Source organism: Nocardia vulneris, assembly GCF_001613425.1.
GTDB classification, from domain to species: Bacteria; Actinomycetota; Actinomycetes; order Mycobacteriales; family Mycobacteriaceae; genus Nocardia; species Nocardia vulneris.
Genome location: NZ_BDCI01000035.1, coordinates 283715 through 456315, shown reverse-complemented (window position 1 = coordinate 456315; position 172601 = coordinate 283715). Strand labels below are relative to the sequence as shown.

The 172601-nt window shown below is 68.1% G+C and carries 160 protein-coding genes, 1 tRNA gene, 1 other RNA gene and 1 pseudogene (1 of these 163 cut by a window edge); 71 read left to right on the top strand and 92 right to left on the bottom strand.

The window, feature by feature from the left end; genetic code table 11:
* The 3 genes from NVU01S_RS42730 to NVU01S_RS31860 form a co-directional block, all read right to left on the bottom strand.
* Nucleotides 1-165, bottom strand: a 165-nt coding sequence (locus NVU01S_RS42730; protein ID WP_043669988.1) for a thiamine pyrophosphate-binding protein, incomplete at its 3' end; no start/stop codon positions are given.
* A 2-nt stretch (nt 166-167) separates the two neighbouring features.
* Nucleotides 168-1058: a 2-hydroxy-3-oxopropionate reductase gene (locus tag NVU01S_RS31865; RefSeq protein ID WP_043675896.1), complete on the bottom strand. Its 891-nt coding sequence runs from the start codon at nt 1056-1058 to the stop codon at nt 168-170.
* Between the two features lie 32 nt (nt 1059-1090).
* Nucleotides 1091-1915, bottom strand: a complete 825-nt coding sequence (locus NVU01S_RS31860) for a hydroxypyruvate isomerase family protein (protein WP_043675899.1) — start codon at nt 1913-1915, stop codon at nt 1091-1093.
* A gap of 168 nt (nt 1916-2083) precedes the next feature.
* Here NVU01S_RS31860 and NVU01S_RS31855 point away from each other — a divergent pair, with 168 nt between their 5' ends.
* A complete protein-coding gene (locus NVU01S_RS31855) occupies nt 2084-2848 on the top strand; it encodes an IclR family transcriptional regulator (protein WP_043675902.1) in 765 nt (254 codons plus the stop codon).
* Between the two features lie 84 nt (nt 2849-2932).
* Nucleotides 2933-6082, top strand: coding sequence for an isoleucine--tRNA ligase (gene ileS / locus NVU01S_RS31850; RefSeq protein WP_043675905.1), 3150 nt, complete (start codon nt 2933-2935; stop codon nt 6080-6082).
* Nucleotide 6083: 1 nt separating this feature from the next.
* On the opposite strand, the gene NVU01S_RS31845 is transcribed toward ileS, so the two are convergent.
* From NVU01S_RS31845 to NVU01S_RS31790, 12 genes are all read right to left on the bottom strand, one after another.
* Nucleotides 6084-7814 (bottom strand): serine/threonine protein kinase, encoded by a 1731-nt coding sequence (locus NVU01S_RS31845; RefSeq protein ID WP_167829420.1) that lies wholly within the window; start codon nt 7812-7814, stop codon nt 6084-6086.
* On the bottom strand, nt 7807-8559 hold the full coding sequence (locus NVU01S_RS31840) for a PP2C family protein-serine/threonine phosphatase (RefSeq protein WP_043675911.1): 753 nt from the start codon (nt 8557-8559) through the stop codon (nt 7807-7809). Before NVU01S_RS31840 ends, NVU01S_RS31845 begins: the two co-directional genes overlap by 8 nt.
* Entirely contained in the window at nt 8559-8999 is a 441-nt protein-coding gene (locus tag NVU01S_RS31835) for an FHA domain-containing protein (protein WP_043675914.1), read from the bottom strand. Before NVU01S_RS31835 ends, NVU01S_RS31840 begins: the two co-directional genes overlap by 1 nt.
* Nucleotides 8987-9643 carry a 4Fe-4S cluster-binding domain-containing protein gene (locus NVU01S_RS31830; protein ID WP_043675917.1) on the bottom strand — a complete coding sequence of 219 codons (657 nt, stop codon included), beginning with the start codon at nt 9641-9643 and terminating at the stop codon, nt 8987-8989. The genes NVU01S_RS31835 and NVU01S_RS31830 overlap by 13 nt, the downstream gene beginning before the upstream one ends.
* Entirely contained in the window at nt 9640-11478 is a 1839-nt protein-coding gene (locus NVU01S_RS31825; protein WP_043675919.1) for an AAA family ATPase, read from the bottom strand. Before NVU01S_RS31825 ends, NVU01S_RS31830 begins: the two co-directional genes overlap by 4 nt.
* A complete protein-coding gene (locus NVU01S_RS31820) occupies nt 11475-12581 on the bottom strand; it encodes a hypothetical protein (protein ID WP_043675922.1) in 1107 nt (368 codons plus the stop codon). The genes NVU01S_RS31825 and NVU01S_RS31820 overlap by 4 nt, the downstream gene beginning before the upstream one ends.
* A complete protein-coding gene (locus tag NVU01S_RS31815) occupies nt 12578-13153 on the bottom strand; it encodes a hypothetical protein (RefSeq protein ID WP_156161747.1) in 576 nt (191 codons plus the stop codon). Before NVU01S_RS31815 ends, NVU01S_RS31820 begins: the two co-directional genes overlap by 4 nt.
* A 120-nt stretch (nt 13154-13273) precedes the next feature.
* Nucleotides 13274-14743, bottom strand: a complete 1470-nt coding sequence (locus NVU01S_RS31810) for a CHAT domain-containing protein (protein ID WP_052280947.1) — start codon at nt 14741-14743, stop codon at nt 13274-13276.
* Nucleotides 14740-16203 (bottom strand): hypothetical protein, encoded by a 1464-nt coding sequence (locus tag NVU01S_RS31805; RefSeq protein WP_043675928.1) that lies wholly within the window; start codon nt 16201-16203, stop codon nt 14740-14742. The genes NVU01S_RS31810 and NVU01S_RS31805 overlap by 4 nt, the downstream gene beginning before the upstream one ends.
* Entirely contained in the window at nt 16200-17522 is a 1323-nt protein-coding gene (locus tag NVU01S_RS31800; protein WP_043675931.1) for a hypothetical protein, read from the bottom strand. The genes NVU01S_RS31805 and NVU01S_RS31800 overlap by 4 nt, the downstream gene beginning before the upstream one ends.
* A complete protein-coding gene (locus NVU01S_RS31795) occupies nt 17516-20116 on the bottom strand; it encodes a tetratricopeptide repeat protein (RefSeq protein ID WP_043675934.1) in 2601 nt (866 codons plus the stop codon). The genes NVU01S_RS31800 and NVU01S_RS31795 overlap by 7 nt, the downstream gene beginning before the upstream one ends.
* Before the next feature lie 281 nt (nt 20117-20397).
* Nucleotides 20398-21132: an MSMEG_1198 family transcriptional regulator gene (locus tag NVU01S_RS31790; RefSeq protein ID WP_244467378.1), complete on the bottom strand. Its 735-nt coding sequence runs from the start codon at nt 21130-21132 to the stop codon at nt 20398-20400.
* A 243-nt stretch (nt 21133-21375) separates the two neighbouring features.
* On the opposite strand from NVU01S_RS31790, the gene NVU01S_RS31785 reads away from it, so the two are divergent.
* Entirely contained in the window at nt 21376-21633 is a 258-nt protein-coding gene (locus NVU01S_RS31785; protein WP_043675940.1) for a LuxR C-terminal-related transcriptional regulator, read from the top strand.
* 24 nt (nt 21634-21657) lie between these two features.
* Here the strand turns inward: NVU01S_RS31785 and NVU01S_RS31780 are convergent, their stop codons facing one another.
* Together NVU01S_RS31780 and NVU01S_RS31775 are read right to left on the bottom strand one after the other, a co-directional pair.
* Nucleotides 21658-22794, bottom strand: a complete 1137-nt coding sequence (locus NVU01S_RS31780; protein WP_043675942.1) for a Fic family protein — start codon at nt 22792-22794, stop codon at nt 21658-21660.
* A 9-nt stretch (nt 22795-22803) separates the two neighbouring features.
* Nucleotides 22804-24486, bottom strand: coding sequence for an ABC-F family ATP-binding cassette domain-containing protein (locus NVU01S_RS31775; protein ID WP_043675944.1), 1683 nt, complete (start codon nt 24484-24486; stop codon nt 22804-22806).
* Nucleotides 24487-24575: 89 nt separating this feature from the next.
* On the opposite strand from NVU01S_RS31775, the gene NVU01S_RS31770 reads away from it, so the two are divergent.
* The 5 genes from NVU01S_RS31770 to NVU01S_RS31750 are packed head-to-tail and all read left to right on the top strand — an operon-like array spanning nt 24576 to nt 30353.
* Nucleotides 24576-25961 carry an extracellular solute-binding protein gene (locus NVU01S_RS31770; protein ID WP_244467379.1) on the top strand — a complete coding sequence of 462 codons (1386 nt, stop codon included), beginning with the start codon at nt 24576-24578 and terminating at the stop codon, nt 25959-25961.
* Nucleotides 25954-26847 (top strand): carbohydrate ABC transporter permease, encoded by an 894-nt coding sequence (locus NVU01S_RS31765; RefSeq protein WP_043675950.1) that lies wholly within the window; start codon nt 25954-25956, stop codon nt 26845-26847. Before NVU01S_RS31770 ends, NVU01S_RS31765 begins: the two co-directional genes overlap by 8 nt.
* Nucleotides 26844-27668, top strand: a complete 825-nt coding sequence (locus tag NVU01S_RS31760; RefSeq protein WP_043675953.1) for a carbohydrate ABC transporter permease — start codon at nt 26844-26846, stop codon at nt 27666-27668. Before NVU01S_RS31765 ends, NVU01S_RS31760 begins: the two co-directional genes overlap by 4 nt.
* Nucleotides 27668-28678, top strand: coding sequence for an ABC transporter ATP-binding protein (locus NVU01S_RS31755; RefSeq protein WP_043675956.1), 1011 nt, complete (start codon nt 27668-27670; stop codon nt 28676-28678). Before NVU01S_RS31760 ends, NVU01S_RS31755 begins: the two co-directional genes overlap by 1 nt.
* Before the next feature lie 52 nt (nt 28679-28730).
* On the top strand, nt 28731-30353 hold the full coding sequence (locus tag NVU01S_RS31750) for a DUF8224 domain-containing phage-derived protein (RefSeq protein WP_063048199.1): 1623 nt from the start codon (nt 28731-28733) through the stop codon (nt 30351-30353).
* Nucleotides 30354-30374: 21 nt separating this feature from the next.
* On the opposite strand, the gene NVU01S_RS31745 is transcribed toward NVU01S_RS31750, so the two are convergent.
* From NVU01S_RS31745 to NVU01S_RS31730, 4 genes are read right to left on the bottom strand one after another with little or no spacing between them, the layout of a single operon-like run.
* On the bottom strand, nt 30375-31775 hold the full coding sequence (locus NVU01S_RS31745; RefSeq protein WP_063776010.1) for a cytochrome P450: 1401 nt from the start codon (nt 31773-31775) through the stop codon (nt 30375-30377).
* Entirely contained in the window at nt 31769-32851 is a 1083-nt protein-coding gene (locus tag NVU01S_RS31740; protein WP_043675959.1) for an alpha-hydroxy acid oxidase, read from the bottom strand. The genes NVU01S_RS31745 and NVU01S_RS31740 overlap by 7 nt, the downstream gene beginning before the upstream one ends.
* On the bottom strand, nt 32848-34416 hold the full coding sequence (locus NVU01S_RS31735; protein WP_043676074.1) for an NAD(P)-binding domain-containing protein: 1569 nt from the start codon (nt 34414-34416) through the stop codon (nt 32848-32850). Before NVU01S_RS31735 ends, NVU01S_RS31740 begins: the two co-directional genes overlap by 4 nt.
* 22 nt (nt 34417-34438) lie before the next feature.
* Nucleotides 34439-35836 carry a class I adenylate-forming enzyme family protein gene (locus NVU01S_RS31730; protein WP_043675962.1) on the bottom strand — a complete coding sequence of 466 codons (1398 nt, stop codon included), beginning with the start codon at nt 35834-35836 and terminating at the stop codon, nt 34439-34441.
* Between the two features lie 142 nt (nt 35837-35978).
* Here NVU01S_RS31730 and NVU01S_RS31725 point away from each other — a divergent pair, with 142 nt between their 5' ends.
* A complete protein-coding gene (locus NVU01S_RS31725) occupies nt 35979-36530 on the top strand; it encodes a dihydrofolate reductase family protein (RefSeq protein WP_043675965.1) in 552 nt (183 codons plus the stop codon).
* Between the two features lie 25 nt (nt 36531-36555).
* On the opposite strand, the gene NVU01S_RS31720 is transcribed toward NVU01S_RS31725, so the two are convergent.
* A complete protein-coding gene (locus NVU01S_RS31720; protein WP_043675968.1) occupies nt 36556-37038 on the bottom strand; it encodes an RrF2 family transcriptional regulator in 483 nt (160 codons plus the stop codon).
* Nucleotides 37039-37126: 88 nt separating this feature from the next.
* Here NVU01S_RS31720 and NVU01S_RS31715 point away from each other — a divergent pair, with 88 nt between their 5' ends.
* Nucleotides 37127-38317: an MFS transporter gene (locus NVU01S_RS31715; RefSeq protein WP_043676077.1), complete on the top strand. Its 1191-nt coding sequence runs from the start codon at nt 37127-37129 to the stop codon at nt 38315-38317.
* 3 nt (nt 38318-38320) lie between these two features.
* Complete coding sequence (locus NVU01S_RS31710) at nt 38321-38914, top strand: nitroreductase family protein (RefSeq protein WP_043675971.1); 594 nt, start codon at nt 38321-38323, stop codon at nt 38912-38914.
* Between the two features lie 40 nt (nt 38915-38954).
* Here NVU01S_RS31710 and NVU01S_RS31705 read toward each other — a convergent pair whose 3' ends face one another.
* From NVU01S_RS31705 to NVU01S_RS31695, 3 genes are read right to left on the bottom strand one after another with little or no spacing between them, the layout of a single operon-like run.
* Nucleotides 38955-39983, bottom strand: a complete 1029-nt coding sequence (locus NVU01S_RS31705) for a methyltransferase (RefSeq protein WP_052280949.1) — start codon at nt 39981-39983, stop codon at nt 38955-38957.
* Entirely contained in the window at nt 39980-40939 is a 960-nt protein-coding gene (locus tag NVU01S_RS31700) for a hypothetical protein (protein ID WP_043675974.1), read from the bottom strand. The genes NVU01S_RS31705 and NVU01S_RS31700 overlap by 4 nt, the downstream gene beginning before the upstream one ends.
* On the bottom strand, nt 40936-42129 hold the full coding sequence (locus tag NVU01S_RS31695) for a 3-oxoacyl-[acyl-carrier-protein] synthase III C-terminal domain-containing protein (protein ID WP_043675977.1): 1194 nt from the start codon (nt 42127-42129) through the stop codon (nt 40936-40938). The genes NVU01S_RS31700 and NVU01S_RS31695 overlap by 4 nt, the downstream gene beginning before the upstream one ends.
* Nucleotides 42130-42576: 447 nt before the next feature.
* Between NVU01S_RS31695 and NVU01S_RS31690 the strand changes: the two genes are divergently transcribed.
* Entirely contained in the window at nt 42577-43683 is a 1107-nt protein-coding gene (locus NVU01S_RS31690; RefSeq protein ID WP_244467380.1) for a beta-ketoacyl-ACP synthase 3, read from the top strand.
* Between the two features lie 45 nt (nt 43684-43728).
* On the top strand, nt 43729-43992 hold the full coding sequence (locus NVU01S_RS31685; RefSeq protein ID WP_043675979.1) for an acyl carrier protein: 264 nt from the start codon (nt 43729-43731) through the stop codon (nt 43990-43992).
* A 72-nt stretch (nt 43993-44064) separates the two neighbouring features.
* Here the strand turns inward: NVU01S_RS31685 and NVU01S_RS31680 are convergent, their stop codons facing one another.
* Nucleotides 44065-44565, bottom strand: coding sequence for a hypothetical protein (locus NVU01S_RS31680; RefSeq protein ID WP_043675981.1), 501 nt, complete (start codon nt 44563-44565; stop codon nt 44065-44067).
* Between the two features lie 298 nt (nt 44566-44863).
* Complete coding sequence (locus NVU01S_RS31675) at nt 44864-46492, bottom strand: GAF domain-containing sensor histidine kinase (RefSeq protein WP_244467384.1); 1629 nt, start codon at nt 46490-46492, stop codon at nt 44864-44866.
* Between the two features lie 287 nt (nt 46493-46779).
* Here NVU01S_RS31675 and NVU01S_RS31670 point away from each other — a divergent pair, with 287 nt between their 5' ends.
* A complete protein-coding gene (locus NVU01S_RS31670) occupies nt 46780-47760 on the top strand; it encodes an Acg family FMN-binding oxidoreductase (protein ID WP_043676084.1) in 981 nt (326 codons plus the stop codon).
* Nucleotides 47761-47779: 19 nt separating this feature from the next.
* On the opposite strand, the gene NVU01S_RS31665 is transcribed toward NVU01S_RS31670, so the two are convergent.
* Nucleotides 47780-48970 carry an RNA-guided endonuclease InsQ/TnpB family protein gene (locus tag NVU01S_RS31665; protein WP_043675987.1) on the bottom strand — a complete coding sequence of 397 codons (1191 nt, stop codon included), beginning with the start codon at nt 48968-48970 and terminating at the stop codon, nt 47780-47782.
* Between the two features lie 196 nt (nt 48971-49166).
* Between NVU01S_RS31665 and NVU01S_RS31660 the strand changes: the two genes are divergently transcribed.
* Nucleotides 49167-49721 (top strand): flavodoxin domain-containing protein, encoded by a 555-nt coding sequence (locus NVU01S_RS31660; protein WP_043675990.1) that lies wholly within the window; start codon nt 49167-49169, stop codon nt 49719-49721.
* Between the two features lie 97 nt (nt 49722-49818).
* On the opposite strand, the gene NVU01S_RS45290 is transcribed toward NVU01S_RS31660, so the two are convergent.
* Entirely contained in the window at nt 49819-50652 is an 834-nt protein-coding gene (locus NVU01S_RS45290) for a hypothetical protein (protein ID WP_063048198.1), read from the bottom strand.
* Nucleotides 50653-51271: 619 nt separating this feature from the next.
* Between NVU01S_RS45290 and NVU01S_RS31650 the strand changes: the two genes are divergently transcribed.
* From NVU01S_RS31650 to NVU01S_RS31640, 3 genes are all read left to right on the top strand, one after another.
* Nucleotides 51272-51919: a response regulator gene (locus tag NVU01S_RS31650; protein WP_043676088.1), complete on the top strand. Its 648-nt coding sequence runs from the start codon at nt 51272-51274 to the stop codon at nt 51917-51919.
* Entirely contained in the window at nt 51916-52485 is a 570-nt protein-coding gene (locus NVU01S_RS31645) for an LpqN/LpqT family lipoprotein (RefSeq protein ID WP_082032218.1), read from the top strand. The genes NVU01S_RS31650 and NVU01S_RS31645 overlap by 4 nt, the downstream gene beginning before the upstream one ends.
* An 87-nt stretch (nt 52486-52572) precedes the next feature.
* The gene (locus NVU01S_RS31640; RefSeq protein WP_043675993.1) at nt 52573-53076 is read left to right on the top strand and encodes a flavodoxin family protein; all 504 of its coding nucleotides are present in this window, start codon (nt 52573-52575) and stop codon (nt 53074-53076) included.
* Between the two features lie 63 nt (nt 53077-53139).
* Here the strand turns inward: NVU01S_RS31640 and NVU01S_RS31635 are convergent, their stop codons facing one another.
* Nucleotides 53140-53667 (bottom strand): hypothetical protein, encoded by a 528-nt coding sequence (locus NVU01S_RS31635; protein ID WP_043675995.1) that lies wholly within the window; start codon nt 53665-53667, stop codon nt 53140-53142.
* A 219-nt stretch (nt 53668-53886) separates the two neighbouring features.
* Here NVU01S_RS31635 and NVU01S_RS45285 point away from each other — a divergent pair, with 219 nt between their 5' ends.
* The 3 genes from NVU01S_RS45285 to NVU01S_RS31620 all read left to right on the top strand — a co-directional run bounded on the left by NVU01S_RS45285 (nt 53887) and on the right by NVU01S_RS31620 (nt 56117).
* The gene (locus NVU01S_RS45285) at nt 53887-54258 is read left to right on the top strand and encodes a WhiB family transcriptional regulator (RefSeq protein ID WP_082032224.1); all 372 of its coding nucleotides are present in this window, start codon (nt 53887-53889) and stop codon (nt 54256-54258) included.
* 68 nt (nt 54259-54326) lie between these two features.
* Entirely contained in the window at nt 54327-54959 is a 633-nt protein-coding gene (locus NVU01S_RS31625; protein ID WP_082032220.1) for a vitamin K epoxide reductase family protein, read from the top strand.
* Nucleotides 54960-55463: 504 nt separating this feature from the next.
* Nucleotides 55464-56117: a hypothetical protein gene (locus tag NVU01S_RS31620; protein WP_043675998.1), complete on the top strand. Its 654-nt coding sequence runs from the start codon at nt 55464-55466 to the stop codon at nt 56115-56117.
* Nucleotides 56118-56368: 251 nt separating this feature from the next.
* Here the strand turns inward: NVU01S_RS31620 and NVU01S_RS31615 are convergent, their stop codons facing one another.
* From NVU01S_RS31615 to NVU01S_RS31605, 3 genes are read right to left on the bottom strand one after another with little or no spacing between them, the layout of a single operon-like run.
* Entirely contained in the window at nt 56369-57805 is a 1437-nt protein-coding gene (locus NVU01S_RS31615) for a TIGR00366 family protein (RefSeq protein ID WP_043676001.1), read from the bottom strand.
* A gap of 16 nt (nt 57806-57821) precedes the next feature.
* Nucleotides 57822-58763 (bottom strand): bifunctional Delta(1)-pyrroline-2-carboxylate/Delta(1)-piperideine-2-carboxylate reductase, encoded by a 942-nt coding sequence (gene lhpI, locus NVU01S_RS31610; RefSeq protein WP_082032221.1) that lies wholly within the window; start codon nt 58761-58763, stop codon nt 57822-57824.
* A gap of 17 nt (nt 58764-58780) precedes the next feature.
* Nucleotides 58781-62134, bottom strand: coding sequence for a molybdopterin-dependent oxidoreductase (locus tag NVU01S_RS31605; RefSeq protein WP_244467381.1), 3354 nt, complete (start codon nt 62132-62134; stop codon nt 58781-58783).
* Nucleotides 62135-62235: 101 nt separating this feature from the next.
* Between NVU01S_RS31605 and NVU01S_RS31600 the strand changes: the two genes are divergently transcribed.
* Together NVU01S_RS31600 and NVU01S_RS31595 are read left to right on the top strand one after the other, a co-directional pair.
* Nucleotides 62236-62892 carry a GntR family transcriptional regulator gene (locus NVU01S_RS31600; protein ID WP_244467382.1) on the top strand — a complete coding sequence of 219 codons (657 nt, stop codon included), beginning with the start codon at nt 62236-62238 and terminating at the stop codon, nt 62890-62892.
* A gap of 103 nt (nt 62893-62995) precedes the next feature.
* Entirely contained in the window at nt 62996-63346 is a 351-nt protein-coding gene (locus NVU01S_RS31595; protein ID WP_043676005.1) for a copine family C2 domain-containing protein, read from the top strand.
* A gap of 101 nt (nt 63347-63447) precedes the next feature.
* Here NVU01S_RS31595 and NVU01S_RS31590 read toward each other — a convergent pair whose 3' ends face one another.
* Entirely contained in the window at nt 63448-63795 is a 348-nt protein-coding gene (locus NVU01S_RS31590; RefSeq protein WP_156161749.1) for a hypothetical protein, read from the bottom strand.
* 109 nt (nt 63796-63904) lie between these two features.
* Between NVU01S_RS31590 and NVU01S_RS31585 the strand changes: the two genes are divergently transcribed.
* Nucleotides 63905-64312: a RidA family protein gene (locus tag NVU01S_RS31585; protein ID WP_043676011.1), complete on the top strand. Its 408-nt coding sequence runs from the start codon at nt 63905-63907 to the stop codon at nt 64310-64312.
* A gap of 57 nt (nt 64313-64369) precedes the next feature.
* Entirely contained in the window at nt 64370-65017 is a 648-nt protein-coding gene (locus tag NVU01S_RS31580) for a PadR family transcriptional regulator (protein ID WP_052280953.1), read from the top strand.
* Here NVU01S_RS31580 and NVU01S_RS31575 read toward each other — a convergent pair.
* A complete protein-coding gene (locus NVU01S_RS31575; RefSeq protein WP_043676013.1) occupies nt 64961-66343 on the bottom strand; it encodes a carotenoid oxygenase family protein in 1383 nt (460 codons plus the stop codon). The two genes, NVU01S_RS31580 and NVU01S_RS31575, sit on opposite strands and share 57 nt — an antisense overlap.
* A gap of 357 nt (nt 66344-66700) precedes the next feature.
* On the opposite strand from NVU01S_RS31575, the pseudogene NVU01S_RS31570 reads away from it, so the two are divergent.
* Nucleotides 66701-67552 (top strand): annotated as a pseudogene (locus tag NVU01S_RS31570) (alpha/beta fold hydrolase); the annotation flags it as partial.
* A gap of 189 nt (nt 67553-67741) precedes the next feature.
* On the opposite strand, the gene NVU01S_RS31565 reads toward NVU01S_RS31570, so the two are convergent.
* The 11 genes from NVU01S_RS31565 to NVU01S_RS31510 all read right to left on the bottom strand — a co-directional run bounded on the left by NVU01S_RS31565 (nt 67742) and on the right by NVU01S_RS31510 (nt 75975).
* On the bottom strand, nt 67742-68584 hold the full coding sequence (locus NVU01S_RS31565; RefSeq protein WP_043676014.1) for an NAD(P)H-binding protein: 843 nt from the start codon (nt 68582-68584) through the stop codon (nt 67742-67744).
* A 41-nt stretch (nt 68585-68625) separates the two neighbouring features.
* A complete protein-coding gene (locus NVU01S_RS31560) occupies nt 68626-69744 on the bottom strand; it encodes an oxidoreductase (RefSeq protein ID WP_043676017.1) in 1119 nt (372 codons plus the stop codon).
* An 89-nt stretch (nt 69745-69833) separates the two neighbouring features.
* Nucleotides 69834-70319 carry a DUF6841 family protein gene (locus NVU01S_RS31555; RefSeq protein WP_043676020.1) on the bottom strand — a complete coding sequence of 162 codons (486 nt, stop codon included), beginning with the start codon at nt 70317-70319 and terminating at the stop codon, nt 69834-69836.
* 27 nt (nt 70320-70346) lie between these two features.
* Nucleotides 70347-70985, bottom strand: a complete 639-nt coding sequence (locus NVU01S_RS31550; RefSeq protein WP_043676113.1) for a CGNR zinc finger domain-containing protein — start codon at nt 70983-70985, stop codon at nt 70347-70349.
* 35 nt (nt 70986-71020) lie between these two features.
* Complete coding sequence (locus tag NVU01S_RS31545; RefSeq protein WP_043676024.1) at nt 71021-71809, bottom strand: enoyl-CoA hydratase/isomerase family protein; 789 nt, start codon at nt 71807-71809, stop codon at nt 71021-71023.
* A gap of 31 nt (nt 71810-71840) precedes the next feature.
* Nucleotides 71841-72737, bottom strand: a complete 897-nt coding sequence (locus tag NVU01S_RS31540; RefSeq protein WP_043676114.1) for an alpha/beta hydrolase — start codon at nt 72735-72737, stop codon at nt 71841-71843.
* A gap of 2 nt (nt 72738-72739) precedes the next feature.
* Entirely contained in the window at nt 72740-73531 is a 792-nt protein-coding gene (locus NVU01S_RS31535; RefSeq protein ID WP_156161750.1) for an alpha/beta fold hydrolase, read from the bottom strand.
* Between the two features lie 652 nt (nt 73532-74183).
* Nucleotides 74184-74255 (bottom strand) — tRNA-Val (locus tag NVU01S_RS31525).
* An 84-nt stretch (nt 74256-74339) separates the two neighbouring features.
* On the bottom strand, nt 74340-74804 hold the full coding sequence (locus NVU01S_RS31520; RefSeq protein ID WP_014982990.1) for a peroxiredoxin: 465 nt from the start codon (nt 74802-74804) through the stop codon (nt 74340-74342).
* A 75-nt stretch (nt 74805-74879) separates the two neighbouring features.
* Nucleotides 74880-75302 carry a DUF3052 domain-containing protein gene (locus tag NVU01S_RS31515; protein WP_014982991.1) on the bottom strand — a complete coding sequence of 141 codons (423 nt, stop codon included), beginning with the start codon at nt 75300-75302 and terminating at the stop codon, nt 74880-74882.
* A 115-nt stretch (nt 75303-75417) separates the two neighbouring features.
* Nucleotides 75418-75975, bottom strand: coding sequence for an Rv2240c family protein (locus NVU01S_RS31510; protein WP_036561873.1), 558 nt, complete (start codon nt 75973-75975; stop codon nt 75418-75420).
* Nucleotides 75976-76360: 385 nt separating this feature from the next.
* On the opposite strand from NVU01S_RS31510, the gene aceE reads away from it, so the two are divergent.
* The 7 genes from aceE to NVU01S_RS31475 all read left to right on the top strand — a co-directional run bounded on the left by aceE (nt 76361) and on the right by NVU01S_RS31475 (nt 85828).
* Nucleotides 76361-79270: a pyruvate dehydrogenase (acetyl-transferring), homodimeric type gene (gene aceE / locus NVU01S_RS31505; RefSeq protein ID WP_043676031.1), complete on the top strand. Its 2910-nt coding sequence runs from the start codon at nt 76361-76363 to the stop codon at nt 79268-79270.
* 11 nt (nt 79271-79281) lie between these two features.
* On the top strand, nt 79282-80616 hold the full coding sequence (locus NVU01S_RS31500) for a PucR family transcriptional regulator (protein WP_014982994.1): 1335 nt from the start codon (nt 79282-79284) through the stop codon (nt 80614-80616).
* A 127-nt stretch (nt 80617-80743) separates the two neighbouring features.
* Nucleotides 80744-81658: an ACP S-malonyltransferase gene (locus NVU01S_RS31495; protein ID WP_043676039.1), complete on the top strand. Its 915-nt coding sequence runs from the start codon at nt 80744-80746 to the stop codon at nt 81656-81658.
* Between the two features lie 120 nt (nt 81659-81778).
* On the top strand, nt 81779-82078 hold the full coding sequence (gene acpM, locus NVU01S_RS31490) for a meromycolate extension acyl carrier protein AcpM (RefSeq protein ID WP_014982996.1): 300 nt from the start codon (nt 81779-81781) through the stop codon (nt 82076-82078).
* Between the two features lie 10 nt (nt 82079-82088).
* Complete coding sequence (locus NVU01S_RS31485; RefSeq protein ID WP_014982997.1) at nt 82089-83339, top strand: KasA/KasB family beta-ketoacyl-ACP synthase; 1251 nt, start codon at nt 82089-82091, stop codon at nt 83337-83339.
* A gap of 126 nt (nt 83340-83465) precedes the next feature.
* Complete coding sequence (locus tag NVU01S_RS31480) at nt 83466-84899, top strand: acyl-CoA carboxylase subunit beta (RefSeq protein WP_042254867.1); 1434 nt, start codon at nt 83466-83468, stop codon at nt 84897-84899.
* A 437-nt stretch (nt 84900-85336) separates the two neighbouring features.
* Entirely contained in the window at nt 85337-85828 is a 492-nt protein-coding gene (locus tag NVU01S_RS31475; RefSeq protein ID WP_052280956.1) for a winged helix-turn-helix transcriptional regulator, read from the top strand.
* Here NVU01S_RS31475 and NVU01S_RS31470 read toward each other — a convergent pair.
* The gene (locus NVU01S_RS31470; RefSeq protein WP_043676043.1) at nt 85801-86496 is read right to left on the bottom strand and encodes a nitroreductase; all 696 of its coding nucleotides are present in this window, start codon (nt 86494-86496) and stop codon (nt 85801-85803) included. The two genes, NVU01S_RS31475 and NVU01S_RS31470, sit on opposite strands and share 28 nt — an antisense overlap.
* Before the next feature lie 172 nt (nt 86497-86668).
* On the opposite strand from NVU01S_RS31470, the gene NVU01S_RS31465 reads away from it, so the two are divergent.
* On the top strand, nt 86669-88441 hold the full coding sequence (locus NVU01S_RS31465; protein WP_043676045.1) for an Eco57I restriction-modification methylase domain-containing protein: 1773 nt from the start codon (nt 86669-86671) through the stop codon (nt 88439-88441).
* Between the two features lie 8 nt (nt 88442-88449).
* Here the strand turns inward: NVU01S_RS31465 and NVU01S_RS31460 are convergent, their stop codons facing one another.
* Nucleotides 88450-89073, bottom strand: a complete 624-nt coding sequence (locus NVU01S_RS31460; RefSeq protein WP_043676047.1) for a TetR/AcrR family transcriptional regulator — start codon at nt 89071-89073, stop codon at nt 88450-88452.
* 215 nt (nt 89074-89288) lie between these two features.
* Between NVU01S_RS31460 and NVU01S_RS31455 the strand changes: the two genes are divergently transcribed.
* Nucleotides 89289-90101 carry an SDR family NAD(P)-dependent oxidoreductase gene (locus tag NVU01S_RS31455; protein WP_043676050.1) on the top strand — a complete coding sequence of 271 codons (813 nt, stop codon included), beginning with the start codon at nt 89289-89291 and terminating at the stop codon, nt 90099-90101.
* A 102-nt stretch (nt 90102-90203) separates the two neighbouring features.
* Complete coding sequence (locus NVU01S_RS31450) at nt 90204-91199, top strand: GAF domain-containing protein (RefSeq protein WP_043676053.1); 996 nt, start codon at nt 90204-90206, stop codon at nt 91197-91199.
* A gap of 24 nt (nt 91200-91223) precedes the next feature.
* Here the strand turns inward: NVU01S_RS31450 and NVU01S_RS42720 are convergent, their stop codons facing one another.
* The 3 genes from NVU01S_RS42720 to NVU01S_RS31440 all read right to left on the bottom strand — a co-directional run bounded on the left by NVU01S_RS42720 (nt 91224) and on the right by NVU01S_RS31440 (nt 93083).
* Nucleotides 91224-91412 (bottom strand): hypothetical protein, encoded by a 189-nt coding sequence (locus tag NVU01S_RS42720; RefSeq protein WP_156161751.1) that lies wholly within the window; start codon nt 91410-91412, stop codon nt 91224-91226.
* 173 nt (nt 91413-91585) lie between these two features.
* The gene (locus NVU01S_RS31445) at nt 91586-92101 is read right to left on the bottom strand and encodes a gamma carbonic anhydrase family protein (RefSeq protein ID WP_043676056.1); all 516 of its coding nucleotides are present in this window, start codon (nt 92099-92101) and stop codon (nt 91586-91588) included.
* A gap of 31 nt (nt 92102-92132) precedes the next feature.
* Nucleotides 92133-93083: a GlxA family transcriptional regulator gene (locus tag NVU01S_RS31440; protein ID WP_043676059.1), complete on the bottom strand. Its 951-nt coding sequence runs from the start codon at nt 93081-93083 to the stop codon at nt 92133-92135.
* A 71-nt stretch (nt 93084-93154) separates the two neighbouring features.
* Between NVU01S_RS31440 and NVU01S_RS31435 the strand changes: the two genes are divergently transcribed.
* Complete coding sequence (locus tag NVU01S_RS31435; protein WP_052280957.1) at nt 93155-93925, top strand: MBL fold metallo-hydrolase; 771 nt, start codon at nt 93155-93157, stop codon at nt 93923-93925.
* 128 nt (nt 93926-94053) lie between these two features.
* A complete protein-coding gene (ald, locus tag NVU01S_RS31430) occupies nt 94054-95169 on the top strand; it encodes an alanine dehydrogenase (protein WP_043676062.1) in 1116 nt (371 codons plus the stop codon).
* A gap of 89 nt (nt 95170-95258) precedes the next feature.
* Here the strand turns inward: ald and NVU01S_RS31425 are convergent, their stop codons facing one another.
* Entirely contained in the window at nt 95259-96449 is a 1191-nt protein-coding gene (locus NVU01S_RS31425) for a cytochrome P450 (RefSeq protein WP_043676064.1), read from the bottom strand.
* Nucleotides 96450-96599: 150 nt separating this feature from the next.
* On the bottom strand, nt 96600-97562 hold the full coding sequence (gene sigJ, locus NVU01S_RS31420; RefSeq protein WP_043676067.1) for an RNA polymerase sigma factor SigJ: 963 nt from the start codon (nt 97560-97562) through the stop codon (nt 96600-96602).
* A gap of 301 nt (nt 97563-97863) precedes the next feature.
* On the opposite strand from sigJ, the gene NVU01S_RS31415 reads away from it, so the two are divergent.
* Nucleotides 97864-98775: a cobalamin biosynthesis protein gene (locus NVU01S_RS31415; RefSeq protein ID WP_043676068.1), complete on the top strand. Its 912-nt coding sequence runs from the start codon at nt 97864-97866 to the stop codon at nt 98773-98775.
* Nucleotides 98776-99731: 956 nt separating this feature from the next.
* On the opposite strand, the gene NVU01S_RS31410 is transcribed toward NVU01S_RS31415, so the two are convergent.
* From NVU01S_RS31410 to NVU01S_RS31400, 3 genes are all read right to left on the bottom strand, one after another.
* Nucleotides 99732-100478, bottom strand: coding sequence for a hypothetical protein (locus NVU01S_RS31410; RefSeq protein WP_052280964.1), 747 nt, complete (start codon nt 100476-100478; stop codon nt 99732-99734).
* 223 nt (nt 100479-100701) lie between these two features.
* Nucleotides 100702-101577, bottom strand: a complete 876-nt coding sequence (locus NVU01S_RS31405) for an SURF1 family cytochrome oxidase biogenesis protein (RefSeq protein WP_043676331.1) — start codon at nt 101575-101577, stop codon at nt 100702-100704.
* Entirely contained in the window at nt 101577-102095 is a 519-nt protein-coding gene (locus NVU01S_RS31400; protein WP_052280970.1) for a low molecular weight protein-tyrosine-phosphatase, read from the bottom strand. Before NVU01S_RS31400 ends, NVU01S_RS31405 begins: the two co-directional genes overlap by 1 nt.
* Before the next feature lie 366 nt (nt 102096-102461).
* On the opposite strand from NVU01S_RS31400, the gene cobC reads away from it, so the two are divergent.
* The 6 genes from cobC to NVU01S_RS31370 all read left to right on the top strand — a co-directional run bounded on the left by cobC (nt 102462) and on the right by NVU01S_RS31370 (nt 109098).
* A complete protein-coding gene (gene cobC / locus NVU01S_RS31395; protein WP_043676299.1) occupies nt 102462-103502 on the top strand; it encodes an Rv2231c family histidinol phosphate aminotransferase CobC in 1041 nt (346 codons plus the stop codon).
* Between the two features lie 565 nt (nt 103503-104067).
* On the top strand, nt 104068-105189 hold the full coding sequence (locus tag NVU01S_RS31390; RefSeq protein WP_043676296.1) for a Nif3-like dinuclear metal center hexameric protein: 1122 nt from the start codon (nt 104068-104070) through the stop codon (nt 105187-105189).
* 141 nt (nt 105190-105330) lie between these two features.
* Entirely contained in the window at nt 105331-105972 is a 642-nt protein-coding gene (locus NVU01S_RS31385; RefSeq protein ID WP_043676293.1) for a hypothetical protein, read from the top strand.
* 85 nt (nt 105973-106057) lie between these two features.
* Nucleotides 106058-106795, top strand: coding sequence for a zinc ribbon domain-containing protein (locus NVU01S_RS31380; protein WP_042263954.1), 738 nt, complete (start codon nt 106058-106060; stop codon nt 106793-106795).
* Between the two features lie 31 nt (nt 106796-106826).
* Nucleotides 106827-107993 (top strand): bifunctional RNase H/acid phosphatase, encoded by a 1167-nt coding sequence (locus tag NVU01S_RS31375; RefSeq protein ID WP_043676290.1) that lies wholly within the window; start codon nt 106827-106829, stop codon nt 107991-107993.
* 400 nt (nt 107994-108393) lie between these two features.
* The gene (locus NVU01S_RS31370; protein ID WP_043676288.1) at nt 108394-109098 is read left to right on the top strand and encodes a S1 family peptidase; all 705 of its coding nucleotides are present in this window, start codon (nt 108394-108396) and stop codon (nt 109096-109098) included.
* Nucleotides 109099-109109: 11 nt separating this feature from the next.
* Here the strand turns inward: NVU01S_RS31370 and NVU01S_RS31365 are convergent, their stop codons facing one another.
* Nucleotides 109110-109943 (bottom strand): helix-turn-helix domain-containing protein, encoded by an 834-nt coding sequence (locus tag NVU01S_RS31365; protein ID WP_244467387.1) that lies wholly within the window; start codon nt 109941-109943, stop codon nt 109110-109112.
* Between the two features lie 135 nt (nt 109944-110078).
* Here NVU01S_RS31365 and NVU01S_RS31360 point away from each other — a divergent pair, with 135 nt between their 5' ends.
* The 4 genes from NVU01S_RS31360 to NVU01S_RS31345 all read left to right on the top strand — a co-directional run bounded on the left by NVU01S_RS31360 (nt 110079) and on the right by NVU01S_RS31345 (nt 113593).
* A complete protein-coding gene (locus tag NVU01S_RS31360; RefSeq protein ID WP_043676282.1) occupies nt 110079-110486 on the top strand; it encodes a hypothetical protein in 408 nt (135 codons plus the stop codon).
* A 399-nt stretch (nt 110487-110885) separates the two neighbouring features.
* A complete protein-coding gene (locus NVU01S_RS31355) occupies nt 110886-111428 on the top strand; it encodes a GNAT family N-acetyltransferase (protein ID WP_043676280.1) in 543 nt (180 codons plus the stop codon).
* Nucleotides 111429-111488: 60 nt separating this feature from the next.
* A complete protein-coding gene (locus NVU01S_RS31350; RefSeq protein WP_082032228.1) occupies nt 111489-112520 on the top strand; it encodes a YihY/virulence factor BrkB family protein in 1032 nt (343 codons plus the stop codon).
* Nucleotides 112517-113593, top strand: coding sequence for a hypothetical protein (locus NVU01S_RS31345; RefSeq protein ID WP_218023638.1), 1077 nt, complete (start codon nt 112517-112519; stop codon nt 113591-113593). The genes NVU01S_RS31350 and NVU01S_RS31345 overlap by 4 nt, the downstream gene beginning before the upstream one ends.
* A 594-nt stretch (nt 113594-114187) precedes the next feature.
* On the opposite strand, the gene NVU01S_RS31340 is transcribed toward NVU01S_RS31345, so the two are convergent.
* From NVU01S_RS31340 to NVU01S_RS31330, 3 genes are all read right to left on the bottom strand, one after another.
* Nucleotides 114188-114748: an NUDIX hydrolase gene (locus tag NVU01S_RS31340; protein WP_043676274.1), complete on the bottom strand. Its 561-nt coding sequence runs from the start codon at nt 114746-114748 to the stop codon at nt 114188-114190.
* A 40-nt stretch (nt 114749-114788) separates the two neighbouring features.
* Nucleotides 114789-115076, bottom strand: a complete 288-nt coding sequence (locus tag NVU01S_RS31335; RefSeq protein ID WP_043676272.1) for a hypothetical protein — start codon at nt 115074-115076, stop codon at nt 114789-114791.
* A gap of 156 nt (nt 115077-115232) precedes the next feature.
* On the bottom strand, nt 115233-115931 hold the full coding sequence (locus tag NVU01S_RS31330; protein WP_043676270.1) for a hypothetical protein: 699 nt from the start codon (nt 115929-115931) through the stop codon (nt 115233-115235).
* 40 nt (nt 115932-115971) lie between these two features.
* Between NVU01S_RS31330 and NVU01S_RS31325 the strand changes: the two genes are divergently transcribed.
* A complete protein-coding gene (locus tag NVU01S_RS31325; protein WP_043676267.1) occupies nt 115972-116619 on the top strand; it encodes a TetR/AcrR family transcriptional regulator in 648 nt (215 codons plus the stop codon).
* Here NVU01S_RS31325 and NVU01S_RS31320 read toward each other — a convergent pair.
* Together NVU01S_RS31320 and NVU01S_RS31315 are read right to left on the bottom strand one after the other, a co-directional pair.
* A complete protein-coding gene (locus NVU01S_RS31320; protein ID WP_043676263.1) occupies nt 116595-117113 on the bottom strand; it encodes a TrmH family RNA methyltransferase in 519 nt (172 codons plus the stop codon). The genes NVU01S_RS31325 and NVU01S_RS31320 overlap by 25 nt on opposite strands.
* A gap of 135 nt (nt 117114-117248) precedes the next feature.
* Nucleotides 117249-118136: an alpha/beta hydrolase gene (locus NVU01S_RS31315; protein ID WP_043676260.1), complete on the bottom strand. Its 888-nt coding sequence runs from the start codon at nt 118134-118136 to the stop codon at nt 117249-117251.
* A gap of 76 nt (nt 118137-118212) precedes the next feature.
* Between NVU01S_RS31315 and rnpB the strand changes: the two genes are divergently transcribed.
* The 3 genes from rnpB to NVU01S_RS31300 all read left to right on the top strand — a co-directional run bounded on the left by rnpB (nt 118213) and on the right by NVU01S_RS31300 (nt 120254).
* Nucleotides 118213-118628, top strand: an RNA gene (gene rnpB / locus NVU01S_RS31310) — RNase P RNA component class A.
* Between the two features lie 202 nt (nt 118629-118830).
* Entirely contained in the window at nt 118831-119253 is a 423-nt protein-coding gene (locus NVU01S_RS31305) for a hypothetical protein (RefSeq protein WP_043676257.1), read from the top strand.
* Nucleotides 119254-119357: 104 nt separating this feature from the next.
* Entirely contained in the window at nt 119358-120254 is an 897-nt protein-coding gene (locus NVU01S_RS31300; protein ID WP_156161759.1) for a slipin family protein, read from the top strand.
* Nucleotides 120255-120348: 94 nt separating this feature from the next.
* On the opposite strand, the gene NVU01S_RS31295 is transcribed toward NVU01S_RS31300, so the two are convergent.
* On the bottom strand, nt 120349-120726 hold the full coding sequence (locus tag NVU01S_RS31295) for a hypothetical protein (protein ID WP_043676256.1): 378 nt from the start codon (nt 120724-120726) through the stop codon (nt 120349-120351).
* A 432-nt stretch (nt 120727-121158) separates the two neighbouring features.
* Between NVU01S_RS31295 and NVU01S_RS31290 the strand changes: the two genes are divergently transcribed.
* Entirely contained in the window at nt 121159-121491 is a 333-nt protein-coding gene (locus NVU01S_RS31290) for a hypothetical protein (RefSeq protein WP_029901296.1), read from the top strand.
* A gap of 16 nt (nt 121492-121507) precedes the next feature.
* Nucleotides 121508-122941: an RNB domain-containing ribonuclease gene (locus NVU01S_RS31285; protein WP_043676252.1), complete on the top strand. Its 1434-nt coding sequence runs from the start codon at nt 121508-121510 to the stop codon at nt 122939-122941.
* Nucleotides 122942-123341: 400 nt separating this feature from the next.
* Here NVU01S_RS31285 and NVU01S_RS31280 read toward each other — a convergent pair whose 3' ends face one another.
* The 5 genes from NVU01S_RS31280 to panB form a co-directional block, all read right to left on the bottom strand.
* Nucleotides 123342-124229 (bottom strand): CHAD domain-containing protein, encoded by an 888-nt coding sequence (locus NVU01S_RS31280; RefSeq protein ID WP_043676250.1) that lies wholly within the window; start codon nt 124227-124229, stop codon nt 123342-123344.
* Nucleotides 124230-124232: 3 nt separating this feature from the next.
* The gene (pip, locus tag NVU01S_RS31275) at nt 124233-125210 is read right to left on the bottom strand and encodes a prolyl aminopeptidase (protein WP_043676247.1); all 978 of its coding nucleotides are present in this window, start codon (nt 125208-125210) and stop codon (nt 124233-124235) included.
* Nucleotides 125210-125656: a hypothetical protein gene (locus NVU01S_RS31270; RefSeq protein ID WP_043676245.1), complete on the bottom strand. Its 447-nt coding sequence runs from the start codon at nt 125654-125656 to the stop codon at nt 125210-125212. The genes pip and NVU01S_RS31270 overlap by 1 nt, the downstream gene beginning before the upstream one ends.
* A gap of 74 nt (nt 125657-125730) precedes the next feature.
* Entirely contained in the window at nt 125731-126579 is an 849-nt protein-coding gene (locus NVU01S_RS31265; protein ID WP_043676242.1) for a hypothetical protein, read from the bottom strand.
* Between the two features lie 28 nt (nt 126580-126607).
* A complete protein-coding gene (gene panB, locus NVU01S_RS31260; RefSeq protein WP_043676324.1) occupies nt 126608-127465 on the bottom strand; it encodes a 3-methyl-2-oxobutanoate hydroxymethyltransferase in 858 nt (285 codons plus the stop codon).
* 205 nt (nt 127466-127670) lie between these two features.
* On the opposite strand from panB, the gene NVU01S_RS31255 reads away from it, so the two are divergent.
* The 5 genes from NVU01S_RS31255 (at nt 127671) to NVU01S_RS31235 (ending at nt 137164) form a co-directional block, all read left to right on the top strand.
* Nucleotides 127671-129203 (top strand): alpha/beta hydrolase, encoded by a 1533-nt coding sequence (locus NVU01S_RS31255; protein WP_043676239.1) that lies wholly within the window; start codon nt 127671-127673, stop codon nt 129201-129203.
* Between the two features lie 99 nt (nt 129204-129302).
* Nucleotides 129303-130643 carry a glutamine synthetase family protein gene (locus tag NVU01S_RS31250; protein ID WP_014983044.1) on the top strand — a complete coding sequence of 447 codons (1341 nt, stop codon included), beginning with the start codon at nt 129303-129305 and terminating at the stop codon, nt 130641-130643.
* An 87-nt stretch (nt 130644-130730) separates the two neighbouring features.
* Nucleotides 130731-133742 carry a bifunctional [glutamine synthetase] adenylyltransferase/[glutamine synthetase]-adenylyl-L-tyrosine phosphorylase gene (locus NVU01S_RS31245; protein ID WP_043676237.1) on the top strand — a complete coding sequence of 1004 codons (3012 nt, stop codon included), beginning with the start codon at nt 130731-130733 and terminating at the stop codon, nt 133740-133742.
* 373 nt (nt 133743-134115) lie between these two features.
* Complete coding sequence (locus NVU01S_RS31240) at nt 134116-135060, top strand: endonuclease/exonuclease/phosphatase family protein (protein WP_043676234.1); 945 nt, start codon at nt 134116-134118, stop codon at nt 135058-135060.
* A gap of 658 nt (nt 135061-135718) precedes the next feature.
* Nucleotides 135719-137164 carry a neutral zinc metallopeptidase gene (locus NVU01S_RS31235; protein WP_043676231.1) on the top strand — a complete coding sequence of 482 codons (1446 nt, stop codon included), beginning with the start codon at nt 135719-135721 and terminating at the stop codon, nt 137162-137164.
* Here the strand turns inward: NVU01S_RS31235 and NVU01S_RS31230 are convergent.
* From NVU01S_RS31230 to NVU01S_RS31215, 4 genes are read right to left on the bottom strand one after another with little or no spacing between them, the layout of a single operon-like run.
* On the bottom strand, nt 137161-137613 hold the full coding sequence (locus tag NVU01S_RS31230; RefSeq protein ID WP_043676228.1) for a 6,7-dimethyl-8-ribityllumazine synthase: 453 nt from the start codon (nt 137611-137613) through the stop codon (nt 137161-137163). The two genes, NVU01S_RS31235 and NVU01S_RS31230, sit on opposite strands and share 4 nt — an antisense overlap.
* A gap of 9 nt (nt 137614-137622) precedes the next feature.
* Nucleotides 137623-138492, bottom strand: coding sequence for an alpha/beta hydrolase (locus tag NVU01S_RS31225; RefSeq protein WP_244467386.1), 870 nt, complete (start codon nt 138490-138492; stop codon nt 137623-137625).
* Nucleotides 138493-138535: 43 nt separating this feature from the next.
* Entirely contained in the window at nt 138536-139912 is a 1377-nt protein-coding gene (locus NVU01S_RS31220; RefSeq protein ID WP_043676227.1) for a M20/M25/M40 family metallo-hydrolase, read from the bottom strand.
* On the bottom strand, nt 139909-141579 hold the full coding sequence (locus tag NVU01S_RS31215; RefSeq protein ID WP_043676224.1) for a CocE/NonD family hydrolase: 1671 nt from the start codon (nt 141577-141579) through the stop codon (nt 139909-139911). Before NVU01S_RS31215 ends, NVU01S_RS31220 begins: the two co-directional genes overlap by 4 nt.
* 147 nt (nt 141580-141726) lie before the next feature.
* Between NVU01S_RS31215 and NVU01S_RS31210 the strand changes: the two genes are divergently transcribed.
* The gene (locus NVU01S_RS31210; protein ID WP_043676221.1) at nt 141727-142656 is read left to right on the top strand and encodes a DMT family transporter; all 930 of its coding nucleotides are present in this window, start codon (nt 141727-141729) and stop codon (nt 142654-142656) included.
* 65 nt (nt 142657-142721) lie between these two features.
* Here the strand turns inward: NVU01S_RS31210 and NVU01S_RS31205 are convergent, their stop codons facing one another.
* Both NVU01S_RS31205 and NVU01S_RS31200 read right to left on the bottom strand, forming a co-directional pair.
* Entirely contained in the window at nt 142722-143822 is a 1101-nt protein-coding gene (locus tag NVU01S_RS31205; protein ID WP_043676218.1) for a glycosyltransferase, read from the bottom strand.
* On the bottom strand, nt 143822-144562 hold the full coding sequence (locus tag NVU01S_RS31200; RefSeq protein ID WP_043676216.1) for a DUF2334 domain-containing protein: 741 nt from the start codon (nt 144560-144562) through the stop codon (nt 143822-143824). Before NVU01S_RS31200 ends, NVU01S_RS31205 begins: the two co-directional genes overlap by 1 nt.
* A gap of 287 nt (nt 144563-144849) precedes the next feature.
* On the opposite strand from NVU01S_RS31200, the gene NVU01S_RS31195 reads away from it, so the two are divergent.
* Entirely contained in the window at nt 144850-145299 is a 450-nt protein-coding gene (locus tag NVU01S_RS31195; protein ID WP_043676212.1) for a TY-Chap domain-containing protein, read from the top strand.
* A 166-nt stretch (nt 145300-145465) separates the two neighbouring features.
* Complete coding sequence (locus tag NVU01S_RS31190) at nt 145466-146200, top strand: DUF4191 domain-containing protein (RefSeq protein WP_029893784.1); 735 nt, start codon at nt 145466-145468, stop codon at nt 146198-146200.
* 122 nt (nt 146201-146322) lie between these two features.
* Here the strand turns inward: NVU01S_RS31190 and NVU01S_RS31185 are convergent, their stop codons facing one another.
* Entirely contained in the window at nt 146323-146778 is a 456-nt protein-coding gene (locus tag NVU01S_RS31185) for an RDD family protein (RefSeq protein WP_043676210.1), read from the bottom strand.
* Nucleotides 146779-147060: 282 nt separating this feature from the next.
* On the opposite strand from NVU01S_RS31185, the gene glnA reads away from it, so the two are divergent.
* Nucleotides 147061-148497, top strand: a complete 1437-nt coding sequence (gene glnA / locus NVU01S_RS31180) for a type I glutamate--ammonia ligase (RefSeq protein ID WP_029893780.1) — start codon at nt 147061-147063, stop codon at nt 148495-148497.
* Nucleotides 148498-148512: 15 nt separating this feature from the next.
* Here glnA and NVU01S_RS31175 read toward each other — a convergent pair whose 3' ends face one another.
* The 6 genes from NVU01S_RS31175 to NVU01S_RS43680 form a co-directional block, all read right to left on the bottom strand.
* Nucleotides 148513-149697, bottom strand: coding sequence for a tyrosine-type recombinase/integrase (locus tag NVU01S_RS31175; protein WP_043676207.1), 1185 nt, complete (start codon nt 149695-149697; stop codon nt 148513-148515).
* Between the two features lie 2 nt (nt 149698-149699).
* Nucleotides 149700-149900 carry a helix-turn-helix transcriptional regulator gene (locus NVU01S_RS31170; protein ID WP_052280963.1) on the bottom strand — a complete coding sequence of 67 codons (201 nt, stop codon included), beginning with the start codon at nt 149898-149900 and terminating at the stop codon, nt 149700-149702.
* A gap of 288 nt (nt 149901-150188) precedes the next feature.
* Entirely contained in the window at nt 150189-150959 is a 771-nt protein-coding gene (locus NVU01S_RS31165) for a hypothetical protein (RefSeq protein ID WP_156161758.1), read from the bottom strand.
* A 6-nt stretch (nt 150960-150965) separates the two neighbouring features.
* The gene (locus tag NVU01S_RS31160; RefSeq protein WP_156161757.1) at nt 150966-152042 is read right to left on the bottom strand and encodes a hypothetical protein; all 1077 of its coding nucleotides are present in this window, start codon (nt 152040-152042) and stop codon (nt 150966-150968) included.
* Nucleotides 152039-152839, bottom strand: a complete 801-nt coding sequence (locus NVU01S_RS31155; protein WP_043676201.1) for a helix-turn-helix domain-containing protein — start codon at nt 152837-152839, stop codon at nt 152039-152041. The genes NVU01S_RS31160 and NVU01S_RS31155 overlap by 4 nt, the downstream gene beginning before the upstream one ends.
* Before the next feature lie 56 nt (nt 152840-152895).
* Complete coding sequence (locus NVU01S_RS43680; RefSeq protein ID WP_156161756.1) at nt 152896-153261, bottom strand: hypothetical protein; 366 nt, start codon at nt 153259-153261, stop codon at nt 152896-152898.
* A gap of 269 nt (nt 153262-153530) precedes the next feature.
* On the opposite strand from NVU01S_RS43680, the gene NVU01S_RS31150 reads away from it, so the two are divergent.
* The 4 genes from NVU01S_RS31150 to NVU01S_RS31130 all read left to right on the top strand — a co-directional run bounded on the left by NVU01S_RS31150 (nt 153531) and on the right by NVU01S_RS31130 (nt 158059).
* Nucleotides 153531-154232, top strand: a complete 702-nt coding sequence (locus tag NVU01S_RS31150; RefSeq protein ID WP_218023637.1) for a UTRA domain-containing protein — start codon at nt 153531-153533, stop codon at nt 154230-154232.
* A gap of 1022 nt (nt 154233-155254) precedes the next feature.
* On the top strand, nt 155255-155524 hold the full coding sequence (locus tag NVU01S_RS31145) for a hypothetical protein (RefSeq protein WP_043676199.1): 270 nt from the start codon (nt 155255-155257) through the stop codon (nt 155522-155524).
* A gap of 481 nt (nt 155525-156005) precedes the next feature.
* Nucleotides 156006-156197, top strand: coding sequence for a hypothetical protein (locus NVU01S_RS43675; RefSeq protein ID WP_043676195.1), 192 nt, complete (start codon nt 156006-156008; stop codon nt 156195-156197).
* 386 nt (nt 156198-156583) lie between these two features.
* A complete protein-coding gene (locus NVU01S_RS31130; protein WP_043676318.1) occupies nt 156584-158059 on the top strand; it encodes a carboxylesterase/lipase family protein in 1476 nt (491 codons plus the stop codon).
* A 110-nt stretch (nt 158060-158169) separates the two neighbouring features.
* Here NVU01S_RS31130 and guaD read toward each other — a convergent pair whose 3' ends face one another.
* Entirely contained in the window at nt 158170-159516 is a 1347-nt protein-coding gene (guaD, locus tag NVU01S_RS31125; protein ID WP_043676193.1) for a guanine deaminase, read from the bottom strand.
* 360 nt (nt 159517-159876) lie between these two features.
* On the opposite strand from guaD, the gene NVU01S_RS31120 reads away from it, so the two are divergent.
* A complete protein-coding gene (locus NVU01S_RS31120; protein WP_043676315.1) occupies nt 159877-160782 on the top strand; it encodes a tyrosine-protein phosphatase in 906 nt (301 codons plus the stop codon).
* Nucleotides 160783-160840: 58 nt separating this feature from the next.
* Here NVU01S_RS31120 and NVU01S_RS31115 read toward each other — a convergent pair whose 3' ends face one another.
* Together NVU01S_RS31115 and NVU01S_RS31110 are read right to left on the bottom strand one after the other, a co-directional pair.
* Nucleotides 160841-163045 carry an elongation factor G-like protein EF-G2 gene (locus tag NVU01S_RS31115; RefSeq protein ID WP_043676191.1) on the bottom strand — a complete coding sequence of 735 codons (2205 nt, stop codon included), beginning with the start codon at nt 163043-163045 and terminating at the stop codon, nt 160841-160843.
* Nucleotides 163046-163205: 160 nt separating this feature from the next.
* Complete coding sequence (locus NVU01S_RS31110) at nt 163206-163619, bottom strand: RidA family protein (protein WP_043676312.1); 414 nt, start codon at nt 163617-163619, stop codon at nt 163206-163208.
* A 130-nt stretch (nt 163620-163749) separates the two neighbouring features.
* On the opposite strand from NVU01S_RS31110, the gene NVU01S_RS31105 reads away from it, so the two are divergent.
* Complete coding sequence (locus tag NVU01S_RS31105) at nt 163750-165093, top strand: MFS transporter (RefSeq protein WP_043676189.1); 1344 nt, start codon at nt 163750-163752, stop codon at nt 165091-165093.
* 10 nt (nt 165094-165103) lie between these two features.
* Here the strand turns inward: NVU01S_RS31105 and NVU01S_RS31100 are convergent, their stop codons facing one another.
* The 4 genes from NVU01S_RS31100 to NVU01S_RS31085 all read right to left on the bottom strand — a co-directional run bounded on the left by NVU01S_RS31100 (nt 165104) and on the right by NVU01S_RS31085 (nt 167581).
* Entirely contained in the window at nt 165104-165550 is a 447-nt protein-coding gene (locus NVU01S_RS31100) for a hypothetical protein (RefSeq protein WP_156161755.1), read from the bottom strand.
* 192 nt (nt 165551-165742) lie between these two features.
* A complete protein-coding gene (locus tag NVU01S_RS31095; RefSeq protein ID WP_043676184.1) occupies nt 165743-166264 on the bottom strand; it encodes a GNAT family N-acetyltransferase in 522 nt (173 codons plus the stop codon).
* Nucleotides 166265-166574: 310 nt separating this feature from the next.
* On the bottom strand, nt 166575-167252 hold the full coding sequence (locus NVU01S_RS31090; RefSeq protein ID WP_052280966.1) for a cation efflux transmembrane domain-containing protein: 678 nt from the start codon (nt 167250-167252) through the stop codon (nt 166575-166577).
* Nucleotides 167252-167581: an ArsR/SmtB family transcription factor gene (locus tag NVU01S_RS31085; protein WP_043676181.1), complete on the bottom strand. Its 330-nt coding sequence runs from the start codon at nt 167579-167581 to the stop codon at nt 167252-167254. Before NVU01S_RS31085 ends, NVU01S_RS31090 begins: the two co-directional genes overlap by 1 nt.
* Nucleotides 167582-168487: 906 nt before the next feature.
* On the opposite strand from NVU01S_RS31085, the gene NVU01S_RS45370 reads away from it, so the two are divergent.
* Nucleotides 168488-169249: an Rv3235 family protein gene (locus NVU01S_RS45370; RefSeq protein ID WP_307684069.1), complete on the top strand. Its 762-nt coding sequence runs from the start codon at nt 168488-168490 to the stop codon at nt 169247-169249.
* 294 nt (nt 169250-169543) lie between these two features.
* Here the strand turns inward: NVU01S_RS45370 and lipA are convergent, their stop codons facing one another.
* From lipA to NVU01S_RS31060, 4 genes are all read right to left on the bottom strand, one after another.
* On the bottom strand, nt 169544-170560 hold the full coding sequence (gene lipA / locus NVU01S_RS31075; RefSeq protein ID WP_043676179.1) for a lipoyl synthase: 1017 nt from the start codon (nt 170558-170560) through the stop codon (nt 169544-169546).
* Between the two features lie 75 nt (nt 170561-170635).
* Entirely contained in the window at nt 170636-171334 is a 699-nt protein-coding gene (lipB, locus tag NVU01S_RS31070) for a lipoyl(octanoyl) transferase LipB (protein ID WP_014983075.1), read from the bottom strand.
* Nucleotides 171335-171459: 125 nt separating this feature from the next.
* Nucleotides 171460-171996 (bottom strand): GNAT family N-acetyltransferase, encoded by a 537-nt coding sequence (locus NVU01S_RS31065; RefSeq protein ID WP_043676177.1) that lies wholly within the window; start codon nt 171994-171996, stop codon nt 171460-171462.
* On the bottom strand, nt 171993-172601 hold the 3' portion of the coding sequence (locus NVU01S_RS31060; RefSeq protein ID WP_043676170.1) for a TIGR01777 family oxidoreductase. It continues 300 nt past the right edge of the window; the window shows 609 of its 909 coding nt (coding positions 301-909); the start codon falls outside the window, past its right edge; its stop codon occupies nt 171993-171995. Before NVU01S_RS31060 ends, NVU01S_RS31065 begins: the two co-directional genes overlap by 4 nt.

Sequence of the window (172601 nt, the reverse complement as noted above, 5' to 3'; positions counted from 1 at the left end):
TGACGCCGCCTCCACATGCCGCGCCAGCACATGCCCCATCCCCCCATGCGCACGCATCGCACTATAAAACGGATTGATCGCCGCTCCAGGCAAACCAAACGCCTGCGAAGCCCCCTCCTTCACCAAAATCAACACCGCAGCATCCACCGCACGCATCCGAGCCATTGTCAGTTCTCCTTGCCCGCGCGCCCGCTGAGGCGTTCCACCCCGCGTAGCAGGGCGCTGTGATCGAGTCCGCCGTCGCCGTTCGCCTTGGCGGCGGCCACCAGCTGGGCGACCAAGGCGCCCAACGGAACCACCACGCCGGCTTCGCGGGCCGCGGCCGTGACGATGCCCATGTCCTTGTGGTGCAGGTCGATTCGGAAACCGGGCTGGAAGGTACGCGCGAGCATGTTGTCCTTCTTCTGCTCGAGCACCTTCGACCCGGCCAGCCCGCCGCCGAGCACGCGCAGCGCGGCCTCGGTGTCCACGCCGTACGCCTCGAGGAAGAGCACAGCCTCGGACAGGGCCTGGATGTTGGCGGCGACGATCAGCTGATTGGCCGCCTTCACGGTCTGGCCGGAGCCGCTGGGGCCCACGTGCACGACGGTCTTGCCGACCACGTCGAAGATCGGTTGTGCCGCCGCGAAATCCGCCGCGTCGCCGCCGACCATGATGGACAGCGTGGCGCCGACCGCGCCCGCTTCGCCGCCGGAGACGGGGGCGTCCAGCAGCCGGAAGCCTCGCTGCGCCGCTTGTTTCGCGAGTTCGACCGTGACATCGGGCCGGATGCTGGAGAAGTCGATGATCAGTGCGCCGCGTTCGGCGCTGTCGAACACGCCCTTCTCCCCGGCCAGCACGTCCTGCACGTCGGGGGAGTCGGGCACCATCACGCAGATCACCTCGGCGCCGTGCACGGCGTCGGCGATCGAGGTGGTGGCGCGTCCGCCCGCCGCGACGAGCGGTGCGGCCTTGTTGGTGCTGTGGTCGTAAGCGGTCACCGAGTGACCGGCGGTGGCGAGGTGAACGGCCATCGGGCTGCCCATGATGCCGAGTCCGATGAATGCGATTGTGCTCATGCGATATCCCTGAAGTTGTTGCGTGACAGTAGTTATGCGGTGGCGCCGCGACGTTCGCGGGGCAGCCAGGCGAAGCTGTCGGCGGAAGCGCCCGACGGCTTGTATTCGAGTCCGACCCAGCCGCGGTAGCCACCGGCCTCGAGCGCGCCGAGTTGCTGGTCGAGCGGCAGGTCGCCGGTGCCGGGTTCGTGCCTGCCGTCGTTGTCGGCGATCTGGACGTGGGCGATGCGGGCGGTGTGCGCGGCGATCACCTTGTCCACGTCGTCACCGTTGACCGCCAGGTGGTAGAGGTCGGCGAGCAAGGCGATATTCGGTGCGCCGGTGGCGGTTTGCACCCGGTCGAGTACCGCGAGCGCCTCCGCCGCGGTGCGCAGCGGGTACCGGGTCGCGCCGCTCACGGGCTCGATCAGCACGGTGCCGTCGATCCGGGCCGCAGCGGCGGCGGCCAGCGCGAGATTCTCGGTCGCCACCGCGTCCTGTTCTTCGGGGGATGCCTCGTCGACGCGATTGCCATAGAGCGCGTTGAACATTCGGCAGCCGAGTCGCTCGCCGATGGCGAGGGTGGCGTCGATGTTGTCGCGGAACTCGGCGGACCTGGCGGGCCAGGACACCAGGCCGCGGTCGCCGAGCGGCATGTTGCCGGCCGCGAAGTTCAGGCCGACCAGCGCCACGCCCGCGTCGGCGATCGCGGCGACGAACGCGTCGGCTTCCCGGTCGCCGGGTACGGCGCTGTCGAACGGCCACCAGAACTCGACCGCGTCGAACCCTGCCGCGCGGACCGCCGCGGGCCGTTCGAGCAGGGGCAGTTCGGTGAACAGGAGTGAGCAGTTGACGGCGTAGCGCAGCGAATGACCCACGAAGACCTCCCGAGTAAATTCCGCTATACGGAAAAGAATTTCTGTTATGTGGAAGATGCTAGAAGTCTGGCTCGGGCCTCGTCAAGGAAATGCGCAGCGTTCGGCGGGTCTCGGCCGACCGGCCGGCCTGGGTAGACTTCCGCCATCCGGAAACATGGAGGTGGCCTGGTGACCGCAGCGAGCGAAGCCAAAGGACGGACCGGGGGCGTCCAATCGATCGAGCGTGCCTTCGGCCTGCTCGAGACGATGGCCGACGAGGGCGGGATGATGGGCCTCTCGCAACTCGCCACCGCGTCCGGCCTGCCGCTGCCGACCATTCATCGACTGGTGCGCACGCTCGTCGACCTGGGCTATCTGCGCCAGGAACCGTCGCGTCAGTACGTCCTCGGCCCGAAGCTGATCAAGCTCGGCGAGAGCTCGGCGCACATGCTGAGCGTCCGGGCCCGCCCGCAGTTGGCCCGGCTCGTGGACGAACTCGGCGAGTCCGCCAACATGGCCATGCTCGACGGCGATCAGATCGTGTATGTCGCGCAGGTGCCGTCACGGCATTCGATGCGCATGTTCACCGAGGTGGGCCGCCGGGTGCTGCCGCACTGCACCGCGGTCGGCAAGGTGCTGCTGGCGGGTATGCCCGCCGCGCAGACCCGAGAACTGTTGCAGCGCACCGGCATGCCGCGCTACACCGAGCACACCATCACCGATCCGGCCGAGTTCGCCGCGCAGTTGACGACCGCCGCGCAGCACGGCTACGCGATGGACGAGGGCGAACAAGAACTCGGCGTACGGTGCGTGGCCGTCGCGGTCCCCGACGCGCCCGCCCAGTTGGCCATCTCCATTTCCGGTCCGGTGGGCCGGATGTCCGAGGAACTCGTCGAGCGGGCGGTGCCGCTGCTGACCGAGGTGAGCCGGGCGCTCTCGGCCGACCTGAGCTGAATATCGGGTGCCCGCGCGTGGCGGTCGTTGTTAGCCTGCTTGCTTCAGCTTGCCTGTCCGAGCACGAAACCCTAGGAGTCCTCGGTGGTCCACGACGATCGACCCGCGTCACCGTTCAGCGTCCTGCCGACGCGCATCGAGCTGCCCGCGGCCGAATCGTCGATCATCGAATGGTGGCGGGCGCAGCGCATTTTCGCGCGCAGCCTGGAGCGCACCGCGGACGGGCCACGGTGGGGGTTCTATGAGGGCCCGCCCACCGCCAACGGGTCGCCGGGCGTGCATCACGTCGAAGCCAGGGTCTTCAAGGACGTTTTCCCGCGATTCAAGACCATGAAGGGCTATTCGGTACCGCGCCAAGCGGGTTGGGACTGCCACGGGCTGCCGGTCGAGCTGGCGGTGGAAAAGGAATTGGGCCTCAACGGGAAGCCGGAGATCGAGAAGTTCGGTATCGCCGAGTTCAACGCGCGCTGCCGGGAATCGGTGATGCGCCACGTCGGCGAGTTCGAGCAGCTGACCGAACGCATGGGGTACTGGATCGATCTGGCGCATCCCTACACCACCATGTCGCCGGAATACGTCGACAGCGTGTGGTGGTCGTTGCAGCGGATCTTCGAGCGCGGACTGCTCACCGAGGACTTCCGGGTGGCGCCGTACTGCCCCCGGTGCGGCACTACGCTCTCGGACCACGAACTGGCGCAAGGGTATGAGACCGTCACCGATCCGTCGGTCTACGTGCGCCTGCCGCTGGTGGATCCGGTGGCCGGCTTCGACGGTGTCGACCTGCTGATCTGGACCACGACGCCGTGGACACTGCCCGCCAACACCGCCGTCGCCGTCCATCCGGCGGTGAACTACGTCGTCGCGCGCACCGACGCCGGGACATTCCTTGTCGCCGAGACCCTTTCGGCTGCGGTGCTGGGCGAGAACGCGCAGCGGCTCGCCGAACTGCCCGGCGCGGAGCTGGCCGGCCTGCGCTATCGCCCCGCCTTCGACCTGGTCGATATCCCGAACGCGCACCGAATCGTGCTCGCCGACTACGTGACCACCGCGGACGGTACCGGCCTGGTGCATCAGGCCCCGGCGTTCGGCGCCGACGACCTCGTCGTCTGTCAGGCCAACGGGCTGCCACTGGTCAACCCGATCGAGTCCGACGGCCGGTTCTTCGGCGACCTGCCACTGATCGGCGGGCTGTTCTTCAAAGACGCCGATCCGGTGCTGATCCAGGAACTCCAGCGACGCGGATTGCTGTTCCGCCGCACCGATTTCGAGCACAGCTACCCGCACTGCTGGCGCTGCCACACCCGGCTCATGTACTACGCGCAGCCGTCCTGGTACATCCGGACCACCGCGGTACGTGAGCAATTGCGGCACGAGAACCAGCGGACCAACTGGTTCCCCGAGACCATCAAGCACGGGCGCTTCGGCAACTGGCTCGACAACAACATCGACTGGGCACTGTCCCGCAGTCGCTACTGGGGCACGCCACTTCCGTTGTGGCGCTGCGAGAACGGGCACGTCACGGCGGTCGGTTCGCGCGCCGAACTCGGCACTCTGGCGGGCACCGACACGGCGAGCATCGATCCGCACCGTCCGTACATCGACGCCGTGACCTTTGCCTGTCCGCAGTGCGCGACCACCGCCACCCGCGTGCCCGAGGTGATCGACGCCTGGTACGACTCCGGGTCGATGCCGTTCGCCGCTCTGGGCTATCCGCACGTCGAAGGGAGCGTCGCGGCGTTCCAGCGCAACTATCCGGCGCAGTACATCTGCGAGGCCATCGACCAGACGCGCGGCTGGTTCTACACCATGATGGCGGTGGGCACGGTGGTGTTCGATCGGTCCGCGTACGAGAACGTCGTGTGCCTCGGGCACATCCTGGCCGAAGACGGCCGCAAGATGAGCAAGCATCTCGGCAACGTGCTCGCCCCGATCCCGCTGATGGACGCGCACGGCGCCGACGCGCTGCGCTGGTTCATGGCCTGCTCGGGCTCGCCGTGGTCGGCGCGCCGGGTCGGTCCCGGCCCGCTCGACGAGATCACGCGGCGTCTGCTGATGACCTACTGGAGTACCGCGTCCTTCTTCGCGCTCTACGCGAGTAACTCGGCGTGGCAACCGGATTCGGCTCGTCCGGTGGCCGAGCGCCCGGTGCTCGACCGGTGGATTCTGAGTGAACTGCACACGCTCGCCGCGGAAGTGGATGCTCGGCTCGAGTCCTACGACACCACCGGCGCGGGTCGGCTGCTCGCGGAATTCGTCGACGCGCTGTCGAACTGGTACGTGCGGCGCTCGCGGCAGCGATTCTGGGACGGCGCGCAGGACGCCCTGTCGACGCTGTTCGAATGCCTCGAGGTCGGCACGCGGCTGCTGGCTCCGTTCATCCCGTTCCTCACCGAACGGGTGTGGCAGGACGTCGTGCGACCGGGTCTGCCGTCGGCGCCGGATTCGGTGCACCTCGCCGAATGGCCCGGTGCCGACCGGGCCTTGATCGATCCGGTGCTGGCCGAGCAGGTACGTACCGCGCAGGCGCTCGCGGAGGCCGGTCGAGCGGCGCGCAAGGCGAGCAAGGTGCGGGTCCGGCAGCCGCTGGCGCGGGCGTTCGTCGGCCTGCCGCCCGGCACCGAGCTGCCGCGCGAGCTGCTCGACGATGTCGCGGACGAACTGAACGTCAAGAGCCTGCAACGGTTGCAGTCCGCGGCGACGGTGCTCGACATCGGGGTGAAGGCGAACTTCCGGGCGCTGGGCAAGCGTTTCGGTAAGCAGACCCAAGCGGTCGCCGACGTGATCCACCGCGCGGACGCGGCCGAGCTGGTCCGCCGGCTGCGCGACAACGGCTCCGCGACAGTGGATTTCGACGGCACACCGGTCGTGCTCACCGCAGGCGATGTGCTCGTCTCCGAGCTGCCACGCAGCGGCTGGGTGGTCGAATCCCAGCGCGGTGTCACCATCGCATTGGACACCGAGATCACCCCGGAACTCGCGGCCGAGGGCAGTGCCCGGGATGTGGTACGCGTCGTCCAAAACGCCCGGCGCGAAGCGGGACTGGCGGTCTCCGACCGCATCGTGCTCACCGTCGCCGCGACCACCGAGGTGTCGGAGATCGTGCGCCGACACGAAAGCTTCATCGCCCACGAGACGCTCGCGACCACCGTGCGGCACGCCGAGTCGATCGAGGACGGATATACCGGCACCGTCGGGACTTCCGCCGAGATCGCGGTGCGGGTCGAACGGGCCTGAGCTAGAGGCGCGCCTCTTGCCGCAGCTGGGCGAACCACGAAACCTCCTCGGCCGAGGCCATATTCGGGTCCGCGAGGCGATGGCGGACACCGGCGACGTAACTGTCGGTGACCGCCTCGTCGCCTGCCGCCAGCAACAGCGCGTAGCGGATGACGTGGGTGCGCTGGGGTGCGCGGCCGAAGCGGATGTCGAAACCGTACTGCTGGCCCAACTCGTCGGCGTGCTGCACGATATCGCGCCAATCGGCGTCGATCATCGGATAGTTCGAGCGCTGCGGACCGCTCAGGCTGCCGACCAACTGCCGGTCGTACAGGGACGTGACGACCTCGGCGGCGTCGAATGCCGTGGCGAGGCCGCACAGGTCGGCCACCGTGTCCACGGGACGCCCCCGATAGGTGAGTGCGGCGGTGGGGGCGAGCTTGGCGGTGAAATAGGTGGCGAGTTCCTCCGGGCCCCAGCCGTCGCCGTAGGACTTCAGCTCGGAATACGAATCACCGGTGCGGACATCGTCGATCAGCCAGTTGAGCAGTGCGGCACGGCCGCGACCGGCCAGCGCGCGGGCGGCGGGTTCCGGATAGCCGGCCATCGCGGCGCCGAGCGACGCGCTGTCGTGAAACGTGCCGACGCCGGGCAGCGCGAACGGCGTCAGGGCCCGCCGCCCGCGGCCTGCGGATTCCTCGGTGCTCGGCGCCGCGCGGTGCACGGCCGGGGCTTTCCCGGCGAGCCACGCCTCGACCTCGGTGAACCCCCAGCGCTGCATCGGGTCTCGGGTCAGCAGGCCGGTGAGCAGGCGCTGCCATCGGCTGCGCATCGCGGGCCGCAGCGTCAGGTCGTCCAGGGCGGCCAGGGCGATGTCGCGGGTGTTCACCTCGGCGTCGATGGTGCTGTCCGCCAGCTGCCGGCCCGCGTCGTCCTCGAAGTAGCCGCGGCCGACGAGTACCCGGTAGAGCACCATGCCGACACTCCACCAGTCGTCCTCGACCCGCCAGCGTTGCGGCGCACCGGGTGCGCTGTAGGCGGCGGTGCCCTGACCGGTGTTGGTGATCTTCGACCGGCCGCCCAGATCCACCGCGAGGCCGAAGTCGGCGAGCACCAACTCCAGCGGTAGATCCGAACGCACCAGGATGTTGCGGGGATTCACGTCGCCGTGCACGAGCGTGCTGCCGTTCGGCCGCTGCAACGCGTGCAGCTTCGTGGCGAGCTGGCGCAGCACCTCCACCGCGAGATCCGCTGCGCCGCCGTGCGGATCACGCTGCCGCAAGAAGCTGTCGAGCGAGCCGAAGCGGCAGTACTCCATCACCTCGAAGTGGATGTCCAGGTCGCTGCCGCGCTCGAAGACGCGCACCGAATGTTCGGCCCGGAAGCTGTCCCGATACTGCGGCGCCTCGAAATCCACACGGTAGCGGGGCACCTGGTGGAAGAGCTTGATCGCGAAGTCGTGCCCGTTGGTGGCCCGGCACAGCCACACCGTCGCCTCGCCGCCGCTGCCGAGCTTGCGCTGCACGGTGAATCGGGAAGCCAGTGCGGGCGGCAAAGGCTGGAACGTATCGTGCGGGCTGGGGTCGATCCGGGTCTGCGGTGCGGGTGGGCGCGCAGCGGCCTCGTTGTGTGCGGCGCCGCCGGGATGATCGAGCCGGGTCGGCGGCGCACTGGTGCCGGTGCGATCCAGTCGTGTCTCGGGCGCCGCGCGCCGACCGGAACCGGGGGCGTCCATGCGTGTTTCGTCAGCCATCGTCGTCTCCTTCGCCATCGCAGGCCATGACCTGCAGGACGGTCACGTTGTCGCCACCGCCGCCCGCGATGGCCAGATCGCGGAGCTGTGCGGGCAGGTCGGCCGCGCCTGCCGTGAAGAGCCGTTCGATCGCTTCGGGTTTCGCGTAGTCGTCGAGGCCGTCCGTGCACAGCAGCATGCCGGGGGCCGACGGCAGGCGGCAGGCGAAGAACGCCGGATCCAGCAGGGTGCGCCGGCCGCCGCCGAGCGCCTGCTGCAGCCGATTCGACTGGGCCGTACGGTGGTCCAGCGTCAGCTGGGCCAGATAGCGGCCCTCCAGCCGGTAGGCGCGCGAGTCACCGACATTGAACACCAGCGCGGACCCGTCCGGGTGTACCGTCACCCCCGCCACGGTGCAGCCCATGCCACGCAGTTCGGCTCGTTGCTCGCCGAGTTCGTCGAGCGTCTCCGAGATCCGTTGCAGCAGTGCGCTGATGACGGCCCTGGTCTGCTCGGGACCGGCCGACGTGACGACCGTCTCAGGGGCGGTGAGGGATTCGCAGGCCAATCGGCTGGCCGTCGCGCCCCCGGCATGGCCGCCGAGCCCATCGCACACGACGATCGTGGTAGGTCGGTCGATGCGTAGTTCGGCGGTGATCGTCGCGGGCATCGCGCCCTGCAACGCCCAACCGCCCCAGCCCAGCGCGTCCTCGTTGTGCGCGCGGGTCAGTCCGCGGTGGGTCACCGCGGCGATCCGGATCCGCATCAGGGCTCCCATTCGATCGTGACGGGCACGTCGGCGGCGAGCCGCAGGGTGTCGCCGCGGTCGATCGGATGCTCTTGGTGCTGTGGAATCCGGACGTCGTTCACGAACGTGCCGTTGGTGGAGGTGTCGGTGAAGTACAGGCGATCGCCGTCGTAGCGCAGCTCGCCGTGGAAGCGCGAGACATTGGTGTAGTTCTCGAAAACCACTGCGGCGGGGAAACCTTCGTCCCGGCCGATGCCCACGAGCTGGCCGGGCAGTATCCGCAGTCGCGCGCCCGAGGCGACGACGAGTTCGAGCGGGCCGCCGCGCGAAGGAGTTTCGGGCTCCGGTGGTGTCGACGTATCCGGCAGGTCGTGGCCGCAGTTCGGGCACATCAGGGTCGGTGCGCCGCGGCTGCCGCAGGCGGGACAGGTGACCTCGTCGCCGGTCAGGTCAGCCATGACGCGTCGTCCAGTTCGATGTCCTGCTCGGACAGCGCTGCGGTCAGCGCCGCCATATGGCCCGGCAGCGGAATGCCCACCAGCCGAACGGTTCCGTTGTCCACGTGCACGCCGAGTTCTCGTCGTTGCGCGGCATAATCGGTGAAGTCCGGTCCGAGGTAGCGTTCGCGGCCGAGGTCGGTCAGCACGTGCACGTGCTGATTCGACGAGCCACGCAGCGGCTGGCACCCCGCCTTCGCGGCGACGAACGGTTCGCTCACCAGGACGTCGACGGCGTCGAACACCCATGCGTATTTCGTGCGCAACCATTTCGCCGAGCGACCGGAGAACAGCAGGACGTCCAGCGGCGCACCGGTTTCGGCGTCCCGCCGCTCGATTCCGGCCAAGAGGGCACGCAATGCCTCGGGTTGGTCGGTGGGCTCGCCGCCGGAAATGGTCACGCCGTCCAGCGGTCCGGGAGCGTGCCGCAACCACTCCAGGACCCGCCGCACGTCGCAGCGCGTCGCCTCGTCGGACGGCCAGGTATCGCGGGCGAGGCAGCCATGACAGCCGACCGTGCAGCCTTGGAACCAGACGCCCGCGCGGGTGCCGAAGCCCAGGTTGCCCACCGGATAGTGCAAGCGTGACAACAACATCGAGGTCATCCCAGGGTCACCGTCCATCCGTCGTCCGACTCGGCCAGATCTGTCACGGTCGCCGCGCCGGTACCGGGCGGCAGGTCGAACAGCGCCCGCGCCAGCGGGTTGACCAGCAGCGCCTCCACCGCGGCGGCCACTCCGCCGCCGCCGAAGTCGAGCCGGGTCAGCGCCGCGGCCAGCAGCTGCTTGCGGACCGCGTCCTCGACCGTCACCGTGATGCCGGTGGTGGCGTGCACCCGGTCGATGACGTTCGAGACGAACTGCGGAACCAGTTGCGCGGCGGTCTCGTCGGAGATGAAGTCGAAGATCACCACGTCGTCGCCGATCCGGCGCAGTAACTCCGGCCGGCCGATCTCCTTGGTGAAGTAGTCGGCGATCGCCGCTCTGATGGTCGATTCGACCGTCGTGTACGGCGTGCCCCGGGCCACGATCGGCACTCGTTGGCCGGTCGAATCCGTCCGGTACACACCGAGATTCGAGGTGAACACGATGAGCGTCTCGGAGAAGTACACGGTAGAGCCGCTGCCGTCGGTGAGCCTGCCGTCGCCCAGGATCTGCAGGAACTTGTCCAGAATCCGCGGTGCGGCCTTTTCGATCTCGTCGAACAGGATCAGCCGGAAAGGCTGCTGGCGCACCGCGTTCGTCAGTTCGCCACCCGCGCTGTGCCCGGTATATCCCGGTGGCGCGCCGATCAGCCTGGCTTCGGTGTGCTCGGCGGAGAACTCGCTCATATCGAACCGGACGAACGCGTCGGCGCGGCCGAAGACGAGTTCGGCGATCGACTTGGCCAGCTCGGTCTTGCCGACTCCGGTCGGTCCGGCGAAGAACAGCACGCCTTGCGGGCGGGTGCCGCTGCCCGCCGTGTGGGCGCCGGTCAGTCCCATCGCCGAGCGGATCAGGATATCGACCGACTTGCGCACGGCGACCGGCTGGCCGAGCACCTTCGCGCCGAGCAGCTTCGTGCCCATCCGGATCCGCTGCTTGAGCGCAGCGTCCTGCCAAGGGTTTTCGGGGATGCCGACGCGAAAGGTGCGGATGGCGTCCTCGATCCGCTCGGCCGGGATCCGCCGATCGATGGCCAGGCGGTTGATCTCCTTGATCGAGCGCAGCGTCAAACCGCTGGTCTGCCCGGCGTAGCTGTCGACGACGGCTTGGTACTGCACCGAATCCCGCAGGGGCGCTTCGGGGAGCGACGAGATGAGCAGCGAGACCACCGCGCGACGTTGCGCGAGCCCGGCCGCCGGAATGGAGACCACCCGGGCGAGCTGTCCGCTGATCATCCAGTGCGGCAGGTCGTTCTCCCGGTCCAGCAGCCAGAAAACCGTGTTGTACAGCGATGTCCGGTGTGGTCCCGGCACGGTGCGCCGGGGCGCACCGGTCATCAGTCGCTCCGCGGTGATGAAGACGCGGTGCAGTTCCGCACTGCCCAGGTCCGCCGCGGGGACCAGCCGGGAGGCCGAGTCGATGATCAGGCAGCAGGGGCGTTCGGAGAGCACGACATCGTGCAGCACCCGCCGCAGCAGTGGTAGCGGATCGGTGGGCGTCCGGGAATTCGACGAGGCGGCGGCGCCGACGATCGCGGCGGCCACGCCGCCGTCGTCCATCATGACGCGCGCACCGTCCACCGGATCGAGCGCGATCACCGATCGATGCCCCGCCTCCGCCAGCACGCTGCGCAGCGCCTCCGCCACGCTCACCAGCCTGGTCGGGGTGCCGTCGGGGCCGGGCAGCAGCACGAGATCGCGCAGCGCGCCGGTGACCATGATCTGCGGGTTCGCGGCCAGCGCCACATCGATCTCGCGCAGCCAGGACGGCAGCGCCTCGACCACGGGTGAACTCATTGTTCGGCACTCCGTTCCACGGCGGATCGGCGGACGGTCGCGGTCGTCGCCGTCGCGGGCACGACCTCGACGGCGGCCAGTCCCGCCCCCGATTGCCGGAACCGGTCGGGTACGACGCCGTGTGCGCGTAGCCGATCCGGCAGCGCGCGGAGGTCGGCACAGATCTCGGCTTGCGCGGGCAACGTGACTTGTTCGGGCTCCGCACCGGTATGCACCGTGCGAATATCGATCTCCCCGTTGACGATCCGGGCCCGAACGCCCAACGCCGCCGATCCGGGGGCGGTGAGTACGATCGACCCGGCGGTGTCCATGGCGACGGGTGTGACCGCATAGCCGAGGTCCGTCAGGGCCTGCTGTACCGCGTCGAGCACGAATCGGCGCTCGCGCGTGGCGTCTTCGTGTGCGATCCGTGCAGCGACGAGTGTGCGGGCCTGTTCCAGCTCGGCCGTCGGGTCGAGCCCACGGTCGAGCTGGCCTTCGGCGCTGTCCAGTAGCCCGGAGACGGTGCTCGGGTCGGCCAGTTCTGTTGCGGCGGTGCGCAGTTCCGCAAGTTGCTCGCGGTCGGCGATTGCTTTGCGGGTTGTCGCGTTGGCGGCGGCGATGCGCGAATCGAGGTCGCTGAGCAGCATTTCGGCCCGCGTTGGGTCGGTGCATCGGAGCACGTCCGCGCCCGCCCGCGACAGCTCGGGTGCCGGGGCGAGCAGCGTGGTGAGCAGCCGTTCGACACGGGTGGACAGTCGAGGGCGGGTGGGCGTATCCGACTCGGTGCGCTCGGTTTCCGGCGCCGCCGGGTGCTGCCGGGCCAGGTCGGCGAGCGCCGTCGCCACCTCATGGCTGATCTGTTCGGCCCGCTGCTGCGTCTGTGCCTGCTGGATCGCGGGTTCCATCGCGGCGAGCGCGGTCTCCCATTGTTCGCAGGCCGCGTTGATCTCCGCGGATGTCGTGTACCGACCAGCGGGTGCCTGCGGCACGGAAAGGCCGACCGCGGTGCACCGTTCGGACACCCGGGCGGCGCGCGCGCCGAGCCCGCGCAGCCGCCGCTGCGCCTGCTCGCGCAGGGTGTGTTCGGGTACCACCTGATAGCGGATGGCGGCACTGCTCATCGGCTACCCGCTCGCGTGCCACGGTAGATCCCGTAGGCCAGGTGCCCCACCACGGCGAACGCCGACGGTAGCCACCACGCGCCGGCCCCCGCGCCGCTCACACCTTGGACAATGAACAGGACGACGCCGACGGCGAAGCCCCATGTCGCTGCAGGGGATACGACTTCCCGGTTCGGTGGATATGGAAACTGAAACGCCAGCACAGTGAGTGCGGCAACAGCGCTCAGCAGCACCACCGCGGCATACAGCCACAGCGAAACGAAATCGCCGAAGGTCACTGAACGAACGTCGTAAGCCGCGAACCAAACGGTGTCGGCGACGTCGTCGCTGAAGGCCGCGGCCATGGCACCCGACGCCGATACCAGGAATGCGAGGACGACCGCCCGGATCGCGAGCCGACCGGCCCTGATCAGGACGCGGCGGCGCAGGTCTGCGGCCTGACGCTGCCGGGCCCGCAACTGCTCGGTGACCCGCGCGTCCCGGCGCTGCCGCTCGCCCGCCGCCTCATCCCGTGCGGTATCGGCCGCGGCGTCCACCAGTAGGACGAGTGCCAGCATTCGATTCGACAGCATGGCAACGGCTAACCGTGCGGGGGAGTGGTGCGCGAGTACTGCATGGCTCGGCCTTTCGTCGGCGGCGAACGGTCGCCACGGGGCGTTGCCGTCGATTCTCCCGCTGCGCAAGGGGCGTCGTCAGTCGTGCGATCGACCGACAGCGGCGTCGTGCGGCTGGCTCGGCTCCGCGGGTTCGCGCGCGGGAGCTACGGTGCTGGTGAGTGCCGCCCAGACGATCGGCGAACCGGACGCCGCACCGGTGTCGCGCCAGGCGCGCAGCTGGTCGCGCTGCCAACGCGTCAGTGCGGCAACGGGATCGAGGTCGTTGTGCGCGTCGTCGACCCGCAGCGCGAGGTCCGTGGTCGGGCGTCGCGTGGGCGGCAGGCCGAGACAGGCGCGGAAGGCGGCATCGGTGGGCAGCACCCAGCGGGTGGTGGTGACCAACTCCGCGCCCGCGTCGAGGGCGGCCATGATCAACCCGAAGGTCTCCGCGGACCGGAAGTCGACGCCGCCTTCGCAGGCGATGATCGCGACCCGGCTCGGCATCGGCCAGATCTCGTGGCCGAACTGCGGACGGGTCGCCCCGTAGCGGGCCCACACCTCGGGGTCGTCGGATCGGGTTGTGCCCAAGAGGAAGTCGAGCGCGCAGAGCGGGAGATGCGCACCGCGTGCGTCACCCGGGGCGCCGCCTCGCGGCGCGGCCAGGCCCCATGCCCCGCCCGGCTCATCGGGCGGGCCGACGACATCACCGAGATGGATCGCCGCGGAACCCGGTTCGTTCGGCGTCGCCGAAACGTGGCCGAAATACAGGAATCTGGAGCAGCCCCGAAGCAGAGCGGCGCTGAGTTGCACCCGGGTGACTTCGCCCTGCACCGGCACCAGAGCAGGCACGGCTCGCGTGGCGCGGTCCTGCCCGCGCCGGCGGTGCGTACCGCGGCCGACAGTGCGGCGCTCGCGCACGACCCGGCCCTCGAACGCGCCCAGCGCGCCGAGGTCGTCCGCGTGGCGAAAGACGTTGTGCAGCGCGGGTTGCGCACTGGTCGGCAGAATGGGGTCGATCACGTGCAGCGGCGGTAGCTGTCGCTGCTGTGCCCAGGGCACGGGCGGCCTGCTGCGGCCGACATGCAGCGTCGCGGGCGGGTCGTAGACGATATCGGCGATATCCAGCAGCCGGCGGTCACCGTCGAGCACAAGCAGTTCCCAGGGCACCTGGGCGAGCCGGGCACTCGGGGCGACCCTGACCCGAATGCGCCGATCGTCGGCGTACTCGGCCAGCCGGGTGCGCACGTCGTGGGGTAGCAGCGCGTCGGCGAGGCGCGTCGACAGATCGTGTTCGGTGGCGTGCGCGGCGAAGGCGCCGACGGTGAGCGCTCGTTGTACCGCTTCGGATTCGGACTCTTGCCGAGCGTCGCTGCCGTTCCCGGTCGCGAGCGGACGCGGGTGTGGCAGTGCGTCTTCCAGGGTGTCGAGGAGCTTTTCCCGTCGTCGTGCATCGAGTCGGCAGACCGTGGGCGTGCGCGCCGCGTCCAACCACGTCCATGAAAGGTAGGTGTCGCCCGCATCGGCGGCGCGCACGAGCAGTTCGATCGCCGCGGCCGGGTCGTTCACGCGGGCTCGTCCTGCGCGTCGCCGACCGGAACCTGCTCGGCCAGTAGCGGTTCGGTCCCGGGCGCGAGATGCAGCGCACTGCCCTCCAGTGTCGAGAGGTAGCCCTCGATGGCATCGAGGCGTGCGTCGAGTCGGTCACCCAGCAGTTCGTCGTCCGAAGCGATGCGCGCGGCCAGCACTTCCAGCCGATCCAGCGCGTTGTCGGTCAGCGACCTGGCGCGCACGAGCAGGCCCTCGGCGCGTCCCCGCAGCTGTTCCGGTGCCGCGTCCGGCGCGTCGGGATCGGTGGCCGCGGCCGCCGCGACGGCCCCGCGGTGGGTGGACCACGCGTCGATCATCAGACGGTCGATCGAGCGCAACGCGCGCCCGGTGGGCGTGCAGCGCAGGACGCCCGGACCCAGGTCCGCCGAGAAGACGCCGAAGACGGGGGTGTCGTCGTGCCGTCGGCGAAACCTGAGTTCGCCCACGAGCATTCGCTCCTGCACTCGCATCGTGGCGGTGCACAGCAGTCGGCCGCTCTGCCCGTCGGCGGCATAGGCGCGCAGGACGCCCGCCTCCCGGCACAGCGCGTCCACGTGATCCGCGAGCGGCACGTGCACGCGGGCCGTCTGGTGGCCCCTGTCTTCGACGGGCGTCGTGGGCAGCACCCGGATCTCCGGTGCGCGCGATCCGGCCCAGCGCAGGATTCGCGCGGGCACCGCGAGCAGATCGACTTCCTCGGGCAACCCCGCCGGTGTCACGCCGGGCTCGGTGCCGCCGCCCAAGGTGAACGCCGACGCCGAATCGCCGCTCAGCGCAAGCCATTCGAGCAACGGACGCAGCCGCCGCTCCGCAACGACGGTTCGGCGGTGCGCGAGCCGCTCGGCGATCGCGGCCACCTCCGTGCCGACGTCGACACCCGCGGCCGCTCGGTCGCACTGCTGCGCAACATCGTTGAGGGTGGCCGCGGCGGCGTCGGTGAGTTCGCCTGTCAGGCTCGCGGTCGCGAGCACGTCGAGCACCGGTGCGGCCCAGCCCAGCGTGACTGCCGCCAGCGCCGTGTCGCCGACACCCTGATCGGCCGCTGCGGCGTCGAGCAACAGCGCTCCCTCGTGGAGCGGCGCCGGAAACCGTTGCGACACAGCGGCTACCAGTGCGCGCCGGGTCCATGTCGGCGTGAGCCGCAGCGGAGTGTCCGCTGCGGTGCCAGTCCCGGCGCGGATCTGCGCGACGAGCGCCGTCACGTCCTCGGTGCAGGCAGCGGTGAGTGCAGCGGGATCCGCTTGCGCGTCAACGGACCAGGCGAGGACCGTCCCCGGGTCGGCGGCGTCCACCGTCACGGACACACCGGGCCCGACCGCGACCGTGACCTCGGCGACCGCCGCCACCGAGGTGGACCGCCACACCGCGGGCGGTGGTCCGAGCGGAATCGGGACGCCGCCGACACGGACTGCCGGCGATGGTCTGTCCGGTCCGGTCATGCCTCGTCCCTCGACTGTTCGACCGCCCACCGGACGGCATGCAGGAGGACATCCGCGGCCGCGGCGGGGTCCATCGCCAGCGCGTGGTCCGGGCGTTGCTGTGCCCAGGCCGCCGCGCACCAGGCGGTGAGCGCGGCGGTGTCACCGATCAGGAGTTCGGCTTCGAGGCCGGGCAGTCCCAGCAGCCGCAGCACGAGGTCGTACTCCGCCGATGCGCCGATGCCGAGCGGAATCTCGGCACGGTGCCGGATCAGATACGTCCGCAGCTTGGTGAGCAGTTCGTCCCGGGCGGTGCGGTGATCGGCCGTGTCCGCGGCCGCATGATCGTCGAACTCCCTGTGTGACTGCATTTTCGCCTCGCCGCGCAGAAGCCAGCCCAGGCGCGCGTAGAACATGCGCCGAGCATCCTCGTCGGTCATGGCGCAGCCGCGGCGGATCGCCCGCAGCAGCGCGCGGTGGGTGCGCGTCCTGGCCTCGGTCAGCTGTTCGGACCGGCGTTCGAGGTGGACGGGCGGCGGCACGCCGGCCAGCGTGTGCCGCCGGATCGCCGCTACGACGTCCTCGTACTCCCCGTCGACAAACCGGAGCAGGTCCTCGGTGCGCGCCGACGCCTGCGGTGCGGTAGGCAGATCCCGGTCGTATTCCGCGATGAGGCGGTCGGCACTGTCGATCAGCTGTGCGATGAGCGGTTCGACCGCGTCGAACGGCAGCCCGAAGCGATCGGCGACGGCGACATGGTCACGGTCGAGCATTCGCGCCTGATCCAGTACGCCGTCGGCGAAGGCGAGGACCGCCGACTGCCGGTGCGCGGCACGGTGTTCGACGGCGTCCGCGCCGATCTGCGTCACGAACGACGTGGCCACCTGCTCGGTGCCGAGCACGCCGGGTTCCGCGGCGGAGCCACGCACGAGGCGGAGGTGGACCGCGGTGCAGGCCGTCGAGCGGGCTTGTTCCCGGAAAGGATCGCGCAGCTTGTTCGGAATTCCGGCCGGACGCAGCGCCCAGGTCGCGTAGTAGTACGAGACGACGTAGCGCGCGAGCGGATCGGCGAAGTCGCCGTACAGGTTTCGGACGCGCCGCCACCCGGTCAACTCGCTCGTCGGTGGGGCCCCCGCGCAGACGGTGGCCGCTCGGCCGTAGCGGCGTGCGACCCAGTCGGGTTTCGACAGATCCAGTGACCACGCGTTCACCTGATGGGTCAGGCACTTGCGGTCCACCGGGACCCGAGCGGCCGATGCGCGCACCCACCGGTCGACGAAGGCCCGCCGCGTGTCGAGCCCCTCGGTTTCGGTGGTGGTCGTGGGTAATTCGGCTACCACACCGCCACCTCCCCGGGACGTTCGATGGGCGCATAGGCGGCGTCGGCGGCCGCCAGATACGCAGCGAGTGCCACGTGCCCGTCGGGCATGCGCAGGCGCGGCGGTGGCCGCATCGGCAGGATCGCGCCGGAGATCAGCGCGGCCGCACCGCTGATGCCGGACTCGGCCAGGTTCCGGTCGATCGCCGTGTCCGGCACGTCGGTGCCCGAGACGGCGAGCGCGGCGAGGGTGGCCTGGAGATCGCCGCCGTCCTCGGCCGAATGATGCTCGGCCACATGGGTTCCGGAATTGATCGTGGTCTCGATCAGATCGGCCAGGAGGGTGGCGTCGCCGAGTTGGTCCGCCCACTGGAACATTCCGGCCAGGACCACCGCGTTCATCTCGCGCCACGAGATGCGGGCCGTGGCGGAGGCGAAACCGAAGCGCTGGGCGTCGACGAAAACGGCGGCGGGCAAGCCTTGTTCGAGCGCGGCGCGCAGGTCGCCGGATTCCGCGGCCGCGGCCGCGCCGATCAGATCGCATTTGGCGGCGGTGACCACGTCACCCATGTCGAGGGTGACCTGTCGCGCGGCTCGCGCGCGTGCGAGCGCGGCATCGTAGTGTCCGGAGATCAGTTCGGCGCAGCCGAGATTGAGCAGGCCGACGGCGTGATAGCGACGATTGGCGGGATCGGAGTCGAACACCGTGAGGACGGATTCGGTGAGCTCGGCCCCGATCCTGTGGTCGCCCTGCATGATCAGGGCGCCGCCCAGACTCAGCCGGGCGACAGCCGCCTGGAACAGCAGTCCCGAACGCGTCAGCTCGGCTGCGGCCGTGCGGAACGCGTCCGCTGCCTGCCGATAGCGACCGGCTCGCATATGCAGGCCGCCGATGAGGGTTTCGGTATTGGCGGTGTAGGGGTGGTTGTCGAATTCACGCAAACCGGCGCGGCCGCGCTCGAGTACTTCTTCCGCTTCGGCGCCTCGTCCGGTCTGGTAATACACGAGACCGAGGTGCAGATCGGCGGTGGCGATCTCGGTGCGGAGCCCGAGCAGGACGTACGCTTTGCGGGCGCGGGTCAGCAGATCCTCCGCCGCGGCGTAGTGGCTCAGGTGGTATCGACAGAGGCCGCTGAATTCCAGACACTGGGCGGCCAGCGCCCACTCCTGCGCTTGCTCGGCACCGGCTCGAGCCTCGTCCAGCATCCTCAGCGCCGCGGTGAAATCGCCACCGCCGTGCACGATCAGCCGACTCTCCTCCATGAGGCAGGAGCGGAGCAGTTCCGCCGATCCGGCGTAGTGGCGTGCCTGCTCGAACAGGCGCCGGGCCGCGGGGAGATGTCCGCGATGACCCTGCACCACACCGGTATTCAGGAGGCACTGCGCGTAACGCGGGTCGTCGCGATGATTCTCGAAGGCCGCGGTCGCGTGGTGGAGCAACTCCGCGGCTTCGGCGAAATCGCCCATCGAGATCCGCACCGTGGCCAGATGCATATCGCATTCGGCGACGTCGAGCAGCTCGCCTGCCGCCGTATGGTGTTCTCGCGCACGCCGATAGGCTGCCGTGGCGTCCGCGTAGTCGCCGCAATTCTGCAACACCATCCCCAGCATCACCTCGGCGGCTGCGGCGAGGACGGGCTCATCCGCCGCCGTCCACTGCGCACGGACAACGGTGAATTCGAGGATCGTCGCCCGTAACCGGCCCGCGCGCAGGTGGAGTTCGCCTGCCCGGAAATGGCACTGACCCGCCTGCAAATGCTTGTCCGCCGCCGTATATCCCGAACCGGCCGCGCTGAACGCGGCCGCCGCATCCTCCTTGCGTCCGTCCGCGAGGTACAGCTCGGCGAGTTCCTCATCGCAGTTCGCGGCCCCAGCAGCATTCCCCTCGATTGTTGCTGAGGCCTTCGCGCGAACGAACTCCTGTTCCGCCGTGGCGGTCTCACCCAACTCCCGGCACGCCAGCCCGATGGCGTAGGAGCACGCGCCGGTCCGCGACAGCTCCCCGGCGCGTTCGTAAAGCTCTCGGGCGGTGCGATGCTCGTCGCGGACCCGGTGTGCGTCCGCGAGTTCCATCGCCGCCTCGCCGCAGGACTCCCGGCATTCGGCGGCCTCGACGATCCGGTCGACGGCGAGGTAGCGCTCGGCGGCGCGCCGCCACACGATCATGGCTTCGTGGAACTGCCCTGTGTCGGCGAGCGCGCCGGCGAGGATCGCGTCGCAATCGGCCTGCTCTTCGAGATCGCCGAAGCATTCGAGCCCGGTGGCGGCCCGGCGCAGATACGGCACCGCACGCTCGGGCTGTTCGAGCACATCGAAACCACGGCCGGCCATTTCGGCGCACTCGACGGACAATTCGGTGAGCGGCCCCGCGGCGAGCAGGTCCGCGGCCCGCGCATATGCGTCGGTCGCCGGCTCGACCTGTTCCGATTCCGCGTGCGCGGCGCCGATACCGTAGAGGCATTCGGCGATGCGCGCGGACTGCTGCGTGCCGTCGCATTCGGCCAGCGCGGCGGTGAACGCGCCGATCGCGTCGGCGGCTTTCCCGTCCTCGAGGAGAGCGAGACCGTGCAGGAAAACGGCGCTCGGCCACGGTGATTCCAGCGACGGACCGGTCATCGCTTCCAGTAGCCGCCGTGCGAGTTGCAGACCAGCCCGGTGTTCTTGCAGGTGTCACAGTTCATATGGCCGAATACGTTCGAGCCACCGCCGCGACCTTTACACGACTGGCAATCGTTCAGATGTTTCGCGCATTTCTCACACTGCATGACGGTATCTTTCTCGTTGCTTCCAGCCGGATTCGGCGAATATCGAGAACGATACGGAGCGGGCGCGGCGGGCAGTATCCGCCGAACAGATGACTCGGCCGAATCAGCCAGTGCCGCCGCAAGATCCGGTCGCTACCCGTAAGGGCGCACCACATCGGCGTTGCCGTGGCGGCGGCACCAGCTGACGATGTAGCGCATATGCAGTCCGCACCAGCGGGCGACGGCGGGCAGCGTCATCGGCACGAGCGGGTCGTGTTCGCCTCGGGCCCGGATGATCGGCCCCAGATAGTGATTGGTGACCTTGTTCGCGGTGTTGAGGCCGACACCGGCGACCTCAGCCAGAGAGGCGAGGTCGACCGCGCCGCCCGCGGCGATCGCGCCGGCGAGGCGGGCGGCGGTGTTGCCGCGCCTGCCCTCGAACAGTTCACACAGGGGGCGCGGCAGGGCCGTCGCGCCCGGCGGCGGTGGACGGCGACCGAGGGCGGCCGTCCGGATCGCGGCGAGCAACGGCTCGACACCGGCCGACTTCTGGCACACCGCGGCCACTTCCGGACGCCTGCGGGCCTCCTCCAGATGTTCGCGTTCCATGCTGTGGCCCTGCGCGGCCAGGATCACCGGGGCGACCCGGTCGGCCTCGTGCATCGTGCTGAGCACGTCGAGGCCGTCGAAGGCGAGTTCGAGGGCCAGTTCGGGGCGGTTCCACACCAGGTCGGTGAGCACGACATCGAAGCGGACGTTGTCCATGATGTGCCGGCGGACGTCGTCCTCGTCGATCGCGACCGCCACGGTCGAGCGGGGGAACACCGAGGCGATCACGGGCTCGATCACCCGGCCCAACGGCGATGCCACCAGGATGCGGTAATCCATGCCGGCGATCATCGCGCGCGCTCCCGGATCGAGCAAGAAGTTGCCGGTATGTCGCGCGCAGTGGTGTGTCCATGCTCGAAATCGCCACCGGCAGGCAGTATTACCTGCTGTATCGGCCGCTCGTTCCGCGCATTGTTGACGGGCGTCGATGACATCGTTTCGGTGACATCGCCACCGCCACAGCCCATCCGTTCGTCGCAGCCTCGGGAGCATTCGACGCGCGGACCTCTCCAGGGAGCACCGATGTCCGAACCGCTCGGCTACCCGGCCTACGAATGCCCGGCCTTGAGCCCGCGCGAAAAGCAGGTCCTGCTCGTCTGGCTGCGCTGCGACTCCAAAGCCGCGGCCGCCCGCACCCTCTACCTCTCCGTAGCGACGGTCAACACCCACATCGCCCGCATCCGAGCCAAATACGCCGCCGCCGCCCGCCCCGCCCCCACCAAAGCCGCCCTCTTCGCCCGCGCCATCCAGGACGACCTCGTCACCCTCGCCGAATGGTGAACCCCCCGTGAGTGTTCCGCCCCGCTAGTCCTGATAGGGATCAGCCAGGGTGGTAGGAGTCCTCGCGGCCTCCAGCACGTCTACTGGATAGTCCGGACCGGCGATGTAGAAGCGAGCGCGCGTGCGGCCGACCGGCTCGAGTACGCGAAGCGCGACGAGATCGCGCAGATCACGTTGGGCCTGTTGCAGACTGAGCCCTTCGGCTTGTTCGTAGCGGGTCCGGCGGACCCGACCGGACATCGCGACATCGTGCAGTGCGCTGACAGATCGCTCGTCCAGGCGGAGACCTGCGATGTAGTTGTCGAGCATCGACCACACAGTTCCGGATCGAATCCAGCGAGCATGCACGGTCTGGGCCTGCTGGTGATAAGCGGTCAGGTTGAACCGAATCCATTCGGAGACATCTTGGTCCGGCCGATAAGTACTGCCTCGGCGACCGAGCACCTGGTAGTACTCCCAGGTGTTTCCGGGTCGGCCGAGCCAAGCTTCGATAGACGAAAACTCCGGCGCGAGCACACCTTCCCGGGCGATCATGAGTGTTTGCAGGGACCGCGACATGCGCCCGTTGCCGTCGGCCCAAGGATGAATGGACACCAGCTGCAGATGCGCCATCGCCGCGCGCACCAATGGATGCGTGCCGTCGTCGACGTTGAGCCAATCGACGAGCTCTGCCATCAAGGTCGGTACTGTGTCGGCCCCAGGGCCGGTATAGGCGGCGATACTGGGGTCGCGAGCGTCGGTCACGTACACGGGACCGCGCCGCCACTGGCCGGCCGGGCGCCGCTGGGTATGTCGGTGGCCCTGCAGCATCCAGTGCAGAGCATTGAGAAACCCTTTGCTATACGCAAAGTCGTCTACTGCGTGCAGCGACTGTATGTAGGTCATCATCTGCTCGTATGCGAGCGTCTCGGCTTTGTTCTCCTCGGATACGTCGACGTCACGCTCGCCTGCGATCAGGTCTTCCACATCGATGGTGGAAACCCGGAATCCCTCGATGGAGTTCGACGCCGCGACGGCGTCCGCGGTCAGGAACTTGCGGAGGCCGACCACTCTTTTGCTTGCTTCTGCTTGCAGCCCGAGGCGTAACTCATCGCGCATTCGGTCGACGTCGGCAAGGACACGAGTATCGACGGCGGTCAGTTGGGGCGTTGGGAACACCACGAGATTGCGTTAGCGGGTGCGTTGGACGCGGGGTTCGGTCCAGATGGGGGTGGGGGATTCGTAGACGGTGCCGTCGGAGCCGAAGACGAGGAAGCGGTCGAATTGGCGGGCGAACCAGCGGTCGTGGGTGACGGTGACCACGGTGCCCGCGAAATCGGCGATGCCCTGTTCGAGGGCTTCGGCGGAATGCAGGTCCAGGTTGTCGGTGGGTTCGTCGAGCAGCAGCATGGTGACGCCGGACAGTTCGAGCAGCAGGATCTGCAGCCGCGCCTGCTGACCACCGGACAGGTCGTCGAAGCGTTGTTCGGCGGCCTGCACGAGGCCGTAGCGGTCGAGCACGCGACTGGCGGCCTCGCGGCCCATACCGTCGCGATGCTCGTTGCCGGTGTGCAGGATCTCCAGCAGGCTACGGTCGGCCAGGTCCGGCCGGGCGTGGGTCTGCGCGAAATATCCCGGCCGCACGCGCGCGCCGAGGGCGGCGACGCCGGTGTGCGGTACCGGCGCGAGGTCGAGTTCGCCGACCGGGCGATGTTCGGCATCGGGATCCGTACCGCCGGTCGCGAGCAGGCGCAGGAAGTGTGATTTGCCGGATCCGTTGGCGCCGAGCACCGCAACGCGGTCGCCGTACCAGATCTCCGCGTCGAACGGCCGCATCAACCCGGTGAGTTCCACCTGCGTGCACACCAGCGCCCGCTTGCCGGTCCGTCCGCCACGCAAGCGGACGGAGACGTTCTGCCGCAACGGAATCGCTTCCGGCGGCCCTGCCGCCTCGAACTTGGCCAACCTGGTCTGCGCGGCGTGGTAGCGCGCCGCCACGCCGTCGTTGTACTTCGCCTTCTCCCGTAACCGCAGCACCAGCGCCCGCAGCTTCGCGTGGTCTTCGTCCCAGCGCCGGCGCAGTTCGGCCAGGCGCGCCGTACGATCCTCGCGCGCTTGGTGATAGCTGGCGAAGCCACCGCCGTGGATCCACGAACTCGCCCCGCTGACTCCGGGTTCGAGGGTGACGATCCGGGTGGCCGCGTTCGCGATCAGTTCCCGGTCGTGACTGACGAACAGCACGGACTTCGGCGACGCCGCGATAGTGCGTTCCAGCCACTGCTTGCCCGGCACGTCCAGATAGTTGTCCGGCTCGTCGAGCAGCAACACCTCGTCGGGGCCCGCGAACAACGCCTCCAGCACCAGGCGTTTCTGCTCGCCGCCGCTCAGCGTGCGCACCGCCCGCCATTTGGCGCGGTCGAAGGCGACGCCGAGCGCGGTGGTGGTCACGTTGTCCCAGAACGCCTCGAGCTCGTAGCCGCCGATGTCGCCCCACCCGGTCAGCGCATGCGCGTAGGCCAATTGCGTTGTCTCGTCGTCGGTTTCGATCAACGCGTCCTCGGCGGCATCGAGCGCCCGCGCGGCGGCCCGCACCGGCGGCGCGGCCACCGAGAGGAGCAGGTCGCGGACGGTCGACTCGTCGTCGATCTGCCCGATGAACTGCCGCATGACGCCCAGCGATCCGGACCGGGTCACCGCACCTTCATCGGCCGCGATATCGCCGGCGATGATCCGCACCAGGGTTGTCTTCCCGGTCCCGTTCGGCCCGATCAACGCGGCCTTCACACCCTCACCGATACGAAAATTCACCCCGTCGAGGAGCTGTCGTCCATCCGGGAGGAAATACTCGACATCGGAAACGTCTACGTGGGCCACGGGGTTCCAGACAACCCTTTCCGTCCGATCGCCGCAACCGAATTTCGCAATGCGCGCCGGTACCGGGCGTCTTGTGACACCGTCTGAAGATGGGATCGAAAATGCGGGTGCTCGCGGTGGCGGTGAGCGTCGGTGTGTCCTTGACAGGGGTGACGGCCTGCGGGTCGGACAGCGACGGCGAGTCGCTGACGATCACCGCGAACGCGATCAATTCCGCGGGCGGGAAGAACGCGGCCGAAGCGAAGTGGATCGAAGACTGGGTCATCCCGGAATTCGTGGCACAGCAGCGCGCCAAGGGCGTCACCGTGCGGGTGAAGTTCCAGGCGACGGGGGTGCCCGACGAGGATTACAAGAGCCGCATCGCCAAGGATCTGAAGACCGGCACCGGCGCGGATGTCGTTTCGCTGGACGGGATCTGGGTCGGTGAGTTCGCCGAGGGGGAGCAGATCGCACCGCTGGACGAACTGGTCGGCGCCGACCAGGTCAAGGCCTGGGACGGCTGGCGGCAGATGCCGGAATCGGTGCAGCGGTTGCTGTCCTACAACGGTGCGCAGTACGGCATCCCGCAGGAGACCGACGGGCGGGTGCTGTTCTTCAACCGGAAGCTGTTCGAGCAGGCGGGTTTACCGGCGGACTGGCAGCCGGCCAGTTGGGACGACGTGCTCGCGGCGGGCCGCAAGCTGAAAGCGGTGCCGGGTGTGATTCCGGTGCAGCTCGACGCGGGCACGAGTTTCGGCGAGGCGACGACGACGCAGGGCGTGCTGCCTTTGCTGGCCGGCGCAGGCAGCGAGTTGTACGAGGACGGCAAGTGGGTGGGCAACACCGCGAAATTCCGTCGGGTGCTGGAGTTCTACCGCACGCTGTACGGCGAGAAACTGGGTGACGCGCAATTGCAGCAGGACGCCAAGGGCCGGGAGAAGAGTTTCGAGAAGTTCGCTGGGGGACAGGTCGGCATCCTGTTGGAGAGCGACTACTTCTGGCGCGGTGTGCTGAACCCGGCCGGGGGCAGCGCCCCGATGGCGGACCGTGACACCGCGGTCGGCTGGGCGCGGATTCCGGCGAGCACGCCGGGTGCCGGGGTGCATCGGCAGGACTTCGTGAGCATGTCCGGTGGCGGCGGCCGGGTGCTCAATCCGAAGAGCAAGAACATCGAACTCGCCTGGGAGCTACTGCAATTCATGAACTCGCCGACGGCGTTCGCGCAACTGCTGGCCGCGGGCGGTCCCCGGATCACCGCGCGCCAGGACGTGAATGCCGATGTGCTGAGCGGTGATCCGCTGCTGACCTTCGTCTCGCAACAGGTCTTGCCGACCACGTCGCTGCGCCCCGCCCTACCGGAATACACCCGGGTATCGAAGGCGATCCAGCAGGCGACGTTGGATGTGATCACCGGAACGAGCCCGGCCGACGCCGCCGCCGAGTACGGCACCACGGTGGCCGAGGCGGTGGGCAGGGACAAGGTGGCCGGTGACTGACCGGGCCGCAACCGATTCCGATGTGGCGGGACTGGGGCGCTGGAAGGCGAGCGCGTTCGTCACACCGGCGCTGCTGCTGATCGCGGCGTTCCTGGTGTTCCCGGCGCTGTGGCTGCTGTGGATCGGGCTCACCGACCTCACCGTGTCCGGGCGCACCTCCGTGCATGTCTCGGTGGTGGGACTGGACAACTACGGCAAGGCGCTGACCGACCCGCTGTTCGGCAACAGCGTCTGGATCACCCTGCTTTTCGTGTTCGGCTCGGCGATCATCGGACAGAACTTCCTCGGCTTCACCCTGGCCTGGTCGCTGCGCGACGTGCCGCGCCGGCTGCGTGCGGTGGTGGAGAGCCTGGTGCTGCTGGCCTGGATCCTGCCCGCCAGTGTGGTTGCGGTGCTGTGGATCGCGATGCTCGACCGCGACGAAGGAACGGTGAACCGGCTGCTGGACAGTCCCGGTTACGCCTGGATGATCGAGCACCCGCTGGTCGTCATCATCGTGTTCAATATCTGGCGCGGCACGGCGTTTTCGATGCTGCTCTATTCGGCCGCGCTGTCCACGGTACCGCCGTCGCAGCTGGAGACCGCGCGCCTGGCGGGAGCATCGGGCCCACAAGTGTTGCGGGACGCGGTCTTTCCGCACGTGCGCGGGCACGTCCTGACCAACACCCTGCTGATCAGCCTGTGGACGTTCAACGATTTCACCCCGTACCTGCTGACCCGTGGCGAACCGAACCATCGCAGCGAAACGTTGCCGATCTTCCTGTACCGGCAGGGCATCGATGACGGTGCACTGGGTTACGGCGCCGCCGCCTCGGTGCTGATGCTGCTGATCAACCTGGTGCTCGCGCTGTTCTACCTGCGACTGCTGCGGCGGAGGCCGACATGAACCCGGGCCGGGTCGTCGCCCGAATCGGCTTCTACACCTTTGTCGCGGTCGTGACCGGCTTCTTCGCGTTGCCGATGCTGTGGCTGGCGTCCGCCCCGTTCGACCCGACGCCCGGCTATGCCCCGCGGCTCCCGGAAAAGCCCACCCTGGAACACTTTTCGGCGCTGTTCCACGACGACCTCACCATGGGATCGTTGTGGAACTCGGTACTGCTGTCCGGCGCGTGCATGGTGCTCGTCGTGGCCGCCGCGGCGCTGGCGGCCTATGCACTGTCGCGCGTGCGGATTCCGGGCCGGGACGCGCTGCTGTACCTGCTGCTACTGCTGTCGAGCGTGGTGACGGGCACGGCGGCGATGGTGCCGATCTTCCTGATGATCTGGAAGATCGGGCTGCTGGACCGGCAACTCGGCGTGGTGCTGGTGTTGTCCGGCGGCCTGCTGCCCGCGGCGATCTTCATCCTGAAGGATTTCATGGACTCGGTGCCCCGGTCCTACGAGGAATCGGCGCGAGTGTTCGGCGCGGGTCCGCTGCGGATCCTGCGCGACATCGTGATTCCGGTGGCCCGGCCCGGCCTGGCCACGATCGCGGTGTGGACCGTCGTGAACGTGTGGGGGAGCTACCTGGTGCCGTTCCTGCTGCTGCGCGATCAGGACAAGCAGCCTGCCGCCGTGGTGGTGCGCACCTTCTACGACGAGGGCGGTGCGGCGCAACTCGGGCCGATTTCCGCCTTCTCGCTGTTGTATTCGATTCCGGTTGTGCTGATGTATCTGTTCGTCAACCGGCGCTACGGCTTTCGGCTGCACGGAGGGATCAAGGCTTGATGGCGCAGATCGAACTGGTAGAGCTGACCAAGGAATTCGCCGGTGGCGTGCAAGCGCTCGACGGCTTGTCGTGCACGATCGAAGACGGCGAGTTCTTCGCGCTGCTCGGCCCTTCCGGATGCGGCAAGACCACCTTGCTGCGCACCATCGCCGGACTGGAAACCCCGACCAGCGGCCAGATCCGGATCGGTGACCGGGATGTCACCCGGCTCGCGCCCGGCCGCCGCGATGTGGCCATGGTGTTCCAGGACTACGCGTTGTTCCCGCACATGTCGGTGGCGGACAACATCGCCTACCCGTTGAAGGTACGCGGCGCCGACCGGCGTAGCCGGGTCGCGAAGGCGACCGAGACCGCGGATCAGCTGTCCCTGCACGGGTTGCTGGCGCGGCGGCCCGCCGAGCTGTCCGGCGGGCAGCAGCAGCGGGTCGCGCTGGCTCGCGCGATGGCCTGTCATCCGAAGGTGTTCCTGTTCGACGAACCGCTGTCCAATCTGGACGCGCGGCTGCGGTTGGAAGCGCGGACCTTCCTCAAGAAGCTGCAACGTGAGCTCGGCGTGACCACGGTGTTCGTCACCCACGATCAGGCCGAGGCGCTGGCACTGGCCGATCGGATCGCGGTGCTCGCGGCCGGGCGGATCCGGCAGCTGGGCACGGCCCGCGAGGTATTCCGCAGGCCCGCGGACACTTTCGTGGCCAACTTCATCGGGTCCACGCCGATGAACCTGATCCCCGGCGAGCTGGTCGGGTTGGCCGATTCGGTCATCTGGGGCGCGCGGCCCGAGTATCTGGACTTCTCCGGCATCGAGGTGGCCGGGGCGCTGCACGGTCAGGTGTCGACGGTCGAGCATCTCGGTGCGACCGCACTGGTCACGGTGGCCGGGGACGGGTACACCGTGGGCGTGACCGTGCCGGAGGCGGCAGAGCCGGAGCCGGGTACCGAAGGCTGGGTCGTTCCGCAGGCCGATCGAGTGCTGCTGTACGACACGGAATCGGGCCGCTTGCTGCCGTGACGCCGAAATTCCCTGGGGGAGCCGGGTATCGGGCCGTTAGTCTCGAGGCATTATGACGACGCAAGCCCCGGTGGGCGCCGAGCCGCCCATCGATGATCGGTACGACGAATTCCTGGACGGGGTGCGGCGGACGTTCGAAGCGAAAGCCGCCGAAAGCGCCGCGCTGTTCACGGTCGACACCGATGATCTGTTCGAAGTGTTCCTCGGCGCGCTCACCCCGGAACTCGCCGCGGCGAACAACTGCGGCACCTGCCGGGCGTTCCTACGCCGATACGGCGGACTGGTCTGCGTCGGTACGGACGGAACCGCGAAATCCGTGCTGTGGTCGGCGCACGAAATTCCGCCGAGCTATACCCGCGCCGTGGCCGCGCTCGCCGATGCGGTCGAGGGCAGGCCGATCACGTCGCTGTTCCGGTCCAGCGCGGCGAATTGGGGCTGCGCAGAGCGCGGTTCGTGGACCCATCTCGCGCTCACGCCCGCCGAGCACCTGCTGCATCAGCCGACGGCGCTCGCCTCGACGGGCCAGTATGTCGCGGCGAAGAACGCCGACCGGGAAACACTCGGACGTGCCCTCGCCGAGTTCCCGGCTCCGGTCGTGAAAAAGGCGGTGGCACTGCTGCGCACCGAACAGCTCTACCGCTCGGACGCGATACTCGGTGCCGGTCAATGGCTTTCGACAGTGCACAAGCAACTCGACGGGGTCCGTGGGCACGGCGCGGCCGCGCAACGGCAGCGCGACAATCTGGTCTGGCTCGCCGCCGCGACCGCACCCGCCGGGTTCTGTCACGTCAAGAGCGGCATGATCGGCACGCTGCTCAGCGATCTCGCGGCGGGGCTGCCGTACGAGCGGGTCGAGCGGCGGTTCGCGGAAAAGATGAACCCGCTGCAATACCGCAGGCCCATCGCGGCTCCGACGGCGGCGATGATCGCGCGCGCCGAAAAGGTCATCGGCGAACTCGAAGCCGCCGGATCGCTGGCTCGTCGTTTCGCGAAACTCGCCGATGTGCGCCCGATGTGGGCGCGGACGGTGCGAACCCATCGTTCCGGTGGGGTTTTCGGGCATCTCGTGCCGGCCGAGAAGCGCCGGGGCGGCGCCGATCTCGACGTCGGCCCGGTGGTACTCACCTGGACGAAGTTCGCGCGCACCGTGCTGCCGGACGCGGATCGGATCGAGTACGAAGTACCCGGTTCGGCAACCAGTTACGGTGCGATGGTGACCGCGGCGGACCCGGCCGCGCCGCCGATCGTGCAGTGGGATTCGCCGGACCGCCGCAACCCGGTGACCTGGTACGTCTACGTGAACGGTTCCCCACCGAAGCAGTGGGGACTGCGCCCTGGCGAGCTCCGCGACGTGACCGCCGTGGTTCCGCACCCCGCTACCTGGTATGTCGAGGACGACCGCACGGCTCGCGAACAATCCGTGCTGTTCGCCCTCGCCGGTGCCACCGACACCGGGTACACCAGCGGCGCAGGGTTCTTCCCGGAGTTCCTCACGAGCGAATTGCACGAGATACGTAAGACTTTGGCGGCGCATGCGGAGCAGGCGGTGGTCGCGGGCAAGAACGACGCCGAGGTCTGCGGTCTGCTGATGTCGAAAGGCGGCAGCCTCGGGCACACCTTCCGGATCACCAGTGCCGGAATCCGTACCCGCTACACCATCGATCGCTGGGACTGAGTCGACGCGGAGATCGCTCGTTCAGTCGGCGGCGTGTCCGCTGAGGACCGGGCAGGCCGATGGCTCCTGCGCGTCCAGGTCGGCGAAGTACCGGGCGCAGGGGCGTTGGCGGCGGGCGTCGAGCACCATCCAGGTACCGAGGCCGAGCTGGGTGAGACCACGCCAGACGTCCTCGAACCGGTCGCGCGCCCGCAGCCCGGTCAGCATGGCGCGCACCATGATCGGCGACGGCGGCCGGTCGGCGGCCAGCAGCAGGCACGGGGCGCGGTGCGGGATGGAGCGGGTGTGCGAGACCGACGAGTGCAGGCGGTAGTCGTCCAGCACCGTGCGCGCGACCGCGCGCATCGCGATCGGTGACAGCCGCCAGGCCGGGCACGGGCGATTGGCGGCGACGCCGAACGGGATGTGGTGGGTGTCCTTGGCGCGGTGCGTGGCCCACCGGTCGGGGTCGAAGCGGTCGGGGTCGAGGTGACCGGTGCGCTCGAACTGCTGATAGTTGAAACACAGCACCGTGCCCGCGGGGATCGTGGTTGCGTCGCCCAGCTCGATATCGTCGGTGGTGATCCGGTGCGCGATGCCGAAAAGCGGGAACTGACGCAAGGTTTCGTCCAGCACGTGCTCCAGGTACGAGCTGCCGGGTTCGGCCAGGATGCGGCGCTGCACGTCCTGGTGCTGGGCGACGGCGAGCAGCAGATGTGCCATACCCTCCGACATCTGGACGACCGCGGTGTTGAAGAATGCGCCCTGCAGGTAGTAGGCGTGCTCCCGCGGGCTGAACAGCGCGGGCAGTCGATGCGGCACCTCGCCCGCCTCGATCCGGGCGAGCAGGTAACGGGTGAGGCGGTCGCGCCGGCGCAGATGTCGCAGGCCGGTGCATTTCAGCGACGTCACCACATCGTCGGCATTGCCGACGATGAGGTCCCGGGCGGCTCGCGGGCACGGTTCGCGAAAGACCAACTCGTAGAAGAACTCCGCCCAGATAGGCATCATCAGGTCGCGCAGCCGCACCAGGGTCACCGGCCCGGTGGGCAGCTCCGCGAGGATCCGGCGGGCGCAGCGTGCGGCGAGCAGCTCGATCTCGGCGGTCGGCAGGGAGAGCACCGCCCTGGTGGTGCGTGCCGCTTCGGTGTAGCGGGGGCCGTCCTCCAGATGTTCCTGGTGTACTTCGGGACCCGGCGCCAGCCAGTACCAGAACAGATCCGAGAGAGCCGCTCCTCTGCTGCGCCCGTTGGCCGCCGGATGCTCGTACAGGCGCCGGAACAACTCCGGGCCACCGCGCTCGCCCGGCAGGGTGATCTCGTTGCCGCCGTTGACCTTCGCGAAGATCCAGACCCGGAGGGCCACCACCGCCCGTGGCAGCCAACGGGATACCGCCCAGAGTGCGCCGGTCGTCGCGAGTAGCAGCGTCGTTCGCCTCAGCACCGCGCCGCCGCCCCTCGGACCGTCACCAGGTCGGTGTCCAGTTCGGACAGCGCCGCCACGCCGCAGAGAGTCAGCGTTTGCTCGACTTCCGTGCGCAAGGTGTCCAGCACGTCCGCGACGCCCTTGTCGCCGCCGACGGTCAAGCCCCACAGCACCGGTCGCCCGAGGCCCACCGCCTTCGCGCCCAGCGCGAGCGCCAGCACGACATCCGAGCCGCGGCGGACGCCACCGTCCAGAAAGATCGGGATCCGGTCGGCCACACCGGCGGCGATCGCGGGCAAGGCGTCCAGCGTCGCGGGCGCGGCGTCGAGTTGGCGTCCACCGTGATTGGAGACCAGGATCGCGTCGGCGCCGAACTCGATCGCCAGCCGCGCGTCTTCGGGGTGCATGATTCCCTTGAGCACCAACGGAAGTGCCGTCACCTCGCGCAGCCACTCCAGGTGGTCCCAGGTGAAGGTGGGTGACATCGCGATACGCCGGAGCCCGTTTGCCGCCGTGCCGGGCAGGCCGCGCATGTTCTCGGCACAGAGCCCGGCAGGCAGGTCGTGGAAGCCGTTCCGATCGTCTCTGGTGCGCCGCCCCAGGGCCGGGGAGTCGACGGTCACCACCAGTGCCGTACAGCCGGCGCGCTCCGCTCGCCGCACGAGTTCGGTGGTCACGTCCGGCTCCGGCTGCAGGTACAGCTGGAACCACACCCGCGCGTCCCGATCGATCTCGCGGGCCGCGGTGGTGATCTCGCCGATGGCCACGGTCGCAGCCATGCTGGCGATCAGCACGAGCCCGGCCGCGGCGACCGCCCTGGCGGTCGCGCGTTCGCCCTCGGGGTGGGCCAGTCGATGAAACGCGGTGGGCGAGACGAACACCGGCATCGCGCTCGGATCGCCGAGCAGCAGCGTCGCGATCGACCGGCCGCTGGTGTCTCGTAACACCCGTGGCAGCAGCGCCAGGCGGCGAAAGGCCTGCTCGTTGTCGGCCAGCGCGATCTCCTCGCCCGCGCCGCCCGCGAAGAAGTCGTAGTGCGCGGGCTCGAGCAGCTCCTTCGCCCGCTGCTCGAGCGCGGCCGGCGGGCAGGTCACCGCGTCGGCTCCGGGGCGGGCAGCGCGGTCGTCAAGAAATCGAACAGCGGCTTGCGGTGCACCGTTTCGTGCGTCCACTCGTTTTCGAGATTCTCCGTGATGTGATGTTCGGCGATCTGGCGCCCGTCGCGATACTGCCGGACGACCGGGTGCAGATACCGGCCGTCTAGGGCGTGTTCGGCGTCGGACTGGGCGATGCGCCGTGCGTTGATGTCGAACGGATCGAAGCGGTCGTGATCCTTACCGTACTCGAGGGTGATCACCAAGTAGGTCTCCACCTCGCCGAAATCTCCTGCCGCGATGGCAGTTACGAGGTAGTCGACCGGTAGTTCCGTCCAGTACCGCGCCTGCGCGTCGGGGCCAACCGTGACCAGATCGCCGAGAAAGGCGAACATCTGCCACAGCGCCGAGGTCCGGTTCACCCGCTCGAGGATCGCCGCGCCGACGTCGGCCGCGGTCGTGCCGAGTTCGCGGTGCGGCCAGATCTGCTGATGGTGTCGCTGCTCCAGGATCCGGTGCAATGCCCTTGTCCCATAACGGAACCCGTGGATGAATCCGCTGGTGGACTGCTTGAAATCACGCTCCTGCGTGATCGTGCCCGCGAAGTACAGCCCCGGTACCGTGGTCGACTCCCACGCCGGGGTCTGGGCCGGGAAGCGATCGTTGATCGCCAGTTCCGGCCGGCACTCCGGGGCGAAGATCGAGGCGTCGAACCGGAATCCGGTTGCCACGATCACCCGGTCGTAGCGGATGTCCTTGGTGACCTCGTCGGCCCGGGAGAAACTCACCGTCACCAGATACGACCCGTCCGACTGCCGCGCGATATCGACCACGTTGCCGTCCAGGATCGCATTCTGCGACTTGAGCTGATAGGTATCGAGGAAGTTGTTGTTGACCGCGCGCAGATGGCCGACGAAGTGGGTCTGCCAGGCCAGCCGCACCGAATGCGGTCCGGCGACATGGATCAGCGCGGTGGTCTCGGTGAGATTGTCCGCGGTTTCGAAGGCCGAGTTGCCTTTTCCGATGATCAGCACCCGCTGATCGGTGAAATCCGCCGGGTCGACCGATACTTCGCTGTACAGCTCGGCCGTCTCGATACCAGGGATATCCGGCACATAAGGTTTCGAGACGCCGGTGGCGACGATCAGCCGGTGTGCGCGCAGCACCTCGCCGTGCTGATCGGCGACCTCGAACAGATCCGGGCGGCTGATCCGTGCCACCCGGGTGTCGTAGCGGATCGACAAGCCTTGTCGCACAGCATAATCACGGAGATAGCGGACCATATCGTCCGCCGCCGGGAAGAAGCGTCGCGAGTAGTCCTTGAACGGTGGGCCCGGTAGCAGCGAATTCCAGTCCATGCGCAGGTTCAGCTCCGGATCGTCCCAGCCCGTGTGCACCTTGTTGATCGAGATCAGCTGGCGGTGCCGGGGATACCTGGTGAAGAACGTGCCGGCGGCGGGCCCGCCCTCCACGATCAGATAGTCGCGGCCCGCCTGCTGTAGGTGGTGACCCATTTGGAGACCTGCCGGTCCCGCGCCGATGATCAGGTAGTCGAGTTCGGACAACGTCTCCTCCAAATGTCTGGCGTTACCGTGGATACAGCTCCAGCAAGGCCTTCTTGTCCGGCTTCCCGCTGGCCGCGGTCGGCGCTTCCGGCACCACCGTGTAGGACTGCGGCACACTCGATTCCCCGAGTTCGGCGTGCACCAGGGCGGACAATGCGATCGAGTCCGGCGTACGGCCCGGACGCGGTACCACGAAGGCGTGCACCGCTTCACCGCGGCGATCGTCCGGCGCGCCGACGACGTAGGCCTGGTCGATATCCGGGTGCCCGGCGAGCAGCCGTTCGATCGGACCCGCGTACACCGGCAGCGCGTCCACGATGATGACGTCGCGCGCCCGGCCGGTCAGATAGAGGTAGCCGTCCGCGAGGTAACCCAGGTCGCGGGTGCGCACCCAGCCGTCGACGAGGACGTCGGCGGTTTCGGCCGGGTCGCCGAGGTACTCGGACATCATGTACTCGTTGCGGACATAGATCTCGCCGTCCCGGATGTCCACCGCGACGCCGGGGAGCGGGCGACCGACCGAAGCTAGTACGCCGCTGTCGATTTCGGCGGGCGTCAACGCGGTCAAGCCGCCGGTCTCGGTCTGCCCGTAGGCCTGATGTACCACCGGACCAAGCGCCCGCACCGCGTCCGCGAGCCGATGCGGGGCCAGCGGCGAGCCCGCCACCACCATGGCGCGCAGGCTGCTCGTGTCCGCCGGGGCGGTGCGCAGTGCGTCCAGCATCTGGTAGAGGCGGGGCACGTTCATGATCGTGGCGGTGATCCGCAGTCGCGCGATCACCTCTGGAAATAGTTCTGTGCCAACAGGTTCCGGGATAACCGCGGTGCCGCCACCCAGCAGGCACAGCGCGAGATAGTCCTGCACCACCGCGCTGGCCAGGGTGCCGAACAGCAGGTAGCGCTCGGCGCAGGCGGCGAGTGCGGCCGTCTCCGGGCTCCAAGTCGGCTTGCCCCACGACCAATGCGCCGACATCGCCCGGTAGGTCTGCGCGCAGCCCTTCGGCAGGCCGGTGGTGCCGCTGGTGTAGGCGACCCGGGCGATGTCACCGGAACGCGCCTCGACCGTCACCGGCTGCGCCGGGCCCGCCAGCAGCGCATGCACCTGCTCGTCGTCCAAGACCGCGTCCACCCCGTTGCTCAGCACATGCGCCAGCTGCCGCGCGCTGAGCCCCGGGCGCACCCCGACGACCCGGCAGCCGAGGGTGTAGGCCGCCAAATACGCGGCCAGCGATTCGGCGCTGACGTCCACCCGCAGCGCCACGCCGCGGCCAGGACCGAGCCCCCGCTCCCGTAGCCCGCCCGCGACCGTGCCCATCATGGTGAGCAACTGTGCCCTGGTTACCGTGCGTGCGCCGTGCTCGACCACGACTTTTCCCGGATCCGCCTGCAACGCCCGCACGATCGACCCGGGAAAGCTCACCCGACCATGATAAGAACTGCACGGTCGGAATAGTTTGATATTCAACAAGTTTGGCCACTTCGACAAGGGGACCGGACCGTCGGCGCATAATGTGTTCCGCCCTGTCCGATGAGTTTCGCGCGTCCGGGAGGTCTGTTCAGTCATGCGAAAACTGATCTATTCGTTCACCGTCTCCCTGGACGGTTTCATCAACGATCGGGACGGCAAGATCGACTGGTCGGATCCCGACGACGAGCTGCACCAGTTCCACAACGACCGGTACCGCGAGATCGAGATCTCGCTGCACGGCCGCCGCCTGTACGAGTTGATGGCCGAATATTGGCCGCACGTCCCCGCGGATGCGTCGCCCATCGAACGCGAGTTCGGCCGGCTCTGGACGGACAAGCCGAAGGTGGTCTTCTCCAGGACGCTCACCGAGGTCCAGTGGAACAGCAGGTTGGTGCGGGAGAACGCGGTCGAGGAAGTTCGCAAGTTGAAGGTCGAGGGCGACGGGGTGATGGAGGTCGGCGGCGCGGAACTCGGCGCCGCGCTGATCCCGCACGGTCTCGTCGACGAGTACTGGTTGTTCGTCAGCCCGGTGGTGCTCGGCGGCGGCACACCGCTGTTCCCCCCGCTGGACAAGCGAATCCAGCTCCGCCTGGCCGAAACGAGGCATTTCGACAACGTGATGCTGCAGCGCTACGTGCTCGACTGACCCGACCACGCAGCACCGAACCGCCTCAGTTCCGAGTGTCGCGCAGCCAGCCTCGCACATCGGCCAGCGCGGTGCCGCCGCTGTCGTCGTCGATGCCCGCGGCCAAGTCGGCCACGGAGACCTCGGCGAGCGCACGCGACCACGCCTGCTGGGCGGCCGCCATGGTGCGGGCGATCGCGCACGGCCGCGCACACTGCTCGGCAGGAATACCCAGTGGTCCACGTTGCCGGATTTCCGCGCAGCGGTAGGCCGGTTCGGTCCCGTCGATCGCCTGCGTGATGTCGAGCACGCTGATCTGCGCGGCCGGTCGGGTGAGGGCGTACCCGCCGACCTGACCGGCGGTGGACCGGACGATGCCCGCTCGGGACAGAGCCTGTAGCTGCTTGGCCGTGTAAGCCGGTGGGGTGCCGTGCAATTCGGCCAGCCGAGCCGCCGGCACCGGCTCCTGGCTCTGGCTGAGCGTGACGCAGCTGTGCAGGGCCCACTCCACACCGTTCGACATCTTCACGACCCCATCCTACCGATCTCGGACATGAGATATCCGAGATGTGATAGAACTCGGATAGAAAATGTCCGAGATCAACCTGGGGTACCTCATGACAGGGATTGCATCCCGCACCGCACTGGGCGCCGCCGCGGTCGCGCTGTTCGCCGCCGCCGCGAACCTGCGCCCGGCCATCGCGGCCGTCGCGCCGCTGGTGGACCGCATCCAGACCGACCTGGATCTGTCCGCGACCGGCGTGGCTTTGCTGACCACCGTTCCCACGCTGGCGATGGGCGTCTGCGCACCGCTGGGCGCATACGTGGGACGTCGCTTCGGATTGCAGCGCGGGGTGCTGCTCGGGCTCGCGATCATCGCGATCGCCACGGCGGCCCGCTCGGCCGGCGCGTCCACCTGGCTGCAATTGAGCAGCGCGGCGATCGTGGGGGCCGGTATCGCGATCGCGCAGACCCTGTTGCCCGCCGTGGTCAAGACGCGGTTCGCCGATCGGGCCACGCTGGTGACGGGCATCTACACGGCGGGTCTCGGGCTCGGCGGAGCGGTGGCGGCCGGTGTCAGCGCGCCGTTGGCCGACCTGCTGGGCTCCTGGCCGGCAGCGCTGGCCTCGTGGGCGGTCCTCGCGGTGGCGGGAATGGTGCTGTGGTCCGGTGCAAAAGGTGCGCTGGGGCTGGAAGGCGTTGCCGCCCTTGCGGGTCCGGCGACCCGGGGCCTGCCCTGGCGCAGCGGTTCGGCGTGGCGGATCACCATTCTGTCCGCGGTCAACTCGGCGCTGTATTACTGCGAATTGGCGTGGGTCGCACCGCTGCTGCACAACAGTGGGGGCTACAGCGCGGCGGCGTCCGGCGTCATGCTGACGGTCATGATCGCCATCCAGGTCGTCGCGATGCCGGCCGTGCCGATGCTGCTCGGTGAGCGCGAGGACAAGCGTGGCGCCCTCGCGGTCACCATGATCGTCACTGCCGCAGGCTTTCTGGGTCTGGCCCTCGCGCCGGGCACAGCGGCCTGGGTGTGGATCGTCGCCCTCGGCGTCGGGCACGGCGGCCTCTTCACGCTCGTGCTGACCATGCCGGTGCTGGTGAGTCGCGATGCCGGTGAAGCCGGACGGATCAGCGCGCTGGCGTTCTTCGTCGGCTACGGCAGTGCCGCGTCGGCTCCCGTGCTGGTGGGCGTACTACGGGACAGCACAGGCGATTTCCGGCTCGCCTTCGCCATCCTGGGCGGGCTCGGCCTGCTCACCCTGCTGCCCATTCGCCGACTACGACCCGCTCTGAATCGAAAGGCTTGAACGATGGATTTCACCGAAGTACTGCGCGGCCGCCGGATGGTGCGGCACTACCGGCCCGATCCGGTGCCCGCCGAGACGCTGCGGCGGGTGGTGCGGGTCGTCCGCCGCGCCCCCAGCGCCGGATACAGCCAAGGTCATCGACTGGTGGTGATCACCGATCCGGTGCTGCGCGGACAGCTGGCGGCGGTCGCGGAGCCCTGGTATCTCGAACACGGTCATCAACCGTGGATCTCGCAAGCCCCGGTGCACATCGCCCTCGGGATCCGAGAAGCGTCCTATCACGAGCGCTACACCGAACCCGACAAACTCACCGGCAACACCGAAATCCCTTGGCCCGTCCCGTTCTGGTGGTTCGACGCCGGCGCACTGTTCGCGCTCCTGCAACTCGCCGCGATCGACGCGGGACTGACCACCGGCTTCTACAGCCCCGCCCCGCCCGACGAACTCGACGCCCTCGCGAAGATCGCCCAGCTACCAGACGACGTCGCCCTAGTCGGCATCCTCACCCTCGGCTACCCCGCAGACCCGGACGCCGCACCCGACCGTCGCCTCGCCGACCGCCGCAAACCGCTCGAAGAGCTGGTCGTCTGGCGGTGAGCTGGGCCGGCCGCGCGCCCCACGGAGCGCGCCGACGGAGTCACGGTGACAAGTGGTCGGCACGACCGATGATCAGGTAGTTGCCGGTCGGTAGGTCGCTGGCGTGGGTGTGGATAGCGGTGAACCCGGCGGCACGAAGGGCTTTGGCGTGATCGGCGGGGTGGTAGGAGCGCCCCGCGTCGGTTTCGACGATCATGTTCAGCCCCATCACCGCGGCTTGCAGGGGACCGGTTCGAGTGTCGTCGAGCATGTGCTCGATGATGATGATCGCGCCGTTGTGGGGCAGGGCCGCATGAGCTTTGGCCAACAGCATGGCACGGGTATCGGGTCCCCAGTCGTGCAGGATGTTGGCCAGCAGGATGGTGTCGTGGCTGCCGGGCAGCGCCGGATCGGTATAGAAGTCTCCGTCGACGACGGTGATTCTGTCGTGATGACCGACGAAACCCCGTGTGATATCGGTGATGTCGTCGACGTCGTACACGGTGGCGGTGAGAGCGGGCAAGGCTTCGCACAGGCCCAGGCTGTAGCCGCCCGAGCCGCCGCCGACATCGAGAAGAGCGTGGTGGTCGTCCCAGATCGGAAGCTTCGCCATCGCGGCACCCGCCGAGATCGCCATGGGGTGCAGGGCGGTGATGAAGCCTTTGATATCGGGATCGGTTCGGTCGAACAGCCGGTGCCGATGCGGATCCGACTGCCGGGTGATGGGCTGGTTGTCGCGCAGGGCGTCCGCGAGTCGGTGCCATGCGGGGTATTCGCGATCGAACTGGAACCGGACGAAGTCGCCGAGATAGCCGGGACGATGCGGAAGGAGGTAGGCGGTGGCGAGATCGCTGTTGTGGCACCGGTTGTCGGCGTCGACGATGGTCAGCCCGAGACCGACGCACGCGGCGAGAAACTGCTCGGCCGGGCGGGGTGAGAGGCCGATGGCGATCGCGAGATCATCGAGCTCGGTAGGCCCGAGCTTGTCGAGAGTAGCGAACAGATCGAGCTCGAGCGCGGTGGCCAGCACGCCGGTGGCGGCGTATCCGTTCGCGAGTTGCAGCAGGTAGTCGACGGGTGGCGGATTCATGGGAACTCCTGACGCGAGGACCGCCGTGGGCTGGGCTGCCGGTCGGCGGAGCCCTGCGGATGGACCGCGGGGGCGAGGCGTCGATCCAGCCAATTGTCGAAGCGGTGTCGTGCGACCAACCGGGTCAGGGCAGCGATCGGCGGGCCGCCCACTAGTGCCGCGATGATGATTCCCGCCGTGCCGGTGAGCTTGGCGCGTCGGGCGAGGCTGCCGGGTGGGCTGGCCGCGGCGATGCGGCCGAAGACCCGGAAAAGCGGCGCCATGACGAGTTCCATCGCCGCGAGCGCAGGGGTGATCGGGGCAGCGGCAGGGTTGTCGGTGATCGCACTGCCGTCGTGCGCGAGGCGTTCGCCGAGGCCGGTGAGGCGGGTCAGTTCGGCGTCGGTGACGCCGGCGCGGGGGAAACGCCCGAAGGCCTCGCGGCGGCCGGTGAGCAGCCAGTGCACCGTGGTGATCGCGGTGATCAGCGGCGAGTGCGTGTCGATCGCGGAGATCGTACCGAGATAGCGCCCGCCCGCTGCGGTGACCAGCTGCGCGAGCTCCACCGCGGCCGCGCACCACACGTTTCGGCAGACCGCCAGGCCGATGACATCACGGCCTGCGACGATGTCCGCAGTGGTGATCAGCAGGGATCGGATCGGGATCGCCGGCGCCAGGTACCAGACCGGAAACGCGATGACCACGAGGTCTGCGGTGACCGGCGCCGTGGTTCGCACGGGGATGTGCCCACGTGGATCGACCGCCTCCGGAAAGATTCCGGCGAACTGCGGCAGAGTCCAGGGAAACGGGTATTCCGTCGCGGGTCGGATCTGTACCCACTCCAGCTTCATGCCCGCGGTGTGGAGGGGAGCGAGCAATGCCTCGGCGGCCTCGCGGGCTTGGCCGGTTTGGGAGTACCACAGCACGGTCGCGGTCGGTGCGTCCGTGCGCGCCATCGGTGTCGGCTCGTCGGTCACGGCGCCTCGTTCGAGGGCAGAGTGGGCGGAACACAGGTGAGCTGGACATGCGCCACGCAGAACCGACCCGACTCCGGAATCATCGCGAGGACACGGTGACCGGGTTGGATCAGTCCGGTTCGAACGGCCTCGTCCAGCATGAGGTAGAACGACGCGCTACCGACGTTGCCGACCCGATCCAGGTTGGTGAACCACCGCTCGTCCGGCAGGACCAACTCGGTCTCGCGGATCCGGTCAGCGACCTTGGGCCAGAAGAAGTAGCTGCTGATATGGGGTAGATACCAGTCGTACGAGCGGGCGGTGTCTACCTTTCCGACCTTGATCAGCCGTTCCAGCTCCTGTCCGATGATCTCGACGACGTGCTTGCCGAGCAAGCGGGTGTCTTGCCGGAGCATCAGCATTCCCGCGGCTTCCGCATCGTCCACCGTCGCGGCACTCCACACGGTATGGCCCGGGGTAGGTGCTTCGGCGTTGTCGGCGCCGATGTACATGCAGGTCGGCAACATATGCGCGTAGGAGGTCATGGCAACCCAGTCCACGCGCAGGCTGGGGCGGTCCGGGGCGGGCTGGTTTTCCACCAGCACCGCACCCGCTCCGTCGGACAGCATCCAGCGCAAGAACTCCGAATTGAAGTACTCGTAGTCCTTGGGTGCCTCGGATTGCGTTGCGGTACGGATGCTTTCACGCTCGAACCGGCGACCGCGCATGATCTGGCTCATCAGCTCCGAAGCACAGACGATCGCTCGATCGTGCGCGCCGAGGCACACCGCGTTCACCGCGTGCCGCAATACGGCGGCGCCCGAGGTGCATACACCGCCGGCGGTCAGAATCTCGAGCGGTGCCGCGTGACCGTATTCGGCGAGCCGGCCGTGCACCATGGACGCGAACCCCGGCGCCACCAGATCCGGCAGCGTCGTGCCTGCGGCGAGGAGCCCGATCTCGCTCAGCGGCAACCCACGGGCACGCAGCAAGGCATCGACGGCGCGCGCCGCCAGCTCGTCGTTGAGGTGGTCCTGGTGCCCGGCTCGAGAAATTGCATAGTGGCGGCTGCGAATCCCGTTGTGCTTCAAGATTGTTTCGCGAAATGCGGACTCTTTTCCGGCAACCAAACCCAGCCGGGATTCCATCTCGTCATTGGCGACTGCATCGCCGGGTAGGTAGGTGGCGGTCGCGGTGATGTATGCGTCCATAATCCACGCACTCCTGATAAGGCGCGATTCGTCATTGGCGCACGCATTTCACGGCGACGGTTGGGTTGCCTGCGTCACCCTCGGATCTCGCGAAGAGGTACGGCGGAAAGCCCTGTTCAGCGGTGCTGTCAGGTGTAATACAACGATAGCAGTGCACCGTGCAGTGTGGAAGTGGTTGGCATGCAGGTTGATTGGTATGTTTCGAGTTAAGTCCGTGCAATCGGCGTGTGTCGGGTGTCGAGATCCGTACCGCCTGCGGCAGGCTCGAAATGCCTTGCGTCAGAGCCATTCTGCATTGAATTGGCGTAGTAGTTCATGCTAGGCTGGGCGATCAAGACCTCCTGTCGGAGGTGAGGTGGACACATCGAGTACTTCGATTCCCGCTGGATCCCAGTGCAATTCGACTCTGCCTGCTGCGTCGCGTAGAGATGCCGCAATCGTGAAGCCGTGCCGGAATCGCCGACTCGTGTGTTCCGTCTGTGGAGAGATGTCATTGTGACAACCTTGCCGGACTGGGGAAGTGGACAATTCGACGAGCTCTGCGCAGCTGCCGAGCAGGAGCCGCTCGGCGGGCCGGCGAGCGAGGCGGTCCCGATGCCCTCGTCCGGTAGTCACATGATCGGGTCGCGTATTCGTGCTGTCGGAGCGTTCCGGCCGAGCGCTGTCGTCGACAACGTCACACTCGCAGCCGGTATCGGCCCGCCCGTCGACGATGCTTGGATTCTGCAGCGAGTCGGAATATCCTCGCGCCGATTCGCCACTGAGGGTGAAACCGTCGTCACGATGGCCGTCGCCGCAGCCGAAAAAGCCATCGCCGGAGCTGATCTCGACCGCATAGGCGCAGTGATTCTGGCGACCTGCACGTTGCCGTCCCCGATCCCGAACGGCGCCGCATCGGTCGCGAGCCTGCTCGGCGTCCCCGACGCGGCCGCGTTCGACGTCAATGCCGGTTGTTCCGGGTTCTGCTACGCGCTGACCGTGGCGGACAGTCTCATCCGCGGGGCAACGTCCGATCAGGTGCTGGTGATCGGCGCCGAACGCCTGCGGGATTGGATCGATCCGCGAGATCCGATCACCGCACCGGTGTTCGCTGACGGTGCCGGCGCGGTTCTCGTCGAAAAGAGCGGCGCCGCGGACATAGGGCCGGTGGTGTGGGGCTCGAACGGCAGCCTCGCCGAACTCATTCGAGTGCAGGACTGGCAGGGCCGCGTAACCATGCGCGGCCGCGACGTCTATCAGTGGGCCACCTCCGAACTGGTCGAAGTCGCCCAGCGGGCATGTGCCAGAGCGGGATTGACCGCCGACGACGTCGCGGCGTTCGTGCCCCACCAAGCCAATATGCGAATGATCGACAAACTGGCCTACGCAATAGGCGTCCACCGCGCCGTGATAGCCCGCGACATCCGCGACTCCGGCAACACATCATCGGCCTCCATTCCCTTGGCGTTGGACAGATTGCGCACCGACCACCCTGAGCTGTCGGGCACGCCGGCGCTGTTACTGGGATTCGGTGCCGGCTTGACGTATGCGGCCCAGATAGTGCGGCTGCCGTAGTTGCCGGAAGAGGTGACCCTGCACCCGGAAAGGTTGTGAGCGACAATGAAACCCGCAGACCTGGCAGAGATACTTACCCGCGCACTCAATCCAGGCGGTGGTCCGCCGAGCCTCGTCGTGCGGCTGCCGGAAGAAGCGCTGGACCTGACGATGAAAGAACTGAACATCGACTCGTTGGCACAGATCGAGATGATCGACGCGATCAATCGCCACTACCGGATCGCGATCAGTGATGCGGAGGCCGACGCCCTGCACACTCCCCGCCAGGTTCTCGACTTCGTCGCAGTCAAGCTCTCGAAGCGACGCTGAAACAACGGGCCAATTCGGTGTCAAGGTGCGCCAGGTGTTGCGCTCTGCGCAGGTCCGGGCGGGGGAGTCGGATCAGTTCTGGCCCCAGTGTGTCGCCTCGGTCATGTATGCGTAGACGGACGCGGCGCGGTGGCACAGGGAGAATGCGTTGGATTGGATGTCGGAGTATGCGTTCCGGCAATTGGTCAGAAGTTCTTGGTAGAACGCCGCGTTGCACGGACCGTATCCGGTCTCGCGCCACCCTTCGGTGCGTCGGGCGTCGACCACGTCGTAGCACATGTCGTGCCGTGCGCACGGTCCGGCGAAGTTCGCGCTGCCGAACTGGTCGAACGACGACGTGCAGAAGTCATGTCGGGCAACCGGTTCCAGGGTCGGGTTGTAGACGTAGTCGGCCGGCACATCGATGTAGGGCAGTGCGGGGTCGGGATCGCGCTTGTCCCGGGACGGCTCCGGCTGGGACGACCAGAGCGTGCCCAGCCGGGCATCCAGCGGATACTCCGGCGTGGGTGTCGCGTTCGCGGTGGACATGGCCGAGGTGATCAGCACGGCCGCGAACCCGGTGAGGCCGAGCATGCGTCTGATCCTGGAAGTGTTTCTTCTGCTCATCGATACCCCTCTGTTTGTGCTGGACGCGGAATGCGCAATCGCATCGCCGGATGCGCTGCGAACTCACTTTCACCTGCACTCTGCTATTCGACAAGCGAGCGGATTCGACAATGCCGAACCGACTCGTCTACGTGCGAATTCCCTTCGATATCAAGAGAAATGAGCAGTGCACCACAGAATTGCAACGTCGAAGGTGTCGTTTCGGTCCAGGGACGGAAGGCCTCTAGTTATGGGAAATTTCCTCGGTCGGAGCCGGGAATTGTCCCTATCGCACCGTACGGGTCGGCGCCGGCAAAGGCGCGGCCCACCGCAGGGTCGTGCCCCCTTCGGCTCGCCGCCCCAGTCGGCAACTGCCGCCGTGCCTTTCGGCACGCACCGCGAGGTTCGCCAGCCCACTGCGGTGCGTGATCTCGGCGGGCAGACCGATTCCGTCGTCGGTGACCTCGATGGTGACGTCGTCACGCACGCGGAGTTCGACCGAAATCGTCGTGGCCGACGAATGCCTGACCGCATTGCTGAGCGCCTCGCGCAGCACGGCTTCGACATCGTCGGACAACGGTGGCGTGAGGACCGTGACAGGTCCGGCCAGGTGCACTCGCGTCCGAATTCCGGTGTCCTTGGTCATGTCCGAGACGATGCTGTGCAGCCGTTTTCGATAGGTGGACGAATCAGCGGTCGAGTTGGTCTGCAGGTCGAAGATCGAGTGCCGGATATCGTGCACGATCGTCTGGATATCGTCGACGCTCTCCGCGAGACGTGCCTGGGTATCCGCCGAATCCGTGCGCCGAATGGTGTTCTGTAGGGAAAGGCCGACCGCGAACAGGCGTTGAATGACTTGATCGTGCAGGTCGCGGGCGATCCGATCACGGTCGGACAAGACGTCGAGTTCCCGCATGCGCCGTTGCGTGTCCGCCAGCTGCAGAGCGAGCGCCGCTTGATCGGCGATGGCCGCCATCATCGACCGGGCGGCGGTGTCCAACTGCGGCAGGCCCGCGGGTCGTATGGTCGCCAGGATGCCGACGACCGAATGGCCGGCCTGGAGCGGAAGTATCAGTGCGGGACCGAGTTTCGCGACATTGCCGAGGGTCGTCTCGTCCGACAGCGTGTCCACGGCGACCGCACGACCCTCGCGAAAGGACCGTCCGACCGCGGTCGCCCGCACGGGTTCGCGCCGGCCGATCAACCGCCGGGCACAGATTCCCGCCGCGGCGACCACGACCAGCTCGGTTTCCTCCGCCATTGTGCTCGAGTCGGCCGCCAAGGCCAGGAGGGTGCATGCCGATTCGGTGAGCGCGAGCGTGCGCTCGGCGACCAGTGTCAGCACTTCGTGATTCGCCCCGCCCGAGAGGAGTTCGGTGGCCACATCACGGGTGGCTTCGAGCCACTGCTGGCGTATCCGAGCTTCTTCATAGAGGCGTGAGTTCGCGATGGCGATGCCCGCCGCGGCGGCCAGTGCCTGCACGACGACTTCGTCGTCTTCGGTGAACTCGCCGCCGCCCACCTTTTCGGTGAGATACAGGTTTCCGAATACTTCGTTGCGCACCTGGATCGGTACGCCGAGGAAGGACCGCATCGGCGGATGATTCGCGGGGAAACCTACCGAGGCGGGATGTTCGGAAAGATCGGCGAGCCGGATCGGTCTCGGTTGTGTGATCAGCAGACCGAGTACACCGTGACCATGGGGTAGATCACCGATCATGACGCGGGTGCGATCGTCTATGCCTTCGTACACGAATTCGGTGAGTCTGGCGGCGGGCTGGTCGGATTCGAGCACGCCGAGCGCGCCGTAGCGGGCGTCCACCAACTCCAGGGCCGCGTGCACGATCGAACGAAGCGTGTCATCGATATCGAGACCCGAGGTGACGATCAGCATCGCTTCGATGAGCCGATCCATCCGGTCTTGCGTATCGACGATCTGCGCGATGCGTTCCTGCAGCTCTGGCTCCGTCACGGTATTCGCTCCCTTCGGCTTCGAGCCTTACGCACACAGCACGGTCGGGAAAATGTGAATAGTGCCCTTGGTTCGAGGGCGAAAGACCCTCGATCGGAGCGACCAGAGCCCTTCGGCGGCCGAATTCGATCGAACACGCAGCCGAGGTCCTCGCTATGAGGGCCGTCGGACCCTTCTTCGCGGCACGACCGTATGCGACCGTCATGGCACCCGAACATAAGGAAGTCGGTATGGATCATGGAATGCCGGACGATGAAACCGTACGAGCGGCACTGAGACTCGCGGTACGGGCACCGTCGGTGCACAACATTCAACCGTGGCGGTGGCAGATCGGGGACAGGTCAATGCATCTGTTCCTGGATCCGGACCGGGCGATACCGTCGACGGATCCGGATCAGCGTGATCTGGTGCTGAGCTGTGGTGCGGCACTTCATCATCTGCGTATCGCGTTCGCGGCGCTGGGCTGGTCGGCGATCGTGCATCGCCTGCCGAATCCGGACGAACCGAATCATCTGGCGGCGATCGAGTTGGTCGCGCATCGGCCGACGGCCCAGGATGTCGAACTCTCGGCGGCGATTTCGCGGCGGCAGAGCGACCGCAGGCAATTCAGTTCCTGGCCGATTCCGGTCGGGTACTTCGGCTTGCTGATCGAACGCGCCGCGGGCCTGGGTGTGATTGTCCGTCGGGTCACCGACCGATCGCGAGACCGCCTGCTCGATGCCATGCGGATCGCGGCCGCCGAGCATGCCCTGGACGCCGACTACCGGTTCGAACTCGCGAGCTGGAGCGGACGCCACGGGTCCGCGGATGGTGTACCGGCCAGGAGCACTCCGCGTCCCCGATCCGACGCCGAGGTCCCCGCCAGAGATTTCACCGAGCCGCAGCTGCTCGACCAGGCCCGAACTCCGGACACCGCCGACCTGCTCCTGCTGGCGACCTCGGCCGACGATCGCGTCTCGCGTCTACGGGCCGGCGAAGCCATGAGCGCGGTCCTGTTGACCGCGGCGAACATCGGCCTGGCCACCTGCCCGCTCAGCGAGCCGCTCGAACTTCCGTTGCTGCGCAATCGGGTTCGGCTCGAAGTGCTGGACGACAGCGCGCACGCGCAGGTGGTGCTCAGAGTCGGTTGGGCGCCGACGAGCGCGGGCGCGCTGCCCGTCACGCCGCGTCGCGCCATCGACGAAGTAGTGGATCAGTTCGACGTTCCCTGAGTGCTCCGCGGCGACGGTGTCATCGGTGGGTTGGTGTGCGTGTCTTGGCATCCTCGTACCTTGCCCCGGCAGGCAGGGACGATTCCGGCTGGCGTGGGTAACGCCTACGGCGGGTTCCTGTTTCGTGGCCGAGTGCCGGGACGGGTCCGGGCCTCGAGTCGGCTCCACAGGCGTTTCTACTCTCCGCCTGCCCGGCGGCGAGAATGGTGCGGGCGGCGCGGTCGGGGTGGTGCGGACCGGGCACGGGTGCGGGCGAAAATTTGCCGAAGCGCCGCCCGTAGCGAGCGGCCTTCTGGCCGAGCATCCGGGTGAGCACGATCCAGCTGATGTCGTCGGCCGAGCGGGTTCCGCGCGACGGAGCCTTGGCGCGGTAGGGCAGTCCTTCGATGTACACCGCTTGGTTTTCGCGGATGATCGCTGTCGACTGCTTGTGCGCCCAGTCGCGTCGGGTGTCGTTCAGTGCCGCAGAGGCTTTGGCGACCGCCAGCCGGGCCTTGACCTGATTCCTGCTGCCCGGCTGCTTTCTGGACAGTGTCCGCCGTGCCCGGTCCAGTCTGCGTTGCGCCCGCCGGAGGAATTCCGGGTCGGCGATCGTGGCGCCGTTGCTCAGCACCGCTACTGCGCACGTCCCCCGGGCGATACCGACCTGAGCTGACTGTGCGGGCAGCGGGTCGGCGGCGGATTCGACCACGAAGGAGACGAAATAGCGGCCCGCGGTGTCCCTGATCACCGTCACCGACGTCGGTTCCGAAGGCAGCGGCCGTGACCAGATCACTTTCAGCGCACCGATTTTGGGCAGACGTAACCGACCGCCCGCGGTGACTGCGAAGTGGGCGTTGCGGGTGAATCTGACGGATTGCCGGTCATGGCGGGACCGGAATCTGGGGAGTCCGACGGTGGGGCCCAGTCGCCGACCGGTCGCCGAGGCGAAGAAGTTGCGGTACGCCGTGTTCAGGTCTGCGAGAGCTTGCTGGAGGACCACCGCCGACACGTCCGCGAGCCACGCACGTTCGACGGTCCGTTTGGCCGCCGTCAGCTGTCGGGACAACTCCGCGTCCGATATCCAACGGCCGGCCGCGTAGGCCCGTTGGCGGGCGTCCAGGGCGTCGTTGAAAACCACTCGGGCACAACCGAAAGCCCGGGCAAGCGCGGCTTGCTGGGGCTCATCCGGATAGCATCGGAAGTTGTAACGCAGTTGGACAGGGCGCATCGGTCACCTCCCTCTGGCTGATGTCTGGGCCGCCGGCGACAAGAAATGAACGCATCGTGGATCGACGTTTTCACGATAGGCAAACGTCGCGTCGTAGGAAAAGGGGGAATGGTCCATCAGACGGGGACTTTTCGTCCTGATCGCGTGGGCCGTACGCCTCTGCCGAAAACCGTTGTGTGCAGCCACCATGAATGGCATGGGAACGCCAGGTACTCGCATCGCAGTGATATTCGCTACGGCCCAGGGGTCCACCCGCGACATCGCGGAATACTTCGGGCAGGACCTGACGGCGCGCGGGGCAGAGGTCGTCGTCGCGGGGGTCAACCATGCGCCACAGCTCACCGGGTTCGATGCGATCGTTCTGGGCAGTGCGATTCATCACCGGGAATTCCTCCCGCCGGCGGCATCGTTCATTCGCGCGCACGCGGATATCCTTGCCACGAAACGGGTCTGGTTGTTCAGCGTCGGTCTCGGGCCCGCGCTCGTCGGACCCCTGGGCCGACGGCTGGGCCGGAAGGTGCCGAAGGAAATCGCGGCACTGCGCGCATTGATCGCCCCCGAGGACTACCACGCTTTCGCCGGTCATTACGAACGGGCCGGGGTCGACTTCAAGGCCCGCACGATCTATCGGGTCCTCGGCGGCATGCGGTACGGGGACCTGCGCGACTGGGCCGATATAGCCGCATGGTCGGCGAAGATCGGGGAGTCGCTCGGGTTGCCGCAAACCGCGGTGACCATCGTCCGCCCCTGAGTCCGTGCGCCGCCTGCCGCGCCGACCGGTGGCCGGAGCCGCCGACGGCAGCGCGGTGCTCACTGTCCGGCTCTGTGTGAGCACCGCGCCGCCTCGGTTACCGCACCAGCTGGAACTGCTCGGTGACGGAATTGATTGCCGTGCTGACATCGGTCAGGCCTTGCTGTAGCTGCCTGGCCACCGGCTCGACCGCGGCGGAGACGGGTGCCGCGGCGTCCTGGCGCTGCGTGTAGGCGAACCCTTCGAGGTCGTTCAGGTTCTGCTGAGCCAGACCCTGATTGGCCTGCGAGGCCGCGGTCGCCGCACCGATCGCGGCACCGAGACCGGCGCCGATCGCCGCACCGACGGGCGTGGCGACGGCCGCGGTGCCCAGGCCTGCGGCGGTCGCGACGCCCGCACCGGCGCCTGCGCCGATTGCGGTGCCGGCCAGTGGTCCGACGACGGCTCCGGCGATGGTTCCGGCCACACCGCCGACGATGCCACCGATCACCGCGCCGGGGATGCATCCGACGATCACGGCCGGCAGCCCGACGACGCAGCCGAGGGCCATGCCGGTGAGCGTGCCGATCGTGGCGGCGCCGACGCCGCCGATCACCAGACCGGCGCCGGCGCCGATGCCGGCTCCGATCGGCACCGCGGCCAGCCCGGTACCGAGTCCGGTGATCGCCCCGACGGTCGCGCCGACGGCGGCCCCGCCGATCCCGCCGATCGCCGCGCCGTCGGCCGCGCCGTCGAGCGTGGCCGCCGACAACAGTTCCCGCCGGCGCTGATCGACCAGTGGAAAGTATTCGGGCTTGATGACGGTATCGCTCAGGACCCCATTTGTTCCCGGTTCGAAATCGGTGCCCCGGCCCTGGCCGACGTTGTCCCAGGGGGCCACGACGGGCTGGGCGACGTCCGCTGCGGCGGTACGGAGGAGCGGGTTTGCCAACTGAGCCACCGGCTCGGCGGAAGCGAAGCACTGGCCTGATGCAATTCCTGCCGTGGCTACGACAGATACGATTCCCATTCGCGCAAAGCCATGTCTCGCGGACATTCGTTCTCCTTTGATTCGATCATTCGACTGCTACGCGTTACCGAAATTTCGCGTAGCCTGTGCGGCATCACGGACGATCGTTGGAATTCTCGAAAGCAATTCCGAGAACTGATGCCGAGTGACAATCGAATCACCGCGACTGTGCCGTGAACAGAAGTCCGGAGTCATCGGACGCCGGGACATTCTGTCCGGATATCGTGTGACCAGTGTCCCGTGTGCCAATTGTTCGGCACGATCTATTACCCCGATGGGCAGGCGGGCACTGTCCCGCGTAGTTGGGACAAAAGTCATGAAATCCCTTGCCCATTGGTCGGATACCGTTGTGACCTTTGCCCGCAGGCGGACTCATCCGTTACCGATACATTGAGTAGCGAGTAGATTCGGGCAGCTCGTGGCTCGATCAGCTCGGATGGGGATCTGTGCCGAATCCGGCGCCGAACGCGAGACCTGTTGTCCGAGCTGGGTAATCGGCGCAGTGCTGCCCGCCCGGACGTTCTGCCGGAGGGGTTTGTGCGTGACTAGAGTGTTCCTGGTCGATGGGCATCACATCGTCCGGCGTGGGATTGCCGACCTGATCGGCGCCGAACCCGACCTCGAGCTGGTCGGGGAGGCGGAGACGGTGTCCCGGGCCATCGAAGACATCTTGCGGCTGCGTCCCGACGTTGTCGTGCTCGAAATCCGGCTGCCCGATGGTGACGGCATAGCGCTGTGCCGTGAACTGCAGAATCACGGGCTGGGCGCGCAGTTGCTGATCCTCACCGCGTTCATCGACGAGAAAACGATGCTGAACGCCATCCGGGCGGGAGTCAGCGGCTACGTCGTCAAGGACATCGGCACGGTGGAGTTGGTCGACGCCATTCGTGAGGTCGGGTCGGGTAAATCGTTGCTCGACAACCGCGCCGCGGCCGCGCTCATGTCCAAGTTGCGCGCGGACGGCGCCGCACGCAGCGGTCCTTTCGCGCATCTCACCGCGCAGGAGCGGACGTTGCTCGAACTGCTCGGCGAAGGACTGTCGAATCGACAGATTGCGGAACGAATGTCGCTGGCGGAAAAGACGATCCGGAACTACGTTTCCCGGCTGCTGACCAAACTGGGGGTCGAGCGACGAAGTCAGGCAGCGGTGCTCGCCCTGGAGTTGCAGCCGTCCAGCAGTGTGCGATGAACGGTCGCTGGTCGTCTGCGCACGAGCACGACGCCGAAGCGGGCCTCGCGACCTACTTGGCTGCCTGCGGAGTTCGATATGAGCAGCTGCGGCCGGGTGCGACCGGTGTACCGACGGTGTCGATCGTCCCGCCGTCGCCTTGGACGCAAGTGGCGCGCGGATACTTCCGCGACGTCTATTCGATCTGGGCCCGGCCGCCGATCGAAGGCTACGGCTGGGTCGACAACGCGGTGCTCGTCCTCGTGCGATTGACTCCTGGTGTCGATTACCTCGAGCTGCTCACGCACGCTGTATTCGACGCACGCCGACTTCCCGGCTGGGACGAAATCCATGTCGATGAAGCACGGTACGAGGGTTATCCGTCCTGCCTCATCGCGGGCACCTACGTCCTCGACTCACTACGACTACGGGCCGACACCCGATACCTCGTCATAGGTGATAGCGGTTGCCAGTATCTGGTGCAGCTCACCATCACCAGCCAATTGCCCTCGGCTCCCGAGGCCGCCGGGTGGGCGTCGAAAGATTTCGACCAGTTCAACGGTTGGTGGGTGACCCTGCCCCGATAACGCCGTCATAGGTATGCAGGAGGTAACACGTTGACGAATTCCATTGTCGCCGAAACACGCGCTCCCGGTAAGGCCGAGGGGAGCGGCATGAATGTCTTGATAGTCGTAGAGTCTTGTTTCGGGAACACCGCGTCCATCGCGGAGTCCGTCGCCGAGGGGATTCGTGCGCGCGGGGGCAGCGTCACGGTGGTCGGCGCGCAGGCCGTGCCTGCGCTGGACGACGTCGATCTATTGCTGGTGGGAGCGCCTACGCACAATGCGGGTCTGTCGACGCCGACATCACGTCGGCAAGCGGAATCGCACGGTGCGGTCAGATCCGTGACCGGCGTGCGGGAGTGGCTCGATGCGCTGCCCGCGCGGCTGAATGTCCGTGCCGCGGCGTTCGATACCGTCGCGGGCCGAAGCATCTTCACCGGGTCCGCGGCGCGACGGATCGTGAAGCGCCTGCACGGGCACGCCTGCGATGTCGTGGGGCGTGAAAGTTTCCTGGTCGTCTCCCGAGTGGGGCCGTTGGCGGGCAACGAGTCCGCGCGGGCCGAGCGCTGGGGTAGTGAACTGGTCGAAAGACTGTCGCGCTTCGGAATGCCGTAAGGAGTCGGATCAGTTGTGGCGCAGCGATAGTCGAGCGTGTGCTCGGTTACCGCAAGTGGAGGCTCAAGCCGTCGACGCGTGGCCGGAACGTGCGGTAGGCACGCCGCCGGCCACCGCGCACACCGCGTTGAGTACGACGGCCTCGATCGGGAGGGTGGTGACGTAACCAGGTTCGACCACCCACACCGGTGAGCAGCCGAGCTGCCGGTCCGAATGTGGAAGCATGATCCGGCTACCGCGCGCCACGATCGTGACGCCGAGTTCGTCCAGTCGTCGCACGAGGTCCGGATCGAGGCTGTCGGCGGGGTAGCGGACGAGGAAGCCGACGCGATTCGACCTGGTGTGCAACATGACCGGGGCGGTGTGCGCTGCCGCGGAAACCTCGTACCCGAGTAGCCGCGGCATGGTGACCATGCCGAACCGGTCATCGGTGCGCAGACAGGGATGGGAGCCGAGCAGGGTCACCGGCAGACCGCGGTCGCGGTAGGTCGTGCAGATCCGCTGTGGGGTAGTGCAGTTCGCGAACATCCAGTCGGTATCCCTCGAATCGTGGTGCCCGTCGGCCGCCGGAACGGTGCAGTGCGCGGCCATTCGCGAAGGTATCGCCTGATCCGCTTGCCGGGCAGAGTAATTCGGCTCCACTGGACCGGCCGATCGGCCGCGCACGCACAGGACGTAAGTCCTGACCGGCAATGACGAACATCACGGACATGAAACCGGAGGAGTTTCGGCCCTACCGAGGTGTGCCATTCGGCTCTCGATGCGGGGAACAGCGATATCCAATTCTACGGATATGAGATCGGTAGTGCGGTGTTAGATCGGGCGGCACAGCTACTCGAGCGCGATGCGGGGGAGTGGGCGGGCAGCGGGAGCTGTGCACAAAGCGATCCGGAGGAATTCTTTCCCGAGGCCGGTGAGACCTCGCTGCTCGCGGTGCGGATCTGTGGCCGGTGCGAAGTACGCGAATCCTGCCTCGAGTACGCGATGGAACACAACGAGGTCTTGGGTATCTGGGGTGGGCTCACCCGTCGGCAGCGGATCAAGCTGTCGCGGCTGCGCGCGAGTCTGGAACGATCGCGTGCGGCGGCAACGCACAACGCGGCTCGGCGAACTCGTGCGATCGAGATCGTGGTGACCGCCATGGACGGCGCCGGTCGCCATACGCTTGTCGACTGCCGGTGACCATCGGCCTGCATCCGGTGGCACAAAGGCCCTCGTGCGACGAATGCCGTTCTGGATATTCGTGTTACATGAGCCTTGCTGAACCGACCCGGATCGAAGTGGCCGATGCGGTATCGGCAGTGCAGCCGAGCCGGTTGTCCGTCGCTCGATCGAGCACCGCGTGGGTACTACTGCTGGCCGCGGCGGCGGGTTGGCTGGCCTCGTTCACCTTGACGGTGGAGCGGTTCAAACTCTTTGTCGATTCGGGCTATCGGCCGTCGTGCAGTATCAATCCCATTCTGTCGTGCGGGTCGGTGATGGCGACACCGCAGGCGGCCGTTCTCGGTTTCCCCAATCCGATCATCGGCGTCGTCGCGTTCTCGGTCGTGCTGCCGCTCGCGCTGCTGAGCGTGGCCAGAATCGCACTGCCACAGTGGATCTGGATCGGACTCTGGATCGGCACGGCCTGCGGTGTCGGGTTCGTGTGCTGGCTCATCTTCCAGACGCTCTATCGGATTCACGCGCTCTGCCCCTACTGCATGGTGGTGTGGGCGGTAGTCACTCCCATGCTGGCCGTGCTGAGCAATCAACTCGGCGAAGCGCTGCCCCGCCCGCTGCGCGCAATAGTCGACTGGCGCTGGACCGTGGTCGCGCTGTTCTACACAGCCGTTGTGCTACAGGTCTTTCTAGCGTTTCAGGACTACTGGCTGTCGCTCATCTGAGAGCGATCACGATGCGGTTCAACTCGGTGGGCGGGCGATGATGACCGGGCAACCGGCACCCGCGGCGACCTCGAGCAGGTGGTTGAGGGCGTTGTGGGACACGGGATTCGAGACCGGTCGCAGGTCTTTCGGCGACAATCCGAGGACCTTTGTCTACTACGTTATGTAGTAGAATGGCTGGTGGACCGGTCCTGTCGGGCGGGATCGGCCACCGTGTGATACCGAGCCCCGGTGCGTAGGGCGCCCGGTGCACGCGGGCTCGATCGCGGTGTCGTCGTGTCTGTTCATCTCCGTTCGACCCTTCGTCGGATGCGCAGCCGACGGCACCGCGCCGACGCGGTCGGCACCGAGAACCATTCGGTATCGGCCTGTTTCGCAAGAAGTGGGGGTATTCGTCCCGGCAGTACGCCGGGACCGGTGGGCGGTGCCGTCGATTCCGAGTCATCCTGTGTGCGGCGGCACCGTCACCACTTCGGCGGGCCTGGGCGGAGTACGGTCGGCCGCGTGGATCTGCAGCCCGTGATCGATTCGTTCGACCAGCTCACGCGCCGCGCCGAGCGGTTCATTGCGGCACACGGTATTCGTGTCGAATGCGCTCGGCTGGCGGAGTTTCGGGACCCGTGGCTCGAATTCGGCCTTCCCGCAATGCAGATCGACCGTATCCTCGACTTCCAGCGGCGGTGGGGTGGACTGATCCTGCCGCCGTCTGCGGATTATGAGGGCGGGCCCGCAATGCTGTCTGCCGACCTGGTCGGCGGGGCGCTCGAGCGCATCGGTTGGTTCGAGGCGGGGCCTGAGCGCGTGTCGATGGCCTACGAGTTCATGATCGGCCCCAATGGAGAATTCGGCATCGACGGCGATCGGTGGGTGCCATTGCACGCAAGCATCGAGGGGTGGATCGAATCGCTCGCGCTGGCATACCATGCGGCTCGCTGGACCAAGCAGATCACCACGATCAGGGGTGCTGCTGTTGACGAGCTGTCGTTGCGCGCCTTCGAACCCGTGACCGAAATTCGCGGCCTGGCCGACACTTGGTGGCGAGGCCCCGACTCGCTGATCGCGATATTCGCGGGCGAGGCCGAATGCTTCAGTGCACCAAACCGCCGCGTCGCCCGCATCTACGCCGGTCTCGACGAGTGGGGGCTGCGCGGAGGGTAGCGGCAAGGCGTCGCAACAGGGACGCCCCCGCTCAGACGCTCGACGGGGGGTAGGTGGGACTGTGCGGTCGGCCGTGCGCGTCTGCGAATTCGACCAGAACGATCCCCGGATGCGGATCGTCGCTGAGCCAATGGACAGCGCTGGCAGGCAGCTCGCAACCATCGCCCTTACCCGAACTCTGTTGCACCACAACACCTTATCGAGACGCCGCCTAGGGCGTTCTTCGCCGAGTTCGGAGAAATCATTCCTGGTCAATAGGACGGTGGTTGGTAGGGCAGGGTGGGTGCCAACAGGGTGAGCAGGCCCAGGACGATGGGCAGGAGTGCCGCGAGGTAGATGAATGTGTAGCCGACGATGTCGCGTGCTTTGAGGGACAATACGCCGAGGAGCGGGAGCATCCAGAACGGGTTGATCAGGTTGGGCAGTGCCTCCGCGGCGTTGTAGATCTGGACGGTCCAGCCGAGGTTGACGTGTGTGTCGTTCGCTGCCTGCATCACATACGGAGCCTCGATGATCCATTTGCCGCCGCCGGAGGGGATGAGGAAGCCGAGGACGACGGAGTACGCGCCGATGAGCAGCGGGAAGGTGGTGGCGTTGCCCGTGGCGGTGAACAACGAGGCGAGGTGGTGGGAGATCGAGGTGCCGGAGCCGTCGGTGGCCTTGGTGAGAATGGCCGCGGTCCCGGCGTAGAAGGGAAATTGAATGAGGACACCGCCGGTGGCGGGCACGGCTTTGGTGACTGCGGCGAGGAATCGGCGGGGGCGCCAGTGCAGGAGCATGCCGAGGCCGAGAAACAGCAGGTTGTAGGTGTTGAGCCCGGAGATCGCGACGAGGGGGTCCTTGGCGGCGAATTCCTGGATCGCCCACCCGCCGACCAGGACGACGACCACGATGGTGAGCAGCGGGCTGTATTCGAGCCATTCGCCGGGACGCGTGCGCGGCATGTCGTCGTCGACCGGGTCGCGGGGATCGATGCCGAGATCGGTGGCGGTAATGGCGATGTCGGCGCAGGGTGCGGTCAGAAACGCGATGGCCACACATACCGTGACGACGACTGCGGCCACAACGAGTGACTGCCAGGTGAAAATGGTGTCCCGGAACGGGATGACGCCGGTGATGGGCAGCAGCGACTGCGGAATGCTGGCGGGGTTGGCCTGTAGTTGCGCGGCCGACGAGCTGAGGCCGAGCGCCCAGCTTCCGCCGAGGCCGAGGTAGGCCGCTGCCGACGCGGCCCGATAGTCCATGCGCAGCTCGCGGCGTTCGGCGAGTCGCCGGACCAGCAGCGCGCTGAAGATGAGACTGAAGCCCCAATTGAGCAACGCCGACAGCAGGCTGACCGCGGCGACGACGGCGATCGCCGCACGCGGATTCCGCGGCACCCGGGCGAGCCCGGTGATGGCCCGCTGGACAGGCCGGGCGGTGGCGACGACGTAGCCGCCGATGGCGACCATCGCCATCTGCATCGTGAACGGGATCAGGTCCCAGAAGCCGTTGCCGAAGACCGAGGCGACCTCGGCGGGTGCCGCGCCGATCGCCAGCGCGGCGATGGCGACCACCGCGACGATGAGCAGTGCGAAGACGAGGGTGTTGGGGAACCACTTCTCCGACCAGGCCGCACTGCGGGTGGCGAATCGGGCGAGCCGGCCGGCCGGTGGGTCGGCGGCGAGCTGGGAATCGGGCACAGACATACGAACTCCTGAGTGGTCAACCGGCGTGCCGGAGGACGTGGTGGTGGACCAGCGCCGCGGCGGTCAGGTCGGCCAGGGCCGTGCCGACTGCTTTGAACACGGTGATCTCGTGGGCGTTTCGGCGACCGGGCGCCTCATTTCGACAGAGCTGGGGCAGCGTGGCGGTCACGTCGTCCCGGGTGATGACGCCGGTGGCGAGTGGCTGGGTGAGGTCGCCCGATTCGTCGAGCGCGTTGTTGCTGTCGACGTAGACGACGCCGCGGGTCAGGCAGGCGTCGTCGGCTTCGCGCATCTCCGGGCGGAAGCTGCCGACCAGGTCGAGATGCGTGCCGGGACGCAGTAATTCACCGCGGATGATCGGGCTGGTGGCGAGCGTCGCGCAGGAGATCACGTCGGCGTCGGGGACCGCGGTGTCGAGGTCGACGGCGACGTGAGCGTCCGCTCCGGAGGCCCGCAGCCGTGCGACCAGGGCTTCTGCGGAGGCGCGGTGCTGATCGTGGACGAGCACGGTGGTGATGTCGAGGACCGCGGCGTGTGCGGCGGCGATGAGCGAGCCGACGTGCCCGGCTCCGACGACGAGATGGACTCGGCTGTCGGGGCGGGCCAGATAGGACGAGGCCAGCGCCGCGGTGGCGACGGTGCGCCGCCGAGTGAGTTCGTTCCCATCGATGACCGCCAGGTGCTCGCCGGTGTCCGCACGGGCCAGGACGTAGGCGGAGGACAGGGCCGGGCGACCGTGCGCATTGTTCTCGGGGAAGACGTTCACGAGTTTGACGCCCAGCAGCCCGTCGGCCTGCCAGGAGGGCATCAGGAGCAACGTCGACCCGGTGGTCTCGTCGATCTGATGATGGTGGCGCGGTGGGGTGGTGGCGCCGCGGGCGAAACCCGCGCGCAGGGCTGGGATCAAAGTGTCGAACGGCAATGCGTCGACGGTTTCGTCGGCGGAGACGATGAGCACGGTCGGACCTTTCGGAATCAGGCGTCGAGCACGACGTCGGACGTCGGCATGGACTGGCAGGTGAGGCAGTGATCGTCGGGCAGCTCGCCCCCGACGGCGACGAGGTGTGCCACCGTGCCGTCGAGCACCCGGACCGCGCAGCTCTCGCATTGGCCGACGCGGCATCCACTGGGCACGGACAGACCCGACTGCTCGGCGAGCTGCAAGAGGGTGCCGTCCGACTTGCGCCACGTCACGTCCCGGCCGGAACGGGCGAACCGAACGGTCGCGGTCGCGTCGTCGCGGATGCGCACCGGTACAGGTGCCGCGTGGAACTTCTCGGCGAAAATGTCGAATCGGGGAACACCTCGGGCCACCAGACCGGCGGTGAGTTCGTCGAGCATGTCCTCGGGGCCGCACAGGTAGAAACGCGCTCGCCGGCCGATCAGGGCGGGGTCGATATCGGACGCCGATACCCGCCCTCGCCGGTGGTAACGGTCGCCTGCGCCCGGTCGGCTGTAGTGGTCGATCACGCGCAAGGACGGCAGATGCGCGGCGAGGGCGGCGATCCGGTCTCGGAAGGGGTGGCGCGCACTGTCCCGGTTGCCGTAGTGGAGCACGATTTCCGGGGTGTCGGACGGGTCGAGAACGAGTGTTTCGAGGTAGCTGAGGAACGGGGTGATCCCGATGCCTGCGGCCAGGAGCACGATCGGGCGGGAGTGGACGAGGGGCACGGCGAAGCCACCGGCAGGAGGGGTGACGAGCAGGCGGGTGCCGGGCCGGAGCCGGTCGTGCACGGCAGTGGAGAAACGGCCGCCGGACACGCGCCGCACCGCGATCGTGTACCTGTCCTGAGCAGCCGGTCCGCCGGGTCCGGTCAGCGAGTAGCTGCGGGTCAGGCCGGGTTGATCGGGCCATGCGACCGTGATGTGTTGCCCGGCGCGGAACGCGGGTAACGGTGCCCGGTCCACGGGCCGCAACTGCACCGCGAGAATCTCCTCGGTTTCGAGTTCGCAGTGGTCGATCAGGAATTCCCGCTGCGCATGCCACCGTGTCGAGTGCGCGAGCTGGACGTCGCAGGGCACCGCGCGCAGCCCGACGGAGCCACTGATCGGATCGCGGTTTCCGTCACCGACCAGGAGGTTGTAGTTGGTGCCGTCACCGGCGAGCGGATCCGCACCGGGCAGGGCGAGGTCCGAAGCGGCCTGCCACCAGCCGTATTCGGCGACGACGACGTCGCGGTGCAGGTCCGAGTCGATCCGTGCGCGCATACCGACGGTGGCGCGCGAGGTACTGATCCGCACCCAGTCGCCGTCGCGGATCCCACGAGCGTCGGCGAGTTCGGCGCTCAGCTCGACGATCGGATCGGGGAAGCGTCTACGCAGCGAGGAGATTCCGCGGTGCTGGCTGTGACAGAAATAGCCGTTCTTCGCGCAGGTGAGCACCAGCGGATAGGACGCGTCCGGTGCCGGCGGCTCGGCCACCGGTACTGCGGCTTGCCCGTGCTGGGCGAGCATCTCGGAGTAGAGCTCGACCCGGCGGGTCGGGGTCGCAAACCCGGTGACCGTTCCGTCGGCGGACTCCTCGGCGTATTTGCGGTAGCGGCCGTGTAACGGCAGATCAATCCCGCCGGGGCTTTCGCGCAGCTCGGCCGCGGTGACCGCGAGCGGAGCAAGCTGATGATTCCAGCCGTCCTCGATGCGCCCGTGGAAGAAATCCGCGCCGTGCCCCAGCCGCACGGCCAGGTCGAACACGATCTCGGTGTCCGAACGCGACTCGCCTACGGGTTCGACCATCCGCGGCCGCAACTGCACTCGCTGCTGAGCGGCGACGCTGATCTCGAACCCGGCTCTGATCGCTTCGCGCTCCCACGGCGTGTTGACCGGCAGCAACAGATCGGCGAAGCGAGCGGTGGGGTTCTCGAACAGGTCGAGATGGACTGCGAAGTCCAGGCTGCGCAAGGCGTCTGCGGTCCGCCGCGGATCGGGTTGGGTCAGCAGCAGGTTCCCGCCGAAGGACACCAGCGCCCGTACCGGATATGGTTCACCCTGGAGCACCGCCTGGCAGAAGTCGCGGGCATTGATCCAGCCCTGCGCCGGTGGTCCCAGCGGGAAGCTTTCGAGGCCAAGGGCTTTCGCGCGCTGGGCGGCGGCGAGCTGGTCGGGACCGGTGACCGGATTGACCGGCAGTTTGGGCAGCAACACGTTGCCGCCGGGGGCGTCGTAGCTGCCCGTGAGCGCGTAGAGGGTGGCGATCGCTCGCTCGGTCTGGGTCGCGTCGACATGCTGACCGACCCCGGACCACGCCGCGTACGACACCGATCGCGCCGCACCGAGTTCCGCGGCGAAGGTCTCGATCGCTGCCGGGGCGACCGTGGTCACCGCCGCCGCCCGGTCGACCGGCCAGGCGGCGCAGGCAGCGGCGTAGCGGTCGAAGGCGGGCACACAGTCGATCGGTCCGCGTCGGGTAACCACCCGCCGCCGGCCGCGCAGTGCGAACCGTTCCACACGGTTCGGCGCGCGGGTGGTGTCCACCGGCTCCGCCCGCCCGGACACCTCGTCCCACACCACATATCCCGGCACCCCGGGATGCAGGTCCGAAGCTCGCAGGAACTCGCCGGTGTCGAGCCGGACCAGCAGCGGCGCATTCGTCCACGATCGAACGAATTCCTCGTCGTGGCCGCGTTGGGCGAGTAGTCGACCGGCCACACTCAACGCGAGCGCGCCGTCGGTACCGGGGCGTACCCGAAGCCAATGGTCGGCCTGCAACGCGCTGGTCGATCGGCGGGGGTCGACGACCACGAGCCGTGCCCCTCGGGCCCGCGCCTGGGCGAGTGCCGCGGACTGGGCCAGCCAGGATTTCGCCGGGTTGTGGCCCCACAGCACGGCGAGGTCGGTGTTCGCGTAGTCCGGCCCCGGCAGCCCGCTCCCGAACGTGAAAGCGTGTGCGAAATCCTTGTGCCAATTACAGATCTCGGTCGAGTACAGCGTGTTCGGGCTGCCGAACACCCGAATGAATCGCTCGACCCAGTCGATGGAATCCGACATCGGCGTTCCGCTCGGCGAGGTCACCGAGAACGCGACCGCCTCGGCGCCGCTTTCCGCACGGATACGGCCCAATTTTTCAGCGACCTCGCTCAAGGCTTCGTCCCAGCCGATTTCGCGCCAGCGCGGGTCCGGGTCGGATTTGGGCGTGGTCCGTTGTAGCGGCCGCCGCAAGCGCTCGGGGGAATACACCAGCTCGGGAGCGGCCCGGCCCTTCGGGCACATCGCCGCACCGGTGGGATGTTCGGAATCCGGCCGGACATCGCGCAATACGCCGTTGTCGACCGTGTAGACAGCGCCGCACCGGGAGCGGCACAGCGTGCAGTAGCCGCGCACCTCAGCCATCATGTTACTCCTTAGTAACCGGCTACCGGTTACCGATTGCCGGTGACAAGTAAGATGCGGGAAAGCGGCGGGGAAGTCAAGGCCGAGCGTCGAAAGGCAGGTAGTTGACCGAGGACGGAGCAGTGCGGCTGCAGCACACCAACTTGCGGGATCAAGTGCTCGAGGTCGTGCGACAAGCGATGGTGTCCGGTGAGCTCCGGCCAGGAGACATCTACTCGGCCGCGGCGCTCGCGACCCGGCTGGGCGTCTCCAGCAGTCCGGTCCGGGAAGCGATGCTGACGCTGGTCACGCAGGGCTTGATGGAGCCGGTGCGCAACCGGGGTTACCGGATTGTCGCGATGACCGAGCAGGATCTGGACGAGATCTACGAGCTGCGTCAGTTGCTGGAGATCCCGGCCACGCTCGCCGCGGGAGCGAAGATCGAACCCGAGGATTTGGAGCGGCTCGCCGGTTTGGCCGGGGATATCGAAAGCGCGGCCCGGGCCGGAGATGTGGCCGGCTTCCTCGAGGCGGACCGGCGGTTCCATCTGGACCTGCTGGCACACGGCGGAAATCGCCGGCTGGTGGACAGCATCGCAACCCTGCGGAATCAAACGCGCCTGTATGGATTGGACAAACTAGCCGAGGGCGGGCGGCTGATCGGGGCAGCGGTCGAACATCGAGAAATCCTCGCCGCCATCTCGGCACGCGATTGGACCGAGCTGGAAAGCCTGATGCATACGCATCTGCGCCACACCCGCGCGGACTGGGCGAGCGGCTGAATGACGGTGAAAGCAACGTGGCCGCAACGCTTTTAGTGCAACATTGAGCGTGTGGTTCCTGGCTGCGGGGCTCGGCACCACCTAGTCGGCGCAGGAGACGGTCATGGTTGAAATCAATCTCGTTCTATCCGCCCAGGACCTGCCGGACACCGACACGCTAGGGGAGACGGACCCCTACCTGAAACTCTATGTTCAGCGCGCCGGATCCTGGGTGCTGGCCACCATGACCGAGATCCGCAAGAACGACCTGAATCCCCGCTACGCGCCCTGCGTCATCGATGTCGGCGATAGTGAACGGTCCGCCCTCCGGATCGAGGTGTGGGACCACGATCGGATGGGCAGCGACGAATTGGTCGGCAAAGTAGAACTTTCGGTGGCCGAGTTCCTGCGCGCCGGGGGGAACGTCACCCTGGCATTGCCGGGCGGAGGACAACTCAACGTCCTGAGGCTGTGATGGGGCGACGGCGCGGCGTCCGTTGGCTGCGGCGGCAAACAAGATGGCCGCCCCGGCCTGGGCCGCGACATGGAACACGGGCCAGGTGGAACCTGCGGGGCTCAGCGGCTCGAGGGTGGTAGGCGGTCGGTCCGGGTGAGGATGTCCGAGCGCACGTCGAAGACGAACGGAACGTCGTCGGGGCCGCCGGACAGCCACCATGTGCTGATGGTGGCTGTGCCGTCGTTGATCTCGTCGATCGTGCACTGGATCGTGGTGGGGCGGGGATAGGTTGAGGTCGGCAGTAGTTCGCCGCCGAAAAGCGCGCTCTTGCCTACCAGTTGGTGCGGTCGGCCGTGCGCGTCTGCGAATTCGACCAGAACGATCCCCGGCTGCGGATCATCGCTGAGCCAATGGACAGCGCTGGCAGGCAGCTCGCAACCATCGCCCTTACCCAAACTCTGTTGCACCACAGCACCTTATCGAGATGCCGTAAACCGGCGCGGGACAGCGCAGTCGATCGACCTGCGGTCACAAAATGCGGTTGGCGAAGATTCGGTCGGCGAGAAGAATCGAGCCGTGACGAAGACTGTGACGCTGATCAGATCCGGCAAGCTCGCCACTGTCGCCGAATACGCTTATGCCGCTACGGCTCCGGCGCAGGCGCGACTGATCTTTCTCGCCGGTGCGTGTCCGCTGAATGCCGACGGCAGCACCGCGGCGGTGGGGGATTACGCGGGACAGGCCGCGAAGGCGATCGAGAACCTGAAGATCGCGCTGCGCGAGGCCGGTGCCGAACTCGAGAACGTGATCAACACGCGGGTGCTCGTCGCCAGTTCCCGGCAGGGAGATTTGGTCACGGCCTGGGAGGTCGTGCGGGACGCGTTCGCCGAACACGATGTGCCGAGCACACTGCTGGGCGTCACGGTGCTCGGCTACGACGACCAACTGGTGGAGATCGAAGCGGTGGCTGCCGTAATGGATTAATAGGCAATGGTACTATTCCTGGAATTGACTAATAACGGTTTTGCCTTCGGAGGGTGAATGGCGCTCAAACACGCTGTGCTGGCGGTGCTTTCGCGGGGCGATTCCTCGGGATATGAGTTGTCGAAGGCCTTCGAAGTCGGTGTGACGAATTTCTGGCACGCGACGCCGCAGCAGGTCTATGCGGAGCTGACCAAACTCGAAGAGTCGGGGTTGATCAGCGGTCGGGACGTGATCGGGCGGGGGCGGCAGACCAAGCGGGTGTTCACGGTGACCGACAGCGGCCGGGACGAGCTGTCCGCGTTTGTCGCCGTGTCGTCGAAACCGGGTGCGATCCGAGAAGATCTGGTCGTCAAGGTGTATGCGTCGGAATTCGCGGAGGCCGAGGTGTTGGCCGCCGAACTCGAGGAGCGGGCCGAACGTTCCCGGGCCAAAATGGTGGTGCTCGACGCCATTTTGGCCGACCTGCTGGGCGACGACGACGAGCAGACCCATTTGAGTACCTCCGAGCATCCCGGCCGATACCTCACCGCGATTCGTGGCCGTGGCTTCGAGGCGGAGAACTACGCGTGGTTCCGTTGGGCCGCTGCGGTTTTGCGTGCCCGCGCGGCGGGTGAGCCGGTGCCCGCGCGTTCGGACCCGCAGGCGATGTCACGGCTCGTCGGGGATCCAGGAGGCGTGGAACCCGTAGGGCACCCGGGTCGGTAGGGTGATCCGGGCGACCGGTGGGCCGGAGAAGTCGGTGGCGTCGAGCACCACCAGTTGTGATGGGGCAGTGCCGATTCCGGTGACGAGCGAGAGCAGCCAGCCCTCGTCTTCGCCGTATGCGCCTGGGGCGGCGACGAAGTCGGCTTCACCGGGCACCTGCGTGGTGCCGAACCGGTGGGAGCTGCTGGTACCTGCCACGGTGTCGTATTTGACGAGTTCGTAGCCGTCGGGGCCGTTTTGGCGCGGGTAGCCCACCGCGTAGACGTCCCGACTCGCGCGACCGGTGCGGTCTGCGTTGATGGTCGGGAACTCGACCGCGCGGTCGTCGAGTTGATCTTCGCGCACGGTCCCGGTCGCGGGATCGAGGGTCCAGCGATGCAGGAACGCCTCGGGCAGTGGGTTGCGGTCATCCAGATTGCCCGGAACATGCTGGACGTAGCCGCCGAGCCGGGCCCAGCTGACGTCCCAACTCTGCGGTACAACGCGGTTGCCTTCCAACACGATTCGACCCTTGTCGTCTTCCCGCGCGTTCGCGGTGTGGATGATCCAGCACGGGTCGACGGTGATCCAGACGATGTCGGCACTGGCACCGTGCTTGGGCATGATCCCGATGCGCGGCTCGTGGGTCTCGCTCCAGTGCATCGGCAGCGGATTGCGTCCGACCTGATCCGGGTCGCCGACCACCGGCAGGTCGAACCAGATCACATAGTTCTGCGTGATCGCGAAATCGTGCATCAACGTCACGGCCGGGACCTCGATCGGCACGCTGCGCAACAGCTCGCCGTCGGGGGAGGCCACGTGATAGATCAGGTGTGGCGGAGTGGGGCGATACGCGTCGAAGAAGTGCAGTTCGCCGGTGGTCGGGTCCACTTTCGGATGCGCGGTCATCCCGGTGGCCAGCCGCCCGCCGAAGTCGTACGGGCCGACGGTATCGAGTTCGGCGTCGACCTCGTAGGGGAGCATGCCCTCCTGAAGCGCGAGTATTCGCCCGGCATACGGCACGACGTGCGTGTTGGCCGTGCCGACCGACAGATCCCGGGCGGGGTCGAACAAGTCGTAGCCGTCGGGTGGCGGTGTGGTGCGGACCCACCGATTGCGATACCACTCGGCACGGCCGTCGCGGATCCGGATGCCGTGCAGCATGCCGGGGCCGGCCCACAAATGGCCGGGATCGGCGCCGGGCGCGGGGTTCGGGCCGTTGCGCAGGTAGCGGCCGCACAGTTCCGGCGGTAGGGCCCCGGTGACCGGCAGGTTCCGGGCTTCGGTCTCGACGGCCACGGGCTCGAGGATGCCGGACAAGTAGCGAGGGGTGTCGAGCGATGTCATGGTCCACTCTCCTACTAGTAACGAAATTGAGTATTGATCTCTGATAGTAGACATTGATTTGACTATCCGACAAGGGGTGATCTCCGGACGAAACCTGCTGCGGTATGGACGGTTTCTCGTCAGGGGCTGAGGCGCCCGGGGTGGGATCGGTCAGTCCTGCGGTTGCGGGATCTCCTCGCCGACGGCGAGTTCGCTGCCGCCTGGCCCCTGTGGAAGACGGCGGCCACCCCTTGCTGTTGCTGGATCTCGCGTATTCGCATAGTATTCTTATTCAAATTGAATGATAATCCTGAAATCTGACATATATGGATTGCTATTCGAGTCCGAGTCGAGGGATACACACGCCGGGAGTTGTGCATGACCACCTCGTTTTTCGTCCATCAGGGCAACAAGATCGCTTACACCCGCGCGGGCGCAGGCCGTCCGATCCTGTTCCTGCACAACGGCGGGACGTCGAAGGAGATCTGGACCGGGCAGGCCGGCGCGCTCGCGCGCAAGCACGAGGTGATCTGCTTGGACCTGCTCGGATTCGGCCGATCCGATCTGCCCGCGGCCGGCTATACGATGACCGCCTACGTCGAGACGTTGTCAGCCTTCATCGACTACCTCGGGTTCGACCGGATCTCGGTGGTGGGCAACTGCATGGGCAGCGCGATGACCCTGCTCCTGGCCGACCGCCGGCCCGACATCTTCGAGGCGCTCGTCCTGATCAACCCACTCACCCGAGCAACCGCCCGGCATGGCGCCATCGGGCTGGCCGTACCCTTCGCCGAACACTTTCCGGCCATGTCGGGATGGGTTGCCCGTCGAGTCCGAGTGCCTGCGCCGTTGACCCGATTCGTGGTCGCCGCCCAGTACGGCCCTCGGCATTGGCTGCGCGGGGCCATCAGACCGTTCCCCGGGGCCGCCGTCGCCGGGGCCGGATGGAGTACACGCGGCCGGCTGTACTCGATGGCCGAACTGTTCGCTGATACGACCCTGCTGGCCGAGATCGACCGCCTCGAGCCAGGGCCGGATCACCCTCCGTTCGCAGTGATCTGGGGCAACGCCAATCTCGGCCTGTCGGCTCGCGCCGGACGCAGACTCAATCGAACACTGCGACCCGACCGGGCAGAGTTCCTTCCTGGCTGCGGACATCTGCCCATGATGGAGAACCCCACGGCCGTCACGAGGATTATCGAGGAGTTCATCGGAGACCCTCCGATTCGCAACAACGATCTTCCCCGACCGTACGGCCGACGGCAGCCGGTGATCCGAACCGCTTCCTCCGCGGAGTTCTCGAGCGGTGTGGCGAGTCCGGTCAGATTCTGATCCGGTGATCTCGGTCGAACGTCGACCATCCCGCAACGAATCATGAAGTGTTCGAGAGGTATACGACTACTCGGATCGCGAACGGGCTCAGCGGAATGCGGGGAGATGGGCGCGGATCCATTCGGGGACGTCGACAGGGTCGCGTCCGAGGACGTCGTGGACGGTGTGGGTCGTTTCGGCGAGGGCATTGTGCCGGTAGGCGTTATCGATGCCGAGGAGGATCTCGGCGGCGGGTGCGGCGAGGCCGGACCCGAGGAGAATCTCGCGTTGTTCGGCGGCGGTGCGGTGGGTGTAGGTAACCGGGTGGTGGAGCTCGGTGGTGAATACGTCGGCGATTTCAGGCATGGACCAGGGGCGCGTGCCGGTGAGGTGCAGGCAGCGTTGCGTGTCGTCGGCGGCTGTGCGTAGTTCGTGGGCGCCGACGGCGGCGACATCGTCGGCCGCGATGAGGTTGACCCGGCCGGATTGTGCTGTGCCGCCCCAAGTTCCGGCACGGATCAAGGGCGCGGACACCGCGAGGATGTCGGTGAAGGTGGCGGGACGTAGGACGGTGCAGCCGATCGGCGCAGTGGCGAGGTAGGTTTCGATTTCGGCGTGCCAATCCCAGGGGTGGGCGTTGGGGGGCCCGCCCATGGCGGACAGTTTCACGAGATGCCGCACGCCGGTGGCGATGGCGGCGTCGATCACGGCCTTTTCGTGCTGCACCTGGTCGGGACTCGAACCGTGGGCCAGGAAGACCCGGCTGCAACCGGACAGGGCGTGGCGCAAAGATGTCACGTCTGAATAGTCGGCCCGCGCATACGAGACCTGCTCGTCGTCCGAGAGGTCGCGCCGAGTCACGATTCGCGGCCGAATCCCTTCGGCGATCAGATATTTCACCAGATGGCTGCCGACCCGGCCGGTGCCGCCCACTACTGCGATGGTATTCATCGTCGACCTCTCTGTTTCGGCGGTGCGTGCGCTCGGGTGGTCTAGTGCAGGGTTTGCAGGACGCTGACGTCGAAGGGCGTGGCGTCGGAAAGGTGACCGGACAGGGCTTTTCGTGGCCACTGCGGGTCGGCGAGGAAGGCGCGGCCGACGGCGACCAGGTCGAACTCGTCGCGTTCGAGCCGGTCCAAGAGCTGGTCGATATCGGTTGCTTCGGCTCGGGCGTTGAAGCCGTCGTTGTCGCGGAACACGCTGTCGAGGCCGACCGAGCCGACGGTGATGGCCGGCCGTCCGGTGAGCTTTTTGGTCCAGCCCGCGAGATTGAGGTCGCTGCCTGCGAATTCGGGTGTCCAGTAACGTCGGGTCGACGCGTGGAAGATATCGACGCCGGCGTTGGCCATCGGGGTCAGCAGGCGCTCGAGCTCGTCGGGAGTGTCGGCGAGCCGGGCGTCGTAGTGTTCTTCCTTCCACTGGGACAGCCGGAAACTGATCGGAAAATCCGGTCCGACCGCCGCGCGGACCGCGGCGACTGTTTCGGCTGCGAAGCTCGCGCGGGAAGCCGGGTCGCCGCCGTAGCGGTCGGTGCGCCGGTTGGTGTGCTCCCACAGGAAGTCATCGATCAAATAGCCGTGAGCGCCATGGATTTCCACGGCGTCGAAGCCGAGCCCGCGGGCGGCGGCGGCGCCGTCGGCGAACGCGGCGATCACGGCGTCGATATCGTTCTGAGACATGGCTTTTCCGGCTCTGTTGCCGTTGAGGTCGATGCCGGACGGGCCCTCGGCCGGTACGCCGAGCGGCGCTGTGCCGGGCCGGCGTTGCATGCCGGTGTGCCACAGTTGCGGTGCGATGACGCCGCCCGCCGCGTGTACGGCAGCGACGACTTCGGCCCAGCCTGCCAAGGCGTCGGCACCGTAGAAGTGCGGCACGTCGGCATAGGCGGGAGCGGCTGCGCGATCGATGTAGGTGCCTTCGGTGATGATCAAGCCGGCGCCACCCGCGGCCCGACGGGCGTAATAGGCGGCGACATCCGGCCCCGGTATGCCGTGCGGCGATTTCTGCCGGGTCATCGGCGCCATCACGATCCGGTTTCGGGTTCTCAGACTGCCGAGGACGAATGACCGTCCGAGTAGCCGGGTTGCGCGGTCGGCGGCTGGTGTGCTCACGGAAAACTCCTTGTATCAGGGAATATGGACACAGTTGTGCGCGCGTTCGGCCGGCCGGCGCGATCGCGAGGTTTTGCCTTCGGTTCGGTCTAGTTCGGCTCGGTGAAGCCGGCGGCGCGCGCCGCATCGATGGTTTGTTCCGAGGTGGCTTGGGCGACAATGGAAGTCACTCGCCACCGACCGTCGTGACGTCGCCGGACTTCGAAATGCACCAGGAGGCGTTCGATTTCGACAGTGGCGTTGCGGCGCGACCAGAGGGCGTCGATGCCCGCGGCGCTGGGTGTGTAGGCGACGATGTGCCGGTCCAGCACCGTGGTGTCGACGTACGCGGCCGCCCGGAGCGGGCGATGCTGTTCGCGCAGGACGGCCAGTATGTCTTCCTCGGTGGTCGCCCAGTCGTTCACCGTGCGACGGGTGTCGGGATCCTCGATGATGAAATGCAGTGGCGGCGACCAGTATTGGAGCAGCGCGGCCGGGTCGCCGGTGGTGTCGCGGGCCAGTTCGTTCCACAGCGGGACGTAGTCGTCGAAGAACCATCGGCCGATCTCCTGGACCGTTTCCAGCTCGCTGGTCATGGTGCCTCCGTACAGCGTCGATTCGTGCTATTCGGTCGGGGGGTCGTCGCGTCGTCGCGCCCGGTGTGCCCGCGTATTAGTGGGCATGCCGCAGGCGTACAGGTCGTGCCAGACGCCACTGTTGTTGCGGGAGCGGTCGTAGAAGGCACCTTGGCAGCGCGGGTTGCGACAGGTCTTCAGCCGCGACCACGATCCGTCCGACTGTCCTGTCAAGGCCGTCGACAATGCGACGGCCGCCACGTAACGCCAGCCGGAACCGCGTGGCTGCACAGCGATTTCGCCGTCCGGGCGGACGGACAGCTCGACGGTCGCGCCGGGTACGGCGAGTGCCTGGGGGGTCGAGCCGCCGGATTTGTTGTGCGAGTGCGAGATGTTCGCGTGCAGATCGTCGCGGAAACCGCGCAGGGCCGCCCGGCTCTGCTCATCGAGGTCGATCCGCTGGGCGGCGATGCCGGAGACCACGGCCCAGGCGGCGATGGCCTCGTCGAGCCAAGCCTGGGCGGAATCCAGGTGTTCGAGCAGGTCTGGCTGCCGGGGGCGGCCGGCGGACCTGGTATTGAGCAGGTCGTGCACGAACCCGAGGGCACCCGGCGCCGAGTCGACGGCATACCGTCGATTGGCCGGCCACACGGCTCCGGCCTGATCATTTTTCGCAGGGGTGCGCATGCACCCATGATCGGCGATGGTCGGCTCAGCCATCGCTATCGCCCCTGGAACGGCAGGCGTGGGCGGGGCCGGCCCGCGGCGAGGGCCGCCGCGGCCGATTTCAATCCGGCCGCGACATCGGCGGTATCGAACAGCGGTATCGAGGTCTCGATCACCTGGCTGTCCGCCGCGGCGATACCGCCGTCGGCCCAGGTCCGCAGCAGCCGCTTGTGCGCGGCGTGCGCGAGCGTCGGCCCGGTCGCCACCTCGGCGGCGAACGCCCGCGCACGGTCGAGCAGGTCGGCATCGGGGACGACATGATTGACGATGCCGAGTTCGGCGAGGGTGGCCGCCGGAATCCGCTGTGAGGTGAGCGCCCATTCCATCGCCCGTGCGCGGCCCACACGGGCGGCCACCCGATAGACGCCACCGAGCAGCGTGGTGATGCCCAGCAGCTGTTCCGGGTGACTGAACTGCGCGGACTCACCCGCGAAGACGATGTCGGCCCGCAACACCAGCTCGAAGCCGCCGCCGAAGCACTTGCCCTGTACCGCGGCGACGACCGGCACCGGGAGCCGTTCGAAGTGGTTGTAGACCGCCAGCGCGCGGTCGAAGAAGGCTTGGCGCGCACGGTTCGACCAGTCGATCCAGGGCACGAAATCGCCGCCGAGACTGAAATCGGCTCCCGCGGCGCGTAATACGACGGCACGAGCCGCGCTGGCCTCGACCGCGGCGACCGCGGCACCGAGATCGTCGATGAATTCCGCGCTGAGCCGGTTCTGGGGCGGGTTGTCGAGGGTGATCGTGGCGACCTCGGCCTCGATCGAAAGGCTGACAGTGCTCATAGTGGTCTCCTCAGTGCTCATAGTGGTCTCCTCAGGCCAGATGAGTGGTGAACCAGTCGAGGGCCGCGTCACTGGAATGCTCGAATCCGCTCAGGTACGGGTCGAAGTGCCCGCCCGGCATCACTTCCAGGCGTTTGGGTTCCAGCGCGTCGCGGTACGCGGCCAACGCGAGATCGGTGGGGCTGATGGTGTCGTGCGAGGCGACGATCATCAGCAGTGGAGTGGGGGAGACGCGGGCGGCGAACGCGCCCGGGTCGTACATTCGCGCCTTGCGAGTAGAGCGCAAGGTGACCGTGTTCTCCCACCGCGCGCCCGCCGGCACGGTGGACAGATAGAAGTCGACGGCGTCGGGCGCGTGGTAGGCCGCAGGGACGGCGGGGTCCTTATCGACCAGGGCTTGGTAGCGCGGTGGATTCCCTTGTGCCTGAGCGCGTTCGTCCTCGTCGAGTTCGTGCTCGAAGGCTGGTGTCAGGTCCGGCGGCACCCGGCGCAGCCCCGATTGAGAGCCGCTGATATTGGGCACCTGCGCGACGATCGCGCGCAGCCTGCGGTCGGTCGCGCCGAGCACGATCGCGTGCCCGCCCGCATAGCTGTTGCCCCACAGTCCGATTCGCTGTGCATCGACCTCGGGCCTGGCTTCCAGAAAAGACAGGGCGCGGCGCCAGTCATGGATCTGCCGCCACGGGTCGATGTCCTGGCGCGGTTCGCCGTCGCTGTCGCCGAAGCTGCGGTGGTCGTGGGCGAGTACGACGAAACCTGCGGCGGCGAATTTGTCGGTGTAGGGCTGGATACCCTGCTGGCGGACGCTGCCGAAGCCGCCTGCCATGGTGAGCGCGGGATGCGGTCCGGGGCCGTCGGGAAGATAGAGGCTGCCGCGCAGCAGCACGCCGTCCTCGGCCGAGAACTCGACATCTTGTTGCTGTGTCACGATCAGTCCTTCCTGGACGCGCTGGTGAAGCACTCGGCCTGCGGGTCGAACACCTGCCGGACAAAGCAATCCAGCACCCGGGCCACCGCTGCCGGTTGCTCGAGGTGCGGCCAATGACCGGCATCGGCGATCGTGAATTCCTGCGCGTTCGGGAAGCGTGGCGCCACTTTCGTGGTGACCATCTCAGCGGTCACCAGGGGGTCGCGACCACCACGCACGATCAGTACCGGCCCGGTGAACGTGCTAGGGGTAGGCGCGTCGGGTATTCCGCGATTCCATGAATCGACCAGACCCGCAACCACTTCGGCACGAATTCGGGCGCCGCTCCGGGCCAGCCGCTGCAACTCGTCGGGTGGTAATGCGTACGACAGTTCGGCTCGGGCTCGTGCTTGAGACCGCTCGTCACCCGCCATCGTCCGAAAAGGCGCTACCACATCCTCGGGAAACGCCGTCCCTGTCAATGGCACCGGCGTCATCAACACCAGCCCGCGCACTTTGTCGCCGGCGGCCACCGCCGCGAGCTCCGCGATAGGTGCGCCCATGCTCTGACCGACGAGCACCGTCGGCGCCGGCAGCGAATCGACAATCGCCAGCGCATCATCGCTGAATCTGATCAGTGAGTACGGCCCGGCAGCCGCCAGGCGATCTCCGCATCCTGCGAGATCGGTCCGCAGGAACTGCGTGGTGTGCAGCGTCGAGTGCGCGATCAGCGGGTCCCAGACGTGACGGTCATCGAGGAATCCAGGGATCAGCACCGCGGCACCGGCGGGGATATCGGCCATGTCAGTCCTCACGCTCGGCAGGTTGCTCTACGTAGTGATATAGGCAAAACTTCATTGCCTATATCCAGGCTGACATGCCGCTCCTGCATCGTCCACATCCTTTGACGTGAGAAGCGCCACTGGACGGGGCCGGGCAGTGGCGTTGTGGCGCGCAACCGAGCTCTCCGCACACGCGGGTCGACCGTCGGCGGCCGGTGCGCGAACGTGCCTCAGGCGGTGAGATGCCTTCTGGCGCACTGCCGGAACGCCGCTGTCGAACTGGAATCTTCGGTGCGAGTGGCCAGGACGACTCGGCTCGGTGCGACACCGTGTAGCGGAACCACCGCCGACTCGTGGACCTGCTGGCGGACGGGTCGATGCCCCTCTCTATCGAGTCGCGGGCTCGGTGGCGCGGAGGCGGCTCAATGAGACGTTCTACCGCCGCTTCTACATCGAGGACATGCAAGGCCCTGGGGTCTCGGAGGCGGCCGGCGAGATGAAGCCGATCTTCGGCGACCTCCATGAGGCCGCTCGCACCTGCCGGGGCGCGGCTTTGGACTGGCGTGCCGGGGATGGGGGCCGGGGGCGAAGCCCGCCGGGCGGGTGGTGGGGGTTGCACCCCCACAAACAGACGGAGCGAATCCTGCGAGCGCTTTCCGCGAGCAGGCTTCGCCAATGAGTGGAGTGGGCGCAGAGGGGATCGAACCCCCGACCGCTGGTGTGTAAAACCAGAGCTCTACCGCTGAGCTATACGCCCTCGACCTTGTCGGCCGGGTTATGAATTTAGCGTGGGGGTGGGGGTTATCCCAAGCCGACTGGTCAGGGCCCTTTTATGGAAGGGTCAGGAGTCCAGGGCGGCGAGGGCTTTCTCCCAGGCTGCCTGGTCGCGAGGTTCGCCGGGGGCGTTCATTTCGGCGAAGCGGATGCGACCTTCGCGGTCTACGACGAAGGTGCCGCGATTGGGGTAGCCGGATTTCTGGTTGAAGACGTCGTAGGCCTGGGCTACGGCGCCGTGCGGCCAGAAGTCGGACAGCAGGGGGAAGGTGTAGCCCTGTTCGGCGGCCCAGATCTTGTGGGTGGGCGGCGGGCCGACGGAGATCGCGAGGATCTCCGCGTTGTCATTCTGGAACTTGGGCAGCTCGTCGCGCACCTTGCACAGTTCACCTTGGCAGATGCCGGTGAAGGCGAGCGGGTAGAAGACGATGAGCACGTTCTTCTTGCCGCGGTAGTCGGACAGGCTGACGTCCTGGTTGTTCTGGTCCTTGAGCGTGAAATCCGGCGCGACAGTGCCAACTTCGAGCGGCATCGCAAATCCTCCATCGTGTCGGTTTTCCGCCGGGCGGCGCGTTCACCGCCCGGCGACACCATAGCGAAAGGTGGGTCAGCGCTGCTTCGAGGGCGCCTTCGGTTGCACCAGGCGGCTGCCCGCCCAGGTTCCCAAGCTGATCGCCGAAGTCTGAGTCAGACCGGCGGTCGGTGCGGATTCAGCGATTTCGCTCGGTTCCACATGGCCCGGATGTCCGGTCTTGGGCGTGAGTACCCAGACGAAGCCTTCGTCGGCGAGTGGTCCGATCGCATCCATCAGGGCGTCGACCAGGTCACCGTCGCCATCGCGCCACCACAGCAGCACGACGTCGATTACTTCGTCGGAATCCTCATCGACGAGCTCGCTGCCGATCGACTCCTCGACGTCGGCCCGCAGGTCGTCGTCGACGTCATCGTCCCAGCCCAATTCCTGGACAACCATGCCGTGTGTAATGCCAAGCTTCTGAGCGTAGTTCTGCGCGTCCGCCGCGGCGACCACGGTGGTGTCCTCCTCAACTCCCGACAATAGGTAGTTGCAAGCGAACATGGTTATGGCTCTCAGCGCAAGCCGATCGACAGAAATAGGCCCGGAATGTCGCGAGAAGATGTGCGCTTCAGCGTTTCGGGCAGGCGTCGCGGACGGCGTTTCGCGCGTCGTTGACCCGCCTGCTCGCGTCGTTGAGCGGGCCGACCGGCGCGGTGTAGGTCATCTTGCGGGTTTCGGCCGACAGCGCGCGGGCGGCGTTGACGTAGTCGGTGAATTTGGCAGCCAGATCGGCGGGCATGGCGTCCTTGGCGGTGCTGATCCCGGTCTCCACCTTGTTCGCGGCGTCATCGAGGGTTGACGCGGCAAGCTCGCGTTTGGCGGCGTAGTCGCCGGCGTTGGCGTCGTGCGCGTCGATGAACTCGTTGTATTTGGACACGCCGACGCCGGTGGTGGTGGGGAACTGGGCGCAGTTGTCGCCGATCGCTTTGGTCTGCGCGGCAGCCCGTTTGGAGGAGGTCGCGGCGGCCGAGGAGGCGGCCGCCTCGGTCTTGTAGGCGGCCAGATCCGCGGTGTTGGGATTGGGCGTACCGTGGACTCGGTTGCCGCAACCCGCGACGACCAGTCCGACCGCCACTGCCCCGGTGGCGCAGATCAGTCCGAATCGGCGTGGGTCCAGCGTTCTCACTCGTCCTCCCGGTCAGGTCTGATCACGTCGAAAAACTACAGCGGCCCGGGCGCATGAATGAGCGCCGCGAGCGTATCGAAGACGCAGCGCCCCCGGGCGCGGCGGAGCCGAGCGCCGGCGAGGTGCAGCCATGAGCGAGCGTAGCGAGTGAACCAAAGACGCAGCGCCCCTGGGCAGCATGGAGCCGAGCGTCTGCGAAGCGCACGCAATGTTGCCCAGCGCACGGTACTGGAGTTCCTGCTGACATGATGACCTGGGGCACACCATCGGCAAGGATGGAGGGTGCGCCCGAACCTTTCGTAGAACGAGTGGTACGCAGACCCACGCGACGCCACTCGGGGATACCGACGCCATCCGCATGTCCACCCCTGTACGAGGAGCAGATTTGACCGACCTGATCCACTCTTCCGCTCCAGCGCAATCCGCTGGATCCGATGCCGCCCCCGCTCCCGCCGCAGGCCGCGATCCGAACGGATCGTCAGCTCCGGCTGGACGGGTGCGGGTAATCCGCGAAGGGGTGGCGTCCTACCTACCGGACATCGACCCGGAGGAAACCAGCGAATGGCTCGAGTCGTTCGATGAAATGCTCGACCGGGAGGGCCCGGGCCGAGCGCGTTACCTCATGCTCCGCCTGTTGGAGCGGGCCGGTGAACGGCGTGTCGCCATCCCCGCCTTGACTTCCACCGACTACGTCAACACGATCCCCACCGAGAACGAGCCGTGGTTCCCCGGCGACGAAGAGGTGGAGCGGCGCTTCCGCGCCTGGATCCGCTGGAATGCCGCGATCATGGTGCATCGCGCCCAGCGCCCCGGAATCGGTGTGGGCGGCCACATTTCGACCTACGCGTCCTCGGCGGCGTTGTACGAGGTCGGCTTCAACCACTTCTTCCGCGGCAAGGACCACTCCGGCGGCGGCGATTCGATCTTCATCCAGGGTCACGCCTCGCCGGGTATCTACGCGCGCGCCTTCCTCGAGGGCCGGCTCGGTACCGACCGGCTCGACGGCTTCCGGCAGGAGTACAGCCACGGCGGCCCCGGCCACGGGCTGCCGTCGTACCCGCACCCGCGGCTGATGTCGGACTTCTGGGAGTTCCCGACCGTGTCGATGGGCCTGGGCCCGATGAACGCCATCTATCAGGCGCGGTTCAACCACTACCTGCACGACCGCGGCATCAAGGACACCTCCGATCAGCACGTGTGGGCGTTCCTCGGCGACGGTGAGATGGACGAGCCGGAGTCGCGCGGCCTGGCGCACGTCGCGGCGCTGGAGGGCCTGGACAACCTGACCTTCGTGGTCAACTGCAACCTGCAGCGGCTGGACGGCCCGGTGCGCGGCAACGGCAAGATCATCCAGGAGCTGGAGTCGTTCTTCCGTGGCGCCGGCTGGAACGTCATCAAGGTGATCTGGGGCCGCGAGTGGGACGCGCTGCTCGGCGCGGATCGCGATGGCGCACTGGTGAATTTGATGAACACCACGGCCGACGGCGATTACCAGACCTACAAGGCCAACGACGGCGCATACGTGCGCGACCACTTCTTCGGCCGGGACCCGCGCACCAAGGCGCTGGTGCAGGATCTGTCCGATCAGGACATCTGGAACCTCAAGCGCGGCGGCCACGACTATCGCAAGGTGTACGCCGCCTACGCGGCCGCGATGGCGCACAAGGGTCAGCCGACGGTGATCCTGGCCAAGACCATCAAGGGCTACACCCTCGGCAAGCACTTCGAGGGCCGCAACGCCACGCACCAGATGAAGAAGCTGACGTTGCAGGACCTCAAGGACTTCCGCGATCTGCAGCGAATTCCGATCAGCGACGCGGAATTGGAGAAAGATCCGTACCTGCCGCCGTACTATCACCCGGGCATGGAGGCGCGGGAGATCCAGTACATGCTGGATCGCCGCAAGGCGCTCGGCGGTTATCTGCCCGAGCGTCGCACCACAGCAAAGCCGCTGCAACTCCCCGGTGACGAGGCGTACAAGTCGGTGCGCAAGGGCTCCGGCAAGCAGAACGTGGCGACCACCATGGCGCTCGTGCGGCTGATGAAGGAGCTGTTGCGGGACAAGGAGATCGGCAAGCGGATCGTGCCGATCATCCCCGACGAGGCCCGGACCTTCGGCATGGACTCGTGGTTCCCTTCGTTGAAGATCTACAACCGCAACGGGCAGTTGTACACATCGGTCGACGCGGAATTGATGCTTGCCTACAAAGAGAGCTCGGTCGGGCAGATCCTGCACGAGGGCATCAACGAGGCCGGTTCGACCGCGTCGTTCACCGCGGCGGGCACCGCGTACGCGACGCACGGCGAGCCGATGATCCCGCTGTACATCTTCTATTCGATGTTCGGTTTCCAGCGCACCGGCGACGGGCTGTGGGCCGCGGCGGATCAGCTCGCGCGCGGATTCGTGCTCGGAGCAACCGCCGGGCGAACCACGCTGACCGGTGAGGGCCTGCAGCACAACGACGGTCACTCGCTGCTGCTCGCCTCGACCAATCCGGCCGTGGTCACCTACGACCCGGCCTTCGCCTTCGAGATCGCGCACATCGTGCGCGACGGTCTGCGCCGGATGTATGGCGGCGGCGCACCGGAACCGCTCCCGTACGCGGTGCCCGGCACGGATACGCGCAAGGCCGACGGCGGCTTCGGCGGCGAGGACGTCTTCTACTACATCACCCTCTACAACGAGCCGTACCAGCAGCCGGCCGAGCCCGCCGACGTGGATGTCGAGGGCCTGCTCAAGGGCCTCTACCTGTACCAGCGCGGGGGAGCGGGCGACGTGCGCGCCCAGATCCTGGTGTCCGGCGTGACGGTGCCGGACGGTCTGCGCGCGCAGGCGCTGCTCGCCGAGGACTGGGGTGTGCAGGCCGACGTCTGGTCCGCCACCTCGTGGGGCGAGCTGCGCAAGGAGGCGTTGCAGAAGGAGATCGCCGCACTGCGTTTCCCGGACGAAGATCACGGTGTGCCCTATGTCACGGAGGCGCTCTCGCGGGCCGAGGGTCCGTACGTGGCCGCGACCGACTGGATGCGCGCGGTGCCGGACCAGGTGCGCAAGTGGGTGCCGGGCGAGTTCATCACGCTGGGCACCGACGGTTTCGGCTTCTCCGACACCAGGGCCGCGGCGCGGCGCGTGTTCAACGTCGACGCGCAGTCGATCGTGGTGGCCGCGCTGTCGGGGCTGGCCAAGGCCGGCAAGATCGACCCGGCGAAGGTGATCGAGGCGGCCGCGAAATACCGCATCGATGACGTCGACGCCGCGCCGAAGAACGCGTCGAGTTCCGACGGGGACGGCGAGTAGCGGACGATTGAATGGTGGACCGTAAACCGCCGCGGCCGCGCCGGATCTCCGAGGGCTCGTCCGAGCACGAGGTGTATCTGCCGACGGGCGCGCTCTCCCCGAACCGGCAAACCCGCGACCCGCTGCCGGACACGCTGCTCAAACGGGTGAAGCAGTTCTCCGGACGCCTCTCCACCGAGGCGGTCGGGTCGATGCAGGATCGGTTGCCGTTCTTCGCCGATCTGGACGCCGCGCAGCGCGCCGGCGTCCAGATGCTGGTGCAGACCGCGGTGGTGAACTTCCTGGAGTGGTTGCAGGACCCGGACAGCGATATCCGGTTCAGCCTCGATGCGTTCCAGGTGATCCCGCAGGATCTGGCGCGGCGGCTCACGCTGCGCCAGACCGTGGACATGGTCCGGGTGGCCATGGAGTTCTTCGAACAGTGGCTGCCCGCGCTCGCGCGCAACGACCGGCAGCTGGTCGCGTTGACCGAGGCGGTGCTGCGATACGGGCGTGAGCTCGGTTTCGCGGCCGCCTCGGTGTACGCGAGTGCCGCCGAATCCCGGGGCGCGTGGGACACCAGGCTGGAAGCGCTGGTGGTCGACGCGGTGGTGCGCGGCGACACCGGCCCGGACATGCTGTCCCGGGCCGCGACGCTGAACTGGGATGCCACCGCGCCCGCGACCGTGCTGGTGGGTACCCCGCCACCGGAGCACGGCATGTCGTCGGTGGGGTCGGTGCACGCGATCGCGGCCCGGCACGGCCGCGCGGCGCTGGCCGTGGTGCAGGGCACCCGTTTGGTGATGGTGGTGAGTGGGCACCTGGGTGAGTCGTCCTATATATCCCCGTTCCTCGCGGATCTGCTCGCCGAGGTCTTCTCCGACGGTCCCGTGGTGATCGGCCCGACCACCCGCACGCTGGGCGCCGCGCACGCCAGCGCGGTCGAAGCGCTGGCCGGGATGGAGGCCGTGGTGGGCTGGCGCGGTGCGCCACGCCCGGTGCATGCGACCGAATTGCTGCCCGAACGCGCATTGCTCGGCGATCGAGCTGCGGTCGAGGCGTTGAACGAGTATCTTGTCCTTCCGTTGGCCGCGGCGGGATCGGCGCTGGCGGACACCCTCGAGGCCTATCTGGATTGTGGTGGCGCTGTCGAGACTTGTGCCCGTCAGTTGTACGTCCATCCAAATACCGTTCGCTACCGCCTCAAACGGATCGCCGAAATCACGGGTCGTGATCCGATGAATCCGCGGGACGCGTATGTGCTCAGAATCGCCGCCACAGTGGGTCGTTTGACACGAACCCGTAACGAATCGTCAACACCTACCCCAGAGGCCACTCATCTCGCCCTGGGCAACGAGGGGCTGTAACGGAAATCGTGGGTTGTTCGATCCGAACAGCCCACATGCCGTTTTGTGGGAGTCCCACAAAACCCGGCGGCAAGCTTCATTCGCGTCGACATCTCCTGCGGGGTGCCTCACAGTGTTCTCTTAGGGAGTGATCGCGTTGTTCGCCCCTGGACAGGGGTCCCAGACTCCCGGCATGCTCGCGCCTTGGCTCGACCTCCCTGGCGCGCATGACCGGCTCACTCTCTGGTCCATGGCCGCAGGCCTGGACCTGGTCCGCCTCGGCACCACGGCGACGGCCGAGGAAATCACGGATACCGCCGTGACGCAGCCACTGGTCGTGGCCGCCGCGTTGCTCGCGTACACGCAAATCCCCACGGATTCACTTCCGGCCGCTACCATCGTCGCCGGACACTCGGTCGGCGAACTCGCCGCCGCCGCGGTCGCCGGGGTCATCTCGCCCGACGACGCGGTGAAACTGGCCGCCATCCGCGGAGCGGAAATGGCCAAGGCGTGCGCGTTGGAGCCGACCGGCATGTCCGCGGTGCTCGGTGGCGATGAGGCCACCGTGCTCGCACGACTCGCGGAACTCGACCTGATTCCGGCCAACCGCAACGCGGCCGGGCAGATCGTCGCCGCGGGTCGGCTGGACGCACTGGCGGAACTGGCCGCGAACCCGCCGGAGAAGGCGCGGATTCGCGCGCTGCCCGTCGCGGGTGCGTTCCACACCGAGTTCATGGCTTCGGCGCAGGACGCTGTGACCGATGCCATATCGCAGATCGTGCCGAACGAGCCGACGCGGCTGCTGCTGTCGAACTTCGACGGTCAGCCGGTCAGCTCGGGACGTGACGCGATCAACAAGCTCGCGGCCCAGGTCACCAGGCCCGTCCGTTGGGATCTGTGCACCGAAACCGTAAGGCAGGCAGAGGTTTCCATGGTGGCGGAGTTGCCGCCGGCGGGCACCCTTGTCGGTATCGCGAAGCGGGAGCTGAAGGGCACGCGCACACTGGCCCTGAAGACCCCCGAAGACCTCCCCGCGTTGGCCGGGGTGAGCATCTCCGGCTAGCTTTTTCCGGCAGCCATGCATCGGTATGCACGGTTGTGATCGAGCGGACGTAACCATCGCCCGCCTCGATCCGAAAAAAACAGGTACGAGCCCTACAAAGAACAAGAAGGGAGCCACGAAGTGGCCGCTCTGACCCAGGAACAAATCGTCGAGGAACTCGGCAAGATCATCGAAGAGGTGACGGGTATCGAACCCTCCGAGGTGACGATCGAGAAGTCCTTCGTCGATGACCTGGACATCGACTCGCTGTCCATGGTCGAGATTGCGGTGCAGACCGAGGACAAGTACGGCGTGAAGATCCCGGACGAGGATCTGGCCAGCCTGAAGACGGTCGGCGACGCGGTCGCCTACATCCAGAAGCTCGAGGCCGAGAACGCTGACGCGGCCGCGGAGCTCAAGGCCAAGTTCGACGCCGAGTAGGGCCGACACTGTGACCACTCCTTCCACCTTGAACGGGAATTTCCCCAACGTCGTCGTCACTAGCCTGGCGGCGACCACGTCGATCGCGGGTGACGTCGATGCGACGTGGAAGGGACTCCTCAACGGCGAGAGCGGTATCGACGTTCTCGAGGATTCCTTCGTCGAGGAATACGACCTTCCGGTCCGCATCGGCGGTCACCTGAAGGTCCGGCCCGAGACCCTGCTCACCCGAGTCGAGTGCCGGCGCATGGCGTACGTCGAGCAGCTCGCGACCGTGCTCGGTCGCGAAGTCTGGCGTAACGCGGGCAGCCCGGAGGTCGACCCGGAACGGCTGGGTGTGGCCATCGGAACCGGGTTGGGTGGCGGCGACGCCCTCATCGACTCGGTGGACAAGCTGAAGAACGGTGGCTATCGCAAGATTTCGCCGTTGGCTGTGCAGATGGTCATGCCGAACGGTCCTTCGGCCGTTGTCGGCCTCGAATTGAAGGCCAGGGCAGGAGTGGTCACTCCGGTCTCGGCATGCTCGTCTGGCTCCGAGGCCATCGCCAACGCATGGCGGATGATCGTCATGGGCGATGCGGACATGGTCGTCACCGGTGGTGTCGAGGGTTACATCGACTCGGTGCCGATCGCGGCGTTCAGCATGATGCGCGCCATGAGCACCCGCAACGACGACCCGAAGGGTGCCTCGCGTCCGTTCGACAAGGACCGCGACGGTTTCGTCTTCGGTGAGGCGGGCGCCCTGATGGTCATCGAGACCGAAGAGCACGCCAAGGCGCGTGGGGCCACCATCCACGCTCGCCTGCTCGGTGCCGGTATCACCTCGGACGGCTTCCACCTGGTTGCCCCCGCCCCGGACGGCGTCGGCGCCGCACGGGCGATGAAGCGGGCGATGCAGACCGCGGGTCTGACCGCCAAGGACATCACCCACGTCAACGCGCACGCCACCGCGACACCGATCGGCGACACCGCCGAGGCCAACGCGATCAGCTTGGCCGTCGGCAAGCACGCTTCGGTGTACGCCCCGAAGTCCGCACTGGGCCACTCGATCGGCGCCGTCGGCGCACTCGAGTCCGTGCTGACCGTGCTCAGCATCCGGGACGGCATCGTCCCGCCGACGCTGAACCTGGAGAACCAGGACCCGGCCATCGATCTGGACGTGGTGCACGGCGAGGCGCGCCGGCAGGAGATCGAGTACGCGATCAACAACTCCTTCGGTTTCGGTGGGCACAATGTCGCGCTCGCCTTCGGTCGGGCCTAGCCGCATCGACTGAGACTGCTCGAACGATCCCGGCGGGATCTGCCGCTTCGACGGCCAGATCCCGCCGGGATTGCCATTTTGCAGCCGCTTGCGCGGCCTTTTCCTGAAGGTTGAGGGAAGAACGCGATGACAACCATGGCTTCCGCGTTGCACCAGGCGACATCGACCGATCCGCGGGATCCGCTGGGTCGGCTGCAGCGCTTCTTCGATCCCGGCACGCTGCTTCCGCTGCACCCGCGCGACAAGTCCGGCGTGCTCGCCGCGATCGGCGAGGTCGACGGCGTACGCACCGTGGCCTACTGCTCCGACGCCACCGTGATGGGTGGCGCGATGGGCGTCGAGGGCTGCAAGCACATCGTCGACGCGATCGACACCGCCATCGATTCCGGCGTTCCCGTCGTCGGCATCTGGCATTCCGGCGGCGCCCGGCTGGCCGAGGGCGTCGAGGCCCTGCACGCGGTCGGCCTGGTCTTCGAGGCCATGGTGCGTGCCTCCGGCCTGGTACCGCAGATTTCGGTGGTGGTCGGCTTCGCCGCGGGCGGCGCCGCCTACGGTCCCGCGCTCACCGACATCGTGATCATGGCGCCCGAGGGCCGCATCTTCGTCACCGGACCCGACGTGGTGCGCAGCGTAACCGGCGAGCAGGTCGATATGGCCACCCTCGGCGGCCCGCAGACGCACGGCAAGAAGTCCGGCGTCACCCATATCGTCGCCGACGACGAGGCCGACGCGGTGCATCGCGCGCGGCGACTGGTGTCGATGTTCGCCGAGCAGGGTGAATTCGATCTGGTGGCGGCCGCGCACGGCGACGTCGACCTCAAAGCGATGCTGCCGGAATCGCCCAAGCGCGCCTACGACGTGAAGCCGATCATCCACGAACTGCTCGACAACGTCGACGGCGAAAGCTCGTTCGAGGAGTTGCAGGCGGGCTACGCGCGCAGCATCGTCACCGGTCTGGGCCGGTTGAGCGGGCGCACCGTCGGCGTGCTCGCGAACAACCCGATCCGCCTCGGCGGCTGCCTCAACTCCGAAAGCGCCGAGAAGGCAGCGCGTTTCGTACGGCTGTGCAACTCGTTCGGCATTCCGCTCATCGTCGTCACCGACGTGCCCGGCTATCTGCCCGGCGTCGGCCAGGAGTGGGAAGGCGTGGTGCGCCGCGGCGCCAAGCTGCTGCACGCGTTCGCCGAGGCGCGCGTCCCGCGCGTCACGCTGGTGACGCGCAAGATCTACGGCGGCGCCTACATCGCGATGAACGCGCGCTCGCTGGGCGCGACCGCCGTCTACGCGTGGCCCGGCTCCGAGGTCGCGGTGATGGGCGCCAAGGCGGCCGTCGGCATCCTGCACAAGAAGGCGCTGGCCGCCGCCCCCGAGGACGAGCGGGAAGCGCTGCACGAGCGGCTCACCGCCGAGCACGAGCGCATCGCCGGCGGCGTCGAACGCGCCATCGCGATCGGCGTGGTGGACCAGGTGATCGACCCGGCCAAGACCCGCAGCATCATCGCCGCCGCACTGGCCGCCGCACCGTCGCGGCCGAGCAGGTTGAAGAACATCCCGCTGTAAACGACCGCGTCACTGGGCCCCGGTACGTCCGGGGCCCAGTTGCGTTGTACGGGGCCGGACTTCGCCTCCGCCGTAACGGTTCCGCGCGCGCTGGCCTCCGAGCCACATTGCACCGCGCCGCACCGCGCCTCGCCGCACCGCGCCTCGCCGTGTTGCCCCGCGCCGTGTTGCCCCGCGTCGTGTCGCGCTGCGCCGTGTCGTACCGCACCGCGCCTCGCCGTGTTGCCCCGCGCCGTGCTGCCCCGCGTCGTGTCGCGCTGCGCCCGCACCGCGCCGTAGTCGTACCGCGCTGTGTCGCGCCGCGCCGCGCCGCACCCGTTTCTCGCACGGGTACTGACTCCCCGCACCCGCTCTCACATGCCGCAGCGGGTGCGAGGCGTTGGAACTGGTGCGGGAACGTGGAAAGGGTGTGTGCGTGTGGTCGGTAGCATCTAAAGGTGCGTTATGAGGAGCTTGCCGACGTGCCGTGCTCGATCACGCGGCCGCTCGTGATCTTCGGCGACCGCTGGACGTTGCTGATCCTGAAGTTCGCGTTCTCCGGGGTGCGGCGATTCAACGCGTTCCAGAGTGCGCTCGGCATTTCCCGCAGCCGGTTGCAGGATCGCCTCGATCGGCTGATCGAGCACGAGATCCTGGTGAAGCGGAAGGCCGCGGTCGGCGCGCACGAGGAATACCGGCTCACGCAGAAGGGCCACGATATCTACCCGATCCTGATGGCCATCCGGGACTGGGGCGACACCTATATGGCGCCGGACGGCCCGCCGGTGCGTTACGCGCACCGCGAGTGCACCGGTGAGGTGCACGCAAACCTCGAATGTGACGTGTGCGGCGACGCGGTGACCGCCCGCGACGTGACCCCCGAACCCGGGCCCGGACTGCTCGGGCCCGAGATCGACGCCGATCAGTCGGTGAACCAGGTCGCCACCTGATCGATGCCCTCGCGCGCGGTACGGAAGCCGTTGACCGGGTGCGCGGTGTCCGGGTAACCGAACGAGATTCCGGCGACCACCCGGCGGTGGTCGGGTATATCGAAGTACTCCCGGATGAACGGCGCGTACGAGGCCAGCGCGGCCTGCGGTGCCGCACCGAGTCCGAGGCTCTGCGCGCCGAGCAGGAAGTTGCCGAGGTAGAGGCCGCAGTCGACGGCGCCGTAGACGCCGAGATCCGCCTCGGTCGTCACGATCGCGACGTGCGGGGCATCGAACAGTTCGAAGTTGCGCAGTGTCTGCCGCATTGTCTTCTCGTGCTCGCCTTTTGCGATCCCGACGCTGTCGTAGAGCTGAAAGCCGCACGCGCGCCGACGATCCCGGTACACCCCGGCGTACTGTGCGGGGAACGCGAAATCCGGTTCAGGAGTGGCGGTTCGGACGTGTTCGAGCAGTGCCGCGCGGAAGCGGTCGGTGCCCGCGCCCGCGGTCAGCACCAGCTGCCACGGCTGGGTGTTGCACCAGGACGCCGTCCGCTGAGACAGGCGCAGCAGTTGTTCGATGACGTCGCGCGGCACCGGCTCGGCCAGGAACTGCCGGCAGGTCCAGCGCTCGTCGAGCAGTCGGGTCAGCGTGGCGAATTCCTGGGTGTCCACCTCGGCCGTTGTCATGCCATCTCCTCATTTGGTCCCATTATGAGACCAAACGCTAGCATCGGCCGGACGATCTTGGAATGCCTCGGCACCACGGTGCTCGTACTGCCTAGGAAGCCGGTATTCAACGCTGTGCTCGCAGTGCGCGGATTACGCCGAATGGGACGCCCGAAAAGGGCAGAATCCACGCATGGCGTCCGAGGCCCGCGGCGCGCGGGATCGCAAACGGCACGGCAGGCACTACACGCCGCCCGTGCTGGCGCGTTTCCTGGCCACGCGGCTGCTCGCGCACGTCGTGCCGCCGCCCGCCGGGGTGCTGCGCGTGCTCGATCCCGCCTGCGGGGACGGCGAGCTGCTGTTCGCGCTGCGGTCCGAGGCGGCCGAACGACTACCGGGTACCCGGATCGAGCTGACCGGATACGACCTCGATCCGGCGGCGTTGCGGGTGGCGCGGGCACGGGCGGCCGCGGCGGGGATCGCCGTCGACTGGCAGGTGGGCGACTTCTTGACGGTCGCGGCCGAGCTGGCGGCGGGCTCGTTCGACGCGGTGATCACGAACCCGCCGTACGTGCGGACCCAGCAACTCGGCGGTGCGACCGCCCAGCTGCTGAGCAAGCAGTTCGGGTTGCGCGGGCGGATCGATCTGACGCATCCGTTCGTGGCGACCCTGCCCAGACTGTTGCGCCCCGGCGGCGTGCTCGGATTGCTCAGTGCCAACCGGTTTTTGACGACCAGGGCGGGGGCGAACATCCGGCGGCTGCTGCTCGCCGAACTGGCGCCGGTCGAGCTGTACGACCTCGGCGACACCAAGCTGTTCGAAGCCGCGGTGCTGCCGGCGATCACCATCGCGACGCGTGGCACGAATCCCGATACGTGCCGCTATGTGTCGGCGTACGAGGTGGACAGCGGCGGCATCGCCACGGAGACCGGTCTTTTCGAGGCTATGGTCGGCGAGACCGGTTGTCTGGTCACCCACGAGGGACGGCAGTTCGCGGTGGAGATCGGCACCCTGGTGACCGGCGAACCCGTAGGCGGGCCGAAGGCGAACGGCGACTTGGCGATTCGGCCACGAGCGCCCGGAGCCGATCCGCCGGTCGACACCGAATCCGGGGCGAGACACCGAGCGCCGCCGCATCTCCCGACACCGGATACCGCCTGGCGCATGTCCAATGCGCGCGTGGACGCGTGGCTCGCCGCCATCGACGCCGCGACCTGGAAGACTTTCGGCGAGGTCGCGCGAATCCGGGTGGGTATCAAGACAACCGCCGATCGGGTGTTCATCTCGGACCGGTGGGCCGAGGCCGAGCCGGTCCCCGAAGCGGACCTGCTGCTGGACCTGATCACGCACAACGATCTGGAGCCGTGGCGGATCACCCGGGCCCAGGACACCCGTGTGCTCTACCCCTACGATCTGACGCTGGCCCGCCGCACCCCGATCGATCTCGACGAATACCCCTGTGCCGCTGAATATCTACGCAACCACAAGGACATACTCACCGCTCGCCGCTACGTCGGTGCGACCGGCCGGGAGTGGTTCGAGATCTGGGTGCCGCAGCGTCCGCAACTGTGGCGGCAACCGAAGGTCGTCTTCCCGGATATCAGTGACCGCCCGCGTTTCGCCCTGGACCGTTCTGGCGCGGTGGTCAACGGTGATTGCTACTGGCTGTCCCTACCGGATCTGGCCCGCGACCTCGCCGAGGCCGAGCAGCTCGGGTATCTGCTGATGGGCGTGGCCAATTCCGCCCTCGGCCTGCGCTTCTACGACACCGTGTGCGGCAACCGCCTCTACTCCGGTCGCCGCCGCTGGATCACCCAGTACGTCTCGCGCCTACCCCTACCGGATCCGGCTTCCCCGCACGCCGCGGCGATCATCGCGGTGGCCCGAGACCTCACCGAGGGCCGGTGCGCAGACCCGGCAACCCGCGCCGAACTGAACGATCGGGTGGCCGCCGCATTCCGCTGACGCGATGCTCAGCGGGTGAGGTGGACGCCCACCATGGGAAGCAGCGTGCGGCGCGCGAACTCGCGGGCGGCGTCGCGATCGGCGACGGGGATCAGGCCGTCGGGGGTGAGGGCCAGGGACAGGGCCAGGCGGGCCATGATCTCGGCGACGAGGTCGGCGTCGAAATCGTGGGTGCCTTCGGTGTCGCGCAGTTCGCGCAGTTTGTCGGCCAGGTAGCCGCGGCCGACGGCGAGGATGGGGCCCGCGTCGGTGGTGAGGCGGGGCAGGATCAGGTCGGGTTCGGTGCGCAGCAGGCGGCGCAGCAGCTCGTTGTTCGCGATCGCGGTGATGAACGCGACGAAGATCTCCACCAGCTGGTCTTCGCTGCCGGAGACGGCCTGCACCTGCTTGTCGATCATTTCGACGAAGTGCTGGGCTTCCCGCACGCTCACGGCCTCGACCAGGTCGTTCTTCGATTCGAAGCGGCGGTACAGGGTGGCGGGGCTGATGCCGGCGCGGCGGGCGATCTCGCCCATGCTGGTCCGTTTGATGCCGAAGTCCAGGAAGGCCGAGAGCGCGCTTTCCAGGAGCTTCTCGCCGTCGGCGACGGGCTTCTCCAGGATGCGCTGCAGCATGGGCGGGACAGTGGGCATCTGGTCTCCAGTCGATTCGCGCGGACGCCGGGGCGAGCGGACGGCATCGCGACGGTGCGGGTGAGGGCCATTCATTATTTCATCGGCCGGTGTCGGCGTGGTCGGGGATGGCCGAACCAGGGGGTGTTCTGTCTTATCGGTCGCATGTCCAGCTTCGAGTGATTACCCTGTGGATATCCACCTTGGATGCTGGATGGGCCGGAAGAGGTTGCGCCGTGGCATATTTCGCGAACCGGGTGGTGGCGATCACGGGGGCGGGCGCGGGCATCGGCCGCGAATTGGCCCTGGCGCTGGCCGGGGACGGCGCGTTGCTCGCGCTCTCGGACAAGTCGGCGCAGGCCGTCGCCGAGACCGGAAAGCTCTGCGCCGCGCTGCATTCCGAACCACTGGTGACCACCCTGGACGTCACGGACCGCGCGGCGGTGCTCGCGCACGCGGCGGCGACGGTCGCGCACTTCGGCCGGGTCGAGGCGCTGTTCAACAATGCCGGGATCCTGCACGTCGGCGGCGTCGCCGAATCACCGTTCCGGGACTTCGAACAGGTGATGGACGTGGATTTCTGGGGAGTCGTCAACGGCACCAAGGCTTTTCTGCCCTACCTGCAGGCCGCGGAGCGGGCGCACGTGGTGAACATGTCCTCGGCCTTCGGACTGGTCGGGGTGGCGCAGCACGGGCCGTACAACGCGGCGAAGTTCGCCGTGCGCGGCTTCACCGACTCGCTGCGGCAGGACATGCGCGCGGCGGGCGGTGTGGTCCGGGTCACCGGGGTGTATCCCGGTGGCGTGCTCACCTCGATCGCCCGGTCGGCACGGGTCGCGCCGGGGATCGACGCGGCCGCGGTGGCCCGGCGCTTCGAGGAGCGGGTCGCGCGGACCGGTCCGGCGGCGGCCGCGCGGACGATTCTGCGCGGAGCCGCGCGCGGTGAGGCGAAGGTGCTCGTCGGACTGGACGCCCTGCTTGTGGATCTGGTCACACGGATCACCGGCTCGTATCACGAACGGGTATTGGACATGGTATTTCGTTCCTGACCGCGCGCCCCGGCGCAGGCAGGAACGGATAGACGAAATGGCAACTGGTCGAACACATCTCGTGACGAAGAATAATCGGACGCGATTGATCGGGCGCGATTGATGGCGAAATGGCTTCTGATCGAGTGCTTCTCCGGCCCGCCGGGCGCGGTGATCGCCCTCGGGGCCACGCCGAAGTCCTTCGTGCCGCTGCGCCATATCCTGCGCAATCCGCTGTCGCTGGCCGATGCCGAAGCCGCACTGGCACAGGCGGTCGCGACCTGTGCCGTGGTCGCGCGGGTATCGGCGGACGGCAGGCGCGCCGTGCGCGCCGAGCCGCTGCTGATCACGCCGGAGCGCGCGCACGCCGTACGGCTGTGGGTGGGGCCAGTGCGCGAACCGCTGCCCGAGCGAGAACCGGTGGGCGCGTGGTACTTCAACCTCACCACCAATCGGTCGGTACGCAGCACCGATCTGCTCGACCTCTACGGCGTCGCGCCCGAGGACCGCGCGGCGGAGCTGGCGATCGCGGGCGCGTTCGCGCGGCTGGTCACCAACCGAGACGAGAGCGAGGCGCTGGCGAAGCTGGTGAATTCGGCGCCGGATACCGAGCATCAGGCGGTGTGGACCATCCGGCGGGACGACAATGCCTTGCGGGCAGGGCATTTCGCGTGCCGGATCAATATCGAGACCGATGCCGCGGGTGACCGCGCGGTGCTGTTCCGCGGCGTGACCCAGGACATCGGCGCGGCGACGGCGGTACCGTCCGCGCCACCGCCGATGATTCTCGAGTATCAGCTGCTGGAGGCCGCCACGGCGCCGGGGGAGTATCGGGCGATCGTGAATCTGCGCTCGCTGCAACTGATTCGCTGGATCGGGCCGCCGATGCCCGGTATCGCCTGGGCGGACCTGCCGGGGGAGCCCGCGCCGCAGATCCACCCGGACGATCTCGCCGCGGCGCGTGCGATGTCGCGGGTACTGGCGCACCGGCGCGCGGAGGGCACGGTGCGGTTGCGGCGGGTGGACGGAGGTTGGCAGGCGGTGCGGGTGCGGGGCGCGCTGATGGTGCTGGATCAGCACACCACGGCCGGACTCGCCACGGTCACCGCGGCGTCATGACATCGCGGTGACCGTGGGCCGAGTTCAATGGCGAGGTAAGTCCAGTGCCGCCATTTCTTGTTCGATCGCGTTCGCAGCGAAATCGACTCCGCTGGAACGCAGTTCATGAACCCGTCGTTGTAATGCCTCGACGCCACCCGGTTGGGCGGCGATGTCGGCCACACTGATCCGCCCCATCGGCCGGTGCATACTCGCCTGCACGTACGCAACCACCGTGATACCTCCTGCCTGCACGCTAGCTCACGTTCCCACCCGACCCAGGGTGGGTTCACCACTGCGCTACAAGCCGCACGACAACCGTGTCGGCAGGAGACCCCGGGTCACCGGGCACGCTGGCAGAATGTTATCAGCGAATCCTACTGGACGCTTGATCAGTGTGCTCTGTCTCACACCTCTTTCGCGGTGCGGTGATTGGCCGTGTTGTGTACGTACACAGCCCCATTCAGTCGAATGCCGTCCTGTTCGGCCGCGCTGAGCTCGCGGCGAACCTTACCGGGCACCCCCGCGACGAGCGACCCGGGCGGAATCTGCGCGCCCTCCGGAATCAGCGCGTTGGCCGCGATGAGACTGCCCGCGCCGATCACCGCGCCGTTGAGCACGGTGGCGCCCATGCCGACGAGTACGTCGTCGCCGATCGTGCAGCCGTGCAGAATCGCGTTGTGCCCCACCGAAACCCCGGTGCCGACGGTGAGCGGGAAGCCCGGATCGGCATGCAGTACACAGCCGTCCTGAATGTTGGTGCGCGCGCCGACGGTGATCTGCTCCAGGTCGGCGCGGATCACCGCGCCGTACCAAATGCTCACCTCGGCCGCGAGCCGCGCCCGCCCGATGACTGTCGCCGTCGGCGCGATCCACGCGTCCTCGTCGATCTCCGGAACGAACTCACCGATCTGAATCCTCATGCGCTGAACCTAGCGTCTCGTCCGCGTGGCGCTAGTGCACCGGGGTCGCGAACAGCGCGCGGTGTGCGGCGGGGCTGGTGCCGAGGATGCGGTGGAAGTGGTGCCGCAGGCTGACGGCGGTGCCGAAGCCGGTCTCGGTGGCGATCCGGTCCATGGTGTCGTCGGTGGTCTCCAGCAGCAGCCGGGCCCGGTCGGTGCGCTGGTGCAGCAGCCACTGCTGCGGGCTGCTGCCGGTGCGGTCGCGGAAGCGGCGGGTGAACGTGCGCCGCGACATCAGGGCCACCCGGGCCCAGCCGTCCAGGTCGATCGGATCGCCGAGATGTGTTCGGGCCCAGACCATCGCGCGTTCGATCGGGTCGTCGTCGGCGGCGTCCGGCACGGCGACCGGGATGTACTGCGCCTGCGACCCGCTGCGGTGCGGCGCCGTCACCAGCTCTCTGGCCAGTTCGGTGGCCGCGCGGCTGCCGAGGTCGTTGCGTACCAGGTGCAGGCAGCAGTCGAGGGCGGCCGCGACGCCCGCGGAGGTGACCACGTCGCCGAGGTCGGACCACAGGGTGTCGGCTCGGACGCGGACCGCGGGGAAGGCGGCGGCCAGCTCGGCGGCGCCGGCCCAGTGCGTGGTGATCTCGCGACCGTCGACGAGCCCGCTGGCCGCCACCGCCCACGAGCCGAGGCACAGCCCGACGATCCTGGCCTGCGCGCCGTGCGCCTGCCACAGCGCCTCGCGCAGCTGTGCCGACATCGGCAGGTGCCGTTCCCAGCTCGGGATCACCACGGTGTCCGCGCGGGCCAGAGTGTCCAGGCCGTGGCGCACGTCGATATCGAAACCCGCTGGGGTGGGCAGGGTTCCGGGGCGCTCCGCGCACACGTCGACCCGGTACGGCGATGTGCCGCCGATGCCGATCCGGCCGAAGACGAGGCTGGCTACGGACAGGTGGAACGGGCTGATGTTGTCGTAGGCGAGCACGGCGACAGTACGCATGGCCCGATTTTAGCGGTTAGCGGCTCGCGGGCCACTGTCGGGCCGGTCCACGGCCGGACAAGATCATTGCCATGACCGAAACGATCGAACGAACCACCAAGCTCGAGGCTCTGCACGTGGGCGGCCCCACCCTGCGTTTCCGCTACGCGGGCCGCACCTTCCTGACCGACCCCACCTTCGACGAGCCGGGCGTCTACCCGGGACCGGTCACGCTGTACAAGCTCGCCGGGCCCGCGGTATCCGCGGCCGAGGTCGGGCCGGTGGACATCGTGCTGCTCTCGCATGACGAACACGCCGACAACCTGGACAACGCGGGCCGGGAATTCCTGCGGACGGTGCCGACCGTGCTCTCCACCCCCGGTGCCGGGGAACGCATCAACGGCGTTCGCGGACTGGCGAATTGGGAGACCGTGACGGTCGACGGCATCAAGGTGACCGGGGTGCCCGCGCTGCACGGGCCGGAAGGCTGCGAATCGGTCACCGGCGTCGTGACCGGGTTCGTGCTGCAGGCCGACGGGCAGCCGACGGTGTATGTCTCCGGCGACAACGCCTCCGTCGATCGGGTGCGGCAGATCGTCGAACGGTTCGGCCGGATCGACGTCGCCATCCTGTTCGTCGGCGCGGCGAATGTCGGGGCCTTCGACGATGTCGACATCACGCTCAACGCGCGTACCGCGGTGCAGGCGGCGGAGGTGCTCGGGGACGCGACCATCGTGCCGGTGCACGGCGACGGCTGGTTGCACTTCAGCGAGACGCTGGAGCGGTTGACCAAGTTCTTCGAGAACGCGGGCCGCGCCGACCAGCTGCGCATACCGCCGCTCGGCAAAGCGGTCACTGTCTGAGGTTCTCGCGCCGAGTCTGCTGGTCAACCTGCGCAGAAACGTGCTGCGGCCGGGCGGACTCGTGATCATCGTGTGACACCCGCGCGTCGTTCGTGGCGGGACCGGGGTGCGGGGTCCACGATGACCGTATGAGGATCGGAGTTCCACGGGAGGTCAAGGAGCAGGAGTTCCGGGTGGCGCTGACGCCGGCGGGTGCCGGGGAGCTGGCCACGCAGGGGCACGAGGTGCTGATCCAATCCGGGGCGGGTGTCGGATCGGGGTTCGCCGACGCCGACTACACCGCGGTCGGGGCGAGACTGGCACCCGAGGCGGATCAGGTGTGGTGGGAGGCCGACCTGATCCTGAAAGTGAAAGAGCCGATCGCCGAGGAGTATCCACGCCTACGCGCGGGGCAGGTGCTGTTCACCTACCTGCATCTCGCCGCGTCCCGGGAGTGCACCGACGCGATCCTGCGCTCGGGGAGCACCGCGATCGCCTACGAAACGGTGCGCTCCACCGATGGGTCGTTGCCGTTGCTCGCGCCGATGAGCGAGGTGGCGGGCAAGCTCGGCGGACAGGTCGGGGCCTATCACCTGATGGCGCCGCTGGGTGGTGCGGGCATGCTGCTCGGCGGGGTGCCGGGCGTCCGCCCGGCGGAGGTGGTGGTGCTCGGCGGCGGTGTCGCCGGCACCAGCGCGGCGTCGGTCGCCGCGGGTATGGGTGCGCGAGTCACGGTGCTGGACACCAACTTGCACCGCCTGCGCGAGCTGGACGCGCGCTTCGACGGCCGGGTGACGACCGTCGCGTCCAATGCCGCCGAGATCGAACGGGCGGTACTGGCCGCCGATCTCGTCATCGGCTCGGTGCTGGTGCCGGGCGCCCGGGCCCCGAAACTCGTCACCGACGAACTGGTCGCCCAGATGCGGCCGGGTTCGGTGCTCGTCGACATCGCCATCGACCAGGGCGGTTGCTTCGAGGGGTCGCGGCCGACCACGCACGCGAATCCGACTTTCCGCGTGCATGATTCGCTGTTCTACTGTGTCGCGAACATGCCGGGGGCGGTACCGCACACGGCGACCCTCGCGCTCACCAATGCCACGCTGCCCTATGTCCGGGCCATCGCCGGGCTCGGCTGGCAGCAAGCCTGCGCCAACTACCCGGAGCTCGCGCAGGGGCTCACCGCAGACGGCGGCCGGCTCGTGTCGGTGGAAGTGGCTGCGGCACACGGATACGCGGCACGGCAACCGATGGGGCTCGTCGGCTGACCCGCGGGTGGCCCGAACGCCGCTCGGCGTTCGGGCCACCGTTCGCGGATCACCACGTGTGGTTGATGTTCCAGAATCGAGCGGGCTGGTTACCGACGATCCGGCGCAAGACAGCGATCATGGCTGTTCACCTCCTTCCACGAGAGACCGGACGAGCGGTCCGTGGTGCGCTGCAGGACAAAGGGTCTGGGGGTCGCGGCATTGGTGACGACCGGCCGCAGATCGCCGCCGGTGACGTGCAGTCGGGCGTTGTCGGCAAGTGCGGCAACCGTTTCGGTGATCAAGGTGTGCGCGACGACGGCGCCGGAACAGGCGAACGGGCCCGCGCTGAACGGCAGATAGAGGCCACGACCGTCCGGCTCGCTCCAGCGTTGCGGCCGGAACACCTCGGGGCGCGACCATCGGGTTTCGTCGTGGTGCAACAGGTATGGACACACCGACACCATCTCGCCCGGATGCAGTGGGATACCGCCGAGTTCGACAGCGTGCGGGACAGGGCGGCCGACCATCCAGACCACGGGCCGATATCGCAGCGACTCACGGACGACCTGATCGGCCAGCCACGGCCACGGGCCATGCGGCCGGTGCAGACAGCCGAGCAGCACCGACCAGGCCACCGAGTGCGCCACCGTGCCGACGATCGAGCGGAACATCAGCACGTACAGATCGGCCACCGCGCGGTCGCCGATCTCGCCGGAGCACGCGCCGAGCACGGCATCCAGGACGTCGCGTGGCTCGTCGGGCGGTGCCGCCGCGCGACGTTCGCGCACCTGGTCGGTGACGGCGCCGAAAAGGTTGGCGCTCAACACTTCCGCCCACGCGCGCTGGTGCAGCCGAGGTGGCCGGATCAGCACCCCGGCGGTGGCGCAGCGGGTCAGCGATCGGTGCAGGCGCGGTGCGCAGTCCGGATGCAGCAGCAGCTCGGCGGTGCTCCGGTGCACCAGAGCTGTTCCGGCCGTGGGCCAGTGGGTGCGGGCGGGTAGTTCGGCGACCGATTCGGCCAGGCGCAGCCGGAATTCGGGTAGGCGCGTACGGATCACCTGGCGCACCGCCCGGCCCAGCTCCCGTTGCGCGGACCGGGCCGGCAGTACGGTGCCGAAGAATCCGGAGCCGCCCGTGTTGAAGGCGTTGTCGTGCAACACCGTTTGCGCGAGTTCGGGGTCGCTTACGCACACCCCGCCCCACGGCAGGCGGAACGCACCGCCCGGTGCGCCGCGGCGCAGCCGCTCCAGAAAACCGAGTGGATCTCGCCGGAATCGGCGCATGTCCCGTGCACCCATCGCTGTCCGCTTTCCGCCTAGACAATTCGTAGGAGGACTTCACGGTAGTGCGCCAGATGTATTCCGGTGGCGGGATATTCGCGTCTAGCAGTTCTTTGCTATACGCGCTCCGGCGGGCGCTGCCCGGTGCGACAGCGCCCGGTCCGCGCGTTACTCGGTGTCGGGGTCGGTCAGGTTGAGGTACCAGTCCGGCTCGCCCCCGGTGGGCAGGTCGTGCAGCTTGTCGGGGTTGCGCACCACATCGATGGAGACGATGCGGCCGTTGTCGACGGTGAAGGCGAAGACCCCGATGTGGTTGCCGTCGAACACCACCAGGCCCGGCGCGCCGTTCACCAGCACCGCGCGGCCCCAGCCGCCCGCCGCCGACGGCGCGTGGTACCAGCCGAGCAGCATCTTCGCGATGAGCTCGGCGCCGCGCACCGGCTGCCGGATCGCGGGCACCTTGCCGCCGCCGTCGGCGGTGAGGCTGACGTTCGCGTCGAGCACGCCGAGCAAGGCGCTGAGATCGCCGGACCGCCATGCGACCGCGAACGCGGAAACGACCTTCTCCTGTTCGTCCGGCGAGGCGGGGAAACGCGGTGTGCCGTCCTCGACCCTTTTGCGGGCCCGGGACGCGAGCTGGCGCACCGCCGCCGGGGTGCGCCCGACCACCTCGGCGACCTCCGGCCCGCTCATGCCGAACACGTCCTGCAGCACGAACGCGGTGCGCTCGGCGGGGGACAGGGATTCGAGCACGACCAGCAGCGCGGTGGTGACCCGCTCGTCCTGGGTGATCCGGTCCGCCGGGTCGTCCCAGCTGGTCACCTCCGGCTCGGGCAGCCACTCGCCGACGTACTGTTCGCGGCGAGCGCGCGCCGAACCGAGCTGATCCAGGGCGAGCCGGCCGACCACGGTGCTCAACCAGGCGCGCAGGTTCTCGATCTCGCCCGCCGTGCCCGCCTCGAACTGGCGCTGCAACCGCAGCCACGCCTCCTGCACGACATCATCGGCGTCGGTGAGACTGCCCAGCGTGCTGTAGGCGAGCCTGCGCAGGTATGCCCGGTGCTCCTCGAACCGCCGGGCCAGCTCGGCCTGGTCGAGAGGTTCGGAAGGAGAAGACTGTGCGGAAGTCACTGCTGTTCGCCGTTCGATCGTTGCGCCCGGGAAAGGGCGAGTCCAAGGGTGCGTCACCGGGTTGACGACGCAGGACCTCAGAGTGTGACACGCCGAAAAACCGCAGCTGGTAGATCCCCATCCCGGCGAGTCCGGGATCACTGCCCGGTGCCGCCCGCCGCAGGTTCGCACCACTTTTGAGTTCCCGCACCTCCTGTGCCATGCCCTAACGAGTGCGGGAACGCGAAAGCGGTGCGCGAAGCTCAGCGGGCGGGCGATTCGCGGTGGTGGACTCGGTGGCGGTTAGTGTCGGCGGGTGCGTATGGGGAATTCGGCGGCCTTGGGGCTGGTGCTCGGGTTTGTGCTGGATCGGGTGTTGGGGGATCCGCGGCGGTGGCATCCGGTGGCGGGGTTCGGCACCGCGGCGGCCGCACTCGAGTCTGTGACGTATGCCGACCGGCGTGGTGCCGGGGTGGTGCACGAGGCAGTGCTGGTGGGGTCGGTGGTCGGGCTCGGGATCGGGATGCGCCGGGGTGGCTGGCCGGTGACCGCGCTGGCGACGTGGACCGTGCTCGGCGGGCGCAGCCTCGCGCGCACGGGCGGTGCGATGGCGGAGCGGCTCGAGGCGGGAGATCTGGTCGGTGCGCGGGCGTTGCTGCCGTCGCTGTGCGGGCGTGACCCCGAGGTGCTCGATGCCGACGGATTGGCCCGCGCCGCACTGGAATCCATCGCCGAGAACACCTCCGATGCGACCGTCGCCCCGCTGGTGTGGGGCGCGCTGGCCGGTACGCCGGGCCTGCTCGGGTATCGCGCGATCAACACTCTCGACGCCATGATCGGCTACCGCAACGACCGCTACCGGAACTTCGGCTGGGCCGCCGCCCGCACCGACGACCTGGCCAACCTCCTGCCCGCCCGCCTCACCGGCCTGCTCACCGCCGCCCTCGCCCCGCTGGTCGGCGGCCGCCCCGCCGCCGCCCTCCGTGCCTGGCGCCGCGACGCCGCGCAACACCCCAGCCCCAACGCCGGCGTGGTCGAGGCCGCCATGGCAGGCGCCCTCGGCATCCGCCTCGGCGGTCGCACCGAATACCCCCACGGCGTCGAACACCGTCCCACCCTCGGCACCGGCCCCACCCCCACCGTCGCCGACCTGCACCGCGCAGTCCGCCTGTCCCAAGCCGTCCAAGCAGCCGCCGCGGCGCTGGCCGCCTGCGCTGCCCTCGCTCGCCGCTAGGCGAGTCCCGGCCGTCCGTTTGCCGCTCATCGAAACCGCTTCACAGGCCTTTCACGCCGAACGTCGGCGCGCCACTCGGCAATTCGCTGTGCGAAGCGTCGATCACCTCTGTGAAGGTGCAACGGGCGATCAGTCTGGCGATGCAGCGGATCCGTCTCCCGTCCGTGCCTGGCGTGCCCCTCAGCCGGCGCCCCGCGTGCTCCATTGGGCGTGTTGGCGGGTCGTCACAAGATCAGGTGGAACTGCGGGCGGCATCGTTCGAGAAGGTACCGCCGCCAGTTCCCCCTGATCTTGGTTCGGCTTCGCCTACTCCGGGACTCGTAGCGAAGGACGTCCCGGAGCCGCTAGCCCAACCTCCCGCGCACGTTTTGGTGCGCCGCGCGCGTGTTAGCCGAATGACACGCGCGCGGGGTGACGAAAGGTGCGCGGGAGGTAGAGGGCTGCTGTCGCTGTGCGTCGGGTGTGCGACGTTTTGCCCCCGCGGGGCGCAGGGTGTGGGCGCTTTGTTGGTTGCCGTCGGTGGTTCGTTGTCTCACGGGCGTCCCGTTGTGGCCCCGCGCGTCTTGGTTCGCCCGCGCGCGTTTTGTCACGCCGCGCGCGTGTTAGTTGAGTGACACGCGCGCGGGGTGACGAAAGGCGCGCGGGAGGTAGAGGGCTGCTGTCGCTGTGCGTCGGGTGTGCGACGTTTGCTCCCGCTGGGCGCAGGGTGTGGGCGCTTTGTTGGTTGCCGTCGGTGGTTCGTTGTCTCACGGGCGTCCCGTTGTGGCCCCGCGCGTCTTGGTTCGCCCGCGCGCGTTTTGTCACGCCGCGCGCGTGTCTGTCGAACGACACGTGTGCGGGGTGACGAAGGCGCGGGAGAGAGGGCTGCTGTCGCGGTGCGACGTTGCCCCCCGCGGAGCGCGGGAGGACGGGAAGTGTGCGGGAGAGACAGAGATTTCGCGGGAGAGGCGGGGGATTCAGGGGCGGATGCCGAGGGTGCCTGTCCAGGTGGGGGTGTCCAGGCCGGCGCGTTGGGCCAGGGCGAACATGGCGGCGATGTCGGCGTCGGTGCGCGGGGGGAATTCGTCCAGGTCGTGTTCGTCTTCGGGGAAGTGCTCGTCTTCCAGCCGCGTCATTTCCTCGGCGTAGTGCCGCACGAGATGTTCGGTGACCGCGCCGCGCTCGGCGGCGTCGAGCAGTTCCGCGCACAGCTGCGGCATCTCGCTGTCGGGCTCGAAAAGCAGCCAGTCGGCGATCTTTTCGAGTGCGTCCTCATGCGTGGTCAGAGCGGAGAGGCCTGCGTCGAGTCCGTCGTCGGACAGATCCTCAGGGTACGGCGCCCGATGCCAAGCACCCTCGTCATACCAATAGACGCAGCCGACCATGTAGGCATCGATCAATCCTCGAAGGTATTGGCGCGGTAGCCATTCCGGTGCACCGGCGAGCACGTCGATCGTTTGATCGTGCCATTTGACCTTGCTCGACTCGTCTTCCCCGACGAGCACGGCGCGGCCGTTGCCGTACCACTTCAGTTCCCACCAGGTGCAACCGCAGTCGTCCCAATGCAGACCGCCGTCATCGATCCAATAGCCCGAACGATGAACGGGCGACTCCTCCTCCCGTGCGCGGCTGTACGTCGCGACCGCGACACCGGCCCACCGCCGCCACAGCAGCTGCGGGTCGGGCAGATCTTCGGGTTGTCCCGGCTGGTGCAGATGCCCCAATGTGCTTCTCCTGACTCGTGTTCGGTGTGAGCCTAGGCGGACCCACCGACACGGTCCGGACGCGCGCTCGGTGCTGATCACGGTCGGCACCGAATCGGTCGCCGCCGCATTCGCGCGGCGTCGCAATCGAAGAGCAGGTCGGTGGCGTGTTCCCGGATCGCCTCGGGCGAAAAGCTCGGCCTCGATCAGGCGGTCCAGCACGGGCTGCCGAGTCCGGCGGGGGTCAGTCGCGGCCGCGCCCGTAGCGGTCGGCCAAACGCGATTCCGTGGTGACGGGTGGGGGTGCGGCTGGGGCGGATTCGGGTTTCGTCGCGGATGCGGCTGGGGCGCTGCCCTTTTCCTTGCGGCGTTCGCGCAGTTCGGCGTAGACGAAGTAGCCGAGACCGAGCGGGGCCATGATGCCGAAGGCCAGCCATTGCAGGCCATAGGAAAGATAGGGGCCCGCGTCGAGCTGGGGGAGTGGTGTCGGCGTGAACGCGCCGGGCTGGTTTTCGTCGAGTTGCAGGTAACCGCCGCGGTCGGCGCCGGTGGGGACGGCGGTGAGCGGTTGTTGCAGCACAGCGGATTCCTGCGCGAGATCGATCGAGTACACCTGACGGAAGCCGTCCTGCACGGACGGATCCTTGCCCGGCGTAACACCTTCCGACATCCGGACTCTGGCCTCGAGGCGCTGCGGGCCCGGCGGCGGTTCCGCGATCGGCGGCGGGCGCACCCCGTCCACCGCGGCGACCAGGCCGCGATCGATCAGCAGTAGCCTGCCGTCGTCCAGCCGGAACGTGCCGAGCACCGCGTACCCGGGTGCGCCGTCGAGGTGGCGCAACCGGACCAGCACCGTCGAATCCGGTTGATAGCTGCCCGAGGCGATGACTTTGCGCCATTCGCTGTGGGTTTCGTCGGTGGCCGGGGTGCCGAGGACCGTGGTGATGTCCACGGGGTCGGCGCGCACCGAGTCGGCGATGAGCTGGTTGCGGTGCGAAGTGGTGGTGTTCTTGCCGAGCTGCCAGGGCGCGAGCACGGTGAAGCAGAGGTAGGCGAACGCGACGACCAGCACCGCGAGGATCACCCAGCTCGGGCGCAGCAGGAAGGTCAGCCGGCGGATCATGCGCGTCCGTCCAGTGCGGGATCGGGGGGACCGGGTTCGGCACCGAGGGCGGCGCGAACCCAGTCGAGCAGGCCCGGCATCGCCGCTTCGATCTGATCGCGGACCAGTTCGAAATCCGCGGTGTCGCCGTAGTACGGGTCGGGCACGTCGGGGCCGTCCGCGTCCGGATCGAAACTGCGCAGCAGCCTGCGCCGGTCCGTGGGGACGCCGCGCCGCGCCAGTTCGCGTTCGTGCGAGGTGTCGAGCGCGATCAGCAGGTCGGCGTCGAAATGATCGGCACCGAGCGCGGCCGCCGCGTGCCCGGTGCGGTAACCGTACTTTTGCAGGGTGGCGTTGGTGCGGTGGTCGGCGTCGTCGCCGACGTGCCAGGAACCGGTGCCTGCGCTGCTGACCCGGACCCGATCGGCGAGGCCCGCGCGGGACAGATGCGCCGCGAAGATCTTCTCCGCCATCGGAGAACGGCAGATGTTGCCGGTACAGACGAACGAGACGTGCAGCTCACCCACGCCTGCCATTCTGGCCGGTCGCCCGTCGGCACCGCCACGGAGGGTGCGCGGACGCGGCCGAAAGTGGTCGCGGTCACCCGAGCCGACGGTGGTGCAGAGCCGTCCTGGTGCGGTGCTGGTGGGCAGTGCGGTGGTGATGTGCAAGACCTGAGGCGTGTGGCGGAAAGCTGCAGCCGGGCGTGCGGCGGGAGGGCTGCAGCGAGGCGTGTGGCGGGGAGGGCTGCAGCGAGGAGTGTGGCGGGGAGGGCTGGAGCGAGGCGTGTGGCGGGGAGAACGGAGTGCGGCGTGTGGCGGAGGACTGCAGCGAGGGCAGGCGGGCGAGGCATGTCCTCGCCGCTGAGCTGGGTCGCCCAGGACCCCACGTAAGGTGCTCTCGTGCCCGAGGACAGCGTCGACCATGCGAGCCTGCGCCACCACGGCGACGTGGACGCGCGGCCGGGCATGCTCGATTTCGCGGTGAACGTGCAGGGCAGTGCGCCGCCGGACTGGTTGCGTGAGCGGTTGGCAGCGCGACTCGACGACCTCGGCCGGTATCCGAGCGCCGAGTCGGAGTCGGCGGCGCGGCGTGCGGTCGCGCAACGGCATGGCCGCAGCCCGGACGAGGTGCTGCTGCTGGCCGGCGCCGCGGAGGGTTTCGCCATGGTGCCGCGGCTCGCTTCGCGGCTGGCCGCGGTGCTGCATCCGTCGTTCACCGAGCCGGAGCTCGCACTGCGGGAAGCCGGCGTCCCGGTGACCCGGGTGCTGCTCGACCCGCCGTACACCCTCGACCCGGCCGTGGTGCCCGCGGAAGCAGACCTGGTGGTACTCGGCAACCCCACCAATCCGACCTCGGTGCTGCACCCCGCCGACGCGATCAAGGCCCTGCGCAGACCGGGCCGGATCGTCGTGGTGGACGAGGCGTTCGCCGACGCGATCCCCGGTGAGCCGGAGTCGCTGGCCGGATTCGCGGCACCCGATGTGCTCGTCCTGCGCAGCCTCACCAAAACGTGGGCACTGGCCGGGCTCCGCTGCGGTTACGTCCTCGGCGCACCGGAACTGCTCGCCCGGCTGAATCACGGCCGCGCCCACTGGCCTTTGGGCGCACTGCAATTGGAGGCGATCACCGCCACCGCCGCACCCGAGGCGGTCGAGCAGGAACAGCGGCAAGCGAAACGGATCGCCGCCGATCGTGCCGCGATGATCACCCGACTGACCGAACTCGGCGTGCACGTGCACACCCCGGCCGCCGCCCCGTTCCTGCTGATCCAGGTCCCCGACGGTGAACTCCTCCGAAAGCACCTGGCGGACAAGGGGATCGCCGTGCGCCGCGCCGACACCTTCCCCGGCCTGGGACCGAACCAGCTCCGCCTCGCGGTGCGCGGTCCCGCCGAAGTGGATCAGCTCATCGCTGCGATCCGGACGGCAAACCTGTGCTGACCGTTCGGGCCCCGATCAGGCACGTCGGTAGCGCGTCCGGCTTGATCGTCCGCGCTGCGCCGAATGGCTGCCCCGCCGGTAGGCACGATCCGCGCGGGCCGGGGGTGGACGCGCATTCGATTCGGGTGGACGTGGGGCCGGTTCGGCCGCGTGCACAGCATCGAGTGACGGCCCCGTCGATCGGCACGGATCAAGGGTCGATGGGCCGGTCCAGCAAAGGCAAAGTGAGCACACCGATTTCGATCCTCCACATCAGGTCGAACGGCGAGTGCGTTTCGGGTGATGAGCGCGCGGCCGGCACGCAGGTAGCGATCGTGCGGGCCCCGAGCGCCCGCACGGCGCGCTCGGTTGATCTGCGTAAGCCGGGGATCGCCGCGTCGGCCGCATCCGGTTCGGGTCATGTGCGCGACGCGCCCGGCGCGCGAACAACGAACGTGCGAGTCCAGGTCGCGGCGGCAGCGCGCCGGTTGTGGTCAGCGAGGTCGAGCGGCAGCGACGGCGGTTCGGTCAAGGCGCGCCGACAAGGTTTGCGACAGTGCAGTATTCGCTCCGAGGAAGGTAGACGATGACCACGCTCGCGGATCTCATCGCGGTACTCGACACCGCCTACCCGCCGCGGCTCGCCGAGCCCTGGGACTCGGTCGGGCTCGTCGCCGGTGATCCGGCGGAGGAGATCACCCGGGTGCTGTTCGCGGTCGACGCGACGGCCGCGGTGGTGGACGAGGCGATCGAGTGGCGCGCACAGGCTTTGGTGGTGCATCATCCGCTGCTGCTGCGCGGGGTCGACACCGTCGCGGCGGACACGCCGAAAGGCGCACTGCTGCATCGGCTCATCCGTTCCGGTTGCGCCCTGTTCACCGCGCACACCAACGCCGATTCCGCCGATCCGGGCGTCTCGGACGCGCTGGCCGCCGCGCTCGGCCTCACGGTGACCGGCCCGCTGGACGCCAAACCCGAGGCGCCCGTGGACAACTGGGTGGTGCAGGTGCCGCGGTCGCACAGCGACGCGGTGCTGGCCGCGTTGTTCGCGGCGGGGGCGGGCGGTAGCGGCGACTACCGCGACTGCGCGCTGCGGGTGCCCGCCATCGGTCAATTCCGCCCGATGGCGCAGGCCGATCCCGCGGTCGGCGCCATCGGCGAACTCCAGCATGTCGAGGAGGAGCGGCTCGAGGTGGTCGCGCCCCCGCATGCCCGTGCGGCACTGCTGGCCGCGCTGCGGGCTGCGCATCCCTACGAGGATCCGGCCTATCACATCACCGAGCGGGCGCTGCTGCCCTCGGCGCTCGGGATCGGCCGCGTCGGCACCCTCGCGGCCCCGGAGACCTTGCGCGCCTTCACCGATCGGGTGGCCGCCGCGCTGCCGCCGACCGCGTGGGGCGTGCGCGCGGCGGGCGACCCGGACCGCAGCGTCTACACGGTCGCGGTCTGCGGCGGTGCGGGTGATTCCTACCTCGACGCCGTCGCCCGGCTGGGCGTCGACGCCTATGTCACCGCTGATCTGCGCCATCACCCGGTGGACGAACAGCTGCGCCGCGGCGGTCCCGCGCTGATCGACGCCGCGCACTGGGCCACCGAATTCCCCTGGTGCGCACAGGCGGAACGGGTGGTCCGGACCGAGCTGCCCGAGCTGGAAACGCGGGTCAGCACCCTGCGCACCGACCCGTGGACGGTCAGCGCGCCCAGCTGAGCGCCGACTGCCCTGGGACACGCCGGTATTCGCGGGGGTGCGACAACCCACCTCCGGCGTGTCGGGGCGTGTCCGGCGGATCGACGTGCGCCGCGGGCGGATTGCACGAGTCGAGCGGTCATTCGGGGGTACAACTACCGCATGAATTTCCCGGTGAATTTCGGCTTCATCCAGGTCGGATTGATCTTGATCATCCTGATCGGGATCGCGCTGCTCATCTCCGGGGTGGTGCTGGCGCGCCGGATCGGCCTGCGGGCGCTGATCACACGCGGCGGCAGCGGTCTGGTGCTGCTGCTCGGCGCGGTGGTGCTGCTCTGGGTGGCCACCCTGATGCAGACCTATCTCGGATTGACCGGTGAGATCAAAGCCGCGCACGTCGTGGCGAAGCCGGTCGCCGGGCAGGAGCACCGCCTCGACGTCGAACTGACCCTGTTCGGCGACGACGACCACGAGGACCAGCACCTGCGCTACCAGGTCGAGGGCGATATGTGGGTGTTGCAGGCGGGCATCGTCGAACTGGAGCCCTGGGTGAACGCCATGGGCTTCCACTCCGGGTACAAGGTCAGCAGGTTGTACGGGCAGCGACTGGACGGCGTGGCCACCACGCAGAACCAGATCTTCCTCAACGACGGCGACGAGGACTTCTTCAACGACATGACGAAGGGGCGCTGGTGGACCGAGCCGTTCGTGCGCTCGGCCTACGGCAACGCGGTGATCGCGGTGCCCGGTGAATACGACGTCTTCATCTCCCGCGACGCGATAAAGACGCGCGCACCGGCCTAATGGTGCGGCGTCGGTCAAGGAGCGGACCCCGGCGGGGTACGGTTGAGGGCCGACCCCGTCCATAGCGTTCAGGAGTTTGTCCGCGTTGAATGTCGAACCACCGATCCAGGCCAAGCTGCTACAGCTCGCCGCTGTCGACACCGAGCTGACGCGGATCGCGCATCGCCGCACCGTGCTGCCCGAACAGCAGGAGGTGGCCCGGCTGGAGGCCGAGCGAAACACGCACAAGGATGCCGCGGTCGCCGTGCAGATCATGCTGGACGATCTCGATCGCGATATCCGCAAACTCGAGGGCGAGGTCGACGCGGTCCGTAAGCGCGAGGAGCGCGACAAGGGCATGCTCACCGCCGGAACCGTGAACGCGAAGCAGCTTTCGGAGATCCAGCACGAACTGGGCAGCCTGGAGCGGCGGCGTTCGGTGCTCGAGGACGAACTGCTCGAGGTGATGGAGAAGCGCGAGGCCTCGGCCGACGACTACCAGCACGCGGGCGCCCGGCTGGACAAGACCGAGCAGGAGCTCGCCGACGCGCAGCGCCGCCGTGCCGAGGCGCTCGCGGATCTCGAAGTGGCACAGGGGCGTTGCGACGCCGACCGGTCGAACCTGGTCGCGCTGTTCCCGGCCGATCTGCTCGCGGTCTACGACCGTCAGCGCAGCCAGCACGGTGTGGGCGCCGCTCTGCTGCAGGCCCGCCGCTGTGGCGCCTGCCGGATCGAGCTGGACCGCGGCGAGATCGCCCGGATCGCCAAGACCGCGCCCGACGTGGTGGTGCGCTGCCCGGAGTGCAGCGCGATCCTGGTGCGCACCAAGGAATCGGGACTGTGACGGTGGTGGCCCGCGCGAAGCGAGTGGCACGGTGACCGAACGCGAGGTGATCGTCGAGGCCGACGGTGGTTCCCGGGGTAACCCGGGCCCGGCCGGCTACGGCGCCGTGGTGTACGCCGCGGACCATGTGCGCGTGCTCGCCGAGCGTCGCGAGTTCATCGGCGTCGCCACCAACAACGTCGCCGAATATCGGGGCCTCATAGCGGGTTTGGAAGCTTCGGCGGAACTCGGGGCCCGGGTCGTCGCGGTCCGGATGGACTCCAAGCTGGTCGTCGAGCAGATGTCCGGCCGCTGGAAGGTCAAGCACGCGGCGATGATTCCGCTCGCCGACCGGGCCCGCAGGCTGGTCGCCGGATTCGAACGGGTGAGCTTCACCTGGATTCCACGCAACGAGAACGCGCACGCCGACCGGCTGGCGAACGAGGCGATGGACGACGGCACGCTGATCGACGAGGTGCGTACCGCCCGCGCGGCCGAACAGCCTTCGGCGCCAACGGCTCCGGCGAGTACAGCCGCCGCCGCGCAGCCGGCTCCGGCCAGTGCGGCGGCCGCCGCACAACCGGCCCCCGGCTGGACCGGCGCCGTCGGCCGCCCCACCCGCCTGTTGCTGCTGCGGCACGGGCAGACCGAACTGTCGGTGCAGCGGCGCTATTCGGGCCGCGGCAATCCGCCGCTCACCGAGCTGGGGCGCGAGCAGGCCGCGCGCGCCGCGAAAATGCTTGCCGCCAAAGGTGATATCGCCGCGGTGCTGACCTCGCCGCTGAGTCGCGCCCGCGATACCGCACAGGCCGCGGCCGACGCGCTCGACGCGCCGCTGACCGTCCTCGACGGCCTCATCGAAACCGACTTCGGTGATTGGGAGGGCCTGACCTTCGTCGAGGCCGCCCAGCGCGACCCGGAACTGCATGCCCGCTGGCTCGGCGACCCGTCGGTGCCCGCGCCCGGCGGCGAAAGCTTCGATCAGGTGCGCGAGCGCGTGGACGCGGTGCGCCGGGACCTGGTCACGCAGTATCCGGGCACGAATCTGGTGGTGGTCAGTCACGTGACCCCGATCAAGACGCTGCTGCAATTGGCGCTGGCCGCCGGGCCGTCGCTGCTGTACCGGCTGCATCTGGACCTGGCCGCGCTCTCGATCGCGGAGTTCTATCCCGACGGGGGCTCGTCCGTCCGGCTGTTCAACGACACCTCGTACCTCTGATACGCACGCGGTAGCCCTGATGGGGCCGCGTTGATTCGCCGTGCGGCGGTCGCGCAGCGTATAACAGTTGAGTATCGTCGGCCGCCGGGTCCGGCCGTGTTCGGGGTGAGTGAGTATGAAAGTCGGTTCGGGTGAACGCTTTTCATGGCCGACGCGCTGTCGTGTGGCCTGCGTCTCAATCGGTGCGCGACTGTGTCGCAGTGCACAGAGTGTTGTGCCCTCCGCCTTCCCATGACCATGCTTGATAGCCAGTAGGTAACTGGCATTGCTCGAATCGGGCCGCATCGGCTGGTTCCGCTGTCGAAAGACGGCCGCAGATTCCATCGGGGGTTGACTTGCTTCCCGATCCAGGTGCGTGGGGGTGTCGGCACTCGTACGCATCTTTTCGAAAAGGAGAGAAGTGGCAAAGAAATTCAGATCCATCGCGATCGCGGCGGCCGCTGTGGCGACCGCGATCGTCGGCGGTGCGGGCAATGCCTCGGCCGCGCCGAGCGCGGTGCTCGGCGGCGGCTCCGGGATAATCTTCGACAACAATTCGGCGTGTTCGCTGACCACCATCGGCCACGACGGCGCGGGCAGGCTCGTCGGCCTCACCGCGGGTCACTGCGCGCCCACCGGTGCCAGGTTGATCGCCGAGGGCACGCCCTCGGCCGGGGTGATCGGCACCGTCGCGTTCTCCGACAACGGTGAGGGCCTGGATTACGCTGTGCTGCAACTTGATCCGGAGCGGGTGACCCCGGTGCGCAGCATCGGCCCGACCACCATCGCCGGGATCGGCGTCCCGCCCGGCCCGGGCGGCACCGTGTGTGCGAGCGGGCGCACCAGCGGCACCGACTGCGGTGTGGTGTGGGGCTCGCTGGACGGCACCAGCATCAACCAATACTGCTCCAAGCCGGGCGATTCCGGTGGTCCGGTCTTCGTCGGCGATCAACTGGTCGGGATGAACCAGGGACGGTTGACCGGGATCGGCCCGATCGGTTTCGACGTGCCGTGCACCACGGCCGCCAACCCGGTGCACTCGCCCGCGTTCTTCCAGCCGATCGCGGTGATCCTCGCCGCGGTCAACGCGCAGAACGGCATCGGCGCCGGTTTCCAGCCCATCTGAGGCTGATCGCGTTACTGCGGTGACGAATTCGCCGCGGCCGCCAGCTCACGCAGCGCGGCCGCGGTGAATTCGTCCAGGGGGTAGAACAATTCGATGGCCAGCTCGGACAAGGTCACGTCCGCGGGCGCGCCGAACGTAGCCATGGTGCTGAACATCGAGAGTTCGCCGCGCGGCGTGCGGATCCGGATCGGTACCTCGAACGGGCTCGGTTCGCCCGCACCGACTTTCGGATCGTCCGGCTGGTGCGCCGGCAGCGGATAGCGACGCACCTCGTCGTGCAGCGCCGCCAGCTGCGGATCGCCGCTCGCGGCCACCTGACGAGCGAGCCGCTCCAAGAACAACTCCCGCACCTGGCCCAGATTGGCCAGCCGCGCGGCCAAGCCCTCCGGATGCAGCACCAGGCGGAACACATTGGGTTGCGGTAGCAGCAGATGGTCCGGGATGTCGTGCAGCAGCACATTCATCGCCGCGTTGCCGGTGACCACGTTCCACAGCCGATCGACGACCACCGCCGGATACGGCTCGTGGGCGGTCAGCATCGTCGTCAGGGCGGCGCGGACCGAGGCCAGGTTCGTGTCGTCCAGGCTGCTCTCCCGGTAGGCGGGCGCGTAATCGGCGGCCAGCAGCAGCGTATTGCGTTCGCGCAGTGGCACATCCAGCGCCTCGGCCAGGCGCAGCACCATCGTCCGGCTCGGCTTGGCGCGGCCGGTTTCGACATAGGAGATGTGCCGGGCCGAGGTGTCCGCGGCCAGTGCCAGATCCAGCTGGCTCAGCCTGCGGCGTTGCCGCCATTCGCGGAGCAGCCCGCCCACTCTCGTCCGGGTTTCCAGCTGCGTCGATACCACGTCAGCAGGGTAGCCAGTGGTCCTGCGGACGGGCCATGACCTCAGAGGTTATTGAGACGCTCACCTCAGGTCGGCAAGGTGAGGTTCCGGAGCCGAACAGTCCGGCTGAACTCGACCGACCCCAGGAGCGCGACCATGAGCACAGTTCTCTCCGCCGACCAGACGAGCACCGAATTCCTGCGCACCGCTTTGCGCGTGGACGGATGGGGGACCGGTGTTTTCGGTGTGGTTCTGCTGGGCGGCGCGGTGGCTTTGCGTGATCCGCTCGGCCTGCCCACCGCCTGGTCCGTTCCCTTCGGCGTCGCCATGCTCGGCGGCGCGCTGGCACTGCTGCTGATCGCGGGGCACCCGGAGATTCCGTTCGGGCAGGCGTGTGCGGTGGTCGCGGTGAACGCGATGTCGGCGGTGGGGATGGTGGTGCTCGCGCTGTCGGGCCTGATCGCTTTGACCGGCCTGGGCGTCGCGTTCCTGTTGGTCGGCGCGGTGGTGGTGGCCACCTTCGCCGTGGTGGAATACACCGGCATCCGCAGGACCGGGTACTGAGCGCGCGCGGTACCTGGTCGGCGGATTCGAGGGCCGAGCGGACGTCGTGGCGGCGCGGTTCGATCATCGTGCGGCGCTACGGCCGGGTCGTGCCGCACGCGGTGTGCGTGCTGTGCCGCAGCGTCGCTGGTGCGGGTGCGCTGGGTGCAGCACCGATTCCGGGACGCCGTCCCGGGCCGGACCCGCGCAACCTGATCGGGCAGGTGGACGGCACGGTGGACATCGCGCGGTCTAGATGTCGTCGTGGCGGCCCTGCCGCACGCGATGCTGAACGTGGCGGCAGTGCGCACACCGGGCGGTGACCAGCCCGTGCTCCCGGTCGTCGCAGTTGTGCTCATGGTGGTGGGTGCGTCGGTAAACGGTTTGCGCCGCTCGCTGCGCGACAGGTAGACAACTCGGATGGGGACATCGACGATCGGCATCCGATTGCTTACCGCCGACGACTGGGAAACGTTCCGGCGGATCCGGTTGCGCGCCTTGGCCGACACACCGCAGTTCTTCGGGTCGACGCTCGCCGACGCGCAGGCGCGCACCGAGCAGGGGTGGCGCGCCGTCCTGTCCGAGCGGGTGCAGTACGTGGCCGTCGCCGACGGTGTCGAACTGGGCACCGTCGGCGACGGTGTCGAACTGGGCGCCGTCGGCGCCGGTGTCGAACTGGGCACCGTCGGCGCCATGCGCGACGCGGAACGCGGTGGCCTGCACTTGGTTTCGATGTGGGTGGCGCCGGAGGCCCGCGGTACGGGTGTGTCGGATCTGCTGGTGGAAGCGGTGCTCGACTGGGCCGACACCGCGGGCAGCCCGCCCGTCTGGCTCGAGGTGGCCGACGGGAACACCGTCGCCGAACGACTGTATCTCCGGCACGGATTCGTGCGGACCGGCGTGACCGGCCCAGTGGCGCCGGATGATCCGCGCCTCGAGCACGAACTGGTGCGCCGCCGCTGACGTACCGCGTTTGCCTGCCTGGTCGCCGGGTATTCGCCCCTCGATCGGGAGGTGACGGACATGCCGAAGCGGCACGGGCACCGTGTGGTGGACTGGTCGATGGGGCCGACGGTGTTGCGGTGGCGTTCGTGGTGGGGCGTGTTCCGCCGGACCGTCACCGAATTCCTGGACGACAATCTCTCGGATTGGGCTGCGGCGCTTACTTATTACAGCGTGCTGTCGATCTTCCCCGGCTTGGTCGTGCTCACCGCGATCCTGGGCGCGCTCGGCCCGTCGGCGACCCAGTCGCTGATCGATACCATTCGGCAGATGGGCCCGAGTAGTGGCACCGCGTTGCTCGTCGACTCCCTGCACCAGCTGCAAGGGGCGAGCCAGCTGTCCGGCCCGTTGGCCGTCATCGGATTGGTGACAGCGCTGTGGACCGCCTCCGGCTACATCGGTGCATTCATGCGGGCCGCCAACGCCATCTACGACACCGAGGAAGGGCGGCCGATCTGGAAAACCGTTCCGGTGCAGCTCGGTTTGACCGCACTCATGGTGGTGCTGCTCGCGTTGTGCGCCATCGGCGTCGTCGTGACCGGGCAGGTCGCCGCGCGGGTCGGGCAGTGGCTCGGGATCGGCTCGGCCGCGGTGCTGGTGTGGGACATCGCGAAATGGCCGGTGCTCGCCGTGCTGGTGAGTTTGGCGTTCGCGCTGCTGTACTGGGCCGCGCCGAACGCGCAGCAGCCGGGCTTCCGGTGGTTGAGCCCCGGCAGCGTGCTCGCCGTGCTGCTCTGGATCGCCGCCTCGGCCGGATTCGCCGTGTACGTCGCGAATTTCGGGTCCTACAACAAGGTTTACGGTTCACTCGGCGGCGTCGCCGTCTTCCTCATCTGGTTGTGGCTGTCCAATATCGCGGTGCTGCTCGGCGCGGAATTCGACGCCGAACTCGCACGCGGGCGGCGCATCGAACAAGGGTTCCCGCCGGACGAAGAACCCTTCCTGCCCCCGCGAGACACCCGAGCCATGTCCGACGACAACGAATCCGACGAGCACCCCGGCGATGCGGCCCTGACCGCAGCCGACCAGCCCACAGCAGACAGGAGCCGATGATGGGCGAGCCGAAACCCTCCGATGCCGAGACCGACAAGTTCCAGGAAAAGGCCGAAGCCGTCCGCGAAAAGGCAGCGGCAGCAGAGAAACTCGCGGCCGAGAAGTCCGCGCGCGTGCGCGCGACGGCCGAGCAGAAAGCGGCCGAGGTGACCCGTAAGGCCGAAGCCAAAGCCGCCGAAGCCGAGCGCGCCACGGCAGCCGCCGCCGCAGACCGAAAACAGGAAGCCGAGCACGACACCGCCGAAGCGAAACGCAAAGCCGCCGCAGCAATCCGGGGCGCGCAGGCCCAGGCGAAGAAGAAGGCCGCGGAAGTGATCGACGAGGGAAAGACGGAGGCCGCCCAGGTGCAGGCCGCAGCCGGCGAGGAGTCCGGCACCGCCGCCGGGGCTGCCCAGGCCCGCACCGGCGATGCAGCACAGAGTGCTGCCGGAGCGGCAGGCGCAGGTCAGGCCGATAGCGCTCAGAAGAGTACGACGGGCACGGCGCAGGCGAAGTCGAGTGCTGCGCAGCCGGATTCGGCCGACGCGGCGCGGGCGCAGGCAGGTGATGCGCGGCAGAGTGCGGGTGAGGCGGCCGGTGCGGTGCAGGCAGGTGATGCGCGGCGGAGCGCGGGTGAGGCGGCCGGTGCGGTGCAGGCGGGGGCCGATGAGGCCGGGGAGGGGATCGCGAAGGTGGCGGCTGAGGCGAAACGGGCTGCGGCCGATGCCATCGGCAAGGTGGAGGAGAAGGTGGGCGTCGAGAACCCCAACGCGGCAGCGGTACTCGGGGCGGCGCACGCGAAAGTCGACGATGCGAAGGAGGCGACCGCCGCTGTCGCTGAGACGGCGCAGGAAAAGGCCAAGGCGGCGACGGAGAAGGCTGCGGAGTCGATTCGTACGGCGGTCGAGCGGACCGACGAGGCCACGGAGCGTGCCAAGGACGCCGCCGAGAAGGTCGCCGACTCGGTCCCGCAACCCGTTGCGGAACAGGGCCGTTCGCTCGCCGAGACGATCCGCAGGCAACCGGCGGCCGCCGGCGCCTTCGTGGTCGGCTTCGCCGTCGTGCTCTGGCGCGCCCTACGCCGCCGCCGCTGACCGCCGCCGCTACGCCTGACCGCCGCCCGTTGATCGCGCGCGGCAGTCGTGGACCAAGCGACAGATAGGTTCGCATCCACAGACCTTCTCCACGGCTCACAGCCGTTATATGCCCTGTGAACCGCCAAGAAGGTCTGTGGATGCTCGGCGTGCGCTGGTCGGCAACGCGCCCGCGACCCGCCCCTGACCGCCGGTGCCGTCGTGGGCGGCTTCGCCGTCGTGCTCTGGCTGCCTTGCGCTCCACGCCGTCGCCGCTGATCGCGTGCTGTGGCGTGCTTTGCGCCGCCGTCGACCGCGTGCTCTGGCGCACTTTCCGCCGCCGCTGACCGTGTGCATGGGGACCTCGCGCGGGGCGGTCGTGGACCAAGCGACAGATAGGTTCGCGCCCACAGATCTTCTCTACGGCTCGCAGCGGCTATATGCCCTGTGAACCGCATGCAAGGTCTGTGGACCTCGGCGAGCGCGGGTCACGCGCCCTCGCCCGCGGGTGCCTTCGTGGTCGGCTTCGCCGTCGTGCTTAGGCGTGCTGTGAACCGTGGACAAGGTCTGTGGACTCTCGGGGGACGCAGGTGGCGGCTGGGCGACCGGCCCGGTTCAAGACAGCGCCTGCTGGAGTTTGGTGAGGAAGCGGGGGAGGTGGGGGTCGGTGTCGGGGAGCGCGAATTCGTCGATGTCCCACCAGTTCTGGTCGCTGAACTCGCGAGGGTCGAGGGTGTATGGGTTGCTGCGCCGGCCGCGGATGACGTACCAGAGGCTGACGTCCTCGTGGCCGCCGTGCGTGCCGACGGTGGTGGTGCAGGTGAGGAACAGGGGCGCGGTGCCGGTGACGGTGAGGTCGGCGGTGATGCCCAGTTCTTCCATCGTTTCGCGGCGGGCGGTCGTCAACGGGTGTTCGCCGGGATCGACGTGTCCGCCCGTCGGCAACCACAAGCCGGCGAGGCGGTGGTGTCCGAGCAGGACGGCGCGCGCGTCCGGGTCGACCAGGACGACGTAGCTGACCAGGTGTCGCGGCGGAATGTCCGGCTTCACCCGGCGGAACACGTCATCGGTGGACGCCAACCATGTCAGTGTCTCGTCGATGTGTTCCTTTTCCACCGGATCGAAAGGGGTGATCCCGCCCACGATCTCGGCGACGGCAGCAGTCGCGGCATGCATGGGGCAGGACTGTACTGTCCGGCACCGACAGCCACGGTGCTCAGTCGAGCGTGACCGGCCGCAGCCGAGTGGTGTACGTGCCGGCGCGGTCGAGCGCATCCACCGCCGCCGCGAGTTCGAGCGCGGCCTCGTCGAAAACCTCCCGTGCACCGGCGACGCAGTGGGCGGCCGTGGTGAGCGCTCCGGCGCTCTCGGTGTCGATCAACAGCCCCGCGGTGTGTAGTGCGCCGTAGTCGTCGGCCAATTGGCTTACCCTGCTGCGCAGTTCACGAAGCTGGTCGAGGAGATGGGCGCGGCGGGCTTCCAGAAGCAAAGGATCGGCGAGCATGCAAACCTCGATTCCACGCAATGCTGCTTGCTTGTAATCTACGCCGCCCGACAGGCCCGGATCGCCCGGCTCCGACCGCCTGCCGACTCTCCGTCACGAGCGTCTCCCAGCGCCGGCCGCCCGCACTCGCATCGCGAATCAGCGTCCTTCCGTCGTTCACGCGGCGGACGGCCGGGTAGCAGGTACGAGGCGCAGGAGCGTGACACCGTAGGTGACCAACCATACGACCCACAGCAACCAGCTGATCAAGCTGATCAGAGCGAGCGGACCGCCGCGTTCGATGACCAGGGGAGTGAGCGTCGCGGAGACGAAAAGCCCTGCGGCGGCGAGTGATCCGATGGTGGCGTGCCAGCGGCGGATCAGCCCGGCCCGGCGACCGCCGAGCGACAGGCCGAGCAGGGCGACGGTGAGAAACACCCCGTTGAGCACGAACAGAGCGTTGTGCAGCGCCCACAGTGCGGCGGTGCCGGAGCGCTCGGTGGTGGTGCAGAGGGCGAGTCGGAGGGCGACCACGCCGACGAACGCGGCGGTTTGCAGCAGCAGCCCCGCGAAACCGACGAGCGACCAGGCCGAACCGGTGGCCCGTTCGCGCGGCCAGATGGTCGCGACCGCGGCGGCGCCGAACACGATGACGCAGAGCCACGCGGCCGGAGTGACGCTCGACGAGAGTCCGACGGCACCGGATTCGGCGGCGAAGAAGGTGTTCACCTCCTCGATGTCCGCGCCGATGACGGGCATGCCCGCGGGTTCGAGAACGAGGTTGGCGCCCACGATGAGCGTGGCGAAACCGAGGGCGCCCAGGCCGCCGAACCGGGCGAACGGCCAGGCGATGTAGCCTTCTGTTTGGGTTGTCATATATTGAATATAAGTAGCGCAAATCGAAAGGGGAACCCCCATGGCGGAGGAGCAGGCACGCCGCCGCTACGACTCGTTGCGGCGGATCGCGCAGGCGCAGCAGACGAGCGCGGAGATCGCCCGCGCCGCCCGGGCCTTGTTCCTGGCCAAAGGCTGGTCGGCGACGACCGTACGCGACGTGGCGAGTGAGGCGGGGGTTTCGGTGCCGACGGTCTACGCCGCCTACGGCAACAAGGCCGGGTTGACCATGGCCCTGGCCGATGCCGCCGACCTTTCAGCGGACCTGCCACACCTGCTCACCGCATTGGAGGCGGCCGATCCGGCCGGTCAGCTCGCGGCGATGACGGCCTACGACCGCAGGCTGTTCGAGCGCGCGGGCGATGTCATCGTCCTGCTGCGCGACGCCGGACGCACGGAACCCGAACTGGCGCAAGCCTATCGGGACGCGCGCAGCCGAGCCGACGACGCCCACCGTCAGGTTCTCGGCTCGTGGCCGCCGGGCACTCTGCACCCCACCCTCGACCTGGCGACCGCGCTCGACATCTATGCGGCCCTCTGCAACATCGACGTCTACACCGAGCTCACCGCTGAACGTGGCTGGCCGCCGGAACGCGTCGAAAAGTGGTGGGCGGCAACGCTGATCCGCGAACTCCTGGCGCGGCCTCAGCAGAGCCCGGCGAGTTTGTAGAGCACCAGCGACCCCGCTACGGCGACATTGAGGCTGTGCCCGGTGCCGATCATCGGGATTTCGACGGCCACGTCGAGCAGTTCCAGCCCTTCCGGTGGGATGCCGGTGGATTCGTGCCCGAGGACGATGACGGTGCGCCGCCGGGCGGTCGGGAGATCGGCGAGCCGGATCGATTCGTCGGTGAGTTCGACGCCGACGATGGCGGAGCCGCCGGCGCGCTGACGGGCGAGCCAGCGCTCGACCCGGCCGTCGATCCAGTGCACACACTGCTGTTTTCGGAGTGTGTTGCCGTGGGCGAGGGCATCGGGCACCCACGGTTTGCGCGGTACGGCGAGGCAGGCGCCGACCGCGTCGCAGGTGCGCAGCAGGGTGCCCAGGTTGACGCCGTACTTGGGCCACAGCGGTGCGATGAGCAGATGGTTCCAGCAGCTGTGCGCGCGCGACCTGCGTTGCCTGCGGAGTTCCGGGCGGGACTTCACCCGCGCGGCGGTCATCGGTGGGCGGGAAGAGCCTTCCCGTGGCAGAGAACAGAATTCATGGGAGTGGATGCTTCGCGGCGCACCGGGGCCATCGTCGAGGACAGTTCGCGGCAACGGCCGCGTATCCACGATACGGCACCGGTACGCGCACTACGGCCGCAGCACCGACACCAGGAACTCGGTCTGGTCGTACACCGCCTTCTCGAAGGTGTCGTCGAAGTAGATGTCGAAATGCCCCACCGGATAACGCTTCACGACCGCGTGCTTGGTTCGTTCGGCGGCGCGCAGCGCGGGCTTGACCGGGGTGATCGAATCATTGTCGGCGAGGGCGTACAGCACCGGCATCTTCAATGCCTTGGCGCGTCGGCCGGGCTTGTCGAACATCGCCGAAAAAGCAATGCGGGCAGCTACTTTCGGCTTGTAGTGCTCGCTCTCCTCGGCCAGCCTGCCGTTGCCCTCCGGTACGTCGGTCGCGCTCATCAGCGCGGCGGAACGCTTGCGGCCGGCTAATCGGATGCCGATGGGCTTGCGCCGCAGCGGACCGATGAGCAGGTCGGTGGCGGCGATGGCGGTCACCTTGGTCAGGCTGATCGGGCCCTTCGCCAGCGCGCTGGCCCAGCCGCTGGTGAACGGCACCTGCACCACCACCGCGGCGAGGTAATCATCCTCGGGGGCCACCGCCAGGACGTGACCGGCACTGAACGAAGTGCCCCACAGGGCGATCCGGGTCGCGTCGATGCCGCGGATGGTGCGCGCGAACGCGATGGCGGCGCGCCAGTCGTCGCGTTGCTTGCCGATCCGGATGAGCTGGCGCGGTTCGCCCTGGCTCGCACCGAAGTTGCGGTAATCGAACACGAGGACGGCCATGCCCGCGGCGGCGAAACGCCGCGCGTACCGATCGAGCCCCATCTCGCGGTTCGCCCCCAGGCCGTGTCCCATGACAACGAGCGGGCGGGGCTTGGGCGCGCCGTCCGGGCGGTAGAGCCAGGCGGCACACTGCTCGCTTCCGGACGGGAAGCCGACCTCGACACGTTCCATGACACACCACCGTACTGCGTCCGCGGCCCCCACACCCTGGCGGAGCCTGCCAGGCCGAGTACTCTGGCAGCGCGGACGAGTTGGCCGGGCGACCGCGGCATCGGGAACGGGCACAGCTGTGCCGCCGCCCGGCGTCGAGGAAAGTCCGGACTCCACAGAGCAGGGCGGTTGCTAACGGCAACCCGGGGTGACCCGCGGGACAGTGCCACAGAGAACAGACCGCCCACGGCCTTTCGGGGTCGTGCGGTGAGGGTGAAACGGTGCGGTAAGAGCGCACCAGCGCCCCGGGTGACCGGGGCGGCTAGGTAAACCCCGCCCGGAGCAAGGTCGAAGGTCGCATCGCTCGCGGTGCGGCTGCGCAGGTGTTCGAGGGCTGCTCGCCCGAGCCTGCGGGTGGACCGCTCGAGACACCCGGCGACGGTGTGTCCAGATGGATGGTCGCCCCCCGGTGCGAACCGGGGACAGGATCCGGCTTACAGGCCAACTCGTCCGCCCGCTTCGGCCCCGGATCCGCCCGGGCCGGTGGTCTCCCGGCGAACGTCGCGTGAACGGGTGAGATCCATTCTGTGGCCAGCTGATTGGGTCGCTCAGGATGCGCGCGATACCAGTATTGTCGGTCGAGTTTTGTGCGGTGTGCCCGATTCGGCGCGGCCGCGAGATCGATCGCTAGGAGAGTGTCATCAACGTTCAGAGCATGCCGCGCCGGATGAGCGTCCTCGCCGCCGCGGCGGCCGTGATCACCGTGGCCTGCGTCGGCCCGGCCGTTGCCGCGCCGACGACCGCCACCGCTCCGCCGAACAAGGTCGATGTCACCGGTGCCGAACGCACCGGTGGGGACGTGGCCGTGTCGGTGACCTACCTGTGCGAGCCCGTCGACGCTGCGGTGACATTGCAGGTGTTCATCCGCCGCGCGGAGGGCGAGCAGATGCTCGGCGCGAAGGCCGCGGCCACCTGCGACGGCACGCCGCAGACGCAGCGGGCCACCGCGACCAAGGTGGCCGATGCCGAACCGTTCACCCCCGAATCCGACCAGAGCGTGCGGATTTTCGCGTCGCTGTTCCAGGGCGACAAGGCGTTCGAGGGTGGCACCGCGCTGAAGCGGCTGACGCTGAAATAGTCTGCCTGCCCGCCCTGTTCGGTGTCATGATGGAAGTAGCTGCGGGGCCGCAGCGTCCAGGCACCCGCCTCTGCTGTCTGCGGACGCGATTCAGGTGGGCGGGCATGGATTTCCTGACGATTGTGGGCAGCATCTTCGGCTTGGGCGCGGTGGCGGGCGCGATCGCCACCGCCACGAGCGCCCGGGTGGTCGCGCAGTACGAGAAGGGGTTGGTCTTCCGGTTCGGCCGGGTGATCGCGACGCGAGATCCCGGGCTGCGCTTGCTGATTCCGTTCGTGGACCGGATGCAGAAGGTGTCGACCCAGATCGTCACCCTGCCGATCCCCGCGCAGGACGGCATCACTCGGGACAACGTGACGGTCCGGGTGGACGCGGTGGTGTACTTCCGGGTGTTCGATCCGGTACTGGCGGTGGTGGAGGTGCAGAACTATCTGTTCGCCGTCGGCCAGGTGGCGCAGACCTCACTGCGTTCGATCATCGGCAAGAGCGACCTGGACAGCCTGCTGTCCAACCGCGAAGAGCTGAACAAGGGCCTGGAGATCATGATCGACAGCCCGGCGCTGGGCTGGGGCGTGCACATCGATCGGGTGGAGATCAAGGATGTCGCACTGCCGGATGCGTTGAAGCGCTCGATGTCCCGGCAGGCCGAGGCCGAACGCGAACGCCGGGCCCGCGTCATCTCCGCGGAGGGCGAACTACAGGCCTCGCAGATGCTGGCGCAGGCGGGCGAGCAGATGTCGCAATCGCCCGCCTCGCTGCAGCTGCGCCTGCTCGAAACCGTGGTTCAGGTTGCGGCGGAAAAGAATTCGACCCTCGTCCTGCCCTTCCCGGTGGAACTGCTGCGCTTCCTCGAGCGCAGCACCCCGCCCACCGCGCCCACCGCGACCCCTGCGGCCCCCGCGACACAACAACCCGAACCCGACGAACTTCCCGCCCCCGAACAACAGCAAGAATTGAATTCCCCCGACAACCCGCCGCCCCCGAAACAAATCGCCCCCTAGACGTGATGCCGGTGGCGGATACCGATACGGGTACGGCGGACGCTTTTCGGGCGCCGCCGTGCGTCCCGCATCGGTCAGCCGAAATAGCCGCGGCTCAGCACATCATCTTGGCCATCTGGTAGATGGCCTTCGACTCCTCGGTGGTCGCCTCGGTCTTGCCGGAGGCCCGCTTGATGATGTTCTTGACGACCTCGTCCTCGGGCTTGCCCGCCTTGATGTCCTTGCACGTGTCACTCAGCACGGTGGAGATCTTCGCGTCGTCCTTGCCGTCGGCGAGTTTCGGGAACGCACCGCGGAAGCTGACGACGAACGCGCCCGCCTTCACGTTGTCGACGACCTGGGTGTCGCCGCTCGACTGCGCGGTGGTGGAAGAAGAGGCGGCATCGGTGGTGGCCTTGTCGTCCCCGCAGCCGGTGAGCAGCAGGGCAAAGAGGGTCGCGCTGGCCGCGAGAGCGGCGGTAGTTCTGATCACGGAGCGGGATGCTAGCGGGCCGGAACCAAAGTCGCCTCCCGTCCGGTGAACGGGAGGCGACAGGGTTGTGGCAGAAGGTTTATCGGTCAGACCGGGGAGACGACGAAGACCTGGGCCCAATAGGCTGCCTGGTCCGCGCCGATCAGCGGGGCCAGGTAGTCGAACAAGATCGATGACATAGCTACGGAACTCCCAATTGTCGACGTACAGGACATTTCAGAATGTGCGGGCCGAATGTGAGCCACGCTACGGCGGGCAACGTTAGCAGCCACGTCGGCGGCCTGCTCGCCATGGCGGCCCGCCATGCCGATGCGCGAGTAACTAGCCGGACCGTGATCGACGTCATAAAGTAGGGGCCGTCGGCTTGGCCCGTTTGCCGGGCCGCGACGTTCCCTTCACACTTCGAATGCGGGAAAGCAGGTCTCAACTCATATGCGGATTGTTCGCTCACTGGTCGCCGGCGCGTTGATCGCCGGTGCTGCTTCGGTTTTCGCCATGCTGGGGGCCGGTTCCGCCGGTGCCGTAGCGGTGACGCCGCTGCCGGGCGGGGTGCAGGTCGACCTCAGCCCTGCCGATACGGTCTGGGTCGCCCAGAACCGTTTCGGGCAGACCCTCGCCGGTCTGCCCCATCCTTCGGCGCCTTCGTTCGGTCAGGCGCTGGACGCGGCCGCCGCGGTGTCGGCGGCGGTCCCGGGCGGACATGTCACCTTCACCGTGTACGGGCCGCTCGATTCGTTGAACGGCACCATGCTGGCGTTGCAGTAGGACTGGCACACCCAGCGTGGAATTGCATCAGCGGATCGTCTCGGCGCCGGTCGACTTCGGCGCCATCCGTTCCGAATTCGGTTTGGCCTCGGCGTACCCCGCCGAGGCCACCGCGGAAGCCCGCGACGCGTCCGACGCGTTCGCGGGCGACCGGAACGATCGCACCGACATCCCGCTCGTGACGATCGACCCACCGGGGGCCATGGATCTGGACCAGGCCCTGCACCTCGAGCGCACCGGCACCGGCTTCCTGCTGCACTACGCCATCGCCGACGTGGGCGCGGTGATCGATCCCGACGGCGCGCTCGCCAAAGAGTCCGGCGCCCGGGGACAAACCTTCTATCTGCCCGACGGCACGGTGCCGCTGCATCCGCCGGTGCTGTCCGAGGGCACCGCGAGCCTGCTGCCGCAGCAGCGCCGCCCGGCCGCGCTGTGGACCATCGAACTCGACGAAAACGCCGAACCGCAACGGTTTTCGGTGCAACGCGCGCTGGTGTGCTCGCGCGCCAGGCTCGACTACGCGGGCGTGCAGGCCGACGCCGACGCGGGCCGCCTGCACCCCTCGATCGCAGCCCTGCCGGAATTCGGCAAGCGGCGCATCGAGGCGGGACTGACCCGTGGCGCGATCGGTTTGCGGCTGCCCGCGCAGAGCATCGTCCGGGACGATCGCTCGCCGGGGCACTGGCGGCTGATCGTGGAACCACGCACCGCCGCCGACGACTGGAACGAGCAGGTCTCGCTGCTCACCGGGATGTGCGCGGCCCGCATCATGCTCGACGCGGGCGCGCCCGCGCTGCTGCGCACCATGCCGCCGCCCGCCGAATCGGCGATCGCGTCGATGCGCCGGACCGCGGCGGCGCTGGGCGTCGCCTGGCCCGAGGCGCAACCGGTCGGGCAGATGCTCGCCGGACTGGACCCGAACACGCCCGCCGCGCTGGTGCTGATGTCGGAGGCGACCAGCCTGCTGCGCGGCGCGTCCTACACCGTGGTGAACGGCGATACGACCGGGGCCGCCCCGGAAACGTTGCAGCACAGCGCGATGCACGCGCCGTACGCACACGTCACCGCGCCGCTGCGCAGACTGGTCGACCGCTACGCCACCGAAATCTGCCTGGCTCGCTGTGCGGGAACCGCAGTGCCGCAGTGGGTTACCGATGGTCTCGCCGACACCGCGGACACCATGCGCCGCAGCGACACGATCGCGAACAAGGTCGAACGCGCCTGCATCGACCTCACCGAGGCGACGTTGCTCGCCGAACGCGCGGGCACGGAGTTCGACGCGGTCGTGGTGCGCGAAGCCAACGGCAACCGCGCCGCCGAGATCTTCATCGCCGACCCACCGGTGCTCGGCCCCTGTACCGGCGAGCCACCCGAAGGCGAACAGGTGCGCGTCCGCCTGACCGCCGCCGACCCCACCACCCGCAAGATCGCCTTCGCCTACGCGCCCTGAGCGCGGCCGCGCCGTCCGTTGAACGCGGACGGTACGGGACCGCCCCCGCAGCCGCACCCCTTCTGACTTCGCGCACCCCTTTTGTGTTCCCGCACCCCTTTTGTGTTCCCGCACCCGCTTTGGCCTGCCACAGCGGGTGCACGAAGTCAGAAGTAGTGCGCCAACATGCCCGGCCGATGCGACCCGTGAGGACAGTGCGCGGGGTCCTCCGATCGTTCGTGGTGGATAAGCGTGGGTGCCCGACGAAGGGCTCCATCGGGCTTATCCAGCCGTGGCGGCGACGCGAAGTGCGCCTGACTCGGCCGGTGAGGTAGATGCGGCGGATGTGGCAGGTGTACGCGGTGCGGGGCGACGGGATGCCGATGGCCCGGCTTGCCAGGCGGCGCGGAGTCGGAGCGGCCTAGTCGCCGTTGGTAGTCAATGCAGCGGCGGCCTCGGGGTAGCGGCTCAGGGCCTGGCGGGCTGCGGTGTCTTCGGCGCCGGCGAGGATGCGGTACAGGGCCGGGTCTTCGCCCGCGGCACCGGCGTCGGCGGCGAGGCCGTAGAGCGCGTGCTGGGATTCGACGGCGTCGCGGTGGTCGCCGAGCACGGTCTGCAGTCGTTTGGCGCGAGCACCGAGGCCGGTCGCCGCGGCGGCGAGCACCTGCTCGGCGGCCTCGCAGGAGTAGCGTAAACGCTTGGCGCTCTTGCGGATATCGTGCAGCAGCTCGACCCGCTCGTCCGCCGTCACGGTGGGTTCGAGCTGGATCAGCCGTTCGACCCGCTCCCGATCACGTTGCAGCACAACACCGAAGAATTCGGCGGCGGACACTTCGGCGCGCCGCGCCCGCAACGGTGGTTCGGTGCGCCAGTGCGTGAGTTCGGCGCGCAGGTCGCGGTAGCGTGGGCTGTCCAGCGCGAGCAGGACATCGGCGTGCGCGGCGGCGTAACGCTGCTGCTGAGCGGTGACCAGCCGGGCCGTCACCGGCGCCAGCTCTGCCTCCGAATGTTCGCCCTGCTGAGCGTGTTTGGTCAGCAGCGCCGCGAAACGCGCACCGCGTACCTCGGCGTCGCGGGCCACACCGAGAACACCGGCCAGCCACTTGAGTTCCTCGCCCATCGAGGCGGCCGGGCCCCGCTCGAAAAGACTGCGGTAGGACCGCAATACGCTGCGCAGCCGACGGGTCGCGACCCGCATCTGGTGCACCGAATCGGGGGCGTCGGCCCGCACGTCGGGTTCGGCGGCCAGCAGCCGGTCGACATCGTCGCGTAGTGCCGCGATGATCGCGTTACCGGCTGTGGCCGTCATGGGTTACCCCGCCTTCGCGAATCGGTCGGTGGCTTCGACCAGGTGGTGCGTGATGCCTGGTTCGTTCGCCGCGTGGCCCGCGTCGTCCACGATGTGCAGCTCCGAGTTCGGCAGCGCCTTGTGCAGATCCCACGCGCTCACCGCGGGGCAGACGATGTCGTGGCGCCCCTGCACGATGACCGTCGGGATATGGGAAATGGTACCGGCGTCACGAAGTAACTGGCCCTCTTCGAGGAACCCGCGGTGCTGGAAGTAGTGGTTCTCGATCCGGGCGAACGCCAGCGCGAACCGCGGCTCGGCGGTCTCGGCGACCCGATCGGGTTGCGGCAGTACCGCACTCGTCGCACCCTCCCAGGTGGACCAGGCGATCGCGGCCGCGAGCGCGACCTGTTCGTCCGGGGAGTGCAGCAGGCGGTGATAGACCGCGACGAGGTCCTCGCCGCGTTCGGCCGCCGGCACCGGCGCGAGGAACTTCTCCCACTCGTCGGGGTACACATAGCCCGCGGCGCCGTTGTAGTACCAGTCGATTTCCTTGCGGCGCAACAGGAATATGCCGCGCAGCACCAGTTCGGTGACCCGCTCCGGGTGGGTCTGCGCGTAGGCCAGCGCGAGCGTCGAACCCCACGATCCGCCGAACACCTGCCAGCGATCGATGCCGAGATGCGTACGCAGCGCCTCCAAGTCGGCGATCAGATGCTGGGTGGTGTTGGTCGCCAGGCTCGCGTTGTCGGCGAGGTGCGGAGTGGACTGTCCGCAGCCGCGCTGATCGAGCAGCACGATCCGGTAGGCCGCCGGGTCGAAGAACTGTCGCTGATAGGGCGAGGTGCCGCCGCCGGGTCCGCCGTGCAGGAACACCACCGGTTTGCCGTCGGGGTTGCCGCTGACCTCCCAGTAGACCGCCTGGCCGTCGCCGACGTCGAGCAGCCCGCTGTCGTACGGCTCGATCTCGGGATACAGCGTGCGCCGCGTGGTGCCCGCCATCAGAACGCCAGCCCGGAGGCCAGATCCGTCAGCTCCAGCGCCTCGATCGCTTGCTTGTGCACGTCAGGGCAGCTCTTGGTGGTGATCCGGTCGATCACCGGCTTGTCGGCCAGCACCGCGCCGTTGATGCCGCCGTTGCGCAGCGCCCACTCGTGCACCATCGCGTTGAGGCCGATCCGGCCGAGCGTCGGGCCCTGCACGCGCCAGTTCGACAGCTCCGGGCGGATCATGTCGCACAGCTGGGCGGCGGCGGCGTCGGAGATCTCCGGGGTGCCCGGCTTCGGGGCGGTGCTGCTCGGCTTGCTGGTCGCCGTCGCGGATCCCGTCGTCGAACCCGAGCTCCCGGTAGGGGCCGGGTTCGACTCGGTTCCGCAGGCGGTCAGTGCTGCGGCGGCGAAAACGCCTGCCAGCAGCAGCGTGCTGCGTGAGATCCAACGGCTGCGCATCAAATACCTCTGCTGTTGTCGGCAATGTCCGCCTCGAGTCTGCCATTGATTCGCCGGCAGGGCCCGGACTGCGTTCACCGGAAGCCGGCGCGCAACTCCTCCAGCAGAGCCTCGACCGTGCGGGCGAACGGTGCGGCGGAGACGTCTATGGTGCGCCAGGGGTGCAGTGCGATCAGCGGGGCGAGCCGCTCGGCGAGGGTGATCTCGGTGCGCGAGATGGGACCGCCGCGCCGCCAGTGCGCGAAGTATTCGGCCCGGTGCGGGGTGCGCAGGATCTTGTGCGACAGGAACGGGTGGGTGATCACCGCATCGGCCCAGTCGAAGAGCAGTCCGGTGCCGGCGAACGCGTTGCCGGGGTGCACGTCGTTGTGTTCGATGCTGAGCCGGTTGTAGTCGCCCAGTTCCGCGGCGGCCGCCGCGATCCGGTCACCGAGGCCGGGGATGCGCGGCTCGTAATGCTGGTAGACGGTGACCAGCCGGGCGGGCGGCAGATACGGCGTCCCGGTGGCGCGTAGCTCCTCGATGTGGGTGGTGAGCGACTGCTGGAGTTCGGCGTAGGCCCGGACCAGCCCGGTCCATTCGGTGGCGGTGTCCGGGGCGACGTCACCGCCGTGCCTGCTGAGCAGCCAGCCGCGATCCGGTTGCACCGCAACGGGTTCCAGCGCGCTGCCCGGACATAGTCGAGCCAGTAGCTCCAACAGGTGGCCCTCGTGCGCGAAGGCGCGGGCATTGGCTTTCGCCCACATCGGGCCCGCGCTGGTGGGGATGCGCACGACCAGCGACCAGGCGCGCCGCCGGGTTTCCACCGGCGCGCCCGTGACGGTGAGCCCGTGCTCGGCGAGGACGCCGAACGCCCAATCGGTCAACGGCTCGATCGACTGTCCGAGCAGTGCGGCGGGCGCCTGCACCACTCGGCCGGTCATCGACACTGTGCTGTTCGTTTCGAGCGGGTCAGAAGCTGTGCTCGGGACCGGGGAAGGTGCCCCGGCGTACCTCGTCCGCGTAATTCGCTGCCGCGGTACGCAATTCGTCGCCGATATTGCCGAATCGCTTGACGAACTTGGCGGTCTTGCCGCTGGTGTAGCCCGCCATGTCCTGCCAGACCAGCACCTGGGCGTCGGTGTCCGCGCCGGCGCCGATGCCGACGGTCGGGATGGTCAGCTTGCCGGTGACCTGCGCGGCCAGTTCGGCGGGCACCATCTCCATGACGACCGCGAACGCGCCCGCCTCCTGCACCGCGATGGCGTCGGCGATGAGCTGTTCGGCGCCGTCGCCGCGGCCCTGCACGCGGAACCCGCCGAGGGTGTTGACGCTCTGCGGGGTGAACCCGATATGCGCCATGACCGGGATGCCCGCCGAGGTGATCAGCGCGATCTGCTCGGCGACGCGCTCGCCGCCCTCGAACTTCACCGCGTGCGCCTGGCCCTCCTTCATGAACCGGGTCGCGGTGGCCAGGGCCTGCTGCGGCGAGGACTCGTAGGTGCCGAACGGCAGATCGGCCACCACCAGCGCGTGCGGTGCGCCGCGCACCACGCCGCGGACCAGCGGGAGCAGCTCGTCCACGGTGATCGGCACCGTGGTGTCGTAGCCGTAGACGACGTTGGCCGCGGAGTCGCCGACGAGCAGCACGGGAATGCCGGCTTCCTCGAACAGTCGCGCCGAGGAGTAGTCGTAGGCGGTGAGCATGGACCAGCGCTCGCCGTCGGCCTTCATCTGCTGCAGATGATGCACCCGGGTTTTACGCACGGCCTTCTTCGGCTGGCTGGGCGCCGCGCCGTAGGCAGGGGTTTCCGAATCGGATACGGACATCATCGTCCCTTTCGTCGCTGTCTCCTCGGGGCCCGTCCGGGTCCCCGGGTTCGTCTGACAGCTTCAGTGTGCCAGCTGTGACCGGCCCCGATTAAGGCTTCGGCCCGATGCAATTGGTCACATCACGCGAGGTTGCGGCCCTGACCGCGGCTCGTCGCGGACGGGCTGTGCGCCGGTGCGCGCCGGGTGCTGCCAGTATCAGAGGATGGCTTTGGTGCGGAGTGGGCGCGGTGCGCTGATCGTGGCGGTGCTGGGATTGGTGGCGGCGGGGTGTACGACCGCGGGGCATCCGACCGGTCCGATGCCCGAGGTGCCCGCCGAATTGGGCAAGTTCTATCACCAGACCGTGCAGTGGGGCGGTTGCGCCGGCTTCGGTTCGGCGGAGGACCGGTTCGCGCCGAGCGCGGAGTGCGCGAAGATCACCGTGCCGATCGACTACGCCGCACCCGACGGGGCGACCGCACAGATCGCGGTGTCGCGGATCAAGGCCTCCGGCAAGAAGATCGGTTCGCTGCTGATGAATCCCGGCGGGCCGGGGGAGTCGGGGCTGACCATGTCGGGGCTCGGCAACAAGACGCCGCTGGCACAGCGGTTCGACCGGGTCGGCTTCGATCCGCGCGGGGTGGGCTCGTCGACGCCGTCCATCGTCTGCGAGACCGCGCAGGAGCAGGACGCGGAGCGGGCCGAGGCACAGAAGGACAACACCCCGGCGGGGATCGCCGCGGCCGAGGACGAGAACCGGCAGTACGCGGATCGCTGCACCGCCCGGACCGGCAAGGAGTTCCTGGCGCACGTCGGCACCCGCGAGGTGGTGCAGGACCTCGACGTGCTGCGCGCCGCGCTGGGCGACCCGAAGCTCAGCTACCTGGGCTACTCGTACGGCACCAAGATCGGCTCGGCGTATGCGGAGAAGTTCCCGGACCGGGTGCGCGCGCTCGTGCTGGACGGCGCGATCGACTCCGCGCAGGACCCGGTGCAGGAATCGCTGCGCCAGGCGGCCGGCTTCCAGAAGGTGTTCGACGCCTACGCCGCGGACTGCGTGAGCAAGGCGGACTGCCCGCTCGGTACCGACAAGGCGCAGGCGGTGCCGCGCTTCCGGGCGCTGGTGGATCCGCTGTGGGACAAATCCGCGCCGACCACCGATCCGCGCGGCCTCAGCTACGGCGACGCGCTCACCGGCGTGCGGCAAGCGCTCTATACGACCGACCTGTGGTCGGTGCTCACGCTCGGGCTGTCCGAATTGCGCGACGGCCGCGGTGACACGCTGCTGCAACTGGCCGACCTGTACGACGGCCGCCGTGACGACGGCACCTACAGCAACACCACCGACGCGTTCAATGCCATTCGCTGCGTGGACGATCCGCGGATCAGCGACCGCGAGGTCACCGGCAGGCAGGACATCGAGTACCGCAAGGCCGCGCCGTTCCTCGACGACGGCCGCGGCACCGGCGCGGCGCCGCTGGACCAGTGCACGGTGTGGCCGGTGCCCAACACCAGTGAGCCGCATCGGATCACGGTGACCGGCTTGCCGAAAACCGTGGTGGTGTCGACCACCGAGGACCCGGCGACGCCGTATCAGGCCGGTGTCGACCTCGCGTCCCAGCTGGGCGCGTCGCTGCTGACCTACCAGGGCAGCAGGCATACCATCGCGCTCTCCGGCGGTTCGTCGTGCGTGGATCAGGCGGTGATCGACTATCTCGTCGACCTGAAGGATCCGGCGCCCGGCCTCACCTGCTGAGCGACCCGGCGGCCGGGGAAATCTTTTTCCGGCAACAAGGTCGGCACACTCAGCGTGTATGTAACACGGATTTAACGCCGGGTGCTTACGCTCGCGGACATGGATCGCCAGAAGGAATTCGTGCTGCGGACGCTCGAAGAGCGGGATATCCGCTTCGTACGTCTCTGGTTCACCGACGTCTTGGGTTACCTGAAGTCCGTCGCCATCGCTCCCGCCGAGCTGGAGGGCGCGTTCGAGGAGGGTATCGGCTTCGACGGTTCCGCCGTCGAAGGCTTCGCCCGGGTGTCGGAGGCCGATATGGTCGCGCGGCCGGATCCGTCCACGTTCCAGGTGCTGCCGTGGTCGACGAGCAAGGGGCATCAGCACTCGGCCCGCATGTTCTGTGACATCACGATGCCCGACGGTTCGCCGTCCTGGGCCGACCCGCGCCACGTGCTGCGCCGCCAGCTGAACAAGGCCGGCGATGTCGGGTTCAGCTGCTATGTGCACCCGGAGATCGAGTTCTTCCTGCTGGAGAACGGCCCGCAGGACGGCTCGCAGCCGATCCCGGCCGATTCCGGCGGCTTCTTCGACCAGGCCGTGCACGATTCGGCGCCGAACTTCCGCCGCCACGCCATCGACGCGCTCGAGTCGATGGGCATCTCGGTGGAGTTCAGCCATCACGAGGGCGCGCCCGGTCAGCAGGAGATCGACCTGCGCTACGCCGACGCGCTGTCCATGGCCGACAACGTGATGACCTTCCGCTACCTGATCAAGGAGGTGGCGATCGACGAGGGCGTGCGCGCGACGTTCATGCCCAAGCCGTTCGCCCAGTACCCGGGCTCGGCGATGCACACGCACATGAGCCTGTTCGAGGGCGAGGCCAATGCCTTCCACGATCCGGACGATCCGATCAACCTGTCCGTCACCGCGCGGGCGTTCATCGCGGGCATCCTCGAGCACGCCCCGGAGATCAGCGCGATCAGCAACCAGTGGGTGAACTCCTATAAGCGGCTCATCCACGGCGGGGAAGCGCCGACCGCCGCGTCCTGGGGTCGCTCCAACCGTTCCGCGCTGGTCCGGGTGCCGATGTACACGCCGAACAAGTCCTCCTCGCGGCGCATCGAGATCCGCAGCCCCGATTCGGCCTGCAACCCGTACCTGACCTTCGCCGTGCTGCTCGCGGCCGGTTTGCGCGGCATCGAGAAGGGCTACACGCTGCCGCCGGAGGCCGAGGACGACGTCTGGTCGCTGACCGCGGCCGAGCGGCGCGCGATGGGCTTCCGGGAACTGCCCGGCACGCTGGACGAGGCACTGCAGGCGATGGAACGCTCCGAGCTGGTCGCCGAGACGCTCGGCGAGCACGTCTTCGACTTCTTCCTGCGCAACAAGCGCCGGGAGTGGGCCGACTACCGCAGCCAGGTGACGCCGTACGAGCTGAAGGAATACCTCGGACTGTGAACCCGGGCGGGCACCTGCGCCGTTCTGGTACCGAAGATAGGTTCCGCGGTGGCCTGCCGTTAGCTTCGAGCCTGTAATTTGAGAGCTATGGTCCGGCCACCGTCTGCCCGCTCCGCTGTCCCCGGTGTCGGTCGGCTCGGATTACTCGAGCCGTCCGCTGCTGCCACGCTGCGCGAATTGGGCTGGGACAACGTCGAAAGTATCCCCGTGCTGTGGGCGCTGTCGCGCGCGCCCGACGCCGACCTCGCGCTGAACACCCTGCTGAAGCTGTACGAGCAGCTCGGAACGGACTGGGCGGCACTGGATTCGGCGATTCGTTCGGAAACCGCGCTGCGCGGCAGGTTGTTCGCGCTGATCGGTGCGTCCAGCGCGTTCGCCGATCATCTCGTCGCCGATCCGGCGGCCTGGGAGATCCTGCGGCGCAAGGCTTTGCCTGCCCGCGAGGAGGTGCTGGCCGATCTGCTCGACGTGGTCGACGCGGTACCCGAAACGGGAGCCAACGCGGGCCCGATGATTTTCCGGGCAGGCGAGCACGGTCCCGAGGTTGTGGCGTTGCTGCGCAAGCGATACCGGGACCAGCTCATGCTGCTCGCGGCGCTCGACCTCGCCGCGACCGTGGAGAACGAGCCGGTGCTGCCGTATCAGGTGGTCGGCAGGCACCTCACGGACCTGGCCGATGCCGCGCTCACCGCCGCGCTGTCGGTGGCGGTCGCGCGGGTCTGCAAGGACGGTCCGGTGCCGGTACGCCTCGCCGTGATCGCCATGGGCAAGAGCGGTGCCCGGGAACTGAACTACGTCAGCGATGTCGACGTGGTCTTCGTCGCCGAGCCGGCCGACGCCACCGCCACCCGGCTGGCCGCCGAGATGATGAGCGTCGCGAGCGCGGCCTACTTCGAGGTGGACGCGGCACTGCGACCCGAGGGCAAGGCGGGCGCGCTGGTGCGCACGCTCGACTCACATCTGGCCTACTACAAGCGCTGGGCACGCACCTGGGAGTTCCAGGCGCTGCTGAAGAACCGCCCGATGACCGGCGATCTGGAACTCGGCGAGCAGTACCGGGCCGCGCTGATGCCGATGGTGTGGAACGCCTCGGAGCGTCCCGACTTCGTCGCCGATGTACAGGCGATGCGGCGGCGGGTGGAGGATCTGGTGCCCGCCGATCTGCGCGAGCGCGAACTCAAACTCGGGCACGGCAGCCTGCGCGACGTCGAATTCGCGGTGCAGCTCCTGCAATTGGTGCACGGGCGGGTGGACGAGTCGCTGCACGTGCAGGGCACCGTCGAGGCGTTGACCGCGCTGGCCGCGGGCGGGTATGTCGGCCGGGACGACGCCGCCAATCTCACCGCCTCCTACGAGTTCCTGCGGCTGCTCGAACATCGGCTGCAGCTGCAGCGGTTGCGGCGCACGCATACGCTGCCCGCCGCCGACGACGAGGAAGGCATGCGCTGGCTGGCGCGCGCCGCGCACATCCGGCCCGACGGCAGGCAGGACGCGGTCGGCGTGCTCGGCACCGAGATTCGCCGGAACGCGGTGCGGGTCAGACGATTACACGCCAAGCTGTTCTATCGTCCGCTGCTCGAATCGGTGGTCAAGATGGACCCCGACGCGCTGCGGCTCAGTCCCGACGCCGCCATCCGGCAGCTGGCCGCGCTGGGCTACCAGGCGCCCGAACACGCACTCGGGCACCTGAAAGCGCTCACCGGCGGGGTTTCGCGCAAGGGTCGTATCCAGGCGCTGCTGCTGCCGACCTTGCTCGAATGGCTCGGCGAGACACCGAATCCCGACGCGGGCCTGCTCGCCTACCGCCGGGTGTCGGAGGGGCTCGACGACCAGATCTGGTTCCTGCGCGAACTGCGCGACGAGGGTGCGATCGCCCAGCGGCTGATGATCGTGCTCGGCTCCTCGGAGTACCTGCCGGACCTGCTGATCAACGCGCCGGACACGATCCGCATGTACGCCGACGGGCCGGGCGGGCCGCTGCTGCTCAGCCCGCAACCCGAAGACGTCGCGCGCGGCATCATGACCGCCGCATCCCGTTATGAGGACCCGAAACGCGCTGTGGCGGCGGCACGTTCGCTGCGCAGACACGAACTGGCGCGGATCGCCTCGGCCGACCTGCTCGGCATGCTCGACGTGCAACAGGTGTGCCGGGCGCTGTCCTCGGTGTGGGTCGCGGTGCTCGAAGCCGCACTCGCAGCGGTGATCCGGGCCAGCGAGGCGGAACTGGGCACGCCCGCCCCCGCCGATTTCGCGGTGATCGGGATGGGCCGGCTCGGCGGCATGGAACTCGGGTACGGGTCCGACGCGGACGTCCTGTTCGTCTGCGATCCCCGGCCCGGCGAGGACGAGACCAAGGCCGTGAAGTGGGCGATCAGCGTCGCCGACAAGGTGCAGCGCCTGCTCGGCGCGCCCAGCACCGACCCGCCGCTGCACGTGGACGCCGGGCTGCGCCCCGAGGGCCGCAACGGCGCGCTGGTGCGCACCCTGGCCGCCTACGCCGCGTACTACCAGCAGTGGGCCCAACCGTGGGAGGTGCAGGCGCTGCTGCGGGCGCACCAGGTCGCGGGCGATCAGCAACTCGGACTGCGTTTCCTGCACATCATCGACAAGGTGCGCTACCCGGAGGGCGGCGTCTCCACCGAGGCGGTGCGCGAGATCCGGCGGATCAAGGCCCGCGTCGACGCCGAACGGCTGCCGCGCGGCGCGAACCCGGCCACGCACACCAAACTCGGCCGCGGCGGCCTCGCCGACATCGAGTGGACCGTGCAGTTGATGCAGCTGCGCTACGCCCACGACGTGCTCGGCCTGCACAACACATCGACGCTGGAATCGCTCGACGTGATCGAGCAGACCAAGCTGCTCGACACCGCCGACGTCGAACTGCTCCGGGACGCCTGGCTCACCGCGACGAAGGCCCGCAACGCCCTGGTCCTGGTGCGCGGCAAGCCGACCGACCAACTCCCCGGCCCGGGTCGCCTGCTCTCCGCCGTCGCCCGAGTGGCGGGCTGGCCCAACGACGACGGCAGCGAATTCCTCGACCACTACATGCGGATCACCCGCCGGGCAAAAGCGGTGGTGGAGCGGGTCTTCGGCCAGTAGGCCCCGGGCATCCCGTTCAGGGCAACCGAGAAGTGTTGCCGCCGAACTGGTTTGCGGCGGGTCCGCGGACGAGGCCGGCGCTGCTCACCCCAGGTGCAGAGGGCGGTCAGCGGTGGGACGAGGGCCCGGCCTTCGTCGGTGCGGTCGTATTCGACGTCACCGACGCCTGTGGTGCGGGCCATCCCACCGCCGCCCAACGCACGCCGCGCTGCAATTCGCGGGCGGCACCCTTGTGAGCGACACCGCCACCCGCACCGACCTCATGAGCGTTCCGTCCCGATAGTGCGGCGCGAACCTGCCTGGGCGGGCGATGCACACAAAAGCGGCACAGGTGGCGCGCGGGTGCTCCACAGGGGGCGCTTAGGGTCGGGGTATGCGTGGATGGGTCAAGCGAGGTTTGCTCGGGGCAGGGTGGTGCGCTGCGGCGGCGGGGCTGGCCGGGGTGGTGCTGCATTCGGTGGCCTGGCAGCAGAAAGCGTTGGTGCTGTTGGCGTCAGGGGCCACGTATCTGATGGTGGGGGCGGTGATCGGGCTGGTGTGCTTCGTGGTCGCCCGGGGGTGGCGCAGTGCGGGGCTGGCCGCAGTGCTGGTCGGGGTGGTGCTGTGGACGGTGGTGCCGACCTTCGCGCCGCAAGGGCGCGCCGCCACCGGGCCCGAACTGCGGGTGATGCAGTCGAACCTGTTGTTCGGCGGTGCCGACGCGGGCGCGGTGGTGCGAGCCGTCCAGGACAACCGCATCGACGTGCTCACCGTGAACGAACTGACCACCGCCGCCGTCGACCGGCTGGCCGCGGCGGGACTCGACGCCGCACTGCCGCACCGCTACCTCGAGCCGACCGCGGACGGCGGGGGCGGTACCGGGATCTACAGCCGATACCCGTTGCGCGACACCAAGAAATACAGCGGGTTCATCCTGAACCAGGTCTCCGCCACGATGGAGCATCCGGACCGCGGACCCGTCGCGGTGTTCGCCTTCCACCCGATTCCGCCGCCGATGAACTTCGCCGACTGGCTGGCGGAGATGCGCCGCATCCGCGAGATCCTGGACGCGCAACAAGGCCCGGCGATCGTCGGCGCGGACTTCAACGCCACCCGCGACCACGCCGCCTACCGCGAACTCCTGCACGGACGATTCGAATCCGCCGCAGATCAGGCGGGCGCGGGCCTGCTGCTCACCTTCCCGGACGACAAACAGTGGGGCCCGATCATCGGCATCGACCACATCCTGCTCGCCGACGCCGAAGCCGAGGAAGTCCGCACCCTCAGCATCCCCCGCTCCGACCACCGAGCCCTGATCGCCCAAGTCCGCCTGACCTGAGTCGCGCCGGCGAGCCGGTCCACTCGGCGCGGTGCGTTTCCGTATCCGCACCCTTTCTGTGGCGAGACCCGGTGTGTCGTGCGGCGAGTCGGGGTGCGGGAGCCTGCAAGGGGTGCGGATGCCGGTCCTGTCGTGGGGAGGCGTTGGGCGGTTGGGCGGGTGCGCCCATTCTCGGGTGGGGTGTGTTGTGGCGTGAGGCGAGTCGGGAGCGGGAGCCTGCATGGGGGTGCGGATGCCCGTACCTGCCGCGGGGCGGCGCTGGGCGCTCCGTATCCGCACCCTTTCTGAGGTGAGACCTGGTGTGTCGTGCGGCGAGTCGGGGTGCGGGAACCTACAAGGGGTGCGGATGATGATTCCGGGTGCGGGTGCGGGTGCGGGTGCGGGTGCGGGTGCGGCGGGGCGTGTTGTGGCGCGAGGCGAGGTATGGACCTGAGAGGGCCGATGCGCGCCCGGAGCAGTGTTTCAGCCACCGCTGCGTTCGACTCGGGACCTGGTCGGGGGTGCAGATGCCCGTTCCCGCCGGGGCTCGGCGGCGTTCGGCTGAGACCTGGTCGGGGTGCGTGCGGCCTACTACCATCGGGGGGACGGCGGGCAGGGGTCTGCCGAGATCTCCGTCCCTCCTGAGTGAGCGGCGCGCGGTGGTTCGGGAGGCGCAGCGATGGGGCAGCAGCGGTGGCGGATCGGCGCGGTGGTGGTGCTCGCGCTGTTCGGCGTGGTGCTCGCGGGATGTGGTGTGACCGTGCAGGATCCGGCGGCACCGGAGGCTCCGGCCACCGAGACGGACTGGGAGATCGCCGGTTCGATGACCGCCACGGGTCCGAGCGGGCCGCGGCCCGGCGTGCCGGACGCGCCGCTCACCGCGACGAACGGTGACGGCGGCAGGTTCGACACGCTCGCGCTGAACTCGCTCGCGGACCTGCAGGAATTCTGGACAACGGAGTACCACAAGGACTTTCCGGGCCCGTTCACCCCGGTGCAGAACTTCTTCTCCTGGTCGGCGCCGGCGCCGAAAGACCAGGCGATCCGCTTCTGTGACGAATCCACCTATCACGTCGTGAACGCCGCCTACTGCGGTCTCGACCACACCATCGGCTGGGACCGCGGCGTCCTGCTGCCGCAGGTCGTCGAGAAGTTCGGCGAGATGGCCGTAGTCATGGTGCTCGCGCACGAATACGGGCACGCGATCCAGGGCCAAGCGCGATTGGCGGGCGTGCGCACCCCGACCCTGGTGCTGGAGCAGCAGGCCGACTGCCTGGCCGGAGTGTTCTTACGTCATGTGGCCGAAGGGAATTCGGCGCATTTCACGGTGAACACCACCGACGGACTCAACGCGGTGCTCGGCGCGACGGTCGCGTTCCGCGATCAAGGGTTCGGCGATCCGGGCAACGCGCACGGGTCGGCGTTCGAGCGGGTCACCGCGGTGCAGATCGGTTACTCCGACGGCACGAAGGGCTGTAAGGCGTTGACACCGAAGGAGATCGCGCAGCGCCGCGGTCAACTCCCCGTTTCCTTCGGCGTGGCCGACGCGCTGTTCCAGCTGCCGGTGAACCGGCAGTCGCTGGAGCGGTTGAGCCGGGCCCTGCTCGCGCTCTTCCCGGCCGCGGCGCCGCCGCGATTCGATTACGCGGGGGTCGGCGGCGACTGCGCGAATATCACTGTCACAGAGCCGGTTTCGTATTGTCCGACGGCGAACCGGATCGGCACCGACGTGCCCGCCCTCACGAAGCTGGGTGCGCCCGCGCGCGGCCAGGAGGAACTGCTTTCGGCGATGGTGCACGGCGACTACTCCGCCTTCGTCCTCTTCGTCTCCCGCTACACCCTTGCCGTGCAACGCGAACGCGGGTTGTCGCTCACCGGCGCGGAGACGGCGGGGCTGCGCACCGCGTGCCTGTCGGGTGTGGTGTCGACGAAATTGAGCGAGCCGGGCGGTGATCTGCGGCTCTCGGCCGACGATCTCGACGAGGCCGTCTCCGAACTGCTGACCGAGGGCTTGGCCGCGAGCGACGTGAACGGGCAGGTGGTGCCGAGCGGGTATCAGCGCGTCGAGGCGTTCCGCACGGGTGTGCTGGACGGCGAGGCGGCGTGCCTGTCGCGGTACCGCTAAACCGGCAGGGACCGCAGCGAAGTCAGCGTGGCGGCCAGTGCACGCGCGGCCTGCGCGCCCTTGGTCACGAAATGTTCGGTGAAATAGGTGACGTGCTCGCTGTGCTCGTGGAAGTGATGCGGGGTGAGCACAACCGAGAACACCGGCACGTCGGTGTCCAACTGCACCCGCATCAGCCCGTCGATCACCGCGGACGCGACGAAATCGTGCCGGTAGATGCCGCCGTCCACGACCAGTGCCGCGGCGACGACCGCCGCGTACTTGCCGGAGCGGGCCAGCCGCTGGGCGTGCAACGGGATCTCGAACGCGCCGGGCACCTCGAAGACGTCGACGGCGGCGGGGTCGTAGCCGAGCTCGGCATATTCGGCGGTGAAGCCTTCATAAGCTTTGCCGACGATCGAGCTGTGCCAGCCGGCGCGGAGGAAAGCGATGGATCCGGTAGTTCCCATGGCCGGATCTTACTTGCCGGTAACGTGCGCCTCCAGCCAGTCCACCACATTGCCGAGCACCTCGTCCTGCTCGGGTTCGTTGAATATCTCGTGGTAGAGGCCGTCGTACCGGATCGCGGTGAGGTCTTTCGAGCCCGCGCCCCGCTCGATCAGGTCCGTGCCGGCGGGTGCGGCGATGGCGTCACCGGTGCCGTGCAGCACCAGCAGCGGCACGGTGAGCCGGCCGAGGCGCTGCTTCACCAGGGTCGTCGTGTCCAGGATCTCGACCGCGGTGCGGGCGGGCAGGCTGCCGCGATAGACCAGCGGATCGTCGTCGTAGGCCCGCACCACCGCCGGATCGCGGCTGATCTGCGACGAATCCAGTTTCAGCACACCGAGATTCGGGGTGAGCCGGGTGAGCAGCGGCGCGACGAGGCGCTGCAGCGGGTTGCCGAGCGGAATGACCAGCGGCGGCGCCGACAGCACGATGCCCGCGACGTCGACCGGCGCGCGGGTGGCCAGGTGCAGCACGATGAGGCTGCCCATCGAGTGCCCGACCAGGAAGCGCGGCACGTCCGGGTATTCGCGGCTCGCGATGTTCAGCATCGCCGCCACGTTGTCGGCCGCGCCGTCCATCGAACCGATATTGGCCTTGCTGCCCGCGGACTTGCCGTGACCGATGTGGTCGAGCGCGTAGACCGCGAACCCGGCGCCCGCAAAGCGCCGGCCGACATGGGTGTAGCGGCCGGAATGCTCCGCGACGCCGTGCACCAGGACGATCACGCCGCGCGCCTGCGTCTCGGGCAGCCAGGCGCGCCAGGCGATTCCGCTGCCCGTGCCGTCGAACTGCCCGGTCTCGGTACGGATGCCCGCGTCGTCGCGCTCCGGTTCCGCGGTCACGACCGCGCCTCGCCGGTGCTCGGCTCGGTCCTGCTGCGCTCACTCATGCATCGGCTCCTGATGGGTGCGGCTCGCTGCTCGTCGAGTACGCCAGCTCGGTGAAGAGCCGCCGGTTGAACTCGATGAGTCGAGCGTAGTTCACCCGGGAAAGGCGTTCGTCGGTTCCGTGGATCGAGGCCAGATCGCGTTCTTCCAGGACGATGGGGGCGAAGTTGCAGCGGGTCGCGGCCAGGTCGTGATAGTGCCGGGAGTCGGTGGCGCCGGGCACGATGCCGGTGGTGATCACCGTGCCTGGGACGATGGCCTGCGCGATCCCGGCGATGAGGTCGAACGCGGCACCCGGGGTGGCGTGCACCGTCGGCTCCGAGCACACGCCCTCGGTTTCGATCCGGACACCGTTGTCGCGCACCACCTTCCGGCAGTGCGCGAGCACCGAGGCGACGGAATCGCCGGGCAGGATGCGGAAGTTCACGAATGCCTCGGCGTGCTGGGGGAGCACGTTCGATTTCACGCCGCCCCGGATCACGGTGGGCGCGGTGGTCGTGCGCACCAGGGCCTCGGTCTGCGGCCGCGCCGCCATCACGCGGGTGACCACCGGCGCGACCAGATCGGCGAGGCGCAGCAGTTGCCTGCGCGGTGCGGGCATGACCGTGCGCACCCGGGCGAGCATGTCGGCGGTGACCGGGGTCATCCGCAGCGGCATCGGATGGTCCTGGATGCGCGCGACCGCCCGGGCGATCCGTCCGACCGCCGTCTGTTTACCGGGCATGGACGAGTGCCCGCCCCGTTCGGTGACCGAAAGCCGTACCGTCGCATAGCCTTTCTCGCCCACCATGATCGTGGCGACCGGTGGTTCGATGCGGTCGGCGACGCCGGTGGTGATCATGCCGCCCTCATCGAGCAGCAGGTTCGCGAACACGCCTTGCGCGCGCAGGCGCTGCGCCATGTGCATCGCCCCGGTGTCGCCGAAGACTTCCTCGTCGTGCCCGAACGCCAGAAAGATGGTGTGCCGCGGTCGGATTCCGGCCGCGAGGGCGGCCTCTACCGCCTCCAGGATGGCGAGCAGCCTGCTCTTGTCGTCGATCGCGCCGCGGCCCCAGATGAATTCGGCGTCGACGACGCCCGCGAAGGGCGGATGCGTCCAGCGCTGCGGATCGTCGACCGGCACCACGTCCTGGTGGGCGAGCAGGATCGCCGCGACCTGATCGGGCTCCACCCCCGCCCACCGGTAGAGCCTGCTGTGCCCGAATTGCTCCAACTCGAGTTCGGCGTGCACCCGGGGGAAGGATTGCTCGAGGTGTGCGGAGAGCCGGTCGAAGGCCGCGTCGTCGATATCGTCCGGATCGTCGGTGGACACGGTTACACAGCGCAATGCGGCCGCAAGGCGCTCGGCGGTGCGATCGTCGACCGGTTCGGTCATCGGTCGCCGCGGCGGTTCGGCAAATTCATGGACACCGTTGCATTGTTCAATACTCCTGGCCCCAGCGGGATGGTCTTCTCGTTTCGCCACTTCACGATGCCCTCGGTGAGACCGCCCGGCAGGTCGGCCACGCGCGCACCGGTGAGCATCGGCAACTCGATCCGGGCCTTGGTCACCGTGACCGAGGCGAGCGCCGGAGTGTGCGACCAGACATCGTCGACCACGTCGGTGACCCTTACGCCGATCCGATGGCCGGCCGCGATCGGCCAATCCTGGCCGAGCAGGCGGACTTCGGCGGTGCCGTCGCCGACCGGCGCGATACCGCGGGTGATCACGGTGGCCAGGTTGTCGGGGGCGATGTCGTACAGCTCGACCGCGACCGTGGCGGCCGCGGGGCCGTCGAGTTGCAGTGTCGCGGTCGGAATTCCGGACAGGTGCTGGGCCTGGGCCAACGGCTCTGAGACGGACCAGAGTTCGCGGTCGGGCCCGGGGATCAGGCCGCGGTCGGTGTAGCTGCCTGTGCGCAGATCCACCGGCACGCGCGCGGCATCGGCGGGCGGCCAGGCGGTTTCGGCGCGCCAGCGACCGTCGAACTGCCCGACCGTGATTCGCGGACCGGGGATCTCGACATCGCGGCCCGCCACATGCTTGTCGAAGAAGGCCAGCAGTTCGGTGTCGAAATGCGGTGTGCCGCATTTCTCGTGGCAGGTGCGGTGGCCCCATTGACCGAACCAGGCACGGTGCGCGCCGGGGCCGAGTCCGTTCCACAGATCGAAAACGCGATAGGCGCGGGTGTTGTAGTCGACGAAACCCTGGCCGAGGAACAACGGAATGGTGTTGCCGCGCAGCGGGCCGACCAGATCACGATCGCGCCAGAATGCGGAATTGCCGTCGTGATTGCCGGTATCGGCGAGATATTGCTGATAGCACTGCATCGGCAATTGCGCGGCGGCAGCCTGATATTCGGGCGAATCTTCCGGGCGACCCGGCGTCGACGCGATCAGCAGATGTTCCAGACCGGCGAAATCGGCTGGGCGCACCCCGCTCTCGGTGACCGGCTTGCCGGAGAACTTCCACGACACGCCCTGCATGTACAGGTACGAGTACGGATCGACCACCGGTTCGAAGGACGCGACGGCGGCGAGCCCCTTCGGCTTCGCCGCCAGACCCATCAAGCCGGTCCAGCCCTCGTACGAGGTGCCGAACATGCCGATCTTGCCGGTGGACCACGGCTGGCTCGCCGACCACTCCACCGCGGTCGCGACATCCGAGCGTTCACCGGGGCCGCCGAAATCGGGGCAGCCCGACGAGCCGCCGAAACCGCGCAGATCGACGATCACGTAGGTATAGCCGGCGCGCAGGAACATGTCCGCTTGCAGGTTCTCGGTGGACGGCCCGCCGGTCAACCGCGGTTCGCTCAGATACGCCAGGTGCGCGCGGTACGGGCTCACGGTGAGGATGACCGGCGTGCGGACATCGTCGGCGAGACCGTCCGGCCGCAGGATGTCCGCGTGCAGGCGGGTGCCGTCGGGGGCGTCGATGAACGCTTGCTTCCACTGGAACGGCACGCCCAGCGGCTCCGCCGCGGCGGTCACCGGGATGGCCGGGGCCAGCAGAAGCAGCAGCCCACACAGGGCGCGCAGCAGCACACGTCGTTCGCTCACCATAGGACTATCGAGTGTGCCCGGACGACCGTCCAGACCCTGGAACCGGGGTAGCAGAGCAGCGGATCGCCGGACGAATGTCGCCGGTCGTCGCCGACTCGCCGGGCGAGCGCCACCCGATGTTCACTGCCACCCGCCAGCATTGGCGCTATGGCGGAAGGCGTCGAAGCGCTGGGCGGCACGCCGATCGATGCGGCCGCGGTGGGGACGATCACGCTCGCGCTGGTGGCCGCGCTGCTGTTCGCGGTGTCGGCGGCGCTGCAGCAAGGCGCCGCGCGCGAAGCCGCGACCGCGGATCCGCAGGGACGGTTCCTGGTGATCGCCGGCATCGCGCGGCGGTTGCTCACCGATCGGCGCTGGCTGGCCGGGCAGGGTGCGAACGTGGCGGGCTTCGTCGTACACGCGGTGGCGCTGCGGCTCGGGGCGATCGCGGTGGTGCAATCCCTGCTGGTCGTGCAGCTGCTGTTCGCGTTGCCGTTCGCGGCGGCGCGGCGCAGGCGGCCGCTGCTGCGGCGGGACTGGGCCGGGACGGTTTTCGTGTGCGCCGGACTGATCCTGCTGGTCGGGCAGAGCGCGTCCAGCCACACCGAGTTGCGGCCCGCGCTGTTGCCGACGGCCGGTGCCGGAGTGTTCCTGGTGATCGTCACGCTGATCGCGCTCTCCCGGCTGACCCGCGCCACCCAGGTGCGTTCGGCGCTGGTCGCCGTCGCGGCGGGTTGCTGTTTCGCCACCACGGCCGTCCTGGTGGTCATCGCCACCACCGCCCTGCCGGGCCTGAGCTGGGCGCTGTTCGGGATCCCGATCTCCACCGGTCTGGGCGGACTGCTCACGCAAGAGGCCTACGCTCGCGGCTCGCTGCCTACCGCGCTCACCGCGATGACCATCACCGACCCCGTCCTCAGCTATACCGCGGGCGTCACCCTGTTCGCCGCCGTCCACCCCCGGGTGGTGCCACTGCTGCTCGCGGCCGTCCTGGTGATCACCGGCGTCACCCTGCTCGCGAATTCGCCCACCCTGCACGACGAACGAGACCGAGTTGCCGGTACGACGGCGAAACAGGCGGTGCCGGAGGGGGTTTGAGTGAGCTCGTGGCGCGGCGGGAGCCTCCTCGGGACGGTGCGCGAACGAAGAGTGCGGCTGTGGGATCAGGCTGCTTCGTAGTCGGCGTAGAGGGCGAGCATGCCCGCGACCGTGGCGGACCACGGGAAGCGTTCTGCCGCACGGCGGGCGGCGCGGCGGCGTTGCGGAGCTGGGATGGTCAGTAGGGCTCGGACGCCTGCCGCGAGGCCGTGCGGGGAGCCGTCGGACACGATGCCGGAACCGGCGGCGTCCACCAGTTCACCCGCGGCGCCTTCGTCGGGCACCACCACGGGGGTGCCGCAGGCCAGCGCCTCCAGCACTGCGAGCCCGAAAGTCTCGGCGGGGGAGGGGAATATCGCGATGTCGGCGTCCGCGACCAGGCGTGCCATCGCGACGCGGTCGGTGAGGTGACCGTGGAAGATCACCGGCAGCCCGGCCGCCAGGCGTTCCAGCCGGTGCCGCAGCGGGCCGTCACCGAGCACGGCCAGCTCGCAGCGCACACCGGAATCGACCAGCACGCGCACCGCTTCGATGGCGCGTTCGGCGCACTTCTCCTTCGACAGCCTGCTCACCAGCACCAAGCGCACCGATTCGCCGGTGGTGCGGGATGTTTCGGCCGCGGGACGAAAAGTGCTCAGGTCGACGCCGAGCGGGACGCGCCGCACGTTGGTCGCGCCGATGCGGGCGAACTCCGCCGTCGCGAAACTCGAAGTGACCACCACCTTTTCGGCGCGCACGCAGAGGCGGCGATTGGCCAGGTCGGCCGCCGTGGTCAGGGGGAATCCGGGCGGGACCCGGGTGCGCAGAATCGCGTCGATGCGTTCATGGGAGAACAACACGAGCGGCACCCCGGTGCCGCGCGCCCACGGCGCCAGCCACCGCACGCTCAGCTTGTCACTGCATTCGAGTACGTCCGGGTGCAGCAGGTCGAGAATCGGGCGGGTCCGGCGCGCGGTCAGCACGTGGTAACCGCCCGCGCCGAACTTCGGGCTGCGCACCGTGATTCGCCGCCCCGACGTCGTCGCCTCGTCCCCGTCGGCCGGTCCCGGCACCACGAGCACCCGCTCGTGCCCGGTCGCCAGATAGCCCCGCCCGATCTCGTCCAAGCAGGTCCGCAACCCGCCCGAGGCCGGCGTGTAGAAGTTCGCGATCTGCACGATGCGCATCAGGAGGCCGCCGCTTCGATCAGCTCGGCGTAGGTGGTGGGGCGCGCGCCCGCCGTGAGGGCGGCGTCGATGGCACGCAGGGTGGCCGCGCGCAGGCCGGGATGGTGCAGGTCGTCGGGGTGCAGGGCGAGACGGACGAGCCCGCCGTTGCGCGCGTTGCGCTGGGCGAAGGTCTGCAGCATGGCGGCGCCGAAGCGTTCGGACCAGCCGCCGCCGGGCCGGTGGGAGAGGGCGAAGCCACGCTGGCGGCGGCCGGTGCGCAGGTCCTTCGCGCCGAAGTGGTCGGTGGTATGGGTGAAGCCCGCCGCGCGCAAAGCCTGTTCGGCGGCGGGCGAGGCCAGCCAGCCGGGCGGGGTGAAACCCGTTGTGGACAGCCCGGATTCGGCCATCACCGCGGTGGCGTCGCGGAGCTTGGCCGCGGCCTGGCCTCGGTCGAGCGCGGCGAACTCGGCCGCGCCGCGGGCCACCGCGCGCCCGAGCGTCCGACGCGGCCACCCGCCCTCGGGTCCGGCGCGATGCGACCACCCGTGCACCATGATCTCGTCCCCCCGTGCCCGGCGTTCCCGCAGGAAGCCCGCATACTCCGGCTGCCGCGCCAGCGACGCGCCCCGCCACGGCCCGGGTATCACCAGCAGCGATACCGGGATCCCGAACCCGTCGGCATCCGCGCACCAACGCGCCGTCTCCGCCGCACTCGCGGGTGCGACGTCATGGACGCTCACCACCAACCGCGCACACACGCACCGCAAGCTAACACCGCCCGGTTGCCACCAGCTGAACAGCAGCGTGCTGCTGCCCGACGAATCGGGACCCCGCCCGATCTCGCGCGTCGCCGCGGTTTGCCCGCGCCCGATGCCGCGTCTCGGAGCGGATGCGAAAGGGGTCTCCGAGTAACTGCCGCGGACCGGTAAAGGGTCATTCGGTTTGGCTATGGCATGGGTGAAGTGTCCGGGGTCGCAAGACAATTCGCCTGGTGTCTCAGGCAGGTCGGCGTATGATCGGGCCAGTGCGAGCGCCCGGGGGAAGAATGAACGAGCCGGTGACCGCGGACTGGGAACAGTTCGTTCAAGCGCTGGCGCAATGTCTGTCCGAACTTCCCTCCCGGGCCACGTTGATCATCGCCGCACCGGGAAATCGGTACGTGCAGTTCATGCAATACGACATCAAATTGTCGGCGGAGCTCGCCGGTAACCACTATCTGGCGCAACCCATTCCGGATTCCGCCGCGGCGGAATTACGGGAACTCGGCTGGAATGAGCCGATGCTGCGGCGCGAAGTCGACAATTGGACCAAGACCATGTTCTGGCCTCTTTCGCTGGGCAGTCTGGTCGAGTTCGCGCGGTCGGTCGCCATCGGGTTCCGCGACGCGCTCGGTGTGGCGACCCCGGTGGAGTTACGGGCCATGGGGTGGACCGAGGCCTCCGGTGATCTGGATCTCACCGTGCTGGGCTCGATGGCTCGGCGCGGCTGGAACTGACCCGCGCCGCGCGGGACTGCCGTAGGCGGCGCATCGCCGGCATCGGCCGCGGCCGGTGCGAAACGCGCGCCTCGGCCCGGCGGTCGATGGGCCCGCCGCACCGGGAATCGGCGGCCCGGGACAGGCGTGGCGAAATCGGCGCGACGTGGGCACTATCCTGAGTGACATGGCAGCAGGTAAGCCCACCAAGGAAGCGAAGGCCGCGGCGAAAGCGGCCCGCAAGCAGCAGTCGAAAGAGCGCAGGCAGCAGCTCTGGCAGGCGTTCCAGATGCAGCGCAAGGAAGACAAGCTGCTGCTGCCGCTGATGATCGGCGCCCTGCTCGGCATCACCGCGATCTTCCTGGTGATCGGCCTGATCTTCGGGCTGACCTGGCTGCTCGTCCCGTTCGGCGTGGTGCTGGGCGCGCTGGCCGCGTTCATCATCTTCGGCCGTCGGGTGCAGAAGAGCGTGTACGGCAAGGCGGAGGGTCAGGCGGGCGCCGCGGCCTGGGTGCTGGACAACCTGCAGGGCAAGTGGCGGGTGACCAACGGCATCGCCGCGACCACCCAGCTCGACGCGGTGCACCGGGTGATCGGCCTGCCCGGCGTGGTGCTGGTCGCCGAGGGCTCCCCGCAGCGGGTGAAATCGCTGTTGGCGCAGGAGAAGAAGCGCACCGCGCGGCTCATCGGCGACACCCCGATCTACGACGTCGTCATCGGCAACGACGAGGGACAGGTGCCGCTCAAGGAGTTGCAGCGTTACCTGACCAAGCTGCCCCGCAACATCGACACCAAACGGATGGACCTGATCGAGGGACGTTTGTCGGCCCTCAGCTCCCGCACCGGCCCGGCCATGCCGAAGGGCCCGATGCCCGCCGGCGCCAAGATGCGTGGCGTGCAGCGCACCATCCGCAGGCGCTGAAACTCGAACACCGCGGGCCCGTACCTCCGTCGAGGGGTGCGGGCCCGCGGTGTTTCAAGATCAAGGGGAACTGGGTGGCGGCGGGCTCTCGGCCGATGCCGCCACCAGTTCCCCCTCGGCGCTCAGCGCGAGTGGACGAGCGCGGTCCCGGTCGCGCGATCGTGCATGCCGCGCCCGTCGGAGTCGGTGAAGAGGGCGGGCACCACGAAGACCAGTAGGGCCTGACGGGCCAGCGCGCGGACGATACCGACGGGGACGGGCGCGTCGATCCGGACCGTGCGCAGGCGCAAGAAGTATTGACCGGGGGTGAACCCGAACATGGTCACCGCCCCCACCCCGATCACGAACCAGACCAGCAGCGTGAGGCTGGAAGCCGACCCGCCGCGCATGATGATCGCGGCGACGCCGAGGGCGATGAGCCAGTCGACGAACAGCGCGGCGATCCGGCGGGCCATGCCGGACAGTGATCCGGCGCCGGATTTCGGCAGGCCCAATTCTTTGCCGGGGAACTCGGGGTTTGCCTGGTCGCCGGAACCCTCCGAAGGGCCGGAGAGCCACGATCCCGTCATGCGTGCCATGCCCCCACAATATGCGGGCCCGACCGGGCGACCGGCGTCGGAGCGCTGACGAGCCGGGAATGCATGCGTGGCATAAGAGGAGTTCACGTCGGCGCCGGCCTGCGCGGATGGCAGGATTACCATGCTGGTGGCGCCCGGGTGGGCCGGGTCACCTGGCCAGCGGCACGTGTAACACTGGCGAAACACAGCCTTGACTGCGGGGAAACACCGCGTCCATACCGTCTGGACGCGACGAACCCATGCAATCGACACTGGCTGGGAACCGATCCGTAAGGAGAACAAGTGACGTTCAGCACGGCCGACGAGGTCATCAAATATCTTGCTGATGAAGAAGTCGAATACGTCGACATCCGATTCAGTGATCTTCCCGGTGTGCAGCAGCACTTCTCGATCCCGGCGAAGGCGTTCACGACCGACCTCGCAGAGGAAGGGCTGGCCTTCGACGGCTCGTCCGTCCGTGGTTTCCAGTCGATCGACGAGTCGGACATGCTGCTGCTGCCCGACTTCAGCACCGCGCGCCTCGACCCGTTCCGGGCGGCCAAGACGCTGAACCTGAACTTCTTCGTGCACGACCCGTTCACCCGCGAGGCCTACAGCCGCGACCCGCGCAACATCGCGCGCAAGGCCGAGGAGTACCTGCGCTCCACCGGTATCGCCGACACCGCGTACTTCGGTGCCGAGGCGGAGTTCTACATCTTCGACTCGATCCGTTACGACTCGGCCATGAACGGTGCCTTCTACGAGATCGAGTCGGTCTCGGGCTCCTGGAACACCGGCGCGGAGTTCAACCCGGACGGCACCCTCAACCGTGGTTACAAGGTGCGTAACAAGGGTGGTTACTTCCCCGTCGCGCCGTACGACCACTACGTCGACCTGCGCGACAAGATCTCGACCAACCTGCAGAACGCGGGCTTCGAGCTCGAGCGCGGCCACCACGAGGTCGGCACCGCCGGTCAGGCCGAGATCAACTACAAGTTCAACACCCTGCTCGGCGCGGCCGACGACCTGCAGCTGTTCAAGTACATCGTGAAGAACACCGCGTGGGCCGAGGGCAAGACCGTCACCTTCATGCCGAAGCCCCTCTTCGGTGACAACGGCTCGGGCATGCACGTGCACCAGTCGCTGTGGAAGGACGGCAAGCCGCTGTTCCACGACGAGGCGGGCTACGGCGGCCTGTCGGATCTGGCACGTCACTACATCGGCGGCATCCTGCACCACGCGCCGTCGCTGCTGGCGTTCACCAACCCGACCGTGAACTCCTACCACCGTCTGGTGCCGGGCTACGAGGCCCCGATCAATCTGGTGTACTCGCAGCGCAACCGCTCCGCGGCCGTGCGCATCCCGGTGACCGGCAACAACCCGAAGGCCAAGCGCATCGAGTTCCGCGCGCCGGACTCCTCGGGCAACCCGTACCTGGCCTTCGCCGCCATGATGATGGCCGGCCTGGACGGCATCAAGAACAAGATCGAGCCGCTGGCCCCCGTCGACAAGGACCTCTACGAGCTCCCGCCGGAGGAGGCCAAGAACATCCCGCAGGCCCCCACCAGCCTCGCCACGGTCATCGACCGCCTCGAGCAGGATCACGACTACCTGACCGAAGGCAACGTCTTCACCGACGACCTGATCGAGACCTGGATCAACATCAAGCGCGACCAGGAAATCGCTCCCGTGAACCTGCGCCCGCACCCCTACGAGTTCGAACTCTACTTCGACGTGTAGCCCTGACCTGCGCGTTTACGCCTGATTAGGGCGTTCTGTACGCAGTGGGTACGCAGTAGCGGAAGATGAGTCCATCCGTTCGGTGATCACAGCAGTGATCACCAGGCGGGTGGACTCGTCTGTATCCGGCCAGAGATGGCCGTAGGTGTCGAGGGTGGTTTGGGCTTTGGCGTGCCTCATCCGGGCTTGTACAACTTTGATGTTCGCGCCACCAGCGATCAGCAGCGACGCGAGGTAGTGACGAAAGTCCTGAAAGCTGAATTCCTCAGGCAGGCCGGGGATTCCGACTCGTGCGATCCGGAGCGCGCGTTCGATCTGCCACGGTGGCACCGGTTTGCCGAATTCATCACAGACGACTCGTTCTCCGGGCCATTGCTTCACCGCTGCCGAGAGCATGAGCGTCAGCTCGGTGGGGATCGGAATCGGCGCTTCGGAGCCTTCCGTTTTCAGCGCTTTCGCGGGCCACTGCTGGTGCGGGTGGACGATACCTCGCATGAAATCGATGTCGGCTGGGCGCAGTCCGCACACCTCGGCGACGCGTAAGCCCGCGAACGCGCCGAGGAGAACCGCGGAGCCCATGTGTGCAGGCATCGCGTCATAGAGCGCCCACACCTGGTCAGTCGTGGCGCAGTACACCTTCTGCTTTCCGGCCGGCGGGGAGGTGCGCCGCGAGCACGGGTTGCGAACCAGGATGCCGTCGAGGACCGCGTCGCCGAGGATCTGCGACAGCCGCGAGTGCAGCGCGTAGACGTAGCTTGCCTCGTGACCGCGCTCCTTGAGCTTGGCCACCCAAGCCTTCACCATGGACGGCCGGATCACCGACAGCTGAATGTCGCCGAACTCGGCCTTGATTTGCGCGATGTGCACCTTGGCCTGACGGACCGTGCCGTCACGGTGCACTGCGTAGCCCTTGATCCACTCGTCACACCATTGGCCGACAGTCGCTTTCATGTCGCGGGGGGCTACGTGGATGCCGTGCACGAGCGCCGCCAGCTGCTTGTCCAGCCAGTCTTTCGCATCGGTCTTGCGGGCGAAGCGCATCGAGTGCTCGTCGCCCGCGTCATCGACGTACCGGGCGCGCCAGCGCTTGCCTTTCCCGTCGAGTTTGGACGGTACACGCCGGGCCGTGCCGTCGGCGTCGCGTTCTTCTTTAGTCCAGAGGTCTTCGACTCCGGCTCGGCGGTTCCGTCGCGCAGCCATGGTTACGCGGCTCCTCCGGTCAGGGCTTCCTGCTCGGCGATCCACGCTTCGATCACACTCTGTCGCCAGACGCGCCGACGGCCGAGTTTGAAGCTACGGCGGCCGATGTCGGAGCCGATGTGTGCCCAGTATCGCCAGGTGGCGGCTGGGATGCCGGTGAGTGCTTCGCAGTCGGCTGCTTGCAGGTAGCGGTCCGTGCTCATGATCGTTTCGTCCTTCGGTCGGTTCGGCGTGTGCGCCGTGGTTCGGTTCGGGGTGGTGCACGTTGGTGCGCGGTCGGTGCGCGGCGGTGCACAGGGCGGGACGGGTGGTGCGCTGGCTGTCTCACGTGGTGCACGGGCTGTCTCTGGTGGTGCATAGGCCGGTGCACGGGTGTCCCAGCGGTCCTCACCGGGTGAGACAGGACTGCGGGATGTCATGCCATCGACTGGGCGGCTGGTGCGTGCTGGTGCACGGTCCTCGGGGGTGTCTGGTGTGCTGTTCATGGCGGGCTATCCCGCTTTCCGGAGGCGTTGACCGGCTCGTATCGGTGTGACGGCGGTGTCGCCGTGGTGGAGGAGTTCGGCGAGTGTCACGGCTGTGACGGTCAGTGAGACGGGCAGCGGTGCATGGGTGAGGGCGGTGCGCACCGCTGTCTCATCGGCTGGTGCCTGGTGCGTAAGCCGGTGCACGAGCAGCAGTTCTGTGCACCCGTCCTCAGCGGCGGTGCGGGCCGCTCGGGTCACCCGATAGGACAGGTCTGCGGCGGCGGTGTCGCGTGAGCCGAGGACCAGCACCGCGCGGGAGGGTGTGTGCAGGCCGGTGGTGCGCCCGTCATACGGGTAGCGGCCGTGATTGCTGTTGCGGTAGCTGAGTTCGCGTTCGGACTCCCACGCGTCGAACGCCGAGGCACCCAGGGCGAGGCGGGTGCGGGTGATCGCCCGGCCCCGGACCGACCACAAAGGCGAGGGGCGCCAGTCCGGACGGGAGGTACCGAAGAACCGCGTTACCGCGGTGCGGGTGGGCACGATCCATTTCGGGCCGGGACCGACGCGGGTCAGTGGGTGCACCAGGCCGGCCGATTCGAGATCGGCGCGCAGCTCGTAGAGGTGGTTGACCCCAGTACCGAGCAGCTGGGCGAGCAGATCGGTTTGGATCGCGCGCTGCTGCACGAGCGCGTAGACCGCGCGGGCTTGGCGGTCGGTGCGGATGTGCCCGCGTCCAGTTTTCTGGACAGAATCGCGGGGGATACGACTGCGGGAGAACGAGGTTGAAGTAGGCATCGTGGGTCAGTCCTTCGCGGTTCGTGCGCCGCCGCGTCGGGGGCGGCGGTGGTTGGGGTTGGGTGTGCGGGCCGCTGCCCGCATCCGGGTGCGGGTGGCGAGGAATTCGGCCCATTCCTCATCGATGTCGCCGTCGCAGAACGTCAAGCCGGTGGCGGTGAGAGTGCCGGCGGGCAGGCGCTCGAACGCGGCTTCGAGGACGCGGCGTACCTCGCGGCCCCGGTAGAGGTAGAGCAGCCCGATCATCGGTTCGGGTTCGGCGTCGCGGGCGGCGTAGAGCGCGCCGCGCAGTGCTTTGTCCATGTTCTTGGCGGACTTGGCGGTCAACTCGACTTCCAGTGCCCACCAGCCGTAGGTGCCGTTCACCACGCCTAGGAACCGGCCGTCGTGGATGTGGCCGAGTTCGCGCGAGCCCGGCTTGCGTGCCCGCGCCGCGGCCGCGGCGTCGTGACGGAGCTGCCGCTCCGAGACCCATACCCCGGGTTCGGCGCCGACGAGCAGCGCCCGCGCCATCGCGACCGCACGATAGTGTTCGGCGTCCTTGATCGGTGGCTTCCACAGCGTCGCGGGCATCCACCCCAAGAACGAGCCCGCCGTCTCGCGAGTCGGTACGAGCCACTTCTCACCGGGTTGGACCTGAATCAACTTGGGCAACATGATCCGGTCGGTGCGCAGCTGCCGCGCCAACGACCGCGCGTGGGTGATGTCGATGCCGAGAAGCGCTGCGAGCACGTCGATTTGGAGACCGTACATCTCCACTATCACCGCCGTCGCGGTCGTAGCCCGTGCGTTCACCCGCGACTCACGCTTGTCGCTGAGCAGTCGACGCACCGTCGTGCGAGGCAGTCCGACAACGTCGACGATCTCACCGTGCGTGCGTCCTTGCTCGCTGAGAGCCGCGACTTCGCCGAGGACGGATTCGACTGCGCGGGCGGTGATTCCGAGTGCTTCGCGGATCTGGTCGTAGGTCGCGCCCTCACCACGCATGGCGGTGATGCGCCGCTCCAGCCCGGCCGCGCGGGCCTTCTTCTTGTGGTCCCTGCGCCCGCCAGCGGCGGGCGCATCCTCTCGCGTTGTAGTCATCGTGTCCGCTCCACTCCGCTGCCACGGCTGTAGGTGCGGTGATCCTGCGGCCGTTCCCGGTCCGCGTGGATGTCGCGCTCTTTGAGCGGTGAGGTGAGGTCGACCCAGCTCATCAACTCCCGCATCCGAGCATTGGCAGCCGCACTTGATACCGGGCGCGGTCGCTCGGCAGCTGGCACGCCTTCAACCCGATCGCGGCTCGACACCCGTTCGTGGTCATGCTGGACAGGTATTTCACCTGCGGGGCCTATCGGCGTGCGGGTGTGGTGGGCGAACAACTCTTCCACGGTCTTGCCGGGAAACATGGCCTCCAGGACCCGGCAGTAGTGCGCCCGTGGCAAGCCTTGGATGTCACCAGCCAGCCACCGATAGAACTGGGCCTTGGCCGGAGCGGTGCCGACCAGTTCGGGTTCGATCTGCTGCGCTACCTTGTCATAGGCTCGCTGAAACTCCGGATGGCTCTGCCAGTGCTTTTCCCGCAGAAGCGATTTCAACACCGTTCCGGGCTCCCCGACGCTGGGACGGGCCTCGCTTCCGTTGTGGTCTCGATGGCCTCGCTCGCCTCCGTCACGGATCCGAATGGTCGAAGGCCGTGGTTCCGACGAGTCAGGCACCGACTGGAGGTGCTGACTCCGGTGATGGGTGTAACCCTCGGGCCACAACTCACGTTCGGGTACACCGATCGCCACAGCCACAGCGAACTGGTGAACCGGATACGGCGTACGGCCCTGGGTGATCCACCGCTGAACCGTCTTGGGATCAACCTCGATCTTGCGCGCCAACTGCTCGGGAGTCATCCGAGCCTCGAACACCGCCCGCCGTAGGCGATCATTCGGCGAACCCTTCGGGGCACTCACCGCGACCGCCCCCGATCACGCGCAGGAGCCATCGCCGCCGCACTGTCACGCCGGCGAGTCCACATCCGCTCGAACTCGGCCTCACGGTCGACGGCAGCGCCATCGATCGGACCGCCCTGACCTCGACGGACGTCGCGTTCCTTGATCGGTGCTGTCTCATCGACCCAGGTCAATAGGGAATTGATGCGGTCCCGATGAGCATCGAGCCAACGATGCGCAGCAGAATCAGGCTCGATACCCGTCACCCGGCCGCGATACACACTGAAGTACCGGCCATCCTGAACCCCGTACTCCAGCCGCCCTTCACGGCGATACAGCTGCGAACGGTCTACTCGAATCTCCTGCGGATCTACACTGGACATGCTTCGTGGGCTCCAATCCCATTCGAAGTGACTGAAATGCCGAAGCAGCTGGACACTGCTTTGGTGCTGGCTCCCCGGCGGACTGCAATCCACCGGGGAGCTTTTTCGTTGTGTATGCATGCTAGCACGCGATTGTGTTTGTGAGCTAGTACACGATTGGGAAGTGTGAATCGGCGCTGATGGTAAGATGGAATCGCCAGCTAGCACGCTAACGCGTGAGGAGGATCGCTCACATGTCGCCGCGCCTGGATCGGCCAGCACCCCCGTACGTGCAGATCGCGGAGCACTATCGCCTTCTGATCAGAAACGGCGAGTTGACTGAAGGTGCGAAGCTACCGTCGGTCGTTGAGATCGCCAACGATTGGAAGGTAGCCACAGCCACCGCCGCGAAGGCGCTCAACCAGCTTCGTGTCGAGGGCTATGTCCGCAGCACGAACCAAGGCACCTTCGCCTCGCTTGAGCACAAGCAGACGACAGGGCCTGACCGGCTGCAAATGCTTCGGGCCACGGGGAACGGTTACCGGCCAGGTGAGATTGTGGAGGTCGTGAGCGCTGAACTGGTCGACGCAAACGAGTCCGTCGCCTCGGCCCTGGAGCTCCCGGTCGGTTACACGACAGTCCGGCGCCGCCGTGTCTACCGCGATGATCTGGGTGTCGTCGCTGTCTCGACTTCGTGGCTCCCAGGCGATCTGGCGGACGTAGCGCCGGAACTTCTTTTGACCCAACCGCTTCCGAAGATGACGTTCGGTCTAATCGAAGACCGAACAGGACGCCGACTCGTGCGCCGCCGTGATGTCGTTGCTGTCCAGCCCGCGCCAGCGGACGTGGCTGAAATCCTCGGGATTGAGGTGGGTGTCCCAAGCCTGACGATGACGAACCTGTATTGGGACGACGAGGGTAAACCCACCGAGTTCGCAATCGATTTCCTCGCGGCCGGCCGAGAGCTGAGCGCCGAGTACTCCCTGGACTGAGCCCTGGAGCGGACGGCAATCCGACCGTTCTCCGGGCTCGACTGACGAGGCCCCTGGTACACCTCCTGGATGGGCGGCGATGCATACCAGGGGCTTCGTCGCGTTCATAGCACGGCTTCCCCTTTTGGGAGCTAGCCGAAAGGTTGCGAGAGTGCCGTTGCGGGTCGCGCCAGCGCTCCAGAACAGTGTTCGTAGGTTGTGCCGGTGCGCCCGGAATCCGTGCGGGGTGGCCGTCCAAGTGGCCGAACAGTGGCCGAACAGTGGCCGAACAAGTTTAGTCCCGTGTTTTTGCAAAATGGCCACTCAAAAAGTGTGTCTGAACTGCGCCTTCGGCGCAGGGCTCTCGCTCCTGCTGTTCCTGATTCTCTATGGCTTCGCTGTTCATAGAGAATCAGGAACAGCAGGAGCGAGAGCCAGGGGTGGTTCAGTAGGTAGGAAGAGGTAGTTAGTTGAGGGGTAGCTAAGAGGGACCAAAAGAGGGGTTGAGTAGGTGGTGACGTCAGGTGCGGAGGCGGCGGTTTAGAGCGTCGGTGGTCTGGTTGAGTGCCTAGGTGGTGGTTTAGAGCACGCGAGTCGGAGCGGTGGCCGGAGTCGCGTAGCGCGCATTACGGTCCGCCGGGCCATCGGGGGCATGGACCACAGGAAGGGGGAGTGGAAGCGCTTCGGGTTGATGCCTAGGCGTCAACGGGGACGCGAGCAGGCTCGAACAGCTGACGTGTCAGCAATTGATGCCTAGGCATCAATGAGGGACTGCGCGTGTACTGCGGCCCCCGTACTGCGGGAGCGACGGCCCCACGCTGCGGCCCGCAGTGCGAGGGCCGCACTTGCAGACGCGGAAGTGCGGGGAGTCGGCACGGTTCGGGAGCGGGGTTGATGCCTAGGCATCAATTGGAAACGCTGAGCGGGACCGGAACAGATGACGTGTTAAGAATTGATGCCTAGGCATCAACCGCGCGCCGGTATATCTCCTGGTACAAATTCACACCTCGGGAAGAACACACGCCCCCCGGTACGATCGTGACGTGTCTGCCTCGCTCGCCGAATTGGAAGCCCGTGTCGCCGCTCTGGAAGCCGAGCGCGCCGACTATCGGGCCGTGCTCGCCGCCGTGAACGCGCTCAGCCAGCAGACCCGCGAGCGCCTCGACGTCGTAGACGAGAAGATCAATCACACGTCCGGCCGCGCCGACGCGAAGCTTGAGGACACGAACGTGCGGGTGCGGTCCATCGAGGAGACCGTTGCCGAGGTCCGTGACCTGCTCGTCCGAGTGCTCGACAACAACCAGTCCCGCTGAACACCGGGTACGCAGAGAGTACGCAGCAGCGTCAGCCGTGCCCATCTCTGACCCACCCTCGCCAACGCCGAGCCCGCAGGTCAGGAAGTCGCGCCAGCATTGCCCACGATGACAAACGCCCAGGTGGGAGTCCGAACTCTACTTCGACGTGTAAGTCGTAGGACCCCAAGTGGTTTCGAGCCCTCCCGCAACGGCGCGGGAGGGCTCGCCCCGTTTCGGGGGAGTCGTCGCCGAAGCGCGTTCCCGTGGCATGGAAGTCGTGATCAGTGCGCTCACGATCATCGAAGCGACCCACTGAAAGGCAGACCGGGCGCGCCTCGCCTGGCTGTCGGCCCTCCGGATCGAACCGGTGGACGACGGCACCGCCCCGCCTCGGCCCTGCTCCTCGACGCCGGACTGCACGGGCACGAACACGCGATCGATGCCGTAGACAGACCGGGCGCTCCTCGCCTGGCTGCTGTCGGCTCTCCGGATCGAACCGGTGGACGACGGCACCGCCAAGGCCGCCTCGGCCCTGCTCCTCGACGCCGGACTGCACGGGCACGAACACGCGATCGATGCCGTCGTCGCCGAAATGGCCGTACGACAGGCGCCGCCGGTTCTGATGCTCACGAGCGACCCCGATGACATGCGGCGGCTCTGCGGACCGGCAGTGCGCCTGATCACTGCATAGGTTCGTCGGCGATAACGTGCCGCGCACCTAATTGCGCGCCGCGCGCGTGTCGTTCGGCTGACACGCGCGCGGGGCGGCGAAATGTGCGCGTGGTCGCGAAATTGTGCGCGGGGTGGCGAAATGTGCGCTTGGTGGTGAAGCGTGCGCGGGGTGGTGAAGCGTGCGCGGGGTGGTGAAGCGTGCGCGGGGTGGCGAAGCGTGCGCGGGGTGGCGAAATGTGCGCGGGGTAGCGAAGCGTGCGCGGCGGTCTCTCCGCGGGGGCGGGTGCTGCTGGATTCGGGGTGCGGATGCGCTTGTGGGGGTGTGGTTTCGATCAGATGCGATGGGGGAAGTATGGGGTGGGGTTCGTGGGATCGCTGCGGACGAACGGGGAGAAGGAGGGGATCGTGGACACGGTTGTGTCGGTCAGTGGGGGCAAGGTTCGGGGTGTGGTGCGGGAGGGGGTGCATGCGTTTCTCGGGATTCCTTATGCCGCACCTGCGGTGGGGGCGGCGCGGTTCGAATTGCCGAAGCCGGTGCGGGAGTGGGCGGGGGTGCGGGACGCGACGACGTATGGCGCGACCTGTCCGCAGGCGCCCTACCCCGACGGAATCCAGGCGTTGGTCACCATGAACCGGGTGCCGGGCGACGAATACTTGAATGTCAATGTGTGGACGCCGGATCCGAGCGCGGGCGGGCTGCCGGTGCTGGTCTGGATCCACGGCGGCGGATACTCGCGCGGGTCCAATGCGGGCGCGGTCGCCGACGGCAGCGCCTTCGCGCGGGACGGCGTCGTGGTGGTGTCGATGAACTACCGCGTCGGCATGGCCGGTTTCGCGGTGCTGGACGGCGCACCGGCGAATCGTGGTCTGCACGACCAGATCTTCGCGCTGCGCTGGGTGCAGGAGAATGTCGCGGCCTTCGGTGGCGACCCGGGCAAGGTCACGCTCGGCGGCTTGTCCGCGGGCGGTATGAGCGTCGCCGCGCTGCTCGCTACTCCCTTGGCGCAGGGACTTTTCCGACACGCGATCATCCAGAACGGCACCACCGTCGCGGCCGCCCCCATGGACGATGCCCGCAAGTTGTCGGCAGCCGCGGCGGCGAAGCTCGGAATAGAGCCCTCCGCAACCGCTTTCGGCGCACAAGGGGAGAAAGAACTGCTGGACGCGCAGCAAGCGGTGGCGCTGGACCAGATGATCGATCCGTCGGCGCAACGCTGGGGCGCGTCGTTCATCACGAACGGGATCGGCATCCTCAGCTTCTTCCCGGTGGTCGACGGGGACGTGCTGACGGACACACCGGTGAAAATGCTGGAATCGCAACCGGATCGAGCGCTGCCACTGCTCTGCGGCTACGCCGCCGAGGAGTTCCGTTTCTTCCTGATGCCGACCGGTGTCGCCCCAGCGGTGACCGCCGAAACGTTGCCGTTCTTCCTCAGCCGCTACGGAATGGCACCGGAACTCGCCGACGTGTTCGCCGCCGACCGGCCGAGCGCGACGCCGGCGGATCTGCTGGCCGCGATCTTCACCGATGTCGCGTTCCGGGCCGATATCGTGCGGTTCGCGGAAGTCTGTGCGCACGCGCCGACGTTCGTCTACGAATTCGCTTGGCCCTCCGGCGTGGCTGGGCTCGGCGCCTGCCACGCACTGGAGACCTCGTTCATTTTCGACACTCTCGCATCCGGCCATGCGATCACCGGCCCCAACCCGCCGCAGCCGCTCGCCGACGAAATGCACCGCGCCTGGGTGGATTTCGTCGCACACGGCGACCCGGGCTGGGAGCGGTTCGACGCGGACACGCGTCCGGTGCGCGTGTTCGATCATCCTGAATCGAAGGTGGTGTACGACCCGCGCGCCGAGGAGTTGCGCGCGGCGCGGCGTTAGGCCCTGTCTCGACATCCGGCGCCGCCACGGTCCAGCTCGCCGCCTGCCCGTCGTCGAGACAACCCTGGTATCGGCCCTTGCCAGGCGACGAGCTGAACCGCAGAGGAAGCCTAAGGCCGGGTGTAGGCGCGTCGTCCCATGACGTAGGTGGCCACCACGGAACGCTCGTCGCCGAGCATCATCTGGGCGAACAGCCGTTCAGGGAAGTCGCGGGCTCGGTCGACGCGGTGCGCGAGGACCGGGGTGGCCGCCCAGTCCAGCACGACGAAGTCGGCGTCCTTTCCGGCGCGGAAGTTGCCGATGCGCTCGTCGCAGTACATCGCTTCGGCACCGCCGAGAGTGGCGAGGTAGAACCCGCGCAGTGCGTTCAAGGTGGTGCGCTGCGCTTCGGGTTTCGCCGATTCGCTGAGCATGACCACCTTGTATGCCTCGTTGAGGGTGCGCAGCATCGAATAGCTGGTGCCCGCACCGCAATCGGTGCCGAGACCGACCCGGACACCTGCCTGCCAGGCGGCGGGCAGGTCGAACAGTCCGCTGCCGAGGAACAGGTTCGAGGTGGGGCAGAAGGCGATGGCGGCACCGGTCTCGGCCATCCGGGACCGGTCCCGTGCGTCGATGTGTACACAGTGGGCGAACAGCGAGCGGGGGCCGAGCATGCCCACGCGGTCGTAGACGTCGAGGTATGAGCGGGCTCCGGCGAAGCGGGCGAGGACCTGTTCGGTTTCCGGACCGCTCTCCGCGGCATGGGTCTGCAACGCGACATCCGGGAACTCGCGGAACAGCCGACCGGCCAAGGCCAGCTGCTCGTCTGTAGAGGACGGCGCGAAGCGCGGGGTGATCGCGTAGGTCAGGCGACCGTTGCCGTGCCAGCGGGTGCGGAGCTGCCGGGTCTGGTGCTCGGCGTCGGACAGCGTCCGGTCCCGGAGGAACTCCGGCGCGTCCGGCTGCCGGTCCATCAGCACTTTGCCGCACGTCATCCGCAGGTCACGGGCTCGGGCCGCGGCGCAGAACGCGTCGACCGAGGCCGGATGCACGGTCGGGTGCACGCTCGCGGTGGTGGTGCCGCAGGCCAGCAAGGTGTCGAGGAAGCGCTCGGCGATGTGGCGCGCGTGCGCGGGATCCGCGAACTCCTGCTCGGCCGGGAACACGTAGTCTTGTAGCCAATCCGACAGGCGCGCACCGTAACTCGCGATCATGTCGTACTGGCTGTAGTGGATGTGGGCGTCCACGAAACCGGGCACGATCAGCCTGCCCCGGTGATCGACCACCGTGCCGCGAAGTCGCTCCGGCAGCGCGGACCACTCGCCCGCCCAGGCGACGGTGCCGTCGGCGGCGATCGCGAGCGCGCCGTCCTCGAACAGTTCCCATGCGTCGGATGCGCTGTCGGGGCCGGGATCGCGCAGGAAGTGCAATACGGTGCCGCGGAAAACGGTGGGCAGCTCCACGCGTTCGGCCATGTCCTCGACGCTAGCCGTTCGACATCCGAGGGGCGGGTCCGGCGCGCGTTTGCGAGAGCGGCGGCCAACCGGGATGATCTCCGAGGAAGGTGGGCGCGGGGAACTCTGTACGGTGCGGCTGCCTGCCAACTCTCCGTCGCGGCGAGCGCCTGCTGATGTTCGCACGCTGGGGGCACGAGGTGTTCCTGGCGCCCACCCTCGCCTCGGGTGCGGAATCCGGTCGGTTGTCCAGTCTGAATCCCGTTGTCCGGCGCGGTGATCCCGCTGGTCGGCGGGGTGATTCCGGTGAGCGGGGCAACTGCGGCGGGATCGGCGGGAAACCCGGCAGCGGCCGTGTCGCGCGCCCTACTGTCCCGCGCCATGAAGTACTCAATAGTTTCGCTGTTCGCCGCAGTGCTGGCGACCTTCGCGCTGACGGCGACGACCGCCTCGCCGTTCGCGACCGCACAACCCGACGCGCAGGCGGAGTCCGCGATCGCCGCGGGCGGGAAGATCGATCTGCAGGGCGCGATCAATGCCCGCGATATCGGCGGATATCGCACTTATGACGGAGCGAAGGTGAAGTCGGGCAAGGCCGTTCGCGCCGACTCGCTGGAGAAGCTCACCGCCGCCGACGTGCAGAAGCTGACGGGCCTGAAAGTGCAGAAGGTGATCGACTTCCGCACCCCGGCCGAGGTGCAGTTCGCCGGCGCGGACAAGCCGATCCCCGGCGCGCAGGCGGTCGCCAGGCCGATCGACGACACCGGACTGTTCCAGAAGCTGCTCTCGGTGATCCAGCTGCGTGATCCGGTGAAGCAGGAAGAGATGCTCGGCAACGGCAAGGCCGAGGAGATCATGAAGGGCGTCTACGCCAGCTTCTTCACCCAGCAGTCGCAGGCCGCGTTCGGGCAGACCATCAAGGATCTCGCCAACACCGACAAGGTGACGCTGTACCACTGCACCGCGGGCAAGGACCGTACGGGCTGGCTGACCTATGTGACCTTGCGTGCGGTCGGCGTGCCGGAACGTACTGCGCGGCAAGACTATCTGCTGTCCAACCAGTATCGCGCCGCGGCGGACGCGGCGCTGCGGCAGCAGGTGAAACAGGCCGGTCTGATGCAGAATCCGGATCTGTTGATCCCGCTGCAAGAGGTGCGTGACGCGTACCTGGACGTCGCCATCGCCAAGATCGAGCAGGACTACGGCGATTTCGGCAAGTTCCTCACCCAGGGCCTCGGACTGGACGCCGGCACCATCCTGAAGCTGCGCAAGAACCTTGTCAGCTGATCGACCGGAAGTGGTTCGGGCCCATGCACTACGCGGTGGATGGGCCCGAATCCTGTTCTCAGGACTTCTTCTTCCCTTGCTCGCGCAGACTCGCGGCCAGTTGGTTCGGCATCGATTCGTGCCGGGTATAGGTGCGATTGAAATCACCGGTGCCGTGCGAAAGGGAACGCAGATCGATGGCGTAGCGGCTCAGTTCGAGTTCGGGCACCTCGGCGTGAATTCTGGTGCGGCCGAAGCCATGTGGTTCGGTGCCCAGGACACGGCCGCGCCGGCCGGACAGATCGCTCAACACCGGACCCACGTAGTCGTCGGAGACCACGACCCACACATCGGCGATCGGTTCCAGCAGGGCGACGCCCGCCGTGGCCGCGGCTTCGCGCAGGGCCAGCGCACCCGCGGTCTGGAAGGCGGCATCGGACGAGTCGACCGAGTGCGCTTTGCCGTCGAACAGCGTGACCCGCACGTCGACCAGGGGGTATCCGGCGGCGACACCGCGGGTGGCCTGAGCGCGCACACCTTTCTCGACCGACGGAATGAATTGGCGCGGAACGACTCCGCCGACCACCCGGTCCACGAACTCGATGCCCGACCCGCCGGGCAGAGGTTCTACTTCGATCTCGCAGACCGCGTACTGTCCGTGCCCGCCGGACTGCTTCACATGCCTGCCGCGCCCGGAAGCCTTGCCCGCGAACGTTTCCCGCAGCGCCACCTGATGTTCGACGACGTCCACCTGCACGCCGAACCTGGTGCGCAAGCGTTCCAGCGCGACATCGCGATGCGCCTCGCCCAGACACCACAGCACCAGCTGATGGGTCTGGATGTTGTGTTCGAGCCGCACCGCGGGATCCTCGGCCGCCAGCCGGGCCAGGCTCTGCGAGAGCTTGTCCTCGTCGGCCTTGCTGTGTGCGGTGATGGCGATGGGCAGCAACGGATCCGGCATCTGCCACGGCTCGATGAGCAGCGGCTTGTCCACGCCGGACAGGGTGTCGCCGGTTTCGGCGTGACCGAGTTTGGTGACGTAGGCGATATCGCCGGCGATGGCCTGGCCGAGCGGGCGCTGGCTCTTGCCGAACGGCGCGGATACCGCGCCCACCCGCTCGTCGACATCGTGGCTCTCGTGCCCGCGTTCTTCCAGTCCGTGCCCGCAGACGTGCACGGTGTCGTCGGCGCGCAGCGTGCCGGAGAAGACCCGGACCAGCGACACCCGACCGACATACGGGTCCGAGGCGGTGCGGATCACCTCGGCCGCGAGCACGCCGTCCGGGTCGCAGTCGAGCCGGCGGCGGGTGTTGCCGTCCGCGGCGGTGACGGCGGAGACGATGTGCTCGGCCGGCGTCGGGAAGCCGCCGGTGATCAGGTCCAGCAGTTCGACCGTGCCCAATCCCTGTTTCGCCCCTTCCGGGGCGGGCGCGCCGAACAGCACCGGATGGAAGCTGCCCCGGGCCACCGCGCGCTCCAGGTCGGTGACGAGGGTGGTGAGTTCGATGGGCTCGCCGCCGAGATAGCGGTCCATCAGGGATTCGTCTTCGCTCTCGGCGATGATGCCCTCGATGAGCCGGTTGCGGGCCTCGTCCAGCAGCGGTTGCTGTTCGGGCGAGGGCGTGGCCTGGACGCACTCACCGGAGGAGTAGTCGACCACGCAGTTGGGCAGCAGCTCGATGAGTCCGGTGACCGGGCGATGACCGTCCGCGCTCTTCGGGCCGTACACCGGAAGATGCAGGGGCAGAATGTTTTCCGACGCGCCGCCGCCCAGCACCGCGCGACAGGTCTCGGTCATCTCGTCGTAGTCGGCCCGCGCGGTGTCCAGGTGCGTGATCACGATCGCGCGCGGCATGCCGACCGCCGCGCACTCCTCCCACAGGGCGCGTGTGGCACCGCTGACGCCTTCGGCGCCCTCGGCCGCCGAGATCACGAACAGCGCGGCGTCCGCGGCCCGCAGGCCCGCCCGCAGTTCGCCGACGAAGTCCGCGTAGCCGGGCGTATCCAGCAGGTTGATCTTCATCCCGGCCCAGGCCAGTGGCACCACCGACAATTGCACAGACCTGTGCTGTCGATGCTCGATCTCGTCGTAATCGGACAGTGATGTCCCGTCCTCGACCCGGCCCGCCCGGTTCACCGTCCCCGTGGTCAGCGCCAACGCCTCCACCAGCGTGGTCTTGCCCGATCCACTGTGCCCGACCAGGACCACATTCCGTATCTGTTCCGGCCGCTCGGCCGAAAGTACTCTGCCGTTGCCTCCAGCAGATCCGCTCGTCTTGTCCACTGTGCGTCTCGCTTCCCTCGCGCCCCGACACCTGCGGTACTTCGAGCTTCCCACCGGCGGTCCCGCTCCGTGCCGGGATCGCCAGATCCGATGCCCCGAATACCGGGTTCCGACCTGGGCATACCGTGCGGTTTCGGTGCGCGAGGGTCATCCCCGCCGCTCAGCTCGCGGCGCGCAGCGCGACAACGGCTTCCACCTCGACGAGGAACTCCGGCCGGAACAACCCGGCCACCTGGACGAGGGAACTCGCGGGATTGGGCCGGTCGCCGAGCGCGGGCCGCAGGAACTCGTCGCGGACGTCGCGGACCACCGGCAACTGACTGACATCGGTCACGAACCAGGTGAATTTGACCAGGTCGGTCCAGTCGGCGCCGAGCGCGCGCAGCACGTTCTCCAGGTTGGTCAGCGCCTGCCTGGTCTGCGCGGCCAGATCGCCCGCGCCGACCACGTTGCCCGCGGCGTCCACCGCGATCTGGCCGGACACGAAGGCGAGGCCACCCGAGGTGGTCACCGCATGGGCGTAGCCGAAACCCGGTGCGACGCCGGGGATATCGGAGAACCTCTCGTTGATCATGGCGTCAGCGTAGTCGGCGCGAATCATGCGATTCCGCTGTCACCTGCCGTTCGGCGGACCATTCCGGCCGGATACCGATCGGCCGCTCGTATCGGCTGAAACCTGGTGCCCGATATGGGACAGTGCGCGGATGGATGTCACACCCGACGTTTCCCGCGCGACACTGCGCAAGGTCGTAATCCGACTGGTGCCGTTCCTCGGGCTGCTCTACTTCGTCAACTATCTGGATCGGGTCAATATCGGCTTCGCCGGACCCAGCGGCATGAAAGCCGACCTCGGGCTCACCGAGACGGCGTTCGGCCTCGCCTCCGGGATCTTCTTCATCGGCTACCTGGTGCTCGAGGTGCCGAGCAACGTGGCGCTGCACCGCTTCGGCGCACGCCGCTGGATCGCTCGGATCCTGGCCAGCTGGGGGCTGGTCGCGACCGCGATGGCGTTCGTGCCGAACGAAACCGTCCTGTACATCCTGCGTTTCGTGCTCGGCGTCGCGGAAGCAGGCTTCTTCCCCGGCATTCTGCTCTATCTCACCTACTGGTTCCCGCAGAACCAGCGGGCGAAGATCGTCGCCCTGTTCATGGTGGCCGTGCCGGTGTCCACCGCGCTCGGCTCGACGCTGTCCAGCCTGATCATCCAGTACGGGCACGGGGTGTTCGGGCTGAGCGGCTGGCGGTTCATGTTCCTCGTCGAAGGACTGCCCGCGATCTTCCTCGCGGTGGTGACCTGGTTCTACCTCACCGACAGCCCCGCCCAGGCCCGCTGGCTGACCCGTGACGAACGGCAATGGCTCAGCAGCGAACTCGCCGCGGAACAGGCTGCCGTGGAGAAACAGGAACAGTGGACGCTACGCAAGGCGCTCACCGATTCCCGGGTGCTCGGGCTCGCGCTCGTCTACGGCGGCATCGTCTACGGCCTGTACGCGCTCGGCTTCTTCCTGCCGACCATCATCAACGGCTTCCAAGAGCAGTACGGCACGCACTACTCGGTGGTGCAGCGCGGCCTGATCAACGCGGTGCCGTACGTCATCGGCGCGGTCGTGATGGTGCTCTGGAGCAGGCACGGCGACCGGACCGGCGAGCGGGCCTGGCACGTCGCACTGCCCGCGCTGGTCGGCGGGCTCGCCATTCCGATCGCGCTGTATCTCGGCAACCCGTTCGCGGCCATGGCCGCGGTGACCGTGTGCGCCGTCGGCGTCCTCGCCGCCCTGCCCACCTTCTGGGCGTTGCCGAGCACCTTCCTCTCCGGTGCGGCCGCCGCCGCGGGCATCGCGCTGATCAACTCCATCGGCAACATCAGCGGATTCGCCGCGCCCTACATCACCGGCTGGCTGAAGGATTGGACCGGCACCCAGCGTGCGGGACTCTGGGTGGTCGGCGGCTGCATGATCGCCTCCGCGGTCGGCGTGCTGTACCTGTGGAAGCGGATACTCGCTCGCACCCGATCGGCGGTGGACTCGAAACAGGCATTGCCCGAATAAGTTCCGGGTGTCAGTAGCCGCTCATGTGGTAGTCGTTGCGGGAAACCCAGAAGTTGTGATCGTGATTGGCGCACTGGTACCCCGCGGTGCCGTCCCGATCGGCGTAGGCGACACACAGGAACTCCCCGTGCGTGACGCGCTCACCCGGCCGCACGACGCGCTCGGCACCGGGGTAACCGAAACTGGCACAGGAATACTGGGCGGACGCCCGGCCGGACAGGCCGATGGTGAACACCGGAATCGAAGAATCCCCACAGGGTTTCGGGCCGGGCAGGGTGATGCGCGCTGCTGTCGGCGCGACCGCGCACTTGACCTCGGTGTCGCCCATGAGGCAGATGACGCTGCGGTCGGCGGTGTTGAAGCCGAGGGTGTCGGCTGCCGCTGTCCCTGCGATGGTGAAAGTTGTTGCGCCAATGGCTATTACGACTCGCATCAGCTGGCGCGAACGTACCCCCATGGAAACTCCTTCGGTCATTGCACAGCGATCGCGTGTTCGGAGCCGCATGCGCTACGGTCCCGCCGTGGACGGCGTCGGTCGAGGATGCCTGGAGGTCGGCTCAGCTGGAAGAGTTCGGTCGGCTGGGTGGACCAAGGCTCGGCGGGAGGTCCTCGTCGAGGTGGAAGTCGTTGCCGTGCGAGCTGAGCTGTTTCAGCGTCGGGGGGTGACCGCCCGCAGGTAACAGTCGATCGGTCCGTCGTCCGCGCTCGCGGCGGTGTGGTGGCTGTAGAAGAATCCGGCACGCAGCGCTACCGCCGCGGACGCATGGTTGTCCGGGTCGACCCGGATCACGGCGTAAGTGGCGAGGTCGGCGGTTCGTATATACCGACACGCGAGCTCGACCGCGCGGGTGGCGATGCCTCGCTTGCGCCACTGCGGATAGATCCCGTAGGCCAGATTTGCTTGGCGCGGAGCCAGATACGGCTCTCTGGTGTGCACGTCCACTGTTCCGGCGAGCGTTCCGCTCGCGACATCCAGCACAGCGAAGGTTCGGTTCGCCCCCTTCTGCTCCCACTGCTGGACACACCGATCGATATGTCGCACGACGGTTTCCAAAGTCCCGCGCCCGCCGTTCAGCCAATGTGCCAGCTCGTCGTCCTCGCCGGCCAGATGCGCCTCGGCATCGGCCATCGTGATCGGGCGAAGTGCGACAACACCATCGGATAGCAGCACTCGGTCATCTTGCGCAGTCCACCGGCGGTGCGGCAAGTGTTTTGCCGCGTGCCACGAAACGTCATCGTTCGCACCAAACGGCCGGACCGATGCGGGTTGTCCGGCGAGGACGGTCGGCGCAGTGCCGGTGGTCAGTGGTCGGTGTCCGCGACAGGCTGCTGGCCCGATGTGGTTGTCCGGCGGTAACCGGCCCGGTGTGGTTGTCCCGGTGGCGACCGTCAGGGAGTGTCGGCAGTCGGTGGTTGGTGCTCGTAACAGGCTGCTGGCCAGGTGCAGTTGTCTGGCGGCAACCGTCACGGAGTGCCCGTGGTCAGTGGTCGGGGCAGCAGGTGGTTTCTGTGGGGTGGGATGGGGTGGGGCAGCAGGTTTGGCCGTGCCAGGCGTTGCGGCCTTCGCGGACGGCGATGGCGGCGATGACGAGGGCGGCGAGGGGGTCGGCCGAGGACCAGCCGAAGAGGGCGTTGAGGAGCAGGCCGACGAGGAGGACGGCCGACAGGTAGGTGCAGAGCAGGGTTTGTTTGGAATCGGCTACGGCAGAGGCGGATCCGAGTTCGCGACCGGCGCGGCGCTGCAACCAGGACAGCACCGGCATGACCAGCAGACTGGCCGCGGCCAAGCCGATGCCGATCGTGGAGTGTTCTGCTTCGCCGACGCCGAGCAGTGCGCGGACGGCATCGACGGTGACGTAGGCGGCCAGCGCGAAGAAGGAGAACGCGATGATGCGCAGCGCCACCTTCTCCCGCGCTTGCGGATCCCGTCCCGCGAACTGCCACGCGACCGCCGCCGCGGAAGACACCTCGATCACCGAATCCAACCCGAACCCGATCAACGCCGTCGACGAAACCCGCGCCCCCTCACTCAGCGCGACGATCGCTTCGATCACGTTGTAAGTGATCGTCGCGGCGACGAACCAGCGGATGCGTCGGGAGAGTATGGCGCGTCTGGCCGATGTCGGTGGCGCGGCAGGCATGCCGAGTGGTGTGGACATCAGCAGCATCCTTCGTCGCCCGCGGCGGGGCAGCAGGCTGGGTCGACGGCCAGGACCAAGCCGAGGAGGTCGCCGAGGGCGTGACCGATGCGGGCGTCGGCGAGTTCGTAGCGGCTGCGGCGGCCCTCCGGAATCGCCACCACGAGTCCGCAACCTCTAAGGCAGGCAAGGTGATTGGACAGTATCTGCCGTGATACGCCGATCTGCTCGGCCAACTCGGACGGGTAGCTCGCACCGGCCCGCAAACTCAACAGGATTCGAGTCCGCGTCGGATCGGACAACGCGTGCCCGAACCGAGCCAGCGCGTCACTGTGCTGCAGAGTCTCCACGGGATGGATAGTACAGATTTCGATGTATTCACAAAACCCTGAACCCTCGGGTGGAGGCTGTCTGGTCGCGAGAACGTCAGCGAAACCCGTCGAGCACCACGACCGCAGCTGAGCGGTGGTGCGAGTTGCCGGCCGCGCTCCTCGAAACCTGCGCGGGTCGGTGGTGCGTTGAGCTCACCGGCCCACGGTCGGCAGCAAACCGTCGGAGTGCGTGAGTAGACGCCGCCGTGCCCCCTGCGCGCCCACGACCGGTTTGCCGCGTTCGCGGCCCGGGCAGAGCTGTCGACCCACAGAGCTTCCATACGGTTCACAGCAGTTGTATGCCCTGTGCGGCGTGCGAACGGTCTGTGGGTGACGGGTCGGGTAGTGGAGTACTCGTGAGATCCGGTGGCGGCGGGGCAAAATCGGGGCTCCGAAGAGTGGGGAAGCAACGAGGGGGTAGGGGTGACCGGACCGGATCGGGCGTTGCAGTCGACTGCGGAGCCGCAGGGATGCCGATTGGACGGACGGGCGGCGGACTGCCGACCGGATAGGTGTGCGCCAGGTCATCAGTCGAGTCGGTGCGCGGAGGGCTGCGGGTCGGGTGTGTGCGTGCACGGATACCAGTCGGCAGACCCACAAGGATGCCGACCTGATGGGCCTGTGGAAAAGCGCCGAGCAGACGGGAATGCACAGGGGCGCCGTTCCGATGACAGGCTCGGGTGCCGGTCGAGCGGCCGTCCGCAGCGGAGTCGATCGCGTGCGCTTGCGCCGGGAAACCGGTCGGGTGAGCGTGTGGAAGAGAGACGGTCGGGTCGGGGTGCGGGAGAGTGCCAGTCGGGCCCTGCTACCGAGTGCGGTGCTAATGGGGGACCGGTCGGAGGGCGCCGGTCGGATGGGCCCGTGGAGTCCGGCGCGGATAAGCAGATGACAGGGTGTCGGTCAACTGGGCGGGCGCAGGGTGGGCCCGGGGCCATGCGGTCCAAGTCGCGGGTCGCGGGTGGCGCGGAAGTGGGTCCCGTGTCTCTGTTGTCCGCCAGGGAGTTTGTGCAGAAGCGTGGCGCGGATGGGCAGGTGCAGGGGCGCCCGCCGGCGGGGCGGGCGGAGAGTGGGGCGGGGCCGATGCGGTCCCAGTACGAGTCGCGGGTGGGGTGCGGGGCGGAAGCGGGTCATGTGTCTCTGTTGTCTGCCAGAGAGTTTGTGCAGAAGCGTGGTGAGGAGGGGCGTCGGTCGGATGGGCCGGTGGATGAGTCCGGCGCGGATAGGCAGATCGCAGGGTGTCGGTCGACTGGGCGGGTGCAGGGTGGGGCCGGGCCGATGCGGTCCAAGTCGCGGGTGGGGTGTGGCGCGGACCCGGATCCGGAAGCGGTGTTGTCCGCCAAGGAGTTTGCGCGGTGGGTGGTTCGGTTGGTTCTGGAGGTTCTGGACCATCGGCGGCTGGTCACGCACATGACGTCGGTGGCCGACGCCCGCATCGTCGCCGCACTGCGCACGATGGTGAACACCGACGTGATTCCGGGCCGAGGTCTGGGCGTCGCGGTGCCGGGTCGGGTTACCGTGCGCATGGTCGACGCCGAAACCGCTGAGGTCTGCGCGGGATATGACCGGGGCCCAAGGCATTTCGCCCTGGCCGCCCGCATCACCCGAACCCGCGGCCAGTGGCGCCTGACCGCACTGCGGGTGCGCTGACCCAGCAGGCCCGCGCCGGTTTTGTGCTCTTGGGCGCACGGTCGTCGAAGTAGGCGCCGATTCCAGTCCGGCTTGTGGAGGTTTGGATTCGGCGCAAGGTGATGCTCAAGGCTGTGCACTTCGTGGCCGACGCGCGTTGTCTGCTCTGCCTGGGGGCGTAACGCCGCAACGCTAGCGAGGTCCGGCGGCTGCGCGTAAATGGAGGTCGCGGTCCGCACATCCGCGGGGCAGACGGTGCCGCGCGCAGAGACGGGCCCGCACCTGTCGGACAGGTGCGGGCCCGTAGCTACCGAGTCAGCTGCCGAAGCGCGCCAGGACGGACGACGCTTCCTGCGAGGCGGAACCTTCTTGGGCGAGATGCGCCATGGTGGGGGCGATTTCGCGGCCGTGGTGCGCCATCGCTTGGGCGTAGAGGCGACCCGCGCGGTAGGAGGAGCGGACGAGCGGCCCGGCCATCACGCCCGCGAAACCGATCTCCTCGGCCATCTTGGAATGGTCGACGAATTCTTGCGGCTTGACCCAGCGATCGACGGGATGGTGCCGCGGGGAGGGACGCAGGTACTGGGTGATGGTGAGGATGTCGCAGCCTGCGTCGTGCAGATCGCGCATCGCCTGGGTGACCTCTTCCGGGGTCTCGCCCATGCCGAGGATCAGGTTGGACTTGGTGACCAGCCCGGCCTCGCGCGCGGCGGTGAGCACCGAGAGCGACCGCTCGTAGCGGAAGGCGGGACGGATGCGCTTGAAGATGCGCGGCACCGTCTCCAGGTTGTGCGCGAGCACCTCGGGCCGCGAGGCGAACACTTCGGCCAACTGCTCGGGCACGGCGTTGAAGTCGGGGATGAGCAGCTCGACACCGGTGTTCGGGTTCAAAGCCTTGATGGCCCGCACGGTTTCGGCGTAGAGCCAGGCGCCGCCGTCGGCGAGGTCGTCGCGCGCGACACCGGTGATGGTCGAGTAGCGCAGGCCCATCGCCTGTACGCTCTCGGCGACCCGGCGCGGCTCGTCCCGATCGAGTGCGGCGGGTTTGCCGGTGTCGATCTGGCAGAAGTCGCAGCGCCGGGTGCACTGCTCGCCGCCGATCAGGAAGGTGGCCTCGCGGTCTTCCCAGCATTCGAAGATGTTGGGACAGCCCGCTTCCTCACAGACCGTGTGCAGGCCTTCGCGTTTGACCAGACCTTTGAGCTCGGAATACTCCGGGCCCATCTTCGCCTTGGTCCGAATCCACTGAGGCTTGCGCTCGATCGGGGTCTCCGCGTTGCGCGCCTCGATGCGTAGCAGTTTGCGTCCTGCCGGTGCTGAAGCTGAGGTCACTTGATCGACACTACGCCTACCGGGTCGACCGCTCGCGACCCCTCCGGTGGGTGTGACGCGTGCGATAACCGGCGCTCAGCGGATGTCGTGCGCGGTTACCGGGAGTTCGCCGTTCAACGCCCTGGTGATGGCGTCGGCGACGAGCGGTTTGACCTCGGCGACCGTGACTTCGCGAGCGAGTTCGCGGCTGAGCGTGGTGACGCCGGCGTCGCGGATGCCGCAGGCGACGATCGCCTGGAAGCCGTCCATGGCGGAGTTGCAGTTCAGCGAGATGCCGTGCAGGGCGACGCCGCGCTGCACCCGCACCCCGATCGCGGCGATCTTGCGTTCGGCGAACACGTCGGTGGCGGGCAGCCACACGCCGGACCGTCCTTCGACCCGGCCGCAGGTGAGTCCCATGCCGGTGCAGACGGTGATGAGCGCCTCCTCGAGGCGGCGCACGTAGTGGACGACATCGACCGGTTCGGCGAGCCGCACGATCGGATAGCCGACCAGCTGCCCCGGACCGTGCCAGGTGATCTTGCCGCCGCGATCCACCTCGACCACCGGGCTGCCGTCGATCGGCAGATCCTCGGCCTCGGTCCGGCGACCGGCGGTGTAGACGGACGGGTGCTCGAGCAGCAGCAGGTGATCGGATCCGAGACCCTCGGCCCGCTCTGCCGCGAGTTTGCGTTGCAGCTCCCAGGCGTCGTGGTAGTCGATGAGTCCGAGATCCTCGACCACGATCGGGGTCGTATCGAATCGAGCGGACCACGTGGTGCGCGTGTCGTTCACAACCCTGACGGTACGCCGGAGCCTTTACGGCTTTCCACCAGTGCCCTGTGCTGCTCGCCACACGAGGGGGAACTGGTGGCGGCATCGGCCGAGTGCGCGACGCCGCCAGTTCCCCCTGATCTTGGTCAGCGCGCGTGCACGGGCAGCGTCAGCTGCATGAGGGTCAGGTCCATCCAGCGACCGAACTTGTGGCCGACCTCCGGGAACTCGCCGACCGTGCGGAAACCGAAGCGCTCGTGCAATTGGATCGAGCCGGTGTTGCCGGATTCGATGCCCGCGATGATCGCGTGCACCGAGCCGGTCCGGCGGGCCCGCTCGATCAATTCGGTGAGCAGCGCGGTGGCGATGCCGCGGCGCTGGAACCGGTCGTCGACGTAGACCGAATTCTCCACGGTGAAGCGGTATCCCGCCTTGGGCCGCCACGGACCGTAGCTCGCGTATCCCGCGACTTCGCCGTCGATCTCGGCGACCAGCACCGGCAGACCCGCCGCGGTGCGGTCGGCGAACCAGGCCTCGCGCTCCTCGAGGCCGACCTGCTCCAGATCCCAGATCGCCGTGGAGGTGGCGATATTCGCGTTGTGGATGGCCAGGATGGCGGGCAGATCCGCGGGCCGCGCATCCCGGATGAGGGAGGCGGGGCGGGTGTCGAGCTGGTCGGTCATCGATCGTCTCCGGGTCGACCCACCATGTCCGCCAGCGCGGCGCCGACGGTGGGGTGCTGGAACTCGTAGCCCGCCTCCTCGAGGGCCGTGGGAATTGCTCTGGGGCCGTGCAGGATCGCCTCCTGCGCGAACTCGCCGATCAGCGCGCGCAACGCGAACGCGGGCACCACCAGCGGTGTGGGCCGGTGCAGCGAGCGGCCGAGCGCGCGGCTGAACTCGGCGTTGGTCACCGGCGCCGGACCGACCACGTTGACCGGTCCGCGCAGGGTGTCGTGGCCGAGCGCGAACAGGATCGCGCCGATCTCGTCGGCCATCGAGATCCACGGCGTGTACTGGCGTCCGCTGCCGAGCCGTCCGCCGAGGCCGAGCGAATACAGCGGCTGCAACATGCCGAGCATGCCGCCGTGCCCGGACAGCACGACGGCGCTGCGCAGCAGGATGGTCCGGACGCCGGCGTCGACGGCCGGGGCGGTCGCGGCTTCCCAATCGCGGCACAGGGTGGCCAGGAAACCCGAACCGGCGGAAGAGGTTTCGTCGACCACCCGGTCACCGGTCCCGCCGCCGTAGTAGTGCACGCCGCTGGCGTTGAGCAGCGTCGGCACGTC

Excerpts from the sequence above, each read along its gene's own strand:
- NVU01S_RS31865 (WP_043675896.1), bottom strand. The coding sequence starts at position 1,058 with ATGAGCACAATCGCATTCATCGGACTCGGCATCATGGGCAGCCCGATG.
- NVU01S_RS31845 (WP_167829420.1), bottom strand. The coding sequence starts at position 7,814 with ATGGCTGACGAAACACGCATGGACGCCCCCGGTTCCGGTCGGCGCGCG.
- NVU01S_RS31840 (WP_043675911.1), bottom strand. The coding sequence starts at position 8,559 with ATGCGGATCCGGATCGCCGCGGTGACCCACCGCGGACTGACCCGCGCG.
- NVU01S_RS31835 (WP_043675914.1), bottom strand. The coding sequence starts at position 8,999 with ATGGCTGACCTGACCGGCGACGAGGTCACCTGTCCCGCCTGCGGCAGC.
- NVU01S_RS31830 (WP_043675917.1), bottom strand. The coding sequence starts at position 9,643 with ATGACCTCGATGTTGTTGTCACGCTTGCACTATCCGGTGGGCAACCTG.
- NVU01S_RS31825 (WP_043675919.1), bottom strand. The coding sequence starts at position 11,478 with ATGAGTTCACCCGTGGTCGAGGCGCTGCCGTCCTGGCTGCGCGAGATC.
- NVU01S_RS31820 (WP_043675922.1), bottom strand. The coding sequence starts at position 12,581 with ATGAGCAGTGCCGCCATCCGCTATCAGGTGGTACCCGAACACACCCTG.
- NVU01S_RS31815 (WP_156161747.1), bottom strand. The coding sequence starts at position 13,153 with ATGCTGTCGAATCGAATGCTGGCACTCGTCCTACTGGTGGACGCCGCG.
- NVU01S_RS31805 (WP_043675928.1), bottom strand. The coding sequence starts at position 16,203 with ATGACCGGACCGGACAGACCATCGCCGGCAGTCCGTGTCGGCGGCGTC.
- NVU01S_RS31795 (WP_043675934.1), bottom strand. The coding sequence starts at position 20,116 with ATGACCGGTCCGTCGCTGGAATCACCGTGGCCGAGCGCCGTTTTCCTG.
- NVU01S_RS31790 (WP_244467378.1), bottom strand. The coding sequence starts at position 21,132 with ATGGATTACCGCATCCTGGTGGCATCGCCGTTGGGCCGGGTGATCGAG.
- NVU01S_RS31785 (WP_043675940.1), top strand. The coding sequence starts at position 21,376 with ATGTCCGAACCGCTCGGCTACCCGGCCTACGAATGCCCGGCCTTGAGC.
- NVU01S_RS31770 (WP_244467379.1), top strand. The coding sequence starts at position 24,576 with ATGGGATCGAAAATGCGGGTGCTCGCGGTGGCGGTGAGCGTCGGTGTG.
- NVU01S_RS31760 (WP_043675953.1), top strand. The coding sequence starts at position 26,844 with ATGAACCCGGGCCGGGTCGTCGCCCGAATCGGCTTCTACACCTTTGTC.
- NVU01S_RS31755 (WP_043675956.1), top strand. The coding sequence starts at position 27,668 with ATGGCGCAGATCGAACTGGTAGAGCTGACCAAGGAATTCGCCGGTGGC.
- NVU01S_RS31750 (WP_063048199.1), top strand. The coding sequence starts at position 28,731 with ATGACGACGCAAGCCCCGGTGGGCGCCGAGCCGCCCATCGATGATCGG.
- NVU01S_RS31725 (WP_043675965.1), top strand. The coding sequence starts at position 35,979 with ATGCGAAAACTGATCTATTCGTTCACCGTCTCCCTGGACGGTTTCATC.
- NVU01S_RS31715 (WP_043676077.1), top strand. The coding sequence starts at position 37,127 with ATGACAGGGATTGCATCCCGCACCGCACTGGGCGCCGCCGCGGTCGCG.
- NVU01S_RS31710 (WP_043675971.1), top strand. The coding sequence starts at position 38,321 with ATGGATTTCACCGAAGTACTGCGCGGCCGCCGGATGGTGCGGCACTAC.
- NVU01S_RS31705 (WP_052280949.1), bottom strand. The coding sequence starts at position 39,983 with ATGAATCCGCCACCCGTCGACTACCTGCTGCAACTCGCGAACGGATAC.
- NVU01S_RS31695 (WP_043675977.1), bottom strand. The coding sequence starts at position 42,129 with ATGGACGCATACATCACCGCGACCGCCACCTACCTACCCGGCGATGCA.
- NVU01S_RS31685 (WP_043675979.1), top strand. The coding sequence starts at position 43,729 with ATGAAACCCGCAGACCTGGCAGAGATACTTACCCGCGCACTCAATCCA.
- NVU01S_RS31680 (WP_043675981.1), bottom strand. The coding sequence starts at position 44,565 with ATGCTCGGCCTCACCGGGTTCGCGGCCGTGCTGATCACCTCGGCCATG.
- NVU01S_RS31675 (WP_244467384.1), bottom strand. The coding sequence starts at position 46,492 with ATGGATCGGCTCATCGAAGCGATGCTGATCGTCACCTCGGGTCTCGAT.
- NVU01S_RS31670 (WP_043676084.1), top strand. The coding sequence starts at position 46,780 with ATGGATCATGGAATGCCGGACGATGAAACCGTACGAGCGGCACTGAGA.
- NVU01S_RS31665 (WP_043675987.1), bottom strand. The coding sequence starts at position 48,970 with ATGCGCCCTGTCCAACTGCGTTACAACTTCCGATGCTATCCGGATGAG.
- NVU01S_RS31660 (WP_043675990.1), top strand. The coding sequence starts at position 49,167 with ATGGGAACGCCAGGTACTCGCATCGCAGTGATATTCGCTACGGCCCAG.
- NVU01S_RS31645 (WP_082032218.1), top strand. The coding sequence starts at position 51,916 with ATGAACGGTCGCTGGTCGTCTGCGCACGAGCACGACGCCGAAGCGGGC.
- NVU01S_RS31640 (WP_043675993.1), top strand. The coding sequence starts at position 52,573 with ATGAATGTCTTGATAGTCGTAGAGTCTTGTTTCGGGAACACCGCGTCC.
- NVU01S_RS31635 (WP_043675995.1), bottom strand. The coding sequence starts at position 53,667 with ATGGCCGCGCACTGCACCGTTCCGGCGGCCGACGGGCACCACGATTCG.
- NVU01S_RS31625 (WP_082032220.1), top strand. The coding sequence starts at position 54,327 with ATGAGCCTTGCTGAACCGACCCGGATCGAAGTGGCCGATGCGGTATCG.
- NVU01S_RS31615 (WP_043676001.1), bottom strand. The coding sequence starts at position 57,805 with ATGTCTGTGCCCGATTCCCAGCTCGCCGCCGACCCACCGGCCGGCCGG.
- NVU01S_RS31605 (WP_244467381.1), bottom strand. The coding sequence starts at position 62,134 with ATGATGGCTGAGGTGCGCGGCTACTGCACGCTGTGCCGCTCCCGGTGC.
- NVU01S_RS31595 (WP_043676005.1), top strand. The coding sequence starts at position 62,996 with ATGGTTGAAATCAATCTCGTTCTATCCGCCCAGGACCTGCCGGACACC.
- NVU01S_RS31580 (WP_052280953.1), top strand. The coding sequence starts at position 64,370 with ATGGCGCTCAAACACGCTGTGCTGGCGGTGCTTTCGCGGGGCGATTCC.
- NVU01S_RS31575 (WP_043676013.1), bottom strand. The coding sequence starts at position 66,343 with ATGACATCGCTCGACACCCCTCGCTACTTGTCCGGCATCCTCGAGCCC.
- NVU01S_RS31565 (WP_043676014.1), bottom strand. The coding sequence starts at position 68,584 with ATGAATACCATCGCAGTAGTGGGCGGCACCGGCCGGGTCGGCAGCCAT.
- NVU01S_RS31555 (WP_043676020.1), bottom strand. The coding sequence starts at position 70,319 with ATGACCAGCGAGCTGGAAACGGTCCAGGAGATCGGCCGATGGTTCTTC.
- NVU01S_RS31550 (WP_043676113.1), bottom strand. The coding sequence starts at position 70,985 with ATGCGCACCCCTGCGAAAAATGATCAGGCCGGAGCCGTGTGGCCGGCC.
- NVU01S_RS31545 (WP_043676024.1), bottom strand. The coding sequence starts at position 71,809 with ATGAGCACTGTCAGCCTTTCGATCGAGGCCGAGGTCGCCACGATCACC.
- NVU01S_RS31520 (WP_014982990.1), bottom strand. The coding sequence starts at position 74,804 with ATGCCGCTCGAAGTTGGCACTGTCGCGCCGGATTTCACGCTCAAGGAC.
- NVU01S_RS31500 (WP_014982994.1), top strand. The coding sequence starts at position 79,282 with ATGGTGGACCGTAAACCGCCGCGGCCGCGCCGGATCTCCGAGGGCTCG.
- NVU01S_RS31480 (WP_042254867.1), top strand. The coding sequence starts at position 83,466 with ATGACAACCATGGCTTCCGCGTTGCACCAGGCGACATCGACCGATCCG.
- NVU01S_RS31470 (WP_043676043.1), bottom strand. The coding sequence starts at position 86,496 with ATGACAACGGCCGAGGTGGACACCCAGGAATTCGCCACGCTGACCCGA.
- NVU01S_RS31465 (WP_043676045.1), top strand. The coding sequence starts at position 86,669 with ATGGCGTCCGAGGCCCGCGGCGCGCGGGATCGCAAACGGCACGGCAGG.
- NVU01S_RS31460 (WP_043676047.1), bottom strand. The coding sequence starts at position 89,073 with ATGCCCACTGTCCCGCCCATGCTGCAGCGCATCCTGGAGAAGCCCGTC.
- NVU01S_RS31450 (WP_043676053.1), top strand. The coding sequence starts at position 90,204 with ATGGCGAAATGGCTTCTGATCGAGTGCTTCTCCGGCCCGCCGGGCGCG.
- NVU01S_RS31445 (WP_043676056.1), bottom strand. The coding sequence starts at position 92,101 with ATGAGGATTCAGATCGGTGAGTTCGTTCCGGAGATCGACGAGGACGCG.
- NVU01S_RS31440 (WP_043676059.1), bottom strand. The coding sequence starts at position 93,083 with ATGCGTACTGTCGCCGTGCTCGCCTACGACAACATCAGCCCGTTCCAC.
- NVU01S_RS31435 (WP_052280957.1), top strand. The coding sequence starts at position 93,155 with ATGACCGAAACGATCGAACGAACCACCAAGCTCGAGGCTCTGCACGTG.
- ald (WP_043676062.1), top strand. The coding sequence starts at position 94,054 with ATGAGGATCGGAGTTCCACGGGAGGTCAAGGAGCAGGAGTTCCGGGTG.
- NVU01S_RS31425 (WP_043676064.1), bottom strand. The coding sequence starts at position 96,449 with ATGGGTGCACGGGACATGCGCCGATTCCGGCGAGATCCACTCGGTTTT.
- NVU01S_RS31415 (WP_043676068.1), top strand. The coding sequence starts at position 97,864 with ATGGGGAATTCGGCGGCCTTGGGGCTGGTGCTCGGGTTTGTGCTGGAT.
- NVU01S_RS31400 (WP_052280970.1), bottom strand. The coding sequence starts at position 102,095 with ATGGCAGGCGTGGGTGAGCTGCACGTCTCGTTCGTCTGTACCGGCAAC.
- NVU01S_RS31390 (WP_043676296.1), top strand. The coding sequence starts at position 104,068 with ATGACCACGCTCGCGGATCTCATCGCGGTACTCGACACCGCCTACCCG.
- NVU01S_RS31385 (WP_043676293.1), top strand. The coding sequence starts at position 105,331 with ATGAATTTCCCGGTGAATTTCGGCTTCATCCAGGTCGGATTGATCTTG.
- NVU01S_RS31360 (WP_043676282.1), top strand. The coding sequence starts at position 110,079 with ATGAGCACAGTTCTCTCCGCCGACCAGACGAGCACCGAATTCCTGCGC.
- NVU01S_RS31355 (WP_043676280.1), top strand. The coding sequence starts at position 110,886 with ATGGGGACATCGACGATCGGCATCCGATTGCTTACCGCCGACGACTGG.
- NVU01S_RS31350 (WP_082032228.1), top strand. The coding sequence starts at position 111,489 with ATGCCGAAGCGGCACGGGCACCGTGTGGTGGACTGGTCGATGGGGCCG.
- NVU01S_RS31345 (WP_218023638.1), top strand. The coding sequence starts at position 112,517 with ATGATGGGCGAGCCGAAACCCTCCGATGCCGAGACCGACAAGTTCCAG.
- NVU01S_RS31340 (WP_043676274.1), bottom strand. The coding sequence starts at position 114,748 with ATGCATGCCGCGACTGCTGCCGTCGCCGAGATCGTGGGCGGGATCACC.
- NVU01S_RS31335 (WP_043676272.1), bottom strand. The coding sequence starts at position 115,076 with ATGCTCGCCGATCCTTTGCTTCTGGAAGCCCGCCGCGCCCATCTCCTC.
- NVU01S_RS31330 (WP_043676270.1), bottom strand. The coding sequence starts at position 115,931 with ATGACAACCCAAACAGAAGGCTACATCGCCTGGCCGTTCGCCCGGTTC.
- NVU01S_RS31325 (WP_043676267.1), top strand. The coding sequence starts at position 115,972 with ATGGCGGAGGAGCAGGCACGCCGCCGCTACGACTCGTTGCGGCGGATC.
- NVU01S_RS31320 (WP_043676263.1), bottom strand. The coding sequence starts at position 117,113 with ATGACCGCCGCGCGGGTGAAGTCCCGCCCGGAACTCCGCAGGCAACGC.
- NVU01S_RS31315 (WP_043676260.1), bottom strand. The coding sequence starts at position 118,136 with ATGGAACGTGTCGAGGTCGGCTTCCCGTCCGGAAGCGAGCAGTGTGCC.
- NVU01S_RS31305 (WP_043676257.1), top strand. The coding sequence starts at position 118,831 with ATGCCGCGCCGGATGAGCGTCCTCGCCGCCGCGGCGGCCGTGATCACC.
- NVU01S_RS31300 (WP_156161759.1), top strand. The coding sequence starts at position 119,358 with ATGGATTTCCTGACGATTGTGGGCAGCATCTTCGGCTTGGGCGCGGTG.
- NVU01S_RS31290 (WP_029901296.1), top strand. The coding sequence starts at position 121,159 with ATGCGGATTGTTCGCTCACTGGTCGCCGGCGCGTTGATCGCCGGTGCT.
- NVU01S_RS31280 (WP_043676250.1), bottom strand. The coding sequence starts at position 124,229 with ATGACGGCCACAGCCGGTAACGCGATCATCGCGGCACTACGCGACGAT.
- pip (WP_043676247.1), bottom strand. The coding sequence starts at position 125,210 with ATGGCGGGCACCACGCGGCGCACGCTGTATCCCGAGATCGAGCCGTAC.
- NVU01S_RS31270 (WP_043676245.1), bottom strand. The coding sequence starts at position 125,656 with ATGCGCAGCCGTTGGATCTCACGCAGCACGCTGCTGCTGGCAGGCGTT.
- NVU01S_RS31265 (WP_043676242.1), bottom strand. The coding sequence starts at position 126,579 with ATGACCGGCCGAGTGGTGCAGGCGCCCGCCGCACTGCTCGGACAGTCG.
- panB (WP_043676324.1), bottom strand. The coding sequence starts at position 127,465 with ATGTCCGTATCCGATTCGGAAACCCCTGCCTACGGCGCGGCGCCCAGC.
- NVU01S_RS31255 (WP_043676239.1), top strand. The coding sequence starts at position 127,671 with ATGGCTTTGGTGCGGAGTGGGCGCGGTGCGCTGATCGTGGCGGTGCTG.
- NVU01S_RS31250 (WP_014983044.1), top strand. The coding sequence starts at position 129,303 with ATGGATCGCCAGAAGGAATTCGTGCTGCGGACGCTCGAAGAGCGGGAT.
- NVU01S_RS31245 (WP_043676237.1), top strand. The coding sequence starts at position 130,731 with ATGGTCCGGCCACCGTCTGCCCGCTCCGCTGTCCCCGGTGTCGGTCGG.
- NVU01S_RS31240 (WP_043676234.1), top strand. The coding sequence starts at position 134,116 with ATGCGTGGATGGGTCAAGCGAGGTTTGCTCGGGGCAGGGTGGTGCGCT.
- NVU01S_RS31235 (WP_043676231.1), top strand. The coding sequence starts at position 135,719 with ATGGGGCAGCAGCGGTGGCGGATCGGCGCGGTGGTGGTGCTCGCGCTG.
- NVU01S_RS31230 (WP_043676228.1), bottom strand. The coding sequence starts at position 137,613 with ATGGGAACTACCGGATCCATCGCTTTCCTCCGCGCCGGCTGGCACAGC.
- NVU01S_RS31220 (WP_043676227.1), bottom strand. The coding sequence starts at position 139,912 with ATGACCGAACCGGTCGACGATCGCACCGCCGAGCGCCTTGCGGCCGCA.
- NVU01S_RS31215 (WP_043676224.1), bottom strand. The coding sequence starts at position 141,579 with ATGGTGAGCGAACGACGTGTGCTGCTGCGCGCCCTGTGTGGGCTGCTG.
- NVU01S_RS31210 (WP_043676221.1), top strand. The coding sequence starts at position 141,727 with ATGGCGGAAGGCGTCGAAGCGCTGGGCGGCACGCCGATCGATGCGGCC.
- NVU01S_RS31205 (WP_043676218.1), bottom strand. The coding sequence starts at position 143,822 with ATGCGCATCGTGCAGATCGCGAACTTCTACACGCCGGCCTCGGGCGGG.
- NVU01S_RS31195 (WP_043676212.1), top strand. The coding sequence starts at position 144,850 with ATGAACGAGCCGGTGACCGCGGACTGGGAACAGTTCGTTCAAGCGCTG.
- NVU01S_RS31190 (WP_029893784.1), top strand. The coding sequence starts at position 145,466 with ATGGCAGCAGGTAAGCCCACCAAGGAAGCGAAGGCCGCGGCGAAAGCG.
- NVU01S_RS31185 (WP_043676210.1), bottom strand. The coding sequence starts at position 146,778 with ATGGCACGCATGACGGGATCGTGGCTCTCCGGCCCTTCGGAGGGTTCC.
- NVU01S_RS31175 (WP_043676207.1), bottom strand. The coding sequence starts at position 149,697 with ATGGCTGCGCGACGGAACCGCCGAGCCGGAGTCGAAGACCTCTGGACT.
- NVU01S_RS31170 (WP_052280963.1), bottom strand. The coding sequence starts at position 149,900 with ATGAGCACGGACCGCTACCTGCAAGCAGCCGACTGCGAAGCACTCACC.
- NVU01S_RS31165 (WP_156161758.1), bottom strand. The coding sequence starts at position 150,959 with ATGCCTACTTCAACCTCGTTCTCCCGCAGTCGTATCCCCCGCGATTCT.
- NVU01S_RS31160 (WP_156161757.1), bottom strand. The coding sequence starts at position 152,042 with ATGACTACAACGCGAGAGGATGCGCCCGCCGCTGGCGGGCGCAGGGAC.
- NVU01S_RS31155 (WP_043676201.1), bottom strand. The coding sequence starts at position 152,839 with ATGACTCCCGAGCAGTTGGCGCGCAAGATCGAGGTTGATCCCAAGACG.
- NVU01S_RS43680 (WP_156161756.1), bottom strand. The coding sequence starts at position 153,261 with ATGTCCAGTGTAGATCCGCAGGAGATTCGAGTAGACCGTTCGCAGCTG.
- guaD (WP_043676193.1), bottom strand. The coding sequence starts at position 159,516 with ATGGCCGAACGCGTGGAGCTGCCCACCGTTTTCCGCGGCACCGTATTG.
- NVU01S_RS31120 (WP_043676315.1), top strand. The coding sequence starts at position 159,877 with ATGAAGTACTCAATAGTTTCGCTGTTCGCCGCAGTGCTGGCGACCTTC.
- NVU01S_RS31110 (WP_043676312.1), bottom strand. The coding sequence starts at position 163,619 with ATGATCAACGAGAGGTTCTCCGATATCCCCGGCGTCGCACCGGGTTTC.
- NVU01S_RS31105 (WP_043676189.1), top strand. The coding sequence starts at position 163,750 with ATGGATGTCACACCCGACGTTTCCCGCGCGACACTGCGCAAGGTCGTA.
- NVU01S_RS31100 (WP_156161755.1), bottom strand. The coding sequence starts at position 165,550 with ATGGGGGTACGTTCGCGCCAGCTGATGCGAGTCGTAATAGCCATTGGC.
- NVU01S_RS31090 (WP_052280966.1), bottom strand. The coding sequence starts at position 167,252 with ATGTCCACACCACTCGGCATGCCTGCCGCGCCACCGACATCGGCCAGA.
- NVU01S_RS45370 (WP_307684069.1), top strand. The coding sequence starts at position 168,488 with ATGACAGGGTGTCGGTCAACTGGGCGGGCGCAGGGTGGGCCCGGGGCC.
- NVU01S_RS31065 (WP_043676177.1), bottom strand. The coding sequence starts at position 171,996 with ATGACCGACCAGCTCGACACCCGCCCCGCCTCCCTCATCCGGGATGCG.